The organism is Mannheimia sp. USDA-ARS-USMARC-1261 (assembly GCF_000521605.1).
GTDB lineage: Bacteria > Pseudomonadota > Gammaproteobacteria > Enterobacterales > Pasteurellaceae > Mannheimia > Mannheimia indoligenes.
Window position 1 is genome coordinate 576715 of sequence record NZ_CP006942.1, and the last position, 230686, is coordinate 807400.

The 230686-nt window shown below is 39.5% G+C and carries 191 protein-coding genes, 1 tRNA gene, 3 rRNA genes, 1 pseudogene and 1 riboswitch (2 of these 197 running past the window's edge); of the genes and pseudogenes, 122 read left to right on the forward strand and 74 right to left on the reverse strand.

Going from position 1 to position 230686, the window contains the following annotated elements; all coding sequences use genetic code 11:
- Positions 1–182, reverse strand: the 5' portion of a protein-coding gene (locus tag X781_RS02880) for a DUF805 domain-containing protein (RefSeq protein ID WP_025235474.1). Its footprint begins 313 nt before the window's first position; only the first 182 of its 495 coding nucleotides appear in the window; it begins with the start codon at positions 180–182; the stop codon falls past the left edge of the window.
- 133 nt (positions 183–315) lie between these two features.
- Between X781_RS02880 and X781_RS02885 the strand changes: the two genes are divergently transcribed.
- The 4 genes from X781_RS02885 (at position 316) to X781_RS02900 (ending at position 4961) form a co-directional block, all read left to right on the forward strand.
- The gene (locus tag X781_RS02885; RefSeq protein ID WP_018651638.1) at positions 316–648 is read left to right on the forward strand and encodes a helix-turn-helix domain-containing protein; all 333 of its coding nucleotides are present in this window, start codon (positions 316–318) and stop codon (positions 646–648) included.
- 105 nt (positions 649–753) lie between these two features.
- On the forward strand, positions 754–1494 hold the full coding sequence (gene pflA / locus X781_RS02890) for a pyruvate formate lyase 1-activating protein (protein WP_025235475.1): 741 nt from the start codon (positions 754–756) through the stop codon (positions 1492–1494).
- Between the two features lie 119 nt (positions 1495–1613).
- On the forward strand, positions 1614–3662 hold the full coding sequence (prlC, locus tag X781_RS02895) for an oligopeptidase A (protein ID WP_025235476.1): 2049 nt from the start codon (positions 1614–1616) through the stop codon (positions 3660–3662).
- A gap of 141 nt (positions 3663–3803) precedes the next feature.
- A complete protein-coding gene (locus X781_RS02900) occupies positions 3804–4961 on the forward strand; it encodes a chorismate mutase (protein ID WP_025235477.1) in 1158 nt (385 codons plus the stop codon).
- 59 nt (positions 4962–5020) lie between these two features.
- Here the strand turns inward: X781_RS02900 and X781_RS02905 are convergent, their stop codons facing one another.
- A complete protein-coding gene (locus tag X781_RS02905; RefSeq protein WP_025235478.1) occupies positions 5021–7552 on the reverse strand; it encodes a class I adenylate cyclase in 2532 nt (843 codons plus the stop codon).
- A 222-nt stretch (positions 7553–7774) separates the two neighbouring features.
- On the opposite strand from X781_RS02905, the gene fabB reads away from it, so the two are divergent.
- The 5 genes from fabB (at position 7775) to X781_RS02930 (ending at position 13050) form a co-directional block, all read left to right on the forward strand.
- Complete coding sequence (gene fabB, locus X781_RS02910) at positions 7775–8992, forward strand: beta-ketoacyl-ACP synthase I (protein ID WP_025235479.1); 1218 nt, start codon at positions 7775–7777, stop codon at positions 8990–8992.
- Between the two features lie 338 nt (positions 8993–9330).
- Positions 9331–10599, forward strand: a complete 1269-nt coding sequence (locus tag X781_RS02915; protein ID WP_025235480.1) for an NRAMP family divalent metal transporter — start codon at positions 9331–9333, stop codon at positions 10597–10599.
- Positions 10600–11091: 492 nt separating this feature from the next.
- Entirely contained in the window at positions 11092–12129 is a 1038-nt protein-coding gene (locus X781_RS02920) for a branched-chain amino acid aminotransferase (protein WP_025235481.1), read from the forward strand.
- A 65-nt stretch (positions 12130–12194) separates the two neighbouring features.
- The gene (locus X781_RS02925) at positions 12195–12695 is read left to right on the forward strand and encodes a membrane lipoprotein lipid attachment site-containing protein (protein ID WP_025235482.1); all 501 of its coding nucleotides are present in this window, start codon (positions 12195–12197) and stop codon (positions 12693–12695) included.
- A 10-nt stretch (positions 12696–12705) separates the two neighbouring features.
- Positions 12706–13050 (forward strand): RidA family protein, encoded by a 345-nt coding sequence (locus X781_RS02930; protein ID WP_025235483.1) that lies wholly within the window; start codon positions 12706–12708, stop codon positions 13048–13050.
- A gap of 62 nt (positions 13051–13112) precedes the next feature.
- Here X781_RS02930 and X781_RS02935 read toward each other — a convergent pair whose 3' ends face one another.
- The 3 genes from X781_RS02935 to X781_RS02945 form a co-directional block, all read right to left on the reverse strand.
- Positions 13113–14888, reverse strand: a complete 1776-nt coding sequence (locus X781_RS02935) for an AMP-dependent synthetase/ligase (RefSeq protein WP_025235484.1) — start codon at positions 14886–14888, stop codon at positions 13113–13115.
- 219 nt (positions 14889–15107) lie between these two features.
- Positions 15108–15677: an elongation factor P hydroxylase gene (locus tag X781_RS02940; RefSeq protein ID WP_025235485.1), complete on the reverse strand. Its 570-nt coding sequence runs from the start codon at positions 15675–15677 to the stop codon at positions 15108–15110.
- A gap of 18 nt (positions 15678–15695) precedes the next feature.
- Entirely contained in the window at positions 15696–17417 is a 1722-nt protein-coding gene (locus X781_RS02945; protein WP_025235486.1) for a protein-disulfide reductase DsbD, read from the reverse strand.
- A gap of 211 nt (positions 17418–17628) precedes the next feature.
- Between X781_RS02945 and artP the strand changes: the two genes are divergently transcribed.
- The 4 genes from artP to artM are packed head-to-tail and all read left to right on the forward strand — an operon-like array spanning position 17629 to position 20470.
- Positions 17629–18360: an arginine ABC transporter ATP-binding protein ArtP gene (gene artP, locus X781_RS02950; RefSeq protein ID WP_025235487.1), complete on the forward strand. Its 732-nt coding sequence runs from the start codon at positions 17629–17631 to the stop codon at positions 18358–18360.
- A gap of 20 nt (positions 18361–18380) precedes the next feature.
- Entirely contained in the window at positions 18381–19109 is a 729-nt protein-coding gene (locus tag X781_RS02955) for a transporter substrate-binding domain-containing protein (protein ID WP_025235488.1), read from the forward strand.
- A gap of 4 nt (positions 19110–19113) precedes the next feature.
- Positions 19114–19785: an arginine ABC transporter permease ArtQ gene (artQ, locus tag X781_RS02960; RefSeq protein ID WP_025216873.1), complete on the forward strand. Its 672-nt coding sequence runs from the start codon at positions 19114–19116 to the stop codon at positions 19783–19785.
- Between the two features lies 1 nt (position 19786).
- The gene (artM, locus tag X781_RS02965; RefSeq protein ID WP_025235489.1) at positions 19787–20470 is read left to right on the forward strand and encodes an arginine ABC transporter permease ArtM; all 684 of its coding nucleotides are present in this window, start codon (positions 19787–19789) and stop codon (positions 20468–20470) included.
- 103 nt (positions 20471–20573) lie between these two features.
- Here the strand turns inward: artM and pgi are convergent, their stop codons facing one another.
- On the reverse strand, positions 20574–22214 hold the full coding sequence (gene pgi / locus X781_RS02970) for a glucose-6-phosphate isomerase (RefSeq protein WP_025235490.1): 1641 nt from the start codon (positions 22212–22214) through the stop codon (positions 20574–20576).
- Between the two features lie 39 nt (positions 22215–22253).
- Positions 22254–22502: a ubiquinone biosynthesis accessory factor UbiK gene (gene ubiK / locus X781_RS02975; protein WP_025235491.1), complete on the reverse strand. Its 249-nt coding sequence runs from the start codon at positions 22500–22502 to the stop codon at positions 22254–22256.
- A 253-nt stretch (positions 22503–22755) separates the two neighbouring features.
- A riboswitch (PreQ1 riboswitch) is annotated at positions 22756–22800 on the forward strand.
- Between the two features lie 3 nt (positions 22801–22803).
- Here ubiK and queC point away from each other — a divergent pair.
- From queC to X781_RS02990, 3 genes are read left to right on the forward strand one after another with little or no spacing between them, the layout of a single operon-like run.
- Positions 22804–23472: a 7-cyano-7-deazaguanine synthase QueC gene (gene queC, locus X781_RS02980; protein WP_025235492.1), complete on the forward strand. Its 669-nt coding sequence runs from the start codon at positions 22804–22806 to the stop codon at positions 23470–23472.
- Complete coding sequence (gene queD, locus X781_RS02985; protein ID WP_025235493.1) at positions 23465–23887, forward strand: 6-carboxytetrahydropterin synthase QueD; 423 nt, start codon at positions 23465–23467, stop codon at positions 23885–23887. Before queC ends, queD begins: the two co-directional genes overlap by 8 nt.
- A complete protein-coding gene (locus X781_RS02990; protein ID WP_025235494.1) occupies positions 23887–24513 on the forward strand; it encodes a 7-carboxy-7-deazaguanine synthase QueE in 627 nt (208 codons plus the stop codon). The genes queD and X781_RS02990 overlap by 1 nt, the downstream gene beginning before the upstream one ends.
- Positions 24514–24608: 95 nt before the next feature.
- Here the strand turns inward: X781_RS02990 and X781_RS02995 are convergent, their stop codons facing one another.
- Together X781_RS02995 and X781_RS03000 are read right to left on the reverse strand one after the other, a co-directional pair.
- Entirely contained in the window at positions 24609–25862 is a 1254-nt protein-coding gene (locus X781_RS02995) for a hypothetical protein (RefSeq protein WP_025235495.1), read from the reverse strand.
- 229 nt (positions 25863–26091) lie between these two features.
- Positions 26092–27396, reverse strand: a complete 1305-nt coding sequence (locus X781_RS03000; protein WP_025235496.1) for an isochorismate synthase — start codon at positions 27394–27396, stop codon at positions 26092–26094.
- A 186-nt stretch (positions 27397–27582) separates the two neighbouring features.
- Here X781_RS03000 and X781_RS03005 point away from each other — a divergent pair, with 186 nt between their 5' ends.
- The 3 genes and pseudogenes from X781_RS03005 to priA all read left to right on the forward strand — a co-directional run bounded on the left by X781_RS03005 (position 27583) and on the right by priA (position 32120).
- On the forward strand, positions 27583–28800 hold the full coding sequence (locus X781_RS03005) for a pyridoxal phosphate-dependent aminotransferase (protein ID WP_025235497.1): 1218 nt from the start codon (positions 27583–27585) through the stop codon (positions 28798–28800).
- A gap of 128 nt (positions 28801–28928) precedes the next feature.
- Positions 28929–29844 (forward strand): annotated as a pseudogene (rarD, locus tag X781_RS03010) (EamA family transporter RarD).
- Between the two features lie 77 nt (positions 29845–29921).
- Entirely contained in the window at positions 29922–32120 is a 2199-nt protein-coding gene (gene priA / locus X781_RS03015) for a primosomal protein N' (protein ID WP_025235498.1), read from the forward strand.
- A gap of 78 nt (positions 32121–32198) precedes the next feature.
- Here priA and X781_RS03020 read toward each other — a convergent pair whose 3' ends face one another.
- Positions 32199–32942 carry a YdcF family protein gene (locus X781_RS03020; protein WP_025235499.1) on the reverse strand — a complete coding sequence of 248 codons (744 nt, stop codon included), beginning with the start codon at positions 32940–32942 and terminating at the stop codon, positions 32199–32201.
- A gap of 142 nt (positions 32943–33084) precedes the next feature.
- Between X781_RS03020 and X781_RS03025 the strand changes: the two genes are divergently transcribed.
- The 10 genes from X781_RS03025 to X781_RS03070 are packed head-to-tail and all read left to right on the forward strand — an operon-like array spanning position 33085 to position 43079.
- Positions 33085–33729, forward strand: coding sequence for an acetyltransferase (locus X781_RS03025; RefSeq protein WP_025235500.1), 645 nt, complete (start codon positions 33085–33087; stop codon positions 33727–33729).
- Positions 33729–34766, forward strand: coding sequence for an N-acetylneuraminate synthase (neuB, locus tag X781_RS03030; protein WP_025235501.1), 1038 nt, complete (start codon positions 33729–33731; stop codon positions 34764–34766). Before X781_RS03025 ends, neuB begins: the two co-directional genes overlap by 1 nt.
- A 59-nt stretch (positions 34767–34825) precedes the next feature.
- Entirely contained in the window at positions 34826–36085 is a 1260-nt protein-coding gene (locus X781_RS03035) for a cytidylyltransferase domain-containing protein (protein WP_025235502.1), read from the forward strand.
- Positions 36086–37246 carry a UDP-N-acetylglucosamine 2-epimerase gene (neuC, locus tag X781_RS03040; protein ID WP_025235503.1) on the forward strand — a complete coding sequence of 387 codons (1161 nt, stop codon included), beginning with the start codon at positions 36086–36088 and terminating at the stop codon, positions 37244–37246. It abuts the gene before it with no gap.
- 33 nt (positions 37247–37279) lie between these two features.
- On the forward strand, positions 37280–38485 hold the full coding sequence (locus X781_RS03045) for a flippase (RefSeq protein ID WP_025235504.1): 1206 nt from the start codon (positions 37280–37282) through the stop codon (positions 38483–38485).
- Positions 38482–39420, forward strand: coding sequence for a glycosyltransferase family 52 (locus tag X781_RS03050; RefSeq protein WP_025235505.1), 939 nt, complete (start codon positions 38482–38484; stop codon positions 39418–39420). The genes X781_RS03045 and X781_RS03050 overlap by 4 nt, the downstream gene beginning before the upstream one ends.
- 1 nt (position 39421) lies before the next feature.
- On the forward strand, positions 39422–40204 hold the full coding sequence (locus tag X781_RS03055) for a glycosyltransferase family 25 protein (protein WP_025235506.1): 783 nt from the start codon (positions 39422–39424) through the stop codon (positions 40202–40204).
- A 10-nt stretch (positions 40205–40214) separates the two neighbouring features.
- Entirely contained in the window at positions 40215–41402 is a 1188-nt protein-coding gene (locus X781_RS03060) for a hypothetical protein (RefSeq protein ID WP_025235507.1), read from the forward strand.
- Entirely contained in the window at positions 41395–42279 is an 885-nt protein-coding gene (locus tag X781_RS03065) for a glycosyltransferase family 2 protein (protein ID WP_025235508.1), read from the forward strand. Before X781_RS03060 ends, X781_RS03065 begins: the two co-directional genes overlap by 8 nt.
- Positions 42279–43079 carry a glycosyltransferase family 2 protein gene (locus X781_RS03070; protein WP_025235509.1) on the forward strand — a complete coding sequence of 267 codons (801 nt, stop codon included), beginning with the start codon at positions 42279–42281 and terminating at the stop codon, positions 43077–43079. Before X781_RS03065 ends, X781_RS03070 begins: the two co-directional genes overlap by 1 nt.
- 7 nt (positions 43080–43086) lie before the next feature.
- On the opposite strand, the gene X781_RS03075 is transcribed toward X781_RS03070, so the two are convergent.
- Positions 43087–43440, reverse strand: a complete 354-nt coding sequence (locus X781_RS03075) for a helix-turn-helix domain-containing protein (RefSeq protein WP_025235510.1) — start codon at positions 43438–43440, stop codon at positions 43087–43089.
- Positions 43441–43589: 149 nt separating this feature from the next.
- On the opposite strand from X781_RS03075, the gene X781_RS03080 reads away from it, so the two are divergent.
- Together X781_RS03080 and X781_RS03085 are read left to right on the forward strand one after the other, a co-directional pair.
- Positions 43590–44195, forward strand: a complete 606-nt coding sequence (locus tag X781_RS03080) for a factor H binding protein domain-containing protein (RefSeq protein WP_025235511.1) — start codon at positions 43590–43592, stop codon at positions 44193–44195.
- Positions 44196–44254: 59 nt separating this feature from the next.
- Positions 44255–45553, forward strand: coding sequence for a surface lipoprotein assembly modifier (locus X781_RS03085; protein ID WP_025235512.1), 1299 nt, complete (start codon positions 44255–44257; stop codon positions 45551–45553).
- A 32-nt stretch (positions 45554–45585) separates the two neighbouring features.
- On the opposite strand, the gene msrA is transcribed toward X781_RS03085, so the two are convergent.
- On the reverse strand, positions 45586–46092 hold the full coding sequence (gene msrA / locus X781_RS03090; protein ID WP_025235513.1) for a peptide-methionine (S)-S-oxide reductase MsrA: 507 nt from the start codon (positions 46090–46092) through the stop codon (positions 45586–45588).
- A gap of 190 nt (positions 46093–46282) precedes the next feature.
- On the opposite strand from msrA, the gene X781_RS03095 reads away from it, so the two are divergent.
- From X781_RS03095 to deoD, 3 genes are all read left to right on the forward strand, one after another.
- On the forward strand, positions 46283–47545 hold the full coding sequence (locus tag X781_RS03095) for a NupC/NupG family nucleoside CNT transporter (RefSeq protein ID WP_025235514.1): 1263 nt from the start codon (positions 46283–46285) through the stop codon (positions 47543–47545).
- A 147-nt stretch (positions 47546–47692) separates the two neighbouring features.
- Positions 47693–48469, forward strand: coding sequence for a deoxyribose-phosphate aldolase (deoC, locus tag X781_RS03100; RefSeq protein ID WP_025235515.1), 777 nt, complete (start codon positions 47693–47695; stop codon positions 48467–48469).
- A gap of 25 nt (positions 48470–48494) precedes the next feature.
- Complete coding sequence (gene deoD, locus X781_RS03105; RefSeq protein WP_025235516.1) at positions 48495–49214, forward strand: purine-nucleoside phosphorylase; 720 nt, start codon at positions 48495–48497, stop codon at positions 49212–49214.
- Between the two features lie 70 nt (positions 49215–49284).
- On the opposite strand, the gene X781_RS03110 is transcribed toward deoD, so the two are convergent.
- Entirely contained in the window at positions 49285–50136 is an 852-nt protein-coding gene (locus tag X781_RS03110; RefSeq protein ID WP_025235517.1) for an AraC family transcriptional regulator, read from the reverse strand.
- Between the two features lie 117 nt (positions 50137–50253).
- On the opposite strand from X781_RS03110, the gene X781_RS03115 reads away from it, so the two are divergent.
- The 7 genes from X781_RS03115 to X781_RS03145 all read left to right on the forward strand — a co-directional run bounded on the left by X781_RS03115 (position 50254) and on the right by X781_RS03145 (position 56481).
- Complete coding sequence (locus X781_RS03115) at positions 50254–50685, forward strand: organic hydroperoxide resistance protein (protein WP_025235518.1); 432 nt, start codon at positions 50254–50256, stop codon at positions 50683–50685.
- A 20-nt stretch (positions 50686–50705) separates the two neighbouring features.
- Positions 50706–51380, forward strand: coding sequence for a nitroreductase (locus X781_RS03120; protein WP_025235519.1), 675 nt, complete (start codon positions 50706–50708; stop codon positions 51378–51380).
- 65 nt (positions 51381–51445) lie between these two features.
- Positions 51446–52570, forward strand: a complete 1125-nt coding sequence (locus X781_RS03125) for an NADH-dependent flavin oxidoreductase (protein ID WP_025235520.1) — start codon at positions 51446–51448, stop codon at positions 52568–52570.
- A gap of 72 nt (positions 52571–52642) precedes the next feature.
- Positions 52643–53260: a glutathione S-transferase family protein gene (locus X781_RS03130; protein ID WP_025235521.1), complete on the forward strand. Its 618-nt coding sequence runs from the start codon at positions 52643–52645 to the stop codon at positions 53258–53260.
- A gap of 169 nt (positions 53261–53429) precedes the next feature.
- Positions 53430–54371 carry an N-acetyl-gamma-glutamyl-phosphate reductase gene (gene argC / locus X781_RS03135; protein WP_025235522.1) on the forward strand — a complete coding sequence of 314 codons (942 nt, stop codon included), beginning with the start codon at positions 53430–53432 and terminating at the stop codon, positions 54369–54371.
- A gap of 64 nt (positions 54372–54435) precedes the next feature.
- The gene (gene argB, locus X781_RS03140; protein ID WP_025235523.1) at positions 54436–55293 is read left to right on the forward strand and encodes an acetylglutamate kinase; all 858 of its coding nucleotides are present in this window, start codon (positions 54436–54438) and stop codon (positions 55291–55293) included.
- A gap of 3 nt (positions 55294–55296) precedes the next feature.
- A complete protein-coding gene (locus X781_RS03145) occupies positions 55297–56481 on the forward strand; it encodes an aspartate aminotransferase family protein (RefSeq protein WP_025235524.1) in 1185 nt (394 codons plus the stop codon).
- A gap of 38 nt (positions 56482–56519) precedes the next feature.
- Here X781_RS03145 and rho read toward each other — a convergent pair whose 3' ends face one another.
- The 4 genes from rho to thrA all read right to left on the reverse strand — a co-directional run bounded on the left by rho (position 56520) and on the right by thrA (position 62498).
- Positions 56520–57782, reverse strand: a complete 1263-nt coding sequence (gene rho, locus X781_RS03150; RefSeq protein WP_025235525.1) for a transcription termination factor Rho — start codon at positions 57780–57782, stop codon at positions 56520–56522.
- A 176-nt stretch (positions 57783–57958) separates the two neighbouring features.
- Positions 57959–58906 carry a cysteine synthase A gene (gene cysK, locus X781_RS03155; RefSeq protein ID WP_025235526.1) on the reverse strand — a complete coding sequence of 316 codons (948 nt, stop codon included), beginning with the start codon at positions 58904–58906 and terminating at the stop codon, positions 57959–57961.
- A 188-nt stretch (positions 58907–59094) separates the two neighbouring features.
- Positions 59095–60042: a homoserine kinase gene (gene thrB / locus X781_RS03160; protein ID WP_025235527.1), complete on the reverse strand. Its 948-nt coding sequence runs from the start codon at positions 60040–60042 to the stop codon at positions 59095–59097.
- A complete protein-coding gene (gene thrA / locus X781_RS03165; RefSeq protein ID WP_025235528.1) occupies positions 60042–62498 on the reverse strand; it encodes a bifunctional aspartate kinase/homoserine dehydrogenase I in 2457 nt (818 codons plus the stop codon). Before thrA ends, thrB begins: the two co-directional genes overlap by 1 nt.
- Positions 62499–62875: 377 nt before the next feature.
- Here thrA and sodA point away from each other — a divergent pair, with 377 nt between their 5' ends.
- Positions 62876–63517 carry a superoxide dismutase [Mn] gene (gene sodA, locus X781_RS03170; RefSeq protein WP_025235529.1) on the forward strand — a complete coding sequence of 214 codons (642 nt, stop codon included), beginning with the start codon at positions 62876–62878 and terminating at the stop codon, positions 63515–63517.
- Positions 63518–63590: 73 nt separating this feature from the next.
- On the opposite strand, the gene alr is transcribed toward sodA, so the two are convergent.
- The gene (gene alr / locus X781_RS03175) at positions 63591–64715 is read right to left on the reverse strand and encodes an alanine racemase (protein ID WP_025235530.1); all 1125 of its coding nucleotides are present in this window, start codon (positions 64713–64715) and stop codon (positions 63591–63593) included.
- 118 nt (positions 64716–64833) lie between these two features.
- Here alr and recD point away from each other — a divergent pair, with 118 nt between their 5' ends.
- From recD to rrf, 5 genes are all read left to right on the forward strand, one after another.
- Positions 64834–66804 carry an exodeoxyribonuclease V subunit alpha gene (gene recD, locus X781_RS03180; protein ID WP_025235531.1) on the forward strand — a complete coding sequence of 657 codons (1971 nt, stop codon included), beginning with the start codon at positions 64834–64836 and terminating at the stop codon, positions 66802–66804.
- A gap of 339 nt (positions 66805–67143) precedes the next feature.
- Positions 67144–68683, forward strand: a 16S ribosomal RNA gene (locus X781_RS03185).
- A gap of 201 nt (positions 68684–68884) precedes the next feature.
- Positions 68885–68960 (forward strand) — tRNA-Glu (locus tag X781_RS03190).
- Between the two features lie 272 nt (positions 68961–69232).
- Positions 69233–72133: ribosomal RNA gene (locus X781_RS03195) — 23S ribosomal RNA — on the forward strand.
- Positions 72134–72278: 145 nt separating this feature from the next.
- Positions 72279–72394: ribosomal RNA gene (gene rrf, locus X781_RS03200) — 5S ribosomal RNA — on the forward strand.
- Together the 16S, 23S and 5S rRNA genes with 1 tRNA gene alongside form the textbook arrangement of a ribosomal RNA operon.
- Positions 72395–72868: 474 nt before the next feature.
- Here the strand turns inward: rrf and X781_RS03205 are convergent.
- Positions 72869–73165, reverse strand: a complete 297-nt coding sequence (locus X781_RS03205) for a hypothetical protein (protein ID WP_025235532.1) — start codon at positions 73163–73165, stop codon at positions 72869–72871.
- 336 nt (positions 73166–73501) lie between these two features.
- Here X781_RS03205 and asd point away from each other — a divergent pair, with 336 nt between their 5' ends.
- Together asd and X781_RS03215 are read left to right on the forward strand one after the other, a co-directional pair.
- Positions 73502–74617, forward strand: coding sequence for an aspartate-semialdehyde dehydrogenase (asd, locus tag X781_RS03210; RefSeq protein ID WP_025235533.1), 1116 nt, complete (start codon positions 73502–73504; stop codon positions 74615–74617).
- 111 nt (positions 74618–74728) lie between these two features.
- The gene (locus X781_RS03215) at positions 74729–75655 is read left to right on the forward strand and encodes a LysR family transcriptional regulator (RefSeq protein WP_025235534.1); all 927 of its coding nucleotides are present in this window, start codon (positions 74729–74731) and stop codon (positions 75653–75655) included.
- Between the two features lie 73 nt (positions 75656–75728).
- On the opposite strand, the gene ftsX is transcribed toward X781_RS03215, so the two are convergent.
- From ftsX to ftsY, 3 genes are read right to left on the reverse strand one after another with little or no spacing between them, the layout of a single operon-like run.
- Complete coding sequence (gene ftsX, locus X781_RS03220; protein WP_025235535.1) at positions 75729–76661, reverse strand: permease-like cell division protein FtsX; 933 nt, start codon at positions 76659–76661, stop codon at positions 75729–75731.
- Between the two features lie 9 nt (positions 76662–76670).
- Entirely contained in the window at positions 76671–77324 is a 654-nt protein-coding gene (ftsE, locus tag X781_RS03225) for a cell division ATP-binding protein FtsE (RefSeq protein ID WP_025235536.1), read from the reverse strand.
- Positions 77317–78807 carry a signal recognition particle-docking protein FtsY gene (gene ftsY / locus X781_RS03230; protein ID WP_025235537.1) on the reverse strand — a complete coding sequence of 497 codons (1491 nt, stop codon included), beginning with the start codon at positions 78805–78807 and terminating at the stop codon, positions 77317–77319. Before ftsY ends, ftsE begins: the two co-directional genes overlap by 8 nt.
- Before the next feature lie 78 nt (positions 78808–78885).
- On the opposite strand from ftsY, the gene rsmD reads away from it, so the two are divergent.
- The 7 genes from rsmD to aspA all read left to right on the forward strand — a co-directional run bounded on the left by rsmD (position 78886) and on the right by aspA (position 84475).
- Positions 78886–79476, forward strand: a complete 591-nt coding sequence (gene rsmD, locus X781_RS03235) for a 16S rRNA (guanine(966)-N(2))-methyltransferase RsmD (protein ID WP_025235538.1) — start codon at positions 78886–78888, stop codon at positions 79474–79476.
- 83 nt (positions 79477–79559) lie between these two features.
- A complete protein-coding gene (locus X781_RS03240; RefSeq protein ID WP_025217831.1) occupies positions 79560–79871 on the forward strand; it encodes an HI1450 family dsDNA-mimic protein in 312 nt (103 codons plus the stop codon).
- An 11-nt stretch (positions 79872–79882) separates the two neighbouring features.
- A complete protein-coding gene (gene hpaC / locus X781_RS03245; protein ID WP_025235539.1) occupies positions 79883–80395 on the forward strand; it encodes a 4-hydroxyphenylacetate 3-monooxygenase, reductase component in 513 nt (170 codons plus the stop codon).
- Between the two features lie 117 nt (positions 80396–80512).
- Entirely contained in the window at positions 80513–81391 is an 879-nt protein-coding gene (tehB, locus tag X781_RS03250; RefSeq protein ID WP_025235540.1) for an SAM-dependent methyltransferase TehB, read from the forward strand.
- Between the two features lie 127 nt (positions 81392–81518).
- Positions 81519–82556 (forward strand): phosphoribosylformylglycinamidine cyclo-ligase, encoded by a 1038-nt coding sequence (gene purM, locus X781_RS03255; RefSeq protein WP_025235541.1) that lies wholly within the window; start codon positions 81519–81521, stop codon positions 82554–82556.
- Positions 82557–82629: 73 nt separating this feature from the next.
- Positions 82630–82899: a DUF1294 domain-containing protein gene (locus tag X781_RS03260; protein ID WP_025235542.1), complete on the forward strand. Its 270-nt coding sequence runs from the start codon at positions 82630–82632 to the stop codon at positions 82897–82899.
- Positions 82900–83050: 151 nt separating this feature from the next.
- On the forward strand, positions 83051–84475 hold the full coding sequence (aspA, locus tag X781_RS03265) for an aspartate ammonia-lyase (RefSeq protein WP_038643881.1): 1425 nt from the start codon (positions 83051–83053) through the stop codon (positions 84473–84475).
- Between the two features lie 86 nt (positions 84476–84561).
- On the opposite strand, the gene X781_RS03270 is transcribed toward aspA, so the two are convergent.
- The 3 genes from X781_RS03270 to X781_RS03280 all read right to left on the reverse strand — a co-directional run bounded on the left by X781_RS03270 (position 84562) and on the right by X781_RS03280 (position 86462).
- Positions 84562–85356: a peptide ABC transporter ATP-binding protein gene (locus X781_RS03270; protein WP_025235544.1), complete on the reverse strand. Its 795-nt coding sequence runs from the start codon at positions 85354–85356 to the stop codon at positions 84562–84564.
- 97 nt (positions 85357–85453) lie between these two features.
- Positions 85454–85780 carry an AzlD domain-containing protein gene (locus X781_RS03275; protein WP_025235545.1) on the reverse strand — a complete coding sequence of 109 codons (327 nt, stop codon included), beginning with the start codon at positions 85778–85780 and terminating at the stop codon, positions 85454–85456.
- Positions 85767–86462: an AzlC family ABC transporter permease gene (locus X781_RS03280; protein ID WP_025235546.1), complete on the reverse strand. Its 696-nt coding sequence runs from the start codon at positions 86460–86462 to the stop codon at positions 85767–85769. The genes X781_RS03275 and X781_RS03280 overlap by 14 nt, the downstream gene beginning before the upstream one ends.
- A 359-nt stretch (positions 86463–86821) precedes the next feature.
- Between X781_RS03280 and X781_RS03285 the strand changes: the two genes are divergently transcribed.
- Entirely contained in the window at positions 86822–87727 is a 906-nt protein-coding gene (locus X781_RS03285) for an ABC transporter substrate-binding protein (protein WP_442914786.1), read from the forward strand.
- A 70-nt stretch (positions 87728–87797) separates the two neighbouring features.
- Here the strand turns inward: X781_RS03285 and X781_RS03290 are convergent, their stop codons facing one another.
- The 6 genes from X781_RS03290 to X781_RS03315 all read right to left on the reverse strand — a co-directional run bounded on the left by X781_RS03290 (position 87798) and on the right by X781_RS03315 (position 93325).
- Positions 87798–89078 (reverse strand): NAD(P)/FAD-dependent oxidoreductase, encoded by a 1281-nt coding sequence (locus tag X781_RS03290; protein ID WP_025235548.1) that lies wholly within the window; start codon positions 89076–89078, stop codon positions 87798–87800.
- A 99-nt stretch (positions 89079–89177) separates the two neighbouring features.
- Entirely contained in the window at positions 89178–89666 is a 489-nt protein-coding gene (locus tag X781_RS03295; RefSeq protein ID WP_025235549.1) for a SprT family zinc-dependent metalloprotease, read from the reverse strand.
- Positions 89666–90355 (reverse strand): ribonuclease T2 family protein, encoded by a 690-nt coding sequence (locus X781_RS03300; RefSeq protein WP_025235550.1) that lies wholly within the window; start codon positions 90353–90355, stop codon positions 89666–89668. Before X781_RS03300 ends, X781_RS03295 begins: the two co-directional genes overlap by 1 nt.
- A gap of 112 nt (positions 90356–90467) precedes the next feature.
- Complete coding sequence (dld, locus tag X781_RS03305; RefSeq protein ID WP_025235551.1) at positions 90468–92159, reverse strand: D-lactate dehydrogenase; 1692 nt, start codon at positions 92157–92159, stop codon at positions 90468–90470.
- A gap of 118 nt (positions 92160–92277) precedes the next feature.
- On the reverse strand, positions 92278–92979 hold the full coding sequence (locus X781_RS03310) for a GNAT family N-acetyltransferase (RefSeq protein ID WP_025235552.1): 702 nt from the start codon (positions 92977–92979) through the stop codon (positions 92278–92280).
- A gap of 28 nt (positions 92980–93007) precedes the next feature.
- Positions 93008–93325: a TfoX/Sxy family protein gene (locus X781_RS03315; RefSeq protein ID WP_025235553.1), complete on the reverse strand. Its 318-nt coding sequence runs from the start codon at positions 93323–93325 to the stop codon at positions 93008–93010.
- 57 nt (positions 93326–93382) lie between these two features.
- On the opposite strand from X781_RS03315, the gene X781_RS03320 reads away from it, so the two are divergent.
- Both X781_RS03320 and metK read left to right on the forward strand, forming a co-directional pair.
- Positions 93383–94225, forward strand: a complete 843-nt coding sequence (locus X781_RS03320) for a patatin-like phospholipase family protein (protein ID WP_025235554.1) — start codon at positions 93383–93385, stop codon at positions 94223–94225.
- Positions 94226–94451: 226 nt separating this feature from the next.
- Positions 94452–95603, forward strand: a complete 1152-nt coding sequence (metK, locus tag X781_RS03325) for a methionine adenosyltransferase (protein ID WP_025235555.1) — start codon at positions 94452–94454, stop codon at positions 95601–95603.
- A 996-nt stretch (positions 95604–96599) separates the two neighbouring features.
- Here metK and potC read toward each other — a convergent pair.
- Genes potC through potA form a run of 3 tightly spaced genes read right to left on the reverse strand, consistent with a single transcriptional unit; the run spans position 96600 to position 99335 of the window.
- Positions 96600–97370: a spermidine/putrescine ABC transporter permease PotC gene (gene potC / locus X781_RS03330; RefSeq protein WP_038643883.1), complete on the reverse strand. Its 771-nt coding sequence runs from the start codon at positions 97368–97370 to the stop codon at positions 96600–96602.
- Complete coding sequence (gene potB / locus X781_RS03335) at positions 97370–98233, reverse strand: spermidine/putrescine ABC transporter permease PotB (protein ID WP_025235557.1); 864 nt, start codon at positions 98231–98233, stop codon at positions 97370–97372. The genes potC and potB overlap by 1 nt, the downstream gene beginning before the upstream one ends.
- Complete coding sequence (gene potA, locus X781_RS03340; RefSeq protein ID WP_025235558.1) at positions 98220–99335, reverse strand: spermidine/putrescine ABC transporter ATP-binding protein PotA; 1116 nt, start codon at positions 99333–99335, stop codon at positions 98220–98222. Before potA ends, potB begins: the two co-directional genes overlap by 14 nt.
- 247 nt (positions 99336–99582) lie before the next feature.
- On the opposite strand from potA, the gene rep reads away from it, so the two are divergent.
- From rep to X781_RS03365, 5 genes are all read left to right on the forward strand, one after another.
- A complete protein-coding gene (gene rep / locus X781_RS03345; RefSeq protein WP_025235559.1) occupies positions 99583–101601 on the forward strand; it encodes a DNA helicase Rep in 2019 nt (672 codons plus the stop codon).
- A gap of 183 nt (positions 101602–101784) precedes the next feature.
- Complete coding sequence (locus tag X781_RS03350; RefSeq protein ID WP_025235560.1) at positions 101785–102423, forward strand: nitroreductase family protein; 639 nt, start codon at positions 101785–101787, stop codon at positions 102421–102423.
- Between the two features lie 105 nt (positions 102424–102528).
- Positions 102529–103053 carry a TIGR00645 family protein gene (locus X781_RS03355; protein WP_025235561.1) on the forward strand — a complete coding sequence of 175 codons (525 nt, stop codon included), beginning with the start codon at positions 102529–102531 and terminating at the stop codon, positions 103051–103053.
- A gap of 80 nt (positions 103054–103133) precedes the next feature.
- On the forward strand, positions 103134–104504 hold the full coding sequence (gene gorA, locus X781_RS03360; protein ID WP_025235562.1) for a glutathione-disulfide reductase: 1371 nt from the start codon (positions 103134–103136) through the stop codon (positions 104502–104504).
- Positions 104505–104601: 97 nt separating this feature from the next.
- Positions 104602–104895, forward strand: a complete 294-nt coding sequence (locus tag X781_RS03365) for a hypothetical protein (RefSeq protein ID WP_038644097.1) — start codon at positions 104602–104604, stop codon at positions 104893–104895.
- A 27-nt stretch (positions 104896–104922) separates the two neighbouring features.
- On the opposite strand, the gene fdhE is transcribed toward X781_RS03365, so the two are convergent.
- The 4 genes from fdhE to fdnG all read right to left on the reverse strand — a co-directional run bounded on the left by fdhE (position 104923) and on the right by fdnG (position 110561).
- Positions 104923–105840: a formate dehydrogenase accessory protein FdhE gene (gene fdhE / locus X781_RS03370; protein WP_025235564.1), complete on the reverse strand. Its 918-nt coding sequence runs from the start codon at positions 105838–105840 to the stop codon at positions 104923–104925.
- A 65-nt stretch (positions 105841–105905) separates the two neighbouring features.
- The gene (locus tag X781_RS03375; protein WP_025235565.1) at positions 105906–106586 is read right to left on the reverse strand and encodes a formate dehydrogenase subunit gamma; all 681 of its coding nucleotides are present in this window, start codon (positions 106584–106586) and stop codon (positions 105906–105908) included.
- Positions 106579–107490: a formate dehydrogenase subunit beta gene (fdxH, locus tag X781_RS03380; protein ID WP_025235566.1), complete on the reverse strand. Its 912-nt coding sequence runs from the start codon at positions 107488–107490 to the stop codon at positions 106579–106581. The genes X781_RS03375 and fdxH overlap by 8 nt, the downstream gene beginning before the upstream one ends.
- A 2-nt stretch (positions 107491–107492) precedes the next feature.
- Positions 107493–110561 carry a formate dehydrogenase-N subunit alpha gene (gene fdnG / locus X781_RS03385; protein ID WP_081732092.1) on the reverse strand — a complete coding sequence of 1023 codons (3069 nt, stop codon included), beginning with the start codon at positions 110559–110561 and terminating at the stop codon, positions 107493–107495.
- A gap of 238 nt (positions 110562–110799) precedes the next feature.
- Between fdnG and fdhD the strand changes: the two genes are divergently transcribed.
- Together fdhD and X781_RS03400 are read left to right on the forward strand one after the other, a co-directional pair.
- On the forward strand, positions 110800–111612 hold the full coding sequence (fdhD, locus tag X781_RS03395; RefSeq protein ID WP_025235569.1) for a formate dehydrogenase accessory sulfurtransferase FdhD: 813 nt from the start codon (positions 110800–110802) through the stop codon (positions 111610–111612).
- A gap of 2 nt (positions 111613–111614) precedes the next feature.
- Positions 111615–112544, forward strand: coding sequence for an AEC family transporter (locus X781_RS03400; RefSeq protein WP_025235570.1), 930 nt, complete (start codon positions 111615–111617; stop codon positions 112542–112544).
- Positions 112545–112617: 73 nt separating this feature from the next.
- Here the strand turns inward: X781_RS03400 and X781_RS03405 are convergent, their stop codons facing one another.
- On the reverse strand, positions 112618–113127 hold the full coding sequence (locus tag X781_RS03405) for a peptidylprolyl isomerase (protein ID WP_025235571.1): 510 nt from the start codon (positions 113125–113127) through the stop codon (positions 112618–112620).
- A 159-nt stretch (positions 113128–113286) separates the two neighbouring features.
- Between X781_RS03405 and cysS the strand changes: the two genes are divergently transcribed.
- The 8 genes from cysS (at position 113287) to metQ (ending at position 124949) form a co-directional block, all read left to right on the forward strand.
- Positions 113287–114666 (forward strand): cysteine--tRNA ligase, encoded by a 1380-nt coding sequence (gene cysS / locus X781_RS03410; RefSeq protein WP_025235572.1) that lies wholly within the window; start codon positions 113287–113289, stop codon positions 114664–114666.
- A gap of 286 nt (positions 114667–114952) precedes the next feature.
- Positions 114953–116461, forward strand: coding sequence for a sodium/proline symporter PutP (putP, locus tag X781_RS03415; RefSeq protein ID WP_025235573.1), 1509 nt, complete (start codon positions 114953–114955; stop codon positions 116459–116461).
- Between the two features lie 278 nt (positions 116462–116739).
- Positions 116740–120336, forward strand: a complete 3597-nt coding sequence (gene putA / locus X781_RS03420) for a bifunctional proline dehydrogenase/L-glutamate gamma-semialdehyde dehydrogenase PutA (RefSeq protein ID WP_025235574.1) — start codon at positions 116740–116742, stop codon at positions 120334–120336.
- Between the two features lie 269 nt (positions 120337–120605).
- The gene (gene metN / locus X781_RS03425) at positions 120606–121640 is read left to right on the forward strand and encodes a methionine ABC transporter ATP-binding protein MetN (protein WP_025235575.1); all 1035 of its coding nucleotides are present in this window, start codon (positions 120606–120608) and stop codon (positions 121638–121640) included.
- The gene (locus tag X781_RS03430; RefSeq protein ID WP_025216909.1) at positions 121630–122307 is read left to right on the forward strand and encodes a methionine ABC transporter permease; all 678 of its coding nucleotides are present in this window, start codon (positions 121630–121632) and stop codon (positions 122305–122307) included. The genes metN and X781_RS03430 overlap by 11 nt, the downstream gene beginning before the upstream one ends.
- 21 nt (positions 122308–122328) lie before the next feature.
- Positions 122329–123153 carry a MetQ/NlpA family lipoprotein gene (locus X781_RS03435; protein WP_025235576.1) on the forward strand — a complete coding sequence of 275 codons (825 nt, stop codon included), beginning with the start codon at positions 122329–122331 and terminating at the stop codon, positions 123151–123153.
- Positions 123154–123248: 95 nt separating this feature from the next.
- Positions 123249–124079, forward strand: coding sequence for a MetQ/NlpA family ABC transporter substrate-binding protein (locus X781_RS03440; RefSeq protein ID WP_025235577.1), 831 nt, complete (start codon positions 123249–123251; stop codon positions 124077–124079).
- A gap of 78 nt (positions 124080–124157) precedes the next feature.
- Positions 124158–124949 (forward strand): methionine ABC transporter substrate-binding lipoprotein MetQ, encoded by a 792-nt coding sequence (metQ, locus tag X781_RS03445; RefSeq protein WP_025235578.1) that lies wholly within the window; start codon positions 124158–124160, stop codon positions 124947–124949.
- A 44-nt stretch (positions 124950–124993) separates the two neighbouring features.
- Here the strand turns inward: metQ and X781_RS03450 are convergent, their stop codons facing one another.
- The 10 genes from X781_RS03450 to X781_RS03495 all read right to left on the reverse strand — a co-directional run bounded on the left by X781_RS03450 (position 124994) and on the right by X781_RS03495 (position 133407).
- Complete coding sequence (locus X781_RS03450; protein ID WP_025235579.1) at positions 124994–125629, reverse strand: hypothetical protein; 636 nt, start codon at positions 125627–125629, stop codon at positions 124994–124996.
- 62 nt (positions 125630–125691) lie between these two features.
- Positions 125692–126273 carry a hypothetical protein gene (locus tag X781_RS03455; protein ID WP_025235580.1) on the reverse strand — a complete coding sequence of 194 codons (582 nt, stop codon included), beginning with the start codon at positions 126271–126273 and terminating at the stop codon, positions 125692–125694.
- A 127-nt stretch (positions 126274–126400) separates the two neighbouring features.
- Positions 126401–127597, reverse strand: a complete 1197-nt coding sequence (locus X781_RS03460) for an FAD-dependent monooxygenase (protein WP_025235581.1) — start codon at positions 127595–127597, stop codon at positions 126401–126403.
- A gap of 87 nt (positions 127598–127684) precedes the next feature.
- A complete protein-coding gene (gene rapZ, locus X781_RS03465; protein ID WP_025235582.1) occupies positions 127685–128551 on the reverse strand; it encodes an RNase adapter RapZ in 867 nt (288 codons plus the stop codon).
- A gap of 12 nt (positions 128552–128563) precedes the next feature.
- Complete coding sequence (locus X781_RS03470; RefSeq protein WP_025235583.1) at positions 128564–129091, reverse strand: PTS sugar transporter subunit IIA; 528 nt, start codon at positions 129089–129091, stop codon at positions 128564–128566.
- 44 nt (positions 129092–129135) lie between these two features.
- Complete coding sequence (lptB, locus tag X781_RS03475; protein ID WP_025235584.1) at positions 129136–129861, reverse strand: LPS export ABC transporter ATP-binding protein; 726 nt, start codon at positions 129859–129861, stop codon at positions 129136–129138.
- Positions 129862–129870: 9 nt separating this feature from the next.
- Complete coding sequence (gene lptA, locus X781_RS03480) at positions 129871–130377, reverse strand: lipopolysaccharide transport periplasmic protein LptA (protein ID WP_025235585.1); 507 nt, start codon at positions 130375–130377, stop codon at positions 129871–129873.
- A 23-nt stretch (positions 130378–130400) separates the two neighbouring features.
- Positions 130401–130985, reverse strand: coding sequence for an LPS export ABC transporter periplasmic protein LptC (gene lptC, locus X781_RS03485; RefSeq protein ID WP_025235586.1), 585 nt, complete (start codon positions 130983–130985; stop codon positions 130401–130403).
- 146 nt (positions 130986–131131) lie between these two features.
- Complete coding sequence (gene xthA, locus X781_RS03490; RefSeq protein ID WP_025235587.1) at positions 131132–131935, reverse strand: exodeoxyribonuclease III; 804 nt, start codon at positions 131933–131935, stop codon at positions 131132–131134.
- A 95-nt stretch (positions 131936–132030) separates the two neighbouring features.
- Positions 132031–133407 (reverse strand): Na+/H+ antiporter family protein, encoded by a 1377-nt coding sequence (locus X781_RS03495; RefSeq protein WP_025235588.1) that lies wholly within the window; start codon positions 133405–133407, stop codon positions 132031–132033.
- A gap of 216 nt (positions 133408–133623) precedes the next feature.
- Here X781_RS03495 and X781_RS03500 point away from each other — a divergent pair, with 216 nt between their 5' ends.
- The gene (locus X781_RS03500; RefSeq protein ID WP_025235589.1) at positions 133624–135282 is read left to right on the forward strand and encodes a putative transporter; all 1659 of its coding nucleotides are present in this window, start codon (positions 133624–133626) and stop codon (positions 135280–135282) included.
- 72 nt (positions 135283–135354) lie between these two features.
- Here the strand turns inward: X781_RS03500 and malQ are convergent, their stop codons facing one another.
- A complete protein-coding gene (gene malQ, locus X781_RS03505; protein ID WP_025235590.1) occupies positions 135355–137433 on the reverse strand; it encodes a 4-alpha-glucanotransferase in 2079 nt (692 codons plus the stop codon).
- Between the two features lie 82 nt (positions 137434–137515).
- On the reverse strand, positions 137516–139885 hold the full coding sequence (gene malP, locus X781_RS03510; RefSeq protein ID WP_025235591.1) for a maltodextrin phosphorylase: 2370 nt from the start codon (positions 139883–139885) through the stop codon (positions 137516–137518).
- A 163-nt stretch (positions 139886–140048) separates the two neighbouring features.
- Between malP and malT the strand changes: the two genes are divergently transcribed.
- Complete coding sequence (malT, locus tag X781_RS03515) at positions 140049–142775, forward strand: HTH-type transcriptional regulator MalT (RefSeq protein ID WP_025235592.1); 2727 nt, start codon at positions 140049–140051, stop codon at positions 142773–142775.
- 101 nt (positions 142776–142876) lie between these two features.
- Here the strand turns inward: malT and X781_RS03520 are convergent, their stop codons facing one another.
- From X781_RS03520 to malE, 4 genes are all read right to left on the reverse strand, one after another.
- Entirely contained in the window at positions 142877–144934 is a 2058-nt protein-coding gene (locus X781_RS03520; protein WP_025235593.1) for an alpha-amylase, read from the reverse strand.
- Positions 144935–145004: 70 nt separating this feature from the next.
- Positions 145005–145895: a maltose ABC transporter permease MalG gene (malG, locus tag X781_RS03525; RefSeq protein WP_025217812.1), complete on the reverse strand. Its 891-nt coding sequence runs from the start codon at positions 145893–145895 to the stop codon at positions 145005–145007.
- Between the two features lie 52 nt (positions 145896–145947).
- On the reverse strand, positions 145948–147486 hold the full coding sequence (gene malF / locus X781_RS03530) for a maltose ABC transporter permease MalF (protein WP_025235594.1): 1539 nt from the start codon (positions 147484–147486) through the stop codon (positions 145948–145950).
- Between the two features lie 93 nt (positions 147487–147579).
- The gene (gene malE, locus X781_RS03535) at positions 147580–148770 is read right to left on the reverse strand and encodes a maltose/maltodextrin ABC transporter substrate-binding protein MalE (protein WP_025217810.1); all 1191 of its coding nucleotides are present in this window, start codon (positions 148768–148770) and stop codon (positions 147580–147582) included.
- A gap of 357 nt (positions 148771–149127) precedes the next feature.
- Here malE and malK point away from each other — a divergent pair, with 357 nt between their 5' ends.
- The 3 genes from malK (at position 149128) to malM (ending at position 152595) form a co-directional block, all read left to right on the forward strand.
- Positions 149128–150246, forward strand: a complete 1119-nt coding sequence (gene malK / locus X781_RS03540; RefSeq protein WP_025235595.1) for a maltose/maltodextrin ABC transporter ATP-binding protein MalK — start codon at positions 149128–149130, stop codon at positions 150244–150246.
- 97 nt (positions 150247–150343) lie between these two features.
- Complete coding sequence (locus tag X781_RS03545; protein WP_025217808.1) at positions 150344–151615, forward strand: maltoporin; 1272 nt, start codon at positions 150344–150346, stop codon at positions 151613–151615.
- Between the two features lie 83 nt (positions 151616–151698).
- Entirely contained in the window at positions 151699–152595 is an 897-nt protein-coding gene (gene malM / locus X781_RS03550) for a maltose operon protein MalM (RefSeq protein ID WP_025235596.1), read from the forward strand.
- 139 nt (positions 152596–152734) lie between these two features.
- Here the strand turns inward: malM and ttcA are convergent, their stop codons facing one another.
- Together ttcA and ubiG are read right to left on the reverse strand one after the other, a co-directional pair.
- Positions 152735–153676 (reverse strand): tRNA 2-thiocytidine(32) synthetase TtcA, encoded by a 942-nt coding sequence (ttcA, locus tag X781_RS03555; RefSeq protein WP_025235597.1) that lies wholly within the window; start codon positions 153674–153676, stop codon positions 152735–152737.
- 61 nt (positions 153677–153737) lie between these two features.
- Positions 153738–154451 (reverse strand): bifunctional 2-polyprenyl-6-hydroxyphenol methylase/3-demethylubiquinol 3-O-methyltransferase UbiG, encoded by a 714-nt coding sequence (gene ubiG / locus X781_RS03560; protein ID WP_025235598.1) that lies wholly within the window; start codon positions 154449–154451, stop codon positions 153738–153740.
- Between the two features lie 64 nt (positions 154452–154515).
- On the opposite strand from ubiG, the gene X781_RS03565 reads away from it, so the two are divergent.
- From X781_RS03565 to X781_RS03580, 4 genes are all read left to right on the forward strand, one after another.
- A complete protein-coding gene (locus X781_RS03565; protein WP_025235599.1) occupies positions 154516–154896 on the forward strand; it encodes a pyrimidine dimer DNA glycosylase/endonuclease V in 381 nt (126 codons plus the stop codon).
- Positions 154897–154993: 97 nt separating this feature from the next.
- Positions 154994–157687, forward strand: coding sequence for a DNA topoisomerase (ATP-hydrolyzing) subunit A (gyrA, locus tag X781_RS03570; RefSeq protein WP_025235600.1), 2694 nt, complete (start codon positions 154994–154996; stop codon positions 157685–157687).
- Positions 157688–157883: 196 nt separating this feature from the next.
- Positions 157884–158159, forward strand: a complete 276-nt coding sequence (locus X781_RS03575) for a type II toxin-antitoxin system HicA family toxin (RefSeq protein WP_025235601.1) — start codon at positions 157884–157886, stop codon at positions 158157–158159.
- On the forward strand, positions 158152–158481 hold the full coding sequence (locus X781_RS03580) for a type II toxin-antitoxin system HicB family antitoxin (protein WP_025235602.1): 330 nt from the start codon (positions 158152–158154) through the stop codon (positions 158479–158481). The genes X781_RS03575 and X781_RS03580 overlap by 8 nt, the downstream gene beginning before the upstream one ends.
- A gap of 81 nt (positions 158482–158562) precedes the next feature.
- Here X781_RS03580 and X781_RS03585 read toward each other — a convergent pair whose 3' ends face one another.
- The 3 genes from X781_RS03585 to X781_RS03595 all read right to left on the reverse strand — a co-directional run bounded on the left by X781_RS03585 (position 158563) and on the right by X781_RS03595 (position 164719).
- On the reverse strand, positions 158563–160119 hold the full coding sequence (locus tag X781_RS03585) for a type I restriction-modification system subunit M (protein WP_025235603.1): 1557 nt from the start codon (positions 160117–160119) through the stop codon (positions 158563–158565).
- 49 nt (positions 160120–160168) lie between these two features.
- A complete protein-coding gene (locus X781_RS03590; RefSeq protein ID WP_025235604.1) occupies positions 160169–161329 on the reverse strand; it encodes a restriction endonuclease subunit S in 1161 nt (386 codons plus the stop codon).
- Between the two features lie 72 nt (positions 161330–161401).
- Positions 161402–164719 carry a DEAD/DEAH box helicase family protein gene (locus X781_RS03595; protein WP_025235605.1) on the reverse strand — a complete coding sequence of 1106 codons (3318 nt, stop codon included), beginning with the start codon at positions 164717–164719 and terminating at the stop codon, positions 161402–161404.
- Positions 164720–164842: 123 nt separating this feature from the next.
- Between X781_RS03595 and X781_RS03600 the strand changes: the two genes are divergently transcribed.
- From X781_RS03600 to X781_RS03615, 4 genes are all read left to right on the forward strand, one after another.
- Positions 164843–166771, forward strand: a complete 1929-nt coding sequence (locus tag X781_RS03600; protein WP_025235606.1) for an ABC transporter ATP-binding protein — start codon at positions 164843–164845, stop codon at positions 166769–166771.
- A 79-nt stretch (positions 166772–166850) separates the two neighbouring features.
- Positions 166851–167609, forward strand: coding sequence for a tRNA cyclic N6-threonylcarbamoyladenosine(37) synthase TcdA (gene tcdA, locus X781_RS03605; RefSeq protein ID WP_025235607.1), 759 nt, complete (start codon positions 166851–166853; stop codon positions 167607–167609).
- A gap of 163 nt (positions 167610–167772) precedes the next feature.
- Positions 167773–169140, forward strand: a complete 1368-nt coding sequence (gene ppnN, locus X781_RS03610) for a nucleotide 5'-monophosphate nucleosidase PpnN (protein WP_025235608.1) — start codon at positions 167773–167775, stop codon at positions 169138–169140.
- Positions 169141–169158: 18 nt separating this feature from the next.
- The gene (locus X781_RS03615) at positions 169159–170706 is read left to right on the forward strand and encodes an ATP-dependent nuclease (RefSeq protein ID WP_025235609.1); all 1548 of its coding nucleotides are present in this window, start codon (positions 169159–169161) and stop codon (positions 170704–170706) included.
- Between the two features lie 68 nt (positions 170707–170774).
- Here the strand turns inward: X781_RS03615 and pepA are convergent, their stop codons facing one another.
- A complete protein-coding gene (gene pepA, locus X781_RS03620) occupies positions 170775–172271 on the reverse strand; it encodes a leucyl aminopeptidase (RefSeq protein WP_025235610.1) in 1497 nt (498 codons plus the stop codon).
- Between the two features lie 210 nt (positions 172272–172481).
- Between pepA and X781_RS03625 the strand changes: the two genes are divergently transcribed.
- From X781_RS03625 to dnaE, 4 genes are all read left to right on the forward strand, one after another.
- The gene (locus tag X781_RS03625) at positions 172482–173297 is read left to right on the forward strand and encodes a hypothetical protein (RefSeq protein ID WP_025235611.1); all 816 of its coding nucleotides are present in this window, start codon (positions 172482–172484) and stop codon (positions 173295–173297) included.
- A 175-nt stretch (positions 173298–173472) separates the two neighbouring features.
- Positions 173473–174582 (forward strand): LPS export ABC transporter permease LptF, encoded by a 1110-nt coding sequence (gene lptF / locus X781_RS03630; RefSeq protein WP_025235612.1) that lies wholly within the window; start codon positions 173473–173475, stop codon positions 174580–174582.
- Complete coding sequence (lptG, locus tag X781_RS03635; protein ID WP_025235613.1) at positions 174582–175679, forward strand: LPS export ABC transporter permease LptG; 1098 nt, start codon at positions 174582–174584, stop codon at positions 175677–175679. Before lptF ends, lptG begins: the two co-directional genes overlap by 1 nt.
- An 84-nt stretch (positions 175680–175763) precedes the next feature.
- Positions 175764–179240 (forward strand): DNA polymerase III subunit alpha, encoded by a 3477-nt coding sequence (gene dnaE / locus X781_RS03640; protein WP_025235614.1) that lies wholly within the window; start codon positions 175764–175766, stop codon positions 179238–179240.
- 40 nt (positions 179241–179280) lie between these two features.
- Here dnaE and X781_RS03645 read toward each other — a convergent pair whose 3' ends face one another.
- Positions 179281–179652 carry a cytochrome b562 gene (locus X781_RS03645; RefSeq protein ID WP_025235615.1) on the reverse strand — a complete coding sequence of 124 codons (372 nt, stop codon included), beginning with the start codon at positions 179650–179652 and terminating at the stop codon, positions 179281–179283.
- Positions 179653–179781: 129 nt separating this feature from the next.
- On the opposite strand from X781_RS03645, the gene trhP reads away from it, so the two are divergent.
- From trhP to X781_RS03675, 6 genes are all read left to right on the forward strand, one after another.
- A complete protein-coding gene (trhP, locus tag X781_RS03650; RefSeq protein ID WP_025235616.1) occupies positions 179782–181161 on the forward strand; it encodes a prephenate-dependent tRNA uridine(34) hydroxylase TrhP in 1380 nt (459 codons plus the stop codon).
- A 115-nt stretch (positions 181162–181276) separates the two neighbouring features.
- Positions 181277–182557, forward strand: a complete 1281-nt coding sequence (gene waaA / locus X781_RS03655; RefSeq protein WP_025235617.1) for a lipid IV(A) 3-deoxy-D-manno-octulosonic acid transferase — start codon at positions 181277–181279, stop codon at positions 182555–182557.
- Between the two features lie 9 nt (positions 182558–182566).
- Positions 182567–183043 carry a pantetheine-phosphate adenylyltransferase gene (coaD, locus tag X781_RS03660; RefSeq protein ID WP_025235618.1) on the forward strand — a complete coding sequence of 159 codons (477 nt, stop codon included), beginning with the start codon at positions 182567–182569 and terminating at the stop codon, positions 183041–183043.
- A 23-nt stretch (positions 183044–183066) separates the two neighbouring features.
- Positions 183067–183621 carry an oligoribonuclease gene (gene orn, locus X781_RS03665; RefSeq protein WP_025235619.1) on the forward strand — a complete coding sequence of 185 codons (555 nt, stop codon included), beginning with the start codon at positions 183067–183069 and terminating at the stop codon, positions 183619–183621.
- A complete protein-coding gene (gene tsaE / locus X781_RS03670) occupies positions 183621–184112 on the forward strand; it encodes a tRNA (adenosine(37)-N6)-threonylcarbamoyltransferase complex ATPase subunit type 1 TsaE (RefSeq protein WP_025235620.1) in 492 nt (163 codons plus the stop codon). The genes orn and tsaE overlap by 1 nt, the downstream gene beginning before the upstream one ends.
- 19 nt (positions 184113–184131) lie before the next feature.
- Complete coding sequence (locus tag X781_RS03675; protein WP_025235621.1) at positions 184132–185286, forward strand: N-acetylmuramoyl-L-alanine amidase; 1155 nt, start codon at positions 184132–184134, stop codon at positions 185284–185286.
- A gap of 59 nt (positions 185287–185345) precedes the next feature.
- Here X781_RS03675 and X781_RS03680 read toward each other — a convergent pair whose 3' ends face one another.
- The 3 genes from X781_RS03680 to X781_RS03690 form a co-directional block, all read right to left on the reverse strand.
- Positions 185346–186758: a basic amino acid/polyamine antiporter gene (locus X781_RS03680; RefSeq protein ID WP_025235622.1), complete on the reverse strand. Its 1413-nt coding sequence runs from the start codon at positions 186756–186758 to the stop codon at positions 185346–185348.
- Positions 186759–186767: 9 nt separating this feature from the next.
- A complete protein-coding gene (locus X781_RS03685) occupies positions 186768–187664 on the reverse strand; it encodes a homocysteine S-methyltransferase family protein (RefSeq protein ID WP_025235623.1) in 897 nt (298 codons plus the stop codon).
- Positions 187665–187780: 116 nt separating this feature from the next.
- The gene (locus tag X781_RS03690; RefSeq protein ID WP_025235624.1) at positions 187781–188335 is read right to left on the reverse strand and encodes a TetR/AcrR family transcriptional regulator; all 555 of its coding nucleotides are present in this window, start codon (positions 188333–188335) and stop codon (positions 187781–187783) included.
- 142 nt (positions 188336–188477) lie between these two features.
- On the opposite strand from X781_RS03690, the gene X781_RS03695 reads away from it, so the two are divergent.
- The 4 genes from X781_RS03695 to X781_RS03710 are packed head-to-tail and all read left to right on the forward strand — an operon-like array spanning position 188478 to position 194802.
- Positions 188478–189539: an HlyD family secretion protein gene (locus tag X781_RS03695; protein WP_025235625.1), complete on the forward strand. Its 1062-nt coding sequence runs from the start codon at positions 188478–188480 to the stop codon at positions 189537–189539.
- A 3-nt stretch (positions 189540–189542) separates the two neighbouring features.
- Entirely contained in the window at positions 189543–192278 is a 2736-nt protein-coding gene (rbbA, locus tag X781_RS03700) for a ribosome-associated ATPase/putative transporter RbbA (protein WP_442914787.1), read from the forward strand.
- Positions 192279–193403 carry an ABC transporter permease gene (locus X781_RS03705; protein WP_025235627.1) on the forward strand — a complete coding sequence of 375 codons (1125 nt, stop codon included), beginning with the start codon at positions 192279–192281 and terminating at the stop codon, positions 193401–193403.
- Positions 193404–193407: 4 nt separating this feature from the next.
- Positions 193408–194802: an efflux transporter outer membrane subunit gene (locus tag X781_RS03710; protein WP_025235628.1), complete on the forward strand. Its 1395-nt coding sequence runs from the start codon at positions 193408–193410 to the stop codon at positions 194800–194802.
- A 107-nt stretch (positions 194803–194909) separates the two neighbouring features.
- Here the strand turns inward: X781_RS03710 and adhE are convergent, their stop codons facing one another.
- Positions 194910–197522 (reverse strand): bifunctional acetaldehyde-CoA/alcohol dehydrogenase, encoded by a 2613-nt coding sequence (gene adhE, locus X781_RS03715; RefSeq protein ID WP_025235629.1) that lies wholly within the window; start codon positions 197520–197522, stop codon positions 194910–194912.
- 289 nt (positions 197523–197811) lie between these two features.
- Here adhE and hemC point away from each other — a divergent pair, with 289 nt between their 5' ends.
- From hemC to grxB, 5 genes are read left to right on the forward strand one after another with little or no spacing between them, the layout of a single operon-like run.
- On the forward strand, positions 197812–198750 hold the full coding sequence (gene hemC / locus X781_RS03720; protein WP_025235630.1) for a hydroxymethylbilane synthase: 939 nt from the start codon (positions 197812–197814) through the stop codon (positions 198748–198750).
- A 1-nt stretch (position 198751) separates the two neighbouring features.
- Complete coding sequence (locus X781_RS03725) at positions 198752–199516, forward strand: uroporphyrinogen-III synthase (protein WP_025235631.1); 765 nt, start codon at positions 198752–198754, stop codon at positions 199514–199516.
- 11 nt (positions 199517–199527) lie between these two features.
- Positions 199528–200919, forward strand: a complete 1392-nt coding sequence (locus X781_RS03730; RefSeq protein WP_025235632.1) for a uroporphyrinogen-III C-methyltransferase — start codon at positions 199528–199530, stop codon at positions 200917–200919.
- Between the two features lie 21 nt (positions 200920–200940).
- Complete coding sequence (locus X781_RS03735; protein ID WP_025235633.1) at positions 200941–202206, forward strand: heme biosynthesis protein HemY; 1266 nt, start codon at positions 200941–200943, stop codon at positions 202204–202206.
- Between the two features lie 59 nt (positions 202207–202265).
- Positions 202266–202913, forward strand: a complete 648-nt coding sequence (grxB, locus tag X781_RS03740; RefSeq protein WP_025235634.1) for a glutaredoxin 2 — start codon at positions 202266–202268, stop codon at positions 202911–202913.
- A gap of 39 nt (positions 202914–202952) precedes the next feature.
- Here the strand turns inward: grxB and X781_RS03745 are convergent, their stop codons facing one another.
- Positions 202953–203816, reverse strand: a complete 864-nt coding sequence (locus tag X781_RS03745) for a DUF808 domain-containing protein (protein WP_025235635.1) — start codon at positions 203814–203816, stop codon at positions 202953–202955.
- A 71-nt stretch (positions 203817–203887) separates the two neighbouring features.
- The gene (rpsO, locus tag X781_RS03750; protein ID WP_005597777.1) at positions 203888–204157 is read right to left on the reverse strand and encodes a 30S ribosomal protein S15; all 270 of its coding nucleotides are present in this window, start codon (positions 204155–204157) and stop codon (positions 203888–203890) included.
- Between the two features lie 187 nt (positions 204158–204344).
- Here rpsO and X781_RS03755 point away from each other — a divergent pair, with 187 nt between their 5' ends.
- From X781_RS03755 to apbC, 4 genes are all read left to right on the forward strand, one after another.
- Entirely contained in the window at positions 204345–206216 is a 1872-nt protein-coding gene (locus X781_RS03755; RefSeq protein ID WP_025235636.1) for a SurA N-terminal domain-containing protein, read from the forward strand.
- A gap of 99 nt (positions 206217–206315) precedes the next feature.
- Positions 206316–206966, forward strand: a complete 651-nt coding sequence (locus X781_RS03760; RefSeq protein WP_025235637.1) for a YchE family NAAT transporter — start codon at positions 206316–206318, stop codon at positions 206964–206966.
- A gap of 20 nt (positions 206967–206986) precedes the next feature.
- Positions 206987–208540 (forward strand): peptide ABC transporter substrate-binding protein, encoded by a 1554-nt coding sequence (locus tag X781_RS03765; RefSeq protein ID WP_025235638.1) that lies wholly within the window; start codon positions 206987–206989, stop codon positions 208538–208540.
- Positions 208537–209634: an iron-sulfur cluster carrier protein ApbC gene (apbC, locus tag X781_RS03770; RefSeq protein WP_025235639.1), complete on the forward strand. Its 1098-nt coding sequence runs from the start codon at positions 208537–208539 to the stop codon at positions 209632–209634. Before X781_RS03765 ends, apbC begins: the two co-directional genes overlap by 4 nt.
- Before the next feature lie 63 nt (positions 209635–209697).
- On the opposite strand, the gene X781_RS03775 is transcribed toward apbC, so the two are convergent.
- Positions 209698–210408: a 3-deoxy-D-manno-octulosonic acid kinase gene (locus X781_RS03775; protein WP_038643894.1), complete on the reverse strand. Its 711-nt coding sequence runs from the start codon at positions 210406–210408 to the stop codon at positions 209698–209700.
- Positions 210409–210507: 99 nt separating this feature from the next.
- On the opposite strand from X781_RS03775, the gene folE reads away from it, so the two are divergent.
- Both folE and truA read left to right on the forward strand, forming a co-directional pair.
- A complete protein-coding gene (gene folE, locus X781_RS03780) occupies positions 210508–211197 on the forward strand; it encodes a GTP cyclohydrolase I FolE (protein WP_025235641.1) in 690 nt (229 codons plus the stop codon).
- A gap of 72 nt (positions 211198–211269) precedes the next feature.
- Positions 211270–212055: a tRNA pseudouridine(38-40) synthase TruA gene (truA, locus tag X781_RS03785; protein WP_025235642.1), complete on the forward strand. Its 786-nt coding sequence runs from the start codon at positions 211270–211272 to the stop codon at positions 212053–212055.
- Between the two features lie 52 nt (positions 212056–212107).
- On the opposite strand, the gene X781_RS03790 is transcribed toward truA, so the two are convergent.
- Together X781_RS03790 and X781_RS03795 are read right to left on the reverse strand one after the other, a co-directional pair.
- The gene (locus X781_RS03790) at positions 212108–214255 is read right to left on the reverse strand and encodes a heavy metal translocating P-type ATPase (RefSeq protein WP_038643896.1); all 2148 of its coding nucleotides are present in this window, start codon (positions 214253–214255) and stop codon (positions 212108–212110) included.
- Positions 214255–214455 carry a heavy-metal-associated domain-containing protein gene (locus tag X781_RS03795; protein ID WP_025235643.1) on the reverse strand — a complete coding sequence of 67 codons (201 nt, stop codon included), beginning with the start codon at positions 214453–214455 and terminating at the stop codon, positions 214255–214257. The genes X781_RS03790 and X781_RS03795 overlap by 1 nt, the downstream gene beginning before the upstream one ends.
- A 74-nt stretch (positions 214456–214529) precedes the next feature.
- On the opposite strand from X781_RS03795, the gene X781_RS03800 reads away from it, so the two are divergent.
- Complete coding sequence (locus X781_RS03800) at positions 214530–214919, forward strand: Cu(I)-responsive transcriptional regulator (RefSeq protein WP_025235644.1); 390 nt, start codon at positions 214530–214532, stop codon at positions 214917–214919.
- A gap of 97 nt (positions 214920–215016) precedes the next feature.
- Positions 215017–216930: a DNA topoisomerase IV subunit B gene (gene parE, locus X781_RS03805; protein ID WP_025235645.1), complete on the forward strand. Its 1914-nt coding sequence runs from the start codon at positions 215017–215019 to the stop codon at positions 216928–216930.
- A 70-nt stretch (positions 216931–217000) separates the two neighbouring features.
- On the opposite strand, the gene plsY is transcribed toward parE, so the two are convergent.
- Entirely contained in the window at positions 217001–217606 is a 606-nt protein-coding gene (gene plsY / locus X781_RS03810; RefSeq protein WP_025235646.1) for a glycerol-3-phosphate 1-O-acyltransferase PlsY, read from the reverse strand.
- 69 nt (positions 217607–217675) lie between these two features.
- On the opposite strand from plsY, the gene folB reads away from it, so the two are divergent.
- From folB to X781_RS03830, 4 genes are all read left to right on the forward strand, one after another.
- Positions 217676–218032, forward strand: coding sequence for a dihydroneopterin aldolase (gene folB / locus X781_RS03815; RefSeq protein ID WP_025235647.1), 357 nt, complete (start codon positions 217676–217678; stop codon positions 218030–218032).
- Complete coding sequence (locus tag X781_RS03820) at positions 218029–218931, forward strand: DMT family transporter (RefSeq protein WP_025235648.1); 903 nt, start codon at positions 218029–218031, stop codon at positions 218929–218931. The genes folB and X781_RS03820 overlap by 4 nt, the downstream gene beginning before the upstream one ends.
- Before the next feature lie 14 nt (positions 218932–218945).
- On the forward strand, positions 218946–219845 hold the full coding sequence (gene cdd, locus X781_RS03825; RefSeq protein WP_025235649.1) for a cytidine deaminase: 900 nt from the start codon (positions 218946–218948) through the stop codon (positions 219843–219845).
- Between the two features lie 171 nt (positions 219846–220016).
- Positions 220017–221408 (forward strand): DASS family sodium-coupled anion symporter, encoded by a 1392-nt coding sequence (locus tag X781_RS03830; RefSeq protein WP_025235650.1) that lies wholly within the window; start codon positions 220017–220019, stop codon positions 221406–221408.
- A gap of 48 nt (positions 221409–221456) precedes the next feature.
- Here X781_RS03830 and X781_RS03835 read toward each other — a convergent pair whose 3' ends face one another.
- Entirely contained in the window at positions 221457–222599 is a 1143-nt protein-coding gene (locus tag X781_RS03835; protein WP_025235651.1) for a 5-methyltetrahydropteroyltriglutamate--homocysteine S-methyltransferase, read from the reverse strand.
- Between the two features lie 177 nt (positions 222600–222776).
- On the reverse strand, positions 222777–225344 hold the full coding sequence (gene clpB, locus X781_RS03840) for an ATP-dependent chaperone ClpB (RefSeq protein WP_025235652.1): 2568 nt from the start codon (positions 225342–225344) through the stop codon (positions 222777–222779).
- Positions 225345–225609: 265 nt separating this feature from the next.
- Between clpB and X781_RS03845 the strand changes: the two genes are divergently transcribed.
- The 4 genes from X781_RS03845 to X781_RS11790 all read left to right on the forward strand — a co-directional run.
- Positions 225610–226266 carry an OmpW/AlkL family protein gene (locus X781_RS03845; protein ID WP_025235653.1) on the forward strand — a complete coding sequence of 219 codons (657 nt, stop codon included), beginning with the start codon at positions 225610–225612 and terminating at the stop codon, positions 226264–226266.
- A gap of 192 nt (positions 226267–226458) precedes the next feature.
- On the forward strand, positions 226459–228306 hold the full coding sequence (gene ilvD / locus X781_RS03850) for a dihydroxy-acid dehydratase (protein ID WP_025235654.1): 1848 nt from the start codon (positions 226459–226461) through the stop codon (positions 228304–228306).
- A 255-nt stretch (positions 228307–228561) separates the two neighbouring features.
- Positions 228562–228723, forward strand: coding sequence for a hypothetical protein (locus tag X781_RS12290; RefSeq protein ID WP_158497206.1), 162 nt, complete (start codon positions 228562–228564; stop codon positions 228721–228723).
- A 30-nt stretch (positions 228724–228753) separates the two neighbouring features.
- Positions 228754–230686, forward strand: partial view of a YadA-like family protein gene (locus X781_RS11790; protein ID WP_025235655.1) — the 5' end (the start) only. 2726 nt of this gene lie beyond the right edge of the window; the window shows 1933 of its 4659 coding nt (coding positions 1–1933); its start codon is at positions 228754–228756; its stop codon lies off the right edge, out of view.

The window sequence follows — 230686 nt, forward strand, 5'->3', positions numbered from 1 at the left end:
AAAGCATAACCAAGTTGGTTGGCTCTAATTGAGTGAAATATAATTTCTAAAACTGTTGGCATTATAGTAGCTATAACAAAATTTAGAGGAATCATTAGAAGTAGAAAAATAGCAAAATGTAAGCGACCAATTCTGCCTTTAAACCCAAAGAAAAAACCGAAAAAATTTTTCAAGCTATTCATTTTTTATCTCCTATAAAGAAATTTTAGTCAGTAGATGAATAATTTGTGCTAATTGTATTCCTCTACTGGTATTCATTCAATGCACAAAATCACAAAAAATTATGCCATAAACGCATAATTTTATGAGATAACTATGGCACAGCTGATTTCAACAGACATCGACCGTCTTGTCGGTCAAAGAATTCAACAAAAACGCAGAGAAATGGGTTATTCCGCAGAGCGGTTGTCAGAGTATGTGGATATTTCTCAACCACAACTTTCACGCTATGAGCGTGGGGCGAATAAGATCAACGTGGCACATTTGGTGGCGATTGCGACTTTTTTGAAAACGCCGATCAGTTACTTTTTTGCCGATTGTATGGAAGGATTTGATTGGAATAGCGATGAAGCCGACCGATATTGGCAGGAATTAACCCAAACGCAAAAATCGCTATTAGTTGATTTTCTGAAAGAGATCAAAAAATAGTTGGGATTTCTCGCTGAGTAAAGTTTAATGGCTTGATTTATTTCTGCGAACAATCTAAAAATTTGCTACAATTTGTCAAAATTTTTTGAGGTTCGAGGTAAGCAAATGTCTGTTGTTGGACGTATCCATTCTTATGAATCCTGTGGCACAGTAGATGGTCCGGGAATTCGCTTTATTCTTTTCTTGCAAGGCTGTTTAATGCGTTGTAAATATTGCCATAATCGCGATACTTGGGATCTGGATGGTGGCAAAGAAATTACCGTTGAAGATCTAATGAAAGAAGTAACGACTTACAAGCATTTTATGAAAGCAACCGGTGGTGGCGTAACGGCTTCGGGTGGGGAAGCAGTGTTGCAAATGGAATTTGTGCGTGATTGGTTCAGAGCTTGTAAAGCAGAAGGTATTAACACTTGTTTAGATACCAACGGTTTTGTTCGTAGCTATAGCCCTGTGGTTGATGAAATGCTGGAAGTTACCGATTTAGTTCTGTTAGATTTAAAACAGTTAAACGATGAAGTTCACCAAGATTTGGTTGGTGTGTCTAATAAACGTACCCTTGATTTTGCTCGCTATTTACACAAAATGAATAAGCCGACTTGGATTCGCTATGTGGTCGTGCCGGGCTATACAGACGATGATGATTCTGCTCATCGCTTAGGACAATTTATTCAAGGGATGGATAATATTGAGAAAGTGGAACTATTGCCATACCATCGCTTAGGTGCACACAAGTGGGAAACCTTAGGCTATAAATATGATCTGGACGGCGTGTTGCCACCACCGAAAGAAGATTTAGAGCGTATCCAAAAAATTATTGAAAGTTACGGACACACAGTCAAATTCTAAAGACAAGCGGTTATATTTTGTAGGTTTTTTGCAAAATATGACCGCTTGTTTTCTTTTCTCTCCAACTTTGTGTATTATTTTGATACGAATTTTCATTTTGACTATAAAAGGAAAAAATAATGTCTAACCCTCTTTTAAATTACACAGGCTTGCCTGAGTTTTCCAAAATCAAACCTGAACACATCAAACCTGCGGTGGAAGCCGTGATTAAAGAGTGCCGTGAAACCATTGAAGCGGTGGCAAAAATTGAAAACCCAACGTGGGAAAATTTCTATATGCCGCAAGCGATGGCGGGCGACAAATTCTCTCGTGCGTGGTCGCCGGTCGGGCATTTAAATGCAGTGAAAAACTCCCCTGAATTGCGTGAAGAATATCAAGCCTGCTTGCCGTTATTATCGGAATACAGCACTTGGGCGGGGCAACATCAAGGCTTATATCAAGGCTACTTAAAATTAAAAAACAGCCCTGAATTTGCTCACTATTCGACTGCACAGAAAAAGGCGATAGAAAACAGCCTGCAAGATTTTGAATTATCGGGCATCTCTTTACCTGCCGACAAACAAAAACGCTATGGCGAGATTTCTGCTCGTTTATCGGAACTTAGCTCACAATTTAGCAATAATGTGCTAGATGCCACAATGGGTTGGGACATCGTAATTACTGACGAAGCTCAATTAAAAGGCTTGCCGGAATCGGCACTTGAAGCTGCGAAATTATCGGCTGAAAGCAAAGGCAAAAAAGGCTACCGCTTTACCCTTGAATTTCCAAGCTATCTGCCGGTGATGACTTACTGCGAAAACAAAGCACTGCGTGAAGAAATGTACCGAGCTTTCGTAACCCGAGCCTCAGATCAAGGTCCAAATGCAGGCAAATGGGATAACAGTGCCATCATTGATGAAATTTTAAAATTACGCCACGAAAGATCGCAACTGCTTGGCTTTAAAACCTATGCGGATTATTCCCTTGCCACCAAAATGGCAGAAAATCCACAACAAGTATTGGATTTCTTAAACGATTTAGCCGCTCGCTCAAAAGCACAAGGTAAAAATGAATTGTGCGAATTGAAAAAATTCACCAAAGAACACTTTGGCGTAGAGCATTTGGATTTATGGGATATTACTTTCTACAGCGAAAAACAAAAACAGGCGTTATATTCAGTGAATGATGAAGAACTTCGCCCATACTTCCCTGAAAACCGTGTGCTTTCAGGCTTATTTGAAGTGATGAAACGTGTTTTCGGTATGCGTGTGGAAGAGCCGCAAGGTGTGGATGTTTGGCACAAAGATGTGCGTTTTTTCAATATTTTTGACAAAAATGACCGCTTGCGTGGTTCGTTCTACCTCGATTTATACGCTCGTGAAAACAAACGTGGCGGTGCTTGGATGGACGACTGCATCAACCAAAAACGCTTAGCGGATGGTTCACTCCAAAAACCGGTTGCCTATTTAACCTGTAATTTCAACAAGCCGATTGGCGACAAACCGGCATTGTTTACGCACGATGAAGTTACTACCTTATTCCATGAATTTGGACACGGTATTCACCATATGCTGACTGAAATTGATGTGGGCGATGTTGCCGGCATTAACGGCGTGCCTTGGGATGCGGTGGAATTACCAAGCCAATTCTTAGAAAACTGGTGCTGGGAAGAAGAGGCACTTGCCTTTATTTCAGGGCATTACGAAACTGGGGAGCCGTTACCAAAAGCGAAATTAGAGCAATTATTTGCAGCGAAAAATTTCCAAGCGGCGATGTTTGTATTACGCCAATTAGAGTTCGGCTTGTTCGATTTCCGCCTACACACCGAGTACGACCCTACCAAACAAGGTCAAGTATTGGCATTGTTAAAAGAAGTGAAAGAAAAAGTGGCGGTGGCAAAAGGCGTGGAGTGGGCAAGAACCCCACACAGTTTCTCGCATATTTTTGCCGGTGGCTATGCGGCAGGCTATTACAGCTACTTATGGGCGGAGGTGCTTTCAGCAGATGCTTATTCACGCTTTGAGGAAGAAGGTATTTTCAATGCAGAAACTGGGCAATCTTTCTTAGATAATATCTTAACCCGTGGCGGCTCAGAAGAACCAATGGTATTATTTGAACGCTTCCGTGGTAGAAAACCAACTCTTGATGCGTTACTCAGACACAAAGGGATTTTGGGTAACGGCATCTGAAGCCTGTAGTGCAAACTAGCGTTAAATGAAAATACCCAAGCGGTCAAAATTGCAAAATTTTTTGCAGATTTGACCGCTTGTCTTTTCTTTCTTTGGGAACAGGTTATAATTTCCAGCATTCATTATAACGAGAATGTACCTATGTCTTTAGATTTATCCGATATTCGAACACAAATTACCACCCTTGACCGCAATTTATTAAAGCTACTTGCTGAACGCCACCGTTTGGCGTTTGATGTGGTACGTAGCAAAGAGATCACGCAAAAGCCGTTACGGGATTTAGAGCGTGAAAAAGCGTTATTGCAAGAGTTGGTCAATTTTGCGGAAGCGGAGAATTATCAGCTCGATCCGCAATATGTTACCCAAATTTTCCAGCGTATTATTGAAGATTCAGTGCTGACTCAGCAAACTTATCTGCAAAATAAACTCAACGCTCAGAAAGAAGAGCAGGTGTCAGTTGCTTTTTTAGGAATGCGTGGCTCTTATTCCAATATGGCAACTCGTCAATTTGCCAAAAAATATCAAGGGGCGTTGCTGGAGCTAAGCTGTGGCTCTTTTGATGAAGTGTTTGAAAAAGTCAGCTCGGGCGAGGCGGAGTTTGGCGTGCTACCGCTTGAAAATACCACTTCAGGCTCGATTAATGAAGTCTATGATTTATTACAGCATACCGATTTAACTTTAGTGGGAGAATTGGCTTATCCCATCAAACATTGTGTGTTGGCAAACGGCAATGTGGATTTAGCGGAAGTAGATACCGTTTACACCCACCCACAGCCGGCACAGCAATGCAGTCAATTTTTGGCAACTTTAGACAAAGTACATATCAAATATTGCGAAAGCAGCTCGCACGCAATGCAAATGGTGGCACGTTTGAATAAGCCGAATATTGTTGCACTAGGGAATGAAGATGGCGGTAAGCTCTATGGTTTAACCAGCATTAAAACCGAGATTGCTAACCAGCCGAATAATATCACTCGTTTTATTGTGCTTGCAAAACAAGCGGTTCAAGTTTCGCCACAGGTGCAAACCAAAACTTTACTGCTGATGACCACCACTCAACAAGCCGGTGCATTGGTGGATGCGTTGATGGTATTCAAAACCCATAATATCCGTATGACAAAACTAGAATCTCGTCCGATTTATGGTAAGCCTTGGGAAGAGATGTTTTATGTGGAATTAGAAGCGAATATTCATTCCGAAAATACGCAAAAAGCGTTGATAGAACTTGAAGAAGTAACTAGCTATCTTAAAGTGTTAGGTTGCTACCCGAGTGAAATTATTGAGCCAGTGAAGCTTTAATCAATAAAAATGGTTCAAGGGCTGCTTTTAAACGCAGCCCTTCATTATGTTTGAGTAATTTAGCATTTACTTTCTTGAGCAGCGAGGTAGTCTAAATGTTGGCGGCTTTGGAACGGCACAATAGACAACTCGCCATTGGGAGAAATAAGTTGATAAAATTGTGGGTGGTTAAAGCTACCAAATGAGATGTCTGTTTCTTCCTTCTGCTGTTTATTGTGTTGTAATTTATTGATTTTTCGGATTTTTTCTTCTTTATTGCCGGAACAATTATAGTAACTTTCCACACTATTTTTTTCATCAACCACATACACATTAAAACTGCTATCTTGGTTATCTTCAAAGAAGAATTGCAAAAAGCCTTCGCTGGCAAATTCGCTGATTTTTTGAGGAAATGGTTTTTTCTCTTTGGCTATATCAGCGGTTAGATTTGCAATGTTTTCACGATTTTCGACCGCTTGTTCTTCAATCTGCTTAATGCCAACAGTCTGTTTACGGAAGATCACTTGCCACGTTTTGCCCGCAATTTTTAAGTGGCGTAGCTCATCGGCGTGCAGTAAACAACCTGTTTGAATTGCAATACATTTATGCACTAAATCAGCAACAAACTCACGAAGATCGCTGCGTAAATATTTACTATAGCAAAAAATATTCACGGAATTTGGTGAGGCTGCACTTTGATAAATTCGATTAGAAACTAATTTCAGGGCTTTTAAAATGGCATCTTCGCCGTCGAAATGCTGAGTGCGGATTTCATTCCAAACATTTCGGTAAATAATGCTGACACTACCGACTAAGGTTTTTTGAGTTTTACCAAAATTAAATAGATCACTTTGGCAAACTTTTTTAGGCAAGTCAGTAATGGTTTCCGTCGGATCTTGCACTAAATTGATCGCAATCGCTAAGTTACGAATTTTATTCGGATGATACATATCTTCCTGTGTCATCTCTGGTGCTTGAATCGGGAAAGTTAAGCGTAAATCGGTAATAAATTGGCGTAATTTCTGCGTATTTAGGTTATTGCTCGCCGTGTGCAAATGGGTATTGGCATTTATAATGCCGTTAAAAAATCCCCAAGCAATCAGTTTAACCGGGCTTTTGTTGTAGTGAACATAGCGAAGGTTTGAATCATATTGACTTTTGGGTGCTTGATTCACTAAATACCAACCTGGTTGCATTGAGCTACCGGCTTTTACTTCAATAAAAGTTACGGCATTTTCTGCTACGTTCGGCGATATTTTCGGATTGATTAACGGTACTTTACCCGGCAAAGTTTCAAATACAGAGTAAAGTCTTCGCATTAAAATGTCGGTATCATTGGTCATAATACTCGGATTAAGATGGAATTTTCGAGCGAAGTGGATTAAGTTACGATAGCTTTGTAGCAGGTGATCAATCAGCATATTTTCGTGGCTCATCACTTGCTTAATTTTCCAGTTTAGGCGATTTTGTAATAATGTAGTTTGTGCCTCATTCCAAGACCATTGCTCAACCAAAGATTGTAACGCTTCTGTACGCCAGTTTTTTCTGATTTCCCCTTCAATCGCTTTTGCATAAAAACAGACACGCAAGCGGTCTAATTTTACCCATTCTTTGCGAGTAATAAGATGTTCGGTAACTAGCTCAAGCATTGCTAGATAAGGGTCAAAATGGTATTCAATTGATTCATCACTCAGAATTTTTTTCTTAAACTCTTTTGAAATTAATTTTGTTTTCGGGTAAGTGTGGGCATAGCATTCCAGCAATAAAATCTTAATGGCTGATTTGTAAGGGTTATTGATCCCTTTATAGAGTTGCCATAGGCTTGCCCCAAAGAATTCGCTCGTAGAAAGACTGGAGAAATCGCCAAAATCTACCCATTCGTTTAAATCAATTTCAGGATTATTATGAGCAGTTTGATATTCATCTTTGTGCAGATGTAACCACAGTAAGCGTTTACCTGCAAGTAGTATGGCTGAACGATAAAATTCATCAAGCAAGAAAAAATGCTGAGCTGAACCACTGTGTTCATCTGTTACACCGCTACTGTAAGTTTGAGTTTTAAACTGCTCCGGGTTCATTAAGAAAATATTAATGTCTACATCAAAGGTTTTTGCCCATTCTTGTAGCTTAGTAATTTTAAGCTCCATTAATTTATATTGTTCAATAGTAAGCGTGTTTGAATAGCATAACCATAAATCTAAATCTGACAGACTGGTTTGAGTAATAGACCCCGTGCTCCCCATACAGTAGAGAGCATCAAAATGAGTTTGATTTTTTAAATGATGATCGGAAATAGCCTCGTGAAAGCTATAAGACATTAATGAGTTTTTTTGATAATCAGATAATTCAAAATGCCAAATACCTTGCGGTGCATTTTCTACATATGAAGGTAGGCTTGGGTGGTTAAAATGAATAAGTAATGGGATCAATGAAAAAACGTGGACAAAGCTTTGATTATTGGCACTAATAGCCCGCTCAATGCGATAAGCATTAAGTTTATCAATTCTTTTTTTAGTTAAAGCTAATTTTTGGGAAAAATTTCCCTTACTTGCCTTAATAGCAGTTCCTTCTACTATTTTTGCTGTAGTAGCTTCAAGGGAGAGTGTTTTCACGCTAATTTCCTTTTTAAAATGTGATCCACTTAACATTTTAGCTGAAAAGTAATGATAGTATAAGGTAATAGCTCAAAAAAGTAAAAAATACAATTTTCTCTAAAAGAGTTCAGACCAGTCATAATTTTAGTGTAAAATAAGCAAGTTTTAGTAGCTTATTTGAGTGAACAAGTGTAAGCTGAATTAACTATTTTTTCAGAACAAAATGATGAAGGAAACAAAATGAAAAGAGTTGTTATTACAGGTTTAGGTGTTATTTCAAGTATTGGTAACAATAAAGAAGAAGTGTTAGCCTCATTAAAAGAAGGAAAATCGGGCATTGAATTCGTGCCTGATTTTGCTGAAGTAGGTATGCGTAGCCAAGTTGCAGGGACAATTAAATTAAACCCGGCAGAGCTAATTGACCGTAAAGTTTACCGTTTTATGGGCGATGCAGCGGCTTATGCTTATCTTTCAATGAAAGAAGCGATTGAAGATTCAGGTTTAACTGAAGAACAAATTTCTAACGACCGTACGGGCTTAGTTATCGGTGCTGGTACAGGTTCGGCTCATAGTCAATTAGTAGCGTGTGATGCGGTGCGTGGTCCGCGTGGCGTGAAAGGTATTGGTCCTTATGCGGTAACGAAAACAATGGCATCAAGCGTGTCAGCCTGTTTGGCAACACCATATAAAATCCGTGGTGTGAACTATTCGATCAGCTCGGCTTGTGCGACTTCTGCTCATTGTATCGGGCACGCAATGGAATTAATTCAATTAGGCAAACAAGACATCGTTTTTGCAGGTGGTGCGGAAGAGCTTTCTTGGGAATGTGCAACTGAATTTGATGCAATGGGTGCGGTATCTTCTAAATATAATGACACACCAACCAAAGCAAGCCGTGCTTATGATGCAAATCGTGATGGCTTCGTTATAGCAGGTGGTGGTGCGGTTGTGGTTGTAGAAGAATTAGAACACGCTCTTGCCCGTGGTGCTAAAATCTACGCTGAAATTGTGGGATATGGTGCAACGTCTGATGGCTATGATATGGTAGCTCCAAGTGGTGAGGGTGCTGAGCGTTGTATGAGACAAGCAATGGCAACGGTAAATGGTGAGATTGAGTATATTAATGTTCACGGCACATCTACACCGGTGGGTGATGTAAAAGAACTGGGGGCAATCCGCAATGTATTTGGTGATAAAAAGCCTGCTATTTCTTCAACCAAATCAATGACTGGACATTCACTTGGTGCAGCAGGAGCTCACGAAGCAATTTACTCATTATTAATGTTAGATAACAACTTCATCGCACCAAGCATTAATATTGAAACCCTCGATGAGCAAGCTGAAGGTATGAATATTGTAACTGAACGCCAAGATAAAGAATTAACGACTGTTATGTCTAACAGCTTTGGTTTCGGCGGTACAAATGCCTGCTTAGTATTCCAACGCTATTCAAAATAATTTCATCTTAATGGATAAAAAAGTGCGGTAACGCACTTTTTTATTGCCTACAAGCAGTTGAATTTGGCTAAAAATTTGCAAATTCCCCTCTGTTTCATATCCTTCCTATATTTTTGGCAAAAAAATCAAATTTTATTTTTATCTGATTTTAGTTATATTTTTAGCATTAAATTTTGTTAAATTATTTTTATGATCGCCATATAAAAGAATTTCAATTTATTAAGTAGCATAATAATTTTATCATTTTTTTAACAAGATTTTTCTTCATCTATTTTTTACTTTATTTTATGAGTAGAATGGAAACTTATTCAAGGTCTTACACATATTTTGGAGAATATATGACACAACAAATAGAACGTTCAACTTGGCAAAGTAAGTTTGCCGCAATGGGTCCCGGTATTTTAATGGCATCAGCGGCTGTAGGTGGCTCGCATATTGTTGCTTCAACTCAAGCAGGTGCAATTTATGGCTGGCAATTAGCAATTATTATTATTTTAGCGAACTTGTTTAAGTATCCGTTTTTCCGTTTTGGCGTGCAATACACACTTTCAAGCGGTAAAAGTTTATTAGAAGGTTATAAAGATAAAGGTGGTATTTATCTCGTTATTTTCTTTATTCTAAATGTGATTGCCGCAATGATTAATACGGCTGCTGTAGGCATTGTTACAGCTGCGATCTTAAAATTTATTTTTTCAGCATTAGGTGTTCCATTTGATTTAAGCATTCCAATGGCAGGGACAATCGTGATTGTAGTAACCTGGGGAATATTGCTTTTAGGGAAATATCGTTTCTTAGATTCTCTATCTAAATGGATTATGATTGCTCTAACGATTTCAACAGTAACTGCAGTAGTGATTGCGGCTTTAAAGGGTGGAATTACAGTTGCCCCTGATTTTATTGAGCCGTCTCCGTGGAATTTAGCCGCACTGGGTTTTATTGTTGCTTTAATGGGTTGGATGCCGGCACCAATTGAAATTTCAGCAATTAACTCAATGTGGGTTATTGCTAAAAAACGTTTTAGTAAAATCAGCTATCAAGACGGTATTTTTGACTTCAACGTGGGCTATATTGGCACAGCCATTTTAGCAATTGTTTTCCTAGCATTAGGGGCATTGGTACAATATGGTTCAGGCGAACAAGTTGAGCAAGCCGGTGTAAAATACATTGCTCAATTGATCAAAATGTATGCCTTTGCAATTGGTGATTGGTCTAAGCTGTTAATTGCATTCATTGCCTTTATGTGTATGTTTGGTACAACCATTACAGTTATTGACGGATATTCTCGTGCGAATGCAGAAGCATTGCGTATTTTAACGAACCGTAAAGAGCATTCTCAAACAGAATTAGCGATCTGGCTAACACTCACATCAGCAATTGGTATCTTAATTATTAGTGTATTTATGAGTGATGTAGCAACAATGCTGAAATTTGCAATGATTTCATCGTTTGTTTCAACGCCAATTTTTGCGTGGTTAAACTTCTCATTAGTGCTGAAAGGCGAGCACCGTGTAACAGGCGGATTATTCTGGTTAGCAGTCGTTGGCTTAATTTACTTAACTGCTTTTGCATTATTATTCTTAGCACAGCAGTTTGGAATTATTGGTTAATTTAATAGAGATGAAAAAGGCGGCTAAAAATAGCTCTGTCTCGAAAAGTTAGATTGATTTAATTCAAGGACTGAGTGCTGTATTCCACAGTGCTTAGTCCTTCTAGCTTCATTTGAATCGTTTCTCATCGACCGAAAAAGCTATTCATTATAAAGATAGGTATATTTTGCAGAAAATTATTCGTTTTTGACCGCTTGTATAAGCAGATAATTTAAATCTGATGGGGAGTAAGTTTTCTTTTTATCTAGTAAGATTAACTCATTGAAATTATTAGGATTATATTAGGGAAAACAATGGTGCTTGGTTGTTTCTCCAATCTGAAAATGTTAGCGAGTGAATAGGCTATTTAATAGCTGATAAAGTGTAAAAAAATATAAATTTAAGTCCTAATTTTTTCACTCAATTTCTCTGAAAAATCCTTACTTCAACCTCCATTTTGTTTTAGAATATCTGAATTAATTAGCAACATTAAAAAAATAAAAGGACACAACAATGGCATTAAAAGAGTTAGATTGGGCAAATTTAGGCTTTTCCTATATCAAAACAGATTACCGTTTCATTGCTCACTGGAAAGATGGTAAATGGAATGAAGGCGAATTAACGCAAGACAATACATTGCATATTCACGAAGGCTCAACCGCTTTACATTACGGGCAACAATGTTTTGAAGGTTTAAAAGCCTATCGCTGTAAAGATGGTTCAATCAACCTATTCCGCCCTGATCAAAACGCAGAACGTATGCAACGTACGGCAGATCGTTTATTAATGCCACGTGTGCCGACTGAATTATTTATTCGTGCCTGTAAAGAAGTGGTTAAAGCAAACCAAGACTGGTTAGGTCCTTATGGTTCTGGTGCAACGCTTTACTTACGCCCATTTTTAATTGGTGTTGGCGAAAACATTGGTGTGAGAGCGGCTCCTGAATTTATTTTCTCCGTATTTTGCTGCCCGGTGGGAGCGTATTTTAAAGGTGGATTAGCACCATCTAACTTTATTACAACAGACTATGACCGTGCTGCTCCAATGGGTACTGGCGGCGTAAAAGTGGGCGGAAACTATGCAGCAAGTTTATTACCACACAAATTAGCAGTGGAAGAAAGTTCGGCAACCCGTAAATTTGCCGATGCAATTTATTTAGATCCGAAAACGCACACGAAAATTGAAGAAGTGGGAGCGGCAAACTTCTTTGGTATTACTAAAGATAACAAATTTATCACGCCGATTTCAGAGTCAATTTTACCAAGTATTACCAAATATTCATTGCTCTATATTGCCAAAGAACGTTTAGGTATGGATGCGATTGAAGGCGATGTATATATCGACCAACTTGATCAGTTTATTGAAGCAGGTGCGTGCGGTACAGCCGCAGTAATTACCCCTGTTGGCGGTATTCAGCACAAAGATAAGTTCCACGTTTTCCATTCTGAAACGGAAGTGGGTCCAATTACCCGCCGTTTATATACAGAATTAACAGGCATTCAATTTGGTGATGTTGAAGCACCGGAAGGCTGGATTGTTAAAGTAGAATAATTTTTATATCACATACAAGCGGTCAAAAAATAAGATTTTTTTACCGCTTTATTTTTTAAGAGAATATGAAAAAGTTAATTTTTTTAGGTTTAACCGCATTCGCATTAGCCGGTTGTTCATCAAGCATTTCTAATTCTAACCAATTAATTGGCAATTGGAAATGTACGATTAATTACGACGATTTTAATATTAGCACGATAGATAATCTGAAGTTTGCATCAAACGGTAATATTATCAATCAAGGCACAATTAATTACCCGCTACAAAAACCAATTTTTATTTATTCTATACAACAAAATGGACGTTGGAATTTACAGAATAATAAAATTGTTTATCGTATCGTAACACAGTCATTACAACGCACTCATCGTACCGAGATATGGGCTGAATTGCAGCGTGATCCTGCTTTACAACAATTTGAAGAGAATTTATTTAGTTCACTGTCTGATACTGAAAATAATAAAACTATTGAATTAATGGTAACGGATTTTTCTAATCAAAAAATGGAGATTAGACAGGAAGTTAAAGGGCATAAAGCTTATAAAGGACAATGTTTAAAAAGCTAGAGGAAATAATATGATTCAACGTTTTGAAGTTGGTAATCGCTTCTCAGAAGTCGCCATTCACAATGGCGTAGCATATTTAGCAGGGCAAGTGCCGCTTGATGAAACAGCCGACGCTTATACTCAAACCCAGCAAGTATTGGCTGAAATTGATAAATGGTTAGCAAAAGCTAACACCGATAAAAGCAAAATTTTAATGGCAACGGTTTATTTAAAAGAGATGACAGACTATGCTGAAATGAACCGAGCGTGGGACGAATGGGTTGCCGAAAATAATGCTCCACCCAGAGCTGCGGTTGAAGCGAAATTGGCTAATCCAAACTGGAAAGTGGAAATTGTGGTAACGGCAGCTGTATAACAAAAAGCAGATCATTGCGATCTGCTTTTATGTGAATTTCACTTAAAACTCAAAGAGTTATGCTACTTATACATTTGCTCAATTTGTTCTTTGTAGCGTTCTAAAATCACTTTTCGTCTCAGTTTTAAGGTAGGCGTAATTTCTTCCATTTTAGTTGTAAATGCTTGAGATAATAAGGTAAATTTTTGTATCTGCTCAAAACTAGCAAGATCTTTTTGCAATTCATTTATGCGTTGTTCGAACATTTTAACCACTTCAGCATTTTTTATCAGCTCTAGGCGATCTTGATAGCGGATATTCAGTTTCTTGGCGTATTCCTCAAGGCTGTCAAAGCAAGGGACAATCAATGCAGAAACATATTTTTTCGCATCAGCAATAATGGCAATTTGTTCTATAAATTTATCTTTACCAATTTTCCCTTCAACATATTGTGGGGCAATATATTTGCCATTTGAGGTTTTCATTAACTCCTTAATTCTATCTGTAATATAAAGATTACCTTGAGCATCAAGTTCCCCTGCATCCCCTGTTTTCAAAAATCCATCTGCTGTGAAAGCCTTAGCGGTTTCTTCAGGCTTTTTGTAATATCCCCTCATAACGGCTCCACTTCGTACTAAAATCTCATTTTCTTCACCGATTTTAACTTCTGTACCAGGCATTAAGACACCAATTGAATGAACATTGATATTGTTCTCTGACCAGCAGGAAACTGTGGCAGTAGTTTCAGTCATACCATACCCAAGTTTAATGTTGATACCAATACTTTGGAAAAAAATACCTATAGAAGGATCAAGTGTTGCACCACCACAGGGCATCATACGGATTTTTCCACCGAGAAGAGAACGTAATTTGGATAAAACCAATTTATCTGCAATGATGTATTGCAAGCGGTTTAAAAAAGTTGTTTTTTTACCAAGTAAATGGGATTGAGCCGAACGAATTGCCCAATTAAACAAGGTTTGGCGGTGGCTGGGTGCCTGATTTACTTTATCCCATATTGCCGCATAAATTTTTTCATAGAATCTTGGTACAGCACACATTAAAGTCGGTTTTAGTGCAGTAAGAGCATCACGAACTTGATGGGGATCTTCCAAATAACAGTTTATAGCACCTCGGTGTAGAACATAATAGACCCAAGCCCGTTCAAAAATATGAGAAAGGGGTAAAAATGAGAGCGATACATCATTTTCATTGATATTCGGAAGTGCTTTATCGTGAGCCTGAAGCTGATAAGCTAAATTCGCATAATCTAGCATTACCCCTTTGGGTTCACCTGTTGTGCCTGATGTATAAATAAGAGTGAATAGGTCATCTAAACGTTTATCATTTAATCGTTGATTCAATTCAGTATCATTTGGCGATACGTTGATAAAATCTTGCCAATGTTGAGCAATTTTGATATCACGCAATTTAATAGACTGTTTCATTGCCACTATTTTTTGTAATAGTGGACACTTGTTCGCTATTTCAATAGCAATATCATATTGTTCTTGATCGCCAACAAAGAGAATTTTAATATCGGCATCGTTTAAAATATACTCAACTTGTTTAGCAGTATTCGTTGCATAAATTGGCACGCTAACGGCACGAATTTGCATTGTGCCGATATCAGCAATCGTCCAACGAGGCATATTTTGTGCGAAAATAGCCACTTTGTCTTGCACCTCAATACCACTAGCTAGCAAAGCGTAAGAAAGTTCATCAATATGTTTTTGCAATGTTACCCAATTCAACTCCACCCATTTCCCATTTAGGAGAAAACGAGCTGCGGGCTGGAGAGGTAATCTCTGAGCTTGTTGGTGAAAACGATTGATAAAGTGGAAGTCTAAAGATGTCATCATTCTATTTTTTATTTTAAATTTCAGTGAACAAGTGTACTCTAATATAACTATTTTTATCCGATAAATCTAGGAAAAAGTAACAAGTGTACGCTGAAATTAGATGGAGAGTGAAGTATCAATTAGAAGATGATGTTAGCAAATTGTCTGGTGTGTAAATTTTGCAAAAAAACCGCTTGTAATGTTTACAAGCGGTCATATTTTTTCAGATTTTTGCAACTAAATCCGTTCAATATTAAATTGTTTTAAGTCAATTACATCAGGCGTGCCATAAAACGCACATAATGCTTTACGCAAGGTTTCAGCTCGTTTAGGGAGATAACCTCGTTCTGCGTAAGTTTTTACTTGAGCATATACTGCTTGTTTGAATGCAGAATTATCGCCCGGGTTGCCGGAGAGATTATCTGCACTCGCAAAATAGCGGAAGCCGGCAGCGGTCGCGAGTACCCATTCTATTGCTTGAGGCTTAATTTCCGCACTCTCAAATTCACGTTGGCGTTCGGCAGATCTGCCGTCTGGTTCATACCAATAACCGAAATCTTCTAATTTTCGGCGTTCTTCACCAGCAACCAGCCAGTGAGCAATTTCGTGCAATGCACTGCTGTAGTAGCCGTGAGCAAATAAAATCACGTTGTAAGGGCGTTCACTTTTTACGCCATCTTCTTCCAAAAAGGCAGGTAAATAGATAGGGTAATCGCCACCACGTTCTAACCGAGTATTGTATTCGGTCGCAAAGCAGTCATCAAAAATGCGAATAATATCTTCAATTTTGTGGTTTTCTTGATTCATTTTCTTCCTTTTATTCTTTTAAAGTTTATTTAACCGGTCTAAAAATTGGTTCGCTTCTAAAAAACCGGTAACACGAGATTGGCTTAATTCATTGCCGTTTTCATCAAAAAACAGGATTGTAGGTAAACCTAATACATTAAAATGCTGCATAAATGCAATGTTCTCTGTGGAGTTTTTGGTGAGATCGATCTGTAAAACAACCATCTCATTGAGCTTTTGCTGAACATTAGTATCTGTAAATGTATATTTTTCAAATTCTTTACAGGCAACACACCAATCTGCGTAGAGATCTAGCATCACTTTTTTACCTTTGGAAGCGGTCAATTTTGCCTCTAAATCTGCAAGTGAGCGAATTTGCTCTAACGTTAAGTGTTGAGTATTTTGTTTCTCGATTTGAGAGCCATTCCAAACTAGATCTGTCCAAGGCTTAGCGGCAAAGGCTAAAGCAATGAGTAAAAAGATTTTGATGATTTTTTTGATTATAGAATGAGATGGAATTGTCTCTAATAACCAAATCAAAAATGCAACGGCAAGAGCCGACCACAAAAAGGGCTCATAGTGGCTTGGCAATACGCGGCTTAATAAAAATACAGGCAGTGCAAGCATCACAAAGCCAAATGCAGTTTTGACTTTTAGCAACCATTCGCCTGATTTCGGCAGAATTTTATTACCAAATAGTGTAATAAGAATAAGCGGAAGCCCCATTCCTAATGCTAATAAGTAAAGAGCTAATCCTCCGGTTAATAAATCGCCACTTTGAGCAACATAAAGCAATGCACCTGAAAGAGGGGCTGAAGTGCAAGGGGAAGCAATTAATCCCGCGATCATACCCATTACAAAAACGCTGCCAAATGCACCACCTTGCTGTTTTTGGCTCATTGCATTCAGTTTTTGTTGCCAGCTATTTGGTAGTTTGATTTCATACAAACCAAACATTGAGCAAGCAAGTAAAATGAAAACAATGGATAAACTAATCAATACAGGTGGACTTTGCAGTGCGACTTGGAATGGCAAACCAATTGCCGCTACAATTAAGCCAAGTAACGTATAAGTTAGAGCCATACCTTGAACATAGGCTAGGCTTAGCAATAGGGCTTTTGCGGTAGAAGGTCGTTCTTTATTGCCAATCACAATGGCAGAAAGCAACGGTAACATTGGCAGTACACAAGGCGTGAAAGCCAAACCTAACCCAAGAACAAAGAACCAAAAAATCGAAAAGCGGTTGTTTGATAGCTTATCGGCAAGTTTATCTTGTTCTGATTTTGCAAAATTTTCGCTATTTTCAACCGCTTGTTCTGCCAGTTCTTCAGGATTTGCGGTAAGAATACTATCGAATTTCAGCTCTAGTCGTTCGGGTGGGTAGCAAAAACCTTTGGTGCAGCCTTGATAAACCACCTCAATAGCTGCATTATCTTTAACCTCTTTAAACGGCACGGCTAATTGTAGTTCGTTGCGGTAAATTTCAACCTGCCCGAAAAATTCGTCATTATACTGCTCAGCCGCTGGGAATTTGATGTCGCCAAGTTCAATATTCTGTGGTGTAATTTTGATCTCTTTTTTGTAGAGATAATAATCTTCGGCAATGTCCCAATTAAGTAGCAGGTTTTCATTGCGGTTTTCTAACGAAAAAACAAAGGCTTCTTCCGCTTTTAAAAATTTAGGTTTAGAAGAGAAAAGCCCTGCGTGAGATGAGCCTATCATCAACAGGCTTAAAAATAGGGAAAAAAGCGTCTTAATCATATTCAATCAAGCATTTTAAAATTCTATTGAGCGGATTATAACGCAATAAATTGCAAAATTCTGAAGAAATTGAACCGCTTGTACTCTTTTAACTTCGACAAGCGGTCATTTTTTAGTAAAAAATTACAATAAAATAAAAAAGTTATTGCATATTTATGCAGGAATAATTACTATTCATTCATTATTTTAAAGTGTAGTAGGATTTTAACGAATGGCAATTCGCATTCAAAATGTCAATTTTTTTTACGGCTCAAACCAAGCCTTATTTGACATTAATTTAGAGATTGAAAAAGGCGACACAGTTGTCTTGCTTGGTCCAAGTGGGGCAGGCAAAAGTACCTTAATTCGTACATTAAATTTAATGGAAGTGCCGCAATCTGGCACATTAGCAATTGCAAATCATAAATTTGATTTAGCCGCGAAAACAAATAGTAAAGAAGTAAGTTTATTACGCCGTGAAGTGGGAATGGTATTTCAACAATATCACTTATGGCCACATTTGACAGTAATGCAAAACTTAATTGAAGCTCCAATGAAAGTGCTTGGGCTAAGCAAAGAAGAAGCAACAAGCCGTGCGAAAACACACTTGGCACGTTTACGTTTAAGCGAGTTTGCAGATCGTTTTCCGTTGCATCTTTCCGGTGGTCAGCAACAGCGTGTAGCAATTGCAAGAGCCTTAATGATGCAGCCACAAGTACTACTTTTTGATGAACCGACAGCAGCTCTTGACCCTGAAATTACTGCTCAAGTTGTTGATATTATTAAAGAACTTCAACAAACAGGCATCACGCAAGTGATTGTAACCCACGAAGTTGGTGTTGCTCGCAAAGTAGCAACGAAAGTGGTATATATGGAAAAAGGTTCAATTATTGAACAAGGCGATGCAAGTTGTTTTATGCAACCGAAAACCGCTGAGTTTGCAAATTATCTTTCACACTCCTAATAAAAATAAGGAACACAACAATGAAAAAATTACTTTTAGCGACTTTAATTGCCACCTCCGCAATGGCAAACGCACAGCAAGAAATTACTTTTGCAATGGAGCCAAGCTACCCGCCTTTTGAATTAACCAATGAGAAAGGTGAAATTATCGGCTTTGATGTGGATATCGCCAATGCGATTTGTAAAGAAATTAATGCGACTTGCCACTTCAAAAGTATGTCGTTTGACTCATTAATCCCAAGTTTAGTGAAAGGTCGTGGTGGTTTTGATGCAGCAATTTCAGCAATTGATATCACAGAAGCTCGTGCAAAACAGGTGTTATTCTCTGAGCCATATTATGAAAGTTCTGCAAGCTTTATTGCGGTAAAAGATAAAGGTTTAACGCTTGAAACAGCGAAAAAAGTAGGCGTGCAGAACGGTACTACTTACCAACAATATATTGCAAATGAAGCGAAGCAGTATTCAGTGTCATCTTATGCTAGTTTACAAGATGCTATTTTAGACCTGAAAAATGGACGTATTGATATTATCTTTGGTGATACTGATGTGGTAAGAGAAATGTTCGATAAAAACCCTGAGTTAGGTTTTATTGGCGAAAAAATTACCGATAAAAAATACTTCAATAATGGTTTAGGTATTGCGGTAAACAAATCTAAAGCTGAGTTAGTTGAAAGCCTAAATAAAGGTATTAAAGCGATTAAAGAGAATGGCGAATACCAAAAAATCTACGATAAATGGATGACAAAATAATCTGATGTTTACTGATTATCTCCCCTTAATTTACACCGCAACCCTAATGACCTTAGGGTTAGCGGTTTGTTCTTTACTACTTGGCTTTGTGCTGTCTATTGGTTTTGTTTCCTTAGAAACAAGTAAGTGGGCTGTTGTGCGTAAAGCAACGAGTACTTTTTTAACATTACTACGCGGCTTACCGGAAATTTTGGTTGTCTTTTTGATCTATTTTGGTACGCCTGAAGTATTGGAATTGCTGACAGGGCAATATGTTGAAGTTGGACCGTTCGGTTGTGGTGTTGTGGCACTTTCATTCATTTTTGCTTCCTATGCTTCACAAAGTTTGCGTGGTGCAATTCAAGCTATTCCGCTTGGGCAGTGGGAGTCTGGAGCGGCTCTTGGTTTAAGCCGCAGTTATACTTTTATTCATATTGTGATGCCTCAAGTATGGCGACACGCTTTACCTGGGTTGAGTAACCAATGGTTAGTATTACTGAAGGATACCGCATTGGTTTCGCTTATCGGTGTTCACGATTTAATGCGTCAAACTGACTTGATTAACACTCGTACTCACGAACCGTTCACTTGGTATGGTTTAGCAGCCTTGATTTATTTAGCGATTACCTTAATCAGCCAGGTATTTATCCGCCGTCTTGAATTGCGTTTTACTCGTTTTGAAAGAGGAGGCAGATAATATGTGGCAAGAATATTTGAGCGTGATTGCACAGGGTATTCCAACCAGTCTTGCTTTAATGGCAGTGGCATTGATTGTTGGTTTTATGTTGGCAGTAAGCCTCACTTTTTTACTTTCAATGGAAAATCGCCCGGTAAAATGGGTGGTTAATAGTTTCTTAACACTGTTTACAGGTACACCATTGTTAGTTCAGTTTTTCCTGATTTATTATGGACCGGGACAATTTGAGTGGATCACGCAAAGTGCTGTATGGGGATTGTTTTCAGATGCTTGGTTCTGTGCCGTATTGGCATTATCATTGAACAGTGCCGCATATACGACATTATTGTTTCACGGTGCGGTAAAAGCAATTCCAAAAGGGCAATGGGAAACCTGTGCAGCATTGGGTTTAAGCCGTTTAGATACACTTAAAATTTTAATTCCTTATGCGTTAAAACGAGCTTTACCGTCTTACAGTAATGAAATTATATTAGTTTTCAAAGGTACATCGCTTGCCTCAACCATTACGCTTATGGATATTATGGGCTATGCTCGCCAATTATATGGCACGGAGTATGATGCTCTAACCATTTACGGAATGGCTGGTGTGATCTATTTAGTGAGTACAGGCATTATGACGGTAATACTCAGAAAATTAGAAAGCAAAGTATTAGCCTTCGAGCGACTTGAAGTAGAAAAAGCCTAATCAGTTAATATCAATAATAAAGCGGACAAATACAGATTTGTCCGCTTTTACTTTATAGATTGCGAGTTGCAAAATTTTATGAAAATTTAACCGCTTGTATTGGTTATCTCCAAGCCTTGAATTGGTTAATCAAGCCATTGGTTGAGCTATCGTGGCTGGTAATTTCTTCATTATTTTCTAGCTCAGGCAAAATGCGGTTAGCGAGTTGTTTGCCAAGCTCTACGCCCCATTGGTCGAAGCTGTAGATATTGAAGATCACGCCTTGTACGAAAATTTTGTGTTCGTACATAGCAATCAATGCCCCTAAGCTATACGGTGTGATTTTTTGTACTAAGATAGAGTTAGTCGGTTTATTACCGGTGAACACCTTAAACGGTACAATTTCAGCGACTTCTTCAAGCGTTTTGCCTGCGTCCAAGAATTCTTTTTCTACTACTTCTTTGGATTTACCAAATGCGAGTGCTTCAGTTTGAGCAAAGAAGTTAGAAAGTAATTTGTTGTGATGATCGCTTAACGGATTGTGCGTTTGAGCCGGTGCAATAAAATCACAAGGAATTAATTTAGTCCCTTGATGAATTAATTGATAAAACGCGTGCTGACCGTTTGTTCCGGGTTCGCCCCAAATAATAGGACCTGTTTGATGTGTAACAGGCTTACCATCACGACCCACAAATTTACCGTTTGATTCCATATTGCCTTGTTGGAAATAAGCCGCAAAGCGGTGCATATATTGGTCGTAAGGTAAAATTGCTTCAGATTCTGCTCCTAAGAAGTTGTTATTCCAAATACCCACTAAAGCTAACGTTGTTGGAATATTTTGTTCAATTGGAGCTAATAAGAAGTGTTGATCCATTGCGTGAGCACCGGCAAGAAGCTGCTCAAAGTTTTCAAAGCCAAGAGAAAGGGCAATAGATAAGCCAATTGCAGACCAAAGTGAATAGCGACCACCTACCCAATCCCAAAACTCAAACATATTTTCAGTATCAATACCAAATTTTGCGACTTCTTTCGCATTAGTTGAAAGTGCCACGAAATGTTTTGCCACCGCTGATTCATCTTTAGCAAAATCCAATAGCCATTTGCGAGCTGAAAGGGCGTTAGTCATTGTCTCTTGCGTTGTAAAGGTTTTTGAAGCAACTAAAACTAAGGTCGTCTCAGGATTTACCTTGCGTAACACTTCTGCGATGTGAGTGCCATCGACATTTGATACAAAGTGCATATTCAGATGATTTTTATAAGGGCGTAACGCCTCTGTTACCATATAAGGTCCTAAGTCTGAGCCACCGATGCCGATATTAATCACATCGGTAATCGCTTTGCCTGTATAGCCTTTCCACTCGCCTGAAATCACACGCTCAGAGAACGCTTTCATTTTAGCTAATACAGCGTTCACTTCCGGCATTACATCTTTACCATCAACAGCAATTGGCGTATTAGAACGGTTACGCAATGCTACGTGTAAAACGGCACGATTTTCGGTACGGTTAATTTTTTGACCTGAGAACATTGCCTTTTTAGCTGAATCCAGACCACATTCATTTGCTAATTGGCGAAGAAGGGTTAAGGTTTTGTCATTAATCGCATTTTTAGAAAAATCGACCAGCAATTCATTTTCAAAACGAAGGGAGTATTTATCAAAACGGCTGGCATCTTCGGCGAAAAGTTGAGGAATGGGGAGATTATCTGCTTTATGCTGAGTCAAAGCATTCCAAGCAAAGGTTTGGACAGGATTGATTTTCTGCATTTTTTATTTCCTTTTACGAATTTACAAATTGAAATCGGTTTAGGATTGAGCATCTTTAGTTAATTCATCAAGACGCTTTTCTAATTCATTTAATTTCTCGCGCGTGCGAAGTAAAACTTGCGATTGAACATCAAACTCTTCACGAGTTACTACATCAAGGCGAGCAAGCTGAGCTTGTAGAATTTGTTTGAATTTTTCATCTAGATCGTTACCTACATTTTTTAGACTTTGGGGTAACGCATTGTGTAATTGTTGAGCAATAGCTTCTAAGTTTTTAGGCGTGAGCATTTTCTAATTCCTTACAATAAAATTACCCTAATTCTAGTTAATTTTAGGTATAAGAGAAAGTAAATTCTTTGATTTATTGCGTTAGTTGGTACTATTTAAATAGCCTTTTATCTTATTTCTCTGTAAAATGCCGCCTTTCGTAAAATATAAGCCAAAATTATTCACAATCCTTGTAAGGATTGTTCACAACTTCGCTGCCGTTGGCAAAGCCAACATTCAAAAAGCGATGTTTTTTGTAACCGCTTGTATTGACTAATTCGTGGTTCGCAAACCTCCCACGCAAAAAAACTAAGGACATAAAATGACAATTCAAACTCCAAAAGCCGTTGTGATTTTTTCAGGCGGTCAAGACTCTACCACTTGTTTATTCCAAGCCATTGCTGAATTTGGTAAAGAAAATGTGGAAGTGCTTACTTTCCAATATGGACAACGCCATTCTATTGAACTTGAAAAAGCTGAATGGATCGCCAAAGATTTAGGCGTGAAACAAACGCTCATTGATACTTCTGTGATTAAAGCCATTACCACCAATGCGTTAATGGATAATAGTGCTAAAATTGAGCAACAAGGTAGCACGCCTAATACTTTTGTTGATGGGCGTAATGCACTTTTTCTGCTTTATACCGCCATTTATGCTAAAGGGCAGGGCATCCAAACTATCTTTACCGGTGTGTGTGAAACCGATTTTAGTGGCTATCCGGATTGCCGAGATGTATTTGTGAAATCGATGAATGTAACACTAAATTTAGCAATGGATTACAACTTCAACATTCGTACACCATTGATGTATCTCACCAAAAAAGAAACTTGGGCATTAGCCGATAAATTAGGGGCTTTTGATTATATTCGTGAGCATACCCACACTTGTTATTTAGGCATTGAAGGCGGTTGCCACGACTGCCCGAGTTGCATTTTGCGAGAAAAAGGTTTGAATGAATATTTGGCGGAAAGAGGACAATCCAATGTTTAAAATTGCAAAAGAATTTAGTTTTGATATGGCTCATATGCTTGATGGACACGATGGAAAATGCCAAAACCTGCACGGACATACTTATAAATTGCAAGTTGAAGTAGCAGGAGAGCTGTTCCAAGAAGGAGCAAAACGTGGAATGGTGATGGATTATTCGGATCTGAAGGCAATAGTGAAAACCCATATTTTAGATCCGATGGATCACGCCTTTATCTACGATTTACACAACGAACGTGAAAGCCAAGTGGCACAATTGCTTATCGATTTAAAATCGAAAGTTTACGGTATTCCAAGCCGGACGACAGCAGAAGAAATGGCAAAATATATGTTTGAAAAGCTCGAGAAAGTGGGGTTGACGGTAAGTTTAATTCGCCTGTGGGAAACGCCAACGTCTTATTGTGAGTACAGCAAATAATGGCAGAATTGATTTCTAACCCAAGCTTTCCGATAGTTGAAATTTTTGAGAGTTTGCAGGGCGAGGGTTTTAATACCGGAATGCCTTCAATTTTTGTGCGTTTTGGCAAATGTAATCTCACTTGCCCGTGGTGCGACACCAATTACAATCAATTTGAGCAATGGACGTTAAATGAGATTCTTGCCAAAGTAAGAAGTTATTCGGCAAAAAATATCATCATCACCGGTGGAGAGCCAACTATTCAGCCCAATTTATCGCTATTACTTAATCAACTAAAAAAAGAAGGCTATTTTTTAGCGATTGAAACTAACGGTTTAAAAGAAATACCACCGCAAATTGATTATATAGCAACTAGCCCAAAACGAATGTATCAAGAAAAATATCAACGCCGTTGCATTGAATTTGCTAATGAAGTGCGAGTGGTGGTGGATGGTGAGGTTCAAACGTTTTGTGAGCAATTGGAAAATAAAATTAAAGCAGAGCATTATTACCTTTCGCCTTGTGAAAAAGAGGGAAAAATGAATTTGTTGGAAACCATCACCCAGATTGGGTTATTAAATCAGCGTCCAAATAAGCCTAAATGGCAACTAAGTATCCAAACGCATAAAATTGTGGGGATTGAATAAGTAGAAGTTAGAAGATGATTTTCTTCAATTTAAAAGACTGAGCCGATATTATCCAGACTCAGTCTTTTTATTTCAGTTTTTAGCAGAAGATAACTTTATTTTTTCTCGCTAACCATTATAGCTTGCCAATTATCGCTTTTTGCTTCACCGATTAAGTATTTTTGGTCAGAATTACCAGCCTTTGAATCAATAAACTTAGTTTCCATAATTGCTTTTTCCATTCCTGGAGTATAGCTTTTTTGATTTTGGGTTAAAATTGCCGTAATAATTGGGTTACCCTCTGTTGGTGCAATTTCTAACTGCTTGGTGTTACCAGTAATATTAAAGATATCTGAGTTTCCATCTTTCACTCTTCCAGTTGCTACACCATCTTTAAATTGGATTTCTACATCACCCAATTTGCTGATACGTGCGGCAAATTCTTTAGTATGTGGATTTGAACCATATACAAATCCTTCTTTTTTATGGTAAGTTGCTGTTAATTTATCAGAGATATTATTATTTACTCGTTTCTCATCATACACGACAAAATACTGACTGAATTTATCGGCAGCATCGACAAGGTTTTTGCTATTTGTATCGTTATAGTAGCCATAGAATAGCTCATCGCTACTGCGGATAAGAAAATCGCTAGAGAGTTGTTCAGCATTAATATCAGCCAAATTTAATACGAGAAAATCTTTTTCTTCAATAATTTGTTTACCGCTTACCACATCAAATTTTGGCTTTGTACCGGCTTTATCCACCAAAGTGAATCTACTAAGCTCAAGAGTTTGAGCGTCTTTATTGAGTTTTACTGAACCAATTTTCTCAAAAGAAGCGTCAATTTTTTGTGATTGTGGCTGTAGTACGGGCGGAGTAAGCTCTGTTTGAGGAGCATTTTCTATCTGAGGAGCATTTTCTACCTGAGGAGTATTTTCTACCTGAGGAGCATTTTCTACCTGAGGAGCATTTTCTACCTGAGGAGCATTTTCTACCTGAGGAGCATTTTCTACCTGAGGAGCATTTTCTACCTGAGGAGCATTTTCTACCTGAGGAGCATTTTCTACCTGAGGAGCATTTTGTGCCTGAGAAGTATTTTGTCCCTGAGGAGCATTTTGTGCCTGAGAAGTATTTTGTGCCTGAGGAGCATTTTGTACCTGAGGAACATTTTGTGCCTGAGAAGTATTTTGTGCCTGAGAAGCATTTTGTGTCTGAGGAACATTTTGTCCCTGAGTGTTATTTTGTGTTTCTAGTACTGGTTTGGACTGGCTCGGTGTTGAAGACGAACCTCCGCTACCGCTCCCTCCGCAAGCACTTAAAACTAAGGTTGCAGCAAATGTTAAAATTAATTTTTTATTGAATTTCATTCAGTTATTCCTTAAATATAAAAACGAAACTGCGAGGAGTCTATCACATTTTTTATATAAAATAAGAATGAGTGGTCTGAGGAGTCTTACGTAAACGTTTCCCTAATGAAAATTTTTTAATTATGGGAATATCCACTACTAATTTTGTAGCGATAATGTATTTTTTTAGGAAGATGGAAATGAAAATAGAGAAATAAATAATTAAGAGCTTAAGTTCTGAAAGTCTGCCTTACAGATCCCCTTTTGTTACTAAATCAATATTCAATAATTTAGCGATACCTTGTGATTTACGTTTAATTTCCTGCCATTCCGATTGTGGATCGGATGCCTCTACAATGCCAGCCCCTGCATAAAGCGTAATTGAATTTTGTGAAATTAAGGCAGAACGGAGTGTTACGCAAAATTCGGCTTCATCATTACTCATTACCCCCAAAGTGCCTGCGTACCAATGGCGAGTAAAGGGTTCGTTTTCAGTGATAAATTGTTTTGCTTTTGGGCGAGGAAGCCCTGCCACAGCGGCAGTGGGGTGAATACGACTTAAACAATCGCTATCAAAAACACCTTGTTTTAGCGTAGCTTGAATTTGGCGGCGTAAGTGCTGGACATTGTGCAACCGTTTGATTTTCGCTTCAGATACTTTAAATTCAGTAACACAATCGGCAAGATTGCTCTCAATATCATCAACAACTAATTGATTTTCGTGGATATTTTTCGGATCGCTTAATAGCCATTGTGCATTCAGTTCTGTTTGGGTTTCACTTGGTGTAACTGCTGCTGTGCCGGCGAGAGCTTCAGTAAAAAATTGCTTGTCTTTGCGTTGATATAAACGCTCCGGGGTTGAACCAATGAATGCAACCTCTGCACTTTCAGCCCAGAGGAAATGGTAGCAACCTTGATTGATTTGGCGACTTTGTGCAATCAGATCATAGCTGCAAATCGGATTTTCAAAATGCAGACGGATGGCGTTTGCCAATACCACTTTTTGAAACTCGCCTTGTCCAATAGCACAAATCGCTTTGTTGATATTGCTTTCCCATTGCTCAAAACTGCTGGCTGCTGCAACGGATTGCAACGGATTATCGGGCAAGCTCAATTTTTCAATATGCTCAAAATTTGCAAGAAATTGTGCAAAAACAACCGCTTGTTGCTCCATATTATCGCTATCGAAATAGAAACAAGCGGTCAAATTTTGCTGATTTTTTACCAATGTGAATTGAGGCAAAATAAACTGAGTGTAACCTTCAAATTGTAATCCACCGATTAGAGGCAAATTGTATTGTTGAATAAAGGCTTGTGCGGTTTCAAGGGTATGAAATTGACGAATTGCTCCGATAGTTGCAATTGTCTCATCTTTATCACGATATTGTAGAAAAAAGTGTGGGTAGTGCTGATTTTGTGCTTTTAACCAACCAAGTAGCGGTAAATTTTCTTCAAATAGCGGTACGGAGGCTTGAATGCTGATTAAGCCTTCTCCTTTTCCTACTTTTGAATAAATTTTTATAAGCTCTTGTTTTAATTGGTTAAAAATAGACATTTGCAAAAGAATGAAAAAATTATACCGCTTGTTTTTAGCTGATTTAAAAAAAGGTCATCATTTTAACGTATTTCCTCTTTTTTTTCCTCTCAAATTAGAGTAATGTTTGCAAATTCATTCCAAAGTATCGATTTTTTAAACAATCGTATGCGGAAATAGCAGAATTAATCATATAGGAAGTTAGCAATGGAACGTTTTCCCAAGTCAGATAAATTAGCACAGGTTCGTTACGATATTCGCGGACCAATTCATAAAGAAGCTCTCCGTTTAGAAGAAGAAGGGCATAAAATTTTAAAATTAAATATTGGTAATCCTGCTCCATTTGGTTTTGAAGCACCGGATGAAATTTTGGTGGACGTTATTCGTAATTTACCGAAAGCACAAGGTTATTGCGATTCAAAAGGTTTATATTCGGCTCGTAAGGCGATTGTGCAGTATTACCAATCAAAAGGTATGCGTGGAATGGACGTGAACGATGTTTACATCGGTAATGGTGTTTCTGAGCTGATTACGATGTCGATGCAAGCATTACTCAATGATGGCGATGAAATTTTGATTCCTATGCCTGATTATCCGTTATGGACAGCCGCCTCAACTTTGGCTGGCGGTAAAGCGGTGCATTATTTGTGCGATGAAGAAAATGAATGGTTCCCGGATATTGAAGATATTAAATCAAAAATCACTCCTCGTACAAAAGGGATTTTAGTCATCAACCCAAATAACCCAACAGGTGCGGTGTATAGCCGTCAAATTTTACTTGAAATTGCAGAGCTTGCTCGTCAGCATAATCTGATTATTTTTGCAGACGAAATCTATGAAAAAATTATTTATGATGGTGCGGTTCATCACCACATTGCAGCACTTGCCCCTGACTTATTAACCGTTACTTACAACGGTTTATCAAAGGCTTACCGTGTGGCGGGTTTCCGTCAAGGTTGGATGGTGCTAAGCGGTCCGAAACATCAAGCTAAAGGCTTTATTGAAGGTTTGGATATGCTTGCCTCAATGCGTTTATGTGCGAACACGCCAATGCAACACGCAATCCAAACCGCATTGGGTGGTTATCAAAGCATTAATGAATTTGTGCTACCGGGCGGTCGTTTATTAGAGCAACGTAACAAAATGCACGATTTATTAGTGCAAATTCCAGGCATTAGCTGTGTGAAAGCGAAAGGGGCGTTGTATATGTTCCCGAAAATTGATACTGAAATGTATGGTATTAAAGATGACCAAAAATTTATTTACGACTTGTTACAACAAGAAAAAGTATTGTTAGTACAGGGTACAGGCTTTAACTGGCATAAACCGGATCACTTTCGTGTTGTAACGTTGCCTTACGCACATCAAATTGAAGAAGCAATCGGTCGTCTTGCGAATTTCTTGAAAACCTATCGTCAGGAATAGGTGAAATATCCTCTGATTTCTCTGTAGGGACGCACTGGGTGCGTCCTTCTTTCTACTCTGCAAAAATTTCAAGAAATTTAACCGCTTGTGGACGCACATACTACGTCCCAACAAACTTGGTTATCACTATGTTAAAAGGCATTCTTTTATCTCTCTCAGCCTCAATGTTATTTGGCTGTATGTACTATTTGGCGATCTTTCTAAAACCGCTGACAGGTGTGAGCATTTTCGGCATTCGTATGGTGGTTACGATTCCTTTTCTTTTCCTTGCCGTATATCTATTTAAAAAACAAAACGAGTTTTTAGCATTTCTCCAACGCCTTAAGAGAGAACCTCATTTGTTACTGATTATTTTCATTACGGCATCTATTGTGGGGGGGGCAAATGTGGCTGTTTTTGTGGGCACCCAATAGTGGCAAAGCGATTGAGGTTTCAATAGGCTATTTATTAATGCCGATTATGATGGTGGCATTTGGAAAAGTAGTTTATAAAGAAACGCTTTCTTTTAATAAATGGTTGGCAATTGTCGTGGCGTTTGTAGGCGTTATCAGTAATATTCTTTTAACAGGTAAAATTTCGGTTGAAAGTTTGTTTGTCTGCACAGGTTATCCAATCTATTTTTCCCTCCGCCGAAAATTTGATTTAAGTCATTTACATAGTTTTGTAGTGGAGATTTTATATCTACTTCCTGTTGCGTTATATTTTATAAGCCAACTAGATATGCAATATGTAGAAATGCAAAATCCAAATATTTACTATTTTATTGCTCTGCTTGGCTTAATTAGTGGCACTGCACTTATCAGCTACACCCTAGCCAGCACGATTTTACCTTTTAATGTACTGGGTTTATTGGGCTATGTTGAACCACTATTGATGTTGATAGTTTCCTTCTTAATTGGTGAAAAGTTAGAAAGCGAATCTTATATCTTGATGATTTGCCTACTGATTTCGATTTTATTTTTGGTGTTAGATGGTATCATTGCTCTGCGGCAGCAGCACAAAAAGCGAAAACGAGTATCTGGTTTAAGGATGAATAATGAGTGATATTGTAAATTATTGGAAATGGTTAAATTTATCGGGCTTGAGATCAAAATTGGTTTAGAGAAGTGAGATTAATTAGGGTGGCACTGAATGTGCCGTTACATCGTTTTTTTGACTACTTACTGCCTGACGAGCTGAATGCCGGTAAGGGCAGCAGGGTTGTTGTACCTTTCGGCAGGCAAACTAAAATCGGCATTGTGGTTGATTTTCCGCAAACGAGTGATGTGCCAATTGATAAACTTAAACCGATTAAAAACGTATTAGATTTAGATACTCTTTTCGATGATGAAATGTGGCAGCTGCTTACTTGGGCTGCTCGCTATTATCACGCCCCAATAGGCGAAGTATTAAACAGTGCTTTGCCCGTCAAACTTCGTAATGGCGATTCTACAGAACGCTCCCAACCCGATTATTTTGTGGTAACGGAACAAGGAAGAAAATCCTTAATTATCGGCGAAAACAAAAAAGCCAAAAAACAGGTTGAGCTTTTAACTGAACTTGCCGAATTTGCAAAATTTTTTGAAAAACCGACCGCTTGCAGCCCTTCTGCGTGGAAAGGATTATTAGAGAAAGGTTATGTTGAGAAAATTGATGTGCCTTTTATTTCGCAATCGTGGCAACAATCGCTTGGCGAATTGCCGTTAGTGAATGTGCAAAATCGTCTCACCTTGAATAAACAGCAAACCTTAGTAGTTAGCCGTTTAAATGTGCAAAATGAGTTTGCTGCTTTTTTACTGAATGGGGTAACGGGTTCGGGCAAAACCGAAGTTTACCTGCAATTTATCGAAACCGTACTAAAACGCAACCGGCAGGTGCTTGTGCTTGTACCGGAAATTGGGCTAACACCACAAACGGTACAACGTTTTAAAGCTCGCTTTAATGTGGAAATTGACGTTTTACATTCCAATATGAATGAAACTGAACGTCTGAATGCGTGGCTTCGAGCTAAAAATGGCGAAAGTGCGATTGTTATCGGTACACGTTCCGCCCTCTTTACTCAATTTAAGAAATTGGGGGCGATTATTTTAGATGAAGAACACGATAGTTCATTCAAACAACAGGAGGGCTGGCGTTACCACGCACGAGATTTGGCGGTGGTGAGGGCAAAAAATGCAGATATTCCTATTGTGCTAGGCTCAGCCACGCCAAGCCTTGAAAGCCTACAAAATGTTCAAAATGGCAAATTCATTGAATTAGGGCTCACTGCACGGGCTGGTAATGCACAAATTGCTAATCAACATATTATTGATTTAAAAACACAACGCATTACTGCGGGTTTATCTGAACGATTGTTTTCAATGATGAAACATCATTTGGAGCAAGGCAACCAAGTGATGCTGTTTTTAAATCGTAGAGGCTTTGCCCCTGTGTTACTTTGCCACGAATGCGGTTGGATTTGCGAGTGTGAGGCGTGCAATAAGCCCTTTACTTACCATCAAAAACAGTGTGTGCTACGCTGTCATCATTGTGCTACTCAGAGGGTAATTCCTCGCCAGTGTGGACATTGTGGCTCAACCAATTTGATTACTACCGGTGTTGGCACTGAGCAGCTGGAACAAGTGCTTAAGGAGCAATTTCCAACTTACCAAGTTACTCGAATTGACCGAGATTCTACTTCACGGAAAGGTTCACTAGAAAATCACCTTAACGATATTCGAGAAGGCAAAAGCCAAATTTTGATTGGAACACAAATGTTAGCAAAAGGGCATCATTTCCCTAATGTTACGTTGGTAGCGATTGTAAATGTGGATTCAGCCCTTTTCTCGACTGATTTCCGAGCGGAAGAGAAACTTGCTCAACTTTATTTGCAAGTGGCTGGCAGAGCAGGACGTGCCGAGAAAAAGGGCGAAGTAGTGCTACAAACACACTACCCGGATCACCCATTGTTAAAAACCTTGTTAGAACAAGGCTATAGCGAATTTGCCAAAGAAGCCTTAAAAATACGAAAGATAATGGCATTGCCGCCGTTTTCCTCCCAAGTGCTATTTAAAGCGACAGGGAAGAATAATGAGCAAACATTAAAAGTGCTTGAACAACTTGCGGATTATTTTAAGCAAAAAATCCGACAACAACATTGGCAAGGTTTTCAGTTGATTCCACCATTTTCTGCTCCAATGGCAAAAAAAGCAGGTTTTTACCGCTGGTTGTTGTTAATACAACACCCAACCAGAAATGCTTTGCAACAGTTACTCAATTGGTTTGATCAAGAAAAAGAAAGTTTAGATATTCCAACAAATATTAGGCTGAGTTTGGATATTGATCCACAAGAAATTGGGTAAAAAGAAGAGAACAAGCGGTTGATTTTGTGTGATTTTTTGCAAATGAATAAGGCAGGTTTAACCTGCCTTATTTGTTATCTACTTTTCCTTCCAATACCCAATCCACTCTTTTAGTGCCAGCATATTACTGTTCATTGCTCCGGCTTGTGGAACAAAGTGCATAAAGTTGAGCTTGTAGTGATCAGGGGTATCTCCTGAGCCAACACTTGCAGTAAGCACTTCAAAACCTTGTTGGGTAAAGAGCATTTCCGCTCGTTTCATATGCCATTGGTTGGTTACTAAAATAATTTTATTGATGTTCTCTTTTTCTAAAATTTCACGGCTAAAAATTGCATTTTCTTTGGTAGTCTTGGCTTTGTTTTCTAACCACTTAGTTTCAATGTTAAAGAATGTTTTAAATTCATCCGCCATTACTTTTGCTTCAGATGTGCCATTTGGGCTACTGCCTGTGGCTAAAATCGGTAAGCCTGTTTCTTTATGTAAATAAGCAGCATAACGCATTCTTTCCAGTGGAATGCCTGTAATCGCTAATTTTCCGAATAATTCTTGGCTGTCTCGTAATCCACCGCCTAATACCACGATCGCTTGGGCGTTTTTGTATTTTTCGATAGTCATTTCTCCACTATCTACTAAGGAATCACCCAGCTTTTGTGAGGTGTAAGGAATACTGAAAATATATAAAATTGCAATGCCAAGCAGGGCAAAAAAGTAAGCTGAATATTTATAGCCTACTGAAAATAGAATTAATGCTAACAACCATAACAGGATAATGTTAAATGGCGGTAGGATCATTGCCGTAATGAATTTAATCAGTTCAAACATAAAATTGATTTATCGTAAAGATGAGTAAATAAGTGTTTATTTTCCTAGATTATCAACGAATTGTCTATTTTTCCTTATGGAAAAGTATTAGAATGCTCCATTTGGAGAAATCTTCTGATGCATAAGGCAGAGGGGAAGTAATATGCAACAACGATCTACGAAAGAAAAATTGATTCTAATCGGTGCAGGTGGTTATGCAAAATCTGTATTGGATTCACTCGATTTTGAGAAATATGAATTCTGTGGCTTTATTGATAATTTTAAACCTGAAGGAAGTAGTCATTTAGGTTATCCAGTTCTAGCCTCAGCAGTACAAGATTTTGCAGAGTGTGAAAATTATAGTTATTTCATTAGTATTGGCGATAACACACATCGTTTAGAGAAATTTTTTAAATTGCAGCAACTAGGGTGCAAAATTATTAATGTAGTTGATAAAACTGCTCTAGTGTCTAAACATTCCACACTCGGCATTGGTGTATTTGTTGGCAAAATGGCGATTGTAAATAGTGGTGTTACAGTAGGCGATAATGTGATTATTAACACGAAATCATTGATTGAACACGGTTGTTTTATCGGCAATCACTGTAATATTTCTACAAACACGACACTAAATGGCGATGTGATTGTCGAAGATTATGCGTTTGTGGGAAGTTCGTCTGTTATCAATGGTCAATTAAGAATTGGTGAAAGTGCACTGGTTGGTTCCGGTGCTGTGGTAATTAGAAATGTAGAGCCTCGTACTGTTGTAGCAGGCGTTCCGGCAAGATATATTAAGGATATAAAATAATGGCAAATGTATTTATTGTGGCAGAAATTGGTTGTAACCATAATGGCGACCCTGCTTTAGCGAAAAAAATGGTGGATGTAGCAAAAGAATGCGGTGTTGATGCGGTTAAATTCCAAACCTTCAAAGCAGATAAGCTGATTTCTAAATATGCTCCTAAAGCTGAATATCAAAAAGTAACCACAGGTACGGCAGATTCTCAGCTGGATATGACCCGCAAATTAGAGTTGCCTTATGATGAATTTGAAAAATTAGAGGCGTACGCTCGTTCACTTGGTTTAGAGGTGTTCTCAACTCCGTTTGATTTTGAATCGATTGATTTCTTAGCAAGTCAGCAACAAAAAGTATGGAAAATTCCATCAGGTGAACTAACCAATTTACCTTATTTAGAAAAAATTGCACGACTTCCGATTGAAGGCAAAACCATTGTGATTTCAACGGGAATGGCGACGATTGAAGAAACCAAAGCCTCATTAAAAGTGTTAGAAGATAATGGTATGGCGAAAAAAGATATTACGATTTTACATTGTAATACTGAATATCCGACACCTTATGAAGATGTAAATTTAAATGCTTTCCACCAGCTTAAACAAGAATTTGGCGAATATAGCTTAGGCTTTTCCGACCACTCAGCTGGTTATTTCGCAGGCTTGGCGGCAGTGCCTTATGGCATTACTTTTATTGAAAAACACTTCACGTTAGATAAAAATTTTGAAGGTCCGGACCATAAAGCCTCCGTTACTCCGAATGAATTAAAATTACTTTGTGAGGGCATTCGTGCAGTAGAGAAATCACTCGGCTCTTCTGAAAAGCTAGTTACAAACTCTGAAGCCAAAAATAAAATTGTGGCAAGAAAATCCATTATTGCAGCTCGCCCAATTAAGAAAGGTGAAATTTTTACTACTGAAAATATTACAACCAAACGACCGGGCAATGGCATTAGCCCAATGTTCTGGTATGATGTGTTAGGAAAAGAAGCCCAACAAGATTTTGAAGAAGATCAACTTATTCAAGATTCTCGTTTTGCAAATCAGATGTAATGTCATATAGTGATGGGGCGAAAGTTCCATCATTTTTTAGATAACAAGCGGTCAGATTTATGAAAAAAATTGCAATTATTACAGCTCGTGCGGGTTCAAAAGGCTTACCAAATAAAAATGTACTCTTGGCAGACGGTAAACCTCTAATGGCGTATTCTATTGAGGCAGCGATTGAGTCTAAGCAGTTTGACAAAATTATTGTCAGCACCGATTCACAAGAATATATTGATTTGCTCTCCCATTATCCGATTGAATTTATCAAACGTGCTGAGCATTTAGCCAGTGATAAAGCCAGTTCCTTTGTAGTAATTGAAGATGTGCTAAATCAATATAAACACATTGATTTTGACTATTTTGTGTTACTTCAGCCAACATCTCCGTTAAGAACCGCACAGCATATTCAAGAGTGTTGCGAGAAGTTTGAGTGTAACTTTGATAAGTTTGATTTCATCGTGTCGGTATCTGACGCTCATAAGCCAACCACACTTACTCGTGTGATTGAAGAAGATGAAAGTTTAAAACATTTCCAGCTAGATTATTCTAACTATGCCCGTCAGCTCTATCGCCCTGAGTATTCACCTAATGGTGCAATTTTTTCAGCAAAACCGACCGCTTACCTAGAACAGAAGCACTTTTATGGGGAGAAATGTCTTGCCTATTTTATGGACAAAGACGTTTCTATTGATATTGATGACCGCCAAGATTTTGAATACTTTTACTTTATTTTACAACAACGAAACAAAGAAAAAATACTGCTTGAAACCATCAAACGTTCGATTTTAATGAAAAAAGAGAACTTTAAAGAAGTAAAAGATATTGCGTTGATCGGGCATTCGATTATCGAATATTGGGATATTAAAACTTTAAATGGCAAAGCAGTGAATAACTTAGGCATCGCAGGCATTTCTACCAAAGAATATAGTGAGCTGATTCTAGACAAAGGCTTAATTTCAGCCTTACCAAAAGAAGTTGTATTGATGTTTGGTACAAACGACCTTGTACGTAGTGGCTGGAGCGATGAAAAAATTCTTGCGGACATCAACCATTTAATTGCTCAATTGAAAGCGATTTGTGAAGATATTCATATTTCATTCCTAGAAATTACGCCAACTGCATTCCGAGTGGATCGCAATAACAATGATATTCGCTTGTTAAATCAATATTTGAAAGATAATTTATCAGTAAAATGGATTGCGTTGGATAAAGCCTTTAGTGATAAATATGGTAAATTAGATTTAAATTATAGTAATGACGGCTTACATTTAAATGCAAAAGGTTACGAAAAATTAACCGCTATTTTGGAAGAAGAATTAAAGTAAATGAAAAATATCGCATATATTACAGGATCGCGTGCTGAATATGGCATTGTTAAGCGTTTATTAAAGAAATTAGAACAAGATCCGGAGATTAATTTCTCACTTGTTGTAACCGCTATGCATCTTGATCCGCAATATGGCAACACAGTAACTGTGATTGAGCAAGATGGCTTTGACATTACCGCTCGTATACCACTTCCCTTAAATAGTGAAAATAACCAAACCATTATTCATTCTATGGCGGAATGTTTAGACCGATTTGGTCAGCATTTCCAGCAACATAAATATGATGCAGTTATTGTATTGGGTGATCGTTATGAAATGTTAGCAGTAGCAACGGCGGCTGCAATGCACAATCTTCCGCTCATTCATTTACACGGTGGTGAGCAAACCTTAGGTAATTATGATGAATTTATTCGCCATTGCATTACTAAAATGTCTAAACTACATTTAACTTCAACGGAAGAATATAGACAGCGTGTTATCCAAATGGGAGAATTGCCTGAAAATGTGGTCAATACAGGCTCGCTTGGGGCAGAAAATAGTTTAGATTTAGTATTACCAACCAAAGCGGAATTGGTAGAGCAATTAGGTGTTCCAAATACACCGTATTTCTTAGTGGTTTTCCACCCTGAAACATTAACAGATGTGTCGGTATTAGATCAAATTGATGCGTTGTTAAATGCTTTTGAGCAATTTAAAGATAAATACCAATTTGTGTTTATCGGCTCAAATTCGGATACTAATTCCGAGCAAATTTATGCTCGTTTTAAAACCTATACTGATGAAAATCAGTTTAAGTTTTTCACTTCCGTAAAGCCGGAAGAATATTTGGCATTGATTAAATATTCTCAAGGTTTAATTGGTAACAGTTCATCAGGCTTAATTGAAGCACCAAGCTGTGGGGTTGGAACGATTAATATCGGCAATCGCCAGCAAGGAAGAGTGCGTGGAGAAACGGTCATTGATGTAGAAAGCAATGAAAAATCCATTATTGAAGGCATTAATAAATTGATTTCTACTGAGTTTCAAGACAGACTGCCTGAAATGAAAAATCCATATTTTCAAGACAACGCGATGGAAAAGGCTTACAATGCAATCAAAAAATTCTTAGCCGATAGCAAAAACAGTCAGCCGAAAGGATTTTATGATGTGAGCTTTTAACAAGCGGTCGAAAATGGACAAAATTTTGCAATTATGAAAGCAATTAAAGACAGCGTTATTTACTTAATCGGGGAATTGGCTTCTAAGTCAATTCCTTTCTTGCTCTTACCTTACTTCTCTCGAAAATTGGGGGTAGAAGGCTACGGTGAGCTTTCCTATTACCAAACTTTCTCTGCCTTGTTTGTCATTTTTATCGGGCTTAGCCAAGATGGTGCGGTAGCTCGTTATTTTTATTTTTACGGTAAACGTTCGCTCAATTTAGTGCTGACGACAGGCTATTTATATACTCTTTTGGCAAGCTCGCTTATTCTATTGGGTTGTTGGTATTTCAAATCAGAAATCATTGCTTATGTGGCGATTGGGGCAATGTTCCAATCCTTTTTGAATGTGCAATTAAGTGTTAGGCAATGCCAAAAACAGGCGGTTTCTTACACGGTTATTCAGCTAATGTCAGCTATCTTTTCGGCAGTTATTACCGTTGCAATGATGGAATATTTTGAAACGGATTTAGTTGAAAAACGGATTTTGGCAATTTTAATTAGTAATGCGTTAGTCTTTTTCATCGCTTATCTGCTTTATGCGAAAAAAAGCAAAATGAAAAAATTTAGTATTGCTCATTATAAAACCGCATTCTTTTATTTGATGGGCTTTGGTTTACCGTTGATTTTGCACCATTCCAGTATTTTCTTAAAAGGGCAGTTAGACCGTATTTTTATTTTCCATAAATTTAGTGAAGCTGATTTAGGCTTGTATGCAATGGGGGCACAAATTGCATTTATTTTAGCCATTGTTATTCAAGCCTTAAATAAAGCGACACTTCCTTATTTTTATGAAGCACTAAAACAGAAAAAAATTAATGTGAGCCATATCCACAAATGGGCGTTTTATGCCTTATTTACAGTACCAATTCCGGCACTCGTGATGTGGTTTATTCCTGAAGAAGTAGTGGTTTGGATTTTAGGTAACCAATTTGTAGGCACAAAATATTATATAATCCTATTTTTAATTGCGACAATGCTCGTTGTGCCTTATTTAATTTTAGTGAATTATTTGTTTTTTTATGGCAAAAATAAACTGATTTCGCTTTGTTCTATTTTATCTACCATTTTCTATTTGGTGGCATTATTCGCTTTAACTTTTACTCAAATAGAATATATTCCTTTTGCCGCTATTATTGGAGCAATTGTAATTATTCCAATTCTTTATGTAATGACGGCAAGAGTAGGAAAAACCGTATGAATTTAATTATTTGTTGCACTCCTTTGCAAGTGCTGATTGCAGAGAAAATTATTGAAATGCACCCAAATGATGAATTTTTTGGGGTAATGCTCTCTACTGTCAAAAATGCGAAATTTGATTTCTACCAAGCTCGTTTAGGGAAAAAATGCCAGCAATTTTTTGCAATGCAGCAACATAGTGAACGAATTCAATTACTTAAAGAAATTCTCTATTTAAAATCAACCTTTGGTGGTAAACAATTTAATAAAGTATTTCTCGCAAATATTAATGAATTAGAAATTCAGTTTCTACTCAGTGCAATTAAATTTAATGAACTGAATACCTTTGATGATGGTGCAGCAAATGTTGTTCCAAGTAGTATTTTCTATAAAGAAGAAAATATAGGGCTAAACCGTAAATTAATTAATATGTTTTTAGGCAATAAATATAGTTTGGAAAAACTGAAAAATTTATCTAAAACGCATTATACAATTTATCAAGGTTTCCCAAATATTATTAAAAATACGGTTTATGTAGATCTTATTAATAAGAATGAATTATCTGGATCAGAATTAGAAACTTCTAAGGTTTTTAATATTCTACTCGGTCAGCCAATTTTTGAACGAGAAGATGAGAAAAATATTGCGTTAGCAGAGAAGGTAATTAAAGCATTTGATGTTGATCTCTACTTACCACACCCAAGAGAAAAATATAAACTCAGTAATGTGGAATATATTGATACCAATTTGATTTTAGAAGATTATATCTTTCAAGAGTTTAGCCATAAAAAATGCCGAGTTTATACCTACTTTAGCAGTGCCGTAATTAATATTTTGAATAAAAGTCCAAATATTGAAGTTGTTGCTTTAAGGGTAGAGGTAGATAATCCAGCCTATATTGAAACTTATGAGCTTTTTGAAAAATTAGGCATTAAAATAATTGATATTCGAGAATAAAATGAAAAAATATTTAATTTCATTAGAAAAAGATGTGAAAAGACGCGAGCTTTTCTTTTCTCAACCCAATACGCTTGATTTTGAAATTTTTAATGCCATTAATACAATGAGTAGAGATTGGGATGCTTTGAATACGCATTTTGATTTAGCTAAATTCGAGCAACATTATGGGCGAAAAACCACAAAAGGCGAAGTTGGCTGTACGTTAAGCCATTTGGCGGTTTATCAAAAAATAGCAGAAGATACTACTATTGAAAATAATGATTACTGCCTTGTCTGTGAAGATGATGTGTTATTTACTCAAGATTTCCAAAAACATATTGAGGCTTTATTAGTACAAAATTTGACAGCAGATATTATTCTAGTCGGACAATCCAAAATCCCAACTTTTGATGATGTGGAATTAGAAATTAATTATCCAACTACTTTTGGTTTTTTACAAAAACAGATTGGCGATAGCCAATATAAATATGCTTATTCTTATCGTAATTATTTTGCCGGTACAGTTGCATATTTAATTAAAAAATCGACCGCTTGCAAGTTTTTAGCACAATGCTCAACAACTCGCCCTTACTGGCTTGCTGATGATTTTATTTTATTTGGTAATGAATTCAAATTAGATGTGTTAATTGTTCGCCCATTAATGGCGATTGAAAACCCTGTATTAATCAGTAATTTAGAAGATTTACGTGGTTCACTTAATAATAATTTATTCAAAAAGCTGGTTAAATATCCACTTAAAAAAATATTAGCGATCAAACGTAATCTTTCTTCAAATTTGTAATAGGTTTGTAATGTCAGCTCTGTTTAATTTATTTTATATTTACGATCCTTGGTTCTTCCACTTTTTGCGAATGGCATTTTTGGTAGGATTATTGGCTTGTGGTTATTTAGTTTCCCAAGTCATTAAAGGGAAATCCAACGGAATTATTATTCCGAAAGACAGTTTGATTGCAATTTTTGCATTGATTGGCTTTAGTGTTATTCCGCTTATCATTAACGGTACAAAAGAAATTGGCGTATTGGCAATGTATGTCAAAATGTTGATTTTATTTATTTTCGGTATTGCAGTTTATAATATTTTTTATCGAACGGAAAATGGTAAATCTTTATTTGTTCGTGATCTCAAAATCGGCATTGGTATTCAATGGATTTGTGGTGTAGCAGCATTATTAGGTGTACCTTTTATGGTGGATTTTCTATTGTCCAGTAACGCAATGATGCCGCGTTTTTTGGGTTCTGAACAGGAATATAGGCTTTATAATATTACCTCCTCCGCTTTTTTCCAATTAAGTATTTTCTACTTAATGTTACTGCATTTTTTATTAGCTTATAATAAAAAAACGGATTCAATAAATGAGTGGTTTTTATTTTTAATTTTATGTGTTGGGCTAATTTCAGGGAGAACATTTTTATTAATATCGATAATTAGTATTGCTCTTTATTTTAAATGGAAATACTTATTGCCATTAATAGCCTTTACGATATTAATTCTATTTTTAGCTATTGTTTTTCCTGAAAACCGTTATGTAGAACACGCACTAGAGCCTGTAATTAATTTATTATCCGGCACAGGTAAGGTGAGTTCTTCCACCGATAATTTAGTGAAAAACCACTTATTTATTCCAACCCTTAGCCAATTTATTTCCGGTGATGGTTTATATTATACCGAAACAGGCGGCTATTATGGTGGTTCAGACTCAGGCTATATTCGTCAAGTGTTATACGGTGGTTTGAGCTATATGTTAGTTTGTTTTGCATTTACTGCTTATTTTGTGCGGAAAGTAGCAATAAATTGGTTTGGAGGAAGCTGGATTTTTACTTTATCGACTATTGGTATGCTTGCTATTTTAAATATTAAAGCCGATACCTTCGCTTATCCGGGGATTATGTTTGTCTTATTAATGTTTTTATCCTTATTCGGCACAAGCGGTCGAAATTTAATATTATTTTGCAACAACAAAGAGGCAAAAAATGTTTAGTATTATTGTGCCTTCTTATAATCGTAATGAAGAAATTAAGGCATTGCTAGAAAGTTTAAAGCAACAAACGCTTTATAATTTTGAAGTCGTGATTGTTGATGATTGCTCCAAAAGCCCTGTTAGCGTCAATGAAGAGTATCCTTTTGAGGTAAAGGTTATTCGTAATAACCCAAATGTGGGAGCAGCACAAAGCCGTAATGTGGGGGCAAATCACGCAAGCCGAGAGTGGTTGCTGTTTTTAGACGATGACGATCGCTTTATGTCTGAAAAATGCGAACGATTGACGCAAGAAATTAGTCAAAATCCAGCTGCGAATTTTATTTACCACCCTGCAAAATGTGAAATGGTAAACGAAGGCTTTACTTATGTAACTTCACCCTTTAAGCATAAAAGTGAACTGACGAAAGAGAATATTCTGAAAGCAAATAAAATTGGTGGTATGCCGATGATTGGCTTGAAAAAAGAACTCTTTTGCAAAATTGGCGGATTATCTGACCGCTTGCGATCACTGGAAGATTACGATTTCTTGTTGAAATTATTGGAAGAGCCGACTTTTGAGCCACTTTATGTGGATAAGGCATTAACTTATTGCACCTTTCACACCAAGCGTTCGAGCGTTTCAACGGATACCACAAATACCGAAAAAGCGATTGAGTATATAAAACAAACCTATATTCAAACCCCTGAACAGGCGGAAAATTTTAAATTAAATTCACTTTATATTTTAAGTTATCCGCATATTATGAATTTATCTCGCAAGGCGGCAGGTTATTATTTTGAAATGTTTAAACAGACGAAAAATATTAAATCGCTGATTATTTCCCTTGTAATTCTTATTTCGCCAAAATTGGCGATTAATTTAAAAAGGTTTATTTAATGAAATTTTCCGTTTTAATGTCGTTATACATTAAAGAAAAGCCACAATATTTAAGAGAATGTTTTGACAGCCTGAAAGCTCAAACTCATCAAGCAGATGAAATCGTTATCTGTTTTGATGGGGCTGTTACGCCTGAATTAGAAGCGATTGTGGAAGAATATAGTGCAATTTTACCGATAAAAGCGGTGAAATTCCCTCAAAATCGTGGTTTGGGTAAAACTTTGAATGATGGTTTGAACTATTGTGCAAATGAGTGGGTTTTCAGAATGGATACCGATGATATTTGCTTGCCTGATCGTTTTGCAAAGCAAGTGGCATTTATTGAGAAAAATCCTGAAGTCGTCATTTTTGGCGGGCAAATTGCCGAATTTGGACAAGATATTAACGATATTGTGGCTTATCGTAATGTGCCGACCACAACAGAAGAAATTATTAAATTTACCCGTAAGCGTTGTCCGTTTAACCATATGACGGTGGCATATCAAAAATCGAAAGTATTAGAAGTGGGTGGATATCAAGATCTACAAGAAGATTACTATTTGTGGATCAAACTCATCGCTCAATTCAAACAAGTGGCGAATTTACCTGATTTGTTAGTGTATGCGAGAGTAGGCAACGGAATGGTTGGTAGACGCCGTGGCAAAGCTCAAGCGGAAGCAGAATGGCGTTTATATAAATTGAAAAACTGTTGCCAAATCCACGACCCAATTTCAGGGTTTGGTATTTTCTTAATGCGAGCAATTCCACGTTTATTGCCGCTTTCTATGCTTAAAGCTGTTTATAGATTGTTGAGAAAGTGAATTTGTTCTATTTATAATAGCTGGCTATATTATCTAAAAAAATCATCACAGCTTCCTTTTGCATTAAAGGAAGCTGTTCCCATTTCTTATCTAACTCGCTGAGTTTTACCTCATCTAAAAGAGCATCTTTCGGCATACAGTCTTGGAAAAACCAACTAATCGGTGTTTTAAGGAAAATTGCAATATCAATTAAATGTGCTACATTTATTTTACTTGCACCCCGCTCATAGCGTGAAAGTTGCTGTTGAGATAAGCCGATATATTCGGCTAATTTTTCAGCGGAATAACCTAATTCTTTACGCTTTTCTTGAACTCGTTTCCCAATTAACTTATCTACTTCTACCGCAAGCAACTGTGCCATTTTTCACTCTTTACTTAAAATTACTCATTTATTGATATTTTCGTGATTTTTTCACTTGAAAACAGAGTAATAAATAAGTAATAATTTGCTTAAATACTTATCTATTGAGTATTTAATGTGTTTTTTACTTATTTAAATTAGAGGTTACTATGAAAAAACTACTTTTTTGTTCAGTTGCAACTTTATCTGTTTTATTAACCGCTTGTGGTGGTGGCGGTGGTAGCGGAAAAGCTGAAACCCCAGATGGTACTAAGGTTGATTTAACCAATAGTCCAAAAGATGATGTAGCAGGTAAAACCGTTGGAGGTGAATTCTATGGTAAAAACCAAAATGACTCATTCTATGGGGTTTGGATCAATGATGCGAAAACGGTAAGAGAATTACGTTATCAAGGTACAGAAGCTACTCAACTTCCGTCTGGATCAGCAACTTATTTCGGTGATTCTTATTGGTTAAGTGGTGCAACTGGCGAGGTATCTAAAGGTGGTAAAACTACGTTGAATGTGGATTTTGACCGTAAAACTGTAGATGGAAAAATTGAATACTCACTGTTAAATGATGGTAGAGTTCAAGATATTACCTTGCACGAAACATCATTAAATGGTTCAAAATTCAATGGCGAGGCAAGTACGCTTTTAGAGAAGGGCACTTATGAAGGGGCGTTATTTGGTCAAGGTGCGAAAGAAGCAGCGGGCTTAGTGAAATTTCCTAAAGCTCCTTCTTATGATACTTCTTTCGGCGGTATTCGCTATTAATTCTATTTATAGTCAGGTAGAGATACCTGACTTCTTTCTTTTATTATTCTCACTCAATTATGCGATTTTGTATTTCATTGCTTGCCTTTTTCAGTATTCAAATGGTATTAGCAAATCATTCCAAACTTGAAGAACAGCTAAAACAAGCGATTTACCAACAAGAATTTAAAAAGATCCAAATTCTACTGAAAGATTATAAACAACAAGAAAATGCAGATCCTACTGTAATCGCTTATGCAAAAGCGAAGTCTGCCTTTATTCAACAAGATTACCAAACAGCAATTTCTATTTATAGGAATATCATTAGTCAAAAGCCGGAATTAAATTCAATGCGTATGGAGCTTGCGGTTGCCTTATTTGCAGATAAGCAAGATAACGAAGCTAAGTTGCAATTTGATAAAGTAAAGAGTGTTCCTGATTTGCCCGGAGTAGCTTACCAAAAAATTGAGGCTTATTTAGAGGCGATAAATCAACGTAATGAATGGCAATTTGACCTGAATTTTTCTTATCTTAAAACGGATAATGTAGCGAATGTATCTCACCAGCCACAGATTGAAAATACGGGTTTTATTAAAAACGAAACGATGTTACCACAGAAAGCTAATGGCTTTGCTTTTAATGTAGATGTAGCGAAAGATTTTAATTTATTTAATTCTCACTATTTGAGCTTTCGAAATGAAGCAACTGGCAAAATTTACTGGGATAATCACCGTTTTGATGATGTATCTAATCGCCTTCTGCTAGGTTATGCCTATAAAAAATCAGATAAAACACTACGCATTCAGCCTTTTTATGATAAACGTTGGTTTGGTAATAGGTCTTTTCATTGGTCTAATGGGCTTCAATTTAGTTATGATTTTGCTATCTCTAATCAATGGAAAAATCAGACGGTTTTATCATTTGAAAAGCGGTCGTTTTTTGATGAAAATTTGCAAGCCGGTAATATAAAAGCTTTCTCCAATACTTTGCTTTGGTTGCCTAATCCTAAACAATTATTTTATGTTGGGGGGACAATATCAAAAGAAAATACGCGAGAAAAACAGTATGGCTCAACAAGCAAAAATATTCGCTTAGGCTGGTTACAAGAATATCAATGGGGAATTTCTAGTCAGTTGAGTTTTTCATTTACCCACCGAAAATTTCACGATGAGGCGATACTCGTAGGGATTATTCCTCTCAATAAAATCAGACAAGATAAAATCTATAGTGTGAATGCTAAATTTTGGAAACGAGATTGGTATTTATGGGGCATTACGCCTAAACTGAATATTGTATGGAAAAAGCAACAAAGTAATTTAGCAAGCCTCTATTCTTATACAGATAAGCAAATTACAGTATTATTTGAAAAGAGCTTTTAAATTAGGGGTGAAACCCCTAATGTTTAGTGATGTTACTGATTCTTCAAAATCTCATTCATCAACTGAATATCAATATGACAATAACCCGTTGGGTTTTTAACCAAGTATTCTTGATGATATTCTTCGGCAGGGAAATATTGTTCCAACATTTGATTTTCTACCGCTAGCGGTTTATCGAATTGAGTTTGTAGCTCGCTTAAGGCTTGGTTAATCACAGGCAGATCTTGCGGATCGGTATGATAAATGCCTGTACGGTATTGGATACCGATGTCGCCACCTTGTTGGTTAATGCTCACCGGGTCAATCACTTTAAAGAAGTAATCCAATAATTTTGCTAAGCTGATTTGGTCAGCATCATAAGTTACTTTTACTACCTCAGCGTGTCCGCTGCCTGCACACACATCTTGGTAAGTAGGGTTGTCTGTATTACCGTTAGCATAACCTGATTGAGCTTTTACCACGCCTTTAATTCGTTGCATAAAAGACTCTACGCCCCAGAAGCAGCCGCCCGCTAAATAGATTTCACGAATGTTTTGCATATTTTCTCTCCTATAATCCTTCAATTTAAAGCATCAGTAAAAATTAACTAAAATTATACCGCTTGTAAAACACAATAATATATATTTTACCGATTTCAATTATAGATAATTGCATTTTTTACAAGATTTTTTACGCAAAAATAGGTATAGTATCGCCACCTTTTTTAATCAATTTATAATTAGAGGTTCTATGGGTACTCTTAACAGTCTTTTAGGCATTATTGTTTTATTATTCATTGCGTTTTTATTTTCGAGTAATAAACGCTCAATAAATGTGCGTACAGTATTAGGTGCGTTAGCGTTGCAAATTGCAATTGCGGCATTGGTGCTTTATGTACCGGCAGGGCGTGATGCATTAAATGCAATGGCAAGCGGTGTTTCTAAAGTTATTTCTTATGGTAATGAAGGTATTTCATTCCTATTTGGTGGCTTAGTCAGCGACAAAATGTTTGAAGTGTTTGGCGGTGGCGGTTTTGTCTTTGCTTTCCGTGTGCTTCCTGTGATTATTTTCTTCTCGGCATTAATTTCATTGCTTTATTACATCGGGGTAATGCAATGGGTAATCCGCATTTTAGGTGGCTTATTACAAAAAGCGTTAGGTACATCTAAAGCTGAATCTATGTCTGCAGCGGCGAATATCTTCGTTGGTCAAACCGAAGCTCCACTTGTGGTAAAACCCTTTATCAGCAAAATGACTGAATCTGAACTCTTTGCGATTATGTCGGGTGGTTTAGCTTCTATTGCTGGCTCAGTAATGGCAGGTTATGCAGGAATGGGTGTGCCTTTAACCTACTTAATTGCAGCATCATTTATGGCAGCACCGGCAGGTTTATTATTTGCGAAAATTATGGTGCCACAAACAGAAACCTTCCGTGATGAGTTAGAGGCAGTTGATTTAGAAAAACCAGCTAATATTCTTGATGCGGCTGCTTCAGGTGCGTCATCAGGTATGCAACTAGCCTTAAATGTAGGGGCGATGTTGATTGCTTTCGTAGCGTTAATTGCCTTAGTGAATGGTATTTTAGGTGGTATTGGTGGCTGGTTCGGCTATGACTCATTAAACTTAGGTCAAATTTTTGGCTGGATATTCAAACCACTTGCTTGGGTAATTGGCGTTCCTTGGGAAGAAGCTGAAATTGCAGGGCAGATGATTGGTCTAAAATTAGCGGTTAATGAATTTGTAGGCTACTTAGAGTTTGCAAAATATTTAGCACCTGAATCAGCCATTCAGTTAAGCGATAAAACCATCGCAATTATTACTTTTGCACTTTGTGGTTTCGCTAACTTCAGTTCTATTGCTATTTTAATCGGTGGTATCGGTGCAATGGCTCCAAATCGCCGTGGCGATATTGCTCGACTTGGTATTAAAGCCGTAATTGCAGGTTCACTGGCGAACTTAATGAGTGCGACTATTGCAGGCTTATTTATCGGCTTAGGCGGTGCAGTTTTATAATCTGAATAATGAATAAAACCACTAGAAATAGTGGTTTTATATTTTTTTATCTAACGTAAACGGTTGCTTGAAATTTGTCTATTTACAAGCGGTCAGATTTTTATAAAAATTTACTGAATCATTCATTTAATTAAAAAGGAGAATCGTATGAGTCTAAAAAATTCAGCTGAGATTGCACTTTCTTTGATGGATCTCACTACATTAAATGACAATGATACAGACGAAAAAGTTATCGCACTGTGTGAGCAGGCTAAAACCGATTTTGGTACACCAGCAGCAGTATGTGTTTATCCTCGCTTTGTACCGATTGCACGCAAAACCTTGAAAGCACAAGGTATTGAGCAAGTAAAAATTGCGACTGTTACTAACTTCCCACACGGCAATGATGATATTGACATTGCGGTTGCAGAAACCAAAGCTGCGGTGGCTTATGGAGCAGATGAGGTTGATGTAGTATTCCCTTATAAAGCGTTAATTGCAGGTAATGAACAAATTGGTTTTGAATTAGTTAAACAGGCTAAAGAGGTATGCCAAGAGAAGAATGTTTTACTTAAAGTGATTATTGAAACGGGCGAGTTAAAATCAGAAGAACTCATTCGTAAAGCAAGTGAAATTTCAATTCGTGCAGGGGCAGATTTCATCAAAACTTCCACAGGTAAAGTGGCAGTAAATGCAACGCTTGAATCGGCTCGCATTATGCTTGAAACTATTCGTGATTTAGGCGTGGCGGAAACCGTAGGCTTTAAAGCCGCCGGTGGGGTAAAAACCAGCGAAGAAGCAGCGGAATATCTAGCTTTAGCTCGTTCCATTTTAGGTGATGATTGGGTTAATTGCTCACATTTCCGTTTTGGTGCATCAAGTCTATTAGGTAATCTGTTAGCAACATTAAAAGGCGAGCAGCAACAAGCTGTTCAAGGTTATTAATTATTCATCATAAGAGGAAAATAAAATGGCAACTCCACACATTAACGCACCTGAAGGTGCTTTTGCAGACGTTGTATTAATGCCGGGTGATCCGCTTCGTGCAAAATATATTGCTGAAACCTTTTTGGAAGATGTTAAGGAAGTAACTAATGTACGCAATATGTTAGGTTACACCGGTACTTATAAAGGTCGTCGCATTTCTGTGATGGGACACGGTATGGGTATTCCATCTTGCTCGATTTATGCTAAAGAGTTAATTACCGAATATGGTGTGAAAAAAATTATTCGTGTCGGCTCTTGTGGTGCAGTGCGTAGCGATGTTCGCATTCGTGATGTTATCATTGGTTCAGGTGCTTGTACCGATTCTAAAGTAAATCGTATTCGCTTCCGTGATAATGATTTTGCTGCCATTTCAGACTTTGAAATGACATTAGCAGCATATCAAGCGGCACAACAAAAAGGCGTGAATGTTCGAGTAGGGAATTTATTCTCAGCAGACTTATTCTATAGCCCGGATGTTGAAATGTTTGATGTGATGGAAAAATACGGTATTTTAGGCGTGGAAATGGAAGCTGCGGGTATTTATGCGGTAGCAGCAGAATATGGTGCGAAAGCATTAGCGATTTGTACCGTTTCAGACCATATTCGTACAGGCGAGCAAACCAGCTCGGAAGAGCGTCAATTAACTTTCAATGAAATGATTGAAATTGCGTTAGAGTCTGTACTAATTGGCGACAAACAATAAGTCTCAGTTTTTAAATTAACTATGGCAAGCGGTTAAATTTTGCAAAAAATTTGCAGAATTTGACCGCTTGTTATTTTCCTTTAGGGCTACTACCAAACTGCCTTTTATATTCCCTGCTAAATTGGCTCGGGCTTTCATAGCCACTTTCATAAGCCACTTCGCTTACACTCACTCCTGCTTGTAATTTTTCCCTTGCCATATTAAGTCGTAGTGATTTTTGATATTGTAACGGGGTCATTGAGGTTATATTTTTAAAATGAGCGTAAAACCCAGCCACACTCATTCCAACCTCTTTAGCTAACTCGCCCATATTCAAGTTTTCTACATAATGTTGTTCTAAATACTGAGCTGCTTTCGCAATTTTATGGATTTTTCCCTCTTGAGCCACTAAAGAACGTAAGGCATTGCCTTGCGGAGATTGCAGTAAATAAAAATAGAGTTCTTGTAAAATTAATGGTGCAATAAAATCTATCCTTTTTGGAAAATAAAGCAGATTAAGCAGCCTTAACAGACAGTCATCAATCTCTTCAATTAACTGCCATTTTGTTTGATTGACTGAAACACCGCTGATTTTAACATCGGGTAATTGTGCCATTGTGCGAGCAACCAAATCAAAATCAATCCGTAAGGAAAGGGAAAGATAATCGCTATTTTCAGGCACATTAATGTTAAGTGTTGTAACAGGCAAATTAACGGGACAAAACATCATTTCATTGTGCCCGAAGACTTGGCATTGCCCATTGGTGCAAATTTGTCGTTCGCCTAACATTACTACACATAAGCTCGGATCTTGAATATAACCCTTTGTAACGCTTGAGCGATCGGCAGCATAAATGGTTAAACCTGGAATAGGCGTTCGCCAAATTTCATTTTTAGGCGAAAGTTGGAAAATGGAATGTAGAAGAGTTTCACGATTTTGCATAATGTTTCAATATTTAGAAAATTAGGCAAATTTTATAGAAAATCAAGCATTCTTAAAAGTCAAAAATAAGGCATAATTCAGCCATTACATTTCAATCACTTTTAAGGAAATAATACAATGAAAATTTTTTACCATACATCAGCCACTGCAACAGGCGGTCGTGATGGACGTACTCAAGTCGATGACGGCTCAATCGGTTTTGATTTAGTCGGTTTTCAAAACGAAAGTGGAAAAGTTGGCACTAACCCAGAGCAACTTTTCGCAATGGGTTATGCTGCCTGCTTTGACAGTGCAATGAACCACGTTGCCCCAGCTTTAGGCATTAAACCAAGTAAATCCAGTACAACAGTAGGAGTCGGTATTGGTCAAAAAACAAATGGTGCGTTTGCATTAGATTTAGATATTACTATTACTGTTGAAGGATTAAGTTTGGATGAGGCGAAAACCTTGATTGAAAAAGCTCACGAGGTTTGCCCATATTCAAATGCAACGCGTGGCAATGTTGATGTGCGTTTACACGTTAATGTTGTTCAGTCATTTGATTTATAAAAATGATAAGAGGAACAGCTATGTTAGATTTTGAAACAACAGTTAAAACACGCCAATCAATCCGTAAATTTTTACCGACCCCGATGACGGAGCAAGAGATTAAACAGATTCTTGCCGATGCACAAAATGCCCCGTCTGCGTGTAATACCCAACCTTGGTTGGTTCACGTTGCTTCCGGCGAAACCTTAGAACGCTTGAAAAAACGTTTCCAAGTAACTTTCGCTCAAGGTATTAACCAAGCTGATTTTGAATTTGACCAAAGTAAATACAAAGGCGACTACGAACCACGTTGGCGTAATCAGTATTCCCACGTTTTCACCACCAGCTACGGCATTGCCCGTGAAGATAAAGCCGGTCGCCAAGTGGTTTATGATGACAACATCATCGGCTACGGTGCACCACATATGGCATTTTTGTTTATGCCGGCGATTGACGGACACGATGTGAATATTGCTAGCGATGTTGGTATGTATTCGCAAACTTTCCTGCTTTCTTTAACGGCTCGTGGCTTTGGTGGTATTCCACAATTAGCGTTGGCGATGTTTGCCGATGATGTGCGTGAAGAGCTAGGCATTTCAAGCGATTACAAATTGTTGCACGCGATTTCATTTGGCTATCCTGATTGGGACGCAATGCAAAACAAACACCATCTGGGGCGTGTGCCTGTGGAAGAAAGTGCGAAATTGCACTGGTAATGAACAAGCGGTTGATTTTTCGCAAAAATTTGCAAAAATCAACCGTACTTTTTTAGGAGAAAACGATGACAAATTTATTTACCCCTTATACGTTTAATAACAATGTAGAAATCAAAAACCGCCTTGTGGTTGCCCCGATGACCCATTTAGGTTCTACCCCGGACGGCACGTTGGGCGAACAAGAACGCCGATTTATCAGCAACCGTGCCGAAAATATGGGTATTTTTATCACAGCGGCGACTCTGGTTGCAGACGGTGGTAAAGCGTTTTTCGGGCAACCGGCGGCGATTGACGAAAGCCATTTAGCCAGCCTTGCCGAAACCGCTCAAATCCTGAAAAATCAGGGGGCGAAAGCGGTGTTACAAATTCATCACGGCGGTATTCACGCCATTAAAGATTTAAACGGCAGCGACAAAATCTCGGCAAGCGATCACACCGAAACCGGCACGCGTTCAGCGACTGTACAAGAAATTCACGATTTAATTCAAGCCTTTGCCAATGCAACCGATTTGGCAATCCGTGCAGGCTTTGACGGCGTGGAAATTCACGGGGCGAACGGCTATTTAATTCAGCAGTTTTTCTCACGAGAGTTTAACCAACGCACTGATGAATGGGGCGGAAGCGTTGAAAACCGTCTGCGTTTTCCATTGGCGATTGTGGATGCGGTTACTGCGGTGCGTGAAAAACACGCCAAGCCGGATTTTATTATCGGCTATCGTTTTTCGCCGGAAGAGCCGGGCGAGAACGGTTTAACGATGGCAGATACCTTTGATTTGCTGGATGCGTTGGTCGAAAAACCGTTGCAATATCTGCACGTTTCGCTGTGGGATTTCTACAATAAAGCCCGCCGTGGAGCAGACGAAAGCAAAACCCGTATTGAGCAAATTCACGCTCGCATTGGCGGAAAATTACCGCTGATCGGCGTAGGTAACTTGCTGACGGGCGAAGCAATTGAACAGGCATTTTCCACCGGTTTTTGCGAGTTTTTGGCATTGGGCAAAGCGATGATGCTAAACCCAAATATCGCCACTTTGCTCCAAGAAAAACGCTATGGCGAAATTGAAAGCGAATTTGACCCTGAACGTGCTGACCACTACGGCTATCCGGATCTGCTCTGGCAATATAACTGCGATGGTGGAAACTGGCTACCTCCTGTAAAAGGACGAGAGCATACCCCTTTGAATATCTAATTGACAAGCGGTCGATTTTTCGCAAAACTTTGCAAGAATTGACCGTACTTTTTATTTAAAAAGGAACAAACTATGATAATTTTACATTATCTCAACAACTCTTGCTCGCACCGGATTGTGTGGTTATTGGAAGAATTAGGGTTGGATTATGAACTGAAAATTTATCATCGCGAAGAGAGTGGTTTTGCTCCGGCTGAATTGAAAGCACAGCATCCACTCGGTAAGGCTCCTGTATTGCAAGATGGCGATTTAGTGCTGTCTGAAGGGAATGCGATTATTCAATATTTGATTGACCGTTATGGAAACGGTCGGTTAGAGCCAAAGCGTCAGACGAATGCTTACTCAATGTATCATTATTGGCTTTCGATTTCAGCCTCTCTTTTCTCCGCCAACCTTATTGGTATGATTGCTAGTCGTTCTGAGCTTGGTGCTTTCGGTGATTATGCCAAAACACAAACGCCACTTTATTTTAATCATATAGAACAAGCTTTGGTCGGTAAAAAATGGATTGTAGGTGAAGAGCTTACAGGAGCGGATTTTTCGCTTTGTTTTCCATTGCAATGGGGTAAAAAGTATGTAGATATGGCAAATTACCCAAATATCGTTCGTTATCTCGAGCAAGTAGAACATCATCCTGCTTACCAAAAGGCGAATGTAAAAGCTCTAAAGCTAGAACTGGATAAATTTTAATTAAGTTAGTCTTATTATCCCTAACAATCTTTGTTAGGGATTTTTTTATCGCAATATTGAATATTAAGTCAATTCAAGTGAATATTTATTCAAAAGTAAGCTTGAGTTTTCGCCAGAATCGGCTTAGACTAAGGTCAATTTTATCAAGATAAAAAGAAAAGGATGTTGAATGAGCAAATATAAAATTTTTGTGGACGGGGTTGTTGGCACAACAGGGCTACGCATTCACGAACGTTTAAATCAAGCAGAGGATATTGAGTTATTAACCTTGCCTGAAGAACAACGCAAAGATTTAAATGCACGTTTAGCTAAAGTAGCAGAAGCAGATTTAACTTTCCTCTGCCTGCCGGATGAAGCCTCAAAAGAATTAGTGGTAAATGCTCCGAAAAATGCCCGTATTTGCGATACTTCCACCGCCCACCGAGTTAATCCTGAATGGGTGTATGGCTTTGCCGAATTAAGCGGACAACGTGAAAAAATTGAACACGCCAACCGTGTTGCTGTGCCGGGTTGCCACGCCACCGGATATATTGCCTTAGTTCGCCCATTGATTGAAAAAGGCGTGCTGCCGGCAGATTATCTGCTCAGTTGCCATTCACTAACCGGCTATTCAGGCGGAGGCAAATCAATGATCGCTGATTACCAAAACCCCGAGCGACCACAGGCGTTTGATGCCCCTCGGGTTTATGGTCTTACTTTGAAGCATAAACACTTACCTGAAATGCAAGCCTTAACGTTAATGCAAAACCCGCCGATTTTCACCCCTGTGGTAGCGGATTACTACAGCGGAATTCTGGTTACTGTACCATTGCCAATTTTAGCGTTACAAGCGGTCAAATCCGGTGAGGAAATTGCAAATCTGTTAAGCGATTACTACAAAGGCAACCCATTGATTAGTGTTCACCCTTTCCAAGATTTACCCGAAGACGGTATGCTCTCTGCCAATGCTTTTTCTGGCAAAGACAACCTTGAGATTTTTGTCTATGGCAACGAAAGCCAAATTCTCCTCGCCGCCCGTTTTGATAATTTAGGCAAAGGGGCTTCGGGGGCGGCGGTGCAGTGTATGAATATTATGTTGGGTAGGGATGAAGTTTCGGGGTTAGAAATTTAGTATCGTAATCAAATCTCCCCTAACCCCTCTTTTCTAAAGAGGGGAACTATATAGTGAGAAAAATATGAACATTCAAGAAATCAACCAATTCGCAAATTTATTAGAAAAATCGACCGCTTGTCTTGCAAAATGGCAGGATAAAATCATCGTGGTGAAATACGGCGGTAATGCGATGATTAACGAAGAATTGAAAAAATCGGTAATGGCGGATATTTTGCTGCTGAATCGTTTAGGCGTAAAAGTTGTATTAGTACACGGTGGTGGGCCGGAAATTTCTCAAGGGGTGAAATTACTAGGCAAAGAACCGCAGTTTATCAATGGCTTGCGTGTAACAGACAGCGACACTATCAATGTAGTGTTGCAAATGTTAGCCGGCAAAGTCAATAAAAGTTTGGTCGCTTTGCTTAAAGGCAAAGGTATCGGCTTATGTGGCATTGATGGAGCAATGTTGCAATGTAAAAAGTTAGAAGATGAAGTGGATTACGGCTTTGTGGGCGATATTGTGAAAGTGAACCCGCAAGTGATTGAAATCGCCCTTAACGCCGGTTTCATCCCTGTGCTTTCCACGGTGGGTGTGGATGAAAACGGGCAGGCGTATAATATCAATGCCGATACCGCTGCTAGCGAAATTGCGATTGCCTTAAAAGCAGCAAAATTAGTTTCAATGACCGATATTGCCGGTTTACTACGAGATCGCTTTGATGAAAATACCTTGATTCCTGAGGTAGAAGTAAGCGAGGTACAAGGCTTAATCGAGCAGGGGATTATTGCGGGTGGTATGATCCCGAAAATTGCTTGCTGTACCGATTTCATCAATGCTGGCGGCATTGAAGCGAATATTATTGATGGGAGAGTCGAACACGCCATTTTAGTGGAACTCTTTGGCGGCAAAAACGGTACACGTTTTTATAAAAAAGGATAAAAGATGACAACAAGCAACAACATCAAACAATTAGATAAAGATTATATTGCCCAAACCTACGGCAGATTTGATCTCGCTCTTTCACACGGTAAAGGTTGTAATGTGTGGGATTTTGAGGGCAATCAATATTTGGATTTCACGAGCGGCATCGGCGTAAACAGTTTAGGTTGGGCGGATGATGATTGGCTCAATGCCGTGGTGGCTCAAGCAGGAAAATTACAGCATACCTCAAATTTATTTTTTACTGAGCCCTCAAGCCAATTAGCGAAAAAATTAGTAACTGCAAGCGGTCTAAAAAGAGCATTTTTTTGCAATTCAGGTGCGGAAGCGAATGAAGGAGCAGTAAAAACAGCTCGTAAATATAGCCACGATAAATATGGAGCTGGGCGTTCAACGGTTTTAACCTTAGTGAATTCTTTCCACGGTCGGACAATTTCCACTCTTGCGGCAACAGGGCAGGATGTTTTCCATCAACATTTCCACCCATTTACTGAGGGCTTTGAATATGTGCCGGCAAATGATATTGATGCCTTAAAAGCACGTTTACAAACCAATGATGTCTGTGGTGTTTTGGTAGAAGTGGTGCAAGGCGAGGGCGGTGTTTGTTCGCTAGACAATGATTACTTGCAAGCAGTACAAACGCTTTGCCAAGAAAAAGATCTCATCTTTATTATTGATGAGGTGCAAACCGGCATTGGGCGTACCGGTACGCTATTCTCTTACGAACAATTTGGCTTAAAACCGGATGTGGTTACACTTGCCAAAGGCTTAGGTGGCGGCTTGCCGATAGGAGCTTTTTTATTAGGCGAAAGAGTTGAAAATACGTTGGGTAAAAGCGACCACGGTTCTACATTCGGCGGAAACCCTGTCGCCTGTGCCGGTGCTAATGTGGTGATGGATAAAATCAACAATGATTTCCTCGCAGAAGTACAACGCAAAGGACTGACAATCCGTGAAACTTTGGTCACTTTGCCGAAAGTGAAATCCGTTTCAGGCTTAGGTTTAATGCTCGGTGTTGAATTTGAAGAAGGCGTTCTAGCCTCTGATGTGGTAGCAAAATGCATTGAAAAAGGCGTATTGTTCCTCACCGCAAAAACCAAGTTACGTTTACTTCCGCCATTAATGATTTCTGATGCACAGATTGATCAAGGTATGAATGTGCTGAGAGAGGTTTTAGAAAGTTATTAGTAAAAAAATCCCGCATTAAGCGGGATTTTTTTATGGCATTATGAGCGTTTCATAATCTCAAAAAAGCCTTCGTTGGTTTTTGCCATCATTAATTTATCAATTAACCATTCGATCGCATCCACTTCATCCATAGGATTCAGCACTTTACGCAACATCCAGGTTTTTTGTAGCTCATCGGCTTCCATTAACAAGTCATCTTTACGAGTGCCTGAACGGTTGAAGTCAATGGCAGGGAAGATACGGCGTTCAGCAATACGACGAGATAAGTGTAATTCCATATTACCTGTACCTTTAAATTCCTCAAAGATAACCTCGTCCATTTTTGAGCCTGTATCTACAAGGGCGGTCGCGATAATCGTTAAGCTGCCACCTTCTTCTACATTACGCGCGGCACCGAAGAAACGTTTTGGACGATGTAATGCGTTGGCATCCACACCACCAGAAAGAATTTTACCTGACACAGGGGTTACAGTGTTGTAAGCGCGGGCAAGACGGGTAATAGAGTCTAATAAAATCACCACATCTTTTTTATGTTCAACCGAGCGTTTGGCTTTTTCAATTACCATTTCAGCCACTTGAACGTGGCGGGTTGCCGGTTCGTCAAAGGTAGAGGCAATCACTTCGCCACGCACGGTACGCTGCATTTCGGTTACCTCTTCCGGGCGCTCATCAATTAAGAGAACGATCAACTCACATTCAGGGTGGTTAGAGGTAATGCTTTGTGCGATATTTTGCAGAAGAACGGTTTTACCTGCTTTTGGTGGAGCTACGATTAACGCACGCTGACCTTTACCGATAGGAGCCGCCAAATCTAAGATACGAGCGGTTAAATCTTCTTTTGAACCGTTGCCACGCTCCATTTTCAAGCGAGAATTTGCGTGTAACGGTGTTAAGTTTTCAAATAAAATTTTGCTACGAGAAACTTCCGGTTTATCATCATTTACAGCATCCACTTTTAACAGTGCGAAGTAGCGTTCCCCTTCTTTTGGTGGACGAATTTTACCTTCGATTTTATCCCCGGTTTGTAAGTTAAAACGACGGATTTGGCTTGGCGAAACGTAAATATCATCAGGTCCGGCTAAGTACGAACTATCCGCAGAACGCAAGAAACCAAAGCCGTCCGGCAAAATTTCTAACACGCCTTGACCGAAAATATCTTCACCACTTTTTGCGTGTTGTTTGAGAATGGCAAAAACGATATCTTGTTTACGTAAACGAGCAAGATTTTCCAAGCCCATTTGGTTTTCACCCATTTCAACAAGATCAGAAACGGGGGTATTTTTTAATTGAGTAAGATGCATAATTGGAATGTATAATTAATAATGAAAGATTGGATTCTTTGATATTTAGCTAGAGACGGTTTAACCGTAAAAGATATGGCGAAGAATACCGCAACCATCGCAAAATTGCAAATTTTTTATAAAAAATGACCGCTTGTGGAAAGAAAAATGCCGGCAAAAGCCGGCATTGATAGCAATTAAGCCTCAATCCCTTCAAATAAAAGCGTGCTTAAATAACGCTCAGAGGCAGATGGTAAAATCACCACGATAAGTTTATCTGCAAATTCAGGTAATTTTGCTAAGCGATCTGCTGCTGCAACTGCAGCACCTGATGAAATACCACCTAAAATCCCTTCTTCAGCCATTAAGCGGCTAGCGGTGGTAAGAGCCTCTTCGCTAGAAACTTGCTCAACACGATCTACTAGAGATAAATCAAGGTTTTTCGGGATAAAGCCCGCGCCAATACCTTGAATTTTATGTGGAGCTGGTTTCACTTCTTCGCCGTTTAAGGTTTGAGTAATGACAGGCGATTCTGCCGGCTCAACTGCCACAGAAATAATTTGTTTGCCTTTGTCTTGTTTAATCGCACGAGAAACACCGGTAATAGTACCACCTGTACCCACACCTGCCACTAATACATCAATTTTACCTTCGGTTGCATCCCAAATTTCAGGACCGGTGGTTTGTTGGTGGATCGCAGGGTTTGCCGGGTTTTCAAATTGTTTTAAGGTAACGTAATGATCAGGGTTTGAGGCTGCAATTTCTTCCGCTTTTGCAATTGCCCCTTTCATTCCTTTTGCCCCTTCGGTTAAAACAAGGTTTACGCCTAAACCACGCAATAAACGTTTACGCTCGGTACTCATTGTTTCAGGCATTGTTAAAGTTAATTTGTAGCCACGAGCTGCGGCAACATAAGCCAATGCGATACCAGTATTGCCACTGGTTGCATCGACAATTTCTTTACCTTTAGTCAAAATACCGTCTTTCTCTGCTTGCCACACCATATTCGCCCCGATACGGCATTTCACGCTAAAACTTGGGTTACGCCCTTCCACTTTAACCACAATGTTGCCATTACCGAAATTCTTTAAACGAACAAGAGGAGTGTTACCAATAGAGTATGAGTTGTCTGCATAGATAGTCATAATAGTGTTCCTTATTAGATTAGGTATTAAAATTTAACTTTATCATACTTATTTTTGAGTGATTTGCTAGTAGCTAGAAGGTATTTTATATAACCAAATAGAATATGTTGAGATAGGCAAAAAGTAAGCGGTCATATTTTGCAAAAAATTTACTAAATCTGACCGCAATTGACTATTGGGAATAGAGATTATTTTAGCTCTCTAGCCCCTTGATTATCGACCTTACAGATGTGAATAAACCCTTCGTTGTTTTGTAGATATTCTTTTTCCAAGTAGTTCACTAATCGTTGGGCGTGTTCCAAATCAGGAGCGATGGCAAACATCGTTGGGCCTGAGCCGGAAATACCAACCGCTAATGCCCCTAAATCTTTACAGCCTTGTCGAACGGTTGGGAAGTTAGGGAGCAAATCTTCACGATACGGTTCGGCAATAAGGTCTTTCATCATCGTTGCGGCTAGCACATCTTGGTGAGTGTGGCAGGCGTGAACGAAAGAGCCTAAATAGCGGGCTTGCTGAATCATATCTTGGCGAGTGTAGCTCTTCGGTAAAATTGCACGGGCTTCCGCAGTGGAAACTTCCACGCCCGGATAAGCCAATACCCAGTACCATTCATCAAAGAACGGCAACGGTTGGCAAATGTTGCCGAGCGATTGAGTCATTAGCTGTAAGCCACCTAAGTAGCAAGGAGCTACGTTATCGTAGTGGATTGAACCCGAAATTCTACCTTCCAGTTCGCCCATCATTTCCAATAATTCCATTTTCGAGAAAGGTTCATCGTGGAATTTGTTGAGAGCCACTAATGCTGCCACAATTGAACAAGCACTCGAGCCAAGCCCTGAGCCAATCGGCATATTTTTTTCGAGTGTTAATCGCAAATTTTTTACGTTGCCGCCTCGCAGTTTTAAGCGTTCGCTGAAAAGCACATAGGCTTGATAAACGATATTTTTTTGTGGCTCTTTTGGCAGTTTCCGCACAAAATAGCCAGCACTTTCTAATTCAAAGAGTTGATCGCAATCTTCGATTTGGACGACATCACCGAGCAATGAGCCATCAATCGGAGAAATTGCCGCCCCTAAAGAGTCAAAACCGACACTGATATTGGCACTGGATGCTGGTGCATAAATGCGTAAAACCATTAGTTTGCTCCTCCGTGTAGAGTGCGAAGAATATCGGCAAAAATACCGGCTGCTGTTACGCTATTGCCTGCTCCGTAGCCTCGTAGGAGGAGTGGGATTGGGTTGTAATAGCGAGTTAAGAAGGCTAGGGCATTTTCACCGTCTTTCACTTTGTAAAGTGGGTGGTTTTCATCAACGGCTTCAATCGCCACACGGCATTTATTGCCGGTAATTGAGCCTACATAACGTAACACTTTGCCTTCGGCTTTAGCTGCTTGCACACGTTTATCAAATTCTTCATCTAATGATGGCAGAACAGCTAAGAACTCATCACGGCTCATTCCTTCTGAGAACCCTTTTGGCAATACACCTTCAATTTCAATATCGTCAAATTCAAGCGGTAAGCCGGTTTCACGAGCAAGAATTAACAATTTACGAGCGACATCCGCACCGGATAAATCATCACGAGGATCAGGCTCGGTAAAGCCTTTTTCTTTTGCAATTAAAGTCGCTTGAGAGAGAGTTAAACCTTCTTCCAATTTGCCGAAAATAAAGGAAAGTGAGCCTGATAAAATCCCTTCAAATTTTTCGACTTCATCGCCTGCTGCCAAAAGGTTTTGTAGGTTTTCTATCACCGGTAAACCTGCACCCACATTGGTTTCATAGAGGAATTTATGTTGGCTTTGGCGTGCATTTTCACGCATTTCCAAGTAATAATCATAGCCAGAGGTGTTGGCTTTTTTATTTGGTGTAACCACGTGGAAGCCCTCTTTTAATGCACGAGCATAAAGATTCGCCACAGATTGAGCCGAAGTACAATCCACAAATACCGGGTTTACAACGTGGTGGAATTTGATGAATGAAAGTAACACATCAAAATCAGACGGCTGGATTGCTTTTTCTAAATCTTCTTTCCAGTTATCTAAATTTAAGCCGTTTTCGTTCAGCAACATTTTATCCGAGTTGGCTAAGGCACAAATTCGGATCTCAATGTCCTTCTTTGCCAAAAATTCCTTTTGTTGCTTAACCTGCTCGATTAACTCGCTGCCAACGCCGCCGACACCGACTAAAAACATATCGACCACACGCTTGCTGTTGAATAGCGATTTATGAGTTGCTTTTACTGCCTCAATCGCTTTATTTAGTGGCACAACTGCTGAAATTGAGCGTTCTGATGAACCTTGTGCGATTGCCACAATGCTGATATTCGCTTGAGCTAGGGCAGAGAAGAAACGAGCAGCGATACCTTTGGCGGTACGCATACCATCCCCAACCACAGACACAATGGATAAATCCTTAATAATATCAATTGGGTCAAGCAAGTTTTCTGATAATTCGTGAGCAAATTCTGAATTGAGTGCCACTAAAGCTTTTTCTGCTGATTTTGCCGGTACGCAGAAACTGATGCTATATTCTGAGGAAGATTGAGTAATTAAAATGACTGAAATGCCGGCTTTTGACATCGTGGAGAATACACGAGCAGCCATTCCCACCATACCTTGCATACCCGAACCTGACACATTGAACATTGCCACGTTGTCGAGGTTGGTGATCCCTTTTACTTTTAAGCCATCGGTTGCTACATTGCTGTCAATCAATGTGCCTTTGCCGTCTGGATTTCCTGTATTTTTAATTAAGCACGGAATATTTAACGGCACTAACGGTCCGATAGTGCGAGGGTGGATTACTTTCGCTCCAAAGTAGGAAAGCTCCATTGCCTCTTGGTAGCTCATTGACTCTAAACATACGGCATCTGGTACTAGGCGAGGATCGCAGGTGTAAACGCCGTCCACATCGGTCCAAATTTCACAAATATCTGCTTTTAAGCAAGCAGCCAAGCAAGCTGCAGAGTAGTCAGAGCCGTTGCGACCTAAAAGCACTAATTCGCCTTTTTCATTACCTGCGGTAAAGCCTGCCATTAATACCACGTTTTTCTTAGGAATTGAGCCGGCATCGACACGTTTGGTTGATTCAGCAATATCCACCGAAGATTCTAAATAGCTGCCGTGAGCCAATAATTTTTCCACAGGATCGATACGGGTAACATCATATCCTTTCGCTTCAAACCACGCTTGCATCATTGCAATAGAAAGTTTTTCTCCACGACAATGAATGGTCGCTGCAATATCATCCGATAAAGATTTGCTTTTTGCCGAGTCAGCTGCTACCTGTTGAATTTGGGCTAATTCTGCTTCAACTAAGGCTAATAATGCTTCACGAGCGAAGTTATTATTGGCTTCATATAAACCGTTGATGATATTGTGGAAAATTTCAGTGGCTTCAGAAAGGTTAGATTCAAAGGATTCACCGGCGATAGCTTTATCGACAATGGCAACAAGGTGGTTAGTGATTTTAGCCGGAGCGGATAATACACCCGCTGCTTGGTCAGCTAGATGGGCTTTTTCGATGATATCCGCCGCTTGCATAAAGCGTTCCGGGTTGGCAAGCGATGTGCCACCAAATTTTAGAACTCGCATAGTTTCTCCTGATATTAATATTTGCAAATTTTTATACAAAAATGCCCGCTTGTAGCGGGCATTTTAAATTCTGTTTTTTAGCAACACTCACCCGCATTATGTGATTGCATAATGGTAATCGTGGTAGTAATAATGGTTGCTAAGTGAAACATTTTGTTATTTCTCAATAAAGATGAATTAATTGAGAGAATGTGGCAAACCTTTTCTTTTGTCAATCTTTTTTTGTGGAAAATTGTGCTTTTTTATCGCCTGCTATGTTTGCCTATTGCATTAATTGTGATTAATCTGAAGATTAAATCATAGATTTCTTGTTTTAGATCAAAAAAAATGCTAAACTTAGCAATGAGTGATTAACCTTTATATATGAGGACAAAAAAATGGCATACACATTACCAGAACTAGGCTACGCATACAATGCGTTAGAGCCACATTTCGATGCAAAAACAATGGAAATCCACCATTCTAAGCATCACCAAGCTTATATCAACAATGCAAATGCGGCATTAGAAGCTCATCCAGAGCTATTAGAAAAATGCCCTGCGGAATTGATTAAAGATTTAAGCCAAGTGCCTGCTGAAAAACGTGTTGCAGCACGCAACAACGTGGGTGGACACGTAAATCACACTTTATTTTGGAAAGGTTTAAAAACCGGTACAACTTTACAAGGTGCATTAAAAGATGCCATCGTGCGTGATTTCGGTTCGGTAGAAGCATTCCAAGCAGAGTTTGAAAAAGCAGCAACCACTCGTTTGGGTTCAGGCTGGGCGTGGTTAGTGGCTGAAGAAGGCAAATTAGCTGTGGTTTCAACTGCAAACCAAGACAGCCCATTAATGGGTAAAGAAGTAGCTGGCGTTTCAGGCTACCCGATTTTAGGTTTAGATGTGTGGGAACACGCTTACTACTTAAACTACCAAAACCGCCGTCCGGATTTCATTAAAGCGTTCTGGAACGTAGTAAACTGGGACGAAGCCGCTCGCCGTTTTGAAGAGAAAGTGGCAACTTGCGGTTGTGCGAAATAATTTAATTCGCCAGAAATAATATTCAAGCGGTCAAATTTTGCAGATTTTTTGCAGAATTTAACCGCTTGTTATTTTATTGATATTCAAAAATCACACGAGGAGTGAGCTTGGTAATCAGCTCATAGCTAATCACGCCGATGTGTTTAGCCACATCTTCAATCAGTAATTTTTCTCCCCAAAAAATCACTTTATCGCCCACTTTATCTTGGCTGTCAGCCCCTAAATCAACCGTGAGCATATCCATTGACACACGCCCGACAATCGGCACAATTCTACCGTTTACCAAAACAGGCGTGCCTTCAGGGGCGTTGCGAGGGTAGCCATCACCGTAGCCCATTGCGATTACACCCAGTTTGGTATCTTTCGGGCTTACCCAAGCTCCACCGTAGCCAACCGGCTCACCGGCTTTGTGGGTGCGAACCGCAATCAGTGAGGAAGAAAGGGTCATTACAGGCTTAAAACCTAAATCAGTAATCGGGCTGTAGTGTGGAGAAATTCCGTGCATAATAATGCCGGGGCGAACCCAATCGTAATGGGCTTGTTTCCAATAAAGAATCCCACTTGAGGCGGAAATGCTGCGGTCGTGAGTTTTGTATCTGTCGGTGGCTTGTTCAAAGACGGCGATCTGTTTTTCCGTATAGCCACAATCTAATTCATCTGCACGGCTGAAATGGCTGACAAAACTAATGGAATTAACCAACGCACATTTTTGTAAACGTGCTACAAACATATCCACTTGTTCGGGGTGAACGCCCAAGCGGTGCATACCGGTATCAATTTTGAGCCAAATATTAATCGGAAAATAGATTTTCGCCTTGCGTTTCCAAAAGCCTTTTTTCTGTTCTTCTTCCCACTCTTGATTGACTTGTTCAAGTAATTCGAGCTGTTCAATATTATGAATCACAGTGTCAAATTTACGAGAAAGAGTTTTAAGCAACTCTTCACGATCAAAAAAACCTTCCACCAGAACAATTTTGCCGGTGTAGCCGGTTTCTTGAATTTCCAACGCTTCACGCAAGCGGGCAACACCAAAGCCATCGACTAAATCTGTCAGTGTGGCGGCGGCAGGCAGTAAACCTTGTCCATAAGCATTGGCTTTAATCATCGCTAATAATTTTTGCTGTGGAGCAAAAGATTTAATAAGTTGGATATTATGGCGAAGGGCTTGGCTATCAATAGTGGCTGTGGCTGGTTTCATATTTCTTATAACGACATTAAAATAATAAGTGTGCGAAATTATACGCTGAAAATGAAAAATCCCTTAGAAAATAATGCAAAAAAGATTAGTATTAGCGAACTAATGTGAGAAGTTTTATATGCTAAATTTATTATTCGAACTAAAAAAAGAGAAGATTATTTCTGATTTAAACTACCAATTTGCGACTTTTATTGAGAGCAAACAAATGCAATATAATTATCCTCAGCAGCAAAAAGATCTGGCGGTGTTGCTTGCTGCATTGATTTCTTATCAAGTTGGATTAGGGCATACGGCGTTACGTTTAAATTCTTTAGAACTTTCTAATCTTTTTGAGTTGAGTACAAAACCGCAATGCCATCATATACTTAAGGCAATTTTGCAAAAAATTGGAAAAATTTCACCGCTTGAATGGCAAGAAGTGTTAAAAGATCACATTGCTTTTAGCCATTTACCTGAAAAAATTGCTCCGATGTTGTTCCAAAATGGGCTGCTTTATTTTTATCGTTATTGGCAGGCAGAGCATAATATTGCGGTTTATTTGCAACAAGCGGTCAAATTTTCAGAAAAATTTACCAATGCAGAGTTAAATAAAAAAATTATTGAGCAACTATTTGAGCGTCAATCAAACCCTCAACAAGAAATTGATTGGCAAAAAGTGGCGGTTGCAACTGCACTTGAAAAACAATTTAGCCTTATTTCCGGTGGACCGGGAACAGGGAAAACCACTACGGTTGTGAAACTATTGCTCGGGCTTCAACTAAAACAGCGAGAGCTACACCAACCTTTTCTCCAGATTGCCCTCGCCGCCCCAACGGGCAAAGCGGCAGCAAGAATGAAAGAATCGATTGAGGGAAAATTAGCGGAGGAAAAACAACTTTCGCCCGAATTAATTAAAGCCATTCCAACAGAAGCAATAACAATTCACCGTTTACTTGGTGCAAGACCTTTAACCGATGAAACAAAATATAATGTGAAAAATCCACTCCATTATGATTTGGTTGTACTAGATGAAGCCTCGATGATTGATGTATCAATGATGGAAAAAATTGTGCAAGCATTGAAGCCAACCGCTTGCTTGATTATGTTAGGGGATAAAGACCAGCTTGCTTCCGTTGAGGCGGGATCTATTATGGGCGAGTTAGCTTCATTCTTGGCGTATGGCTATAGTCAATCTCATTGTGATTATTTAAAAAAGGTTACTGGTTATGAAATAGAAGTAGGTAATGCTTTGGCAATTGGTGATTCACTGGCTCATTTAAAACATAGCTATCGTTTCGGCGAAAAAATGTGGATTGGTGAACTAGCTAATGCGGTTAATGATCAAAAAATTAATTATTCTTGGGAAATCTTTGCTAAATACCAAGACAGCGGTAAGTTAGAGAATAGGATTTATCCTGAAACAAAGGATATGGCAGATAAATCAAATTGGCTTGAAAAAAGCGTGCAAATGGTTGTGGATAAAGCCGTAGAACTTTATCGGGCTTATTTGACAGCGGTGCAGCAAAGAGAAGAAAATCCGCAGGCTATGAGCGTGAAAACCATTTTTGACAAATTCCAAAAAGTACGTTTTCTATCGGCATTGCGTGTCAGTGAATTAGGCGTTGAAAAATTAAATGTAGCGATAGCGGAAGGCTTGCGTAAAGCTGGCTTGGTGAGATTTAATCATAGCCGAGACCGCTATATTGGCAAACCCATTCTCATTACCGAAAATATGCCGACAAATAAAATCGCCAGCGGCGATATTGGCATTATTTTATCTGATGAAAATGGAGAAACGAGAGTTTATTTTGATTCTCAACAATCAGACGAACAATATCATAGCTTGCCATTGAGTAGAATTCCAAGTTACGAAGCGGCTTATATTATGACAGTGCATAAATCGCAAGGATCGGAATTTGAGCATACTGTTTTAGTATTGCCGCTAGTGATTTCTCCTGTATTAACGAAAGAGCTAATTTATACAGCGATTACTCGAGCTAAAGATAAATTCACGTTATTTGGTAGCGAGAAAGTATGGAAATATAGTGTAGGATCTAAGACAGAAAGACAAAGTGGCTTAAAAGAGCAATTAATTAGCAAGTTTTGTTAATGGAATAATCAAATTGCCGATAAATTCAACAGGCGGTGATTTTTTTAAAATTTTTTGCAAAAAACACTTGCGTTCATTTTAGATTTCTCTATAATGCACCCCACACAACGACGCACTGTTGTGAAGAGATTAAGTTTGATTCCGGTGCGTCGTTTTATTTTGCTCTTTAACAATTTATCAGACAATCTGTGTGGGCACTTGTTGATTGACTTGATTTTGAAAATATTTTTTAATTTTGAAGTCTTAATAGGTGCTAACTAGAAATTCATTTTAACTTTTTTAAGTTTACTTAAATTAGTGTGATTATTTTATGTCAGCAGTATTGAGCGATTAAACTTTTAATTGAAGAGTTTGATCATGGCTCAGATTGAACGCTGGCGGCAGGCTTAACACATGCAAGTCGAACGGTAACAGGGAGAAGCTTGCTTCTTTGCTGACGAGTGGCGGACGGGTGAGTAATGCTTGGGAATCTGGCTTATGGAGGGGGATAACTACTGGAAACGGTAGCTAATACCGCGTAATGTCTACGGACTAAAGGGTGGGACTTTCGGGCCACCTGCCATAAGATGAGCCCAAGTGAGATTAGGTAGTTGGTGAGGTAATGGCTCACCAAGCCGTCGATCTCTAGCTGGTCTGAGAGGATGACCAGCCACACTGGAACTGAGACACGGTCCAGACTCCTACGGGAGGCAGCAGTGGGGAATATTGCACAATGGGGGGAACCCTGATGCAGCCATGCCGCGTGAATGAAGAAGGCCTTCGGGTTGTAAAGTTCTTTCGGTAGCGAGGAAGGTGATTGTTTTAATAGAGCAATCAATTGACGTTAACTACAGAAGAAGCACCGGCTAACTCCGTGCCAGCAGCCGCGGTAATACGGGGGGTGCGAGCGTTAATCGGAATAACTGGGCGTAAAGGGCACGCAGGCGGACTTTTAAGTGGGATGTGAAAGCCCCGGGCTTAACCTGGGAATTGCATTTCAGACTGGGAGTCTAGAGTACTTTAGGGAGGGGTAGAATTCCACGTGTAGCGGTGAAATGCGTAGAGATGTGGAGGAATACCGAAGGCGAAGGCAGCCCCTTGGGAATGTACTGACGCTCATGTGCGAAAGCGTGGGGAGCAAACAGGATTAGATACCCTGGTAGTCCACGCCGTAAACGCTGTCGATTTGGGGATTGGACCTTGAGTCTGGTGCCCGTAGCTAACGTGATAAATCGACCGCCTGGGGAGTACGGCCGCAAGGTTAAAACTCAAATGAATTGACGGGGGCCCGCACAAGCGGTGGAGCATGTGGTTTAATTCGATGCAACGCGAAGAACCTTACCTACTCTTGACATCCAGAGAAGCTTGTAGAGATACGAGTGTGCCTTCGGGAGCTCTGAGACAGGTGCTGCATGGCTGTCGTCAGCTCGTGTTGTGAAATGTTGGGTTAAGTCCCGCAACGAGCGCAACCCTTATCCTTTGTTGCCAGCGATTCGGTCGGGAACTCAAAGGAGACTGCCGGTGATAAACCGGAGGAAGGTGGGGATGACGTCAAGTCATCATGGCCCTTACGAGTAGGGCTACACACGTGCTACAATGGCGTATACAGAGGGCAGCGAGCCAGCGATGGGGAGCGAATCTCACAAAGTACGTCTAAGTCCGGATTGGAGTCTGCAACTCGACTCCATGAAGTCGGAATCGCTAGTAATCGCAAATCAGAATGTTGCGGTGAATACGTTCCCGGGCCTTGTACACACCGCCCGTCACACCATGGGAGTGGGTTGTACCAGAAGTAGATAGCTTAACCGCAAGGGGGGCGTTTACCACGGTATGATTCATGACTGGGGTGAAGTCGTAACAAGGTAACCGTAGGGGAACCTGCGGTTGGATCACCTCCTTACCAAGAATCAAGAAGCGAGAGCTTGATGGCGTAAAGCCAGAACGACAGCAAGTGTTCACACAGATTGTTTGATAAAGCAGTAGGACAAAAAAAAGATGAATGAGATTTAGGCATTCAAGCGGTTAGAATCTTGAAAAATTTTGCAAAAATTGCTAGAATACTTGACCTAAACTGGCAAAGCGGAAAGCATCTTTAAATGATGTCCCCATCGTCTAGAGGCCTAGGACATCGCCCTTTCACGGCGGTAACCGGGGTTCGAATCCCCGTGGGGACGCCATTTAAAGATGATTTTTATTGTCTTAATGTTCTTTAAAAATTTAGAAACAAGCTGAAAAACTGAGAGATTTTTCAAGTTCACTAAAGCAAAAAGCAAAAAGCAAAAAGCAAAAAGCAAAAAGCAAAAAGCAATAGTGAATAAATTGAAAGTCTGAGTATAAAAAATCTTGAGTGAACAAAAGCACTCAAGTGTTTAGTTGAATAATATCGCTTCAAATAAAATCGTTTGATTGATTTAAATGAAAATTTAAATGAAAACATTTGAGGTTGTATAGTTAAGTGACTAAGCGCACAAGGTGGATGCCTTGGCAATCAGAGGCGAAGAAGGACGTGCTAATCTGCGAAAAGCTTGGATGAGTCGATAAGAGGCGTTTAATCCAAGATATCCGAATGGGGAAACCCAGTAGATGAAGAATCTACTATCATTATCTGAATACATAGGATAATGAGGCAAACCGGGAGAACTGAAACATCTAAGTACCCCGAGGAAAAGAAATCAACCGAGATTTCGTTAGTAGCGGCGAGCGAACGCGAAAGAGCCAGTTAGTGATAGCAAGTTTGTTAGGAGAATGAGCTGGGAAGCTCAATCGTAGAAGGTGATAATCCCGTATCCGAAAACATTCTTGTGGTACTAGGCTAACAACAAGTAGGGCGGGACACGTGATATCCTGTTTGAAGATGGGGGGACCATCCTCCAAGGCTAAATACTCCTGATTGACCGATAGTGAACCAGTACTGTGAAGGAAAGGCGAAAAGAACCCCGGCGAGGGGAGTGAAATAGAACCTGAAACCTTGTGCGTACAAGCAGTGGGAGCAGATTTATTCTGTGACTGCGTACCTTTTGTATAATGGGTCAGCGACTTATATTTTGTAGCAAGGTTAACTGAATAAGGGAGCCGAAGGGAAACCGAGTCTTAACTGGGCGTGTAGTTGCAAGGTATAGACCCGAAACCCGGTGATCTAGCCATGGGCAGGTTGAAGATTGGGTAACACTAATTGGAGGACCGAACCGACTAATGTTGAAAAATTAGCGGATGACTTGTGGCTGGGGGTGAAAGGCCAATCAAACCGGGAGATAGCTGGTTCTCCCCGAAATCTATTTAGGTAGAGCCTTATGTGAATACCTTCGGGGGTAGAGCACTGTTTCGGCTAGGGGTCCATCCCGGATTACCAACCCGATGCAAACTGCGAATACCGAAGAGTAATGCATAGGAGACACACGGTGGGTGCTAACGTCCATCGTGGAGAGGGAAACAACCCAGACCGCCAGCTAAGGTCCCAAAGTACTAGTTAAGTGGGAAACGAAGTGGGAAGGCTTAGACAGCTAGGATGTTGGCTTAGAAGCAGCCATCATTTAAAGAAAGCGTAATAGCTCACTAGTCGAGTCGGCCTGCGCGGAAGATGTAACGGGGCTAAAACTAGTCACCGAAGCTGCGGCATCAATGGATACATTGTTGGGTAGGGGAGCGTTCTGTAAGCGGAAGAAGCTGAATTGAGAAGTTTGGTGGACGTATCAGAAGTGCGAATGCTGACATAAGTAACGACAAAACGAGTGAAAAACTCGTTCGCCGGAAGACCAAGGGTTCCTGTCCAACGTTAATCGGGGCAGGGTGAGTCGGCCCCTAAGGCGAGGCTGAAAAGCGTAGTCGATGGGAAACGGGTTAATATTCCCGTACTTGGTGTAATTGCGATGTGGGGACGGAGAAGGTTAGGTTATCAGGGTGTTGGATATCCCTGTTTAAGTTGGTAGGTGGGAAGATTAGGCAAATCCGGTCTTCCATTAACACTGAGAGATGATGACGAGGCACTACGGTGCTGAAGTAACCGATACCACGCTTCCAGGAAAAGCCACTAAGCGTCAGATTACACTGAACCGTACTATAAACCGACACAGGTGGTCAGGTAGAGAATACTCAGGCGCTTGAGAGAACTCGGGTGAAGGAACTAGGCAAAATAGCACCGTAACTTCGGGAGAAGGTGCGCCGGCGTAGATTGTAGCCCCTCGCGGGTGAAGGTTGAACCGGTCGAAGATACCAGCTGGCTGCAACTGTTTATTAAAAACACAGCACTCTGCAAACACGAAAGTGGACGTATAGGGTGTGATGCCTGCCCGGTGCTGGAAGGTTAATTGATGGTGTTATCGAAAGAGAAGCTCCTGATCGAAGCCCCAGTAAACGGCGGCCGTAACTATAACGGTCCTAAGGTAGCGAAATTCCTTGTCGGGTAAGTTCCGACCTGCACGAATGGCATAATGATGGCCAGGCTGTCTCCACCCGAGACTCAGTGAAATTGAAATCGCCGTGAAGATGCGGTGTACCCGCGGCTAGACGGAAAGACCCCGTGAACCTTTACTATAGCTTGACACTGAACATTGAATTTTGATGTGTAGGATAGGTGGGAGCCTTTGAAGATGACACGCCAGTGTTGTTGGAGGCGTCCTTGAAATACCACCCTTTAACGTTTGATGTTCTAACGAAGTGCTCGGAACGAGTACTCGGACAGTGTCTGGTGGGTAGTTTGACTGGGGCGGTCTCCTCCCAAAGAGTAACGGAGGAGCACGAAGGTTTGCTAATCACGGTCGGACATCGTGAGGTTAGTGCAATGGTATAAGCAAGCTTAACTGCGAGACAGACAAGTCGAGCAGGTGCGAAAGCAGGTCATAGTGATCCGGTGGTTCTGAATGGAAGGGCCATCGCTCAACGGATAAAAGGTACTCCGGGGATAACAGGCTGATACCGCCCAAGAGTTCATATCGACGGCGGTGTTTGGCACCTCGATGTCGGCTCATCACATCCTGGGGCTGAAGTAGGTCCCAAGGGTATGGCTGTTCGCCATTTAAAGTGGTACGCGAGCTGGGTTTAGAACGTCGTGAGACAGTTCGGTCCCTATCTGCCGTGGGCGTTGGAGAATTGGTTGGGGCTGCTCCTAGTACGAGAGGACCGGAGTGGACGCACCGCTGGTGTTTCGGTTGTGTCGCCAGACGCATTGCCGAGTAGCTATGTGCGGAAGAGATAAGTGCTGAAAGCATCTAAGCACGAAACTTGCCAAGAGATGAGTTCTCCCAGACTATAAGTCTGTAAGGGTTGTTGGAGACTACGACGTAGATAGGCGTGGTGTGTAAGCGTAGTGATACGTTGAGCTAACACGTACTAATTGCCCGAGAGGCTTAACTATACAACGCTCAAGTGTTTTTGGAAGCGAAAGCGAGAAAGACGAGAAGCGAAGTAGAGTAAAGACTAAACAGAAGACAAACAAAGAAAAGACGAACAGAGAAAGCATACTCAAAGTAACAGCTTGTTTTTAGATTTTAACGGATTTTCCCGACGACAATAGTGCTGTGGTTCTACCTGATTCCATTCCGAACTCAGAAGTAAAACGCAGTAACGTCGATGGTAGTGTGGTGATTCGCCATGTGAGAGTAGAGCATCGTCGGGTTTTTAATTTGAAGCGAAAGCGGAAGAGACAGAAGAAAAGAACGAAGACATAAACATAAATAAACAAGGCATAAAGAGCCCCTAAGTAGAGATACTTGGGGGTTTTTGAATATAATATTTTTAACAGATTAACAGATTAACAGATTAACAGATTAACAGATTAACAGATTAACAGATTAACAGATTTCTGTATTTAAGAATACGAAGGACATTTTATATGCCTATAGGACCAAGCTGTTGGTAATGAGTATTTTTGTTTATTTTTACAACTCATTCAAAAAATTGATTTACGAGTAATAAAACTATATGGAATATAGATTTCGTAGCAAAGAGTAATTAATTTGGTTACTTATATGGTTACCATAATCAAAAGTGTCCTATATACTATTTGTTCAATAGGTTGATATTTCCAAGCTGCTTAAGTGTGATTTTCTAATCAGAAAACAGATAGATGTTGTGTTAAACTTTTATTTCATTACTCATCAATAATATGTAATGAACATTCAGCAATCTTTTTACCTTGCCCTAAAAGCGGTGTTCCATAAATAACTGTTAATTTATGACAACCTAGCGGTAATCGGTGAAATTGGATACGATTGCGTTTCACTTTTCCTGAATCACGTTCGCCATTTTCAAGTTCTAATTCCCATACTGCTTGTACTCTTGCTGTTTTATCTGCAAGAAAAAGAGGGATATAAACCGGCGAATTCTTAGAAAAAGCCACTTGTTCCGGAAGTATTTTACGAGGTTCTTTTTTTGTTTTTATAGACATATATTTCTCCTTAAAAGTAATTAATTATATGGCAATGGCTAGAAATAAAAAAGTGTTGGAATAATATTTAAACCAACACTTTATGCACCAAATCAAATTTTATTTAATTACACCGCACGCCATATTAGCATCGCTACTGACAAGATTAGTTAATGCGGTTTTCATTTTCACAAACTTTCCTTATTTTATAGATAAGCCATAATTGGTAGCTCAATTTTACCCATAGCGGTCAAATTTTGTCAAAGTTTTGCAAATAAATAAAAAACATTGATTTTTCAATGAAAATCCTGTATTTATTCACAATTATTTATAACAATTATTTTAGGAGCAAACATAATGCAAAATGTAGGTTTTGTCGGCTGGCGTGGAATGGTGGGTTCAGTATTAATGGACCGTATGGTTGAAGAAAATAACTTCGCTAACATCAATCCAATTTTCTTCACAACTTCACAGGCGGGTCAAAAAGCCCCTGTGTTTGGCGGTAAAGATGCCGGCGAATTAAAAAACGCCTTTGATATTGAAGAATTAAAAAAATTAGACATCATCGTAACCTGTCAAGGTGGCGATTATACCAACGAAGTCTATCCAAAATTAAAAGAAAGTGGCTGGAACGGCTACTGGATTGATGCAGCCTCTGCACTTCGTATGAAAGACGATGCGATTATCGTATTAGATCCGGTAAACCAACACGTGATTTCAGAAGGTTTGAAAAACGGCATTAAAACGTTCGTAGGTGGTAACTGTACAGTAAGCTTGATGTTAATGGCAATTGGTGGCTTATTCGAGAAAGATTTAGTGGAATGGGTTTCTGTTGCCACTTACCAAGCAGCTTCAGGTGCTGGTGCGAAAAATATGCGTGAATTACTTTCACAAATGGGCGAATTGGAAGATAGCGTAAAAGCTGAATTAGCAAATCCTGCTTCTTCAATTTTAGACATTGAACGTAAAGTCACGGCAAAAATGCGTGCTGATGATTTCCCAACCGAAAACTTCGGTGCAGCATTAGGTGGTAGCTTAATTCCTTGGATTGATAAATTATTACCTGAAACAGGGCAAACCAAAGAAGAGTGGAAAGGCTATGCAGAAACAAACAAAATCTTAGGTTTAAGCGAAAATCCAATTCCTGTTGATGGTTTATGCGTGCGTATTGGAGCATTACGCTGCCACAGTCAAGCGTTTACCATTAAACTGAAAAAAGATATTCCATTAGCGGAAATTGAGCAAATTATCGCAGCTCATAACGAATGGGTGAAAGTTATTCCAAACGATAAAGAAACTACATTACGTGAATTAACCCCTGCTAAAGTAACCGGCACACTAAGCGTACCGGTTGGTCGTTTACGTAAATTAGCAATGGGCGGCGAATATTTAGCGGCATTCACGGTAGGAGACCAATTATTATGGGGTGCAGCAGAGCCTGTTCGCCGTATTTTAGTTCAACTAACTAAATAATTTGTTCTCATAATACTTGCAAGCGGTCAGATTTTGTAAATTTTTTGCAGAATTTGACCGCTTGTTTGTTATAATTATTTTCATCTTTTTTCACTTTTAGATGAATAAATTATGAAACCCATTTTCCTCGAAATCCGCCATTTACGAACATTAGTTGCTTTAAAAGAAAGCGGAAGCGTATCTTTGGCTGCAAAGCGTGTCCATTTAACCCAATCAGCCCTTTCACATCAAATTAAACTATTAGAAGATCAGTATGATCTTACCCTCTTTGAACGTAAAAGCTCACCTATTCGCTTCACTCAAGCGGGAGAACGCCTAATTAAACTTGCCTATGATATTTTGCCGCAAGTTATTGAGGCTGAGCTTGATTTAGCTCGTGTAAAACAAGGCGAAGTGGGAGAAGTACGTGTTGCGGTGGAATGTCATACTTGTTTTGACTGGTTAATGCCCGCAATGGATACATTCCGCCACCACTGGCCGTTAGTGGAATTAGATATTGTATCGGGCTTCCATACTGATACTGTGGGGCTATTATTAAGCCATAGGGCGGATTTGGCAATTGTGTCGGAAGTTGAAGAAAACTCAAGTATTATTTGTAAACCGCTATTTTCTTATGAAATGGTTGGAATTTGCTCGAAAGATCATCCTCTAGCCGCAAAAGAAGTATGGGAAGCTAAAGATTTTAAAGATGAAACGCTCATCACATACCCTGTGCCTGATGATATGCTAGACTTACTACGTAAAGTGCTAAACCCTGCCGGTATTAAAGTTACTCGTCGTAATAGTGAATTAACCATTGCTATCATTCAACTTGTGGCAAGCCGTCGAGGAGTTGCTGCACTGCCTTATTGGGCGGTTAAACCTTATTTGGATAGAGGCTATGTAGTAGCTCGCAAAATTACTCAACAAGGTTTATATAGCAACCTTTACGGTGCGATTCGAGAGGCAGATATTGCCCTTGCCTACCTAAATGATTTTCACGATACTGTAATAGCTCAAAGTTTTGCAACTCTGCCGGGTTTAATGGTGTTGGAATAGAAATAACAAGCGGTCTATTTTGTTGGTTATTTTGTAAATTGAACAACATAGACCGCTTTTATTTAAAAAGAGATTATCGGCTACCAATTCTAAAAATATTCCGCATTGTCGCCACTTTTGCAGACAACCAGCCGATAAAGACACAAAGTACAATTAAGAAAAAGGCTTCGCTAAAATTTAGGCTCTTCAATTCAAATTGAACGGTGAACATATCGGTTACATATTTCACAATACCCGTAAAGTAACTAATAGTTACCGCACTAAACAATACCGCTAATAAACTACCGAAAAAGCCATAAATCATTCCTGTATAGAGGAATGGACGAGCAATAAAGTGATCGGTTGCCCCTAGAATTTGCTGAACTTCAATTGCAGCTTTGCTGTTCGCCACATCAGTTCTTACACTGTTTCCAATCACTAAAAAGACTGCTAATAGCATCAGTAATGTACATACAATCGCAATCCGTGCAATGAGCCAAGTTAAGGCAGTTAATTTTTCTAACCAGCCATTATCTAAACGAACTTCCTGTACGCCTTTGATTTGTTGTAAGCCATTGCGTAGCTCAACCATTGCATCAGCATTATTGAAATTCGCCTTAGGTTTTAAGGTAACCACCGCTGGCAATGGATTTTCATCTAAAATATCTAATGCTTCTCCAAAGCCTGTCCAAGAACGGAATTCTTCTAAGCTCTGCTGACGAGAAATATAATTAAACGAGTCAATTTTATCCGCTTCATAGGCTCGAATACGATCGACCACCGTATTTACATCGTGTTCAGCCAAGTTTTTATGTAGATAAACCGTAAGCTGTGGTTCTGGATAAAACTGCGTTGCTGCAGTGTGTGTATTTTTCCATAGTAAATAACTTACCGTTGGAATCGTGAGTGAAACCGCAATCACTAATATGGTTAAAAATGTACCTAACTTGCGTTTCATTAAATCTTGCCAAACCGCTCGTAAAGAGTAGCTGGTTTGAGCACCTAATTTGTTAAATGAACGAATCATAATCTTCCCTTAAAATTTAAGATGCCCTTGTTCCAACACCAAACACGGTTTTGGACGTTTTGAGATAATATTAGTATCGTGCGTAGCAATCAGCACCGTTGTACCCACTTGGTTAAATTCTTCGAATAATCGGAAAATCTCAAACGAAAGCTTTTCATCTAAATTTCCTGTTGGCTCGTCAGCCAATAAGAGCGTTGGACGATGTACAATAGCTCTGGCAATATCCACACGTTGCTGCTCGCCACCGGAGAGGTGTAATGGCAGATAGTTTGCTTTATCCGAAAGCCCTACTCGCTCAAGAGCAATGCGAGCTTCACGTTCCACAATGGCTTGGTTCATACCTAAAATAATTAACGGAAGGGCAACATTATCTAAAATGGTTCTATCGGTTAATAAACGGTAATCTTGATGCACCATTCCGATTTGGCGGCGTAAAAACGGCAACTCGTGATGAGAAAGGCGGGTAATATTGTGTCCGTTAAACAAAATTTGTCCGCCATTGGCACGCTCAATCCCCATAATTAATTTTAAAAGCGTACTTTTACCCGCACCGGAATGCCCGGTAATATATGCCATTCCACCTGCGGGCAGATGAAAATCAATGCCTTGTAAAGCCGGTTTACCGCCTTTGTAAACCTTGTTCACATTAGTAAATTTAATCATTATGTTCGTCCTCGTGGCTAAATAAGGCTTCAATAAATTCTTCTGCGTTAAACGGACGCAAATCTTCAATTTTCTCGCCAACACCGATAAAACGGATAGGAATATTGAATTGATCTGCAATCGCAAAAATCACCCCACCTTTTGCCGTACCATCTAATTTGGTTAATGTAATACCGGTTAAACCAACTGCCTCATTAAACAGTTTTGCTTGGCTAATCGCATTCTGTCCTGTGCCTGCATCAAGGGTAAGCATAATTTCGTGCGGTGCAGTTTCGTCATATTTTTTCATTACACGCACAATTTTTTTCAGCTCGTCCATCAGATTATTTTTGTTCTGCAAACGCCCAGCCGTATCGGCGATAAGCACATCAATGCCTTTTGCAGCAGCTGATTGCATTGCATCAAAAATAACTGATGCAGAATCTGAACCTGTACTTTGTGCTACCACAGGAATGTTATTTCGTTCACCCCAAACTTGAAGTTGTTCCACCGCTGCTGCTCGGAAGGTATCACCCGCAGCTAACATTACCGATTTTCCTTCATTTTGAAATTTACGGGCTAATTTGCCGATAGTCGTAGTTTTACCCACACCATTCACGCCAACCATTAAAATCACATACGGTTTTTTCTCTTCAAGCACTAGTGGTTGAGCCACAGGTTTTAACACTTCGCCTAACTCAATTTTTAATTGTTGATAAAGTAAGTCCGCATCTTTTAGCTGCTTCTTAGTAGCGTGTTGCGTTAAATTGTTGATAATTTTTTGTGTGGTCGGCATACCTAAATCCGCCACAAGTAACAGTTCTTCTAGCTCTTCAAATAATTCATCATCAATTTTCTTACCACTAAAGAAATTACGGAAACCCGAACCAATGTTTTGTTTGGTTTTAATTAAGCCCTGAATTAAACGGCTAAAGAAACCACCCTGACTTGGTTTTTCTTGGTATTCGTCTTGAATAGTTGGCTCTTCAACGATGTCTTGAACATTATTCACTAATTCGGTTGTCGCGACTTCCTCAGCTACAGCGTTTTCCACTTGGTAAGCAACTTGCTCTTGTTCGTTGAGATCTAGCTGTTCAATCGCAATATTTTGCAGATTTTCGACCGCTTGTTCGCCTTTTTCTTCTTCAAATGTTTGTTCGATTTTATCTTCAACATCATCAAAGAATTCTTTTACCTCTTCAACTTTTTCTTCAACAAACTCTTTGAAATCTTCGACTTTTTGCTCAAATTTTTCTTCAACCTGCTCAAATTTCTGTTCGAGCTGATCTTCTTTTTCCTCAACATAATCTTCTAGTTGATCTGCCTTTTCTTCAATTTTATCTTCCAGCTCGTCTAATTTCTCAGAAAACGATTTCTCGGCTTCCGGTTCAATAATGACAGGCTCTTCTGGCTGAATAATTTCTTGTTGGATCTCTTCCTGTTTTGCTTCTTCTTTCTTACCAAATCCAAGCCAAGACCAAAAACCTTTTTTCTTTTCTGACATATTTTTCTCTCATTTATACTAAAAATAGACTAAACTTACATAGTTTATCAAAAAAACCTTTATTTTCCTTTAGTGAGTATGAAAAAAAATCGAAATTCTCCGCAATCTAGCCAGCAAATGGGTGAAGTGCGTATTATTGCCGGGCTTTGGCGAGGTAGAAAATTGCCGGTGTTGAATGCAGAAGGGCTACGCCCAACCACAGATCGAGTAAAAGAAACACTGTTTAATTGGTTAATGCACGATATTGCTCACTCACGCTGTCTGGATTGCTTCGCCGGTAGTGGCTCACTGGGTTTCGAGGCTCTCTCTCGCCAAGCACAAGCGGTCGTTTTTTTGGAAAAATTTGCAAATGCGGCAAATCTATTGAAGAAAAATCTGCAAACATTAAAGACGGAAAATGGTTCGGTTATTCATACCGATACATTGCACTATTTGTCAAATAAAAATAGCAGCGAACCGTTCGATATTGTATTTATCGATCCACCTTTTCATCAAAATCTTGTGCCACAAGTATTAAAACTGTTAGTTGAAAATCATTGGTTGGCAGAGAATGCGATTTTATATGTAGAAACAGAGAAAAATCACGTTCCATTAGATTTACCTGAAGGCTGGCAGATTTTAAAAGAAAAAGCAGCCGGAATGGTGGTAAGTCGTCTAATTCAAGCATAAACTTTTGTTTTTTATAACTAAAAGATATAAAATACAATGTATCTGTATAACATTTTTGTAACAATACAATTAGAATTAAGAGTATGAAAAAATTAACACCTGATGAAGCAATTGATATTGCTTACGATATTTTCTTAGAAATGGCAGGCGAGAATTTAGATCCTGCTGACATTTTACTATTCAATCTCCAATTTGAAGAGCGTGGTGCGGTCGAAATGGTCGAAACTCGTGATGATTGGGATCAAGAAATCGGCACATTAATTGACCCTGAGGCATTCGCGGAGGTTTGGGTCGGTTTAGTGAACGAGCAAGATGAAATGGACGATGTGTTCGCCCGCTTCTTAATTTCTCACGAAGAAGAAAATCGTGAATATCACGTTGTTTGGAAAGAATAATAAGGAAAAATATGTCGAACATTGATACATCTCAACCTATTGAGGCTTCACTACAATTCCGTGAAGCAATGGCACATTTATCATCAGCGGTTAGTATTGTTACTACCAACGGTATTGCAGGTAAAGCAGGACTAACTGTTTCTTCAGTAAGCTCGGTAACAGATGCTCCTCCCACAGTTCTTTTTTGTATTAATAAAAACAGCCACGTTCACGATATTATCAAACAAAACGGCAAGGTTTGTATTAATGTGTTAAGCCACGAGCAAGAAGATATTGCCAAGCATTTCGCTGCAATCCTTGAAAGCACAATGGAAGAACGTTTTAGTTGGGATATTTGGGATAACGGCTTCGATGATCAGCCTGTGCTACGCAGTGCAATTTCTGCTTTACAAGGAAATATTGTCGATACTCACGCAGTGGGAACGCATACTATTTTTGTGGTGGAAGTGAGCCACATTGATGTAGAGCCAAATCACAGTTTAGTCTATTTTGCTCGTCAATTTAGAAGTATAAGCATTGATTAATAAAATATATTTCACCTAAATTTGATCAAATCCGACTTTTTTAGTCGGATTTTTTATTGCCTGCAATTTAAAAGTGATAAAATTTCAGCGTTTATGTTAAGAATGAAGGAAAATGCAATGGAAAACTTAATTTGCTATAAACAAATGCCGGTATGGACAAAAGATACCCTACCGCAAATGTTCCAAGAAAAGCACAACACCAAAGTCGGCACTTGGGCAAAGCTCACGATTTTAAAAGGCTCGCTCAAATATTACGAACTCACCGAAGAAGGGGATGTGGTTAAAGAAGATATTTTTGATGCTAACCACCAACGCCCAATGGTTGAACCGCAATTATGGCACAAGGTGGAAGCCTTATCTGACGATTTAGAGTGCCAACTTTCCTTCTATTGCAAGCCTGAAGACTATTTTGCAAAAAAATATAATCTCACCACCACCCATTCCGAAGTGTTGAATACGATTAATTACATCAAAGGTGGAAAAGCTCTCGATTTAGGCTGTGGACGTGGACGTAACTCGCTCTATCTTAATTTATTAGGCTTTGATGTAACCGCTGTTGATCATAATCAGGAAAGTATTGATTTTCTTAACTATATAATCGAAAAAGAGCAATCTCACCACATTACTGCGGATATTTATGACATTAATGAGGCAAGCATCGGCAATCAAAATGGTGAATATGATCTTGTTATTTCCACTGTAGTAATGATGTTCTTAAACCGTGAACGAATTCCTGCGATTATTGAAAATATGCAGAAAAATACTAAAGTCAGTGGCTACAATCTTATTGTTTGTGCTATGAGCACCGATGATTACCCTTGTCCAATGCCATTCTCTTTTACCTTTGCTGAAGGTGAGCTGGCAAATTATTACAAAGATTGGGAGCTGGTAAAATACAACGAAGATTTGGGGCATCTCCACAAAACTGACGAACACGGCAACCGTATTCAACTGCGTTTTGCTACAATGTTAGCGAAAAAAATCAACGAAAATTAACCGCTTGTAGGGGGAATGACAATTTCCCCTTAAATTTACCTTTCATTTATTGAAAATTAGCATTCCGCAAACGTTTGCTTATGCTATAATACCCTCGTTTTTTCATTCATTTACTGTTGAGGTTAAAGTGAGCAACACACAACTTAGTTACAAAGATGCCGGCGTTGATATTCACGCAGGAAACGAATTAGTCGAACGAATCAAAGCGGATGTTAAACGTACTCGCCGCTCCGAAGTGATGGGTGGGTTAGGCGGTTTTGGAGCATTATGTGCAATACCGGCTAAATACAAAGAGCCAATTTTAGTATCAGGCACAGATGGCGTTGGTACAAAACTACGTTTAGCCATCGATCTCAACAAACACGATACGATTGGTCAAGATTTAGTCGCAATGTGTGTAAATGATTTAGTGGTACAAGGTGCAGAACCGCTTTTCTTTTTAGATTACTACGCAACAGGAAAATTAGATGTTGATGTAGCAGCAAGTGTTGTTAAAGGCATTGCCGACGGTTGTGAAATGTCGGGTTGTGCATTAGTCGGTGGGGAAACTGCTGAAATGCCGGGAATGTATCACGAAGGCGATTACGACTTAGCCGGTTTCTGCGTAGGTATTGTTGAAAAAGCAGGCATTATTGATGGTTCAGCAGTCCAAACAAATGATGTGCTAATTGCATTAGCATCAAGTGGTCCACACTCAAACGGTTATTCCTTAATTCGTAAAGTGTTAGAAGTTAGCAACACCAATCCAGCAACGGAACTATTAGAGGGTAAACTACTTAGCGAACATTTACTTGCCCCAACAAAAATCTATGTGAAATCGGTCTTAAAATTAGTGGAAGAAACAGATGTTCACGCTATCGCTCACTTAACCGGTGGCGGTTTCTGGGAAAATATTCCACGTGTATTACCTGAATCAACCAAAGCAGTTATTGATGAATCTAGCTGGCAATGGTCTGCAGTGTTTAAATGGTTACAAGAAAAAGGTAACATCAGCCGTTATGAAATGTACCGCACTTTCAACTGTGGCGTAGGTATGGTGATTGCGCTACCAGCTACTGATGTTGAAAAAGCCTTAGCTATCTTAAAAGAAAACGGCGAAAATGCTTGGGTCATCGGTAAAATCGAAGATTTAGGTAATGGTAGCGAGCAAGTTGAAATCAACTGATTTGCAAAATAAATGCTAAAATTAACCGCTTGTAGGCAACTGCAAGCGGTTAAATTTTTTATAAGGAATGCAAATGCAACTATTTTGGCTTTTTTATTTTGTGATGATGAATTTTGCCTCGCTTTATTTGATGTACAGCGATAAGCAAAAAGCGATTCAAAAAACGTGGCGAATCCCTGAAATTACGTTACTCTCTTTTTGTCTGTTGGGTGGGGCAATCGGCACTTACTGTGGTATGAAATATTTCCGCCACAAAACCCAACATTGGTATTTTCATATTGCGGTAGTATTCTCATTTTTTGCTTGGCTGATCGGCTTGCCCTATTTTTATTTAGCCTTGTAATCACATAAATTTATCATAAATTTTTCTTATCCGAAGTCGCAATTTATATCCTAGTCCTCTATTTAGAAATTTGATGTAGATCACATTCTTTATCCCTTAAAATAGGTATTATTTAATAAAACTTACCACAATCCATTTTAAGGAGATAAAAATGTCAGTACGCATTGAACACGATTTATTGGGCGAAAGAGAAGTACCGAATGAGGCTTATTGGGGTATTCATACACTAAGAGCAATTGAGAATTTCAATATTTCAAATGTAACTATTTCTGATGTACCTGAGTTTGTGCGTGGTATGGTGATGGTGAAAAAAGCTACTGCTTTAGCCAACGGAGAGCTCGGTGCAATTCCGAAAAAAGTTGCCAATGCGATTGTTGAGGCGTGTGATGAAGTGTTAGTGAAAGGGCGTTGCCTAGACCAATTCCCATCCGATGTTTACCAAGGCGGAGCAGGTACTTCGGTAAATATGAATACCAACGAGGTCATAGCCAACCTAGCATTAGAATTGTTAGGTGAAGCAAAAGGTAAATACGATATCATCAACCCGATGGATCACGTTAATGCTAGCCAATCTACTAACGATGCCTATCCAACCGGCTTCCGCATTGCGGTTTATAACAGCATTATTAAATTAGTGGATAAAATTGTTTATCTACAAACTGCCTTTGAAAATAAAGCCACCGAGTTTGCCGATGTGTTGAAAATGGGGCGCACCCAATTACAAGACGCAGTGCCGATGACACTTGGTCAAGAGTTCAAAGCCTTTGCGGTATTATTGGAAGAAGAAGTTCGCAACCTCAAACGCACAGCTGAATTACTGCTTGAAGTAAACTTAGGAGCAACCGCCATCGGTACTGGCTTAAACACGCCTGAAGGTTATTCAGAACTTGCGGTGAAATATTTAGCGGAAGTAACCGGACTACCTTGCTCACTCTCAGAAAACTTGATTGAAGCCACCTCTGACTGTGGAGCTTATGTGATGGTACACGGAGCGTTAAAACGTACCGCAGTAAAAATGTCTAAAGTATGTAACGACTTACGTTTACTTTCATCCGGTCCGCGTGCAGGTTTAAATGAAATCAATCTGCCTGAACTGCAAGCCGGTTCTTCTATTATGCCAGCAAAAGTAAACCCAGTTGTACCGGAAGTCGTAAACCAAGTCTGCTTTAAAGTGATTGGTAACGACACTACCGTAACCTTTGCCGCTGAAGCAGGTCAATTACAATTAAACGTAATGGAACCGGTGATCGGTCAAGCAATGTTTGAATCTATTGAATTGCTTGCCAACGCTTGCGTGAACTTACGTGATAAATGTATTGACGGCATTACCGCTAACCGTGAAATCTGCCAAAACTATGTGTTTAGTTCAATCGGTATTGTAACTTACCTCAATCCGTTTATTGGACACCACAATGGCGACATTATTGGTAAGATCTGTGCAACCACAGGTAGAAGTGTGCGTGAAGTGGTACTTGAACGTGGTTTACTCACAGAAGAGCAATTAGATGATATTCTCTCTGTAGAGAACTTAATGAATCCGACTTATAAAGCAAAACGCTTTACGGAAGATGAATAAAATCTCCCCATAGAAAATTAAATCATTTAATTTCATTACAATAGGGCAAGCAGTGAATTATTTCTGCTTGCCCTATTATTTTTAATTTAACTAAGCCACGCAGCTTCAGTAAGCGGTTTTCCAAAGTGGCTTTCAATTAGTCTTTTGGTGATTTGGTGTTCTGGATTAAGTAACACATCTTTTGTTTTGCCATATTCCACCACCTCTCCGTTTTGCATTACCATTATTTTATCTGCAATGTGTTTAATTAACCCAATATTTTGCCCGACATAAATGTAAGCTATGCCTTGCTTTTGCTGAACATTGAGCATTAAATTAAGCAATTGCGTTTTAACGGAGAAATCAAGTGAATTAATTGTATCATCTGCGATAATAATTTCCGGTTCTAAGATTAATGCTCTGGCAAAAGCAACCCGTTGTTTTTGTCCGCTTGAGGCTTCAGAAATTGGAATGAGGGCGTGTTCAGGATACATTCCCACCAATTTTAAGGTATTAAAAATACGCTCGTTTCTTTCTTGCTCACTTAAATCGGTGGCTAATCGCAAAGGTGCATCTAAAATTTGCCCGATATTGTAGTTTGGGTCAAAAGCATCGTTTGGATCTTGAAACATCATTCTAATGCGTTTGGCTCGATATTTGTAATCACCAAAATGTAGTGGTGTGCCTCTAAACATAATTTCGCCTGAAGTTGGCTCCACCATACCGGCAATCATTTTAGCTAAGGTGGATTTACCCGCCCCATTTTCGCCGATAATCGCCAACGTTTCTTTCTGATTAAGAGTAAAATAAACCTCTTTGACTGCATAGAAATCTTGCTTATGAAACAATCCCGTTCGCTCAACAAAACGCTTGCTGAGATTATGTGCTTCAAGTAATGCCATAATATTTATGAGTTGGAAATAAAGTGATAGTTTACCGCAAAAAATAAAAAAGGGCACTTATTGTGATCTGCTTCCATAAACTTGAGCAGTTCATAAATCAACCTAACATCGACAGAAAAATATTTACACCTAAAATCCCCAATGCCACACTTAAAAACGTATTTTTCAGCCAAATATAGCTGCTTAATACGCCTATTAAAGCTAGGGTTTGAGCCAAAATTAAGTGAATCCCTTCCCCGTTTTTTGGAAAGGTTAAGCTTGTTAAAAGCAATAAAAGCATAATCACAAGCGGTAATGTTTTGTTTAATTTTTGCAAAATCGGCGAAGATAGTATCTTTTTCGGTAAAAATTCAGGAAGAAAACGGCAAATTTGTGTACCGAGAATCAATGCAACAAACATAATCAGAATATCATTTAGGCTCATTTTCTACTCCTTTGGTAGTTTTAGAGAACGATTGAGGCAGAAAAGCCACAATGATAATGGCAACGACAATAGCAACTAACAACACGCTAGTTTCAGTAATTTGGCGGGCAAGTAAGAAACCGATTAAGGCAATAAAGATTGGCTTCCATTGCTTTTGGTTTTTATATTGCTCATAAGCCAAAATAGCGAATAAACACGGCAAGGCAAAATCTAAATGAGGAATATAGTTTGCAACCGAATCGCCTAATAAAACACCTACAATTGTGGAAAGTGTCCAATAAGTTACACAAAGTGTGGATACTTTAAAAATAAGAGCTTGTTTTTGCTCTTTCGGTAGCGTAGATAATACCGCAAAGCCTTCGTCTGTTAGACCGGCAATAGAGACTATTCCTTTAATGCGAGATTTTGGCTTGTGTTCCATCATATTCAAAGTATAAAAACTAAAACGCAAGCTCATTAAAAGTGTACTTAGAAACACAGAAATTGCCCCAGCCCCCGACACAAAAAACGGAATTGCCGCATATTGTGCTGTACCGGAAATCACGGTAAAGCACATTGCAATAGTGAACCAAGCAGGCATTCCCGCATTAGTTGCCAACATTCCGTAAGCCACACCTGCGGCAAAATATCCCATAAAAATCGGCGTGGTTAATTTAATAGCGTATTTCCAACTATTTTCCATAACTAAAATTTAACATTAAGACAAAGATATTTATTATTCTGAATTTTTGCAAAATAGCAAGTTACGACAAGCGGTTATTTTTACTCACTACAAAAATTTGCAGATAGCTGAAAGTCATTAGAATAATAGGCTAAATCAACATACTTTATGGCAATGAGTTATTTCCAATCTATCTACTGAAATGCTAGACTTGCCGACCTTATCTATCAATATTTTTATAGGAAATGGAAGTGAAAAAATCATTAGCCTTTTTATTATCCGGCTTGTTGCTCTCCGGAGCATTATTTATAACACCTAACGTTCAGGCAGAAGGGCGTTTAACGGTTTATTGCTCGGTACAAAACAATGTTTGTGAAGATATGACCAAACAATTTTCGCAACAATATAATGTTGAAACGCAATTTATTCACGGTGGAACAGGCACGATTTTGGGTAAAGTAAAAGCTGAAGCCTCAAATCCACAAGCGGATATCTGGTATGGAGGCACTATTGAGCCGCATTTTCAAGCCGGTGAATTAGGCTTATTAGAAGAATATCGCTCGCCAAAACAAGTGGAAATTTTGCCGCAATTTAAATCCTTAGTGGAAAGCGAGCAAGGCAAATTTACTTCCATTGTTTATATGTTAGTGCTTGGATTTGGCGTAAATACGGAAAAATTAGCCAAACTTGGGGTTGAAATGCCGAAAAAATGGGAGGATTTACTCGACCCTCGTCTACAAGGCGAAGTGCAACTGCCTGATCCTCGCAGCTCCGGTACAACTTATACGTTAATGACCACTCTTTCCACGCTGTGGGGCGAAGAAAAAACCTTTGATTACTTGAAAAAATTGAATGCGAATATTTCACAATATGTCAAAAGTGCATTAGTAACCAGTAATCTGGCTCGAGGTGAAAGTGCAGTAACTGTCGGTTTTGTGCATAGCTATGCCACTGAAAAGGAGAAAGGAGCACCGGTTGAAGCGGTTATTCCTGAAGGCAAAGTGGGTTATGCGTTAGGTGGCGTGAGTATTTTGAAAAACGCTCGTAACCTTGAAAATGCAAAGCTATTTATGGACTGGGTACTTTCCAAAGAAGCACAAGAAATTCCGTGGAAAAAGCACGGCGTTTACCAAACGCCAACTAATGTAAATGCCGAAGTAGCTCCTCAATCAACCAAAGCGGATGCCCTCGAGTTTATTGAAATTGATTATAAAAAAGCAGGTTCAAGCGAAGAAGGAAAACGCTTGGTAGATAAATGGTTAGCTGAAATCAAATTGGCTAAATAACCTTTGCAAAATTTTTAAAGAAAATAACCGCTTGTAAACGAAAATCCGCATCAGTGATGCGGATTTTTTCTTAGTGTAATTTCATTGTTGGACGTAGGAAGCGGTTAATCTGCCCCACTAAAACAATCAACCCTGTTTTAAAACAACCGTGTAATGCGACTTGGTGCATTCGATATAGCGAAAGATATGCAAATCGAGCAATTTTGCCTTCAATAAACATATCACCACTGACTAAATTCCCCATTAAATTGCCAACTGTGCCAAATTTCGAGAATGAAAGTAACGAGCCTTTGTCATTAAATCTAAATGGCTTCAACTCTTTTCCTTCAAGTAAAGCAACAATGTTTTTACCACATAGGGTTGCCATTTGATGAGCAGCTTGAGCTCGTGGCGGAATAGGTTTTCCATCTTGCATTAAGGCAGCACAATCACCAATCACAAAAACCGCATCATCAACGGTCGCTTGCAAGGTATCTTTAACCTGAATTTGGTTCAAACGGTTGGTTTCAAAGCCAAATTCACGCGTAATATCCGGAGCTTTCACACCTGCCGCCCAAACCATAATATCTGCCTCAATTTTCTCGCCTAATCGGGTCATCAAACCATCTGGGCGAGCTTCCGTAATCATTGTGCCTAAACGCACTTCTACCCCAGCTTTTTTCAGCTCTTGGAATGCTGCAATTGAAATTCTTTCCGGCAAAGCAGGAATTAAACGAGGACCGGCTTCAATTAAGGTAACTTTTAAACTGGCACGGTTTAACTTTCCAAAACCATAAGAATTTAAGTTTCTCACAATATGGTAAAGCTCGGCAGAAAGCTCAATGCCTGTTGCTCCGCCGCCTACAATCGCAATTTTTACATCTTTATCTTCACTGTGGGAGAATTGTAAAAACAGCTCCATCATACGTTTTTGGAAATCTTTTGCTTGCTCTGAACCGTCTAGGAAAATACAGTGTTCCGCCACGCCCTTCGTTCCGAAATCATTGGATTTACTGCCAATTGCAATCACTAATTTATCGTAACTGATATTACGCTCTTTTACTAATAATTGGTTTTGTGCATTGTAAATAGGTGCAAGAGAGACAGATTTATTTTCTCTATCAACTGCAACTAATGTGCCTTGTTGAAATTCAAAGCCGTGATTTTTAGCGTGTGCACGGTAACTTAATGCATCAACCCCTTCATCTAGCGTGCCTGTGGCGACTTCGTGTAATAACGGTTTCCACAAGTGTGTAGCATTGCGATCAATTAAAATCACTTTTGCCTTTTGTTTACGCCCTAATTTATGTCCAAGATAGGTTGCAAGCTCTAAGCCGCCTGCCCCACCACCGACAATAACAATAGTTTCCATAAAATGCTCCGAAAATTAACTAAATTAGAATTGAAACTAAGGTGCATTGTAGGGAGTAAAAAAAGAATGTCTAGCTAAATTGCAACATTATTTTAACGTTCACTCCACAAAGTGAAGAGGAGCTTTACATAAACGACAAATATAACTTCGTTTATCACGTATTACTGCATTGTGTCGGCGAAGAGAAAGTTGATGGGTTTGACAACTGCATTGGTAGGTAAATTGTTGTTGAACGCTTTGTGTGCTAAAACAATGATAAATTTCTGCTGGCACACCGAGTACGGTTTCCATCATCATTTTCCACTCTTTGCCGTGTGATTGAACCCGCCCAAAGTGTTGATAAACCAAAATATGAGCAAGCTCGTGCGGCACAACTTGGCTGATAAACGCCTGCTCGTTTTCTTGTAACAACACAGGGTTGAATCTCACCTCATTGCGTTCCAAATAAGCAACACCTGCTTTTACCCCACGCACGTTATAATTCACAGTTGGAGGAGTAAAAGTTTTGTTGAAGTAACTATTTGCACGCTCTAAATCACGCTTTAACTGGCGTTGAACCTGCATTTTCAGTTGGCGAAAATCAGACATCAACGAGGGCAATCCATTGGCTGCCAAGATTTATCATAGCAGATATACAGCTCATCTTTTCCACCACCTAAATAAACACCCTTAAGCTGCGGATTATTCGCTCTCACCCATTTAAATAGCTCAGATTTTGACATATCAACGTCAGGCAATGTAAGCTCTTCAAAGAGGAATTTCTGTTTAGCAAAATAAGCATCAGCTTGATTGAACGCACAAGCTCCGTGCTTTTCCCACTCGCCTTGTAAAAGTGTTGCACCCGGCGATTCCGGCAGATATTTTTTAATCGTTTCTTCTTCTACCTTTGGCAAATCGCCTTGACAATAACGAGGGTGATCTTCAATGCGATTAGCATTTCCACTCTGTGGCCATAAACCGTGAATCACCCACCCAAATTCCTGTGAGCCATCACACTGATATTTCAGATGTTGCGGCACTTTGCCGTTATTATTACGTCTTTGTTTTTGGCAAAACGCCGGCGACCACGAAAGGGCAAGAGTGTAATAATCAGTTCCCACAATATTCTGCTTTAAGCGATCATTTTTCATCTTCACGTCATAATCGCCCAGTGAAGAAGTTGGGGAATCTTGTTGTGTTATATTCGGTTGATCTTTTTTATCCGAAAAAAGAAAAAACAAAAAAGTGGCTACTAGAACAGCAGTGCTAATAAAAAACACTAATTTTTTCTGGTTCATTAGGATATCTATTTAAGTAACTAAAAGGGGATAAGTATAGAGTATAAGTAACGACAAGCGGTAATATTTTATGAAAAAATTACCGCTTGTAATTCAAAGAAAAGATTAGCTTCTATTGCCAGAATTTCTTCTTAGAGGTTTGACCTATTCCTGGATTAAAACTGTTGGTAGGATCCAGTTGTTTATAGAATTTTCGTAATTCCGGCTTAGCTTCATATAAATGTCCGACATTATGTTCCGCTGGATATTGTGCACCTCGTATATCAAGTAATTTTAGCATCTCGTGCTCTAAATTCAGGCAATCCTCACCCTTTTTCACAATATAATCTTGGTGAAAAACGTGGCACATAAAATGTCCATAATAAAGTTTATGGATAATTTTAGAATCAACTTCCGCTGGAAGTTTCTCAAACCAATCCGCATCATTACGACGTAAAGCTACATCTAATGCCACAATATCTTCAACCTCTTTAGAATGAATCGCTCTATAACGTATTGCTGCCGAAGCAACTGCAAAACGGTGTAACATAGCGGCTTGAGTTTCTATTGCATCGCACTCAAAGTAATTTCCTCTACTTGAGTTTGAAAAGTAATGTTTTAAAAATTCTCGTGCTTCTTGCACACCTTTTCCACCCATCTTAATGATTAGATGATGTTCATATTGATCTCGATATTGCCACAATTTCTTTGGTAAATGTTCAGGTAAAATTTTACTTACTGATTGTAATAATTTATCACTCAAATCTGCAGGTAAAAAGCTTATTTTCTTCGCAATACGATCTACTTTCGCTTTTACCGAGAACAGCTTTGGCAACCAATGCGTACCAAATTTTTTTATCACCCAGAAAGTATCTTTCCCATACTTTGCAGCAATATCAAAGGCATCACGATGAATATATTCACCTGAAATTGGCAATGATTCAAACTGACCTAACATAGCACGTCGCACATCATTAAGTACTTCTGTTTGATTTGTGCCAAGATAAAATACAGCGGTCTCTTTTTCTAATGGGAAAGTATCTAATCTTACTGCAAAAATAGCAAGTTTCCCTGCTGAACCTGATGCCTCATAATGGCGAGCCGGATCAGCGTTAAAACGAGCCGGTGAATCTGCATCAACTTGACGAACGTGATGGCAATAGCTGTGATCATGACCTCTTCCACACTCATTTTGAATATCTTTTCGTTGATAACGGTTTTCTTGTAAATTAGTTAAAATTTCTTCTGGTGTATCGCCTAGATCTATCCCCAAATGATTTTTTAACTCTAGCTCACCTCGCTCATTTAATTGTGCATAAAGTGCCATTTCTGTATATGCCGGACCTCGTTGAACTAAAGCACCGCCTGAATTATTACATACGCCACCAATAACAGAAGCTCCAATGCAAGATGATCCGATTACTGAATGCGGTTCACGCTCATATTTTTTAAGTAAAATTTCTAATTCATTTAACGTTGAACCGGGTAAACAAACCACTTGTTCAGCTTGATTAATCAATTGAATACCGTCAATACGCATTGCATTTATAATAACAATATCTCTATCATAATCATTGCCACTTGGTGTTGAACCGCCTGTTAGACCTGTATTTGCAGCTTGGTTGATGACAATCACATCTGCCGCTACACAAGCTTTTACTATATACCAAAACTCCAGTAATGTAGCAGGGCGAACAACAGCCAATGCATTGCCTGTGCCAAAACGATAACCAGAACGGTATTCCTCATTTTTTAATGGATCAGTAATGATATATTTTTCACCGACAATCCCTGTTAATTCTGAAATTAGTTGCTGAGAGGTCATTCTGTTATTCCTTTGTAATAAAAATAAAACAATTGTAAAAATTTTAACAAAAAAGACCGCTTGTTTTTGTGAATTAGCTCACAAATTTGTAAACTTTTAATAAATAATGAATTAACACTTAAATATCTTGCAAACGTTGTTTTTGTTCACCCTGTTCATCGAAATTATCTGGGCTTAACCAAGCCTCAAAGCGTTTCTTAATAGTTTTCCATTCAGAATCTAACATTGAATACCAAGCGGTATCCCGATTTCTGTGATGATAAACCTGAGCTTGTCGGAAAATCCCTTCAAAGGTAAAGCCTAAACGTTCAGCAGCTCTGCGACTTCGCTCATTTAAACTGTCGCATTTCCATTCATAACGCCGATATTTCAACTCTTCAAATACATAACAGGCTAACAAATATTGAGCTTCCGTAGCAATTCGTGAACGTTGTAGCTGTGAAGAATAAATCACAGCTCCTACCTCAATAACTCGGTTTGCAGGATCAATTCTCATTAAACTAAATGTTCCAATTGCTCGCTGGGTTTGCTTGTCCATAATAACCAATAAATAAGGATCGCTTGCTTGTTCTTGCTGCTTTAAAAATTCAGAGAATGTATTTTTATCCCCAAAAGGTCCAAAAAAAGCAGGTAAATATGTCCAATTCTTAAGTTCTGAATCTGTACCGTAAACACGCCATAGATCATCAAAATGACGAGAGCTATTCAACCTTTCTAAATAGCAATACTTCCCTTCTACATATTGTAGTGATGGCATTTCGCCAGCTGAAAAATGACTAACTTCTTCGCCAATCAGTTGATTAAATTGATTTTTTCTCATTGTTGCCTCTTGTAAAAAATAACGAAAATCAGACCGCTTGCAAGCCGAGCCTAATCCATTTTATCAGCTCATCAGATTCTTCGATCGCTAACTCAGGTATAGACCAATAGTGCATTTTTTGCACTTTTCCTTTCGAAAAATAGCTAAATTGCTCTGCATTTTCTGCCAAGAAAAGGGGTAAAGTTTCTATTTTGGTTTTTACAAAAATACGATAATCTTTGCTGATAATTGCCACAATTTTATCGTTATAAAACAAGCAATATGTACCAAACATTTTTTTCGCTCGCAAACCTGAAATGGACGAGAGTTGATCTAACAAAAAATGAACAAATTCCGTATCAGCCATAGTTGCTCCTATGAAGATAAATTCAGGTTATAATACACAAATTACAGGGGGAATGATATGAAAGTCGGATTAGTGCTTGAAGGTGGCGGTTTGCGGGGAATTTTTACCGCAGGCGTATTAGATGTATTTTTAGATGAAAATATTCATATAGACGGTGCAATCGGGGTTTCTGCCGGAGCACTGTTCGGTGTGAATTTCCCATCTAAACAAAAAGGCAGAGCATTACGATATAACAAAAAATATGCTAAAGATAAGCGTTATATGGGGATTCACAGCTTGCTCACTACAGGTAATATTGTGAATCGTGATTTTGCCTATTATGAACTTCCCTCGACTCTTGACCCATTCGATCAAAAAGCCTTTGAACAATCCGGAATGGATTTTTGGGTAACGGTAACCAATGTGGAAACAGGCGAGCCCGAATATATTAAAATCACCAATGCTTTTGAGCAGATGGAAGCTTTTCGAGCTACCTCATCAATGCCTATTGTTTCAAAAATCGTAGAAATTGATGGCAAAAAATATTTAGACGGCGGCGTTTCAGATAGCATTCCTGTGCAGAAATTTATTGAAATGGGCTACGATAAAATTATCGTCGTACTAACTCGCCCGCTTGAATATCGCAAGAAACCGAGCTCAATGTGGCTGTTTAAGTGCTTCTATAAAAAATATCCGAAATTAGTCGAGCGTTGGGCTAATCGCTATTCAGAATACAATCAAGCTGTCGAGCAAGTTATTCAACTCAATGAAAAGCAACAAATTTTCGTTATTCGCCCAAGCAAGACGCTTAAAATCGGTCGATTAGAAAAAGATGTGAATAAGATACAGGCAATGTACGACTTAGGTGTGGAAGATGCAAAAAATGCGTTAGTTCAATTAAAGGCTTATTTGGCAAAATAGCCAAATTCCATTTGCCTAAAACGTTCAAAAAATATATTATAGACGTCTAGATGGAAATACTTCCAAACGAAATTTCAACAAGCGGTTCATATTTGTGAATTTTTTACAACAAACGCTTGCGTTTGAACGTTGGCTTTGCCAACGACTCCGAAGGAGCGAGCGTAGCGAGTAAAAAAGACCGCTTGTTATTATTTATAATCCGATATTTAAGATAGAGAGGAATACAATGGCAATTAATTTATTTACTTCTGAGTCCGTTTCAGAAGGGCACCCGGATAAAATCGCAGATCAAATTTCAGACGCGGTATTAGATGAAATTTTAAAACAAGATCCAAAAGCTCGTGTTGCGTGTGAAACTTACGTTAAAACAGGTATGGCATTAGTAGGCGGTGAAATTACCACTTCTGCGTGGGTTGATATTGAAAACTTAACCCGCCAAGTCATTTGCGATATTGGCTATACTCATTCAGATATGGGCTTTGACGCTCACTCTTGTGCGGTATTAAATGCTATCGGTAAACAATCTCCGGATATCAATCAAGGCGTGGATAGAGCAGATCCATTAGAGCAAGGTGCTGGCGACCAAGGGATTATGTTTGGCTATGCAACCAACGAAACCGAAGTGTTAATGCCGGCTCCAATCACTTACGCTCACCGCTTAATGGAACAACAAGCGAAAGTACGTAAATCAGGTAAATTAGACTGGTTACGCCCGGATGCAAAAAGCCAATTAACCTTTGCTTATGAAAATAACAAAATTATTGGTATTGATGCAGTGGTGCTTTCTACCCAACACGCTGAACATATTTCACAAAAAGATTTGATTGAAGGTGTGATGGAAGAAATTATCAAACCTGTTCTTCCTAATGAATGGTTAAGCCAAAATACCAAATACTTCATTAACCCAACAGGTCGTTTCGTAATTGGCGGACCAATGGGCGACTGCGGTTTAACCGGACGTAAAATTATTGTTGATACCTACGGCGGTGCAGCACGCCACGGTGGCGGTGCATTCTCGGGTAAAGATCCATCAAAAGTAGACCGCTCCGCTGCCTATGCTGCTCGTTATGTAGCAAAGAATATTGTTGCTGCAGGTTTAGCCGATCGTTGTGAGATTCAACTTTCTTATGCAATCGGGGTTGCTGATCCAACTTCAATTATGGTGGAGACTTTTGGTACAGGTAAAGTTAGCAACGAAATATTAGTGAAATTAATCTACCAGAACTTTGATTTACGCCCTTACGGTTTAATCAAAATGTTAGATTTAATCAAACCAATTTACCGTGAAACCGCTGCTTATGGTCATTTCGGTCGTGAGCATTTCCCTTGGGAAAAAACAGATAAAGCAGAAGCATTAAGAGCTGGAGCAGGTTTATAATAATAAGCCCTAAGTTTTATAAAACTTAGGGTTTCATATTTTCCCTAGATAACTATACTAAATTACCCATCACTAATTGCCTTAAAAATATATCTTAGTAAAATGGCATATAGAACAAAATAGTTAGTAAAAAGTAGCTTAAGGCATTATATTACAAGGCTTTAAGCTCCCTTTTGGAAAAATGCATAAAAACTGTCCTTTTTGCCGATATTCTCTAATATAGAAATATGGCACTCCAAAATAATATTCAACGTTATAAATGTTCAAACTGTATAAAATATTTACTTTCAAACAGAAATTAAATGTTGAATTAATCTGATATGATTATTCTATTAGAAAACACACTCAACAACAATTAGCCGATAAATATCATTGTTCTCTCTATAATACGCCGATATTTAGAAAAATTTCCTAAATCATTATTAAAGTTCCCTTCTCTAAATATCTTAATTTAATTATTGATACAACCTTCTTTCATCGAGATTTTGGTGTAATGGTATTTATCAATTCTTTGTATAAAAAGGTGGTTTATCATAAAATCCGTAAAAACGGAGAAAATATCTACTATAAGAGAGTGTTAAATTGTTTGCGAGGAAAAGGCTATATTATTCAATTAATTACCTGTGATAGAAGGAGAGACCTATTAAAAGATATGTTAAACACACCAACTCAAATGTGCCAATTTCACTTAGTCACTATTGTGATGAAAGCATTAAGAAAAACACATCAATCTAACGTAGGTAGAGAATTAAGAATTATTATTAGAACTTTAAAAAAGTTCAAAAAATGCATTTTATTTAGCAATATATGATTGGGAAATAAAATATAAACTTTTTTAAATGAACGTTCAGATAAACCGAATGAGAAAGGAAAATATCCGTATAAACATCGAAAAAGTATAAAATATTTTTTATATAGGATTTTTTGAATAGAGTTGGTAAGAATACACAAAAATATTCATTACCAACTGTTTGGTCCTAATAGGCATATAAAATGTTATATACCCTTTTTTCTCACCACTAACTGGCTTAATACCACAAGTGTTAATGAGAAAATGATCATAATGGTTGCTAAGGCATTTACTTCTGGAGTTACGCCTGTTTTAACCAATGAGAAGATCTTCAGTGGTAATACTTCATAGCTTGGGCTTGTTACGAATGAAGAAACAATAACGTCATCTAATGAAATTGTAAAGCTTAGTAACCAGCCTGAAATAATCGAAGGTAATGCAAGTGGTAAAATAATTTTACGTAAAATCGTTACTTCGCTTGCTCCTAAGTCTTTCGCCGCTTCTAACATTTTGCCGTCAAAGTCGCTTAAGCGTGATGAAATTGCAATCACTACATAAGGTAGACAGAATGTAATGTGAGCAATTAATAACGAAATAAAGCCTAGTTTGATACCTATAATCATAAATAATACAAGCATTGATACAGCCATTACGATATCAGGCGACATCATTACCACAAACAACATCCCACCGACTAATTTTTTGCCACGGAAACGGTAACGATAAAGGGCAATAGAAGTTAATGTACCTAAAATCGTGGAGAACGTTGCCGCAAAAAAGGCGATAGTTAATGAGTTCATTGTTGCTTGTACTAGTGTATCATTGCTGAATAAACGCTCATACCAGTTCCAAGTAAAGCCTTTCCAGTTCAAGCCGAAACGGTCTACATTGAAAGAGTTTACTACTAAAATAATAATTGGAATGTATAGGTAAGCAAATACTGCCAACATAAAAAGGTTTCTAAATGTTTTTTTCATTATTCAAGCTCCACCTTTTTATTTAATAATTTATTCGCACGATAATAAACATAAAGCATCAATGCCATTAATATTGTTAATGCAATACTTACTGCAGAGCCTAAGGCAAATTGGTTAGTATTTAAGAATAAGCTCTTAATAATATTACCCACTAATGGTGTTTTACCGCCGCCTAATAAGTCTGCCACATAGAACATACCCATTGCAGGTAGTAATACTAGTAAACAACCTGCTACAATGCCCGGCATTGTAAGTGGAATAGTTACTTTAATGAAACGTTGGAATGCATTTGCTCCTAAGTCTTTTGCAGCCTCTAGTAAGCGGTTATCAATTTTCTCAATTGAAGAATAAAGTGGCAAAATCATAAATGGTAATAGAATGTAAACTAAACCAATGATAATTGCGGCTTCTGAGTTCAATAAACGTAAAGGTTCATTGATCAAGCCAATTGCCAATAAGGTTTCATTTAAGACACCTTTTACCCCTAAGAAAATTTTAATACCGTAAATACGAATCAGCGAGTTTGTCCAGAATGGCAACACCACTAAGAATAGTAAAAACGGTCTAATTTTTGCCGGCATTTTGGCAATAAAAAATGCAAAAGGGTAGCCGATAATTAAACAGATAAGCGTTGCAACTCCCGCCATATATAGCGAGTTCCATAATACAGTTGCGTAAGTGTCATTAAATAACGCTTTATACGCATCCAAGCTAAACGCAAAATCAACAAAATATTGGCTTTGGCGGTTTTCTGTTAAGAAGCTAATAATTAAAACGAGTACGTTCGGCACTAATACGAAAAGTAATAACCAACCGAAAATAGTTGCGACCGCACCATTTTGGAATTTGTTATTCGCCTTCATCGTTTAACACAACCTCCCAGCCTTCATACCAAGTAAGAGCCACTTTTTGACCAACATCGTGGTCAATATTAGGATCATCTTCATTGAAGAACTCGCTCACTAATACATTCATACCATTATGATCTAATTTTACGCTAGACTCTAATGTCATACCTTTATAGTTACGGTCGATAATATGACCGATAATCGCTTTTGAGCTTTCATTTTCGTCTAATTCTTCGATCACAATATCTTCAGGGCGTAACAATACTTTTAATTTTTGGTTCGGGTGAACTTCTAAATTTTCAACTTTAATGTTGCAAATACGACCTTCTACGTTCGCTTTCACATTTTTTTCATCAACCCGTTCAATCACGGTTGCATCAAATACGTTAATTTCACCGATAAAACGAGCCACGAATAAGTTGCTTGGTTCTTCATAAATTTCACGAGGTGTACCATCTTGTGCGATTTTACCGCCGTTCATTACGATAATGCGATCAGACATTGTTAATGCTTCTTCCTGATCGTGAGTAACGAAAATAAAGGTAATACCTAATTGACGTTGCAATGCTTTTAACTCATTTTGCATCTCTTTACGCAATTTATAGTCTAACGCAGAAAGAGATTCATCTAATAACAATACTTTTGGCTTATTTACCACCGCACGGGCAATGGCGATACGTTGTTGCTGACCACCTGAAAGCTGAGCCGGTTTTTGTTGAGCTCTATCTTCAAGTCGGACCATACGCAATGCTTCCATTACACGTGGCTCAATTTCTGAATTTGGCACTTTTTGCATACGCAAACCGAATGCGACATTTTCAAAAATAGTCATATGTGGGAAAAGAGCATAGCTTTGGAATACGGTATTCACGGGGCGTTGTTCCGCTGGAACGTTAGAAACATCTTGCCCATCAAGAATGATTGAACCCTCAGTCAAATCTTCAAAGCCGGCAATTAAACGCAACGCAGTTGTTTTACCACAACCCGAAGGACCTAAAATTGTTAAAAATTCACCATCGTTAATGGTTAAATTCAAATTTTTAAGAATCGTTTTACTACCGTAGCTTTTTGTTACATTTTTAAGCTCGATGATAGCTTTTTGTTCTAATTTTTCCATCTACTGTTGTTTTCCCTTAAATCAAAAAGAAAAGGATTAAAAAATCAGGCTTTCGCCCCCAAAAAATCAATTGATAATAATATAGCTAAAGGGGCAAGATTGAAAGGAAAAATTTGCGTTTTGAGGATTTTTCTTCCCTTTTACAAGCGGTAGTTTTTATCTGAATTTTTGCAAATTTTTCAAGGAAATAGACCGCTTGTTTTCTTTCCGTTAGAATAGTCTTTAAAATTAATTCTCAACAGTTCCGATGAAACTCAACTCTCAACAACAACAAGCGGTGGAATACACTCAAGGGGCTTGCCTTGTACTGGCAGGTGCCGGTTCGGGCAAAACTCGGGTGATTATTAATAAAATCGCTCACTTAATTGCAAATTGCGGCTATTCCCCGAAACAGATTGCGGCAGTAACCTTTACCAATAAAGCCGCCCGTGAAATGCGGGAGAGAGTGGCTCATTCTATCGGTAAAGAAAATAGCAAAGGGCTGACGATTTCAACTTTCCACACGCTTGGTTTTGAGATTTTAAAGCGAGAGTACAAATTGCTTGGCTTTAAGTCGGGAATGACGTTGTTTGATGAACACGACCAAATTGCCTTGCTTAAACATCTGTTGCCGGAAAACGTAACGGAAGATAAAGATCTGCTCAAAACGCTGATTTCCACTATTTCAAATTGGAAGAATGATCTGCTTTCGCCTGAAATGGTGATTTCTCGGGTGCGAGATGATCGTGAGAGAGTGTTTTCCCATTTCTACCAGCTCTACCAAAATCAACTCAAAGCCTATAATGCTTTGGATTTTGATGATTTGATTATGCTTCCTGTATTGCTTTTCCGCCAATTTCCAGAGGCGAAAGCCCGCTGGCAGAATAAAATTTGCTATTTATTGGTTGATGAATATCAGGATACCAACACCAGCCAATATGAGTTAATCAAGTTAATTGTCGGTAATGAGCCAAACTTTACGGTAGTGGGCGATGATGACCAATCCATCTACTCGTGGCGTGGGGCAAAGCCTGAAAATATGCAACGCTTGCGTGAAGATTTTGATCTGAAAGTGATCAAACTGGAACAAAATTACCGTTCTAGCCAGCGGATTTTGCATTGTGCCAATATTTTGATCGATAACAACGATCATCTATTCACTAAACGCCTCTTTTCTGAGCTGGGTGAAGGCGAAAAACTGAATGTGATCGAGGCAAAAAATGAAGAAAACGAAGCCGAGCGAATTGTCGGAGAGTTGATTGCTCATCGTTTCTCTCGCAAGACGAAATATAAGGATTATGCGATTTTGTATCGGGGTAATCATCAATCTCGCTTGCTTGAAAAATTACTGATGCAAAACCGTATTCCGTACAAAATTTCAGGAGGCACTTCGTTTTTTGCCCGTGCTGAAATCAAAGATATGATGGCGTATCTGCGTTTGGTGGTAAATCAAGATGATGATGCGGCATTTTTACGCATTGTAAACACTCCCAAACGGGAAATTGGGGCGGCAACACTTGAAAAACTTGGGCTACTTGCCAATGAAAAGCAGGTCAGTTTGTTTGAAGCGATTTTCGATTTTGAGCTGATACAACGCCTAACGCCGAAACCTTACCAAGCCCTGCAAGATTTCGCCCGCTGGATTGTGGAAATTGCTGATCAGGCGGAGCGTTCAGATCCGATTGAAGCGGTGAAAGATTTACTGGCAAAAATTCAGTACGAAGCCTATTTGTATGAAATGGCGGTAAATCCAAAGGTGGCAGAAATGCAGAGCCGAAACGTGCAAACGTTGTTTGAGTGGGTGCAAGGAATGCTTGAGGGCGATGAAATTGAAGAGCCGATGAATTTAGTGCAAGTAGTGAATCGCTTGACACTGCGAGATATGCTTGAACGTGGCGAAGACGATGATGAAGCCGACCAAGTACAGCTTATGACCTTACACGCCTCAAAAGGCTTAGAGTTTCCCCACGTTTTTCTGATCGGAATGGAAGAGGGCATTTTGCCACACCAAACCAGCCTTGACGAAGAGAATGTGGACGAAGAACGCCGTTTGGCTTACGTTGGCATTACCCGAGCCCAACAAACGCTAACCTTCTCGCTATGCAAAGAACGTCGGCAATATGGTGAAATTATCAAACCTGAACCAAGCCGTTTTTTGCTGGAATTGCCACAAGATGATTTGGTGTGGGAAAGAGATAAGCCACCGCTCACTGAGCAACAAAAAGAGGCAAAATCATCTGCTAATATTGCCAATTTAATGGCGATGCTAAAAGCGAATAAGAAATAGCAACAAGCGGTTGAATTTTGGAAAATTTTTGCAAGTGATTGGCAAATTTTTAGTAAAATTTGACCGCTTGTTGATTTGATAATTTTGACTTATCTCAAGAAACGAGCGGAATACCTATTTTCAATTATTACATTGAAGTTTTCGAAGTTATAGACTAAAAAGAGTTTATATAGGAGAAATAAGATGGAATTAAAAACGGTTATTGAGCAACGCAAAACCATTAAAGCCTTTAATCCTACTGTGAAAATTAGCCGTGAAGAGCTACAAGAGATGTTAGCCTTAGCACAACTTGCCCCTTCAAAAGCGAATTTACAGCCTTGGCGATTTGTAGTTGTTGATGATGAAGCAATCAAAAAAGAGCTATCGGGCAATGTTGCTTTTAATGGTCCACCTTGTGAAACGGCTTCCGCTGTGGTTGCGATTTTGGCGGATTTGCAATATGAAAAATTATTAGGTGATATTGTGGATCAGTCGGTTGAAACCGGTTGTTTGCACCCAGAGTTCCGTGATCGTAAATTTAATTTTTTACTTGGTCTTCATCAACAATTAACGGAAACAGATATTCGAGATCAAGTGTTAATTGATAGCAGTTTAACCGCTATGCAGCTGATGCTGATTGCCAAAGATAGAGGCTATGATACTCACGCAATCGGTGTATTTAACCGTAATGCGGTAGTTGATTTACTGGAAATTGACAGTTCCCGCTATTTGCCGGTAATGTTGTTGGCTATTGGTCGGGCAGCAAATCCTGCATTACCAAGTTGCCGTTTAGGCTTAGAATACACGGTGTCTTGGAATAATGGGAAAGGATTTAAAAAGTAATCAATAATTTTAAAAACAAGCGGTTGAATCTCTTAATTTTTTTGCAAAAAATTGCTAGAATTCGACCGCTTTTATTTATGGTTTTTATGGTTATGTGGGATTAATATGAATACAGAGTTAGAAACAAGAGCGAATATTTTAAGCAAAATTATTTTTGCCAGCCGTTGGTTACAGTTACCTATTTATTTAGGTTTAATTGTTGTTCAGGGCATTTATGCTTATAAGTTTATGAAATCGCTATATCATTTGGTAGTAGATCTAAACCAAATGGATTCTAATATGGTAATGTTAGCAGTATTAAATCTTATTGATGTAGTGATGATCGCCAATCTTTTAGTGATGGTTATTGTGGGTGGTTATGAAACCTTTGTTTCGAGATTGCGGGTTGATGGACATCCGGATCAGCCGGAATGGCTTGATCACGTTAATGCGACGGTACTGAAAGTAAAACTTTCGATGGCAATTATCAGCATTTCATCTATTCACTTATTGCAAACATTTATTAATGCTTCCAACCTTGATGAGAAGCAAATGATGTGGCAAGTGATTATTCACGTTACTTTTGTGATTTCTGCTTTAGTGTTGGCATATATTGATAAAATTTTAAATGCTCAACACGTTAAACATTAATATTGATGACAGCATACATTTTTGACAAAAGTGATTATAATAAAATCGCTTTTATTATTTAAACTGATGGGAAGTAGCTTATGGCAAAACATTATGATTATATTGCAATTGGCGGTGGTAGTGGCGGTATTGCCTCCATTAATCGAGCAGCAAGTTATGGGCAGAAATGTGCCATTATTGAAGCAAAGCATTTAGGTGGTACTTGCGTTAATGTGGGCTGCGTGCCGAAAAAAGTGATGTTTTATGGAGCTCAAATTGCAGAAGCAGTTCACCGTTATGCTCCTGATTATGGTTTTGATGTCTCGGTTAATCATTTTGACTATGCAAAATTGGTTGAAAGCCGTCAAGCGTATATTGAGCGTATCCACACTTCCTACAATAATGTACTGAGTAAAAATAATGTTGATGTGTTAAATGGCTTTGCTCGCTTTAAAGATGAAAAAACCGTTGAAGTAAGCTATGAAGATGGTTCAAAAGAAGAAGTAACGGCTGATCATATTTTAATTGCAACAGGCGGTCGCCCAACTATTCCGGATTTAGAAGGGGCAGAATATGGCATTACATCAGATGGAGTATTTGCGGTAGATGCATTGCCAAAATCGGTGGCAATTGTGGGAGCAGGTTATATTGCGGTTGAGTTAGCCGGCGTATTTAATAGCTTAGGGGTAAAAACGCATTTGTTTGTTCGCCAGCACGCACCGTTGCGTCAGCAAGATCCGCTGATTGTGGAAACCTTGCTCGAAGTATTAGCTCAAGATGGTATTGAGCTACATACCCAAGCTATTCCACAAAAAGTAACGAAAAACCAAGATGGAACACTGACTTTAATTTTAGAAGATGGGCGTGAAACTACTATTGAAACCTTAGTTTGGGCAATTGGTCGTGAGCCTGCAACCGATGTGATTAATTTGGACGTAACAGGCGTTCAAACAAACGAACGTGGTTTTATCAAAGTTGATAAATTCCAAAATACTAATGTGCCAAATATTTACGCAGTGGGTGATATTATTGAAGGTGGTATTGAATTAACGCCTGTTGCGGTTGCTGCGGGTCGCCGATTATCAGAGCGTTTATTCAACAACAAACCAAACGAGCATTTAGACTATAACTTAGTGCCAACAGTAGTATTTAGCCACCCACCCATTGGGGCAATTGGTTTAACTGAGCCACAAGCTATGGAGCAATATGGTAAAGATAACGTAAAAGTTTATAAGTCGTCTTTTACCGCAATGTACACGGCGGTTACTCAGCATCGTCAGCCTTGCCGAATGAAATTGGTGTGTGTCGGTAAAGAAGAAAAAATCGTTGGGTTACACGGCATTGGTTTTGGTGTTGATGAGATGATTCAAGGATTTGCTGTTGCAATCAAAATGGGGGCAACAAAGGCGGATTTTGACAATACCGTTGCTATTCACCCAACAGGTTCAGAAGAATTTGTAACAATGCGATAAATATAATAGAATATGACGATGAATAGGAAATATTTTCTAATAAATTTTTAGGGAACATATGAAGGCATCTCTTAGTTTAGTAGCTTTATGTTCGTTTATGATTGGAAGTGCTTACGCTCAAATCAGTCATAAAACCAATGTAAATAGTTCTAAACAACAAGACAATAAACCGGCATTTAAAATTTCGGAACGTAGAGTACTAAAAGCACCTCCAAAAGAAGAGGAGGAAGTTAGTAGCTTTTCTATGGAGGAGTTACGTGTCGGTGCTCAACGAATTCTTGATAGAGCCGAAGTACAGTACTATAAATCTCAATGCCGATATGCGTTTATGTCTGATAGAGATGTGATTGAAAACCGCTGCGAAAGTAAGAGAATTTCCCGACCAAGATAAAAACGGAGCTTATGCTCCGTTTTTTAGTTACTCGCCTTGAAATAAGAATGGATTTACACCGCTTCTCGATAAGCCTTTTTGTTCCATTTCAGAATCTAAAAACAGGCTGGCTAAATCGTCCGCTACAGGCTCAACATTAAAATCTTTATCTTGATAAAGCACTTTTAAGTAAGAGTGGCAATCTCCACAGCTTTCTGCTTTTACGGCTGCTTCAGCAGAGTCTAAACTCCAATAATCTAACTTTCCTGTTTCATCGCAGTTAGTGCATTTTGAACGTACTACGTGCCATTCACTTTCACATAAAGAGCAGTGTAAATAGCGTAAACCTTGTGCTTCGCCAAAATGAATCACGCTGGTAACAGGGGCGGAGTTACAAACAGGGCAAAAATGTTTATGTCCCACTTCAGCACGCGTATTACGAGGTAACTGCTGTGCTAATTGTACCCAATACAGAGAAAGGGCAGCCCAAATAAATACTGCCTTGTCTGCTGCTACAAGTTCATAATGCTCATTTAAAAGATTATCTGCTAAGGTCTCTAACTCAGAAGCAGAGGCTTTTTCCAACCATTCTAGTGTTGGGAGTATGGTGTCATTAGCATAAGGTTTGAATTTATCAATAATAGCGAATAATAGCTCTCGCCACTCATCACTACGTTGGAAATTTTTGCTGTTTAATGGTTTATCGCCTTGTGTTAATTCTACACAAGCGGTTATTTTTTCCGAATAATTTGCAATTGGTCTGCTAGTTAATAATTCCAGCTGAATATCCACTAAGTTGGCGGAGAATTCCATATAATCGCCAAACGGATTTTCTTTGGCTAACTCGCGTAAACGCTTTGCACGGCGAGAGTAGAGATTTTTAGGGTTAGCAAAAAGTAATTCAGGTTGTTGGAATGAACTTGCAACTTGTTGAATTTCATCTTGCTGTAAAATTTTGATACTCATAACTTTCCTAAGTTATATAACATAGTCATAAAATAAAAGTGCGGAATTCTCCGCACTTTGTGTGATTATTGGATAGTGTTATCTTTCTTAACGTGTTTTTCGATTTCAGGTAACACTTCTTCACGATACCATCTTGGGTGGTGCTTTTTCGCCCAGCGAACCGTTACCCAGCCTTCAACCATACCTCTGATTGAGCCTTTTACCCAGAATGCCATATAGATATGCACTAAGATACCGGTAAATAACATAAATGCCATTGTAGAGTGAAGTAAAATCGCAATTCTAATTACAGGAATTGAGAAATATTCTGAGAAGAATTGTCTCCACATAATAATTCCCGTAATTAAAAGGGTAAACATTGCAATAATCAATGTCCAGAAGAGTAATTTCTGACCTAGATTATATTTGCCGTTATCGGCAACCGCGTGTTCATTACCTTTTAACACCTCAACAATACCTTTTGCCCAGCGAATATCGTTTTTCTCAGGAATATTATGATGCCAGTACATTAATGCAACAATGCTAAATGCAATGAACATAATGATCCCTGTGAAAGGGTGTACCGCACGAGCAATTTGTGGTGTACCTAAGATCTCTGTTAGCCAAGCAAAATCAGGAAAGAAGAATGCTACACCGGTAAACATCGTCATAAAAAATGAAATAACGAGAAACCAGTGGCTAACACGAGCTAACGGCTTATGACGAACGATTTTGGTATCATTCGTAACGATAAATGGCTTACTCATGTCTATCTCCTTCTCTAATATCGTGGTGGTGATCTTCAACATCTTCCTCAGCGTTTGGACCAACGGTTACATAGTGTGCTACTTCAGCTAATGCTAAGCCACCTAATGCAACGGCTGCAACCGGTTTTAAGATGTCTTTCCATAGCGTAACTGTGGTGTCAATTTTCGGATCTTTTGGTAAACCTGAATAAAGTTCCGGTTTATCTGCGTGATGTAATACATACATAACGTGTGTGCCACCCACACCTTCAGGGTCATAAAGACCTGCATTTTCATAACCACGAGCTTTGAGGTCCGCAATACGTTGTTCCGCATAGAACTTCATTTGTTCTTTGCTACCGAAGCGAATTGCACCTGTTGGGCAAGTTTTCACACAAGCCGGCTCTTGACCTACCGTTACACGATCTACGCATAATGTACATTTGTAAACGCGGTTATCTTCCGGGTTCATACGTGGAATGTTGAACGGACAACCTGCGATACAGTAACCACAACCGATACATTTATCAGATTGAAAATCCACAATACCGTTGGCGTATTGAATAATTGCACCTGGAGCCGGGCAGGCTTTTAAGCAGCCCGGTTCGGTACAGTGCATACAGCCGTCTTTACGGATTAACCATTCTAAGCGGTCATTTTCTTCAACTTCGTTGAATCGCATTACCGTCCACGCTTTTGCATTCAGATCAGCAGGGTTATCGTAAACACCAACACAAGCAGCATTGACATCAGAGCGGATATCATTCCACTCTGAACAACCTACCTGACAAGCCTTACAGCCGATACAGGTAGTTACATCAATTAATTTTGCCACTTCTACTTGGTGCGAACGAGCCTGCGGTGCAGGTGTTAAATCAGAGGTTGCGGAGATCTTAATAATGTTTTGAGATTGAACTACACCCATTTTTAGCCTCCAATTCTCTCAATGTTTAACAACATACATTTAGACTCTGGCGTATTAGAGCTCGGGTCGCCTGAACGTACGGTTAAGTTATTTGCAAAATAACCTTTTTTCGCACCGGTAGTTGCTGCAAATCCCCAGTGAATCGGAATGCCGATAGTGTGGATTGGCTTACCGTCAGACACTAATGAGCGAATACGTTTCGTTACTACTGCAACAGCTTTAATTTCACCACGTTTAGACCAAACACGCACTTTATCACCGTTTTTAATGCCTCTCTCTTCAGCTAATTTCTCGCCGATTTCAACAAATTGCTCCGGTTGAGCGATAACGTTGATCATTGAGTTCTTCGTCCAATAGTGGAAGTGCTCGGTTAAGCGGTAAGTTGTACCTACATATGGGAACTCATCACTTGTACCTAAATCCGCTTTATCCGTTGGTAAAATACGAGCAACCGGGCTGTAAATTACATTAGGATGTAACGGGTTAGTACCGATTGGTGTTTCTAACGGCTCGTAGTGTTCCGGGAATGCACCATCAATCATACGTTCACGCACAAACAAGCCTGATACACCTTCTGGTTGCATAATAAATGGCATTGTTGGTGCATTTGGTGGTGCTGTACCGAAGTCAGCCACATCAATGTAGTTCCAGTTTTTACCGTTCCATTTCACTAATTGGCGTTTTGGATTCCAAGGCTTACCACTTAAATCCGCTGATGCACGGTTATATAGAATACGGCGGTTTGCCGGCCACGCAAATGCCCAACCTAAGGTGTTACCCAAGCCTGATGGGTCTGAGTTATCACGGTTAGCCATTTGGTTACCTTTTTGCGTCCATTGACCTGTATAGATCCAGCACGCACCAGAGGTTGTACCGTCATCACGCATTTGACCGAAACTTGAAAGTAATTCGCCTTTCTTGACAATAATATTGCCATCTGCATCTTTCACATCTTCTAACGCATAACCGTTATTTTCTTTCGCAATTTCTTCTGCTTTTGGCTCAAGCGGATTTGCGTAATTCCAAGTCATTGCTTCTAATGGCTCGACTGGTGCTTTACCACCTTCTTTATGGTAAAGATGGATTAATTCAGCACGAATTTCAGATAAGATATCAATATCCGGTTTTGCTTCGTGTGGAGCATCAGCCGCTTTCCAGTGCCATTGTAACCAACGACCTGAGTTTGCAATAGAACCATCTTCTTCTGCGAAACAAGTTGTTGGTAAACGGAACACTTCCGTTTGGATTTCCGCAGAATTTACATTATTGAACTCGCCGTGATTTTTCCAGAACTCAGAAGTATCGGTTACAAGCGGGTCAAAAATAACTAAATATTTCAAATTGCTTAATGCTTTGATGATTTTCTGTGAGTTCGGGTAAGAGGCAATCGGGTTCATACCTTGACAGAAGTAACCGTTGATTTTACCTTCATACATCTGCTCAATGAAACGGAAGTGGTCTATACCACCTTTTTGTAGTTTCGGCAGATAGTGGAAACCAAACTCGTTTTCCGCAGTTGCTTTATCGCCATAGAACGATTTCATCATACTGATGAAGAACTTCGGTGTATTTGCCCAATAGTTGGTTTGACCTGCACCCATTGTTTTTGGCGTAATACGCGTTAAGAATGCTTCTAATGAAACATCTGTTTCGCTTGGTAATGGTAAGTACGCAGGAAGACGTGCAGGGAATAAACCTAAGTCGGTAATACCTTGTACATTTGAGTGTCCACGTAACGCATTTACACCACCGCCTGCAACACCGATGTTACCGCACAGTAACTGGATAATTGCCATTGAGCGAATGTTTTGTGCACCAACGGTGTGTTGAGTCCAACCTAACGCATAAAGGAAAGTCGCAGCTTTATCCGGTGCAGAGGTTTTTGCAATCTCTTCACAGAAAATCAAGAAGTCTTTTTGTGGCGTACCTGTAATACGTTCAACCATTTCAGGCGTATAGCGAGAAACGTGTTCACGTAACATATTTAGTACACAGCGAGGATCTTGAAGAGTCATATCCCGCTTCGGATTGCCTTCTTCATCCATTTGATATGCCCAAGTCAATCTATCTTTATAAGTACGGCTTGCTTCATCGTAGCCGGTGAATAAACCGTCTTCAAATTTAAAGCCTTCGTGTACTAAGAAAGTCGCATTGGTATAGTGTTTAACATATTCGTGCTGAATTTTATCGTTTTTCAGCAAATAGTTTACCGCACCTAATAAGAATGCAATATCCGTACCCGGACGGATTGGCATATAGATGTCAGAAACTGCAGCACTACGGTTAAAGCGTGGATCTACCACCATTAACTTAGCACCGTTTTGTTTTTTCGCTTCAATTGCCCAGCGGAAACCGACAGGGTGAGCTTCAGCGGCGTTACCGCCCATTACGATAACGAGATCAGCGTTCTTAATATCAACCCAGTGGTTGGTCATCGCACCGCGACCAAATGATGGAGCAAGACTTGCTACCGTTGGTCCGTGTCAGATACTCGCTTGGTTGTCGGTAAATACCATACCGAGAGAACGAATCCATTTTTGCGTGATGATACCTGTTTCGTTACTACACGCAGAACCTGCCAAGAAACCGGCGGTTAGCCAGTGATTAACCGGTGTACCTTCTGCATTTTTTTCAATGAAGTTTGCATCACGGTCATCTTTAATATGGCGAGAAATACGCTCCACAGCTTCGTGCCAAGAAATGCGTTTCCATTCACTTGAACCCGGCTCACGCACCTCCGGATAATGTACACGGCGATCACTATTTACATAGTCTAATGCTCCGGCACCTTTCGGACATAATGCCCCACGGCTTACTGGATGGTCAGAGTCGCCTTCAATATGAATAAGCTTCCCTTTGCTATTCATTGCTTCGCCGCCTAAGCTGTACATAATCATTCCACAGCCTACAGCACAGTAAGTACAGGTTTGGCGAGTTTCTTTCGCTCTTAAGAGCTTATACTCGCGAGGGGCGGCTAATGCTGCCGTTGGGGCAAAGCCCAACATTGCAGCAGAAGTACCCGCCATACCACCTGCACAGACCTTAAAGAACTTACGTCTTGAGATCTGCATAATCACTCCAAAATCACATAATGTGGTAAATAAAAGTAAAGTTGATCAAAAAATTAAGTTAATAAATTGATCGAAGAGGTGTATCATTTTCCTCTTAATAAAAGGAAATGAATATACTCTTTTGTCGGTAAATAGGTTAAATATCAAATTAATTTGATTTAAACCAAATTTAAGTGCCGATATGATACAACTTTTTAACAAAATAAACCACTTTTTAAGCATAGAAGAGATGAATATTGTGAATAAGATCACAAAAATAGATGCCAAAAAATTATTATTCTCAACAACGGAGCTTAAACAGCAAAATTGTGAAGATAATTTGATTTCAGAAGTGCCTGTTGCTTTAGTTTATAATGGCATTTCTCATACGGTGATGATGACAACCCCTTCGGATTTAGCCGACTTTGCACTCGGTTTTTCCTTAGCGGAAGGGATTTTGAATTCTCCGCAAGAATTATACGGGCTAGATATTATTGAGCAAGAAAATGGTGTGGAGATTCAACTTGAAATTTCTACCCGACAATTTGTGCAATTAAAAGATAAACGCCGTTCAATGGCAGGCAGAACAGGATGTGGCATTTGTGGCGTAGAGCAGTTAGAACAAGTCAATCAAAGTTGCAAAATTGTTAAAAAAAATAACCGCTTGCAAGGTGTTAATCCGCTTATTTTAGAAAGTTGTTTAGAGCAGCTGGAAAACGCACAAACATTATCGCAAAAAACAGGTGCAAGCCACGCAGCTGCCTTTTTCAGTGTGGAGGGGGAATTACTTGCCATTCGGGAAGATGTGGGGCGGCACGTAGCATTAGACAAATTGATTGGCTGGTATGCTAAAGCAGGCTTTCCAAATGGTTTTGTCTTTGTTACCAGCCGAGCCAGTTTTGAAATGGTGCAAAAATGCCTAGCAGTTGGAATTGAAATGTTATGTGCTATTTCAGCTACAACCGAAATGGCGGCAAAAATGGCTCGTGATAATCAATTCACATTATTGGCATTTGTTCGCAAAGGAAAAGCCACCATTTATTCGGGAGAAGAGAGATTATCTCTTAAATAGCAATGGATATCGCACTTTTATTAGCAGACAAAATTTTACAACTTACCTTAATGGTTCTGTTAGGCTACGTTATTGTAAAAACAAAACTTTTAACTTCAGAACAAAGTTATCCAATTTCAATTATCGGGCTTTATATTATTAGCCCAGCAATGCTGATAACAGCCTTTCAAGTCGATTACACCACCGAAACACTTAATGGTTTATATCTTGCCTTTGTTATCTCAATCATTTTTAGTGCATTGTTGATTTTATTGGGCTGGATACTCAAGAAAAGTGCGAAATTAGATAATATTGAACAAGCCACAACCATTTATTCCAATTCAGGAAATTTAATTATTCCAATTGTAGCTTCTCTTTTGGGACCTGAATGGGTTATTTATTCCACCGCTTTTATTGTCGTGCAAAGTGTCCTGTTTTGGTCGCATTTACGGGCTTTAATCTGCGGTAAAGGTAGTGTACCGTTGAGAAAAATTATCTTAAATATCAATATTCTTGCCATTATTGTGGGAATGGCGTTATTCCTCTTGCATATTAAGTTACCAACAACGATTGCCAGCACCTTGTCCGGTTTAGGCAATATGATCGGACCTTTATCAATGCTGGTTGCAGGTATGCTAATTGCCGCAATTCCATTTAAAGAAATTATTACCGATAAACGGATTTATTTGATTACATTTCTGCGTTTAATCTTTATTCCGCTGATTCTATTAGGTGTGATTAAATTATGTGGTTTTGAAAGCTGGGTTATTAATGGTGAAACCATTGTGATGATTACCTTTCTTGCTACAATCAGCCCTTCCGCCGCAACTATCACACAAATGGCGGTTGCATACGGGCAAGATGCTAAAAAGGCGAGTGCAATTTATGGAGTTACCACCCTATTATGTGTGTTTACGATGCCAATTATTATTTGGCTTTACCAAATCATATAACAAAACAAGCGGTTAATTCCTTGCAAAATTTTGCAAGGAATTAACCGCTTGCTTATATCTAAAGTAAGGTGAATTAAGCCACTGTTACCGACTCAATCACTACATCTTCTTTCGGCACGTCTTGGTGGAAACCTTTATTGCCGGTTTTTACGCCTTTGATTTTATCTACAACGTCCATTCCCTCAACCACTTCGCCGAATACTGCATAACCCCATTCTTGCACCACGGTTTTACCAAACATCTCTTTTGAACGGTAATCTAAGAACGTGTTATCTGCCACGTTGATGAAAAATTGTGAGCTTGCTGAATGTGGATCAGAGGTACGAGCCATCGCAAGTGTGCCTCGTTTATTGCTTAAACCGTTGCTTGCCTCATTTTGAATTGGGGCTTTGGTTGGTTTTTCGGTCATTCCAACGGTCATACCGCCGCCTTGAATCATAAAACCGTCAATCACACGGTGGAAAATCGTGCCGTTGTAAAAGCCTTCTTTGCAGTAATCTTCAAAGTTTTTCGCTGTGATTGGGGCTTTGTCAAAATTTAATTCGATTTTGATGTCGCCAAAGTTGGTGTGTAATGTAATCATTCTGTTTTCCTCTATAAATGTTAGGGTAGAAATAAATTCGCTCGCTATTATTAAAAAGTTTTAGCCAAATTGCAAAAAAATCTCAAAATCAGACCGCTTATTCGCTATACTTAGCCGTATTTTTGAAAAAATGACACAAATTTGAGAAATGGGGACTTTATGCTCAAAATTTATAACACCCTAAAACGGGAAAAAGAAGAATTTAAACCGATTAATCCTGAGCAAGTGGGAATGTATGTTTGCGGAGTTACTGTGTACGATCTTTGCCACTTCGGACACGGCAGAACCTTCGTTTCTTTTGACGTGATCGCACGCTATTTGCGTTATAGCGGTTATAACCTGCGTTATGTTCGCAATATTACCGATGTGGACGACAAAATCATCAAACGAGCGTTAGAAAATAACGAAACTTGTGATGAGCTGGTTGAGCGAATGATTGCCGAAATGCACAAAGATTTTGACGATTTAAACATTCTCCGCCCTGATGTTGAGCCACTAGCCACCAAGCATATCCCTGAAATTATTGCGATGGTAGAAAAGCTGATTAAAAACGGTAATGCCTATGTAGCGGCAGATGGCGATGTGATGTTTGATGTGGAATCGTTCCAAAAATATGGGGCGTTATCTCGCCAAAATTTAGAACAACTGCAAGCCGGTGCAAGGGTTGAAATTAAATCAGTGAAGAAAAACCCAATGGATTTCGTGCTTTGGAAAATGTCGAAAGAGGGGGAGCCAAGCTGGGAAAGCCCGTGGGGCAATGGTCGCCCGGGGTGGCATATCGAATGTTCGGCAATGAACAGCAAAGAGTTGGGCGAGCATTTTGATATTCACGGTGGCGGTGCAGATTTAATGTTCCCACACCACGAAAATGAAATTGCCCAATCTTGCTGTGCTCACGGTGGCGATTATGTCAATTACTGGCTACACACCGGAATGCTGACGATTGATAAAGAGAAAATGTCAAAATCGCTTGGCAACTTCTTCAGTATTCGCCATATGTTAGGCTTGTACGATGCGGAATCGCTGCGTTATTTCTTCTTAACCGCTCATTACCGCTCATTATTAGATTACAGCATTGATAACCTAGATTTAGCTCGTTCAGCCCTTGAGCGTTTATATACCGCTCTGCGTGGCTGCGATGTGTCAGGTTCAGCCATTGGTGGCGAGCAATATGTGGACGCCTTCAAAACCGCAATGGATGATGATTTCAACACACCGGGAGCATTAGCGGTGTTATTTGAAATTGCCCGTGAAGTGAACAAGCTCAAAACCGAAGATATGGCAAAAGCCAACGGTTTAGCGGTGCGTTTAAAAGAGCTTGCCGGCGTGTTAGGTTTACTGGAGCAGGACCCGGATGCCTTCTTAAAAGGTGAGGCAAATGCTGATGAAACCGCCGAAATCGAAGCGTTAATCAAACAACGTAATGAAGCTAAAGCCACCAAAAACTGGGCAGTTGCCGATGAAGTGCGAGATAAGCTCAAAGCAATGAACATCGTACTTGAAGACACCCCAAACGGTACAATTTGGCGTAAGGCATAAACTCAGTATAGGAAGACTTTAAAGGCAGTAGTATATTAAGGGTTGATTTTGAAACATCAGAATCAACCTTTTTTCTTCTTTCATCTATATATTTGTGCAGTAAAGTAGATTATTTTGAACTAATACGATTCACTTTATGTGGGGTAGATCACATTTTGTTAAAAAAATGTATAAATATGTTGCTTTTGTTGCGGTTTTTTTGATAAAAAGTACAAGAAATTAATACTTATTTGGTATAAGTAATTGATTAACGGATTTCAACAAATAATAAATATGGGAGAGTCCTATGTTCGGTTTTGATCCTACCACCACCACATTTCTGATTTATATTTTCGGAATGATCGCTATCGGCTTTATTGCCTATCGTTTTACTCACAACCTTTCTGACTACATTCTCGGCGGTCGTCGTTTAGGGGCGTTTGTTACCGGCTTATCAGCTGGGGCATCGGATATGTCCGGCTGGCTTCTAATGGGGTTGCCGGGTGCTGTGTATGCTGCCGGTCTGGTCGAAGGTTGGATTGCCATCGGCTTGACTGTCGGTGCGTATTTAAACTGGCTGTTTGTTGCCGGTAGACTACGCATTCATACTGAATTTAATGCCAATGCTTTAACTCTGCCAGACTATTTCCATCACCGTTTCGGCGATAAAAGTAAAATCCTGAAAATTGTTTCTGCAGCGATTATCCTGTTTTTCTTCGCAATCTATTGTGCCTCTGGCGTTGTAGCCGGTGCTCGATTGTTTGAAAACCTATTTGGTGTACCGTATTCTACTGCTCTTTGGTATGGTGCATTGGCAACCATTATTTACACATTTATCGGTGGTTTCCTGGCAGTAAGTTGGACGGACACTATTCAAGCTACGCTAATGTTGTTTGCTTTATTTCTCACCCCGATTTTTGTACTGATCCAGCTTGGCGGTTTTGAACAGACTCACGAGGTTATTGTGCAAGCAGGCAATGCGGTCAATAAAGATTTCACCGACCTGTTCACCGGTACTACCTTTATCGGTTTATTAAGTCTTTCTGCGTGGGGCTTGGGCTATTTTGGGCAACCACATATTCTTGCCCGTTTTATGGCGGCAGACAGCGTAAAATCCATTCCGAATGCCCGCCGTATTTCGATGATTTGGATGATCATCTGCTTATTTGGTGCAGTTGGTATTGGCTTCTTTGGTCAAGCTTATTTCTTTGCTCATCCTGAACAAGCTGGTATCGTCAGTCAAAATCACGAACAAGTGTTTATTGAACTCTCCAAATTGTTATTTAACCCGTGGATTGCCGGTATCTTACTCTCTGCGATTTTAGCGGCAGTAATGAGTACTTTAAGCTGTCAGTTGCTTATTTGCTCAAGTGCGATTACCGAAGATTTCTATAAGGGCTTTATCCGCCCGAACGCCACACAAAAAGAGCTAGTCTGGCTCGGTCGCTTAATGGTGCTGGCAATTTCTGTATTAGCGATTGTACTTGCTCAAGACCCAAACAGCAAAGTGCTAGGTTTGGTGTCATATGCGTGGGCAGGTTTCGGTTGTGCTTTCGGACCAGTGGTCATTTTATCTCTGTTTTGGAAACGAATGAATGCTGCTGGTGCACTTGCCGGAATGCTGAGCGGTGCGTTAGTGGTAGTATTCTGGAATGATATTGTGCCTAATAGCGGAATTTATGAAATGATCCCCGGCTTTATCCTTGCAATGATCGCGATCGTAGTGGTTTCTCTAATTACTCCAGAGCCTCGCCAAGAGATCGTGGCTACTTTTGAAAATGCTGAAAAAGCCTATGAAACTGAAATGAGCAAATAGCAAAAAACGGCTGCCTGTCTAGGCGGCTGTTTTTTTATATTTTTGAACAAAAGGTGAATGTAAATTTTCAATGGTATTTTCTCCCTCTGAGTTATGAGAGGTTAGTAATGATTTGGCAGTAATCACTTCTATCGAACCTCCTCCGGTTCCTCTTTGCTCATAAATAGGGGGAATATTTTAATAAGAATGTACATTTTCATAAACCATCACAACAAGCGGTTTCTTTTACAAAAAAATTAGTAAATTCTACCGCTTGCATTACAAAATAAGGAAAAACTATGCCATACCAACTCTTACCGAATACGACTATCCGTCCTGAATTGAGTCGTTATTATCGTTTTGACGAGCAAACTCTCGTGCAAAACCTGCTGGAACAAGCTCGTTGTGATGAGCACGCAGACAGCATTAAAAAGCTTACTACCCAATTAGTCGGAAAAGTCCGTACCTCACGTAAAAAGGCGAGTGGGGTAGATGCGTTAATGCACGAATTTTCCCTTTCCAGCCAGGAAGGCGTGGCATTGATGTGTCTTGCAGAAGCGTTATTGCGTATTCCGGACAAAGCTACCGCTGATAAACTCATTCGAGATAAAATCGCCAAAGGCGATTGGCGTTCGCACACCGGAAACAGTCCATCGCTATTTGTGAATGCGGCAGCGTGGGGCTTGGTGATTACCGGCAAACTGGTTTCTACCCACAGCGAAAGCTCGCTCTCGTCCGCCCTGTCCCATCTGATTTCCAAAGGTGGCGAGCCGTTAATCCGCAAAGGCGTAGACGTTGCGATGCGGATGCTCGGCAAACAGTTTGTAACTGGTGAGACCATTCAAGAAGCGATCAAAAACGGCGAGAAACGCTTCGCAATGGGTTACCGTTACAGCTACGATATGTTGGGTGAGGCGGCATTTACGGCGGAAGATGCCAAACGCTACTATGCCGACTATGTCGCTTCTATTCACACGGTTGGTGCAACCTCTAAAGGCTTGGGAGTGTATAAATCGTCGGGCGTATCAGTCAAACTCTCCGCTATTCACCCTCGCTACTCGCTGGCACAACATCAACGGGTAATGGACGAACTCTATCCACGCCTGAAAGACCTGTTTTTACTGGCGAAAAACTACGAAATTGGCTTGAATATTGATGCCGAAGAAGCCGACCGTCTTGAGCTATCGCTTGATTTAATGGACAGATTGCTTGCCGATCCGGATTTAGCCGGCTTCAACGGTATCGGCTTTGTGGTGCAAGCCTACCAAAAACGCTGCCCGTATGTGATCGACCACCTGATTGAAACCGCCCGCAAACACAACCGCCAACTGATGATCCGCTTGGTGAAAGGCGCGTATTGGGATACCGAAATCAAACGTGCCCAAACCGACGGTGCGGAGGGCTATCCAGTCTTCTCCCGCAAGGTGCATACCGATTTGAACTACATCGTTTGTGCCAAAAAACTGCTGGCCGCCCAAGATGCAATCTACCCGCAATTTGCAACCCACAACGCCCAAACCCTTGCCACCGTTTACCACTTGGCGCAGGGCAAACGCTTTGAATTTCAATGTCTGCACGGTATGGGCGAAAGCCTTTACGACCAAGTGGTCGGCAGCGACAACCTGAATGTACAGTGCCGTATTTATGCGCCGGTTGGTACTTACCAAACCCTGCTCGCCTACTTGGTGCGCCGTCTGTTGGAGAACGGCGCGAACAGCTCGTTCGTCAGCCAAATTGTCGATGAAAACCTGAGCATTGACGATCTCGCCCAAGATCCGGTGCAAAAAGCCAGCCCAACCGAAGGCACAATGCACCCGAAAATCCCAATGCCGGTGGATCTGTTCGGTGAGGTTCGTCCGAACTCCAAAGGGTATGATTTAACCGATGCAATCAGTCTGCAAACCTTAGAAACCCGTCTGAACGAACTTGCCAAACAGCAATATCGCGCCGAACCACAGATTGCAAACGGCACAACAAGCGGTCAGGAAACGCGAAAAATTTACAATCCGGCGAACGTGAACGAGTTAGTCGGCGAGGTGCTGGACGCAACCGAAATCGACGTGGCAAACGCCTTTGACGCGGCGGCACAATTCCAAAGCGAATGGGCGAACACTTCGCCTGCGACGCGTGCCGAGTGCCTAGAAAAAATGGCGGATTTAATGGAAGCGAATATGCCGCAACTGTTCGACTTAGCCGTACGCGAGGCGGGTAAAACATTGAACAACGCGATCGCCGAGGTGCGTGAAGCGGTCGATTTCTGCCGTTATTATGCAAAAACCGTGCGCAACAATGTGGACGCCTACCGCAGTCCGCGTGGTGTGGTGGTGGCGATCAGCCCGTGGAACTTCCCGCTCGCGATTTTCGTGGGCGAAGTCTCGTCTGCACTGGTTGCAGGCAACGTGGTGCTGGCAAAACCAGCCGAGCAAACCTCGCTAATGGCACATTTCGCCGTAAACCTATTCTACCAAGCCGGCGTGCCGAAATCCGCTCTGCAATGCTTGCCGGGTAGCGGAAAAACCGTTGGTGCGGCATTGGTGGCAGATAAGCGCGTGAACGGCGTGATTTTCACCGGCTCGACCGACACAGCCAAAAACATCAATAAGAATTTGCAGAAAAATGCCAATATCGTACCGCTTGTTGCGGAAACCGGCGGGCAAAATGCGATGATTGTCGATAGTTCTGCCCTCGGCGAACAAGTAGTGGCGGATGTGCTTAACTCGGCGTTCGACTCCGCAGGGCAACGCTGTTCCGCACTGCGTGTGTTATATCTGCAACGTGATGTTGCCGACCACATTCTTACGATGTTAAAAGGTGCAATGGCAGAGCTGAAAGTCGGCCGCCCACAACAGCTCACCACCGATATTGGCCCGGTGATCGACAAAGTGGCGCAACAACGCTTGCTCGACCATATCGATAATCTCAAAACATCGGCGAAAAGTTGCTATCAGGTTGCGATCGATCCGGAAATTGCCGCGAACGGCATTTTTGTGCCGCCAACAGTTCTGGAAATCGACCACATCAGCCAGCTCAAACACGAAGTATTCGGACCGGTGTTGCACGTTATTCGTTTTGATGCCGATAAGCTCGACCAAGTGATCGCCGACATCAACTCGACCGGTTTTGGCTTAACTAGTGGTTTGCATAGCCGCATTGACGAAACGGTCGATCGCTGGTTGGCGGGCATTCACGCGGGTAACCTGTATGTGAACCGTAATACTGTTGGTGCTGTAGTTGGAGTGCAACCATTTGGCGGAATGGGCTTGTCAGGAACCGGTCCGAAAGCAGGGGGACCGCTTTACCTGCAACGTTTGGTAAACCGCAATGAGTGGACGCTTAACGGCTTGGAAGGCAGTGTACAAGCGGTCAATTTTGGGTTAGAAAATGCAATTCGTAATGTATTAAGTGGTACAGAGCAGCAAGCAGCACTCGATTTGGTAGCCAGTCTGACCCGTCAATCACCGCTTGGCAAAATTTACCCGATGCAGGGCATCACCGGCGAGAAAAACTATCTGACATTGGTTTCCCGCCCGCAAATTGCAATCGGTAAAGGCACGCTTGCCGAGCAGGTTCAAGCACTGATTGCGATTGTGATTGCAGGTAGCCAAGCGGTGGTTGAACGCGGCAGCGAACTGGCGAAATATGCTCCCCATTTTGACGGCAACGTACAGGTCGTAGACGATTTCAACAGCCTTGACCAGTTGAGTGTCTTGATCGTGATTGATCCGCTTTCGGTCGGAGAAAAAACTCACCACGCTGAACGCAGAGGTGCGATTTTGACCTACATCGACAGCCTTGATTTAGCCCTTTCGTTGCTGCCACTTGTTCACGAAAAAGCAATTAGTATCAATACTGCTGCCGCAGGTGGTAATGCGAGTTTGATGAGTGAGATGGATTAAGCTATAAATATAAAATGATGAGGCAGCTCAATTTGAGCTGTCTTTTTTATTTAATAGCTTATTATTTATATACTTATAAAAATGATAAAGGGTATTTTTTCAGTTATGATGAAAACCAGTCATACAAAACCTCAATTTATTTCAAGTGCAATCACTTATTTTATGCGTTATGCTTATTTGGAATAAAAAATTTAGGTTACTTGATTGACATAGCATTCTAGACGTCTAAAATAGCGAAGAAATAATTTTAATTTAATGTGGATAGAAAAATGATTCAGCTGAAAAATATCAGCAAGCAATTTGAGGTAAAGGGTAAAAAAATTACCGCTCTGGATAATGTAAATCTGGAAGTTCCAAAAGGCACTATTTATGGTGTGATTGGGGCATCTGGTGCAGGCAAGAGTACCTTAATTCGTTGCGTAAATTTATTAGAACGCCCGACTATGGGGCAAGTGATTGTTGATGGACAAGATTTAACCGCAATGTCAGATAAAGAGTTGATTAAAGCTCGCCGTAATATTGCGATGATTTTCCAACATTTTAATTTGCTTTCTTCTCAAACCGTGTTTGAGAATGTGGCGTTATCGTTGCGTTTGAGCAATACGCCGAAAGTGGAAGTGGATAGGAAAGTGAATGAGCTGTTGGAATTGGTAGGCTTAACCGATCGTAAAGATGTTTATCCGTCAAACCTTTCCGGTGGACAAAAACAGCGTGTGGCGATTGCTCGTGCGTTGGCAAGCGATCCGCACGTTCTGCTTTGTGATGAAGCAACCAGTGCGTTAGACCCGGCAACCACGCAATCTATTTTGCAATTATTAAAAGATATTAATAAACGTTTAGGCTTAACTATTTTGTTGATTACCCACGAAATGGAAGTGGTAAAACGCATTTGCGATCGTGTGGCGGTTATTGATAGAGGGCAGTTGATTGAATCCGGTTCGGTGAGTGAAATTTTCTCGAACCCGAAAACGGAATTAGCTCAGAAATTTATTCAATCGACTTTCCATTTTGATTTGCCGCAAGAATATAGAGAGCAACTTTTAAGTTCACCAACGGAACATAGCCAGCCGATTATTAAATTTGAATTTACAGGGCGTTCAGTTGATGCACCGCTTCTTTCAATTGCATCGAAAAAATTCGGTATTGATTTTAGTATTTTGATGTCGCAAATTGACTATGCCGGTGGTGTGAAATTTGGTTTTGTGATTGCAGAAGTAAGCGGTAATTCGGATGCGATTGCAGAAGCAAAATTTTATTTGATGGATAATAATGTAAAAGTAGAGGTGTTAGGCTATGTGGGCTGATTTTTTGAGAGAGATGACGCCACAAATGTGGGGCTTAGTGTGGGAATCTACTTTTGAAACCATTTATATGGGCTTTGTGGCGACGGCATTAGCTGTCATCATTGGTTTGCCGATTGGTTTTTTAGCTTTTTTAACAGGTAAAGGTGAAATTTTAGAAAACCCAAGATTACATCAAATTTTAGATGTGATTATTAATATCGGACGTTCTATTCCGTTTATTATTTTATTGATTATTTTATTACCTGTTACCCGCTTAATTGTGGGGACAACTTTAGGAACAACGGCGGCGATTGTACCGTTAAGCGTATCAGCAATTCCATTTTTTGCTCGCTTAACGTCTAATGCGTTATTGGAAATTCCATCCGGTTTAACTGAAGCAGCAAAATCAATGGGGGCAACCAATTGGCAAGTAGTAACTAAATTCTATTTACCGGAATCTTTGCCGATTTTAATCAATGGTATTACTTTAACCTTAGTGGCTTTAATCGGTTATTCAGCAATGGCAGGAGCTGTAGGCGGTGGCGGGTTAGGAAACTTGGCAATCAGTTATGGTGAGCACCGTAATATGGTTTATGTAAAATGGATTGCAACAATCATTATTGTGGCGATTGTGATGGTAAGCCAGAAATTGGGCGATACTTTAGCAAAACGTTACGATCATCGTTAATTTTATTAAATAGGGGTTTTTATGAGTTTCAAGAAAATTTTAGGTGTGGCATTAGTTTCTGCATTAGCATTAACTGCGTGTAAAGATGAGAAAAAAGCAGAGCCTGCAGCAGCTCCGGCATCTGCAAAAATTAAAGTAGGGGTAATGTCAGGTCCTGAACATACTGTTGCAGAACGAGCAGCACAAATTGCTAAAGAAAAATACGGTTTAGAAGTAGAATTTGTTCTATTTAACGACTACGCATTACCAAATACGGCGGTAAGCAAAGGTGATTTAGATGCTAACGCATTCCAACATAAGCCGTATTTAGACAAAGACAGCCAATCAAAAGGCTTAAACAACTTAGTAATTGTGGGGAATACTTTCGTTTATCCGTTAGCCGGTTATTCTAAAAAAGTGAAAAATGTTGCTGAATTGGCAGACGGTGCTGTGATTGCTGTACCAAACGATCCATCTAACTTAGCCCGTGCGTTAATTTTATTAGAAAAACAGGGGTTAATTAAGTTAAAAGATAATACTAATTTATTCTCAACGTCAGTAGATATTATTGAGAACCCGAAAAAATTAGAAATTAAAGAAGTAGATACTTCAATTGCTGCAAAAGCACTAGATGATGTTGATTTAGCTGTAGTGAATAACACTTATGCAGGTCAAGTTGGCTTAAATACTCAAGATCACGGTGTGTTTGTTGAGTCTAAAGATTCTCCGTATGTGAACATCATTGTTGCTCGCCAAGATAATAAAGATGCAGATAACGTACAAAACTTTATCAAATCTTACCAAACTGAAGAAGTGTACCAAGAAGCACAAAAACACTTCAAAGATGGTGTAGTAAAAGGCTGGTAATTTTCTGTTTTTTTCATATTAGCGATTAATCGCTGAGCTTGATCTCTAAGGTTAATCGCTTTTTATTTTAAAACTCTTATATAGGAAGAACTCAAATGAACTTTAAAAAACTATTAGGCGTAGTGTTAGTATCTGCTTTAGCATTAACCGCCTGTAAAGAAGAAAAAACACAAGCAGCGGCAGAACCTGCAAAAGCGGAGAAACAAGCTCCGTTAAAAGTTGGTGTGATGACCGGTCCTGAAGCACAAATGACTGAAGTTGCAGTGAAAATTGCAAAAGAGAAATACGGTTTAGAAGTGGAATTAGTTCAATTTACTGAATACACACAGCCAAACGCAGCATTACACGCGAAAGATTTAGATGCAAACGCATTCCAAACTGTGCCGTATATGGAACAGGAAATGAAAGACCGTGGCTATAAATTAGCGGTTATCGGTAACACTTTAGTATGGCCAATTGCAGCTTACTCGAAAAAAATCAAAAATATTTCTGAGTTAAAAGAGGGGGCTCAAGTTGCGATTCCAAATAACGCAAGTAATACCGCTCGTGCGTTATTATTACTTCAAGCACACGGCTTGTTGAAATTAAAAGATCCGAAAAATGTGTTTGCAACAGAAAATGATATTATTGAAAACCCAAAAAATATCAAGATCGTACAAGCTGACACTGCATTATTAACCCGTATGTTAGACGATGTGGAATTGGCGATCATCAATAACACTTACGCAGGTCAAGCAGGTTTAAGTCCGGATAAAGACGGTGTTATTGTTGAATCAAAAGATTCTCCGTATGTAAATTTAGTGGTGAGCCGTGAAGACAACAAAGATGATCCACGTTTACAAACCTTTGTGAAATCATTCCAAACCGAAGAAGTATTCCAAGAAGCGTTAAAATTATTTAACGGCGGTGTGGTAAAAGGTTGGTAATTTACCCCTATTAAGATGAGTAGTAGTGCGAGCTACTGCTCATTTTTTTAGATAATAAATCTTAAAAAAGGAGACATTATGAAATTGAATAAAATTTTAGGTGTAGTTGCAATTTCTGCACTATTTTTGACCGCTTGTAATGATAAAGCGGAGAAGTTAAAAGTTGGCGTGATTTCAGGTCCTGAACACAAAGTAATGGAAGTAGCGGCAAAAATTGCGAAAGAAAAATATAACCGTGATGTGGAGCTGGTAGTATTTACCGATTATGCAACACCAAACGAAGCTTTAAATAAAGGTGATTTAGATTTAAATGCGTTCCAGCACAAACCGTATTTAGATAACCAGATCCAAGAAAAAGGTTATAAATTAGTACCGGTTGGCAATACCTTTGTTTACCCGATTGCAGCATATTCTAAGAAAATTAAATCTTTAGAAGAGTTAAAAGATGGAGATACTGTAGCTTTGCCAAATGATCCGACGAATTTAGCTCGTGCATTAATTTTGCTAGAAAAACAAGGCTTAATTAAATTAAGAGCTGAAGCCGGTTTAAAAGCAACCAGTGTTGATATTATTGAAAATCCTCGTAAGTTAGTCATTCAGGAGATTGAAGCTCCGCTTTTACCTCGTACTTTAGATGATGTTGCATTTTCTGTTATCAATACTACTTATGCTGGACAAAGTGGTTTAACACCAACCAAAGATGGGTTATTTGTAGAAGATAAAGATTCTCCTTATGTGAACCTGATTGTAGCTCGTGAAAATAATCAAAATTCAGACGCTGTAAAAGATTTTGTGAAGGCTTATCAAACAGAGGAAGTCTATAATAAAGCAAATGAAGAGTTTAAAGGGGCGATGGTAAAAGGTTGGTAACTTGAATGAAGAATAAGGCATAGCGAAAAGCTATGCCTTATTTTTTACTTTGTTGTTGCTTCTGTTGGGGCTGTATTAACAGGAGCTGCTTCTTGAGGTTTTGTTTCTGCTGGGGTTACTTCAGGTTGAGGGGCTGGAGCATATTTTGCCTTTAATTCATTTTCCAATTTCTGCCCTTCTTCTGCTAACTGATTAAGTTTAGTTTGCAATTCGCCAAAGGCTTTATGGGCTTCAGGGGTTGGATTTTTCTCCATATTCGCCCCTTCAATAATCATTTGAGTACCTAAAGTGAGTACTTCTAATGTTTTATCTTTCAGAGCTTTTACTTCACTATGTTGAATATTCAGTGCTTCAGCACTTGTTTTAATGCTGTCGAGTTGTGTGAGTAACGTTTTATTAACCGTTTCTTGCATAACCGCAGGGTCAGCTTTTTGTTTGTCTGTAAGACTATCTGTTGCAGTTTGAATAGCATCATTCAAAGCTTTTTCTTGAGCGTCTTGCCAATCACGGAAGGTTTTGTAATCTTCTGCTCCGGTATCTACCGGCTTAACTTCTTCTTTTTTTATTTCAGAGGCTTGTACTTGCTCTGGTTTTTGTTCGGTTGGCTGAGTCGGCTTTTCGCAAGCGGTCAAAAAAACTGCAAATAATGCAGATAAACTAATTTTAGAAAGAGTGTTCATAATCGTCCTTAAGTCCGTAAAAAAAGCTAGAGCAAAATCTCTAGCTTTCGATATTATACTAATTATTTAGCTGAAAATCTTTTTTCTACTTCAGCACTGATTCTTTGTAGCTCAGTATTAATTTCGATTAATGCTTCAGATTTTTTCTGTGCTGATTGTTTTAGTGCTTCATCAGCTGGATTAGATAGTACTTTTACTTGTTCGTTAAGTACTTCGCTTGAAAGTGTTAGAGCAGATTTGCTTTTTTCTTTTAACTCTTTAAGTTGAGCATCAGATAGATCAACAGCGTCTAAACTTTTTACAGTATCTTCAACTTTTTTATTAAATGCAACTAATCCTTCTTGCATCTGTTTAGGATCTTGTGTTGCTAATTTTTGTTGTAATTCAACTTGTGCTGCTTGCATTGATTTCTCTTGTTCTGCATTCCAAACGGCTAATTTTTGATAGTCTGCTTTTGCTGCTTCGCTTGGAGCTTCAACTGTCATTTCAGCCTGTTTTGCAGTTTCTGTAGCCGGAGTAGCTGCCGGTGCTGCTTCAGTTGTTTTTGCCGGTTCTGTTGCAGGTGATTTTTGTGCCGGTTTATCACAAGCTGCTAAAAATAAAGCGACTAAAGCGGTTGCACTGATTTTAGTAAATTTGTTCATTAAAATAATTCCTTAAAAAGATGAAAATAAACCCCAAAGTGTAAAAAGGGGCAGTTATTGTACCAACTAATAGACAGGCAGTCTTAATATTAGTTCATAAAAGATGAAATCTTTACGCTATTTCAATCTAATTTACATTCTGTAGGTAAATAGCTTGTTGAATTAATAACTTTTTGGCAAAAGGGAGTTGATTTGTCAGACTTAAGCCAACGCCTCTTACCAATTTTTTTAATGGGTGATTACCATTGAAAAGTTGTTTTAACCCTTCCATTGTTGCTAATAATTTTACGGCTTCGGCTTTACGTTCCCGCTCAAATTGGCGTAAATGGCGATATTCACCAATATCTTCATCATTAGCGAGATGTTTTTGAATTTCTTGAGCAAGTGTTAGAGCATCCGCAAATCCTAAGTTTACACCTAAGCCAGCTAGGGGATGGATAGTGTGAGCCGCATCGCCAATTAATGCAATACGAGGCTGTGCAAAATCACGGGCAAAGCGTGCGGTAAGCGGGTAAATTTCGCGTAAACTTTGCAATTCGCATAAGCCAAGTTGATTATCAAAGGCAATGCTTAGAGCTTTATTAAAGTCGTGCTCGCTGCAATCGCTCAAGGTTTTGGCTTTTTCTGGTGGTAATGACCAAACAATTGAGCAAAGATTTTCATCTGCCATTGGTAAGAAAGCCAAAACGCTATCTTCAGCAAAGATTTGGCGAGCAGTTTTATTATGCTTTTCTGTTGTCTTTACATTACACACTAAGGCAGTATGTTGATAATCTTTACTGGTTAAGGGGATTTTAGTTTGATTACGAACCCAAGAATTTGCCCCATCAGCACCTATCACTAATTTAGCTGAAATCATCTCGCCATTATCAAGTGTTAAAAATGCCCCATTTTCGCTTACACCTAATGTTTTCGGGGTTGCAACAATATATTCCACGTTTGATTGCTTAGAAATCTGTTGCCAGAGTGTGTGTTGAATAACCGCATTTTCAATAATAAAGCCAAGTTGTGATAAGCCTAACTGCTTAATTTCGGCATCGTTATTATCGAAATGAATGTTGGCAAAGCTGTCTTTTTCCCAAACAAACATTTCAGTATAAGGGGAGAGGCGATGTTCGGGAATTTGTTGGAATGCTCCAATTTGCTCCAACATTTTTTGGCTTGAGGCATTGATAGCACTGACTCGATGGTGAGTTTTACTATCATCAAATTGAGGCGTGTTTTTTTCAATGATTTTAATTTGGCAGTTGGTCTCTTTTAATAGCCCGGCAAGAGCAAGTCCAACCATTCCGCCGCCAATAATAACAATATCTGTAGATTTCATAACTGATTGCATTTCAACATTTACAAGCGGTCAAATTTTCTCTAAAAATTGCAATTTATGGAAAAAATTTAACCGCTTGTAGCTCAACTAATTAGAGGTTTTCTTATGGTGTTTTTCCAAACTTTTATGGCGAATTTGTACATTCTTACCTTTTGCTTGAAAATATTTTGCCAATTGCTCGGCAATAAATACAGAGCGGTGTTTCCCACCGGTACAGCCAATCGCAATAGTCAAATAGCTACGATTATTTTTCTCTAACATTGGTAGCCACATTTCTAGATAATTGCGTGTTTGGTAGATGAAATTATGTACATCGGTTTGGCGTTCTAAAAAATCGATCACCGGCTGTTCTAAGCCCGTCATAGGACGAAGCTCTGGATTCCAATGTGGATTTGGCAAAAAGCGAACATCAAACACATAATCGGCATCGGCAGGTAAACCATATTTAAAACCGAAGGATTGGAAAATAATTTTGAGTTCTTTATCGCTAGAACCTTGTAATAAATGACGTAGATTTTCTGCCAACTCGTGTGAAGAGATATTGCTGGTATCGATAATATAGTTAGCATTTTGTACTAATGGCTCAAGCAATCTCCGTTCGAGATCAATCGCTCCTTCCAATGAAAGATCATTTTGTGTGGAAAGTGGATGAATACGGCGAGAGTCGCTATAACGGCGAATGAGCGTATTACGATCACAATCTAAGAAAATCAGCTTAGTATTTAAAGGTTCAAGCTGAGTAAGTAATTCTTCAATGGCATTAGGTGTATTCGGCAGATTGCGAATATCTAAGCTAATGACCGCAGAACGGTTTTCTTGAGTAAGATAGTAAGTTAAGGTTGGAATTAAGGCTAAAGGAATATTATCAACGCAGTAATAACCTGCATCTTCTAATGCTCTTAATGCCACTGACTTACCGGAGCCGGAATGCCCACTGATAATGATTAACTCCATATTGCCTCACTATTATTCTTCATCTTTTGGGTGATTATCAGCATACACCAAAATTTGCCAAATATCCTCTGCTGATTCTGCTGCTCGGAGCTGTTTTAATAAGGATTTATCCGCTAATTGTTTCGCAATTTGTGGCAAGCAACTTTTATATTGTTCGCAGCTATTTTCAGGAAACATAATTGCATAAATAAGATCAACATCTTTGTTGTCTTGTGCTTCATAATCAATGGCTTCTTCTAATTGCAAAAATACCGCAATTGGTTTGTCTAAGGTTAAGCCGTTACAAGCGGGTAATTTTGCGTGAGGAATTGCAATACCTTGATTTAAACCTGTTGAACCTAACTTTTCACGCTTAAATAAGTTAGTAAAACACTCAATCGGGCAGACAGATTCATTTTGTGCTTCTGCTTGTGGTAAATGAGGTTGATTAATGGATTCAGCTACAACCTTTCCGACTAGCTCTAACGCCCGTTTTTTACTGGAAACCAACACGCCTTGACGAATGTTTTCAGGGCTTAAAAATTCCGTTAATTTTGTCATAATTTTTCATCTAAAGATGAAATCCCCTAAAAAGGGGATTTTAGTTAAAGTTTGAATTGATCGCCTAAATAAACACGTTTTACATCAGGATTTTCAAGCACTTGCTGTGGCGTACCGCTGGCTATCATCTCACCACTCCCCACAATATAAGCACGTTCGCATACATCTAAGGTTTCACGCACGTTATGGTCGGTGATCAGAACGCCTAAGCCACGCTCTTTTAAATTCACGATGATTTTTTTAATATCAATCACGGAAATGGGATCAACTCCGGCAAAGGGTTCATCTAACAGAATAAATTTCGGATTTGCCGCTAAAGCACGGGCAATTTCCACTCGGCGACGTTCCCCACCGGAGAGCGATTGCCCTAAACTGTTGCGGATATGCTCAATATGAAATTCTGAAATCAACTCTTCAGCACGGTCTTTGCGTTCTTTATCATTAATGTCTTTACGCACTTGTAGCACGGACATTAAATTATCATACACGCTCAAACGGCGGAAAATAGAAGCTTCTTGCGGAAGATAACCAATGCCTTGCTTTGCACGGTCGTGCATTGGTAATGTGCTGATATCTTCATTATCAATGCGGATTGTGCCGTGATCGTGGCGAACCAAGCCAACAACCATATAGAAAGTAGTTGTTTTACCCGCACCGTTCGGACCAAGCAAGCCAACAATTTCACCTGATTTTACATTCAGACTCACATCTTTGACGACTTGGCGTTGTTTATAACTTTTTGCTAAATGTTCTGCATAAAGTACAGACATAGATTAACCCTATTTTTTCTTATTATCTTGAAGTTCGTTTGGAATTAACACGGTTTTCACGCGTGATTTACTGCCACTTGTCGCTTTAAGTTGCTGCTTTTTCACATCATAAGTAATTTTATTTGCTCGAATAAAGCTACCTTGTTGTTTTAATTCAGCATTGCCGATTAAGGTTAAAAATTCTGAATTTAAATCGTAATGAACACTACTGCCTTTACCATTTACAGGTTTGCCATTGTCTAAGGTTTGCTGGAAGGTAACCGGCGAACCAGTAGCATCAATTGTCTCTTTTTTCCCCTCTTGACGAGTAATCTTTACATTCGCAGCGGTTACTTTAATGGAGCCTTGTGTAATCACTACGTTATCGCTAAAGGTAACGATATTATTCGTCATATCTAAAGATTGGCTGCCTGAATCAATATTAATAGGCTGATCAGTATCACCTTTTAACGCATAAGCTGAAAAACTGCTACCTAGTAACATCGTTACTAAAATAGATTTAAACATTAATTTCATTTTTATTCCTTTTGAAAAGCAAATTATTCTTTTGTTTCTTTAATAATAGTCGGTTCAATGTAAGATTTTACCTCTTTTTGTAAGGTGGCAACTTGTTGTTTTAAGTTACCTTTTAATCCAACCCCTGTTGTTGTAAAGCCCGAGCCTATTGATTTGACCGCACTTTCGGTAAAAATATCCTGCGTGTTTAAATCAACGGTTAAAGTATCCGTAGTGATCTGTTGTAAACGAGAAGCAGGATCTAACGCATCGAGTTTGATATTACCCTTTAAATTTAACATTTTTTCTTTGGTAATTTCAGCGTAATCAGCACTCACTTTCCACTGTTTTTGCGTGGATTCTTTTGCAAAAAGTTCAATAAAAGGTTTAAAAAACTCGGTTCGCTCGGTGGATTCATAACGTTTGATTTCTGTAGCCTGAGCGAAATATTGTGGATTGCCTTTCAAATCATAAACTGTAGTGGACATTTTATTCCCTACATATTCAGGCTGCCCTTCCTTTTTCATCAGCTGATCAAGCCCTGTGTTCTCTTTCTCTTGTAAGCTGTAATACCAACCGCCGAGTATGGCAACAATAATCAGTAAAATAACGGTTAAGCGTGTATTCATAATCTAAATATAGTCTAAAAATAGTGTTTGATTGTAGCACAAATTTGAAAAGGGATATAGTATGACGTGAAAATGCAAAAAAGTGAGAAAAAACAACCGCTTGTGAAAGCACTACAAGCGGTTAAAAAAGTAAATTTTTTTGCAAATTATTTAAAGGTTGCCCAAACAGGGGAGTGGTCAGATGGTTTTTCCATCGCACGAATTTCTAAATCAATTCCTGTTTCTACACAACGCTCAGCAAGTGATTTTGAGGCGAGAATTAAATCAATACGCAAGCCGCGATTGTCGTCAAAACCTTTAGAGCGATAATCAAACCACGAGAATTTATCATTTACCTCAGGGTTTGCGGCACGGAAAGTATCGATTAAACCAAAGCTGTGTAAACGCTCTAGCCACTCACGCTCTTCGGGTAAAAAAGAACATTTTCCATCACGTAACCAACGCTTGCGATTAACTTCACCGATGCCGATATCCAAATCGGTCGGGCTGATATTCATATCGCCCATAATGATGATTGGATTTTCCGGCTTTAGCTCGGTTTCCAAGTAGTGTTGCAAATCAGCATAGAATTTCTGCTTAGCCGGGAATTTGGTTTCGTGGCTACGGTTTTCTCCCTGTGGGAAATAGCCGTTTAATACAGTTAAAACGCCAAAATCGGTTTCAATATCTGCCATAATCATTCGCTTTTGAGCATCTAACACATCGGTTGGGAAACCTTTACGCACTGCAAGCGGTTCTTTTTTCGTTAATAGAGCAACGCCATAATGCCCTTTTTGCCCGTGATGGAAAACGTGATAACCCAAATGATTGACTAAATCGTAAGGGAAATCTTCATCAGCCACTTTGATTTCTTGTAAGCCAATTACATCGGGCTGATGTTTTTCGATAATTGCTTCAAGTTGATGCGGTCTAGCACGCAATCCATTGATATTAAAAGAGATAAATTTCATTGAGTATCCTAAGATTTTGCAAAAAATAGATGAAAATAGACCGCTTGTCATCTCTGCAAGCGGTCTGATTTTGCGAAAACTTTACGTATTATAACTTAAAGTGTCATTGCTGCAATCCAGCCGAACACTAATAATGGAATATTAAAGTGGATAAAGGTTGGTACAACGGAATCCCAAATGTGATCGTGTTTACCGTCAGCGTTCAAGCCTGATGTTGGACCAAGTGTTGAGTCTGATGCCGGTGAGCCTGCATCGCCTAATGCTGCTGCTACGCCTACGATCGCCATTGTAGCAAGCGGTGAGAAACCAAAAGACACACAAAGTGGCACGTAGATTGAGGTAATAATCGGCACGGTTGAGAATGATGAGCCAATTCCCATTGTGATGAATAAGCCAACTACGAGCATTAATAATGCAGCCATTTCTTTTGATGAGATAACATCACGTAGGCTTTCCACTAATGCAGGTACACCACCGGTTGAATTAACCACGCCGGCAAAGCCTGAGGCTGCAATCATTACAAAACCTATCATCGCCATTAAACGTAATCCGGCTTGGAACACATCGTTACTCTCTTTTAATTTGAATACGCCACCTAAGGCAAAAATCACTAAACCGACTAAACCGCCGATAATGGTTGAATTTGTCGCTAATTGCACGGAGCAGGTTGCGATAATTGCTAAAATACTAATTCCAATATGGAAAGGTTTAACGTTAGCTACTCGAGTTTCAATATCATCAACAGTTGGCTCAGGTGTATTTTCTGCATACACACGAGGTTTACGGTATGACACAAAGAATGCAAAAAGTAATCCTACAATCATACCTGATACCGGAATAAGCATTGCTTTTGTCATTTCAGCGGTTGTAGTTATCAATTGGAATGGCTCACCTGCTTGGTTAATATTTTTAACTAAGATACTTTCAATGAAGATTTGACCGAAACCTGCCGGAATTAACATATAAGTGGCGGTTAAACCAAATGTTAAAGCACAAGCAACCGCACGGCGGTCAATCTTTAATTTATTCATCACGCTTAATAGTGGCGGAATTAAGATTGGAATGAAGGCAATATGAATCGGAATTAAGTTTTGTGAAGACATTGCAAAGGCAACTAACACAAATAGTACAATATATTTAAACCACGTTACGGAGCGACCTGATGGGCTGTGTCCGAATGATTTAATCACTTTATAAGCTAATAAATCGGTTACACCTGATTTTGAAAGAGCTACTGCAAAAGCACCAAGCACGGCATAGTTCATTGCAGTTTCTGCACCACCACCTAAACCACCGGTAAAACTTTTTATAGTTTTTTGTAGTGCATCAGTAAATCCGACACCTTCAACACCTAAATTGCCGATTAAGCCACAGGTAAGTGCAGAAATAATAAGAGCGATTACCACGTTAATTCTAAGCAAGCTCAGTACTAACAATACGATAATCGAAATAAAAACTTCGTTAGATAGCATTGTGTTTGTCCTTAAGTAATAAAAATAGTATTTAATTTACCCAAAAAAATAGAGTTGTCGAGAATTTTTTTTTAAATTAGGGAACTTTTTTGAAAATTAACATTGGAGTAATGCTATCAATATTTATTTTTTTGATATAGATCTCATTTTTGATTTTTGAGATTTGCTAAAATTAACTACCATTTTTGAGGTATTTCGTATTAGATAGAGGCTGTTATGAGCGAAATTGCACTTACTGTCAGTTTATTATCTTTAGTGGCAGTGCTTGGTTTATGGATTGGTCATATCAAAATTAGAGGCGTTGGTTTAGGCATCGGTGGCGTGTTATTTGGCGGGTTATTGGTGTCCCATTTTATGGCACAATTTGGTGTTAAACTTGATGCCCATACTCTCCACTTTATTCAAGAATTCGGTTTAATTTTATTTGTTTACTCAATAGGTATTCAAGTCGGTCCGGGGTTCTTTGCTTCTCTTAAACATTCAGGCTTAAAGCTCAATGGCTTTGCCGTTTTGATTGTGTTACTTAGTGGTGTTTTTGTTGTTCTTATTCATAAATTGTTCAGTATTCCTTTACCTGTGATTTTAGGTATTTTCTCGGGAGCAGTTACTAACACTCCTTCTCTAGGGGCAGGGCAACAAGTGCTTGCTGAACTAAGTGGAGGGAGTGTAACCGAAATTATGGGGATGAGTTATGCCATTGCTTATCCGTTTGGGATTATCGGTATTTTGCTGACAATGTGGTTAATTCGTATCATCTTAAAAGTTAATATTGATAAAGAAGCGGAAGCTTTTAACCAATCTCAAAATCAAGGTAAAGAACAACTCAGCACTTTAAATGTGCGTTTAACAAATCCTAATATTAACGGTTTAACACTTAATCAATTACCTGATTTTGATTTGCACGAAGTTTCCTACTCTCGTTTAAAAAGAGGTGAGGAACTTTCTATTCCCCGAGTAGATACGGTGTTACAAGTTGGTGATATATTACATTTAGTTGGCGATCAAGCATCGCTACATAAAATGCAAATTATTTTAGGCGAAGTCGCAGACGTATCTGTTTCTACAAAAGGCACAATTTATCGTTCCGAACGAGCAGTGGTTACCAACGAAAAAGTATTTGGCAAACAAATTCGCCAATTAATGCTGAAAGGCAAATATGATGTAGTCATTTCACGCCTCAACCGTGCTGGAGTAGAGTTAGTCCCAACAGGCGATATGACACTGCAATTTGGTGATGTGTTGAATTTAGTCGGTCGCCAAGCGGATATTGAAATGGTAATGACGATTATCGGCAATGCACAATCGAAATTACAACAAGTCCAAATGTTGCCGATTTTCATTGGGATTGGATTAGGTGTATTGCTAGGTTCTATCCCAATTTATTTACCGGGCTTTCCTGTTGCATTAAAACTTGGTTTAGCTGGAGGACCGCTTGTGGTTGCCCTCATTTTGGCTAGAATTGGTAGTATTCGTAAACTCTACTGGTTTATGCCACCAAGTGCGAACCTTGCTTTACGTGAAATCGGGATTGTACTCTTTCTTGCCGTTGTTGGTTTAAAATCCGGTGGGCGATTCCTTGAAACATTACTCAGTAGTGAAGGTATGGAGTGGATTCTCTTTGGTGCAATCATCACATTCTTCCCACTTATGATTACAGGATTGATTGCCAGAATTTACGCCAAAATGAATTACCTAAGTCTTTGTGGATTACTCGCCGGCTCAATGACTGACCCACCGGCTCTCGCATTCGCTAACGAAATCAAAGAAGGCAACGGTGCAGCTGCTCTTTCTTATGCTACTGTTTACCCACTTGTAATGTTTCTACGCATAATGTTGCCACAAGTGCTGGCGATAATGCTTTGGGTTGCAGGGTAGTATTCTTCTTAATATACGAAAGGGGTAAAAGAATAAATTCTTTTACCCCTTTTTCTGTTTACTGTGTATTTGTTATTTTTCTTTACGGATTTTATTCACTTCCCTCAATAAAGCTTGGATTGCGGTATCAGCAAAAATATCTTCAATATTTACGGTCAAGCGACGTCGCCAGTTGGCATATTGAGTACTAGTTCCCGGAATATTAACAGGTTCGGTCATTCCTAACCAGTCTTCAGGTTGGAAGCCGAATAATCCGCTGCTTACACTAGCGACATAGGTTTGCAAACGGTGAGTAAATGGTGTATTTACCGGTGAATTAAGTTGCTCGCTAATTTCAGGTTCTATCACCACATTATTCTCTTGTAAGCGTTGTAATATTTTGACTTTGGCATTGACTCGGTCTTGTTTGAGAATGGTCAAAATATCCGCATTTGGATACACACCGAATTTTTCGCCTAATTCAAAATCATATCCACGCCAATAACCATTGATAGTTGGTAAATCGTGAGTACTTAATGTTGTCATAGCTTGGTAAGGATAATGTTGCAAGTCGCGACTTTTTCCTTGTTCATCAAATTCAAAATAGAAGATTTTGTAAGACAGAATTCCTGCATTTTTGAGTTTGCTGACAATTTCTTTTGGCACAGTGCCTAAATCTTCACCGATAATCAGGCATTGATGGCGTTGGCTTTCAAGTGCCAAAATAGCAATTAAATCATCAACAGGATAACGGATATAAGCACCATTCACTGCACTGTCGCCTTTTGGAATCCACCATAATCGTAATAAAGACATAATATGGTCAAGGCGTAATGCTCCGCAATGCTTCATATTAGCTCTGACCAGCTCAATAAACGGGCGATAGGCTTGTTGTTTTAACACGTGTGGATTCATTGGGGTTAAGCCCCAGTTTTGTCCTTGTGGACCTAATACATCAGGTGGAGCACCGACAGACGCATTTAAACAATAAAGTTGTTTGTCATTCCACGTTTCTGCTCCGTTGGGGCTGACGCCAACGGCGAGATCGCGATACATACCAATGTTCATATTTTGCTGACGGCAAATTGCATCACATTCGGCTAATTGCTGATCGGCAATGAATTGCAACCAAAGGTAAAATTCCACGTCTGCTTTATGTGTTTCTCTAAATTGTTGTACGGCAGCAGAATGGTAATCTTGGTATGCTTTCGCCCAAAAATCCCAGCCCCATTGGTCCGCAAATTGTGTGGATAAATATTGATGAAGAGCATCAAATGTAGCTTGAACTTGTAGACTCTCACCACCTTTTTGTACAAATTCAGTGAAGGCTGAGTCGGAACAAGCGGTCATATTTTGCTGGAATTTTGCAAAAGCAAAGCGTAGCCCTTTCAATTTTAACGGAATGATTTGATCGTAATTTAACCAGTCTTGATTGCGTAATTGAGATAACTGTTGCTGGATTTCAGCGGAATGAAACCAAGTTTGAGCTTCATCGCTTTGTTGAAATTCTACCAACTGATTGACATCAATGTAAGCAATATTCAGCCATCGGCGAGAGGATGGGCTGTATGGGCTTGCAGAATTAGGGTTTGCCGGAAAAAGCGAGTGAATCGGATTCAAACCAATAAAATCTGCTTGGTAAGGTGCAATTTGTTGGATGAAGTTTTTTAAATCGCCAAAATCACCGATTCCCCAGTTGTTGGCTGATTTTAAGGTGTAAAGTTGTAGAAATGTTCCCCATAATTTTTTTTGTTCAAGCACGGCTTGAGGTTGATAGCAACGCTCTGGAGCGATAATAATCGTGCAATTAAAGGTTTTATCTACCGTGTTTAGTTGTAATTGGTGATAACCTAAAGGTAAGTCTTGAGGTAATGTAATTCCCCGAGCTTTAATTTTACCGGAAATAATTTGGCTTGAGCTTTCTAGTTGGAGCTGCCAATTGCCGGTTAATGGATTTTTTTTATCGGCTAAATGGAAAGGTAAAAAACAGGGTTGGTGCTGATAAAAAATTTTGACAGCAGGAATTGGTGTAGTGCTTACTTGAATATTGCCGTTAAATGTTTTGAATAAAGTATATTTTATTTTTTCAGACGCTGATTTTTTTACACCACGTTCATCGAAAAAATAGGGCATAATACCTGCCCGATGATATTGTTTGGTAGTTATTTTCATCATTTTTCTCCACATATCAAATATATATGAAATACAACAGAAAATAGGCGACTTCCTGTTGAGAAGAAGTCGCCCGAAGTTATTATCTATTCAACCAAATACGTTGTTGATAATCTTTAATTGAGCGGTCTGAGCTAAACGTACCTAAACGGGCAGTATTTAAAATCGCACTACGTAGCCAAGCTTCTTGATCTAAATAGGCTATACCAATTTTCTCTTGTGTTTGGCGGTAGCTGTCAAAATCGGCAAAGACTAGGAACGGATCGCGTTCTAGCAGGCTGTCTAACATTAGTTTGAATGTTTCTTTATTGCCGTGGGAGGCTTTCCCTTTGGCTAAGAAATCAACCGCATTTTTCAGAATCGGATCTTGATTGTAATAGGTTTTAGGCTGATAACCTTTTGCTAATAGTTCCCGCACGCTTTCTACGGTATGTCCGAAGATAAAGACATTTTCCTCACCCACCATCTCGGCAATTTCCACATTGGCTCCATCTAGTGTACCTAATGTTAATGCACCGTTAAGTGCCAATTTCATATTACCGGTACCGGAGGCTTCTTTTCCTGCCATTGATATCTGCTCTGAAACATCGGCAGCGGGAATAATTTTTTCAGCAAGGCTGACTCGATAATCCGGTAGGAATACCACTTGTAGTTTATCATTCACTTGTTTATCGTTGTTGATAATATCTGCCACATTGTTAATGGCGTGAATAATATTTTTTGCTAAATAATAACCCGGTGCCGCTTTGCCTGAGAATAGGAATACACGTGGTGTGTAATCTTGGTTTGGGTTAGCTTTTAGCGACTGATAGGTCGCAATAATATTTAATAAATTTAAATGTTGGCGTTTATATTCGTGGAAACGCTTGATTTGTACATCAAAAATCGCACTTGGATTGACATTTAATCCTAGTGTTTTATGGATTTCATTTGCTAAAACCACTTTATTGTTACGTTTAATACGTTGATATTCTTCACGGAAGCCGGTGTCATCAACATATTTTTCAACGCCTTTTAATAATTCCAGATCGTGTGTCCAATCTTGTTTTAAGGTACGATCCAATAAATCACTTAATTGTGGGTTTGCTTGTCTAATCCAACGACGAGGTGTGATGCCGTTAGTAACATTACAGAATTTTGTTGGGAACAATCGGTGATATTCCGGGAATAAGTCGGTTACTAAGAGATCCGAGTGAATTTCCGCAACACCGTTTACACGGAAACAGGTAACAACGCAAAGGTTCGCCATACGCACACGATAGTCAAATAGTACGGCTAATTTTTCCCAAATTTTGGCATCATCGCCAAATTCCGCCCGTACTTGGTTGTGGAAAATATCATTGATTTTTTCCACAATTTGGTAATGGCGAGGTAATAATTGCTTAAATAGGCGTTGATCCCATTGCTCAAGAGCTTCAGGTAATAAGGTATGATTAGTGTAAGCAAAGGTATTTGAGCAAATATCCCATGCCTGTTCCCAAGTGAATTGGTGATCATCTAACAGTACACGCATTAATTCAGGTATAGCGAGTGTTGGGTGAGTATCATTCAATTGGATTACTTGGCGTTTAGCCAAATCTTCTAACGGATAACCTTCGCTGAGGTGGCGATCTAAAATATCTGCCACAGAGCAGGCACAATGGAAGTATTGTTGCATTAAGCGTAATTTTTGCCCTGCTTTATGGTTATCATTTGGGTAAAGTACTTGCGTAAGTGCGGCTGCATTGACAATAGTTTTATCTGCGGTTAAGAATTTACCGTCATTAAAAGCATCAAAATCAAAAGATTGATCACTATCTGCCTGCCATAAACGCAGCGGTTGAATGATGTTATTTTTGTAACCTACGATTGGCAAATCAAATGCTTTACCTTGAATTGTTAATTTAGGTTGCCATTCATATTGATCGGCTTTAATTTGTTTGATTTTTCCACCAAACCCGATATGACGGGTTTTAGATGGATTAAAACGATGCCAAGGGTAGCTATCACGAGCCCAAGTATCCGGAGCTTCTTTTTGCATTCCCTCTTTAAAGCTTTGTTTGAATAGACCGTATTGATAGTGAAGCCCGTAGCCGGTCGCATTTTGTCCAACAGTTGCCATTGAGTCTAAAAAACAGGCAGCAAGACGACCTAATCCGCCATTTCCCAATGCCGGATCACGCTCTTGCTCTAAAACATCTACTAATTCAACTTGATATTGTTTAAGATATTCACGAATTTGTTCGTAATATCCTAAATTCATTAAATTATTGCCGGTTAAACGACCGATTAAAAATTCCATCGAAAGATAGTTTACGTGGCGTGATTCTGTCGGTTTAGTTGCAGGCTGACTATAAATAAGTTCAAGGGAACCTTCTGCAACGACTTGGTACCATTGCTGTAAGGTGAAGTGTTTTGGATCTGCCACATCAAAGTAGCGACAGTATTTTTCTACAATAGAATTAAATGTCATAGGAAACCCCCAGTTAAAAATGAACACCGCTATTATGTGAAATCCGAATAAAATCAAATCATCCTTATAATCACCTTGTGTGGTATGATTATTAGGAAGTAGTTAGAACATAAATGGAGGATATATCATCCCCATTTTGTTATGAGGGAAAATAGAATTTATTATGTTAATACCATCAAAACTTGTTTGTTCTTTTCGATTACAAAACAGCATCCCTAGAAAACGTTTAATTCAAGAATTAGACAAATCTTGCAGTTATCCGGTTGTATTAATAAATGCACCGGCAGGTTATGGCAAAACCACACTGGTTTCCCAATGGATTGAAGATAAAAAGAATATCGGCTGGTATGCGTTAGATGAAGGCGATAATAATTCGGATCGTTTTGCTGCTTATTTTAGTGCTGCCTTGCATTCTGCAATTAATGAAGAAATAGATGTATTGTTAGAGGAAAATCGCAAAGCTAATTTATTAGCTTTATTTAATCAATTATTGATTAAAGCAGCAGCGTTTTCGGAACATTTCTATCTTGCTATTGATGATTATCATATTATTGAAAATGATGAAATTCATGATGCATTAAAATATTGGATTAAACATCAGCCATCTAATATGACGCTTATCTTGATTTCTCGATCTATTCCGCCGTTAAGTATTGCAAGTTTAAGAGTACAAGAACAATTGTTGGAAATCGATATTAACCAACTTATGTTTGATCACCAAGAAAGTACTGCGTTTTTTCAAGCAAGATTAGGTTCAGAGTTAAATCAGCAAGATGCTATCGCACTTTGTAACGAAGTTGAAGGTTGGCCAACGGCTCTTCAGTTAATTAGCCTTTTTGCGAAAAATAAATCGCATACACTACAAGTGCCACTGCAAGATATTGCCAAACGCTTAGCCAAGTCGAATCATTTTCATATCAACGAATATTTAGCTGATGAAGTGCTCAATAAAGTAGATGAAGAAACCAGGTTGTTTATTTTGCGTTGTTCCATATTACACTCAATGAATGAATCGTTGGTGCAAGCGGTTACCGGAGAGCAGAATAGTCGAACTAAATTAGAATCTCTTGAAAAACAAGGCTTATTTTTGCAACAAATGGCAAACAGTAAATGGCAGAGCAGTGATGATAGTTGGTGGAAATTCCATCCGCTTTTTGCTTCCTTTTTGAATTTATGCTGTCAAAATGAGTTGTATGATGAACTGCCACAATTGCATCAAAAAGCGGCGAATGCGTGGTTACAATTAGGTTATGTAACTGAAGCCCTGCATCATGCAATGCAGTTATCGGATACCGGATTATTGCTCAATATTTTAGGCAAGCACGCGTGGACTGTATTTCATCAAGGTGAGTTAAAATTATTGGAAGAGAGTTTAAATTGTTTGGATTACGCACATTTAACCGAACATACTAATTTAGTTTTACTCAAAGCTTGGCTGGTGCAAAGCCAGCACCGTCATAGTGAAGTAGGTGGTATTTTGGCAGATTTTTCTCGAGCTTTGACGGAAAATAAGATTGAGTTAAGTAAAACTGCCAATGCGGAATTCAATGTACTACGGGCTCAGGTTGCTATCAATTCCGGTGATGAAAATACGGCACTTCAATTAGCCTCAGAAGCGTTAAATGATCTCTCGGAAAATGCTTATTACGCTCATATTGTTGCCACCTCAATTATTGGAGAAGCTCATCATTGTCATGGCAATCTGGCAGAAGCGTTAGTAATGTTACAAAAAGCAGAGCGTATGGCACGCCAACACCATACTTACCACAATATTTTATGGTCGCAGCTTCAACAATCTGAAATTTTGCTTGCTCAAGGTTTTTCACAAGCTGCCTATGAAATGCTAGATAAAGCAAGTAACTTCGTAAAAGAAAACCACTTACAAAAAGTGCCGATGTATGAATTCCTGTTACGTTCTAAGGGAAAAATTTTGTGGGAATGGTATAACTTGGATAAAGCTGAGTCGATGGCAGTTGCCGGAATGAATGCCTTATCTAAATTTGAAGACAAGTTACAATGCTTAACCTTACTCACTAAAATTTCATTAGCTCGTGGCAATTTGGATAACACTGCTCGTTTATTAGGTGAAGTTGAGCAGTTAGAGCATTCTCACTCTTATCACCACGACTGGATTGCGAATGCTGATCAAGTGAGGATGTTTTATTGGCAGATGACAAATGACATTCAGTCTGCTCGTAATTGGTTGATTCAAAATCCATCACCAATTTCCGATAAAAACCATTTTACTCAAATTCAATGGCGTAATATTGCACGGGCTCGAATCTTGCTTGAAGAATATACCGAAGCGAAAGTAATTTTAGATAATTTAATTGAAACTGCTGAAAAATTTTCTCTGATCAGTGATTTAAATCGTGCATTAATTGTTCGTAACAGGCTTTATTTTTTACAAGGCGAGAAAGAATTAGCTCAGCAAGACTTAATTCAGGCACTAAAACTGACACGGCAAACAAACTTTATCAGTGCTTTTGTGATTGAAGGAGATGTGATGGCACAACAGATCCGCCATTTATTGCAACTCAATGTGCTGGATGAATTAGTGTTACATAAAGCACAATTTATTTTACGCAACATCAATCAATTTTATCGCCAAAAATTTGCACACTTTGATGAAAATTTTGTGAATCAATTACTGAAAAATCCGAAAGTACCGGAGCTATTAAGAATTAGCCCATTAACACAGCGGGAATGGCAGGTACTAGGCTTGATTTATTCAGGGTATAGCAATGAACAAATTTCAGATGAATTGCAAGTAGCAGCAACCACAATTAAAACCCATATTCGAAATCTGTATCAGAAAATCGGTGTTACTAATCGTAATGAAGCGATCAGCTATACGAAAGAGCTGCTTATGTTGATGGGGTATAATTGATCTTAGTCTCACAGGGGAACAAGCGGTCTGTTTTTTGTGATTTTTTGCAATATCGTCCACATTCCCCTAATCGGCTTCGATTCTTCCCCTAACGGGGAAGATTAATTTCCCACCCAAATCGCCATAATTTTATCCTCATCCAGTAGACGGCTAAATGCAAAATAGCTGTCATTTTTGATGGTTCGGTGAGCACCAGCACCAATAGCCGGATGACGTTGGCGGAATTGTGCCAGCTTTTGCCAGTGTTGATACAACGCCTGCTTCTGAGCGTTTTGTCGTAACTCTTGCCAATTCATATCTGAACGAGTGCCTTGTATCGGGTCTGAACCGGTTGCTCCAAATTCTCGTCCGCTCTCATCACCATAGTAGATTTGCACAGCACCGGGAGAAAGCAACAGTAAATTAGCGGCAATTTTTTGTTTTTCGATATTTTGTTCACTATCAGAATGGAAGAATAATCTTGTATCGTGTGAAGATAAATAGCTCAGCACATTGAAGTCGCTTAATTTACGGCTCATTTCACCATAAACCGGTTCAATATGGGCAAAGCAATTTAGTCCTTTTTTAGCCTGCTCTTGAAAATCGAAGTTGATCATTGCATCAAAGCCGTTTTGATAATAATCACTTTTGAACACGCCGTGTCCCCAAGCCTCTCCTGTCATCCAAAAGTTATCATTAAAGCTGGCTTGGGGATTGGCTTGTTGCCATTCGTTTAAAGCTTGTTGAGCGGATTGTTTTAATGCCAGCCACGTTGATTTTTCCACGTGTTTGGCGGTATCAACCCGAAAGCCGTCAATTCCATATTTTCGCACCCAATCCGATAACCAACTGATTAAATAATCACGCACTTTAGCATTTGGCAATACTTTGGCATTGGTATTTTTATTTGCAAAAAATTCAGGTAATTTGACCGCTTGTTCACTCTCGGTTTTTAGATCCGGAAGGGCAGAGAGCGACATTTTTAAATCATCAAATTTAGGGCTGTCGTAATCGGCAATATCGGCACGAACCCACGCTTTTCCCCACCAATTTTGCCAAGCCTGATTATCATTAAAGCGAATAAAATCGTTGAAGCTATGCCAGTTTTGCCCTGATTTAGGTTTCCAATGTGTCCATTTTTCGCCTAATGTATGATTGATTTCCTCCGGTTTTAGGTAAAATCCACCAAAGTTAAATTCCTGCATATCCGCAAGCGTAGCATAGCCGGTATGGTTCATCACCACATCAAACAGTACTCGAATGCCACGTTGATGGGCTTGTTGAACAAAATGGCTTAAATCGTCCTCAGTGCCCATATTGGCATCTAATTTTGTCCAATCCAAATGATAGTAACCGTGATATCCATAATGCGGAAAATCGCCTTTATCACCACCGCCAACCCAGCCGTGCATTTGCTCCAGTGGGGAACTAATCCATAAAACATTGACGCCTAGCTGCTGTAGATAATCCAATTTTGAGGTTAAGCCTTTTAGATCTCCACCGTGAAATGTGCCGATTTCTTGCATTCCGTCTTTTTGTCGGTTGTAGCTGTGGTCATTGCTAGGATCGCCGTTATAGAATCTGTCGGTTAGTACGAAATAGACAGTAGCATTTTTCCAATCGAAGGTCGCATTATTTGAGGTGTTGCTTTTTTCCAGCAAAATTAGACCGCTTGCGTTTTCGTCAGGCATTAAGGTAACTTTGCCGTTTTTAACTATGGCAGTGTTTCCTGAATAGAAATCCCTCACTGATTCTCCTTCGGAAAAAGTAGAGGAAACATCAATTTCAATCGGTTTTTTGTCCCAATTCGGGCAACTTTGAAGTACAGAGTCATTATGCTGTGGTTGCTGTTCTACACTGATTTTTAGTGTCGGTGTGCCACCTCGCACATCAATTTGTGCCATATAATTGCCTTGACGAAATAGGCGTAGTTGAGGAGCATCATTCATACAAGGTACTAACGTAACCGATTGATTTAATTTTATCGTTTGTTGGGGCTGATAACATTGTTCACCAAATTTAAACGTAAGCGGATAGCTGCCTTTTTCTAACTGCACTTGGGATTGAAACAACTGTTTTTCGAGATTATCGTTAAAATCAGAAAAATGGGAATGTTGCCAAGATTGGGCAAAAAGGCTTGAGGAGTAGAATAAGCAAAGGTAAGGTAACGTATTTTTCATAGACACCTCTATAAATGACGACCGCAGTATCAACTTGACAAGCGGTCGTTTTTTGAGAATTTTTTGCAAACTAGCCTTTCACACCGCCGGCAGTTAAGCCACCGATTAGCCAGCGTTGTGCCAATAAGAATACGAGTGTAATCGGAATCGCAGATAAGACCGCTGCGGCTGCAAAATCACCCCATAAGTAATTTTGCGGATAGAGATATTGTTGCATACCAACGGCTAGGGTGTAGCTGTTTACATCACGTAATAAGAGTGAGGCAACCGGTACCTCTGTAATAGCAGCAATGAATGAAAGAATGAATACTACCGCTAAAATTGGTACGGAAAGCGGTAATAAGATTAATCGGAACGCTTGCCACGGAGTTGCACCGTCAAGAGATGCTGCTTCTTCCAGCGAGCCGTCAATGGTTTCAAAGTAGCCTTTTATTGTCCAAACGTGTAAGGCAATTCCGCCTAAATAAGCAAAAATTACGCCGCCGTGTGTGTTTAAGCCAAGAAACGGTACATACTGTCCAAGACGATCAAACAACGCATATAAGGCAACTAAGGAAAGCACTGCTGGGAACATTTGGAATATTAGCATACCTTGTAGAATAGTTTTTTTGCCTTTAAATTTCATTCGGGCAAATGCATAAGCACAGGTTGTTGATAAGGTTACAATACCGATAGAGGTAATTGTTGCCACTTTGATAGAGTTCCATAACCAGCGTAGCACCGGGAACGGTGGAGGTGTTACCGTGCCGTCAGAATGTGTTACGTCAAAGCCTAATGCAGCTTGCCAATGCTCCCACGAAATTTGGCTTGGAATAATATCACCGATAGCCAGATTTCCTGGTCGTAATGAGATACCAATAACCATCAATAAAGGGAAAATAATTAAGGCAAGGAAACAAATTAAAAAGAAATGGGTTGCCCATACACGATAACGCACAGATTTAGATTGAACAATTGCCATATATAACTCCTGAAGTTAGTTTGGGTCAGGGATTGTTAAATCCCTACCACTTTTATAATTCCATTTTGGTTGCTTTGATATTTAAGAGTGCTAAGCCACCGACTAATAAGAAAATAATCGTTGCGATAGCGGCTGCTAAGCCGAAATCTTGCGTACCACTTCCTTCAAAGGCAATACGGTAAGTATAGCTGACTAATAAATCGGTATAACCGGCAGGGGTGGTGGTTCCAATCATATCCGGGCGACCATTTGTTAATAATTGAATTAATACAAAGTTGTTAAAGTTAAATGCAAATGAAGCAATCATTAACGGAGTAAGCGGTTTTAACAGTAATGGGAATGTGATTTTGCTGAAATTTTGCCAAGTGGAGGCTCCATCCATTGCGGAGGCTTCATATAAATCAGATGGAATAGCTTTGAGTAATCCCATACATAAAATCATCATATAAGGATAACCTAGCCAGGTATTCACAATCAGAATCATCACTTTAGCAAGCAGCGGATCGTTAAACCATTCAGGGCTGATGCCGAACAGTTGGTTTAAAATCATATTGATTTCACCAAAACTTTGGTTGAATAACCCTTTAAAAATCAGAATAGAAATAAACGATGGCACCGCATAAGGTAAAATCAATAAGACACGATATATCGCTTTACCTTTTAATGCCTCCCATTGTACTAGGCAGGCAAGTACCATACCGAGAATAACGGTAAAGACTACGGTTAATAAAGAGAAGATTACCGTCCAAATAAATATTTGTATAAAAGGTTTTTGAATACCTTCATCGGTAAAAATTTTAATGAAGTTATTAAAGCCAGATGTAACAGTATAACCAGGCTCAAGCGTTTCACTTTGCCAATTACCGTTTTCATCAATAGCTTGGAAGAATCCGGTTTTGTCATTTGCTTGATAACGTTTGCCTGTCTCATTATTGAATAATATTTTACTCTCTTCATCAAATTGATAGCGTGGTTTTTGTTCTGAAAATTGGCGTAATGAACTCATTGTCAGTTCATTATTATTTGGTAATACAACTTTCATTGACTGAAGTGCAGCCCGATTTTGCGTAATCACTTTAAGAGGAGCAACATCTCCATTTGGTATACTTTGCTCAGTAACAACCACATTCGTTCCGGTAGTTAATGAAACCGGATCTGACACAAAAGTTTGCTCGGTTGCCGGATTTGTTAATGCGATGCGGTATTGATTATCTGCGTGTGGATAAAGTGTGAATTGGTATTTATCTCCGGCGAAATAACGTTGTTCTGTCAAAACAGATACGGCTCGTTCAAAGGATAATTGATTAGAACCACTATAATTGGTAAACGCAATTGCAATGGTTGCAACCAGCGGAAACAAAATGAAAATTGCCATTCCGGTAATACCCGGGTAAACATAACGCCAAGCATAGGCATTTTTATTGGTAAAAATATAGACACCGGAGGTCAGAATAATCAGTGTTAAAATAGCAAAAAGATATTCACCTTGTGAGTACATTAATACAACAAGATAGAAGTCAAGGAGCAAGACTAATCCGGCTAAGAGATATTTGAGCCAATGGGTGGGTTTGGATTGAGTTTGAGTTAGCATAACAGCACCTCGAATTTTTACTGCATATTTACTGTACTTAGGGTGGATTTAAAAATAGAGTGGGTTATATAACCCACCCTGAATGATGAATAATTATTGTTGTTTTTGAATGCGTGAATGTGCATCATCTAATGCTTCTTTCACTGATTGGCGACCGGTTACTGCATTATTGATAGCAGATTTTTCGGCATACCAGAAAGAAGACATTTGCGGGATGTTTGGCATAATTTCGCCGTTTTTCGCATTTGCCATCGTTGCTGCGATACGAGGATCAGCGGCTAATTTTTCTTGGTAAGATTTTAACGCCACTGCACCTAAAGGTTTATCTTTATTGACTGCGTCTAAACCGTCATCGGTGAGTAAGTAATTCTCTAAGAATTCTTTAGCTAAATCTTTGTTTGGGCTTGAGCTGTTTACACCAGCACTTAATACCCCTACGAATGGTTTAGAGGCTTGACCGTTTAATGTCGGCAGTAAAGTTACACCATATTTAATACCGCTTTTATCAATATTGCCCCAAGACCAAGGACCATTGATGGTTAAGGCACTTTGTCCTTTATTAAAGGATGCTTCAGCCACAGCGTAGTCCATATCGGCACTAATATGTTTATTTTTCACCATATCCACTACAAACTGTAATGCTTTTACTGCACCTTCATTATTCACACCAATATCTTTTGGATCGTATTTGCCGTTAGCAAATTTAAATGCGTATGCTCCATTTGAAGCTGCAATCGGCCAAGTGAAATATGGTTCGGATAAGTTCCACATAATTGCATTTTTGCCGTCTTTTTTGAGTTTTTTATCTAACTCAATAATTTCTTCCCAAGATTTAGGAGCCTCTTTAACTAAATCTTTATTATAAATTAACGAAATAGCTTCAATCGCAACCGGATAACCGATAATTTTGCCATTGTAGGTTTCTGCATCCCAAGCAAAATCGACAAATTTATCTTTAAATTCTTTGCTTACGTTCACTTCAGCCAATAAACCTGATTGTGCATAGCCACCGAAACGGTCGTGAGCCCAGAACATAATATCCGGACCATCACCAGTTGAGGCAACTTGTGCAAATTTTTCTTCAAGTCTATCTGGATGTTCGACTAACACTTGAACACCGGTATCTTTTTCAAATTTCTTACCGACTTCAGCAAGCCCGTTATAACCTTTATCACCATTAATCCAAATAACGAGTTTACCTTCCGTCATTTTTGCCATTACTGTTCCGGAAAGAACTAAAGTAGCAAGAGTAGCTAAGGTGAATTTGGCACATTTGTTTTTCATAAAAAACTCCTTGAAGTTAAATAAAAGAAATGGATATGAAACAACCCATTTATTAAATTATGTCAAATTATGGGCTATAGAATCTATTTGAGATCACCCTTTGCTCTACGCCCCCCGAACTAAAAGTATGATCTAAGTAACATTTTTCATCATTTTGTGATCTGCTTCACAAAAAAAAGCGTTAAAAATGAGAGCTTGATCACAAAATTTATTAAATTTCTTTAAATGGGCGTTCTTTGCGTAATTAAGGCTCTAACCCTAAAAAAAAGTATTCTAGGATGATTTCTTCTTTAGATAAAAAGGCGACCATTCAGCCTAAATTCAAACCACAAGCAAAAGCAAAAAAGAGGTTTAATTATGGCGAATGTATCATTGCGTAATGTGGGAAAATCCTATGGTGATGTTCATATTTCTAAAGATATTAATTTAGAAATTAATGAAGGGGAATTCGTTGTTTTCGTTGGTCCGTCAGGTTGTGGTAAATCCACGCTATTACGAATGATAGCAGGTTTGGAAGATATTACGACAGGAGAACTCTATATCGGTGGAAAGCTGATGAATGAAATAGAGCCTTCAAAACGTGGTATCGGTATGGTGTTTCAATCCTATGCCCTCTACCCGCATTTAGATGTTGCTGAGAATATGTCTTTTGGATTAAAGCTGGCAGGTGTGAGTAAAGCAGAACGGGAGCAGCGAGTTAATCAAGTTGCCGAAATTTTACAACTTGCTCACTTACTAGACCGCAAACCTAAAGCCCTTTCCGGTGGGCAACGCCAACGGGTTGCCATTGGTAGAACGCTAGTTTCCCAACCGGAAGTATTTTTACTCGATGAGCCACTTTCCAATCTTGATGCAGCATTGCGTGTGCAAATGCGGGTAGAAATTTCCAAATTACATAAAAAATTAAACCGCACTATGATTTACGTTACCCACGATCAAGTTGAGGCAATGACATTAGCAGACAAAATCGTGGTATTAAATGCTGGCGGTATCGCTCAAGTAGGCAAGCCGTTAGAACTTTATCATTATCCGGCAAACCGTTTTGTAGCAGGGTTTATCGGTTCACCTAAAATGAACTTTTTACCGGTAAAAGTTATTGATGTAGAGGCGGAACGAGTAAAAATAGAATTACCTGATGCAAATCATCATAATTTTTGGATTCCGGTTTCCGGAGAAGGAGTAAACGTTGGAGATAACCTATCTTTAGGTATTCGCCCGGAGCATTTACTTCCTTCGGATCAAACTCAAGTAACCTTACACGGTATTGTGCAAGTAGTGGAATTGCTTGGAAATGAAACACAAATCCACCTAGAGATTCCTGAAATCAAACAACCAACCTTAATTTATCGTCAAAATGATGTGGTATTAGTCAATGAAGGCGACGATATGAATATCGGCATTTTGCCGGAACGTTGCCATTTATTTAAGGAAGACGGTACAGCTTGCAAACGTTTGTTTGTTGAAAAAGGGGTATAACAATTTCAGCTTATTACTGATTTTAGGAGATATTTTCCATCTTCTAATCAATTAATACTTAACCTAAGTAAAATCAAATCTTAAGAGAGGTTCTATTATGAAAAAAACAGTCTTAGCAGTTGCAATCAGCGGTGCAATGTTCGCAGCCAGTGCATCAGCGGTCGATTTTCACGGTTACGCTCGTTCAGGTATCGGTTGGACATCCGGTGGTGGTGAACAATCGGCATTTACTGTTAATGGTGGTGGTTCAAAATACCGTTTAGGTAACGAATCTGATACCTATGCAGAATTGAAATTAGGTCAGGAATTATTCAAAAGTGGTGAGAAATCCATCTATTTTGATACTAACCTTGCTTATGGCGGTACGCTTCACAACAACGACTGGACAGAAACCAGCCCGGCATTACGTGAATTAAACGTACAATTCAAAAACTTTGCGGATAGCTTACCGGGTGCAACCTTATGGGCTGGTAAACGTTTTTACCAACGCCACGATGTTCATATGAACGACTTCTACTATTGGGATATTTCAGGTCCGGGTGCTGGGGTTGAAAATGTTGATTTAGGCTTCGGAAAACTCTCTTTAGCGGTAACTCGTGATACAGAGAAAGACGGTGCATTCTCTTATTACTATGACTATGCTAAAAAAGCGTATGTAAATAACCGCGATGCGAAAAAAGATGTATATAACGACATTTTTGATGTTCGCTTAGCAGGTATTGAACTTTGGAAAGACGGCTCATTAGAGTTAGGCTTTGATTATGGCAATGCTCATACTAAAGATGGTACTAAACTCAATAATGAAAAAGCGACCAAAAACGGTTATATGGTAACAGCGGAATATACCCAAGGTAATTTCTTTGGTGGCTTCAATAAATTTACTGCACAATATGCAACCGACTCTATGACTTCTTGGAATAATGGTCACGCACAGGGTTCGAAAGCAGATAATAAAGGCAATATGCTTCGTTTAATCAACCAAGGGGTAGTACAAGCGAGTGATAAAGTTGAAGTAATGTATGCCTTAATCTACGAAAAAACAAAACTAGATAATAAACAAGGTAAAACTTGGTACTCTGCCGGTATTCGCCCAATGTACAAATGGAACGATACAATGAGCACATTATTAGAAGTTGGTTATGATCGCATTAAAGATCAAGCAACAGGCAAGAAAAATGATTTAGTGAAATATACCATTGCACAACAGTGGCAAGCAGGTAACAGCATTTGGGCTCGTCCTGCAATCCGTGTGTTTGGTACCTACGCACATTGGAATGATAAATTCAACACCAAAGCTCGTACTGATGCTGGTTACAAAGCTAAAGACGGCGAGTTTATCACCGGTGTTCAATTTGAAGCTTGGTGGTAATCATCAAACAGTTCTGTGGGTAGGGCGGTAACCTACCCACAATTTAATCACATTATCATTTTTCACAATTTTTAGAGGTTAATATGAAAAAAACGCTTCTTTCAACAGCAATATTATTCGCCCATCTTTTTGTGGCATCTCCGAGTATGGCAAATAATTTGGCAGTTAAACCTATTCATATTAACTCGTCTGAATTAGCTCAAATTCAATGGCAAGATGTGCCATTCTCGCAAACTGTAAAAACAGAATTAAATGAACAGCATAAACAAGCATTTACCGCTTCGTTTGCCGGTATTGCCAGTCCAATTGCTGCCTATCGTATTCCGGCAAATCAAGGGACATTGGAAATTGAAATTGAAAGCCCGGTGATAGACAAAAATGTTTTTGTACCAACAGCTGTAGTATTAGATAGCCACTTTAATGTGGCAGCAACATACCCTTCTTCTGAATTTAAATTATTAGAAGAACGAGGGCTAAAAGGCAGTCGTTTAGGGGCAGAACTTAATTTAACGCCGGCAATGAACCAAGAGTATATTTATTTGCTCATTTATACTACGCAGCAAGATTTAGCCAAAACTACGATGATGCCACACCCGGCAAAAACTTATGCAAAAGCAACAGGTAAACAACCACCGGCAATTAACGATATTGAAGTAGTGCATAGTTTAAAAGGGCAAATTCACATTAATGTTTCCGGCTCAAACGGTACAAAATTTATCGGTTTACCGACTGAAATTTTCAACTCAAATAAAGCGGCAACTCCGGTAGGTAAAACGGTTGCACAGATGCCACTAAAAGAAAATCCGGTTGCAGTAAAAACAGCAGTTGATAAAGATACGGAAGCCTATTTTAATCAGGCGGTAATGAAAGCAATTAAAGCGAAAGATATTAACAGAGCGATGAATTTAGTTAATGAGGCAGAAAAATTAGGACTTACTTCTCCACGCCAAATTTTCTTAAAAAATGTAAGTTCAAATTGATTTATTTATTGTTTTTTTCATAGACATTTCCTTGTCATCGAATGGAGAACTCTCCATCAACACCCTATCAGGATAATCTGATAGGGTGCTTTTTTAGGGAAGATTTGCAAAGTTTCCTGAAAATTTGACCGCTTGAGATTTAGTTTACTGCTTTAAATTGAATCACGCCTGCATCGGTAAAATTATTGTCGTCATCTTCATCTAAGAAGGTTTTCGGTTCGATTTTGATGTTATCAAAAGCTGTGTCGCCCTCCACACCCTCTATCATTTGACCGTGTTTAATCCCTTTGAAATCAAATAGATTTGGGTCGCATAAGTGCGATGGCACAATATCTTGCAAGGCACTGAACATCGTTTCTAATCTGCCCGGATATTGGCGATCCCAAGTGTTCAACATCTCTTTTACCACTTGGCGTTGTAAATTCGGCTGTGAGCCGCAGAGATTACACGGAATAATCGGGAACTGTTTCGCTTCGGCATATTTGATGATGTCTTTCTCTTTGCAATAAGCAAGCGGGCGGATCACAATTTGCTTGCCGTCATCAGAAATCAGTTTTGGTGGCATACTTTTCATTTTGCCGCCGTAGAACATATTTAAAAATAGTGTTGCCAGCATATCATCACGGTGGTGTCCAAGTGCGATTTTCGTTGCGCCAAGCTCGGTAGCGGTGCGGTATAAAATACCACGGCGTAGGCGAGAGCAGAGTGAACAGGTGGTTTTGCCTTCCGGAATTTTCTCTTTCACGATGCCATAGGTATTTTCTTCCACAATTTTATATTCCACGCCAATACTTTCTAAATAGCTTGGGAGAACATCTTCTGGAAAGCCAGGCTGTTTTTGGTCTAAGTTTACGGCAACAATGCTGAAATTTACCGGAGCACTTTGTTGCAGGTTTAATAGAATATCTAATAATGTGTAGCTGTCTTTACCACCGGAAAGGCACACCATCACACGGTCGCCTTCTTCAATCATACCAAAATCGGCAATCGCATTACCCACATTGCGGCGTAAACGTTTTTGTAACTTATTGAAATTATAAGTGATTTTTTTCTCTGATTTTTGTTGAATATCGTCTGTCATCATATAAAAAAGCCTAAGAAATCAAGCGGTGTATAGTAAAGATTTCGTTCCATTTTGCAAGTTAATTATTGATGTTGAGTGTAGCGATATAATTACAGCTCACATCATTGTTCAGCCAGAATTTTTCGGTTAATGGGTTGAAATGGTAGCCTTTCATTTCTGTGCAACGCAAATTAGCTTGATCACACCACGCCAATAATTCCGCTGGTTTGATAAATTTCTCAAATTCGTGCGTGCCTTTCGGGAGCATTTTCAGCACATATTCTGCCCCGATAATCACAAGCATATAGGCTTTAAAGGTGCGGTTGATGGTGGAGAAAAATAAAATCCCATCGGGCTTTAATAACGCTTTACAGCTTTGAATAATCGAAAGCGGATCAGGCACGTGTTCGAGCATTTCCATACAGGTTATCACATCGAATTTTTCTGCATTGCAAGCGGTCATTTTTTCCAAAAAATTTTCAATCGTGGTTTGTTGGTAATCAATCTCTAAACCGCTTTCTTTAGCGTGTTGTTTGGCAATTTCAAGCGGTTCGGTGGTCATATCAATGCCTGTTACTATCGCCCCTTGTTTTGCCATTGCCTCGCTTAAAATACCGCCACCGCAGCCGACATCCAATACTTTTTTGCCAAATAGCCCGTTCGATTTTTCTAAAATATAAGACAAACGTAGCGGATTAAGCAGGTGAATCGGTTTGAAACTGCCGTTTGGATCCCACCAAGTCTGTGCCATTTTTTCAAATTTTGTGATTTCTTGCTGATCGACATTTTGCATAAGTTGTTCCTATGGTAAATTTAAGGCGTTACTATAACGCATTTAACCTAAAAGGAAAATTAAAATGACAAGGATAAACCTTGTACCACCAGAGGAATTGTGCGATCAACATTTACTAGCCGAACACCGTGAATTGACTCGTATTCCGAATGCGGTTGCGAAAGGGAAATTCAGCCTAAAAGGTCAGCCGGCAGATTATAAATTAGGTGAAGGACACGTGCGTTTTTTCTTCAACAAACTCGCTTTTCTGAAAAAACGTTACGATGCACTGCACGAAGAGTGCTTGGCAAGAGGCTTTAATGTGCAATATTTTTGGGCGGAGAATTTGCCTGACGAACCTTCGCTTTGGTTGGATTATGAGCCGACAGAAACCGCATTGGCGGTGAATTGTGAGAGAATTGCATTAAGAATGCCGGTAAATCCGCGATTTACTGCAAGAAAATAACCGCTTGTACGCCCTTTTTAACACTTTTTATGCTATAATCTTGCCGATTTTTCGCCTGAGTTTAGGCAATTCTTTACTATCAAATTAGGAAATTTCAATGAGCGAATTAGCCAAAGATATTATTCCCGTAAGTATTGAGGACGAGTTAAAAACCTCTTACCTTGATTATGCGATGTCGGTCATCGTAGGGCGTGCATTACCTGATGTGCGAGACGGTTTAAAGCCGGTGCACCGCCGTGTACTTTTCTCAATGGATCAAAACAGCAACACCTATAACAAACCGCACGTTAAATCAGCCCGTGTGGTGGGTGATGTAATCGGTAAATATCACCCGCACGGTGATTCTGCGGTGTATGACACCATTGTGCGTATGGCTCAACCGTTCTCATTGCGTTATATGTTGGTGGACGGGCAAGGTAACTTTGGCTCAATTGACGGTGATGCGCCGGCGGCGATGCGTTATACCGAAGTTCGTATGCAGAAAATTACGCAGGAATTATTAACCGACCTTGATAAAGAAACCGTGGATTTCTCGCCGAACTATGATGGCAAAGAGATGATTCCTGACGTACTTCCAACCAAAATTCCAGCCTTGTTAGTAAACGGTTCATCGGGGATTGCGGTGGGTATGGCAACCAATATTCCGCCTCACAATTTAGGTGAAGTGCTAGATGGTTGTTTGGCGTACATTGACAACGAAAATATTAGCATTGAAGAGTTAATGCACTATATTCCGGGACCGGATTTCCCAACCGGGGCAATTATCAACGGTCGCAAAGGGATTGAAGAAGCATACCGTACAGGGCGTGGCAAGGTTTATGTGCGTGCGAAAGCGAGCGTGGAAACCACCGATAAAGGTCGTGAGCAAATTGTAGTAACTGAGTTGCCTTACCAAGTCAATAAAGCGAAACTTATCGAAAAAATTGCTGAATTAGTGAAAGAAAAAAAAATCGAAGGCATCAGCCGAATTGATGACTATTCAGACAAAAAAGGTATCTCGATTGTTATTGAGATCAAACGTGATGCAGTGGGCGAAGTGGTGTTAAATCACCTTTACTCTCTAACCCAAATGCAGGTTACTTTTGGTATCAATATGGTGGCGTTGGATAACGGTCAGCCAAAAGTCTTGAATTTACACCAAATTATTGAAGCCTTTGTCAAACACCGCCGTGAAGTGGTAACTCGCCGTACGATTTTTGAATTACGCAAAGCCCGTGAACGTGCCCATATTTTAGAAGGTTTAGCGATTGCGTTAGCGAACATTGACCCGGTTATCGAATTAATCCGTGCCTCAAAAACCGCAGAAGATGCCCGTGAAGGCTTATTGGCTCGTCCTTGGGCATTGGGTAATGTGGCTCCAATGTTAGAGGCGGCAGGCGTAGATGCCTCTCGTCCGGAAGATTTACCGGAAAATTTAGGCGTACGTGATGGTCAATACTATTTATCAGAAGCCCAAGCCCGTGCAATTTTAGAGTTACGCTTACACCGTTTAACCGGCTTAGAGCACGAAAAAATTGTTGAAGAGTACAAAGAATTACTCACAGAAATTGGCGAATTATTATACATTTTAACCAGCCCGGAACGCTTAATGGAAGTGATCCGTGAAGAGTTAGAATTAGTGAAAACCACCTTTAACGATGAACGCCGTACCGAAATTACCGCAGCCTCAGGCGATATCAACATTGAAGATTTAATCGCTCAAGAAGATGTGGTGGTAACACTTTCTCACGCAGGCTATGTGAAATATCAGCCGTTATCCGACTACGAAGCTCAACGCCGTGGCGGTAAAGGTAAGTCTGCAACCAAAATGAAAGAAGACGACTTTATAGAAAAACTATTGGTGGCAAATACCCACGATACGATTCTCTGTTTCTCAAGTCGTGGTCGTTTATATCAATTAAAAGTGTACCAATTACCGCAAGCAAGTCGTGGAGCAAGAGGTACGCCGATTGTGAATATTCTGCCACTCGTGAAAGAAGAAAACGAACGTATTACGGCGATTCTACCAATTCCAAACGGCGAATTTAGTGCCGATAAATTTATCTTTATGGCAACCGCAAGCGGTGTGGTGAAAAAAGTTTCGCTAGATGCGTTTAGCAATGTCAGATCAAGCGGTCTAATTGCGTTAAAACTTCGCGAAGGCGATGAATTAATCGGCGTGGACATCACAGACGGCGAGAGCGAAATTATGCTCTTCTCAGCACAAGGTCGAGTGGTTCGCTTTGCGGAAAAAGCTGTGCGTGCAATGGGACGTACTGCAACAGGGGTACGTGGTATCAAACTATCCACCACTGAAATTTCAAGTGAAGAGATTGAAGAAGCAGAAATCATCGAAATTGAAAATGAGGATGCGGAAGATTCAACAAGCGTGAGCTTAGACACCGACCGAGTGGTTTCCCTTGTAATTCCTCGCACCGAAGGCGATATTCTCACCGTAACCCAAAACGGCTACGGAAAACGTACGGTGATTAGCGAATATCCGGTGAAATCCCGTGCGACTAAGGGCGTGGTTTCAATCAAAGTGAACGAACGCAACGGCAAGGTGGTTGCGGCAGTTCAGGTGTTCGATACCGACCAAATTATGCTGATTACCGATGCCGGCACGCTAGTTCGCACTCGAGTGGCGGAAGTGAGCCTAGTGGGACGTAACACCCAAGGTGTTCGCATTATCCGCACCGCAGAAGATGAACACGTTGTGAGTTTAGAACGAGTGTGTGAGCCTGAAGAAGATGATGAAAACATCGAAACGGTTGAAAACGCAGAGATTGTAGAAACTTCAACAGAAGAATAATCTTAACAAAACAAGCGGTCGTTTTTTCAGAGAATTTTGCAAACAATCAATCTGCAAAAATTTGGGGAAATTCGACCGCTTGCTATTTTCAACACCTATTTTTGCGATCTGCATCGAAAAATCCAGTTTTACTTTCCCTACCTTCTTTGAAATTTAGTACAGTATCAGAGGTTTTACTTTAAAATGGTACTAAATTATGGTATTAATTCATCTAAAGCGAAAATCTCACAAAACGTTACGTCAAATTTATACACAGCCTATTTCAGCCAATATTAAGTGGAGAGATATTGAAGCTCTATTTCTTGAGTTAGGGGCTGAGATTGAAGAGCGAGAAGGTAGCCGAATTGCGGTTGTGTTATTTGAGCAAGTCCGAGTTTTTCATAGACCTCACCCAAATCCCGATACCGATAAAGGTGCGGTAGCAAGTATCAAAAAATGGTTATCTGAAAACGGAGTGATTCCTTATGCGTAATATTATGGAAATTAATGGCTATAAAGCTGTGATTGCATACGATCCTGAAACCGAATTATTTAGAGGCGAATTTATTGGCTTAAATGGTGGAGCGGATTTCTATGCAGATAATGTTGCCCAACTTAAGAAAGAAGGCGAAATCAGCCTAAATGTTTTTCTCGAAATGTGTGAAAAGAAAAATATTGAGCCATTTAAACAGTATTCTGGCAAGTTTAACATTCGCCTATCGCCAGAACTACATAAAGCCGCTGTTATGGCAGCAACAGCAGAAAATTTAAGTTTGAATGAATGGATCAGCCAAACATTAGCAAAAAGCGTGTGAAGCTATTGGAAATGCAAGCGGTTGTTTTTTCATAAAGTTTTGCAAGTTGCAAAAAATCTGAGAAAACAACCGCTTGTTTTGCTATTTTTTCAACATCTCCTCCAGCTCATTTAAATCGCACAAAATTTCTTGTTCTAACGTTTTAAGAGACTGCAAAATTTCTGCTGGCGGAGTGTATTGTACTTGTTCATATATTACTTCTTGGTAACGGTTGATAGATAAATCATATTTATTGGCGGTAATTTCTGCTTTATCTACCACAAAACCTGCTTGGGTTTTATCACCGAATATTGCGTTTATTTCATCTTCGCCGGCGTTGTTATTGAGTAACGCTTTGAAGGTTTTCCAAGAGCTGAGAGCTTTGGGTAAATCATTTTCTGCAACAGGCGAGCGTTTATCATCTAATGAATAGCCATCAGCGGTAACGTTGTAGAACCATACTTTATTGCTTGAACCCCCTTTGCTAAATAACAAAATAGCAGTAGAAACGCCCGCATAAGGTTTGAATACACCACTTGGCAAGCTGACAACCCCTTCTAATTGATTGTTTTCTAATAGATGTTTGCGTAATTGCTGATGAGCGTTACTTGAGCCAAACAATACACCATCCGGCACAATCACTGCTGCTCGTCCACCTACTTTTAAGATATTGAGAATATGTGCAGTAAAGAGTAATTCTGTTTTCTTGGTTTTAACCATTGAAGCTACTTTCGGGTTAATGTTGCTTTCATCTAAACTGCCTTTGAATGGCGGATTTGCCAAAATAACATCGAAAAAGTTTTCCGCTTGTGCAGGGTATCGGTCAAGAATGCTTTTATTGAGGCTATCTTGATAAAGAATATTGGCTCCTGAAACACCGTGTAACAACATATTCATACTTGAAACACGTAACATTGTGCTGTCAAAATCAAAGCCCCAAAACATTTTTTCGTTAATGTGAGAGCGATATTCTTCAAGTAAATCGCCTGAATAAATCATATTGCCATCGTCATCGGTAAATTTACCGAATTCGCTAGAGTGTGTGCGGTTTAGATATTCCATTGTACGAGCTAAAAAACCAGCCGTACCACAGGCAGGGTCGCATACTGTTTCTGTTGGTTGAGGTTCGGTCATTTCCACTATTAAATCAATAATATGGCGAGGTGTACGGAACTGTCCGTTAATGCCGGCGGTGGTTAATTTTGAAAGCAAATATTCATAAATATCGCCTTTTACATCACTTGAATTAAGTGGCAGAGCCTCAATTAGTTCAATTGCAGAGGTGAGTACACTCTCATTTTGAATGGCGAGATCGGCATTTTTCATATACTCGCTTAACCGCCCGAAATTGCCTTTATTACCGATTTCTGCAAAATAAGGGTACACATTTTGTTTTAAATGCACTGCAAGCTCTTGCCCTGATAAATGGCGGAAATTACTCCAACGCAATTTTTGCCCTTCAGGTATTTGCGGATAAATCGGCTCAAATTTTGCTCCTCGTGTAGCCGCTTTTTCGGCAAGACTTTCTTGCATATCAAGCATACGAGCGAAAATAAGATAAGAAATTTGCTCAATTACTGTAAGTGGATTAGTAATACCACCCGTCCAAAATTTTTCCCACAATGTATCAATTTGATGGCGTATATTGCCTGTTAGCATAATGTATCCTTTTGTAAAAAATTGGCGGAAAACGACCGCTTGTTATTAATTATTCCGCTTTTGTAAAATATTGCTGACTAAGAGAGTTGAAAAGTTCGTCCGAAAATTGAACTTGTTTCCCTAAGTTTTCTTTATATTTTTCTATCTTATTTACTATTTCAACAAATTTAATTTGTATTTCCATAGGAGGAATAATTATTTCTAAATCAGAATATTGTTGGGCATTTATATTGGGCTGAGCTACAGTTTTCATATGAGATTTTACCCAAGATTGATATGCTGCAGTCTTAGTAAAATTAAAAATATATTCAGGTAAAACTTTATTTTTATTTATTTGAAATCTAATCAAATAGCCTGCGTATATGCTTTTTTCTATTTTATCAGTAAATAAAAATGTTTTCCCAACAGTTGCACCTGAACGAGCAAATAGTATATCTCCATCATTTAAAAGATATTTTTCAATTTCTTTTTCATCAATCTCAGCCGATTTTTTATCATTATTAAGTGTACCATTTTCTAATATATCTGTAATTCTTATGTATCTGAATTTATGATTATAAGAAATTGCACTTGCTCCAGCCCCATATGTTGGCTTCGCTACTGATAAATTTACTAGTTTTTCTACTTCCCACCCCTTCGGATTAACCACAGGGTCGCCAAACATTTCCAAAAATAACGATCTTAAAAATTCATCAGCAAGCTCAATGGCTTTTTTTCGCTTTTGGCGAATTTGATCGGCTTTGTCGAGTATCTGGGCGATTTTGGTTTGAGTTGGAAGATCGGGATAGCTAATTTCTAAATCTGAGAATTTACTTTTATTTACTATCGGAATAACCGTTTTTGATGCTGCCTTTTCCAATGCTTTTTGTAAAGTAAGGGAGAAATAAAATCCATATTTAGGAAGAATTTTACTTTCATCAAAAACAAGAGCATTAATTTGTTGATTAAAACAAGCTGATTTATCTAATATACCTACTTTTCCTAAATTACCAATACAAGAAACTAATACTGAATTTTTAGGTAGTAGCGGAACTTGCTTAGCACCAATTTCTGTTAGAGTAATTTTTGTTTTTCCAATAGTGCTATTATTTAAGTCAGCAGGACTTATAAAAGAAATATTGCCACCATAAAATAGAGGATTAGAAGTTGAGGGGGTTTTCCCTGTTATAACTTGTGCAACATCTTTTAATTTTTCAATTTTATAATTCATCTCATATCTCTAACTTGCAAAACTTTCCAAAAATTCAACCGCTTGCTATCTCAAAGTCAAGCTAATATCCGATTATGAATCTTTAATAATAAAGGGTTTAATCACTTCAATTAGCATATCGGCTTGGTTTGTGGTGTCGAATACGCCATCAATGCCTAAACTATCTATGCTGGTAAATGGAGCTTGGTAGAGGCTTTCCAGCTCTTTAATGCCGCCGTGTGTGGCAATAAAATTTTTCAGCAGATTTAAAAAACGTACCTGTTTGCTGGAGAGCGTTCCATTTTGGTGAATAAACTGCTCAAAATGTTTTTCTAAATAATCGGTGTCTAAGCCGACCATTGCCCGCAAACGGTATTGTAATTCATCAGCCGTTTGCCCGAAAAATGAGGTTAAGATATTTTGGCTAATATCTGGGCAGTTGGTTAAAATCAGCGAGCTAAGTTCTGCCATTTCTTCTTGGGTTACGCCTTCGCCATTGCGGATTTTTTGTAATACTGGGCTTTGCGTTAAGTGAGATTTAAATACCTCTTTTATACGATTACGATAAATTGAAAGTTCTTGCTCGCCAATGTAAGGTGCAATTCGCCCTTCAAGTGCGGTGTCTTGGGTGGCGGTGGTTAATGTGCCGAATGGATAACCTCCGCCTGTTCCCTCAAAGTATTTCATTAAATCTCGCAATTGTTGGCGAATTTGCTCGATCTTCATCACATCAATCTGTTGCCAAAATTCAGCACCTCTAACTTGTTCAATAAAAGTTTGTTTCGCTCTCACTACTTGTAAATTCACAGGTAAGCGGTTAATTTTTTGTAAAATTTCGCTACGGTTATTTTCAAAACTACTGTTATTTAACATCAGGTTAGTTTGTGCTTGAACAATGAGTTTATCAAAGGCTGCAGCCTCTTTGTCTTGTAGCGTACGAAAACCCATTAATGGGGCAATCTCCCCAATAAGTAGTTGTTGCGTTTGGGCATCAGCTTTTTGGAGTAATTGACTCTGTTGGAGTAAATGCACGGTGCGTAAATTTTTCTTTACTGAAACACTGTTTTCAGGCAAGTCGGCAATGTCTTTTTGGATAAGTTCCACCATTAAATCAAAGGCGTTGAAACTGCTTTGTTTTAATGCAGTTTGATAGCATTTCACTCGCTCTTCAAAGAGTAGCTGTAATAATGATTTGCTCGTAATATCTTCCGGTTCTTGGTAGTCTTCTGCAAAATAGCGAAAATTACCGTAGTGGTCAAAAATATAAAACTGTGTTTTGTGCTTGCCTTCGCCAAATAAATTCGGGCGTAGGCGTGTGCCTCGTCCAATCATTTGCCAGAATTTTACTTGCGATTTTACCGGTCGAGCAAATACCAAATTAACCACTTCTGGAATATCAATGCCCGTATCTAGCATATCAACGGAAATGGCAATGCGGAAATCATTATCAGGCTGTTTAAATTCATCGAGTAGCATATCTACTTTGGCAATATTAGTATGAATAACTTTGCACACTCGGTTGCTGTAGTTTGGGTACATTTCACAAAATAGCTTTTCTAAATGTTCAGCGTGGTCTTGGCGTTGAGCAAAAATAATCGATTTGCCAACCAGTGTGCCGGTTTCATCTTTAATTCCATTATTGATGAGGTTACTTAAAATTTCTTTGTCGGTTGAAATACTGAAAATTTTTCGCCCAATATCTTTGCCTTCAATAGTCGTATTTTGTGCAATCTCTTCACCTAAATCTTCTTCTAGTTGGCGTTTTTGTTCTTCGCTTAAATCGTTGTAGTGAATGCCTTCACGCAAAAATTCGGTAGTTAAGTCTAATGCTCGGTAAGGCACTAAATGCCCATCGTTTACGGCTTCTTCAAAACCATAGGCATAAGTTGGGTCGGTGCTTTCACAGCCAAACATTTGGAAGGTGTTACGGCTGATGTATCTTACTGGCGTTGCGGTTAAACCAAGTTGTAGAGAGTCGAAATAATCGAATAAATCACGATATTTGTTGTAAATACTGCGGTGTGATTCGTCTGCAATAATTAAGTCAAAAAAGCCAACATCAAACTGCTCAAAACGACGTATCATCGCTGGGTAGGTAGAAATATAAATTCGGCTGTCTTTAGGGACTTCGTTTGTTTCGCCAATTACACAACGAGATTCCGAGCCTAAGAAATCTTTGAAGGCATTATCCGCTTGTTTGCGTAGCTCTCGGCGGTCGCATAAAAATAGCACTCGTTTTGCCCAATTTTTAACAAGCAGTAATTTAGTTAAAGCAATTGCCACTCGTGTTTTGCCTGTGCCTGTTGCTTGAATGATTAAGGCTTTTCGGCGTTGTTCGGAAAATGCACTCGCAACGCTCTTTATTGCTTCAATTTGATAGGTTCGTCCTGCAATGCTGAGATCAGGATTATCATTTTCTAAATTGTTATCACGGTAAGTACGTTGATAAATCAAATATTCAAGGCTAGATTTACTGTATAACCCAAAAATTTGACGAGGTGAATTGTATTGTTTGTCGTCCCAAATGTAGGTTTCATAACCGTTTGTGTAGAAAATAACAGGACGTTGAAAGCCTGCTTTTTCAAAAGCATTAGCATATTGACGAGCTTGTTCTCGCCCAAGCATCGCATTTTTGGCAGAGCGTTTCGCTTCTACCACGGCAAGTGGCTGTCCATTATCGCCCCATAGCACATAGTCGGCATAACCTTTTGTGCCGTCAGACATTATCAACTCTACTTCTAGCCCAATTTCTTCGGGATTATGTAAATTCCAATGAGCTTGAGCTAGCATTGCATCAATAACTAAACGGCGTGTTTCTGCTTCATTCCATTGTAAACTTTGGGCAGTTTGCTCACTTCGTGCTTGAATATTGGCAAGTTCTACATCGTTTAGCTGTTTTTGATGAGAAAGTGTTTGTCGGAGTTGCTCAAGCTCATTTTGTAATGCTTCATAATCTGCTTGGCGTATTTTTTGAATAATATCTGGGTCATTAATGGCTTGGTAAGCGGGTAGATTTTCTAATTTTTTTGCAAGATAGCGAATCGCCATATATTTTGCGATGTTATGTGCGGTTTTTAAGCAAGTTTCTGCCGTTTGGCGATTATTCACTACTTTGCCGTGAGCGGCTGGATTACCGTGAATACGCAAGCTATCAAGCATTAAAAATAGGCGTTTATCAATGTGTTTTTTAAATACATTATCGTTTAGTAGCTCGTAAAAGTTAGCCTTTGGGAGAGAGGGCAGATGATCTTGACGGTAAATTTCTCGCACAGTTTCTTCCGCAAAACTGCGTAAACGAACCAATGTACTTCCTGCATCAGAAAATAATACATTTTCAGCACACGCCGCTAAGTCGGCAAGCAGCTCAAAATCAGGGCGTAAGAACTCAAAATTGACAGATTTTAACGACATAATCACTATCCTATTTTTATTATTGGTGAAAGTATAAATTTAGAAAGCAGTGAATGCAATTTATATCAAATTTCTGCTTGGAATCTGTTAAAATCAACTTCATTTTTTCTAGCTGAGAAGATTATGGCACTACTTAATTTATCCAACGCCTATTTAGGTTTTGGCGATCATCCTTTATTAGATCACACCGAATTACACATTGAACCAAATGAACGGGTTTGTTTGGTAGGAAGAAACGGGGCGGGCAAATCGACTTTAATGAAAGTGCTTGCCGGAGAAGTTCAGCTTGATGACGGAAAGCTAATTTTTGAGAAAGATATTGTGGTTACTCGTTTAGAGCAAGACCCACCACGCCATATTCAAGATACGGTATTTGATTATGTTGCAGAAGGAATCGCCCATTTAAGCGAACTTTTAAAGCAATATCACCACATTTCGCAACAAATGCTGACAGATTACAGCGATGAACTGTTGGCGAAGTTATCCCATATTCAAGCTCAATTAGAGCATAACAACGGTTGGCAGTTTGAAAATCGAATTCAAGATACTTTGAAATTATTGGAGCTTGATCCTGAAAAACGCTTATGCGAACTCTCGGGCGGTTGGGTTCGCCGTGCGGCTCTTGCTCGTGCGTTGGTGGCGGATCCGGATATTTTATTATTAGACGAGCCAACCAACCATTTAGACGTGGAGGCAATCACTTGGCTTGAAGATTTATTGCTCGATTTTAAAGGGGCAATTATCTTTATTTCCCACGACCGTTCCTTTATCCGCAAAATGGCAACCCGGATTGTGGATTTAGATCGCGGTAAGTTGATCTCTTACCCGAGCAATTATGATAAATATTTGGAAGAAAAAGCCGAAGATTTGCGGGTTGAAGCTCTACAAAATGAGTTGTTTGACAAAAAACTCGCCCAAGAAGAAGTTTGGATTCGTCAAGGCATTAAAGCCCGCCGTACCCGTAATGAAGGGCGTGTGCGTGCGTTGAAAGCCCTGCGGGAAGAACGCCGCAATCGCAGAGAAGTGCAAGGCACGGCAAAAATTCAGCTCGACCAAACCGCACGCTCGGGCAAGATTGTATTTGAGCTTGAAAATGCAAGCTATGAAATTGAGGGCAAGAACTTACTGCAAAACTTTACGGCAACCATTCAACGTGGCGATAAAATTGCGTTGGTTGGTCCGAATGGCTGCGGTAAAACGACGTTCATCAAATTACTGTTAGGCGAATTGCAGCCCACTTCAGGCACAATCCGTTGTGGTACAAAATTGGAAGTGGCTTATTTCGACCAATACCGTGCCGAATTGGATTTAGAAAAAACGGTGATGGACAATGTAGCGGACGGTAAGCAAGATGTAGAAGTAAATGGGGTAAAACGCCACGTTTTAGGCTATTTGCAAGATTTCTTGTTCCTTCCGAAACGGGCGATGACCCCGGTGAAAGCCTTGTCGGGTGGAGAGCGTAATCGTTTGTTATTGGCAAAATTGTTGCTAAAACCGAATAACTTGTTGATTCTGGACGAACCGACCAATGATTTGGATGTAGAAACCTTAGAGCTATTAGAAGAGATGTTAGCTGATTATCAAGGCACATTGTTGGTCGTCAGCCACGACCGTCAATTTATTGATAATACGGTGGAGGAGTGCTATTTCTTTGAAGGCAACGGTGTGCTGAATAAATACATCGGCGGCTATTTTGATGCTAAACAGCAGCAAGATAATTACCACGCAACTCGTGCTAATAATTTGCAAAATTCCACTAAAAAAGAACCGCTTGTAGAAGAGCCTAAGCAAGAGAAACCCAAAACTGAGGCGAAAAAGGTCAAACTTTCCTATAAAGACCAACGTGAGCTAGAAGAACTGCCAGCAAAAATGGAAGCTTTAGAAGCTGAAATTGAAGCTCTACAAGCTGAAGTAAACAGTGCGGATTTCTTCTCAAAAGATCAGGCTTACACCAACGAAAAACTGCAAAAATTGGCAGACACCGAAGCTGCCTTAGAGCAAGCCTTTGAGCGTTGGGAAGAGCTGGAAAATATTAAAAACGGAAATATCTAACGTAGGGGCGAATTATTATTCTCCCTTTGGCTAAAATGATTGGGCGAAAAATTTTTCGCCCCTACAGATGTAACATAAAATGACAGAAAGACTAGACAACTACGAACAACGCTTTGGCGGCATTGGTCGCCTTTACACACCGGAAGGGCTGGAAAAGCTCCGCCGTTCGCATATTTGCGTGATCGGCATTGGCGGAGTGGGTTCTTGGGCGGTGGAGGCGTTGGCACGTTCAGGCATTGGCAAGATTACGATGATTGATATGGATGATATTTGCGTAACCAATATCAACCGCCAAATTCACGCAATGAGTGGCACAGTGGCTCAGTTGAAAACTGAGGCGATGAAAGAACGTATTGAACGCATCAATCCTGAGTGTGTAGTGGAGATTATTGATGATTTCATCACGCCTGAAAATATCCCTGACTATCTCAATCGTGGCTACGATTATGTGATTGATGCGATTGATTCGGTCAGAACCAAAGCGGCGTTGATTGCTTACTGTAAGCGTAATAAAATCAAATTAATTACCACCGGCGGGGCAGGCGGGCAGACTGACCCGACCCAAATTCAAATTACCGATTTAAGCAAAACGGTGCAAGATCCACTGGCGGCAAGGGTTCGTACCCTGTTGCGTAAAGAGTATGGCTTTAACAACAAGAGTAAATTTGGCGTGGATTGTGTTTCATCCACCCAACAATTAATTTTCCCGAAAATGGGCGAGGGTTGTGAAGTATCCGCCACGATGAACTGTGCTAATGGCTTTGGGGCAGTTACAATGGTTACTGCAACATTCGGTTTTTTTGCGGTAAGCCGTGTTATTGAGAAACTATTGAAGTAACAAGCGGTCACAAAAAGCGGAGCTTTTTGAACGTTGGCTAGCCAACGGCGGCGAAGCCGTGAACAATCCTTACAAGGATTGTGAATAAAAAAGAGTAATTTTTTGCAAATGACTTAAGGTTACCCACATTTATGGAATTTCTTACAAATAGCAAGGAGAAAAAATGGCAGTACACAGAATTAACCCTAAAGGCAGTATGGAGCAACTTTCTCATTTGGAAATGCAGCTATTAGCTAAAAATACACGGGGCAATTTATATCAAATTTATCGTAACTGCTCATTAGCGGTGCTGAATTCAGGCGTGCATACTGATGATAGCCGTGCCTTGTTAAATCAATATCCTGATTTTGAAATTCGATTATTAACCCGAGAGAAAGGGGTATCGCTAGAGTTGCACAACCCACCACCAACAGCCTTTGTTGATGGTAAGATGATTTTAAATATTCAGTATCATCTTTTTGCGGTGTTAAGGGATATTATCTTTGTTAATGCTTTAAAAAAGGCAATTCCACCGCTTGAAAATACATCAGTAGAAACGCTAACCACAAATATTGTGTTTTCGATTTTGCGTAATGCAAAAGCGATAGAGATGAACACTGACCCGAATTTAGTGGTTTGCTGGGGTGGTCATTCTATTAATGACATTGAATACCAATATTGCCGAGCGGTAGGTCAAGAGTTTGGTTTACGTGAGCTGAATATTGTAACAGGTTGCGGTGCGGGTGTAATGGAAGCACCGATGAAAGGTGTTACCATCGGGCACGCTAATCAGCGTTATAAAAACGGGCGTTTTATTGGCATTACCGAGCCGTCGATTATCGCCTCTGAACCACCAAATCCGATTGTCAATGAATTAGTGATTATGCCTGATATTGAAAAACGCTTGGAAGCATTTGTTCGTCTTGGGCACGCTATTGTGGTTTTTCCGGGCGGACCGGGCACATTGGAAGAGCTGCTGTATATTATCGGCATTAAGTTAAATCCGCAAAATAAGTTGCAAAAATTACCGCTTATCTTAACCGCACCGAAAGAATCTGCCGATTATTTCTATGTTATTGATAAATTCATTGGCGATACCTTAGGCGAAGAGGCTCGCAGCCTGTATGAGATTATTATTGATGACCCTGTATTGGTTGCTCGTAAAGTGAAGCAATCGATGGTGGAAGTAAAAAACAGTCGTTATGAAAGTGGTGATGCTTATAATTTCAACTGGTCTTTAAAAATCGAAGAAGATTTTATTACGCCATTTATTCCAACTCACGAAAGTATGGCAAATCTGAATTTAAGTCTGGAGCAGTCAAAAGAGCAGCTGGCGGCGAATTTAAGACGAGCATTTTCAGGCATTGTGGCAGGTAACATTAAGCCTGAAACTTCCGATTTGATTGAACAATATGGCGTGTTTAAATTACGGGGCGATCGCAAATTAATGGATCATATGGATAGATTACTCGAAAGTTTTGTGGTTCAACATCGTATGAAAATCCCAACGGGAGATGCTTATCAACCTTGCTATGAAATTGTAAAAGAATAGTAGTAATAAGGGGGCGGTATGTATCTAAAACATATTGAAATCAGTGGCTTTCGGGGAATTAATCATTTATCGCTACAATTACGTCCAAATATGGTGTTAATTGGCGAAAATGCGTGGGGGAAATCGAGCCTGATTGATGCCTTAAGCTTAATTTTTAACTTAGAACATAAATTGTACCAATTCCAGTTTAAAGATTTCCATATTCAATATAGCGATACGCCAAACCAAGTGCGAGACATCACGCTTGTTTTCACTTTTTGTGAAGAAATTGCTGACGATAGCTCGTTACTTCAACTTCCTCCTGCATTGTCGTTCTGTTCATTTTATTTAGAGAACAAACGGTGCATTTCCTTAAAAGTAACAGGAAGATTGTTAGCTGAGCAGATTGGCACTGAATATCAGTTTGTCGATCAAGACTTAAAACCTATCCACATTGAGCAAGCGGAAAAATGGATTAAGCAATTTATTTATCATCATCCTGTTTTCCGCTTACGTGATGCACGGCTAAATAAAAGAGTGCATAACGAGTTATTACTTAATGGTTACAATCAGCCTGATACCGATTTTCAGCGTGAATTAAACGCTCTTTCTTCCTTACTGAAATACTATTTTTTAACCAGCCAAAGCCGCCATTTAATGAAAAATAGTATGCAAGACACCACATTGTGGTGGGAAAAAGTAAAATCACTCTGTCTGCGTTTAAAGCAAAATGAAGAGTTGGTGGAGCTGGTTCAACAGCATATTTCAGATCTTTTTCTTTTTAAGCCTAAAGTAACAGTTATTGAAAAACCGATTATCTTATTTGAAGATTTTAATGCGTTTTTACACCCTCGAATGGTGGCGATTTTCTGGGAGCTACTCAGCGTTCTACCCAGCCAACGTATTACCACAACGAATTCCATTGAATTGCTTTCACAAGTGCCGTTACGCGAAATTGGTCGTTTAGTGCGTTATGACTCTCACACTCAAGCCTATTGGTTGGAACGTCAAAGCATCGGTAGAGAAGATCTGCGTAAATTAACCTTCCATATCCATCACAACAGAGGATTAGCCTTATTTGCAAAAGCGTGGATCTTAGTAGAAGGGGAAACCGAAGTTTGGATTTTAGAAGAGCTGGCAAAATTATTAGAGATCAACTTAGAAATGGAAGGCATCAAAATTGTCGAATTTGCTCAGTGCGGTTTACGCCCTCTTATTAAATATGTAAGAGCGATGGGGATTGAATGGTATGTCTTAACTGATGGCGATGATGCAGGCAAACGCTACGCAGAAACCGTTAAAAGTTTAGATGACGATTTTGCTCAACGCTTAACGGCATTGCCGCAAAAAGACATTGAACATTTCTTCTATAAAGCAGGTTTGCGTAATGTATTTATTCGCCTTGCAAATTGGCGTTCTCAGGAAAAATATCCGGTTTCATATATTATCAAAAGAGCTATTCAAAAAAGCTCTAAGCCTGATTTAGCCATAGCCTTAGCGAATGAGATGAGAAATAGAGGCGAACATAGTGTCCCACCTCTATTTAAAAAATTATTTGCTGATGTGTTAGCGTTGGTTAGAAAATAACGAATAACAAGCGGTTAAATTTTCGGGGAATTTTGCAAATCTTTCCTGAAATTTAACCGCTTGTGTTATTAACTTTCCGCTTTATTAATTAAGAATTGGGTTAAAAGATTGACAGGGCGACCTGTAGCCCCTTTTGCCGCACCTGATTTCCACGCAGTACCGGCAATATCTAAATGTGCCCAAGTGTATTTTTTAGTAAAGTTTGATAAAAACTGCCCTGCAGTAATTGCCCCACCTAAACGTCCGCCGATATTGGCAAGATCGGCAAAATTAGATTTAAGCTGTTCTTGATATTCTTCCCCTAACGGCAAACGCCACGCTTTATCATCTGCTTGTTCGGCAGCCGTTAATAGCTCGTTGGCTAAACTATTAGATGGCGACATTAAGCCACTGTTGTGATTACCTAACGCAATCATACAAGCTCCAGTGAGGGTAGCAATATCAATCACTAACTCTGGATTAAAGCGTTCAACATAAGTGAGTGTATCACATAGAACTAAACGTCCTTCGGCGTCCGTATTTAACACCTCAACGGTTAAGCCCGACATTGTTGTAAGAATATCACCCGGGCGGTAAGATTTACCATCAACGGCGTTTTCACAGCCTGCTAAAACACCGATAACATTAAGCGGTAATTTCATTTCAGCAATGGCTTTCATTGTACCGTAAACACTCGCCGCACCGCACATATCGTATTTCATTTCATCCATTGCTTCTGCCGGTTTAATCGATAAACCGCCTGAATCGAAAGTTAAACCTTTGCCAACTAACACGATTGGCTTAGCATCAGGATTTGGATTGCCCTTATATTCAATTAACGATAAAAACGCTTCGTTTTCAGAACCACGAGAAACCGCTAAATAAGCATTCATTCCTAATTCAGCCATCTGTTTTTCATCAATAATTGTGGTCGATACTGCCTCATAGTCTGCGGCTAAACCTTGAGCCAACTGGGATAAATATTTTGGATTACACACATTCGGCGGGCAATTTGCCACATTTTTGGCACTCTCTACGCCCAATGCTACCGCTTTGCCGTGTTCTAATGCACGCTCGGCTTCTGCTAAATCTTTACGATTTGCGACATTGAACACTACACGACGCAATTCACGGCGAACTTCCGGCTTAATGCTCTTGAAATCGTTATAGGCATATTGATTTTCTTGCATTGCCTCAACCGCAAATCGTACATTCCAATAGGCTGATCTGCCTTTAACGTGCAACTCAGTTAAAAAACAGACCATCTCCATTGAGCCAGTTTCATTAATTGTTTGCACGGTTTTTTGAATAATTTGTTTATATTGACGCTCGGTTAATTCACGCTCTTTGCCACAACCAACCAGTAATACACGATCAGCAGGCACATTCGGCACATTGTGTAATAATAATGTTTGCCCTGCTTTGCCTTCTAAATCGCCACGTCTGAGTAGTGAGCTAATATAGCCATTACTTAATTTATCTAATTGTTCCGCAGCAGTACAAAGTCTGCGAGGTTCATAAACCCCAACGACCAAACAAGCGGTTCTTTGTTTTTCAACACTGCCGTTTTTAACACTAAATTCCATTATTTTGTCCCCTATTTATTGTTTCAGTTTAGGTAGAGTGTTCAATAATAAATAAATGCTTAGTATAAATAAAATTTTCAAAAATTTACGCTTTATATTGAAATATCAGCTAATTTTTTGGTCATATAGATGATTTTATTGGTTTTTCTTTTAGTTTGCTTACTTTATACTAGAAGAAATATTGAGGTTTCAAGATTATGGGAGATAAAAATGCGGTTTTTAGGTAAAACATTAATTGCAGGTATGGTTGGATTATTTATTCAAACATCAGCGTTAGCCACCGATGATACTCAAATTAGTCGCTATGAGCAGGCAAAGTTACGCCTTTCTTATGAAGGCGAAGTGGGTAGTTTGCTTCAACAACTTTCACAACGTTTGAAAGTAGGTTTTATTGCTTATGATGTTGATACAACTCGTAAAGTGTCAATTCAAAACAGTGCTGAAACCTCTATTAAAAGTATAAATGAGCAAATTGGGAAGCAACTCTCTGATACTGATGTTCGCTTTGAAAAAATAGGCGAGCGTTTATTTATGGTGATTTCTGCGAAAGGTGTCGAACCATTATTAAAAGCTCTTCCTCAAAAAGAGCAATTTGTAGGAGATATTATTTTCGATGGCGAGCAGACAATCCCTCAATCAGCTCCAACTGAAGAAAGCTCAACATCTCAATCAAGCTCAGCGGCGAAAGTTCAACATATTTTTAGCATTGCAACAGATAAAGACAATATTGCAGCAGCAAAAAATAAAAAAGCACCTCAATATAAAACGGTTACTAAGGACAATTTGGGACTAAAAAATATTAGGGTAACACCATTAGCAACTTTCTTGATTTTTGATAGCCAAGTCGATGCAGAAAAATTAACCGTAAAAGGGAATTTTGAAGAGTTGGCACAAGGAGAAAATATTGTCGCAATTCTTCACCAAAAATCAGATGCACCGGCTAAGATTGAAATCGCAAATGAGCAAGGTAAAAAATTAATTCTTGAGGTTCATAAAGTAGCATCATCTAAGAAATCTAAAAAATAAATAATGAATTTTACGCACGGTTAAACCGTGCGTAATTTTTCTATAGATGATTTTTCTAGCTAAAAAAGGTATTATTGCATATTCGTATGCAAGACACTTTTGCAAAAAATTGTTAAAAAGAGACCGCTTGTTATAGCTTAGTGTTTCTTAATTTTAGACATTATAGAGAAAAACTGTGATTTTAAGCCGATATTTAACCAAAGAGATATTTAAAAGCCAAGTAGCGATATTGTTTATCCTCTTGCTGATTTTTTTCTGCCAGCAATTAGTTCGAGTTTTAAGTTCTGCCGTAAGTGGTAAAGTACCGGCAGATTTAGTCGTCAGCTTATTAGGGCTGGGAATGCCGACAATGGCACAATTAATGTTGCCGTTATCTCTTTTTATCGCACTATTATTGACACTTGGGCGTTTTTATGCGGAAAGTGAAATTACAGTGATGCGTGCGTGTGGGATTGGGCAAGGTTTATTGGTAAAAGTGGCGATGTTTCTCTCCATTTTTACGACAGCTTTAGCGGTATATAACGTCTTTTGGCTGACTCCTTGGGCGATTAACAAACAAAGTGAAATGTTGGCAGAGGCAAAAGCTAATCCGCGTTTTGCTGCCCTTTCGGCAGGTCAGTTTATGTCGGCAGGTGGTTATGTATTATTTATTGATAAAATTGAAAATAGTAGCCTTAATGATATTTACGTTTTCCAACCGGAACAGCAAAAAAATAACAAACCTTCGGTCGTGGTGGCTGAAAATGGTACTTTACAAGGTTTGCCAAATGGTGATCAGGTTTTAACGTTAGCAGAAAGCAAACGTTTTGAGGGGACGCCACAAAGTGCCGACTTCCGTATTTCTCACTTTGAAAATTATTCCGCTTATTTAGGTTATCAAGATGTGGAATCGGACGAAAAATTAGTGCAACGTGCCGATTTTAAAACATTAATGGAAACCGATAGTCCGGAAGCAAAAGCTGAATTACATTGGCGTTTAGCGTTAATTTTTGCCGTGCCGTTAATGGCGTTATTGGCAGTACCGATGAGTAGCGTAAACCCTCGACAAGGACGTTTTGCTAAATTATTGCCTGCACTATTGCTTTATTTAATCTATTTCCTACTGCAAAGCTCACTCAAATCATCGGGTGGATCGGGCAAGCTAAATGCAGAAATTTTAATGCCGTTAGTCTCCGTTGCCTTTTTAATTTTAGGTATTGTGTTGAATATGTGGAATGGTAAATTTATGTCTAAATTACGCTATCAGTTTAGTGCTAAAAAAATCACTAATAAGGCGGTGGCATAATGAAAATTTTCTCAATGAACATTTTAGAACGCTACATCGGTAAAACGATTTTATCGGCAATTTTCCTCACTCTATTTTTATTGGTAGGGCTTGGGGCAATCATTAAATTTGTAGAGGAATTTCGTGATGTTGGACGAGGCTCTTACGATGGTTTGAAAGCGGCTTATTACACCTTTTTAACTATTCCAAGAGATATTGAAACCTTTTTTCCGATTGCAGCTTTATTAGGTTCTCTTTTAGGCTTGGGAAATCTTGCCAGCCGTAGTGAGTTAGTTGTAATGCAAGCCTCCGGTTTTTCTCGCTTTCGCATTGGTTTAGCGGTAATGAAAACTGCTTTGCCACTTGTGATCTTTACAATGATTATCGGCGAATGGGGTGTACCGCAAACCGAACAATTTGCCCGTAATATGCGTTCTATTGCTCAAAGTGGCGGCTCAATGCTTGCCACCAAAGATGGTTTTTGGGCGAAAGATGGAAACTCATTTATCTATATCAACCGTATCAATAATGAAAAAAGCCTGAGTAACGTACTTATTTACGAATTTGGCGAAGGCGAAAATAAACGTGAATTGCAATCGGTATTACGAGCAAGTGAGGCTCAATATAGCGATGAAAAAGGCTGGATACTCTCTAACGTTGAAAAATCAGAACTTGGTGAGAATCAGATCCAGCAAGGCAAGCAACCCGATCAAAGTTGGCAAACCAGCTTAACGCCAAGCAAATTAGGGATTGTTTCACTTAAGCCTGAATCGCTGTCTATTTCGGGCTTGGCGGATTATGTCGGCTTTTTAAAAGACACCGGGCAAGATCCGAAACGCTTCGAAATTACGTTCTGGCGTAAAGTATTCCAGCCGATCTCAATGGCGGTGATGATGTTACTTGCGATCTCCTTTATTTTCGGACCACTTCGTAGTAGTACGATGGGGGCGAAAATTGTTATTGGGATTGTTGCCGGCTTTATGTTCTACGTGGCGAACATTGTATTTGGGAATTTAAGTCTTATTGCCACTTGGCTACCTGTACCGGTTGGGGCATTAATTCCAAGCTTGCTCTGCCTGGTAATTGTTTGGTGGTTACTAAGCAAAAAACGTGATTAATTTTACAAGCGGTTATTTTTACAACATTTTTTGCAAAAATGACCGCTTGAATATTCCTTTAAATCTTAATTCTACCTTAGCATTATGTCTGATTGTCGTTTCGTCCATTTAAAAGTTCACAGTGATTTCTCAATGATTAATGGTTTAGCCAAAGTGAAGCCTTTAGTCAAAGCGGCAGTTGCCAATAATATGGTGGCGATGGGGCTAACCGATTTCACCAACTTCTGCGGCTTGGTGAAATTTTATGGCGAGGCATTAGGAGCGGGCATTAAGCCAATTATCGGTGCTGATGTATATGTTAAATCGGATACTGGTAGTGATGATTATTTTGAGCTAACGCTATTAGCTAAAAACAATAAAGGATACCACAATATTACCCAAATTCTCTCCAAAGCCTATCAACAAGGCTACATTGAATTTCCAATGGTAGAGAGAGAATGGCTGGCTGAGCTGAATGAAGGCATTATTGTGCTTTCAGGCGGACGAATGGGCGATGTGGGTAAAGCCTTACTTAAAGAAAATCTATCGGAAGCTGCTGAGAAACTCGCTTTTTATCAACAATATTACCCAAATCATTTTTATATGTCGGTTTGCCGCACAGGGCGGGCAGACGAAGAACGCTACATTAAACAAGCGGTCGAATTTTCCCAAAAAAATGCAATTCCTTTAGTGGCGGTGAATGATGTTGTTTTCTTAAAAGAAGATGACTTTGATGCTCACGAAATCCGCGTGGCAATTCACGACAGCTATACTTTAGATGATCCGAAACGCCCGAAAAAATATTCTCCAAAGCAATATTTCCGCTCAGAAGAGGAAATGTGCAAGCTATTTGCGGACTTGCCGAGTGCCTTAGCTAATACGGTAGAAATTGCAAAACGCTGCTCGGTTACAGTGCGTTTAGGCGAATATTTCCTGCCAAATTTCCCGACAGGCGATCTTTCAACCAAAGATTTTTTAGTGAAAAAATCAAGAGAAGGTTTAGAAGAACGCCTTGAGTTTTTATTTCCTGACCCTGAGGACAGGGCTAACAAGCGGTCAGTTTATGACGAAAGATTGCAAGTTGAATTAGATGTAATTAACCAAATGGGCTTTCCGGGCTATTTCCTGATCGTGATGGAATTTATTCAATGGTCGAAGGATAACGATATTCCGGTTGGTCCGGGACGTGGTTCGGGAGCGGGTTCGTTGGTGGCTTATGCACTTAAAATTACCGATTTAGATCCGCTGGAATTTGACTTACTTTTTGAACGTTTTTTAAACCCTGAGCGGGTTTCAATGCCCGATTTTGATGTCGATTTCTGTATGGATGGGCGAGATCGGGTAATTGAACACGTGGCAGAAACTTACGGTCGCCAAGCGGTATCGCAAATTATTACCTTCGGAACGATGGCGGCAAAAGCGGTAATTCGTGATGTGGGGCGTGTGCTTGGACATCCTTATAGCTTTGTGGACAGAATTTCCAAGCTGATTCCGCCCGATCCGGGAATGACGTTGGAAAAAGCTTTCGCTGCCGAGCCAAAATTACCTGAGCTCTATGAAGCCGATGAGGAAGTGAAAGATCTGATCGATATGGCTCGCAAGCTCGAAGGCGTAACCCGAAATGCAGGTAAGCACGCAGGGGGCGTGGTAATTGCTCCTACTGCGATCACCGATTTTTCGCCACTTTATTGTGATAGTGAAGGCTTACACCCTGTTACCCATTTTGATAAAAATGATGTGGAATATGCCGGCTTAGTAAAATTTGACTTCTTAGGCTTAAGGACTCTAACCATCATCAAATGGGCATTAGAGATGGTGAATGCTAGCCTTGAACGAGAAGGGAAAGAACCGGTTCGCATAGAAAGTATTCCGCTTGATGATAAAAAATCTTTTGATCTGCTATTAGCGGCAAAAACCACGGCGGTGTTCCAGCTTGAAAGCCGTGGAATGAAAGATCTGATTTCTCGTCTAAAACCGGACTGTTTTGAAGATATTATCGCTTTGGTGGCATTATTCCGCCCGGGTCCGCTGGAGTCGGGAATGGTGCAGAACTTTATCGACCGTAAACACGGCAAGGAAGAAGTGTCTTACCCTGATCCACAATATCAGCACGAATGCTTAAAACCTATTTTAGAGCCAACCTATGGCGTCATTGTTTACCAAGAGCAGGTAATGCAGATTGCCCAAGAGCTTGCCGGTTATACGCTGGGTGGGGCGGATTTGCTTCGCCGTGCGATGGGTAAGAAAAAGCCGGAAGAAATGGCTGCTCAACGTGAAGTCTTTGAAAAAGGGGCGGAATCAAAAGGGATTGACGGTAAACTCGCAGGGGCAATTTTTGACTTAGTGGAAAAATTCGCCGGCTATGGTTTTAACAAATCACACTCAGCAGCTTATGCGTTGGTGTCTTACCAAACCCTTTGGCTCAAAGCCCATTATCCGGCAGAATTTATGGCGGCGGTAATGACTTCAGAGATGGACAATACCGATAAAATCGTTGGCTTTTATGATGAATGTATCAATATGGGCTTAACGGTTGTACCACCTGATGTGAATAGCGGAAAACACCGTTTCAGCGTAAACGAAAAAGGCGAAATTGTTTACGGCTTAGGGGCAATTAAAGGAGTGGGTGAAGGTCCGATTGAGGCGATTTTGGAGGCTCGCAATCAAGGTGGGCGTTTTACCGATCTGTTTGATTTAACTGCCCGTGTCGATCTGAAAAAAATTAACCGTCGCACCTTTGAAAGTCTGATTATGTCCGGAGCGTTTGATAAATTAGGTCCGCATCGTGCAGCTTTAATGAAAAATTTAGAAGATGCATTAAAAGCCTCGGATCAGCACAGCAAAATGGAAGAGCTTGGACAGAGTGATATGTTCGGCGTGCTGACTGAAACACCTGAAGAGGTGCAAAATGCTTATGCGAACACACCGAAATGGTCGGAACAAACGATTTTAGACGGGGAGAGGGCGACGTTAGGGCTTTATTTAAGCGGGCATCCAATTGGCAGGTTCTTAAAAGAGCTATCGCACTATGCCCCAAATAGGCTTAATGAGCTACAACCGACTTTCAGAGGGCAGATGACAACCGTTTCGGGGATTGTGATGGCATCACGGGTAGCTGTAACGAAACGGGGAAGCCGTATCGGCATTGCGACTATTGAAGACCGTTCGGGTAAACTCGATATCACACTTTTCTCTGAAGCATTAGAAAACTTTGGGCATTTAATGCAACAAGATCAAATCATTGTGGCAACAGGTTCGGTGCAGTTTGATGATTTCAGTGGCGGATTAAAAATGTCTGCAAGAGAGGTATTTTCTCTTGATGAAGCACGTAGTCGATTTGCTAAAAGTTTGGCATTGGCAATCAACAAAGAACAGCTTTCTGCAAATTTTATCAAAAAAATGACCGCTATTATTGCACCTCACAAGGAAGGTACATTGCCACTACACTTCTATTACCAAAGTCCGGAAGGGCGTGTGTTACTAAAAGGTGGCGTGGAATGGCGAGTAACGCCGAACGAGCAGATGTTCTCGGAACTAAAAGAGTTACTGGGGGAAAATTCAGTTGAATTAGAATTTGAATAAAGAATAAAGGGTAAGTTTTAACTTACCCTTTATTTTGCGATTATTTATATTTTTTGTGATATTCACGTTTAAGAATTTCAAGCTCTGAAATCATCATTTTTGCTTCTTGCAAATCGCCGGCTTGAGCTTTTTTATCCGCTTCTTTTACGACATCAATTAATTTCTGAATGCCCGCTTGGTAATCTTCTTCAGCAGCTTTATCGCCCTCTACACTATTTGGAAAAATAGCTTTGGTTTTCTCAGTAATTTCAACAAAATTTTTCGCAGCTTGTTGAAATTCTTCTGCCGAATTAGCTCTAACTAATTTATTGGCGTTCATATTCATTTGCATCATTTCCATTTTGATGCTTTGTGCATTACTTAATGCTGAAAAGGCGAATAATGTTGTTGCTAAAAGTAGTTTAAGTTTCATAGTTTCCCCACATAAAAAAGCAGATTGTAATAGATTGACTTGCCAATATGCAAGATTTCTTGGAAAATAGACCGCTTACGCTTTCCTTTGGTGGAAAGCCCTGACTTGTTATCAGAAAAGAGATTACTTATGACTTTAAAATATGCCAAACCTGAGTTGCTTTCGCCTGCAGGTTCTTTAAAAAATATGCGTTATGCTTTTGCCTACGGGGCAGATGCGATTTACGCCGGACAGCCACGCTATAGCTTGCGTGTGCGTAACAATGAATTCAACCACGAAAATTTAAAAATTGCGATTGATGAAGCCCACGTTCTCGGCAAAAAATTCTATGTGGTGGTGAATATCGCACCGCACAACTCAAAACTTAAAACCTTCATTAAAGATTTAAAAGTGGTTGTGGATATGAAACCGGATGCACTGATTATGTCAGATCCGGGTTTGATTATGTTGGTACGTGAGAATTTCCCTGAAATGGATATTCACCTTTCCGTTCAGGCGAATGCGGTAAACTGGGCAACGGTGAGGTTTTGGCATCAAATGGGCTTAACTCGCGTGATCTTATCTCGTGAATTATCGCTTGAAGAGATTGAAGAAATCCGCCAACAAGTGCCGGAAATGGAACTTGAGATCTTCGTTCACGGTGCTTTGTGTATGGCGTATTCAGGTCGTTGCTTGCTTTCAGGTTACATCAATAAACGAGATCCAAACCAAGGCACTTGCACCAATGCTTGCCGTTGGGAATACAAAATGGAAGAGGGCAAAGTCGATGAAGTCGGACAAATTGTACCGAAATACGAGCCTGAAATTGAGATCAAGAATGTTGCCCCAACCTTAGGCAGCGGCGAGGCAACCGATAAAGTGTTCCTTTACACCGAATCACAACGTCCTGACGAGCAAATGACTGCCTTTGAAGATGAGCACGGCACTTATTTTATGAACTCGAAAGATTTGCGTGCGGTGCAACACGTGGAACGTTTAACCCAAATGGGCGTACATTCTCTGAAAATTGAAGGTAGAACGAAATCCTTCTACTACTGTGCGAGAACCGCCCAAGTTTACCGTAAAGCGATTGATGATGCCGCAGCCGGTAAGCCGTTTGATGAATCTTTATTAGATACCTTAGAAAGTTTGGCTCACCGTGGTTATACGGAAGGCTTTTTACGTCGCCACACGCACGATGAATATCAAAATTATGAATACGGCTATTCGATTTCCGAACGCCAACAGTTTGTGGGGGAATTTACCGGTAAACGCAATGAGCAAGGAATGGCGGAAGTTGCCGTTAAAAATAAATTCTTAGTCGGTGATTCGGTAGAAATGATGACGCCAAAAGGCAACATCGTGTTCAAAATTGAACGTATGCTAAACCGCAAAAACGAAAGCGTAGAAGCCGCCTTAGGGGACGGACACTTTGTTTTTTTAGATGTGCCACAAGACATTGAGTTGGATTTTGCCCTTTTAATGCGTAACTTAGTAAATGCAAATACTCGCAATCCGCATCAAGCTTAATTTCGTTTAAAATAATGTAAACCACGAAATCCAAACTATTTCGTGGTTTATTTTTAGGTATAATAAGACTGATTGGTAAAAAATTAGAAAAAAAGACCGCTTGTAAGGAAAATAAATGCTCCGTTTACTCTATATTTGTCTAAGTTATTTATTACAACCCGTTGTACTTTTTCTAATGTGGTACAAAGGGCGTAAGCAGCCTGCCTACCGCAAACGTTTATGGGAACGTTATGGCGTATATGACGAAGCCGAAAAACCAAAAGCTAAAGGTGTGGTTATTCACGCAGCCTCTGTAGGTGAAGTGATTGCAGCAACACCGCTAATCAAAGCGATTGGAAAACAGTATCCTGATTTACCGCTTATTGTTACAACGGTTACACCGACAGGATCGGATCGTGTAATGTCAGCTTTTGGTAATTCTGTCTCGCATTTTTATTTACCTTATGATCTACCTGACGCTATAGAGCGTTTTCTGAATTTTGTTGATCCTAAATTAATTATTGTGATCGAAACGGAGATTTGGCCAAATTTAATCCGTAAAGTGGAGATGCGAAATATTCCATTTGTCATTGCGAATGCCAGACTTTCACCTCGCTCAGCCAAACGTTATGGTTGGATTAAAGGCAGTATGAAGGATATGCTCAATCAAATTTCGCTCATTTTGGCACAAGATGAAGTGAGCAAAGATCGCTATTTGGCACTAGGCTATAATCCTGCCAAAATGGTAAATACAGGCAACCTTAAATTTGATTTGGAAATTACGCCGGAGCTACACAAAAGCGTGCTAGAAACAAAGTCAGCTCTGAATTTGCAGGCAAGACCAATTTGGATTGCAGGCAGCACGCACGAAGGTGAAGAAAAATTGATTTTAGAAGCCCATCAAATTTTATTGAATAAGTATCCTGATTTAGTGCTGATTTTAGTGCCGAGACATCCGGAGCGTTTTAAGTTAGTCGAGCTTTTGGTTAAAAAATCAGGCTTAGATTATATAAAACGCTCAGAACATAAGGCATTAAATCAAGAAACGAAGGTGTTACTAGGCGATACAATGGGCGAAATGATGTTACTATACGGGCTTTCTGATATTGCTTTTGTGGGTGGTAGTTTAGTTAAACACGGCGGACATAATCCTCTTGAGCCAATCGCTTTTAACATACCGGTTATTTCAGGGTTATTTACCTACAATTTTCCGGAAGTATTTGAAAAACTAAGAGAAGTTAAAGGTGTGATTGAGGTTGAAAGTTCTGCTAAAGCCTTAGCTGAAAGTATCGAATTATTATTAACTCAACCACAAATAGGACAAGATATAGCCGCTTCAGGTTTTAGTGTCTTACAAGAAAATCAAGGAGCATTAAAACGCCATTTAGATTTGCTTGCTCCCTATATAATAGAATAGAGAAATAAAATGAGCTATAACGTAATTTATGCAGGGACTTTTGACCCTATTACCAACGGGCATTTAGATATTATTTGTAAGGCTTCAATGCTCTTTGGAAAAGTGATTGTTGCGGTGGCTAAAAATCCAAGTAAGCAACCGCTTTTCGAGTTAGAAGAGCGTGTTGAATTAGTGAAAAAAAGTTGTGCAGAGCTTGATAATATTGAAGTGATTGGTTTTAGTGGTTTACTGGCGGATTTTGCTAAAGAGCAGAATGCGAAGGTGCTTATTCGTGGCATTCGTGGTGCAGACGATATTGACTATGAAATTCAACTTGCTCAACTAAATCAAAAGTTATTGGGCGATTTAGAAACGATCTTCTTTCCGCCTTCAGTGGAGTGGCGTTATCTTTCTTCTACAATGGTGAGAGAGATTTACCGCCACAATGGTGATGTGAGCCAATTTGTACCACAAGCGGTCAAAAATGCCCTAAAATTTGCAAAATAATTGAGTAATAAAAAGGAAATACAATGAGCCAAGATGCACAAAATCTGATTTGGATCGATCTTGAAATGACAGGTTTAGATCCGGAAAAAGAACGCATTATCGAAATTGCAACTATCGTAACCGATAAAGATCTGAATATTTTAGCGGAAGGTCCGGTTTTGGCGGTTCATCAATCTGATGAATTATTAGGAAAAATGAGTGATTGGTGTGTGAAAACCCATACGGCAAACGGCTTAATTGAGCGAGTGAAAGCGAGTAAACTCACTGAGCGTGCGGCAGAATTACAAACTATTGATTTCTTAAAGCGTTGGGTGCCAAAAGGAAGTTCGCCAATTTGTGGCAACAGTATTGCACAGGATAAACGTTTCCTTTATAAATATATGCCTGATTTAGCGGATTATTTCCACTATCGTCATTTAGATGTGAGTACCTTAAAAGAATTAGCAAGACGCTGGAAACCGGAAATATTGGATAAATTCAGTAAAGGGAATACTCATTTGGCATTGGACGATATTCGTGAATCTATCAATGAGTTGAAATTTTATCGGGAACATTTTATTAATTTAGACGAAAAATAATGGCTGATTTACTCTCTTTTTACTGCGAAGATGAAACTAAATTACTTGAATTTGGTCAATCATTCGCATTGGGGCTAAAAAACTATTTGTTGCAAGACAGCAACCGCTCTCTGGTTATTTACCTAAACGGCGAGTTAGGGGCAGGCAAAACGACCCTAACTCGTAGTATTGTAAGAGCATTTGGGCATCAAGGTAATGTGAAAAGCCCCACTTATACATTAGTTGAAGAGTATCATCTCGACCCTTTGAATATTTACCATTTTGACTTATATCGCTTAGCTGACCCTGAAGAACTAGAATTTATGGGTATTCGTGATTATTTCAAATCACAAACATTGTGTTTGTTGGAATGGGCAAGCAAAGGCAAGGGAATGATTCCGGAAGCTGATTTTGTCATTCAAATTGATTATATGAATGAAGGACGACAAATTACGGTTGTTCCGCAAAATCAACCGGCAACAGATATTTTAGTAAATTTTAATCAAAAATAGACCGCTTGTAGGGAAGGTGATGAAGAAGGTTATCCAATATATTGTTTTTAGTGCATTGAGTTTGTTAAGTTTTTCGAGTTTTGCTAAAACCATTGTGGCTATTGATGCCGGACACGGCGGAAAAGACCCAGGAGCTATCGGCAAAAACTTAGGCATTTTAGAAAAAAATGTTACGCTTGCTATTTCCAAAGAGCTAAAAGCTTTATTAGATGCTGACCCAAACTTTAAAGCGGTGATGACACGTAATGGTGATTATTTTATCCAACTTCCGGAACGGACGGAAATTGCTCGTAAACATCGTGCCGATCTATTAGTTTCTATTCACGCAGATTCTTCTCCAAGAGGGGATTCCTTAAAAGGGGCGTCTGTTTGGGTACTGTCAAACAGTCGTGCCAGTGATGAAATGGGGAAATGGCTAGAAGATCACGAAAAACAATCGGAATTGCTTGGTGGTGCGGGGGCAGTACTTGCCAGCAATAAAGAGCGTTACTTAAACCAAACGGTATTAGATTTGCAATTTTCACATTCTCAGCGTACAGGCTATGAGTTAGGGAAAAGTATTCTAAGCAAAATGGCTGGAATGACCTCATTGGCTAAATCCAGTCCACAACACGCGAGTTTAAGTGTGTTGCGTTCGCCTGATATTCCTTCTGTATTGGTTGAAACCGGTTTTTTATCTAACTCAACAGAGGAAGCAAAGCTTGCTAGTGCAAACTATCGCCGCCAATTAGCAAAAGCGATTTATCAAGGTTTAGTGGCTTATCGTTATAAAAATGATGGAATAAGTTCAGCAAGCGTCAGTAAAAAAGCAGATAAGAACGATAAAAAAGAAGAAAAAGCAGATAAAACGGATACCAAGAAAGTAAAGGAAGAAGCTCAAAAAGAGACGAAGAAAGAGCAAAAGGCTAAATCGGATAAAAAGAAAGAAAGCGTAAAAGAAAAATCATCTAAAAACCAAGAACAAGAAAAAGCCAAAGAGTCAAAAAATAAGGAAGAAAAATCCTCTTCCCAAAAAGAGATTAAGACCTCGAATAATGGCTATCATATTGTTCAACAAGATGAAACGGTTTACTCCATTGCCAGAGCATACGGCACAACGCCACAAAAAATTAGTGAGCTGAATAATTTGAAAAATTATCAGATTACAGTGGGAAAAAAGTTAAAAGTGAAGTAAATTAACTTTTGCAAAAAATCCTAAAAAAATGACCGCTTGTAAAAGCGGTCTTTTCACGTTTAGCTTTCTGCTAATAGCGTTGGTAATTCAATCACTGCGTAGCCAAAAATCACAAGCAAGATAATTAAAATCATCTTTTCTGCGTTTGAAAGCGTTAATCTACCGTTGAATTTATAGTTAGAATAGAGATACAACAAAATACCCGGCACATAAAGCACAACCGAGAGCAGTAAATATTCTAAACCAGCGGCATATACAATCCATAAGCCATAAATTGATGCCATAAAGCCTGTGAGTTTAATGTACCAAGCGGCATTGGTTTGAATAGCTAATTTGAATAAATACGCCCCGATTAAGAAATACGGAATTAAAATCATTGAAGTAGAAATCAATAATAGCGTGTTATAGCTTTGCTCAAATACAAAAACCAACACAAGGCAGAATTGCACTACAACACCCGTGAACCAAAGAGAGTTAATCGGCGTGCCGTTTTCATTCAATTTATCTAAAATTTTAGGAAAAGCCCCATTTTTAGAACCACGATAAGGCACTTCAGCAGAGTACATTGTCCAGCTAATGTAAGAAGCAAGCACAGAAACAATCAAACAGGCGGTGATGATTACTTTGCCTGTTGGTCCCATCATTGCATCAAGTAGTGGACCCATTGATGGATTTGCCATATTGGCAATGGTTTCACGAGGCAGAATACCGAGTGAGAGAATGGTAATTGCAACATAAAGTGCCAACGCAATTAAAATTCCTAATACCGTTGCCAAGCCTACGTCAGAACGTTTTTTAGCGTGAGCAGAAAGTACAGAAGCCCCTTCCACCCCGGTAAATACCCATAAGGTAATCAGCATCGTACTTTTTACTTGATCGCTTACGCTATTATTCAATGCGGTTGCTTTCACATCTGAATTAAATAAATCGACATCAAAATACCAAACGCCTAGCCCGATAAATAGAATAAGTGGAGCAACTTTCACAAAGGTTGCGATGAGGTTTACGAAAGCGGCTTCTTTAATCCCTCCTGCAATTAAAGCGTGAACCAGCCACACAATAATTGATGAGCCGATGAATGCAGCAAGGGTGTTGCCTTGCCCGAAAATCACCGTATTTTCACTATCGGTAAATACGCCTAAACCTTCAAAAGCAACGGTAAGATAGCCCACAATACCGATAGTGGCACATAACCAGTAACCCCAAGCGGACATAAAACCCATCAACTCGCCGAAGCCTTCTCGTGCATAGGTGTAAATACCACCATCTAAATCAGGGCGAAGGCGGGAAATAAAGAAAAATGATAAACCCAAAAAGATGATACCAACACCGGTAATCAGCCAACCAATGGTAATAGCTTCCGCACCTGCAACTTCCGCCATATTTTGCGGCAAGCTGAAAATGCCTGAGCCAATCATTGAGCTTAATACAAGTGCAGTAAGGGAAATTAATCCGATTTTTTTATTTGACATTGCTATTCCTTACTTTAAATTTTTTGCGAGTGTTTCAATATATTCCACACCGATACCACAACAGCCACCGATAATGGTTGCTCCTTGTTCCGTCCATTTTTTTGCCCACGCTAAATAAGCATTCGGATCTAAATCTTTACGAACTTCGTCTAAGCCGTCATTAGCGGTTGCATCTTTAGGCTGAGGTGCGAACGCATTAGCATAAGCTCCTATGCGGATATGAGTTGCATTGAGTTCAGCTAAAATTTTTTGTGTAACCGCTAAGGCTTCACCAATCACTTCGGGTTGGCAACAGTTAAATAAAATTGCCTGAACGCCTAATGCTACCATTTCTTCAACGGCTTGTTTTACCGTTTCACCTGAGCGTAATTTAGGCTCTGTAGTTGGTTCATCATCAATGAGTGTGAAAGAAACCCATAATGGGCGGTTATCTTTTGGTAATAGTGCTTTGATTGAAATGGGTTCAATAATGGCACTTTGAGTTTCGCATAACCAAATATCTACATAAGGCGAAAGCCCATCAATTAAGGGTTGAGCAATTTCTGCAAAACGTTCCATTTTTATCAGATCCGCTCGGTAAGAACCAAACATCGGTGGGAGCGAGCCTGCAATTTGAGTTGCAAAATTTCCGGAATTTTTGACCGCTTGTTTAGCAAGACGACCAGCCAAATCAGCCAAACTTTTGCCATCAGCGGAAAAACGTTTTTCGCCGATATGAAAAGGTACAACAGCATAGCTATCGGTAGTAATAACTTCTGCTCCGTGAGCGATAAAATCTTCGTGAACAGCTTGCACAAAGTGTGGACCTTCATACAAAGCGGCAGCAGACCATTCGGGCTGATGGAAAGGAGCTTTACGACGCATTAATTCACGGCTCATTCCGCCGTCTAATATTGTGATTGACATACAATTTCCTAATTAAAAGGTAAGAACAATAGAATAAATTGGAGTAGTTTACTGGCTTTTTGAATAAGTGCTTATAACTAAATAGTATAAATTAGATTTTTTTGTAAAACAGATGGTTATTCCAAGCTAAAATAAGAAAGCACTTCTTGTAGATTAGTTTGTATTACCATCGGATCGACCGGATTATCTGACATCACAACGTGTTCCATCATTGCAATAGAAAGCGTTGCAAAGAGTTTACCTTGAAACTCAGCATCAATATCATTAAGACTTTTTCGTGTTGAAATAACGTCAATGTATTTCTTTTTTACTTCTTCTTGAATTTGCCTTTTTAAGCTAATACGGTGGGTATCAATTTTCCATAAGGTCTGTAATGTGTGGCGAAGTGTATTAATAATAGGGGCTGCTTTGGTTGCAAATTCCAGAGTAGGGGTACTAAAACGCTCTTCAAGAAGAGGAATAAGAGATTGGTTTTTGAGTTTTTCGATAATATCGGTTGCCAGATGGTCTTTATTTAAATAGTGCTTATAAAAGGTGGATCGGTTAATTTTGGCATTATCTAAGATATCTTGCACCGTAATGTCATCATAATCTTGCTTTTCAAGCGTTGTAATGAAAGCTTGGTGGATAATCTCTTTTGTGCGGGTAATTCTAGGATCTTCTTTTTTCATATTTCCCACTAACCATTGTAAATAATCAACATTTTATGGTTTTTTGTATTATTAGACAACATTTTATCGTTTTTTGATGGTTGCTAATAGAATACGATTTTTTTACACTTCAGACCAGTTAGATAGACTATAAGGGTAAAAGATGAAGAAATTATTAATTACAACTTTGGTTGTTTTTGCTGCAGGTGGGGCTTATTTGTGGCAGCAAATACAGGGTGAGCGTACGGAATTGTCAGGGATTGTTGCAGTAAATGGACGCTTGGAGTTAGAACGTTTAGATGTTGCAACCCTTTATGCAGGAAAAGTAGAAGAAATTTTAGTTAAAGAGGGGCAAAACGTTGAGAAAAATCAACCGCTTGTACGCTTTTCTTCTACGCAATCACAAAGCCAAGTAACTTCCGCAGAGGCTCAAATTTCCGCTGCGAAAGCTCAAGTAGAAAGTGCTAAAGCACAAAAATTACGTGCAGAAGAAGCAGTAGCTCGAGCTTCTGCGGAAATGAGTGCTCAGCAACAGCAAGTCTCTGTTGCTAAATTAGAATTAGATAATGCAAGAAAATTACGCCGTGAAAATTTAGTTTCTGCCAGTGAACTAGAACGTCGACAAGCGGCTCATAAAGCGGCTTTAGCGGCAGTTGAAACCGCAAAAGCAGCAAGAGCAGAAGCTCAGGCAGCAGTTAATCAAGCAAAGGCAGTGATTTCTCAAGCAGAAGCAACTGTTAATCAAGCTGAAGCAGCAGCCAACCAAGCGACTTCACAAAATGATGATATGTTAATTAAAGCACCCATTGCAGGTAGAGTAGAGTATCGCATTGTTGATGTGGGCAATGTGGTTGGTATGGGAGCAAAAGTGATTAGTTTGCTTGATACTAAAGATGTTTACTTAAATGTATTTTTACCTGCGTATCAGTCGAATAATATCAAAATAGGTGAAGAAGCCCGCATTAAAATTGATGGCACAGACTATGTTTTCCCTGCATACATTGGCTATGTAGCGAGTGAAGCTCAATTTACGCCAAAATCGGTGGAGACATTGGAGGAACGCACAAAATTAATGTTTAAAGTGAAGCTACAAATTCCAGAGGAAATTGCCCAACAATATGTTGGATTTTTCAAGGGTGGTATGACAGCAATGGGTTATGTGAAATATGATAGCAGTTTGGATTGGTCTGAAACATTATCTGTAAAACTGCCAGAGAGCCGATAAATGATGACTGAACTTGCGGTTAAAATTAGCAATCTTCGCCATACTTATAAAAACACAGTGGCGGTTGATAATATCTCGCTTGAAATTCCGAAAGGCAGAACAGTTGGGCTGATTGGACCTGATGGTGTGGGTAAATCAACTTTGCTCTCGCTGATTGCTGGGGTAAAAATTCTTCAGCAGGGAGAGATTTCGGTGTTTGGGCTAGATGTATCAAAAGCCAAAGACCGAGACATCTTAACCCACAAAGTTGCATTTATGCCGCAAGGGTTGGGGAAAAACCTCTACCTTACACTTTCCATTTATGAAAATATTGATTTTCACGCCCGAATGTTCGGGTTATCGCCAAGTCAGCGAAAAGCTCGGATTCATCGTTTGTTGAAAGCGACGGGGCTGTTGCCGTTTTCCGATAGAGCCGCGGGTAAACTTTCGGGAGGAATGAAGCAAAAACTCAGCCTTTGCTGTGCATTAGTGCATAGCCCTGAATTACTGATTTTAGATGAGCCAACAACAGGAGTTGATCCGCTTTCACGCCGTCAATTTTGGGAGTTAGTTGAAGAGTTGCGTGCTGAAACACCAGAGATGACAGTGATTATCGCCACCGCCTATATTGATGAAGCCGAAGGTTTTGAATATGTGATGGCGATGGACGATGGTAAGTTAATTGTTGATAAACCCACTCAAACTGTTATTGCTGAAACCAATAGCCAAAATTTAGAGCAAGCCTACATTAAATTATTGCCACCTGAAAAACAGGGGGCAGTAGATGGCTTGGTTATTCCTCCTTTTGAGCCATTAAAAGATGAGCCGCCCGTTATTGTAGCGGAAGGATTAACCAAGAAATTCGGCGATTTTGTTTCAGTAGATAATGTGAGCTTCGTTATCCCTAAAGGCGAAATTTTCGGCTTTTTAGGCTCTAACGGCTGTGGCAAATCCACCACAATGAAAATGCTAACAGGTTTGCTTGAGCCAACTGAAGGCTCGGCATTACTGCTGGGTCAGCCAATTGATGCGAGCAATATCAATACTCGAAAGCGAGTGGGATATATGTCGCAAGCATTTTCACTTTATGAAGAGCTAACAGTACAAGAAAATCTTGAACTACACGCCAAACTTTATCAAATTCCGTGTAGTGAATGGTCGTATTATGTTAATAATGTAATGAACCAATTTGACCTTGCCGATTTAGCTGAGGAAAAACCTTTATCGTTACCACTTGGCATTCGACAACGCTTACAGCTTGCCGCTGCTTGTCTGCATAAACCTGAAGTGTTGATTTTAGATGAACCTACTTCTGGGGTTGATCCGGCAGCTCGTGATATGTTTTGGGAGTATTTAATTAAACTTTCCAGAGAAGATCGTATTACCATTTTCATTACCACCCACTTTATGAATGAAGCGGCTCGTTGTGATCGTATTTCTTTTATGCACCGAGGAAAAGTACTTGGCGTTGGCACACCTGAAGCATTAAGGTTAGGCAAAAATGCGAAAACACTTGAAGAAGCCTTTATTATTTATTTAGAAGAGCAAAATGATGAAGTAACTGCTCCAAAAGAGGCTGTTGATAACGAAGAGCAAGCAAATAGTTCATTACAAGCGGTCAAAAATCGGCAGTTTTTTACAAATGGGCTGAGTGTTATCTGGACTTTTGCTGTGCGTGAAGGAAAAGAACTGTTAAGAGACAATATACGTTTACTATTCGCCTTGCTTGGACCGCTGGTAATGTTGCTGGCGATGGGATCGAGTATATCTTTTGATATCAAACCTTTAAATTTTACTGTGCTTGATCACGATAATAGCTCGGAAAGTCGTAAATTGATTGAAGCCTTTTCCGGTTCGCCGTATTTTATTCGTCAAGACAATATTTATTCGATAGATGAGATAAATCTTAGCCTACAAACAGGTAAAGCAAAATTAGTATTAGAAATTCCCTCTGATTTCGGGAGAGATCTATTAGCTCAAAGAATGCCTGAGGTCGGTATATTTATTGATGGAGCTTTCCCAAGTACCGCAGAGAATTTAAGAGGTTCGGCACAAGGCGTTATCGGGCAATATATGCAGGAAATGTTAAGAGAAAATGGCATTAGTGCGAATATGCCTTCTGTAACTGAACCTCGAATGATCTATAACCAAGATTTCAAAAGTGTGTTTGCGATGACACCGGGCATTATTATGCTTGCGATGATGCTTGTGCCGCCAATGATGACCGCACTTAGTGTGGTAAGAGAAAAAGAGATGGGAACAATTATGAACCTCTACGGATCGCCTGCTTCTCAATTCCAGTTTTTGTTAGGCAAGCAGCTTCCTTATATCGCACTCTCATTTATCAGCTATTTAATTATGGTACTGGCAGCTATTTTTGTATTTGGTGTGCCGATTAAAGGCTCGATAACCGCAATGTTCTTAGGTGTGTTATTGGCAATTTGTGCTTCAACAGGTTTTGGCTTATTGGTTTCTAGTTTTGTGAAATCACAAGTAGCTGCTATTTTTGCCGCCGCAATTATTTCAATTGTACCGACTATTAACTTCTCAGGAATGATGTATCCTGTATCTCGTTTAGATGAAAATGTGCAGCTGGTTTCAAAGATATTCCCGGGAGCTTGGTTTCAGCAAATCAGCTTAGGCGGATTTACTAAAGGGCTTGGCTTTGCTGATTTCCTCCAACCTTATTTAGCATTAGCGGTTATTTACGCCGTTTACCTTGTATTGGCAACTTTTGCGTTGAAGAAACAGGAGAAATAGATGAACCGTTGGTTTAAAAATGTTGGTTTCCTCGCAGTTAAAGAGTTGAAAAGTTTATTTAGTGATAAGGTATTAGTTTTATTGATTATCTATATGTTTTCATTTGCCGTTATTACTATTGCGAAACAAGGAATGACCGATGTTAAAAATGGCTCGGTGGGAATAATTAACTACGATCATTCAGCACTATCTTACCGTTTGAAAGATGCATTAATTCCGCCTTATTTCAAAACAGTGGAAGATATTGAGCCTCAAGCGGTTGATCGTGCAATGGACGTGGGGAAATATACCTTTATTGTCGAAGTTCCGCCTAATTATCAACGAGATACCTTAGCAGGCAAAGAACCCAAAGTGCAGTTGTTGGTTGATGCAACAGCGATGACGCAAGCAAATATCGGGGCTCATTACATCAGCCAAATTTTTAGCCAAGAAATTCAGCGTTTTGTTGGTTCTACAGAAATGCCTGTTCCGTTCAATAACGCAATCAATGTGCTATATAATCCTAATTATGATAGTGCTTGGTTTATGGGAGCAGGGCAGATTGTCGGTAATCTTACCTTATTAACTTTGTTGCTTTCAGGTTCTGCGGTAATTCGGGAAAGAGAGCGTGGCACAATAGAGCATTTATTGGTAATGCCTGTTCGCTCAAGTGAAATTGCAGTATCAAAAATTCTTGCTAATGGTGTAATACTGTTAATTGTTACTTTATTCTCACTGAAATTTATTGTTTCGGGCTTTCTCGGTGCACCGATAAGCAATCAACAAATTGCGATTTTCATTTTAGGCGTAGCCATTTTTCTGTTTTCGATTGCTTCACTTGGTATTTTATTGGCGGTTTTTGCCCCCACAATGCCACAATTTGGCTTGCTCTGTATTCCGATTTATTTAGTTATGTATATGCTTTCAGGGGCAAATTCTCCGCTTGAAAATATGCCCCAATTGGCACAGCAATTAACGCAATTCTCGCCCACTACTATTCTGGGGAGTTATGCTCAAGATGTATTATTTCGCAATGCAGGCTTAGATTTGGTGTGGTTGCACTTAGTAAAAATGGCGTTAATTGGGGCGGTTTTTTTAGGCATCGCATTAATGCAATTTAAATCTATGCTATCTAAACAAGGATAAAAAAATGAATCTTTATAAATTATCAACAATTGCAATTTTTACCGCTTTTTTGACCGCTTGTAATAGCATTACCGTCGATACCCAATCTTCCGTTGAAGTACCGCTTGAGTTTGATCAAACTCAAGCAGCGAAAGGAGCAAATGAAATCCAGCAATGGTGGAAAAACTGGAATGATCCGCAATTAACAGCCTTGATTGAACAAGGATTAGCTAACAGCCTTGATATCAAACTCGCCCAAGCCCGATTAGCGGAAGCTCAAGCCAACAGCCAATATACCGAAGCCGATAAAGGGATTAACATTGGGGCAAGTGGTTCTGTTGGTGGAGGTCTGATGGATATGGACACCGGGTTGTTTGACCCAAAACGCTCTGATGTAGCAGCGATACAAGGCGGAATCTCTGCTTCTTGGGAGCCAGATTTTTTTGGTAAAAAACGTAGCGATGCTGATGCTGCAAGAGCAGGAGCGTTAGCACGCCAAGAACAAGTTTATGGTGCTCAGCTTTTAGTTTCCAGCGGCATTGCAGAAAATTATTTGCGAATTTATGCCATCGATCAGCAGCAAGAAATTCTGCGTAAAAATGTGGCTATCTTGAATGAACTACAGCGTTATATTCAAGGGCGTTTTAATGCCGGGCAGGCAACTGCGTATGAAATCAGTGAAATTAAAGCTCAAATTACCGCATTACAGGCTCAACAATCAACGTTACAATCACAAGCTGATGCCCTTACACGCAATATTGCGGTATTGATTGGTTCAGTGCCACAAGGTTTTCACATTTCCAAAAGTGGTAATCCATTAGCGAAAATTCCGGATAGCCCAAGCGGGCAAGTGCCAAGTACAGTGATTGAACGCCGCCCGGATATAAGGGCAAATGCCCGTCAGGTAGAAGCAATGGCGGCTAAGCTTGCAAGTGCGAAAGTAGATCTCTACCCACGTTTTGACATCCAGTTCTTAGGACAGGGCGGTTATATCAAAATCAACAATGATCTATCGCCAATTTCGGCTTTAGCGAACCTAGTGAGTGTTGGCGTGAAGCTCCCGATTTTTACCAATGGCAGAATTCAAGCGAATATCGATGCTTCAGATGCTCGCTTGCAAGCAGCAATGATTGAGTACGACAATAGTCTCTTAAACGCTCTCGGCGAGGTAGATTCTGCTTATCAACATCAATCTAGTTTAGCTAAGCAAAGCCGATTATTGCAAAATGCAGTACGACAAGCCCAAGAACAGGCAAATGATGCTCAAAGGTTGTTTAAATATGGCGAAAAAACTTTAGATGTGGCGATTAGAGCAAGAACATCGGTGCTGAATTATCAGCAACAATTGGTTCAATCTCAACTTTCACAAGCCTTAAATTTAATTAGCTTGTATAAAGCACTTGGCGGAGGCTGGAGATAACTTACAAGCGGTGAGATTTTTTATTATTTTTGCACTTTTTGTTATTTTTGCAAAAAAGCCAACAAAAATGACCGCTTGTAAAGCGGTCATTCTGTCATAGTGAAAGATTATTCAGCATTGCCGTAGTAGGCTTTTGTCATAATCTCTTCCATATCCTCGATCATTGCCAAGCGTGGATTTGCCGGTGTACATTGGTCTTCAAATGCGTGTAGTGCAAGCTCACGGCGAGCATCTAAGAATGCTTGCTCATCAACGCCTTGCTCACGTAATGACATTTTTACACCGCAACGTACGGCTAAATCGTGAACCGCTTTGGCGTAAGATTCAACTGCTTGTTCCGGTGTTTCAGCCGGTAATCCAAGCATTCTTGCGATATCTTGGAAACGAATATCCGCAACATAGTTGGTGTATTTTGGCCAAGTTGCTACTTTAGTTGGGCGAGTACCGTTATAGCGAATCACGTGTGGCAGTAAAATCGCATTGGTTCTGCCGTGAATTGTGTGGAATTTACCACCAATTTTGTGTGCCATTGAGTGGCAAATACCTAAGAATGCATTGGCGAATGCCATACCTGCCATTGTAGAGGCATTATGCATTTTTTCACGAGCAGCTTCGTCAAACTCTTTTACCGATTTTTCCAAGTTTTCAAACACTAATTTGATTGCTTGTAACGCCAAACCATCTGTGTAGTCGTTAGCTAAAATCGAGGTATAGGCTTCGGTTGCGTGGGTTAAAACGTCTAAGCCGGTATCAGCTGCAACGTGAGACGGTACTGACATCACTAATGCAGGATCAACAATCGCAATGGTTGGTGTTAAAGAGTAATCTGCTAACGGATATTTAATATCACCGTCAGTAATTACTGCGAATGGTGTTACTTCAGAACCTGTACCGGAAGTGGTTGGAATACCAACAAATTTCGCTTTTCTGCCTAATTGTGGGAATTTAAACGCACGTTTGCGAATATCCATAAATTTTTGCACTAAATCACGGAAATCCACTTCAGGTTGTTCGTAGAATAACCACATAATTTTCGCTGCGTCCATTGGCGAGCCACCGCCTAATGCAATAATGGTATCCGGTTGGAAGCTACGCATTAATTCTGTACCACGCTGCACGGTTTGTAGGCTTGGATTCGGTTCAACATCGGTGAAAAGTTGAATCATTACTTGATTGCGGCGTTGGCGGAGTTGCTCGGTAATTCTATCCACAAAGCCGAGATCTACCATTGAACGGTCGGTTACGATCATCACTTTATGTACATCGTGCATCGATTTTAAATATTGGATTGAATCACGCTCAAAGTAGATTTTTGATGGTACTTTAAACCATTGCATATTATTTCTCCGTCTGCCCACACGTTTAATGTTGATTAAGTTCACTGCACTCACGTTGTTGCCTACGGAGTTTTTGCCGTAAGAGCCACAACCTAATGTGAGCGATGGGAGGAAAGAATTATACACATCGCCGATACCGCCGAAAGTAGACGGTGAATTCCAAATCACACGAATGGCTTTTACACGCTCGCCGAATGTTTTAGCAAGCTCTTTGTTTTCTGTGTGGATTGCCGCACTATGTCCTAAACCGTGAAAGTTCACCATTGCTTCAGAAAGTTCTAAGCCGTGTTCAGTTGAGTTCGATTTGAGTAGAGCTAACACAGGTGAAAGTTTTTCACGTGTAAGTGGCTCGCCTTCACCTACAAAAGCACATTCTGCTAATAAAATATTGGTTTTTTCCGGCACTTTAAAACCTGCTTGCTCTGCAATCCACGCTGCTGGTTTACCAACCACTGCCGCATTGAGTTTTGCCCCTGAGCAGTTTTCGTCTTTGGCTTTATCAACACCGAAGATATATTTTTCAAGTAAAGCTTTTTCTTTTTTATTTACTAAGTAAACGCCGTAAGATTGCATTTCTTTGATGAAATCGTTGTAGATTTCTTTATCGACAATTGCAGCCTGTTCAGAAGCACAAATCATACCGTTGTCGAAAGATTTCGACATTACGATGTCATACACCGCTTGTTTTAATTTGGCTGTTTTTTCCACATAAGCGGGTACATTACCTGCTCCAACCCCTAACGCCGGTTTACCGCAAGAGTAAGCGGCTTCCACCATTGCATTACCACCAGTAGCTAAGATGGTAGCAATGCCAGGGTGTTTCATTAATGCGGAAGTGCCTTCCATTGAAGGCTGTGTAATCCATTGCACACAATGTTCCGGAGCACCTGCGGCAACGGCAGCATCACGCACAATTTGAGCAGCGTGAGCAGAACATTGTTGAGCTGATGGGTGGAAAGCAAAAACGATTGGATTACGGGTTTTGAGGGCGATTAACGCTTTAAAGATAGTGGTTGAGGTTGGGTTAGTAGTTGGGGTAATTCCGCAGACAACACCGACCGGATCGGCTATTTCGGTAATACCTGATACATCATCTTCACTAATTACCCCTGCTGTTTTTAAATGTCGCATATTATTGACAACATACTCACAGGCGAACAGGTTTTTAGTGGCTTTATCTTCAAATACGCCACGTCCTGTTTCTTCATAAGCGTGCATTGCTAAAATGCCGTGCTTATCAAGGGCGGCAACAGAGGCTTTGGCGACAATAAAATCGACCTGCTCTTGATTCAGCTTTCTAAACTCATCAAGTGCTTTTAAGCCTTTTTCGACAAGTGAATTGACTTCTGCTTGGGCATCAAATGGTTGAGTGCTTTTAGCCATAGTTTGTTTCCTCATAAAATTTAAAATTTGATAATTTTTTTAACTGATGAAATTATTACCCAAAAGAGTTATTTTGTCGTTAAAAATTCACAAAGTTTTATTATTGATTTGATCTATGTCAAAATTTTTAAAGTTGTATATATGCTATAAAAATAGGGAAATAATTTTTTAAGAAAAAGCCCGGGTTTTGATTAAACACAAATAGAAAACCGCGATTATTTTTGGCAGTTAAGCTAAAAAAGTGTTAGGATAATTAGCATTTACTATGCTGTTTTAATTTTTAGAACTTATGAAAGACATTTTACGCATTGCAACTCGCCAAAGCCCACTTGCTTTATGGCAGGCTAATTTTGTAAAAAATGAGTTGGAAAAACATTTTCCACAATTATCTGTCGAACTGGTTACGATGGTAACAAAAGGCGATGTGATTTTAGACACGCCGTTGGCAAAAATTGGCGGAAAAGGTTTGTTTGTTAAAGAGTTAGAATTAGCCTTGTTGGAAAACAGAGCCGATATTGCCGTGCATTCAATGAAAGATGTGCCGATGAGTTTTCCTGATGGATTAGGTTTGGCGGTCATTTGTGAGCGTGAAGATCCGCGTGATGCTTTTGTTTCCAATAAATATGATAGTTTAGATGATTTACCCGAAGGGGCGATTGTTGGCACATCAAGTTTACGCCGTCAGTGTCAGTTAATGGCAAAATATCCGCATTTAGAAGTGAAATCTCTGCGTGGTAATGTTGGAACTCGTTTAAGCAAATTGGACAACAATGAATACGATGCAATTATTCTGGCTTCTGCCGGGTTAATTCGTTTAGGATTACAAGAGAGAATTCGTAGTTATCTTTCGGTGGAACAATCATTGCCGGCAGCGGGTCAAGGTGCAGTAGGGATTGAAACCCGAGTGAACGATGAGCGTGTGCTTAATTATGTTGCAAAATTAAATCATAATTCGACCGCTTGTTGTGTGATGGCTGAGAGAGCGATGAACACTCGCTTGCAAGGTGGTTGCCAAGTTCCGATAGGTGGTTTTGCCACTTTAGACGGTGATGAAATTACACTAAATGCTTTAGTGGGAGCATTAGACGGTTCGCAGATTATTCGAGCCTCTGCAAAAGGGCATAAAGAAAATGCAGAGCAGTTGGGCATTTCCGTTGCGGAACAATTACTTGCACAAGGTGCAGATAAAATTTTAGCCGAAGTTTATAGCGATAATCCTATCAAATAAAATGAATGTACTTGTAACACGCCCTGATAATCGAGGGCAAGAATTGGTCGATATGCTCAATGAACGACAAATTTTTGCCGTACATCAGCCGTTATTTACGATTGAGGCAGGCAGTGAATTACCGCTATTGCCTTCTGTACTGTCTCGTCTTAAATCGGGCGATTATGTTTTTGTGGTTTCGCCAAATGCAGTGGATTATGCAGTGAAAACATTAACAGATACAGGGTTCCACTTTCGTTCGGATTTAAAATATTTTGCGGTAGGACAACGAACGGCAAAATATTTTACCGAAAAAGCTGAACAAGCGGTTATTTATCCGCTAGAATCAGAAAATAGTGAAGGTGTTTTAGCATTACCGGATATGCAAGATTTAACCGATAAAACGATTTTGATTTTACGAGCAAATTCCGGGCGTGAGTTGTTAGCTGAAACTGCAATGTTGCGTGGGGCAAGTATTCAATATTTGGAATGTTATCGTAGAGAACCCGTTATGGTAGATATTCCGGAAAAAATTAGCGTTTGCAAGCGTTTAGGTGTGAATACTATTGTGATTACCAGCAGTGAAATTTTAAAAAGCCTATATGAACAAACAAATGAAAATTGCCGAGAATGGCTATTTGAGTGTAATCTTGTGGTTGTAAGCCAGCGTATTGGCAAAATTGCTAAGCAGATGGGGTGGCAATCAGATAAAATTTTTGTATCGGATAAAGCCGATAATGTAACGTTGATGAATACATTATTATTTAAAATTGACAAATCTAACTAAGGTGGGCGAGTATGTCAAAATCAAGAAAAGTACCTGAAAAAGTAGAAAATACGACAGAGGATGTTGTAGTAGAAAACCAACAAGCGGTCAATTCTACACAATCTTTTGCAAAAAATGAGATTGAGGAAGATATTTTGAACGAGACTATTATTGAAGAAAAAGAAGCACCGCTAAAAGAGAGTATTCCGGCAGAGGAAAAAATCACAGCTGAAGAAAAAGTGATTGTTCAGAAGTCGGGCGGAAAAGGTTTGGCTTTATTAGCCTTGTTAGTGGCACTTGCTGTGGGTGGTGCCGGTCATTTTATGGCAAATAAAAAATTTGATGAGGTGGAAGCCCAAATTCAAGCCTTATCTACTAAAGCAAATCAGCAAGCATCAGCCCAAACTGCAGTTGAAATGCCAAATTTTGATAATGAAAAAGCTCAAATTGCAGAGCTTTCAACTCATTATCAAAAAGCGTTAGATCGTATTAAAGAGCTTGAAAACGCACAAAGTGGTTATACTCAACAAATTAGTGGTTTACAGCTACAATTGCAAAAATTAAATAATTCTTCGGGTTCGGATAAAACCTTCTGGCTATTATCAGAAGCCGATTTCCTATTAAACAATGCTGCTCGTAAAGTGGTTTTGGATAATGATATTGATACAGCGAAAAATCTGTTGTTAGAGGCTGATCAAGTTTTAACTCAAGTACCGAGTGCAACAAATGTGCGTGAAGCAATCAAAGCCGATTTGAATACTTTAACCAGTATCAACAACATTGATCAAAATGCGTTAATGCAGCGTGTAGCGAATTTAACTAACCGATTAGATGACTTGCCAATTTTAGAAAGTGAACAATCGCAAGCTGCTATTGCAGAAGGTCAAGTCAGTGATTCGATTGCTGATTGGGAGAAAAACTTAGAGAAAAGTGCAAGTTCATTCTTAGATCATTTTATTCGTGTTTCTAAACGTAACGTTGCTGATGAAAAAGCTTTTGTTGCCCCTAACCAGGAAATTTACTTGCGTGAAAATATCCGTTTACGTTTACAGATTGCGATTTTAGCAATTCCTCGCCAGCAAAGTGAATTCTATAAAAAATCACTACAAACAGTGGGTTCTTGGGTAAGAAGTTATTTTGATACTTCGAATGAAAATGTACAAAATTTCTTGAAAGAAGTTGATGATTTAGCAGAACAAACTATTTATGTTGATGCTCCGGATTCATTACAAAGTTTGAAAGTATTATCTCAGCAAATTAATAAAACACCTCAACAAATTGAGAAAGTAGAAATTAAAGCTGAGAAAGAATTGGAGCAAGCAGAACCTGTGAAGCAAGAACAGACAGAGTCTGGGAAACCTGCAGAAACAGAAGCGGCTAAATCAGAGGAAGTTTCTGAACAGCCAACTCCTTCCGCACAATAAGAATAAAAGGAGAATTAAATTATGTTTAGAACGCTCTTTTTAATGCTTTTATTATTGGCAGGCTTAATTGCAGGACCTTATATTTCAGGAAATCAAGGTTACGTCAGAATTGAAACGGCAACTACAGTTATTGAAATGAGCATTGTAATGCTTGTGGTGTTCTTTGTAGTTACGATGGCGGTAGTTTATCTGCTTGAATGGATTTTTACTAAAATTTGTCGTATGAGTAGTGGGGCTTATAATTGGTTCTCAACACGTAAGCATAAAAAAGCTCAGCAAGAAACCCTTGAAGGCTTAATGCGTATGAGTGAAGGTAACTACTCCAAAGCAGAGAAGCTATTTAGTAAAAATGCAAAACACGCAGATGAGCCTGTACTGAACCTGATTAAAGCTGCTGAAGCAGCTCAACAAAATGGTGATGATTTAGCGGCGAATAAATATTTAATTAAAGCCACCGAAATTGCAGGACCAAATAATGTTGCGATTGAGTTGGCTCGCACCAAAATCTTATTACAGCAAGGTAAATTACCGGCTGCTCGTACTGCGATTGATAGCTTATTAGAGTTAGCTCCGCACAATGATGAAGTACTACGTTTAGCAGTTCAAATCTACAGAGAATCAAAAGCCTATATCGCTTTAGATCGCTTATTATCAGAAATAGGGCAACGTAATTTCTTAACACCTGTAGAGTATGCGGAATTAGAACATTTTGTTGATGATGGTTTACAAGATGAACGCTTACAAGAAGAAGGGCAAGAAGGTCTACTCACTTGGTGGGAAAATCAGCCAAATCGCCGTCGTAAATCGGTTTACAGCCGTGTTGGTGTGATTAAACGCTTAATTGACAGTGATGATCATCAATCAGCAGAAGAAATTGCGTTAGAAACCTTGAAAAAATTTGAAGATGAGCAATTACACGGATTATTCGTACAATTAACTCGCCTACAAGTGGCTTCTGACAGCAAATTAGTGAAAGTATTAACTAAACGTGCCGATAAAGCGAATATTAAATATACAGATGATTATGCAAGAGCTTTAGGTTATGTTTACACGCGTAACAGTGAATATGCAAAAGCGAAAACGCAGTTTGAGTTGTTATTAGCCCACGATGAATGTCAGCCTGACGACCGTATTATGGCATTGCACGTTGCAGAACAAACAAATGACCATATACTTGCAAATCGTATCCGTGAGGAGAACCTCAAACAAGTAAATATGGACGTTTTACCTAAGCCAGATGAGGTTCTTGCGTTACCCGAAAATGTAGATAATGTGAAAGCATTATAATGTTAAAAATAGCAGGTTCTCCCTGCTATTTTTGTATTTCCCTTTTCAAAGGAGTTGTTATGAAATTATACGTTTATGATCATTGCCCATATTGTGTAAGGGCTAGAATGGTTTTGGGATTAAAAGATTTACTGGTGGAATTGGTAATGATTGCAAATGATGATGAAGCAACACCTATTGGTTTAGTAGGCAAAAAAGTTGTGCCGATTTTAGTGAAAGAAGATGGCACTGCAATGCCTGAAAGTTTAGATATTGTACGTTATGTCGATACGCATTACAGCAATCCGATGATTACAGATAACATTCGACCGGAAATTGAACAATGGGTTAGCAAATTATCGAAAGTTTATAATCATTTATTACTTCCTCGTTTCGTGAAATTAGATCTAGCGGAATTTGCAAAGCAGAGTGCAATTGACTATTTCGTGAAAAAGAAAACAGAAAATATTGGCGATTTTGAGCAGAATTTAGCAGAAACGGGTAAACACATTGCTACTGTTCAACCATTAATTGATGACTTATCAGATCTGATTAAATCAGAGAAAGCATTGAACGGTGAGTTATCTTTAGAGGATATTATCGTATTCCCGATGCTTAGAAATTTAACTTGTGTGAAAGCCCTTCAATTCCCACCAAAAGTGTTAGATTATATTAATAAAATGGCAGAATTGAGCAAAATTGATTTATATTTTGCTAAAGCAATTTAGAAATAAAGCGTTGGTTTTGAAAATCAACGCTTTTAAATTTTAGTGTGCTTTCTTTTTAGAAAATACTTTTATAAGAGGTAAGATAATTAAACAAGCAATAGTACCGACAATGATACCAACCACTAAATCAACTAAGAATGAAAAATTTGGGTTGATATTTAATGTTTCGACGAAATGATGAATTATTGGTAAATTATGTGTAAAGATTCCACCGCCTACTAAAAACATTGCGATAGTTCCAATAACAGAAAGCCCTTTCATAAACCAAGGCATTGTAAATAATAAGCCTTTTCCGACCGCTTGTGAGAATGCACTTTTTTTCTGAATAAGCCATAAGCCGATGTCATCTAATTTTACAATTAATGCAACCAAACCATACACAAACACGGTAATACCGATTCCAATAGCAGAAAGCGATAAAATTTTGGTCAGAGTAGATGAATCTTGTAGCACTCCTAAAGCAATAATAATAATTTCTGCAGATAAAATAAAATCGGTACGAATAGCTCCTCTGATTTTATCTTTTTCCGAAAGTTCTTCTTTAGGGTTGTCTTCGCCTTTATGGAAGACGTGATGAAGTAATTTTTCCACACCTTCAAAACATAAATAAGCTCCACCAATCATTAATAATGGAACAATTAATTGCGGCAGAAAGAATGATAAAAGCAATGCAACGGGAATTAAGATCACTTTGTTAATAAATGATCCTTTGGCAACTTCCCAAACAATCGGCAATTCACGCTCTGGGGTTACATTTTTTCCGCTCACTTGATTGGCATTTAAGGCAAGATCATCGCCAATTACACCAGCGGTTTTCTTTGCAGCCATTTTAGTCATAATAGACACATCATCAAGAACAGCAGCAATATCATCTAATAAAGTAAATAATGACGCAAATGCCATAATTTTTCCTCGAATAAAATTTATAAAAAAGCCGAACTTTTCAGCTCGGCTCTCATATTCAATATTTGAAATTAGCGACGTAAACCTAAACGTGCGATAGTTTCTGAATATTTAGCAAGATCAGTACGTTTTAAGTAGTCTAATAATTTACGACGGCGTGAAACCATACGTAATAAACCACGACGACCGTGGTGATCTTTTTTGTGCTCAGCAAAGTGTGCTTGTAAGTGGTTGATTTGTGCAGTTAATAATGCAATTTGAACTTCTGAAGAACCGGTATCTTTTGCATCACGACCAAATTCAGCAACGATTTTTGCTTTTGCTTCTACGCTTAGAGACATTTTTATTTCCTTTTTGTTAAGGGTTGATAATACATCAATAGCCGATCTCTAACTCAGCTATGACAGGAATTGCGAATTTTAAAGAGAAAGCGGCTAAATTTCAATAAAAATTTGCAATTTATTTCTAATGTGAGAAAGAGTATAATCAATAGCAATTTTTTATGTTTTAAGTATTAGGAATTTTTAAATGATTGAATCAATGCACGAGTGGTCAAAAGGACCTGTGTTTAAAATTATTTTTGCCTTAATCACACTTTCATTTGTTATTGGTGGAGTGGGTTCTGGTTTAATGGCGACAGATAATTCTGTGGCTAAAGTGAATGGCGAAGAAATTAGCCAACAGCTTTTTAATAATGCGGTTAATCGTCAGCAAAATGTTTTAAATACCGAAATGGGCAGCCGTTTTTGGGATTTAATGGACAACCCTGAATATGCAAAACAATTTAATCAATCAGTGCTAAATAGCTTGATTGATGAAGAATTGTTACGCCAATATGCAAAAGATCTAAAATTAGGCGTGAGTGCGGAACAAATTAAATCTGAAATCGTAAACAGCCAAATGTTCCAACAAGATGGCAAATTTAGTAATGAATTATATCAACAAACCTTACGTCACAATAATTTAAGCCCTGATGCTTATGCAGCAATTGTACACGAGGGTATGTTGCAATCCCAAATTCAAGAAGGGATCGTAAGTAGTGATTTTACTGTGCCGGCACAGCAAGAAACCTTAGCAAAATTATTGCTACAACAACGTGAAGTGCGTTTAGCTGAGTTTTCAATTGCAAAAGAAATGGAAAATCAGACCGCTTCACAAGAAGAATTACAGACCTACTATGATGCGAATAAAACCAAGTTATTAGCACCTGAGAAATTAACGGTTGAATATGTAGCTTTTTCACCAAAAGATGTTGAGAGCAAAATAGATATTACTGATGAGCAAATTCAAACCTATTATGATCGCAATAAAGGCGATTATGTTACTAAAGGTGAAGCACATTTAGCTCATATTCAAGTCGCAACAGAAGCAGAGGCTCAAGCAGTTGAGCAAGAACTTAAAAACGGTGCAGATTTTGCCACTGCTGCAAAAGCAAAATCAGCAGATACATTATCAGCTAATAACGGCGGTGATTTAGGCTGGGCAAAAGCAGGTACTTTCCCGAAAGCATTTGAAGATGCGGTAGCAAATTTAGAGGCAGGGCAAGTAAGTAATCCGGTTAAAGTGGATAATGCTTACCATATTATCAAAGTGTTAGAACGCAAGCCTGAGCAAGCAATTGAGTTAGCTCAAGTGAAAGACAAAATTGCTCAAACGATTCGTCAAGAGTTAGTATTAACCGAATATTCAAATATCGCTCGTGAAATGGCAAACAGAGCTTTTGAAAATAATTCTTCACTGGAAGAAGTTGCAAAAGCCGGTAATGTGAAAGTTCAAAAAACCGAACAATTTACCCGTGCAAATGTGCCGGCTGAATTACAGAATGAGAAAGTATTAAAAGCGTTATTTGAAGGCGAGCTACGCCAAAATAAACAAAACTCTGATGCGTTAGATATCGGTACAGATACCGCCCCACAAACATTATTTGTGCGTGTGAGTGAGTACGAAGCAGAACGCCCACAAACGTTAGAAGAAGCAAAATCGGCGGTTGAAAACTTTGTGAAAGCAGAGAAAGCGGAGAAAGCATTATTAGCTAAAGCAGAAGAAAACGTAAAAGCGTTAAATGAAGGCAAATCAGCTGAGGTGAAATTTAATGCTCCACAAAGATTAGTTTATATGCAGTCAGAGGTGGAAAATCCTGCCTTAGCTCAAACAGTGTTTGCAATGAAACAAGAGCAAAATAAACCGGCTTACCAAATTGCACGTAACCAAAAAGGTGATGTTGTGATTGTAGCATTGGATAAAATTGTAGAGGGGAATACGGAACAATTTAAAGCTCTTGCTCCACAATTTGAGCAAGCTAACCAACTAATGTTGCGTAATGAGCTATTAAAAGCCCTTCGAGCAAAAGCCTCTGTAGAAATTAATGACGAGTTTATGCAACAAAACTCATCACGATAGTTTAAGTTTTGATTAAGTAAAAAAGCACTCGGTCTTGTTTAAGACCGGGTGCTTTTCCTATATAATACGGCTGAAATATCGTTATTTGAGAAAGTGTTTGTGGAAATCGTCATTAATTTTGCCATCTACCTCCAATTCTTCATTGGGTTGTTTGCTATTGTTAATCCCTTTGGTTCTTTACCTATTTTCTTCAGTATGACAGCCCACCAATATGAAGGGGAGCGAAACCGCACCAGTCTTATTACTGCCGTTTCTATTGGTGTGATTTTATTAGTCAGCCTTTATTTTGGAAATCTCATTCTAAATGCCTTTAGTATTTCACTTAGTTCTTTTAGAGTTGCAGGTGGTATTTTGATTGTCAGCATAGCAATGACGATGATTAGCGGTAAGCTCGGTGAACACAAGCAAAATAAAGAAGAGAAAAACGAAGATATTACCGAATATGAAAATATTGGTGTTGTGCCACTTGCAATGCCAATTATGGCGGGACCGGGAGCAATAGGCTCAACCATTGTATGGGGAACGCGTTATCACGCTTGGGAAGACTATGTCGGCTTTAGTATTGCCATCATTATTTTTGCATTAATTTGTTATATCTTATTTCGTTACTCAGCTCCGTTAGTTAAAAAATTAGGCAAAACAGGCTCAAATGTGGTTACCCGTATTATGGGGTTAATTCTAATGGCTCTTGGTATTGAAATTATTGTGGCAGGTTTGACAACATTGTTCCCTGCACTTCTTGTTAAATAACTTATTTTGGCGAGATGCTTATGTTGAAATTGTTACAAGCGGTTAAAATTGCAAAAAGATTTGCAAAAATGACCGCTTGCGTGTTACTGCTCACCTCTTGTGATAAATTAAATAGCCCGAAACCGATTTCTCAGCCGACTATTGAAAATCAGCCAAGTAGCACGGAGCTTAAACGAGCTATCTACTCTGCGGTTTTCCAGCTCGATCCGTATAAAGTAAAGGTATCGGCTGATGCTGCACCGCTACGAGATTTATTGGTAGGTTTGATGGCATACAACGTAAAAGGTGATGTTGTGCCAGCCATTGCACAAAATTGGTTTACTGAAGATGAAAAGTCGTGGTTATTTATTTTAGACGATAAAGCTACTTGGTCGAACGGTAAAGCTGTTACCGCACAAGATTTTGTCGCAAGCTGGCAACGTTTGATTGACCCGACCAATCATTCTTTATTGGCAAAATATCTGGTTTATATGGGTATTGAAAATGCCAAAGCGATTACAGAACAGCAAAAACCGGCTTCGGAGCTAGGTGTTAGTGCATTAAATGACCATACCCTACAAATTCGCCTTAGCCAGCCAAATCGCCAATTACCGGCAATGTTAGCACACGTTGCATTGTTACCGACTTATCAAGGAAAAGATCCTGATTCTGCCGGTTTTGTCAGCAATGCAGCTTACCAAATCAAACAAATAGCAGATAAAAAACTCCTGCTACAAGCTCGTTCTGAAAATGTACCGTTTCAAACCGTCGAGTACAATTTAATTACGACTATCCAAAATTATTCGCCGTTTGATATTGTGGAAAATCCACTATCAAGCCAGAAAACTAATATCGTTAAGCTCCCTCGTTTATGTTCATATTATTATGAATTTAATTTTAATGACGAGCAGCTCAGTAAGAAAGAAGTTCGCGAAGCATTAAGATCGATGGTGGCTTCGGCAAATATTGGGTACGATCACGGTATTCAAAGCCAGTCGGTTATTCCACATAACTTAGTAAAAGATCGAGAAAGACAATGGCAGCCAATCATTATTGAGCAACTGTTAATGAAAGCCGGTGTGAGTTTGCATAATCCTTTAAAACTTGCTCTGTTATATGATGATAGTGAGATGAATAGCGATATTGCAAACCAGATTACTCGCACATTATCACAATCAGAACTGTTTAATATTACGCCGAAACCGGTGGATTGGCAGACGGCTAATCAATTACGCGAGCAGAAAGATTATCAGCTAATACGCTCCGGCTGGTGTGCAGATTATCCTGATCCGCTCATCTTTTTACAGAAATTTCATTCAGCAAGCCCGGATAATCACTCCGGCTATAAAAACGATTTAGTTGATGAAAAGTTAAATCAATTACAAGCAGAAACGCTAAACCAAGAGCAACGCTCACTATTGATTAACGAGATCAATGACCAGCTTTATAACGATGTTGCAGTATTACCGTTATTTCAGTATCAACACAGAATAGGCGTAGTTTCCTCCCTTTGGGGTATTGATTTAAGCAACGATAGCGAAGTAATTTATAGCAAGGATTTAAAACGTATTTCAGAACAAAAGGATAAACAATGAACCAATTAACCGAACTGCAACTTGTTGAAATTAAAAATATTTTACAACAATTTGCTCACCCGACATTGCAAAAAGATCTCGTTGCCCTTAATGCTTTCAAAAAAGCAGAATTAGGTGGAGGCATTTTACGCATTGAAATAACAATGCCTTTTGCGTGGAACAGCGGTTTTGCAGCATTAAAAGCAGAAACTGAAGAAAAACTGAAGCAAGCAACGGCTGCAAGCGGTGTAAAATGGGTCTTAAATTACCAAATTGCCACCTTAAAACGTGCTAACAAGCACCCTGCGGTAAATGGAGTAAAAAATATTATTGCGGTAACCTCCGGTAAAGGTGGCGTGGGTAAATCAACCACTTCGGTAAACCTTGCGTTAGCGTTGCAAGCACAAGGGGCAAAGGTAGGGATTTTAGATGCGGATATCTATGGTCCGTCTATTCCACATATGCTTGGTGCGAAAGATCAACGCCCGACTTCGCCGGATAACAAACATATTACACCAATTACAGCTCACGGTTTGCAATCAAACTCAATTGGTTATTTGATGGAAGAGGATAACGCTACCATTTGGCGTGGACCAATGGCAAGTAGTGCATTAAGCCAATTGTTAAATGAAACGTGGTGGAATGAATTAGATTATTTGGTGATTGATATGCCACCGGGTACGGGGGATATTCAGCTTACGCTTTCACAACAAATCCCTGTAACAGGTGCAGTGGTAGTTACCACACCACAAGATATTGCATTATTAGATGCGGTAAAAGGCATTTCAATGTTTGAAAAAGTCTCTGTGCCGGTGTTGGGGGTGATTGAAAATATGTCAATGCACATTTGCTCAAATTGCGGACACTCTGAGGCGATTTTTGGCACAGGTGGGGCGGATAAAATCGCACAAAAATACGGTACGCAAGTACTTGCTCAACTACCATTACACATTCGCCTGCGTGAAGATTTAGATAGCGGTGTGCCAACCGTTGTCGCAGCACCGGAACACGAAATCAGCCAAGCCTATTTAGCATTGGCTGAAAAAGTAGCGGCTGAGCTTTACTGGCAAGGGAGTGTTATTCCGTCTGAAATTATGATCCGTGAAGTGAAATAATTTTGCAAAAATAAATGGAAAATATACCGCTTGAAGCTGTAATGATCTTCAGGCGGTATATTTTTATCGGGCAGAGTATCCTTTCAAAACTGCTTGCCAATTTTCTTCATTAAATAGAATATTCAACCGAGTTTGTTCTTTTTTGAACGAACGCAACAGTCTATCTAAATTGCTTTGTTTCCAACTTTCACCTTGCTCAATACCACATTTGTCAAAATCAATCAGCCAAAATCTCCCCTCATTACCGAGTAAAATATTATGAATATTCAAATCAGAATGATGGACTTGATGGTTATGCAAACGACGAATGAGTTTGCCGATCTGTTCATATTGCTCATTTGAGAGAGCTTGAGATTGCAAAATCTTGCTTAAATCCTGCGTATTCTCTAGTTTTTCCAGCATAATGTCAGCACGATAGCAGCAAAGTGTTTTTTCTACTTTAATTGCCACAGGACGAGGTACGGGCAATCCCCAAGCTAACATTTGTTGTAACAAGAAAAATTCTTTATAAGCACGGGTATTTTCAAAACGGGTAAAAACATAGCTATCTTTAATGAATTTTCCAAACAAACCACCACGATAATAATGGCGTAGTACCACATTAATGCCGAGCTCCGGCACGGTATTTAAAAACCACGTTGTGCCACGCCCTTTAGAAAAGCCTAACAAGCGGTCAGAATTTTCAAACGTTTTGCAATTTAATAAAGATTGCACAAATTCTGCCTGCTCTTCAGGAATAAGATCGGCATTAAAAAGATACTGAATATTTTGCATAGTTTAGAAAATAGTGATGGCTGAAATAGCCCATTTTAGAGCTATTTTTTTTGATGTCAATTTGTTAGAATTTCCAGCTTATATTTGAGAGGAAAACCAATGACAACGATCTCGCCCGAATTAAATAGTGCAGAAAATCAACTTTCGCCTGAAGCCCAAAAAGTTCGACAAGCCTTATTGGCAAAGGGCATTGAAACACCCACTGTTGCACATCAAAAAGATAAAGATAGCCGCCGAGCAGAAATTCAGCAGCATATGCAAGCCGTATTAGAATTGCTTGGTTTAGATTTAACCGATGACAGCTTAGAAGAAACGCCGCATCGCTTAGCGAAAATGTATGTGGACGAGATTTTTAGCGGTTTAGATTACGCGACTTTCCCGAAAATCACCAACATTGAAAACCGAATGAAAGTCAGCGAGATGGTGTTAGTTGATGATATTACTCTTACTTCAACTTGCGAACACCATTTTGTAACTATTGATGGCAAAGTAGCTGTTGCTTATTACCCGAAAAAATGGGTGATTGGACTTTCAAAAATTAACCGTGTTGTGCAGTTTTTCGCTCAACGCCCACAGGTGCAAGAGCGTTTTACCGAGCAGATTCTAACTGCTTTCCAAACCATTTTAGAAACCGATGATGTGGCAGTGTATGTGAAAGCAACGCACTTTTGCGTGAAATGTCGTGGCGTAAAAGATACCAATAGCTATACTGTTACTTCTGCATTTGGTGGCGTGTTCTTAGAAGATAGAGAAACCCGCAAAGAGTTTTTAGGCTTATTAAATAAATAATTTTGTATTACAAGCGGTAAGATTTTTGCAAAAATTTGCAAAAATTCTACCGCTTGCTTATTGGATATTATAATGAAAATCGCATTAGGCATTGAATATGACGGCAGCCGCTATTTTGGCTGGCAGAAGCAAGAGACGGTGGAAAGCGTACAACAAAAACTAGAACAAGCCTTATCGGTTGTAGCAAATTCACCGGTGGAAGTGTTTTGTGCCGGCAGAACCGATGCCGGCGTACACGGCACAGGGCAGGTCGTGCATTTTGAAACAGAAGTTGAACGACCGCTGCAAAGCTGGTGTTTCGGCACTAATGCTCATTTGCCGGATGATATTGCGGTGAAATGGGCGGTGGAAGTCAGTGAGGATTTCCACGCTCGTTTTAGTGCCACTGCTCGCCGTTATCGTTATATTATTTATAACAGCAAATTGCGTTCAGCTATTCTGCCAAAAGGCGTAACCCATTTTCATTTCCCTCTTGATGAAAGCAAAATGCACCAAGCAGGGCAGTTTTTATTGGGTGAAAACGATTTTTCCTCTTTCCGTGCGGCGAAATGCCAATCAAACACGCCGTGGCGAAATATCCACCATTTAAATGTTTCCCGTCAAGGTAATTATGTGATTGTCGATATTCAAGCCAATGCTTTTGTGCATCATATGGTCAGAAATATTGTCGGCACTTTGCTTGAAATCGGGCAGGGCAGACAGCCGGTAGAATGGGCAAAATGGGTGCTAGAGCAACGAGATAGAGAAAAAGCCGCTCCCACAGCCAAAGCAGAAGGTTTGTATTTGGTAGAAGTGCATTATCCGGAACGTTTCGGTATTCCGAAAACGGCATTAGGACCCCTGTTTTTGGCAGATTAATTAAGGCAAGCGGTTGAATTTGTAAATTTTTTTGCAAATTCAACCGCTTGAATTATTTCAATAATCTTTGGCTATTCAGCACTACCGTAATAGAGGACAATGTCATCGCAATCGCAGCAATCATCGGGTTAAGTAACCAACCGGTAAACGGATAAAGCACTCCTGCAGCGACAGGAATCGCAACAACATTGTAGAAAAAAGCACCAAGCAAGCTCTGTTTCATATTTTGTAGCACACGTTTTGAGAAAGGGAAGATTTGGCTCACCGGCTCTAATCCGCTTTTCATTAGGGAAAGATCGGCAGTTTCCACCGCAATATCCGAGCCATTGTGCATTGCAATACCCACATTCGCTTGGGCGAGAGCCGGAGCATCGTTAATGCCATCGCCAATCATTGCGACTTTTTTCCCTTCAGCCTGCAACTGACGAATTTTTTCGGCTTTTTGCTCTGGTAATACTTCAGCAATCACGCCATTTAAGCCCAACTCTTTAGCAAAATAGTCAGCCGTTTCTTGGCGATCGCCTGTAAGCATCAAGCATTGATAACCTTCAGCTTGGAACTGTTGGATTGTAGATTTTGCTTCAGGACGAAGTTGGTCTTGCACCGAAATTCTACCAACAACTTCATCATTAACTGCAACATAAATAAGTGTGGCAGTACAAGCGGTGGTTTTTTCCAAAAAATTTACAAATACGGCATTGCCGATTTTAATTTTATCTTCTCCCACTTTGCCTTGAATGCCTAATCCTTTCTCCACTTGAATTTCACTTACCTCGCAAGCGGTCTGATTTTCCGCAAATTTTACAATCGCCTTCGCAATAGGGTGAGAGGCGTGTTGCTCTAAACTTTTGGCAAGAGCAATCAAATGATTTTTATCAAAATCATTGAACGTAATAACTTCCGTAACCTCCATTTGCCCGGTGGTAAGCGTACCGGTTTTATCGAAAACTAAAGTATCAATTTCGCTCCCTGCTTGTAGGGCTTGAATATTTCTGACTAATATGCCAAATTCTGCCGCACGAGCTACACCCGCAATGGTGGAAAGTGGAATGGCTAATCCTAACGCACAAGGGCAGGCAATAATCAATACCGTAGTAAAAATGGATAGTACAAAGGCAAAATCTTGCCCGATAAGAAGCCAAATCAAGGCTGCAAGTAAAGCGATAGAAACCACCACAGGCACAAACACAGCGGCGACTTTATCGACAAATTGAGCCAGTGGAGGCTTGCTACTTTGTGCGTGGCGAACGGCATTAATTACACGGGCGAGAGCGGTTTGAGAGCCAACTTGTTCGGCAATGTAAATACCTGAGCCATCTTGAACCAGCGTACCGGCTCGGACTTTATCGCCTATTTTTTTCTCAATCGGTAATGCTTCGCCTGTAAGCATTGATTCATCAACCCAAATTGAGCCGCTTGCTAAAATACCATCAACCGCTAGACGATCACCCGTTAAGGCTTGCACTCGCATTGCAGGTTTAATGCCTTTCGCCGGAATGGTTTTTGCAATATTTTCTTCAAAAATGACCGCTTGTTTCGGGGCGAGATCGAGCAATTTTTCCAATGCAAGGGAAGAACGTTGCTTGGCTTTAAGTTCAAGATATTTCCCTAAATTAATAAAGCCGATAATCATCACACTCGCTTCAAAATAAACGTGAGCATTCGGCTGTGGGAAAAGCGTAAGCCAAAATGAATAAAGCCAAGCCGTAACTGTACTGATGGCGACTAGCACATCCATATTCGCAGATTTATTTTTAAGAGCATTATAAGCTCCTAAAAAGAACGCTCTGCCTGAAAAATACATTGTAGCAAGTGTGATGAGAGACCAAATCAACCAAAGTGAACGGTTGTTTTCGGTAATCTGCATACCTTTGTAAAAGCCAAACACGACTAATACAAAGCCAATAACAAGAGCCACAATAAATTGTGTACGCTTATGGTTTAGCAAGCGTTTTGTTTGAGCTTGTTGCTTAGCTCTGCGTTCTTCCTCGCTTTCCAATATCTCAGCCCCAAAACCGATTTTAGTAACGGAGGCAATAAGTGCTTCTGAAGGGGCATTTCCTTGCACAAAAGCGGTTTGATCGGCAAGATTAACAGAGGCAAAACTGACGTTTTCTACTTTAAGTAACGCTTTTTCAACTCGCCGAACGCAGGCGGCACAATGCATTCCGTCAATTAAAAGTTGTTGTTCGGTTATCATCACGCTAATTTTGCTTCAAAACCAATATCTTCAACCGCAGCAATTAAATCTTCAGCTACAACATCGCCTTCGATTATCGCAGTTTGATTTTCTAAGGTTACGATGGCTTGTGTTACGCCTACTACTTCATTTAAGGCTTTTTCGACGCTTTTTACGCAGTTGCCACAATGTAATCCGTCTAGTTGTAATTTGATTGCCATTATTTTCTCCTATTTTGAGTAATTATTTAAGCGTATAATAAAGTTTAACCTTAGGTTAAAGTCAAGAGGGAAAAATGAATATCAGCCAAGCCGCCGAAAAAACAGGATTATCCACTAAACAAATTCGAGACTATGAAAAAGTAGGGCTGCTCCCTGCTCCAAGTCGTACACAATCGGGTTATCGCTTTTATAATGAAACGGATTTAGATCGATTGTTTTTTATCGGTAATGCAAGAAAAGTGGGCTTCTCACTTGCTCAAATTACCGCCTTATTGAAATTAAATGACAATCCAAATCGCACCAGTCGAGAGGTAAAACAACTGACCGATCAACATATTGCGGAGCTGGAACAAAAAATCAATGACTTAAACGAAATGCTTAAATTACTCAGAAGCTGGAGCCGTACTTGTTGCGGCAACAACAGCCCTGAGTGTTCGATTTTAAATGGATTGAGAGATCATTGAGCCGACAAGCGGTCTAATTTTCCTAAAACTTTGCAAAACAGGCTAAATTTTCTTAAAATTCAGCCTTATTTTATTTTGTAGCCTAAGAGAAAGAATAATGTCAGAAAAACACTATGGGGCGGATGAAATTACCGTTCTGAAAGATCTTGAGCCGGTGCAGCTTCGTCCGGGGATGTACACCGATACTACTCGCCCAAACCATTTGGGGCAAGAGGTGATTGATAACAGTGTGGACGAAGCATTATCGGGCTATGCCGATAAAATTGATGTTATTCTCCATAGCGATAATTCATTAGAAGTCGTGGATAATGGGCGAGGAATGCCTGTGGATATTCACTCTACTGAGAAAATTTCAGGCGTTGAGCTTATTTTAACGAAGCTGCACGCGGGAGGTAAATTTTCAAATAAAAATTATACCTTCTCCGGCGGTCTGCATGGTGTGGGAATTTCGGTGGTAAATGCTCTTTCCGAGCGTGTGGAAATTCAAATTAAACGTGGCGGTGAAGTGTATTCCATTGCATTTGCCAACGGAGCAAAAGTGGAAGAGCTGACGGTTATCGGCACTTGTCCGAAAAAGCAAACCGGGACAACCGTTCGTTTTTATCCAAACCCAAAATATTTTGATAGCCCTCGATTTTCGGTGAGCCGTTTACGTCATTTGTTACGTGCCAAAGCGGTACTTTGCCCGAAACTCACCATTAATTTCATTGATAAAATCAATAACACCGAAGAAACTTGGTACTACGAAGACGGTTTATCCGATTATTTAACCGAAGCCTTAAATGGCTATGAAACCGTGCCAAATCCACCATTTATTGGTGATGTAACCGCTGAAACGGAAGCAGTAAGTTGGGCTTTAACTTGGCTACCTGAAGGTGGTGAGTTAGTGGCGGAAAGTTATGTAAACCTTATTCCAACTGCACAAGGTGGCACACACGTTAATGGTTTACGTAACGGCTTGCTTAAAGCGATGGTGGAGTTCTGCGAAATCCACAACCTGTTACCGAAAGGAGTAAAACTGACCGCTGACGATGTTTGGAATCGTTGTGCTTATGTGCTTTCACTCAAAATTCAAGAGCCACAATTTGCAGGGCAGACGAAAGAGCGTTTATCTTCTCGCCAAGCCTCAAGCTATGTGGATAACACTTTAAAAGATGCGTTTAGTTTGTGGTTAAATCAAAATGTGCAAACCGGTAAATTGATCGCAGAAATGGCGATTAGTTCCGCTCAGAGCCGTTTGCGTGCAGCGAAAAAAGTGGTACGTAAAAAGCTGGTAAGCGGACCGGCTCTGCCGGGTAAATTAGCGGATTGTACTGCACAAGATTTAAGTCGCACTGAGCTTTTCTTGGTGGAAGGGGATTCTGCCGGCGGTTCGGCAAAACAGGCTCGTGATAAAGAGTATCAAGCCATTCTCCCTCTACGTGGTAAAATTTTAAACACGTGGGAAGTATCATCAGACCAAGTATTAGCTTCACAAGAGGTTCACGATATTGCGATTGCATTGGGAATTGATCCGGATAGCGATAATTTAGAGGAATTACGTTATGGCAAAGTTTGTATTCTTGCCGATGCAGATTCAGACGGTTTGCATATTGCAACCTTGCTTTGTGCTTTATTCCTCCGTCATTTCCCACAATTAGTGAAAAACGGGCACGTTTATGTGGCAATGCCACCGCTTTATCGTATTGATATTGGGAAAGATGAAGTGCATTACGCCTTAGATGAGAGCGAAAAAGAGGCGATTTTAGCACGTTTATCCAAGAAAAAAGGCAAGCCGAATGTACAACGCTTTAAAGGTTTGGGTGAAATGAACCCAAGTCAATTGCGTGAAACCACGATGGATCCGAGTACTCGCCGTTTAGTGCAACTCACATTTGATGAAAGTGTGGATGTAGAAGAGGGCGAGGTCAGTACCTTTGAAATTATGGATATGTTGCTCGGCAAAAAAAGAGCGGAAGATCGTAAACAATGGCTGCAAAATCGAGGTGATGAAGCAGATTTAGCGGTTTAGTGCATTACAAGTGGTAAGATTCTGTTAATAATTTGCAAATAGGCATAGTGTTTCAGCACTATGCCTATTTTTACGCTTTCTTTTTCTTTAATTTGTCCCACATTTTATCTTCTTGTCCTCGCCATAAACGTTGAATATTGTCGTGGTGGCGGTAGACCAATAAACAACATACTAAGGCAACAGGGAAAGTAAATTGTGGCTCAAACCACCAAATATAAAACGGTACAAGTAGGGCAGTTAGCACTGCACTTAAAGATGAGTAGCCGGAAATCAAAAACACCAAAAGCCAAGTACAAATTGCTCCACCTGCAACAATAAAACTCAACGCAGAAATTGCCCCAAATGCAGTAGCAACGCCTTTTCCGCCTTTAAATTGAAAGAAAACCGGGAAAATATGCCCCAGACAAACCGCTAATGCAATAAAACCAAGTTGTGAAGGAGATAAGCCAAAATAAATTCCCATTGCCACAGGTAATGTGCCTTTTAAAATATCGAATAAAAGCACGCCCAACGCCGCACTTTTACCCCCGATTCTAAGCACATTGGTTGCTCCGGCATTATGCGAACCGGTTTCTCTTGGGTCGGGCAAGCCTGCAAGTTTGCAGAAAATTACTGCACTTGAAATTGAGCCTAGCAAATAGGCAATCAAGATCAATAAATAGGGAATTAAAGTCATAAATTTTCCTGATTAAATTTATCTTGTGCTATATTTTACAGAAATTCTAAAAATATAACAGGACGAAAAATGAGTGATAAAGTGTTTATTCGAGAGCTAACTGCATTTGCTTCTATCGGGGCGTATGATTGGGAACATACTATTAAACAACGTCTGGTGTTTAATATTGATATGGCGTGGGATTTTTCCAAAGCCGCAGAAACCGATGATGTGAAGTATTGCTTGAATTATGCAGAAGTGTCGGAAAAAGTGATACATTTTGTAGAATCTCAACCGTTTAAATTGGTAGAAACCGTTGCCTATCAACTGGCAGAATTATTGCAAAAAGAGTACCAACTTTCTTGGATTCGCATTGAATTGCATAAGCCTAAGGCAGTGGCTCAAGCAAGTAGTGTAGGCGTTATTGTAGAACGAGGTCATCAATGATCTCATCATCACTGAAATTAGGTTATTTTAGTTTAATTATTGCGACCCTTTTCTGGGGTGGAAATTTTGTATTAGGCAAAGTGTTAAGCGGCTCAGTTCAGCCTATTACATTAACCTATTTGCGGTGGTTACCGGCATTTTTAATTTTGGCTTTGCTCTTTTTTCGCCCGACTTTACGAGCTATACCTTTATTCAAACCCCGTTTAGGCGTAATGTGGGTGCTGGGGCTACTTGGGGTAATTTTGTTCCCTGCTACTTTATATGAAGGCTTAAAAACAACAACGGCACTCAATGCCAGTCTCTATTTAGCTATTTCGCCTGTTTTGGTATTGCTTTTAAACCGACTTGCTTTTAAAGAGCAAATTAGCCCGATTATTTTAATAGGTGCAATTATTAGCTTGCTCGGTGTACTGTGGCTATTAATGCAAGGGGAGCTTTCTCGTTTAGTCAACCTTTCAATTAATAAAGGTGATTTATGGGCGATTGCATCTACTGTAAGCTGGGCGGTTTATTGCTGTGTGATTCGGCTACGTCCGCAAGGCATCAGTAATACCGTATTTCTTACGGTATTGGTTGGATTAGCGGTTATCACTTTAACGCCTTTCTTTATTTATGAATATACAACAGAATCTGCAAAAAATTTAGCAAATTTGACCGCTTTACAATGGAGCGGAATAGGTTATTTAATTATTGGACCATCCATTCTCTCTTACGCTTTTTGGAATTTTGGTATTGCGATAGTGGGTTCAGCTAAAGGAACGGTAATGACTAACTTTACACCACTGTTTGCAGCCATTTTTAGCATCATTTTATTAAATGAAGCAGTCCATATTTACCATATTATTAGTGCCGTATTGATTACGGTAGGCATACTGATTTGTAGCTATAAAAAATATTAACCGGAGGTAGTAATATGTTTCGTACAGAAATTTTAGAACGTTTTGAACAATTAATAGCGGAGAAAAATTGTGAAATCACAAAAGCGGTAATTGAGCAACTTATCAGGCAAGATTTTCACGGACAGTTATCTTATGAAGTTGTTGATGAACTATGTGAAGAATTTAAACGTTCTCGCATTGAATTAGCCCTATTTTGTATTTCAATTGCCGCTTGCTATGCGGTTACGCCTGTCTCTCATTTTAATGTTGGAGCAGTAGCAGTTGGGAAACGTGGCGATTTCTATTTCGGGGCAAACCAAGAATTTTCGGGGGAATGTATGCAGCAATCAGTTCACGCAGAGCAGAGTGCGATTTCCCACGCGTGGCTTGCTGGCGAAACCTTGATTACAGATGTAGTGGTTAATTACACCCCTTGCGGACATTGCCGCCAATTTATGAATGAACTTAGTGGAGCTGAAAATCTAAAAGTACACTTGCCACACAGCCAAGATAATTTATTACATAGCTACTTGCCGGATAGTTTCGGACCAAAAGATTTAGGCATTGAAAAAGTCCTATTTGACAACCAACCACAACAGTTTGCAACTACAGGCGACAAATTACAACAAGCCGCCATTGCTGCTGCAAATACGTCTTACGCACCTTATAGCAAAGCCTTTAGTGGGATTGCATTACAAGTCGGCGAACGTATTATTTGTGGCAAATATGCTGAAAATGCGGCGTTCAATCCAACTTTTTTACCGCTACAAAGTGCATTGAATTATCGCCTATTTTTAGGATTAGCCGATGTGCCTGTTGAGCGAATTGTGTTAGCCGAAGCAGAAGGCTCATTAAGTAGTAGAGCAATGACAAAAGCCTTAGCTAAATCCTTATTGGATTTAGACATTGAATATGTTTCACTACAAGCGGTCTGATTTTTAATTATTTTTGCGATTTAATCACTATTTTCTAAAGCGAGCAAAAATGCTTGCTTTTTTATTCTCTATCTTTTTGATTTAACGCATATTTTGGTGTTTTTTTACTAATGGCAAGTTGTAATTTTAGTTAAGATATTTCCCATAATATTAAAAATATAAGGATTTGAAATGAATAATGCACTCATTTTAGAACAAGTTAAAAAGAACCGACGTGATATGGCTATTTTTATAGCGGACGTTGTTCTTTTCTTTGTTTTACTAAACACATTACCTTTTGAGCCGGAGCCAACCAAAGGCTTAGCTCTTTTAGCTTTTGTTGCTATTTTATGGCTCACGGAAGCGGTTCACGTTACCATTACTGCTCTTTTTGTGCCTGTGTTGGCAATTGCATTGGGGGTGGTTACTTCAAAAGAGGCATTAAGTGCCTTTGCTGATCCAACTATCTTCTTATTCTTTGGAGGTTTTGCATTGGCTGCCGCATTGCATATCCAAAAAATTGACAAAATGATCGCAAATAAAATTATGGCTCTGGCAAAGGGAAAATTATTTGTTGCCGTACTTTATTTATTTGGCGTTACGGCTTTTTTGTCAATGTGGATGAGTAATACCGCAACGGCTGCGATGATGCTACCTCTTGCATTAGGCATTCTCAGTAAAATGGACAGAGAATCGGAACGCAATACTTATACTTTCGTATTACTTGGTATTGCGTATAGTGCAAGTATCGGCGGAATGGGGACTTTAGTCGGAAGCCCACCAAATGCGATTGCAGCTTCCCAGCTACACCTTACATTTTCCGATTGGTTGATGTATGGCTTGCCGGTTATGTTGATTATTTTGCCATTAGTCATTTTTATTTTATATATCACTTTTAAGCCTAGATTTAACCAAGATTTTGAGTTTGAATTTGAACAAATTAACTTTAATCGGCAACGTGTTATTACGCTGAGCATTTTTCTGTTCATTGCGTGTTGTTGGGTGCTAAGTAGTGTGATTAATCCGCTTATTTCAAGCTCCTTAGGCTTAAAATCTAATATTGGCAACTTTGATAGTATTATTGCACTCGTTGCTTCCTTGTTATTGTGTGTAACAAAAGTAGTGAGTTGGCAACAAATTCAAGACAATACAGAATGGGGAATATTATTTCTCTTTGGTGGCGGGCTCACCTTGAGTGCCGTACTTAGCCATACAGGGGCAAGCCGAATTATGGCGGAAGGTATTATCTCTTTAATTGAAGGCAAACATTATTTTATTGTGTGCTTAATTATTGCTGCTTTTATTATCTGCTTAACGGAGTTTACTTCAAATACCGCAAGTGCAGCATTACTTGTGCCGATATTTATCTCTATTGCAGAGGCTTTAAATATCAACCCACTTGGATTTGCCTTAATTATTGGGCTAGGGGCATCTTGTGCCTTTATGTTGCCTGTAGGAACACCACCTAATGCCATTGTTTACGGCACAGGTTTGGTTAGACAAAAAGATATGCTCAAGTCTTATAAAATCGACTTGCTTTGTATATTAGTGATTGCCGGAATTGGTTACTGGTTCTGGTTGTAAATGAAAATAGCCAAGTGATTACTTGGCTATTTTTTTATAAAAAGGGAATTACTTACCCCAAACTTCTTCTGCAATTTCTTTAATTAAGTTTAATTTCGCCCACTGTGCTGCTTCAGTTAAAATATTCCCTTCTTCGGTGGATGCAAAACCACATTGTGGCGATAAACATAATTGGTTAATCGGTACAATTTGAGCAGCTTCTTTAATACGTTCGATGATCGCATTTTTATCTTCCAAATCACCAAATTTCGAGGTAATTAAACCTAAAACCACTTGTTGATTTTTAATATGACGTAACGGCTCGAATGTACCTGCACGCTCGGTATCATATTCTAAGAAGAAGCCATCAATACGACACTTACCGAATAATGTTTCAGCAACAGGACCATAACCACCTTCCGAGAACCAAGAAGAACGGAAGTTACCACGACAAATGTGCATTGTAATAGACATATCAGCCGGTTTGGCATCAACAATACGATTTAATAAGGCAACATATTTTTCGGCTAAATCAGTTAAATCGAAACCTCTTGCCTCAAATTCTTTACGTTTGTCTTCGGCACAGAATTGTCCCCAGCTTGTATCATCTAGCTGTAGGTTGCGTAATCCCATTTCGTAGAATTTGTGCATTGCCTTAATATAAGCATTGGCAATATCATCATAAAGTTTTTGCTCGTCTTGATATTGTGGTAGTGGCTGGTAGTTTTCATCTCGCACACAGCAGATAACGTGCAACATTGTTGGAGCAGGAATAGTAAATTTAGTTGGATAATCGCCTGCTGCTTCTTTTAAAATGCGGTAAGCATCAATAAAAGAGTGATTGTCCGAGAAATCAATATCACCTATGATTTTTACGGTTTGACCCTTCGGCTTATGACCCGTGAAGTTTACATTAAAGACTTCTGTTTCTTTCCAATCCATACCGTCTAATTCAGCTAAGAAATCCAAATGCCACCAAGTACGGCTGAATTCCCCGTCAGAAACCGCTTTTACGCTGTGTTGTTTTTGCAGTTCAACGAGTTTTTTAACCTCTTGGCGAGTTACTTCTCTGAGTTCCTCACGGCTAATTTTTTGTTGGTTGAAATCTTCTCTCGCTTGCTTTAACGCATCAGTACGCAGAAAACTGCCTACAATATCATTGCGATAAGGGGCTTGGGTACGAATGGTTGCTTCCGGAAATAATTGGCTCATAAAATCACTCCTTGTAATTGTATTGTGTTATAAACACTGTTAATCATAGCAAAAAGAGCAATAAAAAGCCCTTCATTAACTTATGAAAATTAATGAAGGGCAGTATGAAAATTTTTACTATACAAGCGGTGATCTTTTGCAAATTTTTTGCAATTTTTAACCGCTTGTTAAAGGCTATTATTGCGTTGCCACAATAGTGCCGTCTTGGTAATCCACTGTTACAGGTTTATTCGGTAATAATTTACCGCTTAAAATCTGTTGAGCAAGCGGATTTTCAAGCTCTTGCTGAATCGCACGTTTAAGTGGTCTTGCTCCGAATAATGGGTCAAAACCGGCATTGCCGATATGATCTAACGCTGCATCGGTTACCGTTAGGCTATAACCACGTTCTGCCAAGCGAGTGATTAAGCGTTGTAGCTGAATTTTCGCAATTGAACGGATATGATCTTTTCCTAACGAGTGGAACATCACCGTTTCATCAATACGGTTGATAAACTCAGGGCGGAAATGGTGTCCAACAACTTCCATTACCATCTCTTTAACCGCATCATAGCCCTTATGTGCATTCTCTTGAATGAGATGTGAGCCTAAGTTTGAGGTCATAATCACAACGGTATTGCGGAAATCCACCGTTCTGCCTTGCCCGTCCGTTAAACGTCCGTCATCTAACACTTGCAGTAAAATGTTAAACACATCAGGGTGGGCTTTTTCCACTTCATCAAGTAATACAACAGAATAAGGACGTCGGCGAACCGCTTCAGTTAAATAACCGCCTTCTTCATAACCAACATAGCCCGGAGGTGCACCCACTAAGCGAGACACGCTGTGTTTTTCCATAAACTCAGACATATCAATACGCACCATTGCATCAGGGTCATCAAACAAGAAGTTGGCTAATGTTTTGCTTAATTCCGTTTTACCCACGCCGGTCGGACCTAAGAATAAAAACGAACCAATCGGTTTATTCGGGTCAGAAAGCCCTGCACGGCTACGGCGAATGGCATTTGCCACCGCATCCACTGCTTCATTTTGACCGATAACACGAGCGTGCAATACGTCTTCCATACGAAGGAGTTTTTCTTTCTCGCCTTCCATCATTTTAGCAACAGGAATGCCCGTTGCTTTTGAAAGCACTTCGGCAATTTCTTCTTCGGTTACTTTGGTGCGAAGTAATTGCGTTTCTGCATTTTTTTCACCATTTTCGACCGCTTGTAACTGCTTTTCTAAGTTTGGAATCACGCCATATTGCAACTCAGACATCTTCTCAAAGTTGTTCTCACGGCGAGCTTGATCCATCGCAATGCGAGCGTTTTCAAGCTCCTCTTTAATATGTTGTGTGCCAAGCAGTGCTGATTTTTCCGCTTTCCATACTTCCTCAAGCTCTGAATATTCACGCTCTTTGGCTGCCATTTCTTCATCTAACTTCGCTAAACGTTGGCGGCTTGCCTCATCTTCCTCTTTTTGTAACGCTTGGCGTTCCAATTTGAGTTGAATAATGCGGCGTTCAAGCTTATCTAATGGCTCAGGTTTGGAATCAATTTCCATACGCAGGCTGGATGCCGCCTCATCAATTAAATCAATCGCTTTATCGGGCAACTGACGATCCGACACATAGCGGTGCGAAAGCGTTGCCGCCGCTACGATAGCTGGGTCGGTAATTTGAACGTGGTGGTGAATTTCGTAACGCTCTTTTAAGCCACGCAAAATCGCAATGGTGTCTTCCACCGTTGGCTCGTCCACTAATACTTTTTGGAAACGGCGTTCAAGGGCGGCATCTTTTTCAATGTATTGACGATATTCATCAAGGGTAGTTGCCCCTACGCAGTGTAATTCACCTCGTGCAAGGCTTGGTTTGAGCAAGTTGCCGGCGTCCATTGCACCGTCTGTTTTACCTGCCCCGACCATTGTGTGAATTTCATCAATAAAGAGGATAACCTGCCCTTCTTCTTTGGCGAGTTCGTTTAAAACCGCTTTTAAACGCTCTTCAAATTCGCCACGATATTTCGCCCCGGCAATCAATGCTCCCATATCAAGCGAAAGTACACGCTTGTTTTTCAAGCCTTCCGGCACTTCACCATTGACAATACGCTGTGCCAAGCCTTCCACAATCGCCGTTTTACCCACGCCCGGTTCGCCGATAAGCACTGGGTTATTTTTGGTACGGCGTTGTAATACTTGCACCGCACGGCGGATTTCTTCATCACGCCCGATAACAGGGTCTAATTTGCCTGCTTTGGCTCGCTCGGTTAAATCAATGGTATATTTTTTCAATGCTTGACGGGTTTCTTCCGCATTTTGATTATTCACGTTTTCTCCTCCTCGAATTTGGCTAATTGCTTGTGTGAGTTTTTCTTTACTCAAGCCAAACTTTTTAAATAATTTACCCAAATCACCGTTATCTTCAACAGAGGCTAACACAAACAGTTCAGATGAAATAAAGCTATCACCAAATTGCTGTGCCAACTTGTCTGATTGATTTAACAATCTCACTAATTGCTGTGAAACCTGTGTATTACCGCCTTGAACTTGTGGTAAGCGGTCTAAAATGGCTTGCAATTCGCTAATCAAGGTCTGCACATTGATATTTAATGCCGTAAAGAGTGGGGCAACTGAGCCGCCATCTTGTTTTAGTAAAGCATACAGTAAATGAGCAGGTTCGATATAAGGGTTATCTTTTCCGACTGCAAGCGATTGCGATTCAGCTAACGCTTCTTGCAGTTTAGTTGTCATTTTTTCAAAATTCATATTTACTCCAGAATCTATTTATTTTTAATAATGAATTAAGCGATGTAATAAACGCTTAACCTTTCACGATGTTATAAATAGTGTTTGTCAAGCAGTTTTCAAGTAAAAATGTGAAAAAGATCACAAAAATAAATAAAATAACTCCCAATAAGTAGTTTAATGTTAAAAATTTGATAAATATCAATTCATTTTTATTTCACTTCATTTACACTCCTCCAAAGTTTACCTCGTTATAGGTAATCTGATTATTTTTGAGGAAATTAAAATGAAAAAAACAACTTTAGCAATTCTTTTAGGTAGCACTTTATTAGCAGGTTCAGCAATGGCACACCAAGCGGGCGATACAATGTTCCGTTTTGGTGCGGTACACGTGCAAGCAAATTCAGAATCTAACACTGTTACGCCGGTTAAGATTGATTTAAAAGTGAAAAACAACACTCAGTTAGGCTTAACTGCAACTTATATGTTAGCGGACAATGTGGGTATTGAATTATTAGGTGCAACACCGTTTTCTCACAAAATTAACGGTAAAGTGCCTGCGTTAAACTTAGATTTAGGCAGAGTAGTAAGCTTAAAACAATTACCTCCAAGCCTTTATGCTCAATATTATTTCTTTGAGCCAACGGCGAAAGTAAAACCTTACGTTGGTGCAGGTATTAACTACACTCGCTTCTACCACGCTAAATCAGTTCACGCAGCAGTTACCAATTTAGATGTGAAAAAACACTCTTTCGCACCTGTGGCTAACTTAGGGGTAGATGTGAAATTAACTGACAACATCTACTTCAACGCAGCAGCGTGGTACACACGTATTAAAACCACAGCGAAATTCCAAACGCCAACATTGCCTGTGTTAAACCACGAAGTAAAAGTAAAACTTGACCCTGTTGTATTATTCGCAGGTTTCGGTGTGAAATTCTAATTCCCTTTGATATTTAGCTAGAAAAGAGAGTGTTAATCTAACGATTAGCACTCTTTTTTATTTTACAAGCGGTTAATTTTTTGCAAAATTTTACAGAAAAATTACCGCTTGCAAAAAAATTACCGCTTCCCAAAAAATTCAAGTAGAATTAATCCATTTAACAAACACAACATCAAAAATTTGGAGAAGATTATGCCTATTTTACGTTCTGCGACTTCTACTCAAGGTCGTAATATGGCGGGGGCTCGTGCTTTATGGCGTGCCACCGGAATGAAAGAAGGGGATTTCGGCAAGCCGATTATTGCGGTGGTAAACTCGTTTACTCAGTTTGTGCCGGGGCACGTTCACCTCAAAGATATGGGGCAATTAGTGGCTGCGGAAATCGAAAAAGCCGGTGGTGTGGCGAAAGAATTTAACACCATTGCGGTGGATGATGGTATCGCAATGGGGCACGGTGGTATGCTTTATTCGTTGCCAAGCCGTGATTTAATTGCCGACAGCGTGGAATATATGGTAAACGCTCACTGTGCTGATGCGATGGTTTGTATTTCTAACTGCGACAAAATCACCCCGGGAATGTTAATGGCGGCAATGCGTTTGAATATTCCGACTATTTTCGTTTCAGGCGGACCAATGGAAGCAGGTAAAACCAAACTTTCCGATCAATTAATTCGTTTAGATTTAGTTGATGCAATGATCGAAAGTGCAGACCCAAATGTGTCTGACGAACGTATTGATGCGATTGAAAAACACGCTTGTCCTACCTGCGGTTCTTGTTCCGGAATGTTTACTGCAAACTCAATGAACTGCTTAACCGAAGCCTTAGGTTTAAGTTTGCCGGGCAACGGCTCAATGCTTGCTACCCACGCAGACCGCAAAGAATTATTCCTAAAAGCAGGGCGTGAAATTGTCGAACTTTGCCGTAAATATTACCAAGAAGATGACGAAAGCGTGCTACCACGTTCGATTGCAAGTTTTGATGCCTTTGAAAACGCAATGAGTTTAGATATTGCAATGGGCGGTTCAAGTAATACGGTGCTTCACTTATTAGCAGCAGCTCAAGAAGCCGGCGTGGATTTCAAAATGGCAGACATTGACCGTCTTTCTCGTGTGGTGCCGTGCTTAAGTAAAATCGCTCCAAACACCAATAAATACCATATGGAAGATGTGCACCGTGCAGGTGGTATTATGGGGTTATTGGGCGAGTTAGATCGTGCCGGTTTAATTCATCGCCACGTTAAAACCGTATTAGGATTGACGATTGAAGAGCAACTTAACCAATACGACATTATCCGCAACAAAGACGAAGAGTTACACAAATTCTTCCGTGCCGGACCGGCAGGTATCCGCACCACCAAAGCATTTTCGCAAGATTGCCGCTGGGATACCGTTGATGATGACCGTGAAAACGGTTGTATCCGCAACGTAGAAAATGCGGTAACTAAAGAAGGCGGTTTAGCCGTATTATTCGGTAACATTGCTGAAGATGGCTGTATTGTAAAAACCGCTGGCGTTGATGAATCCATTTGGAAATTCACCGGCGAAGCCATTGTGTTTGAAAGTCAAGAAGATGCGGTTGCCGGCATTCTAGGTGGCAAAGTGAAAGAAGGGCATATCGTGATTATTCGCTATGAAGGACCAAAAGGCGGACCGGGTATGCAAGAAATGCTTTATCCAACCAGCTACTTAAAATCAATGGGCTTAGGCAAAAAATGTGCCTTACTAACAGATGGACGATTCTCCGGTGGTACATCAGGCTTATCCATCGGACACGCTTCACCGGAAGCCGCTTCAGGCGGTGCAATTGCCTTAATTAACGATGGTGATACGGTTTCAATTGATATTCCAAACCGCTCAATCAATTTAATGATTTCAGACGAAGAGTTGGCGGAACGCCGTAAAGAGATGGAAGCTCGTGGCGACAAAGCGTGGCAACCTGTTAATCGCAAACGTGAAGTGTCATTTGCGTTAAAAGTGTTCGGGCATTTTGCCACCTCAGCGGATAAAGGTGCGGTGCGGGATAAATCGCTTTTAAAATAATTTAATACTCTGCATAACCTTACGTCAGGGCGTACAATGTACGCCCTGATTATTTCCAAAAATAGCACAGCTAATCTGCAAAAAATAATGCTTTTTGACCGCTTGTTATCTACTTATAAGAGATTTCTAACCTAATTTATGCAAAGATTTAACCATAATTAAGAAGATTTACAAATCTTTAAAAAAGTATTGTTGTATTTATATCGTGAAGGTGTACAATATATCTCCAGTTTTTCTAAACTATTACATTAGAGTATGATTAAAAGAAATATAATTCTGTCAAGCAAGCAAGCAAGCAAGCAAGCAAGCAAGCAAGCAAGCAAGCAAGCAAGCAAGCAAGCAAGCAAGCAAGCAAGCAAGCAAATAATTGTACCTAAAATTTATCAATTCACTTGTAGCAGTAATAAAACGCTATAGGTGGATTTTTTTATTTGGAGACTTTAATAAATGAACAAAATCTACAAAGTTCTTTGGAACTGTGCTACTCAAACTTGGGTAGTAACCTCAGAAATCGGCAAGGCTCATAAAAAAACGAAAAGCCAAGTTGATAAAGTGAAATCGCCATCATTAATCGCATTAGCGGCAGTGGGTGGAGTGTTGCTTGGTTCGCAGGCAATGGCGGCTACGGCAATTTCTTATAACCCAGGGTCCAGAAATGTAACTAGTGTTTATGATGGCAGGGATGCCACTGCTAGCAATACTTATGCTGTTGCAGCAAAAACAGGTTCTATTGCACTTGGTGATGCAAACTCTACAGGAGCAAGTATTGTTGATGGAAATATTACTTGTGCCACAATGGCTGCTTCTGTTGCTATTGGTATGGGGGCTAAGGCAGTTGCAACAGCTCCGGCAGGTGATCAAAGTGGTAAAAGTTTAAATAGTTATTCTCAAGCAGTCGCGATTGGTCGTTCTGCTTGGGCAAAAGGAGATCAATCTGTTGCATTAGGTGCAGACACCCGTGCATTAGGGCATTCATCTATTGCCATTGGTGGTGATGACTTAGACTCTGTTGCAGGTGTAACATATAGAGGTGGGGAGCACGCTTGGGCTAATGTACCATATACAGGCATTAATACATCTACTATTGCCACCAAATTTAATACTTTAACCGGTGAGCATTTGGTTGATCTAGATAAAAGCTGGATAGGAAGAACACCGAATGATACTAGCCGAGCGATACAATACACAGGAACTAATGCAAGCCAAGCTGCGGTAGCTATCGGGGTTTCAGCTGTAGCTAAAGATTTAGCAACTTCATTTGGTACTCGTACTTATGCAACGACTATTGCAACAGCACTAGGTGTAGGTGCAAAAGCGGAAAAGGAAAACTCAGTTGCACTAGGGGCTGGTTCAACAACTAAACAGGATGCTACTGTAGAAAACACTGCAACAGTAAATGGTGTAACGTATAGTGGCTTTGCCGGTTCTAAAACAATCTCAGCTGGAGACCAAGTTTCGGTAGGTTCTGCAAACTATGAACGCCAAATCAAACACGTTGCGGCAGGTGCAATTAACCAAAATTCTACTGACGCAATCAACGGTTCACAGCTATACCAAATCGTACAACAAGGTGCGTGGGAAGTTCAAACAGGCAGCAAGAAATTATCAGATGTAAATTGGGGTGATAAAGTAAACTTTACCTCTAAAGATGGTTCTGTAACGATCAATGGTACTAACGAAGATGGCAATAAAACTACTACTATTGATCTATCTGTTAAATCAGCAGCAGGTGCAAACTATGAATTTAAGGATGGGGGCAACACTAAAGCAGTTACAAAACCTAATGGTAATAAGACCGATGTACAAATTAATGTAACAGGCTTACCTGTTCAGTACACGACTAAAGATGGTAAACCTGTTGTTAAAGTAGGCGATAAATGGTTTGTAGTAGGTGCTGACGGTAATCCGACCACTCAACAGGTACAAGCGGGTGATTTAGTCATAAATGTTACAAATCCGGCTGCAACACCTAATACTATTGGTGCTCCAGGAGCGATCACTAATGTAGTAAGTGGTTTAACGAATAATCCAAATAATATTATCAATCTAAATAACCAGGCTGTTCATAATAACACAGTAGCAACCGTAGGCGATCTACGTAATATGGGTTGGATTGTTTCTGCTTCAAACAATAATTACACAAATACCGTGAAAAATGCTAATGAAGTGAAATTCATCGGTGAAAACGGCGTAACTGTAACAGGTGCAACAGCAGGCGATGTGCGTAACATCACTGTTAAAGGCACGCTGTTTGAAACTAAACCTAATGAAAAAGGTGATGGTTATACTATTACTATTACTAAACCCGATGGTAAAAAAGAGACGATTGAAGTTAAGAATGGCAAAGATGGTGTATCTCCAACAGCTAAAGTAGAGAAAG

Bases quoted from the DNA above. Each gene is read 5' to 3' on its own strand.
- X781_RS03285 (WP_442914786.1), top strand. From the start codon at position 86,822: ATGACCAAACAATTTTCGCAACAATATAATGTTGAAACGCAATTTATT.
- X781_RS03400 (WP_025235570.1), top strand. From the start codon at position 111,615: ATGGATATCGCACTTTTATTAGCAGACAAAATTTTACAACTTACCTTA.
- pflA (WP_025235475.1), top strand. From the start codon at position 754: ATGTCTGTTGTTGGACGTATCCATTCTTATGAATCCTGTGGCACAGTA.
- X781_RS03125 (WP_025235520.1), top strand. From the start codon at position 51,446: ATGACAAATTTATTTACCCCTTATACGTTTAATAACAATGTAGAAATC.
- X781_RS03045 (WP_025235504.1), top strand. From the start codon at position 37,280: ATGAAAGCAATTAAAGACAGCGTTATTTACTTAATCGGGGAATTGGCT.
- putA (WP_025235574.1), top strand. From the start codon at position 116,740: ATGCCATACCAACTCTTACCGAATACGACTATCCGTCCTGAATTGAGT.
- ttcA (WP_025235597.1), bottom strand. From the start codon at position 153,676: ATGACAGACGATATTCAACAAAAATCAGAGAAAAAAATCACTTATAAT.
- X781_RS02995 (WP_025235495.1), bottom strand. From the start codon at position 25,862: ATGAAATTCAATAAAAAATTAATTTTAACATTTGCTGCAACCTTAGTT.
- X781_RS02940 (WP_025235485.1), bottom strand. From the start codon at position 15,677: ATGAATCAAGAAAACCACAAAATTGAAGATATTATTCGCATTTTTGAT.
- X781_RS03680 (WP_025235622.1), bottom strand. From the start codon at position 186,758: ATGTCAAATAAAAAAATCGGATTAATTTCCCTTACTGCACTTGTATTA.
- argC (WP_025235522.1), top strand. From the start codon at position 53,430: ATGAGCAAATATAAAATTTTTGTGGACGGGGTTGTTGGCACAACAGGG.
- metN (WP_025235575.1), top strand. From the start codon at position 120,606: ATGATTCAGCTGAAAAATATCAGCAAGCAATTTGAGGTAAAGGGTAAA.
- gorA (WP_025235562.1), top strand. From the start codon at position 103,134: ATGGCAAAACATTATGATTATATTGCAATTGGCGGTGGTAGTGGCGGT.
- rep (WP_025235559.1), top strand. From the start codon at position 99,583: ATGAAACTCAACTCTCAACAACAACAAGCGGTGGAATACACTCAAGGG.
- pgi (WP_025235490.1), bottom strand. From the start codon at position 22,214: ATGCAGAAAATCAATCCTGTCCAAACCTTTGCTTGGAATGCTTTGACT.
- X781_RS02930 (WP_025235483.1), top strand. From the start codon at position 12,706: ATGATTCAACGTTTTGAAGTTGGTAATCGCTTCTCAGAAGTCGCCATT.
- X781_RS03830 (WP_025235650.1), top strand. From the start codon at position 220,017: ATGAATAATGCACTCATTTTAGAACAAGTTAAAAAGAACCGACGTGAT.
- aspA (WP_038643881.1), top strand. From the start codon at position 83,051: ATGTCAGTACGCATTGAACACGATTTATTGGGCGAAAGAGAAGTACCG.
- X781_RS03365 (WP_038644097.1), top strand. From the start codon at position 104,602: ATGATTGGAAGTGCTTACGCTCAAATCAGTCATAAAACCAATGTAAAT.
- lptA (WP_025235585.1), bottom strand. From the start codon at position 130,377: ATGAAATTAATGTTTAAATCTATTTTAGTAACGATGTTACTAGGTAGC.
- X781_RS03565 (WP_025235599.1), top strand. From the start codon at position 154,516: ATGACAAGGATAAACCTTGTACCACCAGAGGAATTGTGCGATCAACAT.
- X781_RS03440 (WP_025235577.1), top strand. From the start codon at position 123,249: ATGAACTTTAAAAAACTATTAGGCGTAGTGTTAGTATCTGCTTTAGCA.
- tsaE (WP_025235620.1), top strand. From the start codon at position 183,621: ATGGCTGATTTACTCTCTTTTTACTGCGAAGATGAAACTAAATTACTT.
- X781_RS03500 (WP_025235589.1), top strand. From the start codon at position 133,624: ATGAGCGAAATTGCACTTACTGTCAGTTTATTATCTTTAGTGGCAGTG.
- X781_RS03710 (WP_025235628.1), top strand. From the start codon at position 193,408: ATGAATCTTTATAAATTATCAACAATTGCAATTTTTACCGCTTTTTTG.
- X781_RS03295 (WP_025235549.1), bottom strand. From the start codon at position 89,666: ATGTCTGATTTTCGCCAACTGAAAATGCAGGTTCAACGCCAGTTAAAG.
- hpaC (WP_025235539.1), top strand. From the start codon at position 79,883: ATGTCGAACATTGATACATCTCAACCTATTGAGGCTTCACTACAATTC.
- X781_RS03435 (WP_025235576.1), top strand. From the start codon at position 122,329: ATGAGTTTCAAGAAAATTTTAGGTGTGGCATTAGTTTCTGCATTAGCA.
- X781_RS03320 (WP_025235554.1), top strand. From the start codon at position 93,383: ATGAAAGTCGGATTAGTGCTTGAAGGTGGCGGTTTGCGGGGAATTTTT.
- potB (WP_025235557.1), bottom strand. From the start codon at position 98,233: ATGAAGGCGAATAACAAATTCCAAAATGGTGCGGTCGCAACTATTTTC.
- X781_RS03080 (WP_025235511.1), top strand. From the start codon at position 43,590: ATGAAAAAACTACTTTTTTGTTCAGTTGCAACTTTATCTGTTTTATTA.
- X781_RS03705 (WP_025235627.1), top strand. From the start codon at position 192,279: ATGAACCGTTGGTTTAAAAATGTTGGTTTCCTCGCAGTTAAAGAGTTG.
- dnaE (WP_025235614.1), top strand. From the start codon at position 175,764: ATGTCTGATTGTCGTTTCGTCCATTTAAAAGTTCACAGTGATTTCTCA.
- X781_RS03820 (WP_025235648.1), top strand. From the start codon at position 218,029: ATGATCTCATCATCACTGAAATTAGGTTATTTTAGTTTAATTATTGCG.
- X781_RS03215 (WP_025235534.1), top strand. From the start codon at position 74,729: ATGAAACCCATTTTCCTCGAAATCCGCCATTTACGAACATTAGTTGCT.
- X781_RS03575 (WP_025235601.1), top strand. From the start codon at position 157,884: ATGGTATTAATTCATCTAAAGCGAAAATCTCACAAAACGTTACGTCAA.
- ppnN (WP_025235608.1), top strand. From the start codon at position 167,773: ATGGCAGTACACAGAATTAACCCTAAAGGCAGTATGGAGCAACTTTCT.
- orn (WP_025235619.1), top strand. From the start codon at position 183,067: ATGAGCCAAGATGCACAAAATCTGATTTGGATCGATCTTGAAATGACA.
- tehB (WP_025235540.1), top strand. From the start codon at position 80,513: ATGGAAAACTTAATTTGCTATAAACAAATGCCGGTATGGACAAAAGAT.
- X781_RS03070 (WP_025235509.1), top strand. From the start codon at position 42,279: ATGAAATTTTCCGTTTTAATGTCGTTATACATTAAAGAAAAGCCACAA.
- apbC (WP_025235639.1), top strand. From the start codon at position 208,537: ATGAACCAATTAACCGAACTGCAACTTGTTGAAATTAAAAATATTTTA.
- X781_RS03145 (WP_025235524.1), top strand. From the start codon at position 55,297: ATGACAACAAGCAACAACATCAAACAATTAGATAAAGATTATATTGCC.
- ubiG (WP_025235598.1), bottom strand. From the start codon at position 154,451: ATGCAAAATGTCGATCAGCAAGAAATCACAAAATTTGAAAAAATGGCA.
- neuC (WP_025235503.1), top strand. From the start codon at position 36,086: ATGAAAAATATCGCATATATTACAGGATCGCGTGCTGAATATGGCATT.
- fabB (WP_025235479.1), top strand. From the start codon at position 7,775: ATGAAAAGAGTTGTTATTACAGGTTTAGGTGTTATTTCAAGTATTGGT.
- X781_RS03725 (WP_025235631.1), top strand. From the start codon at position 198,752: ATGAATGTACTTGTAACACGCCCTGATAATCGAGGGCAAGAATTGGTC.
- cdd (WP_025235649.1), top strand. From the start codon at position 218,946: ATGTTTCGTACAGAAATTTTAGAACGTTTTGAACAATTAATAGCGGAG.
- waaA (WP_025235617.1), top strand. From the start codon at position 181,277: ATGCTCCGTTTACTCTATATTTGTCTAAGTTATTTATTACAACCCGTT.
- X781_RS03260 (WP_025235542.1), top strand. From the start codon at position 82,630: ATGCAACTATTTTGGCTTTTTTATTTTGTGATGATGAATTTTGCCTCG.
- parE (WP_025235645.1), top strand. From the start codon at position 215,017: ATGTCAGAAAAACACTATGGGGCGGATGAAATTACCGTTCTGAAAGAT.
- X781_RS03615 (WP_025235609.1), top strand. From the start codon at position 169,159: ATGTATCTAAAACATATTGAAATCAGTGGCTTTCGGGGAATTAATCAT.
- X781_RS02945 (WP_025235486.1), bottom strand. From the start codon at position 17,417: ATGATTAAGACGCTTTTTTCCCTATTTTTAAGCCTGTTGATGATAGGC.
- X781_RS03355 (WP_025235561.1), top strand. From the start codon at position 102,529: ATGAATACAGAGTTAGAAACAAGAGCGAATATTTTAAGCAAAATTATT.
- alr (WP_025235530.1), bottom strand. From the start codon at position 64,715: ATGAAACCAGCCACAGCCACTATTGATAGCCAAGCCCTTCGCCATAAT.
- folB (WP_025235647.1), top strand. From the start codon at position 217,676: ATGAGTGATAAAGTGTTTATTCGAGAGCTAACTGCATTTGCTTCTATC.
- X781_RS03085 (WP_025235512.1), top strand. From the start codon at position 44,255: ATGCGATTTTGTATTTCATTGCTTGCCTTTTTCAGTATTCAAATGGTA.
- malE (WP_025217810.1), bottom strand. From the start codon at position 148,770: ATGAAAAACAAATGTGCCAAATTCACCTTAGCTACTCTTGCTACTTTA.
- X781_RS03685 (WP_025235623.1), bottom strand. From the start codon at position 187,664: ATGTCAATCACAATATTAGACGGCGGAATGAGCCGTGAATTAATGCGT.
- lptB (WP_025235584.1), bottom strand. From the start codon at position 129,861: ATGTCTGTACTTTATGCAGAACATTTAGCAAAAAGTTATAAACAACGC.
- malK (WP_025235595.1), top strand. From the start codon at position 149,128: ATGGCGAATGTATCATTGCGTAATGTGGGAAAATCCTATGGTGATGTT.
- X781_RS03430 (WP_025216909.1), top strand. From the start codon at position 121,630: ATGTGGGCTGATTTTTTGAGAGAGATGACGCCACAAATGTGGGGCTTA.
- X781_RS03005 (WP_025235497.1), top strand. From the start codon at position 27,583: ATGGAACGTTTTCCCAAGTCAGATAAATTAGCACAGGTTCGTTACGAT.
- potA (WP_025235558.1), bottom strand. From the start codon at position 99,335: ATGGAAAAATTAGAACAAAAAGCTATCATCGAGCTTAAAAATGTAACA.
- X781_RS03075 (WP_025235510.1), bottom strand. From the start codon at position 43,440: ATGGCACAGTTGCTTGCGGTAGAAGTAGATAAGTTAATTGGGAAACGA.
- cysK (WP_025235526.1), bottom strand. From the start codon at position 58,906: ATGACTATCTATGCAGACAACTCATACTCTATTGGTAACACTCCTCTT.
- X781_RS03790 (WP_038643896.1), bottom strand. From the start codon at position 214,255: ATGATAACCGAACAACAACTTTTAATTGACGGAATGCATTGTGCCGCC.
- X781_RS03205 (WP_025235532.1), bottom strand. From the start codon at position 73,165: ATGTCTATAAAAACAAAAAAAGAACCTCGTAAAATACTTCCGGAACAA.
- queD (WP_025235493.1), top strand. From the start codon at position 23,465: ATGTTTAAAATTGCAAAAGAATTTAGTTTTGATATGGCTCATATGCTT.
- X781_RS03055 (WP_025235506.1), top strand. From the start codon at position 39,422: ATGAAAAAATATTTAATTTCATTAGAAAAAGATGTGAAAAGACGCGAG.
- metK (WP_025235555.1), top strand. From the start codon at position 94,452: ATGGCAATTAATTTATTTACTTCTGAGTCCGTTTCAGAAGGGCACCCG.
- deoC (WP_025235515.1), top strand. From the start codon at position 47,693: ATGAGTCTAAAAAATTCAGCTGAGATTGCACTTTCTTTGATGGATCTC.
- neuB (WP_025235501.1), top strand. From the start codon at position 33,729: ATGGCAAATGTATTTATTGTGGCAGAAATTGGTTGTAACCATAATGGC.
- X781_RS03600 (WP_025235606.1), top strand. From the start codon at position 164,843: ATGGCACTACTTAATTTATCCAACGCCTATTTAGGTTTTGGCGATCAT.
- X781_RS03405 (WP_025235571.1), bottom strand. From the start codon at position 113,127: ATGATTACATTACACACCAACTTTGGCGACATCAAAATCGAATTAAAT.
- metQ (WP_025235578.1), top strand. From the start codon at position 124,158: ATGAAATTGAATAAAATTTTAGGTGTAGTTGCAATTTCTGCACTATTT.
- X781_RS03590 (WP_025235604.1), bottom strand. From the start codon at position 161,329: ATGAATTATAAAATTGAAAAATTAAAAGATGTTGCACAAGTTATAACA.
- X781_RS02990 (WP_025235494.1), top strand. From the start codon at position 23,887: ATGGCAGAATTGATTTCTAACCCAAGCTTTCCGATAGTTGAAATTTTT.
- trhP (WP_025235616.1), top strand. From the start codon at position 179,782: ATGACTTTAAAATATGCCAAACCTGAGTTGCTTTCGCCTGCAGGTTCT.
- X781_RS03115 (WP_025235518.1), top strand. From the start codon at position 50,254: ATGAAAATTTTTTACCATACATCAGCCACTGCAACAGGCGGTCGTGAT.
- X781_RS03350 (WP_025235560.1), top strand. From the start codon at position 101,785: ATGGAATTAAAAACGGTTATTGAGCAACGCAAAACCATTAAAGCCTTT.
- X781_RS03240 (WP_025217831.1), top strand. From the start codon at position 79,560: ATGAAAAAATTAACACCTGATGAAGCAATTGATATTGCTTACGATATT.
- X781_RS03095 (WP_025235514.1), top strand. From the start codon at position 46,283: ATGGGTACTCTTAACAGTCTTTTAGGCATTATTGTTTTATTATTCATT.
- ftsE (WP_025235536.1), bottom strand. From the start codon at position 77,324: ATGATTAAATTTACTAATGTGAACAAGGTTTACAAAGGCGGTAAACCG.
- fdhE (WP_025235564.1), bottom strand. From the start codon at position 105,840: ATGAGTATCAAAATTTTACAGCAAGATGAAATTCAACAAGTTGCAAGT.
- cysS (WP_025235572.1), top strand. From the start codon at position 113,287: ATGCTCAAAATTTATAACACCCTAAAACGGGAAAAAGAAGAATTTAAA.
- X781_RS03690 (WP_025235624.1), bottom strand. From the start codon at position 188,335: ATGAAAAAAGAAGATCCTAGAATTACCCGCACAAAAGAGATTATCCAC.
- thrB (WP_025235527.1), bottom strand. From the start codon at position 60,042: ATGGTTTTACGCATTTATGCACCAGCATCCAGTGCCAATATCAGTGTC.
- malM (WP_025235596.1), top strand. From the start codon at position 151,699: ATGAAAAAAACGCTTCTTTCAACAGCAATATTATTCGCCCATCTTTTT.
- X781_RS03800 (WP_025235644.1), top strand. From the start codon at position 214,530: ATGAATATCAGCCAAGCCGCCGAAAAAACAGGATTATCCACTAAACAA.
- X781_RS03775 (WP_038643894.1), bottom strand. From the start codon at position 210,408: ATGCAAAATATTCAGTATCTTTTTAATGCCGATCTTATTCCTGAAGAG.
- ubiK (WP_025235491.1), bottom strand. From the start codon at position 22,502: ATGCTCACGCCTAAAAACTTAGAAGCTATTGCTCAACAATTACACAAT.
- X781_RS03675 (WP_025235621.1), top strand. From the start codon at position 184,132: ATGAAGAAGGTTATCCAATATATTGTTTTTAGTGCATTGAGTTTGTTA.
- X781_RS03050 (WP_025235505.1), top strand. From the start codon at position 38,482: ATGAATTTAATTATTTGTTGCACTCCTTTGCAAGTGCTGATTGCAGAG.
- X781_RS03745 (WP_025235635.1), bottom strand. From the start codon at position 203,816: ATGGCATTTGCGTCATTATTTACTTTATTAGATGATATTGCTGCTGTT.
- hemC (WP_025235630.1), top strand. From the start codon at position 197,812: ATGAAAGACATTTTACGCATTGCAACTCGCCAAAGCCCACTTGCTTTA.
- X781_RS02925 (WP_025235482.1), top strand. From the start codon at position 12,195: ATGAAAAAGTTAATTTTTTTAGGTTTAACCGCATTCGCATTAGCCGGT.
- rho (WP_025235525.1), bottom strand. From the start codon at position 57,782: ATGCATCTTACTCAATTAAAAAATACCCCCGTTTCTGATCTTGTTGAA.
- X781_RS03065 (WP_025235508.1), top strand. From the start codon at position 41,395: ATGTTTAGTATTATTGTGCCTTCTTATAATCGTAATGAAGAAATTAAG.
- tcdA (WP_025235607.1), top strand. From the start codon at position 166,851: ATGACAGAAAGACTAGACAACTACGAACAACGCTTTGGCGGCATTGGT.
- asd (WP_025235533.1), top strand. From the start codon at position 73,502: ATGCAAAATGTAGGTTTTGTCGGCTGGCGTGGAATGGTGGGTTCAGTA.
- X781_RS03520 (WP_025235593.1), bottom strand. From the start codon at position 144,934: ATGAAAAATACGTTACCTTACCTTTGCTTATTCTACTCCTCAAGCCTT.
- X781_RS03270 (WP_025235544.1), bottom strand. From the start codon at position 85,356: ATGGCATTACTTGAAGCACATAATCTCAGCAAGCGTTTTGTTGAGCGA.
- X781_RS03580 (WP_025235602.1), top strand. From the start codon at position 158,152: ATGCGTAATATTATGGAAATTAATGGCTATAAAGCTGTGATTGCATAC.
- X781_RS03595 (WP_025235605.1), bottom strand. From the start codon at position 164,719: ATGTCGTTAAAATCTGTCAATTTTGAGTTCTTACGCCCTGATTTTGAG.
- X781_RS03130 (WP_025235521.1), top strand. From the start codon at position 52,643: ATGATAATTTTACATTATCTCAACAACTCTTGCTCGCACCGGATTGTG.
- X781_RS03735 (WP_025235633.1), top strand. From the start codon at position 200,941: ATGTTTAGAACGCTCTTTTTAATGCTTTTATTATTGGCAGGCTTAATT.
- X781_RS03275 (WP_025235545.1), bottom strand. From the start codon at position 85,780: ATGAGCCTAAATGATATTCTGATTATGTTTGTTGCATTGATTCTCGGT.
- X781_RS02920 (WP_025235481.1), top strand. From the start codon at position 11,092: ATGGCATTAAAAGAGTTAGATTGGGCAAATTTAGGCTTTTCCTATATC.
- ftsY (WP_025235537.1), bottom strand. From the start codon at position 78,807: ATGTCAGAAAAGAAAAAAGGTTTTTGGTCTTGGCTTGGATTTGGTAAG.
- fdxH (WP_025235566.1), bottom strand. From the start codon at position 107,490: ATGGGTGTAGTTCAATCTCAAAACATTATTAAGATCTCCGCAACCTCT.
- X781_RS03120 (WP_025235519.1), top strand. From the start codon at position 50,706: ATGTTAGATTTTGAAACAACAGTTAAAACACGCCAATCAATCCGTAAA.
- X781_RS03300 (WP_025235550.1), bottom strand. From the start codon at position 90,355: ATGAACCAGAAAAAATTAGTGTTTTTTATTAGCACTGCTGTTCTAGTA.
- pepA (WP_025235610.1), bottom strand. From the start codon at position 172,271: ATGGAATTTAGTGTTAAAAACGGCAGTGTTGAAAAACAAAGAACCGCT.
- X781_RS03450 (WP_025235579.1), bottom strand. From the start codon at position 125,629: ATGAACACTCTTTCTAAAATTAGTTTATCTGCATTATTTGCAGTTTTT.
- sodA (WP_025235529.1), top strand. From the start codon at position 62,876: ATGGCATACACATTACCAGAACTAGGCTACGCATACAATGCGTTAGAG.
- X781_RS03460 (WP_025235581.1), bottom strand. From the start codon at position 127,597: ATGAAATCTACAGATATTGTTATTATTGGCGGCGGAATGGTTGGACTT.
- ilvD (WP_025235654.1), top strand. From the start codon at position 226,459: ATGCCTATTTTACGTTCTGCGACTTCTACTCAAGGTCGTAATATGGCG.
- artM (WP_025235489.1), top strand. From the start codon at position 19,787: ATGTGGCAAGAATATTTGAGCGTGATTGCACAGGGTATTCCAACCAGT.
- malQ (WP_025235590.1), bottom strand. From the start codon at position 137,433: ATGAAAATAACTACCAAACAATATCATCGGGCAGGTATTATGCCCTAT.
- lptG (WP_025235613.1), top strand. From the start codon at position 174,582: ATGAAAATTTTCTCAATGAACATTTTAGAACGCTACATCGGTAAAACG.
- argB (WP_025235523.1), top strand. From the start codon at position 54,436: ATGAACATTCAAGAAATCAACCAATTCGCAAATTTATTAGAAAAATCG.
- rpsO (WP_005597777.1), bottom strand. From the start codon at position 204,157: ATGTCTCTAAGCGTAGAAGCAAAAGCAAAAATCGTTGCTGAATTTGGT.
- grxB (WP_025235634.1), top strand. From the start codon at position 202,266: ATGAAATTATACGTTTATGATCATTGCCCATATTGTGTAAGGGCTAGA.
- thrA (WP_025235528.1), bottom strand. From the start codon at position 62,498: ATGCGAGTTCTAAAATTTGGTGGCACATCGCTTGCCAACCCGGAACGC.
- X781_RS03455 (WP_025235580.1), bottom strand. From the start codon at position 126,273: ATGAACAAATTTACTAAAATCAGTGCAACCGCTTTAGTCGCTTTATTT.
- X781_RS03545 (WP_025217808.1), top strand. From the start codon at position 150,344: ATGAAAAAAACAGTCTTAGCAGTTGCAATCAGCGGTGCAATGTTCGCA.
- X781_RS03765 (WP_025235638.1), top strand. From the start codon at position 206,987: ATGTTGAAATTGTTACAAGCGGTTAAAATTGCAAAAAGATTTGCAAAA.
- artP (WP_025235487.1), top strand. From the start codon at position 17,629: ATGGCAATTCGCATTCAAAATGTCAATTTTTTTTACGGCTCAAACCAA.
- adhE (WP_025235629.1), bottom strand. From the start codon at position 197,522: ATGGCTAAAAGCACTCAACCATTTGATGCCCAAGCAGAAGTCAATTCA.
- X781_RS03375 (WP_025235565.1), bottom strand. From the start codon at position 106,586: ATGAGTAAGCCATTTATCGTTACGAATGATACCAAAATCGTTCGTCAT.
- X781_RS02955 (WP_025235488.1), top strand. From the start codon at position 18,381: ATGAAAAAATTACTTTTAGCGACTTTAATTGCCACCTCCGCAATGGCA.
- malG (WP_025217812.1), bottom strand. From the start codon at position 145,895: ATGGCAATTGTTCAATCTAAATCTGTGCGTTATCGTGTATGGGCAACC.
- X781_RS03470 (WP_025235583.1), bottom strand. From the start codon at position 129,091: ATGACAAAATTAACGGAATTTTTAAGCCCTGAAAACATTCGTCAAGGC.
- X781_RS03035 (WP_025235502.1), top strand. From the start codon at position 34,826: ATGAAAAAAATTGCAATTATTACAGCTCGTGCGGGTTCAAAAGGCTTA.
- X781_RS02885 (WP_018651638.1), top strand. From the start codon at position 316: ATGGCACAGCTGATTTCAACAGACATCGACCGTCTTGTCGGTCAAAGA.
- msrA (WP_025235513.1), bottom strand. From the start codon at position 46,092: ATGCAAAACATTCGTGAAATCTATTTAGCGGGCGGCTGCTTCTGGGGC.
- malT (WP_025235592.1), top strand. From the start codon at position 140,049: ATGTTAATACCATCAAAACTTGTTTGTTCTTTTCGATTACAAAACAGC.
- prlC (WP_025235476.1), top strand. From the start codon at position 1,614: ATGTCTAACCCTCTTTTAAATTACACAGGCTTGCCTGAGTTTTCCAAA.
- X781_RS03585 (WP_025235603.1), bottom strand. From the start codon at position 160,119: ATGCTAACAGGCAATATACGCCATCAAATTGATACATTGTGGGAAAAA.
- X781_RS03625 (WP_025235611.1), top strand. From the start codon at position 172,482: ATGCGGTTTTTAGGTAAAACATTAATTGCAGGTATGGTTGGATTATTT.
- X781_RS03835 (WP_025235651.1), bottom strand. From the start codon at position 222,599: ATGAGCCAATTATTTCCGGAAGCAACCATTCGTACCCAAGCCCCTTAT.
- coaD (WP_025235618.1), top strand. From the start codon at position 182,567: ATGAGCTATAACGTAATTTATGCAGGGACTTTTGACCCTATTACCAAC.
- folE (WP_025235641.1), top strand. From the start codon at position 210,508: ATGACAACGATCTCGCCCGAATTAAATAGTGCAGAAAATCAACTTTCG.
- X781_RS02915 (WP_025235480.1), top strand. From the start codon at position 9,331: ATGACACAACAAATAGAACGTTCAACTTGGCAAAGTAAGTTTGCCGCA.
- artQ (WP_025216873.1), top strand. From the start codon at position 19,114: ATGTTTACTGATTATCTCCCCTTAATTTACACCGCAACCCTAATGACC.
- malF (WP_025235594.1), bottom strand. From the start codon at position 147,486: ATGCTAACTCAAACTCAATCCAAACCCACCCATTGGCTCAAATATCTC.
- X781_RS03020 (WP_025235499.1), bottom strand. From the start codon at position 32,942: ATGTTTGAACTGATTAAATTCATTACGGCAATGATCCTACCGCCATTT.
- X781_RS03845 (WP_025235653.1), top strand. From the start codon at position 225,610: ATGAAAAAAACAACTTTAGCAATTCTTTTAGGTAGCACTTTATTAGCA.
- deoD (WP_025235516.1), top strand. From the start codon at position 48,495: ATGGCAACTCCACACATTAACGCACCTGAAGGTGCTTTTGCAGACGTT.
- X781_RS03730 (WP_025235632.1), top strand. From the start codon at position 199,528: ATGTCAAAATCAAGAAAAGTACCTGAAAAAGTAGAAAATACGACAGAG.
- rbbA (WP_442914787.1), top strand. From the start codon at position 189,543: ATGACTGAACTTGCGGTTAAAATTAGCAATCTTCGCCATACTTATAAA.
- queC (WP_025235492.1), top strand. From the start codon at position 22,804: ATGACAATTCAAACTCCAAAAGCCGTTGTGATTTTTTCAGGCGGTCAA.
- lptC (WP_025235586.1), bottom strand. From the start codon at position 130,985: ATGAATACACGCTTAACCGTTATTTTACTGATTATTGTTGCCATACTC.
- X781_RS03695 (WP_025235625.1), top strand. From the start codon at position 188,478: ATGAAGAAATTATTAATTACAACTTTGGTTGTTTTTGCTGCAGGTGGG.
- X781_RS03310 (WP_025235552.1), bottom strand. From the start codon at position 92,979: ATGAGAAAAAATCAATTTAATCAACTGATTGGCGAAGAAGTTAGTCAT.
- potC (WP_038643883.1), bottom strand. From the start codon at position 97,370: ATGAAAAAAACATTTAGAAACCTTTTTATGTTGGCAGTATTTGCTTAC.
- clpB (WP_025235652.1), bottom strand. From the start codon at position 225,344: ATGAATTTTGAAAAAATGACAACTAAACTGCAAGAAGCGTTAGCTGAA.
- X781_RS03000 (WP_025235496.1), bottom strand. From the start codon at position 27,396: ATGTCTATTTTTAACCAATTAAAACAAGAGCTTATAAAAATTTATTCA.
- X781_RS03755 (WP_025235636.1), top strand. From the start codon at position 204,345: ATGATTGAATCAATGCACGAGTGGTCAAAAGGACCTGTGTTTAAAATT.
- plsY (WP_025235646.1), bottom strand. From the start codon at position 217,606: ATGACTTTAATTCCCTATTTATTGATCTTGATTGCCTATTTGCTAGGC.
- gyrA (WP_025235600.1), top strand. From the start codon at position 154,994: ATGAGCGAATTAGCCAAAGATATTATTCCCGTAAGTATTGAGGACGAG.
- X781_RS03025 (WP_025235500.1), top strand. From the start codon at position 33,085: ATGCAACAACGATCTACGAAAGAAAAATTGATTCTAATCGGTGCAGGT.
- X781_RS03060 (WP_025235507.1), top strand. From the start codon at position 40,215: ATGTCAGCTCTGTTTAATTTATTTTATATTTACGATCCTTGGTTCTTC.
- X781_RS12290 (WP_158497206.1), top strand. From the start codon at position 228,562: ATGATTAAAAGAAATATAATTCTGTCAAGCAAGCAAGCAAGCAAGCAA.
- X781_RS03110 (WP_025235517.1), bottom strand. From the start codon at position 50,136: ATGCAAAATCGTGAAACTCTTCTACATTCCATTTTCCAACTTTCGCCT.
- rsmD (WP_025235538.1), top strand. From the start codon at position 78,886: ATGAAAAAAAATCGAAATTCTCCGCAATCTAGCCAGCAAATGGGTGAA.
- truA (WP_025235642.1), top strand. From the start codon at position 211,270: ATGAAAATCGCATTAGGCATTGAATATGACGGCAGCCGCTATTTTGGC.
- malP (WP_025235591.1), bottom strand. From the start codon at position 139,885: ATGACATTTAATTCTATTGTAGAAAAATACTGTCGCTACTTTGATGTG.
- X781_RS03280 (WP_025235546.1), bottom strand. From the start codon at position 86,462: ATGGAAAATAGTTGGAAATACGCTATTAAATTAACCACGCCGATTTTT.
- X781_RS02935 (WP_025235484.1), bottom strand. From the start codon at position 14,888: ATGACATCTTTAGACTTCCACTTTATCAATCGTTTTCACCAACAAGCT.
- rapZ (WP_025235582.1), bottom strand. From the start codon at position 128,551: ATGGAGTTAATCATTATCAGTGGGCATTCCGGCTCCGGTAAGTCAGTG.
- X781_RS03495 (WP_025235588.1), bottom strand. From the start codon at position 133,407: ATGCTATCTAACGAAGTTTTTATTTCGATTATCGTATTGTTAGTACTG.
- X781_RS03315 (WP_025235553.1), bottom strand. From the start codon at position 93,325: ATGGCTGATACGGAATTTGTTCATTTTTTGTTAGATCAACTCTCGTCC.
- ftsX (WP_025235535.1), bottom strand. From the start codon at position 76,661: ATGATTCGTTCATTTAACAAATTAGGTGCTCAAACCAGCTACTCTTTA.
- recD (WP_025235531.1), top strand. From the start codon at position 64,834: ATGCTAAATTTATTATTCGAACTAAAAAAAGAGAAGATTATTTCTGAT.
- putP (WP_025235573.1), top strand. From the start codon at position 114,953: ATGTTCGGTTTTGATCCTACCACCACCACATTTCTGATTTATATTTTC.
- X781_RS03795 (WP_025235643.1), bottom strand. From the start codon at position 214,455: ATGGCAATCAAATTACAACTAGACGGATTACATTGTGGCAACTGCGTA.
- xthA (WP_025235587.1), bottom strand. From the start codon at position 131,935: ATGAAATTTATCTCTTTTAATATCAATGGATTGCGTGCTAGACCGCAT.
- X781_RS03645 (WP_025235615.1), bottom strand. From the start codon at position 179,652: ATGAAACTTAAACTACTTTTAGCAACAACATTATTCGCCTTTTCAGCA.
- X781_RS03290 (WP_025235548.1), bottom strand. From the start codon at position 89,078: ATGGAAACTATTGTTATTGTCGGTGGTGGGGCAGGCGGCTTAGAGCTT.
- dld (WP_025235551.1), bottom strand. From the start codon at position 92,159: ATGACCTCTCAGCAACTAATTTCAGAATTAACAGGGATTGTCGGTGAA.
- X781_RS02900 (WP_025235477.1), top strand. From the start codon at position 3,804: ATGTCTTTAGATTTATCCGATATTCGAACACAAATTACCACCCTTGAC.